The 230,686-nt window shown below is 44.1% G+C and carries 206 protein-coding genes and 3 pseudogenes (2 of these 209 cut by a window edge); 111 read left to right on the forward strand and 98 right to left on the reverse strand.

What is annotated here, in order from left to right:
* Nucleotides 1-467 carry the end of a glycerol-3-phosphate dehydrogenase gene (gene glpD, locus MED222_RS16660; RefSeq protein WP_009845920.1) on the forward strand. Its footprint begins 1,093 nt before the window's first position, so the window shows 467 of its 1,560 coding nt (coding positions 1,094-1,560); its start codon lies off the left edge, out of view; it ends in the stop codon at nucleotides 465-467.
* A 281-nt stretch (nucleotides 468-748) separates the two neighbouring features.
* Here the strand turns inward: glpD and MED222_RS16655 are convergent, their stop codons facing one another.
* Entirely contained in the window at nucleotides 749-985 is a 237-nt protein-coding gene (locus MED222_RS16655; RefSeq protein ID WP_009845921.1) for a YdcH family protein, read from the reverse strand.
* 667 nt (nucleotides 986-1,652) lie between these two features.
* Here MED222_RS16655 and MED222_RS16650 point away from each other — a divergent pair.
* A complete protein-coding gene (locus tag MED222_RS16650; RefSeq protein ID WP_032555092.1) occupies nucleotides 1,653-2,693 on the forward strand; it encodes a DUF1214 domain-containing protein in 1,041 nt (346 codons plus the stop codon).
* Nucleotides 2,694-2,799: 106 nt separating this feature from the next.
* Here MED222_RS16650 and MED222_RS16645 read toward each other — a convergent pair whose 3' ends face one another.
* The 7 genes from MED222_RS16645 to MED222_RS16615 form a co-directional block, all read right to left on the reverse strand.
* Nucleotides 2,800-3,714 carry a LysR family transcriptional regulator gene (locus MED222_RS16645; RefSeq protein ID WP_009845923.1) on the reverse strand — a complete coding sequence of 305 codons (915 nt, stop codon included), beginning with the start codon at nucleotides 3,712-3,714 and terminating at the stop codon, nucleotides 2,800-2,802.
* Between the two features lie 217 nt (nucleotides 3,715-3,931).
* Nucleotides 3,932-5,176 (reverse strand): NADH:flavin oxidoreductase/NADH oxidase family protein, encoded by a 1,245-nt coding sequence (locus MED222_RS16640; protein WP_009845924.1) that lies wholly within the window; start codon nucleotides 5,174-5,176, stop codon nucleotides 3,932-3,934.
* A gap of 176 nt (nucleotides 5,177-5,352) precedes the next feature.
* Nucleotides 5,353-6,801 (reverse strand): DUF1254 domain-containing protein, encoded by a 1,449-nt coding sequence (locus MED222_RS16635; RefSeq protein WP_032555093.1) that lies wholly within the window; start codon nucleotides 6,799-6,801, stop codon nucleotides 5,353-5,355.
* Nucleotides 6,802-6,813: 12 nt separating this feature from the next.
* On the reverse strand, nucleotides 6,814-7,491 hold the full coding sequence (locus MED222_RS16630) for a hypothetical protein (protein WP_009845926.1): 678 nt from the start codon (nucleotides 7,489-7,491) through the stop codon (nucleotides 6,814-6,816).
* 61 nt (nucleotides 7,492-7,552) lie between these two features.
* Nucleotides 7,553-9,091 (reverse strand): sulfatase-like hydrolase/transferase, encoded by a 1,539-nt coding sequence (locus MED222_RS16625; RefSeq protein ID WP_009845927.1) that lies wholly within the window; start codon nucleotides 9,089-9,091, stop codon nucleotides 7,553-7,555.
* Nucleotides 9,092-9,276: 185 nt separating this feature from the next.
* Complete coding sequence (locus tag MED222_RS16620) at nucleotides 9,277-10,173, reverse strand: LysR family transcriptional regulator (protein ID WP_009845928.1); 897 nt, start codon at nucleotides 10,171-10,173, stop codon at nucleotides 9,277-9,279.
* Nucleotides 10,174-10,190: 17 nt separating this feature from the next.
* Entirely contained in the window at nucleotides 10,191-11,342 is a 1,152-nt protein-coding gene (locus MED222_RS16615) for an anaerobic sulfatase maturase (RefSeq protein ID WP_032555094.1), read from the reverse strand.
* Nucleotides 11,343-11,584: 242 nt separating this feature from the next.
* Here MED222_RS16615 and MED222_RS16610 point away from each other — a divergent pair, with 242 nt between their 5' ends.
* The 3 genes from MED222_RS16610 to nfsA all read left to right on the forward strand — a co-directional run bounded on the left by MED222_RS16610 (nucleotide 11,585) and on the right by nfsA (nucleotide 15,182).
* On the forward strand, nucleotides 11,585-12,985 hold the full coding sequence (locus MED222_RS16610; RefSeq protein WP_032555095.1) for a DUF1254 domain-containing protein: 1,401 nt from the start codon (nucleotides 11,585-11,587) through the stop codon (nucleotides 12,983-12,985).
* Nucleotides 12,986-13,125: 140 nt separating this feature from the next.
* Entirely contained in the window at nucleotides 13,126-14,238 is a 1,113-nt protein-coding gene (locus MED222_RS16605; protein ID WP_009845931.1) for an OmpP1/FadL family transporter, read from the forward strand.
* A gap of 221 nt (nucleotides 14,239-14,459) precedes the next feature.
* The gene (gene nfsA, locus MED222_RS16600; protein ID WP_009845932.1) at nucleotides 14,460-15,182 is read left to right on the forward strand and encodes an oxygen-insensitive NADPH nitroreductase; all 723 of its coding nucleotides are present in this window, start codon (nucleotides 14,460-14,462) and stop codon (nucleotides 15,180-15,182) included.
* A 124-nt stretch (nucleotides 15,183-15,306) separates the two neighbouring features.
* Here the strand turns inward: nfsA and MED222_RS16595 are convergent, their stop codons facing one another.
* Together MED222_RS16595 and MED222_RS16590 are read right to left on the reverse strand one after the other, a co-directional pair.
* Nucleotides 15,307-16,839: a phospholipase D family protein gene (locus tag MED222_RS16595; protein ID WP_009845933.1), complete on the reverse strand. Its 1,533-nt coding sequence runs from the start codon at nucleotides 16,837-16,839 to the stop codon at nucleotides 15,307-15,309.
* A gap of 162 nt (nucleotides 16,840-17,001) precedes the next feature.
* A complete protein-coding gene (locus MED222_RS16590; protein ID WP_009845934.1) occupies nucleotides 17,002-17,565 on the reverse strand; it encodes a TetR/AcrR family transcriptional regulator in 564 nt (187 codons plus the stop codon).
* Between the two features lie 93 nt (nucleotides 17,566-17,658).
* On the opposite strand from MED222_RS16590, the gene MED222_RS16585 reads away from it, so the two are divergent.
* Nucleotides 17,659-18,192, forward strand: coding sequence for a dihydrofolate reductase family protein (locus MED222_RS16585; RefSeq protein WP_009845935.1), 534 nt, complete (start codon nucleotides 17,659-17,661; stop codon nucleotides 18,190-18,192).
* Between the two features lie 139 nt (nucleotides 18,193-18,331).
* Entirely contained in the window at nucleotides 18,332-18,829 is a 498-nt protein-coding gene (locus MED222_RS16580) for a hypothetical protein (RefSeq protein WP_009845936.1), read from the forward strand.
* Nucleotides 18,830-18,983: 154 nt separating this feature from the next.
* Here MED222_RS16580 and MED222_RS16575 read toward each other — a convergent pair whose 3' ends face one another.
* Entirely contained in the window at nucleotides 18,984-19,865 is an 882-nt protein-coding gene (locus MED222_RS16575) for a LysR family transcriptional regulator (RefSeq protein WP_009845937.1), read from the reverse strand.
* 281 nt (nucleotides 19,866-20,146) lie between these two features.
* Here MED222_RS16575 and MED222_RS16570 point away from each other — a divergent pair, with 281 nt between their 5' ends.
* Nucleotides 20,147-21,334, forward strand: coding sequence for an MFS transporter (locus MED222_RS16570; RefSeq protein WP_009845938.1), 1,188 nt, complete (start codon nucleotides 20,147-20,149; stop codon nucleotides 21,332-21,334).
* A gap of 63 nt (nucleotides 21,335-21,397) precedes the next feature.
* Here MED222_RS16570 and MED222_RS16565 read toward each other — a convergent pair whose 3' ends face one another.
* From MED222_RS16565 to MED222_RS16545, 5 genes are all read right to left on the reverse strand, one after another.
* The gene (locus tag MED222_RS16565) at nucleotides 21,398-21,961 is read right to left on the reverse strand and encodes a sugar O-acetyltransferase (protein WP_032555162.1); all 564 of its coding nucleotides are present in this window, start codon (nucleotides 21,959-21,961) and stop codon (nucleotides 21,398-21,400) included.
* 240 nt (nucleotides 21,962-22,201) lie between these two features.
* A complete protein-coding gene (locus MED222_RS16560; RefSeq protein ID WP_009845940.1) occupies nucleotides 22,202-23,200 on the reverse strand; it encodes a LacI family DNA-binding transcriptional regulator in 999 nt (332 codons plus the stop codon).
* Nucleotides 23,201-23,299: 99 nt separating this feature from the next.
* On the reverse strand, nucleotides 23,300-24,739 hold the full coding sequence (locus MED222_RS16555) for a 6-phospho-beta-glucosidase (protein WP_009845941.1): 1,440 nt from the start codon (nucleotides 24,737-24,739) through the stop codon (nucleotides 23,300-23,302).
* A 170-nt stretch (nucleotides 24,740-24,909) separates the two neighbouring features.
* A complete protein-coding gene (locus tag MED222_RS16550; protein WP_032555163.1) occupies nucleotides 24,910-25,434 on the reverse strand; it encodes a hypothetical protein in 525 nt (174 codons plus the stop codon).
* A gap of 51 nt (nucleotides 25,435-25,485) precedes the next feature.
* A complete protein-coding gene (locus MED222_RS16545; protein ID WP_009845943.1) occupies nucleotides 25,486-25,875 on the reverse strand; it encodes a VOC family protein in 390 nt (129 codons plus the stop codon).
* A 265-nt stretch (nucleotides 25,876-26,140) separates the two neighbouring features.
* Here MED222_RS16545 and MED222_RS16540 point away from each other — a divergent pair, with 265 nt between their 5' ends.
* The gene (locus tag MED222_RS16540) at nucleotides 26,141-26,971 is read left to right on the forward strand and encodes a DMT family transporter (protein WP_032555164.1); all 831 of its coding nucleotides are present in this window, start codon (nucleotides 26,141-26,143) and stop codon (nucleotides 26,969-26,971) included.
* Between the two features lie 88 nt (nucleotides 26,972-27,059).
* Here the strand turns inward: MED222_RS16540 and MED222_RS16535 are convergent, their stop codons facing one another.
* Nucleotides 27,060-27,974 carry a LysR family transcriptional regulator gene (locus tag MED222_RS16535; protein ID WP_032555096.1) on the reverse strand — a complete coding sequence of 305 codons (915 nt, stop codon included), beginning with the start codon at nucleotides 27,972-27,974 and terminating at the stop codon, nucleotides 27,060-27,062.
* A 186-nt stretch (nucleotides 27,975-28,160) separates the two neighbouring features.
* Between MED222_RS16535 and MED222_RS16530 the strand changes: the two genes are divergently transcribed.
* Nucleotides 28,161-30,233, forward strand: a complete 2,073-nt coding sequence (locus MED222_RS16530; RefSeq protein WP_009845946.1) for an alkyl/aryl-sulfatase — start codon at nucleotides 28,161-28,163, stop codon at nucleotides 30,231-30,233.
* A gap of 281 nt (nucleotides 30,234-30,514) precedes the next feature.
* Nucleotides 30,515-31,324, forward strand: coding sequence for an SDR family NAD(P)-dependent oxidoreductase (locus MED222_RS16525; RefSeq protein WP_009845947.1), 810 nt, complete (start codon nucleotides 30,515-30,517; stop codon nucleotides 31,322-31,324).
* Between the two features lie 62 nt (nucleotides 31,325-31,386).
* On the opposite strand, the gene MED222_RS16520 is transcribed toward MED222_RS16525, so the two are convergent.
* Nucleotides 31,387-31,977: a TetR/AcrR family transcriptional regulator gene (locus tag MED222_RS16520; protein WP_009845948.1), complete on the reverse strand. Its 591-nt coding sequence runs from the start codon at nucleotides 31,975-31,977 to the stop codon at nucleotides 31,387-31,389.
* 119 nt (nucleotides 31,978-32,096) lie between these two features.
* Here MED222_RS16520 and MED222_RS16515 point away from each other — a divergent pair, with 119 nt between their 5' ends.
* Together MED222_RS16515 and tsaA are read left to right on the forward strand one after the other, a co-directional pair.
* Entirely contained in the window at nucleotides 32,097-32,987 is an 891-nt protein-coding gene (locus MED222_RS16515) for a DMT family transporter (protein ID WP_032555097.1), read from the forward strand.
* Between the two features lie 45 nt (nucleotides 32,988-33,032).
* Entirely contained in the window at nucleotides 33,033-33,434 is a 402-nt protein-coding gene (gene tsaA, locus MED222_RS16510) for a tRNA (N6-threonylcarbamoyladenosine(37)-N6)-methyltransferase TrmO (protein ID WP_009845950.1), read from the forward strand.
* Between the two features lie 57 nt (nucleotides 33,435-33,491).
* Here the strand turns inward: tsaA and MED222_RS16505 are convergent, their stop codons facing one another.
* The 4 genes from MED222_RS16505 to MED222_RS16490 form a co-directional block, all read right to left on the reverse strand.
* Nucleotides 33,492-34,193, reverse strand: a complete 702-nt coding sequence (locus MED222_RS16505; RefSeq protein ID WP_009845951.1) for a lipoate--protein ligase family protein — start codon at nucleotides 34,191-34,193, stop codon at nucleotides 33,492-33,494.
* 134 nt (nucleotides 34,194-34,327) lie between these two features.
* The gene (locus MED222_RS16500) at nucleotides 34,328-34,924 is read right to left on the reverse strand and encodes a DJ-1/PfpI family protein (protein ID WP_009845952.1); all 597 of its coding nucleotides are present in this window, start codon (nucleotides 34,922-34,924) and stop codon (nucleotides 34,328-34,330) included.
* Nucleotides 34,925-35,057: 133 nt separating this feature from the next.
* Nucleotides 35,058-36,551 carry a DUF5677 domain-containing protein gene (locus MED222_RS16495; protein ID WP_009845953.1) on the reverse strand — a complete coding sequence of 498 codons (1,494 nt, stop codon included), beginning with the start codon at nucleotides 36,549-36,551 and terminating at the stop codon, nucleotides 35,058-35,060.
* 11 nt (nucleotides 36,552-36,562) lie between these two features.
* The gene (locus MED222_RS16490) at nucleotides 36,563-37,036 is read right to left on the reverse strand and encodes a hypothetical protein (protein ID WP_009845954.1); all 474 of its coding nucleotides are present in this window, start codon (nucleotides 37,034-37,036) and stop codon (nucleotides 36,563-36,565) included.
* 107 nt (nucleotides 37,037-37,143) lie between these two features.
* Here MED222_RS16490 and MED222_RS16485 point away from each other — a divergent pair, with 107 nt between their 5' ends.
* On the forward strand, nucleotides 37,144-38,169 hold the full coding sequence (locus tag MED222_RS16485; RefSeq protein ID WP_009845955.1) for an IS110-like element ISVisp6 family transposase: 1,026 nt from the start codon (nucleotides 37,144-37,146) through the stop codon (nucleotides 38,167-38,169).
* A gap of 378 nt (nucleotides 38,170-38,547) precedes the next feature.
* Here MED222_RS16485 and MED222_RS16480 read toward each other — a convergent pair whose 3' ends face one another.
* Complete coding sequence (locus tag MED222_RS16480) at nucleotides 38,548-39,177, reverse strand: hypothetical protein (RefSeq protein ID WP_009845956.1); 630 nt, start codon at nucleotides 39,175-39,177, stop codon at nucleotides 38,548-38,550.
* A 347-nt stretch (nucleotides 39,178-39,524) separates the two neighbouring features.
* On the opposite strand from MED222_RS16480, the gene MED222_RS22815 reads away from it, so the two are divergent.
* The 5 genes and pseudogenes from MED222_RS22815 to MED222_RS16465 all read left to right on the forward strand — a co-directional run bounded on the left by MED222_RS22815 (nucleotide 39,525) and on the right by MED222_RS16465 (nucleotide 43,577).
* Nucleotides 39,525-39,758 (forward strand): site-specific integrase, encoded by a 234-nt coding sequence (locus tag MED222_RS22815; RefSeq protein WP_009845957.1) that lies wholly within the window; start codon nucleotides 39,525-39,527, stop codon nucleotides 39,756-39,758.
* A gap of 3 nt (nucleotides 39,759-39,761) precedes the next feature.
* Nucleotides 39,762-39,914 (forward strand): annotated as a pseudogene (locus MED222_RS22820) (tyrosine-type recombinase/integrase); the annotation flags it as partial.
* A 108-nt stretch (nucleotides 39,915-40,022) separates the two neighbouring features.
* On the forward strand, nucleotides 40,023-40,922 hold the full coding sequence (locus MED222_RS16475) for a homocysteine S-methyltransferase family protein (protein WP_009845958.1): 900 nt from the start codon (nucleotides 40,023-40,025) through the stop codon (nucleotides 40,920-40,922).
* A 113-nt stretch (nucleotides 40,923-41,035) separates the two neighbouring features.
* Nucleotides 41,036-42,046, forward strand: coding sequence for a Gfo/Idh/MocA family protein (locus tag MED222_RS16470; protein WP_009845959.1), 1,011 nt, complete (start codon nucleotides 41,036-41,038; stop codon nucleotides 42,044-42,046).
* Nucleotides 42,047-42,056: 10 nt separating this feature from the next.
* Nucleotides 42,057-43,577 carry an SgrR family transcriptional regulator gene (locus MED222_RS16465; protein WP_009845960.1) on the forward strand — a complete coding sequence of 507 codons (1,521 nt, stop codon included), beginning with the start codon at nucleotides 42,057-42,059 and terminating at the stop codon, nucleotides 43,575-43,577.
* On the opposite strand, the gene MED222_RS16460 is transcribed toward MED222_RS16465, so the two are convergent.
* Together MED222_RS16460 and MED222_RS16455 are read right to left on the reverse strand one after the other, a co-directional pair.
* Complete coding sequence (locus MED222_RS16460; protein WP_009845961.1) at nucleotides 43,578-45,029, reverse strand: glutathione synthase; 1,452 nt, start codon at nucleotides 45,027-45,029, stop codon at nucleotides 43,578-43,580.
* A 136-nt stretch (nucleotides 45,030-45,165) separates the two neighbouring features.
* Nucleotides 45,166-46,101: a LysR substrate-binding domain-containing protein gene (locus tag MED222_RS16455; RefSeq protein ID WP_009845962.1), complete on the reverse strand. Its 936-nt coding sequence runs from the start codon at nucleotides 46,099-46,101 to the stop codon at nucleotides 45,166-45,168.
* Between the two features lie 120 nt (nucleotides 46,102-46,221).
* On the opposite strand from MED222_RS16455, the gene add reads away from it, so the two are divergent.
* Together add and MED222_RS16445 are read left to right on the forward strand one after the other, a co-directional pair.
* Nucleotides 46,222-47,220: an adenosine deaminase gene (add, locus tag MED222_RS16450; RefSeq protein WP_009845963.1), complete on the forward strand. Its 999-nt coding sequence runs from the start codon at nucleotides 46,222-46,224 to the stop codon at nucleotides 47,218-47,220.
* Nucleotides 47,221-47,387: 167 nt separating this feature from the next.
* Complete coding sequence (locus MED222_RS16445) at nucleotides 47,388-47,963, forward strand: sugar O-acetyltransferase (RefSeq protein WP_009845964.1); 576 nt, start codon at nucleotides 47,388-47,390, stop codon at nucleotides 47,961-47,963.
* Nucleotides 47,964-48,062: 99 nt separating this feature from the next.
* Here the strand turns inward: MED222_RS16445 and MED222_RS16440 are convergent, their stop codons facing one another.
* The 17 genes from MED222_RS16440 to MED222_RS16360 all read right to left on the reverse strand — a co-directional run bounded on the left by MED222_RS16440 (nucleotide 48,063) and on the right by MED222_RS16360 (nucleotide 66,704).
* The gene (locus MED222_RS16440; RefSeq protein WP_009845965.1) at nucleotides 48,063-48,902 is read right to left on the reverse strand and encodes a hypothetical protein; all 840 of its coding nucleotides are present in this window, start codon (nucleotides 48,900-48,902) and stop codon (nucleotides 48,063-48,065) included.
* A gap of 56 nt (nucleotides 48,903-48,958) precedes the next feature.
* Complete coding sequence (locus tag MED222_RS16435; protein WP_009845966.1) at nucleotides 48,959-49,582, reverse strand: HAD family hydrolase; 624 nt, start codon at nucleotides 49,580-49,582, stop codon at nucleotides 48,959-48,961.
* Between the two features lie 165 nt (nucleotides 49,583-49,747).
* Complete coding sequence (locus MED222_RS16430; protein ID WP_009845967.1) at nucleotides 49,748-51,070, reverse strand: IS4-like element ISVbsp1 family transposase; 1,323 nt, start codon at nucleotides 51,068-51,070, stop codon at nucleotides 49,748-49,750.
* A gap of 182 nt (nucleotides 51,071-51,252) precedes the next feature.
* Nucleotides 51,253-52,677, reverse strand: coding sequence for an aspartate kinase (locus MED222_RS16425; protein WP_009845968.1), 1,425 nt, complete (start codon nucleotides 52,675-52,677; stop codon nucleotides 51,253-51,255).
* Nucleotides 52,678-52,756: 79 nt separating this feature from the next.
* The gene (locus MED222_RS16420; RefSeq protein WP_009845969.1) at nucleotides 52,757-53,143 is read right to left on the reverse strand and encodes an ectoine synthase; all 387 of its coding nucleotides are present in this window, start codon (nucleotides 53,141-53,143) and stop codon (nucleotides 52,757-52,759) included.
* A gap of 13 nt (nucleotides 53,144-53,156) precedes the next feature.
* Nucleotides 53,157-54,422 carry a diaminobutyrate--2-oxoglutarate transaminase gene (gene ectB, locus MED222_RS16415; RefSeq protein WP_009845970.1) on the reverse strand — a complete coding sequence of 422 codons (1,266 nt, stop codon included), beginning with the start codon at nucleotides 54,420-54,422 and terminating at the stop codon, nucleotides 53,157-53,159.
* Between the two features lie 35 nt (nucleotides 54,423-54,457).
* Nucleotides 54,458-54,991, reverse strand: coding sequence for a diaminobutyrate acetyltransferase (gene ectA, locus MED222_RS16410; protein ID WP_009845971.1), 534 nt, complete (start codon nucleotides 54,989-54,991; stop codon nucleotides 54,458-54,460).
* Nucleotides 54,992-55,459: 468 nt separating this feature from the next.
* Entirely contained in the window at nucleotides 55,460-55,720 is a 261-nt protein-coding gene (locus MED222_RS16405; RefSeq protein WP_009845972.1) for a DUF5062 family protein, read from the reverse strand.
* 232 nt (nucleotides 55,721-55,952) lie between these two features.
* Nucleotides 55,953-56,609 carry a Qnr family pentapeptide repeat protein gene (locus MED222_RS16400; protein ID WP_009845973.1) on the reverse strand — a complete coding sequence of 219 codons (657 nt, stop codon included), beginning with the start codon at nucleotides 56,607-56,609 and terminating at the stop codon, nucleotides 55,953-55,955.
* Nucleotides 56,610-57,051: 442 nt separating this feature from the next.
* Nucleotides 57,052-57,534, reverse strand: a complete 483-nt coding sequence (locus tag MED222_RS16395; RefSeq protein ID WP_009845974.1) for a MarR family winged helix-turn-helix transcriptional regulator — start codon at nucleotides 57,532-57,534, stop codon at nucleotides 57,052-57,054.
* 363 nt (nucleotides 57,535-57,897) lie between these two features.
* Nucleotides 57,898-59,112 carry a choline ABC transporter ATP-binding protein gene (gene choV / locus MED222_RS16390; protein WP_009845975.1) on the reverse strand — a complete coding sequence of 405 codons (1,215 nt, stop codon included), beginning with the start codon at nucleotides 59,110-59,112 and terminating at the stop codon, nucleotides 57,898-57,900.
* Between the two features lie 2 nt (nucleotides 59,113-59,114).
* Nucleotides 59,115-59,957, reverse strand: a complete 843-nt coding sequence (choW, locus tag MED222_RS16385; protein ID WP_009845976.1) for a choline ABC transporter permease subunit — start codon at nucleotides 59,955-59,957, stop codon at nucleotides 59,115-59,117.
* Between the two features lie 107 nt (nucleotides 59,958-60,064).
* Nucleotides 60,065-61,042 carry a choline ABC transporter substrate-binding protein gene (locus tag MED222_RS16380; RefSeq protein WP_009845977.1) on the reverse strand — a complete coding sequence of 326 codons (978 nt, stop codon included), beginning with the start codon at nucleotides 61,040-61,042 and terminating at the stop codon, nucleotides 60,065-60,067.
* A gap of 152 nt (nucleotides 61,043-61,194) precedes the next feature.
* Nucleotides 61,195-62,922 (reverse strand): choline dehydrogenase, encoded by a 1,728-nt coding sequence (betA, locus tag MED222_RS16375; protein ID WP_009845978.1) that lies wholly within the window; start codon nucleotides 62,920-62,922, stop codon nucleotides 61,195-61,197.
* Nucleotides 62,923-62,994: 72 nt separating this feature from the next.
* Nucleotides 62,995-64,455 carry a betaine-aldehyde dehydrogenase gene (betB, locus tag MED222_RS16370; RefSeq protein WP_009845979.1) on the reverse strand — a complete coding sequence of 487 codons (1,461 nt, stop codon included), beginning with the start codon at nucleotides 64,453-64,455 and terminating at the stop codon, nucleotides 62,995-62,997.
* 116 nt (nucleotides 64,456-64,571) lie between these two features.
* Complete coding sequence (betI, locus tag MED222_RS16365) at nucleotides 64,572-65,174, reverse strand: transcriptional regulator BetI (RefSeq protein WP_009845980.1); 603 nt, start codon at nucleotides 65,172-65,174, stop codon at nucleotides 64,572-64,574.
* 426 nt (nucleotides 65,175-65,600) lie between these two features.
* Nucleotides 65,601-66,704 (reverse strand): hypothetical protein, encoded by a 1,104-nt coding sequence (locus tag MED222_RS16360; RefSeq protein ID WP_009845981.1) that lies wholly within the window; start codon nucleotides 66,702-66,704, stop codon nucleotides 65,601-65,603.
* 278 nt (nucleotides 66,705-66,982) lie between these two features.
* Between MED222_RS16360 and MED222_RS22590 the strand changes: the two genes are divergently transcribed.
* The 11 genes and pseudogenes from MED222_RS22590 to MED222_RS16320 all read left to right on the forward strand — a co-directional run bounded on the left by MED222_RS22590 (nucleotide 66,983) and on the right by MED222_RS16320 (nucleotide 77,707).
* Entirely contained in the window at nucleotides 66,983-67,513 is a 531-nt protein-coding gene (locus MED222_RS22590; RefSeq protein WP_009845982.1) for a c-type heme family protein, read from the forward strand.
* Between the two features lie 102 nt (nucleotides 67,514-67,615).
* Nucleotides 67,616-69,178 carry a putative bifunctional diguanylate cyclase/phosphodiesterase gene (locus tag MED222_RS21415; protein WP_232281797.1) on the forward strand — a complete coding sequence of 521 codons (1,563 nt, stop codon included), beginning with the start codon at nucleotides 67,616-67,618 and terminating at the stop codon, nucleotides 69,176-69,178.
* 359 nt (nucleotides 69,179-69,537) lie between these two features.
* Nucleotides 69,538-70,242: a response regulator transcription factor gene (locus MED222_RS16355; RefSeq protein WP_009845984.1), complete on the forward strand. Its 705-nt coding sequence runs from the start codon at nucleotides 69,538-69,540 to the stop codon at nucleotides 70,240-70,242.
* Between the two features lie 36 nt (nucleotides 70,243-70,278).
* Nucleotides 70,279-71,598: an ATP-binding protein gene (locus MED222_RS16350; RefSeq protein ID WP_009845985.1), complete on the forward strand. Its 1,320-nt coding sequence runs from the start codon at nucleotides 70,279-70,281 to the stop codon at nucleotides 71,596-71,598.
* 122 nt (nucleotides 71,599-71,720) lie between these two features.
* The gene (locus tag MED222_RS16345; protein WP_009845986.1) at nucleotides 71,721-72,017 is read left to right on the forward strand and encodes a Bor family protein; all 297 of its coding nucleotides are present in this window, start codon (nucleotides 71,721-71,723) and stop codon (nucleotides 72,015-72,017) included.
* 617 nt (nucleotides 72,018-72,634) lie between these two features.
* A complete protein-coding gene (locus tag MED222_RS16340; RefSeq protein ID WP_372071036.1) occupies nucleotides 72,635-73,204 on the forward strand; it encodes a porin family protein in 570 nt (189 codons plus the stop codon).
* 231 nt (nucleotides 73,205-73,435) lie between these two features.
* Nucleotides 73,436-75,058 carry a phosphoethanolamine transferase gene (locus MED222_RS16335; protein WP_009845988.1) on the forward strand — a complete coding sequence of 541 codons (1,623 nt, stop codon included), beginning with the start codon at nucleotides 73,436-73,438 and terminating at the stop codon, nucleotides 75,056-75,058.
* A gap of 325 nt (nucleotides 75,059-75,383) precedes the next feature.
* Nucleotides 75,384-76,319, forward strand: coding sequence for a CorA family divalent cation transporter (locus tag MED222_RS16330; RefSeq protein WP_009845989.1), 936 nt, complete (start codon nucleotides 75,384-75,386; stop codon nucleotides 76,317-76,319).
* Nucleotides 76,319-76,864, forward strand: a complete 546-nt coding sequence (locus tag MED222_RS16325; RefSeq protein WP_009845990.1) for a mechanosensitive ion channel family protein — start codon at nucleotides 76,319-76,321, stop codon at nucleotides 76,862-76,864. The genes MED222_RS16330 and MED222_RS16325 overlap by 1 nt, the downstream gene beginning before the upstream one ends.
* A pseudogene (locus MED222_RS22595) lies at nucleotides 76,858-76,941 on the forward strand (AraC family transcriptional regulator); the annotation flags it as partial. The gene MED222_RS16325 and the pseudogene MED222_RS22595, both read left to right, overlap by 7 nt.
* Before the next feature lie 133 nt (nucleotides 76,942-77,074).
* On the forward strand, nucleotides 77,075-77,707 hold the full coding sequence (locus tag MED222_RS16320; RefSeq protein ID WP_009845991.1) for an esterase/lipase family protein: 633 nt from the start codon (nucleotides 77,075-77,077) through the stop codon (nucleotides 77,705-77,707).
* 150 nt (nucleotides 77,708-77,857) lie between these two features.
* Here MED222_RS16320 and MED222_RS16315 read toward each other — a convergent pair whose 3' ends face one another.
* Nucleotides 77,858-78,832, reverse strand: coding sequence for an arginine deiminase-related protein (locus tag MED222_RS16315; RefSeq protein ID WP_009845992.1), 975 nt, complete (start codon nucleotides 78,830-78,832; stop codon nucleotides 77,858-77,860).
* A gap of 566 nt (nucleotides 78,833-79,398) precedes the next feature.
* Here MED222_RS16315 and MED222_RS16310 point away from each other — a divergent pair.
* Both MED222_RS16310 and MED222_RS16305 read left to right on the forward strand, forming a co-directional pair.
* Entirely contained in the window at nucleotides 79,399-81,249 is a 1,851-nt protein-coding gene (locus tag MED222_RS16310; RefSeq protein ID WP_009845993.1) for an ABC transporter ATP-binding protein, read from the forward strand.
* A 297-nt stretch (nucleotides 81,250-81,546) separates the two neighbouring features.
* Nucleotides 81,547-82,251: a DUF445 family protein gene (locus MED222_RS16305; RefSeq protein WP_009845994.1), complete on the forward strand. Its 705-nt coding sequence runs from the start codon at nucleotides 81,547-81,549 to the stop codon at nucleotides 82,249-82,251.
* A 110-nt stretch (nucleotides 82,252-82,361) separates the two neighbouring features.
* Here MED222_RS16305 and MED222_RS16300 read toward each other — a convergent pair whose 3' ends face one another.
* The gene (locus tag MED222_RS16300; RefSeq protein ID WP_009845995.1) at nucleotides 82,362-82,850 is read right to left on the reverse strand and encodes an Lrp/AsnC family transcriptional regulator; all 489 of its coding nucleotides are present in this window, start codon (nucleotides 82,848-82,850) and stop codon (nucleotides 82,362-82,364) included.
* A gap of 279 nt (nucleotides 82,851-83,129) precedes the next feature.
* Here MED222_RS16300 and MED222_RS22430 point away from each other — a divergent pair, with 279 nt between their 5' ends.
* Complete coding sequence (locus MED222_RS22430; RefSeq protein WP_009845996.1) at nucleotides 83,130-83,300, forward strand: hypothetical protein; 171 nt, start codon at nucleotides 83,130-83,132, stop codon at nucleotides 83,298-83,300.
* A 62-nt stretch (nucleotides 83,301-83,362) separates the two neighbouring features.
* Here MED222_RS22430 and MED222_RS16295 read toward each other — a convergent pair whose 3' ends face one another.
* Entirely contained in the window at nucleotides 83,363-83,533 is a 171-nt protein-coding gene (locus MED222_RS16295; RefSeq protein WP_372071041.1) for a hypothetical protein, read from the reverse strand.
* Between the two features lie 440 nt (nucleotides 83,534-83,973).
* A complete protein-coding gene (putP, locus tag MED222_RS16290) occupies nucleotides 83,974-85,464 on the reverse strand; it encodes a sodium/proline symporter PutP (RefSeq protein ID WP_029222791.1) in 1,491 nt (496 codons plus the stop codon).
* A gap of 34 nt (nucleotides 85,465-85,498) precedes the next feature.
* Between putP and MED222_RS22435 the strand changes: the two genes are divergently transcribed.
* Nucleotides 85,499-85,654 carry a hypothetical protein gene (locus MED222_RS22435; protein WP_009845999.1) on the forward strand — a complete coding sequence of 52 codons (156 nt, stop codon included), beginning with the start codon at nucleotides 85,499-85,501 and terminating at the stop codon, nucleotides 85,652-85,654.
* Here MED222_RS22435 and MED222_RS16285 read toward each other — a convergent pair.
* From MED222_RS16285 to MED222_RS16275, 3 genes are all read right to left on the reverse strand, one after another.
* Nucleotides 85,651-86,355 carry a 1-pyrroline-5-carboxylate dehydrogenase gene (locus MED222_RS16285; RefSeq protein ID WP_009846000.1) on the reverse strand — a complete coding sequence of 235 codons (705 nt, stop codon included), beginning with the start codon at nucleotides 86,353-86,355 and terminating at the stop codon, nucleotides 85,651-85,653. The two genes, MED222_RS22435 and MED222_RS16285, sit on opposite strands and share 4 nt — an antisense overlap.
* Before the next feature lie 11 nt (nucleotides 86,356-86,366).
* The gene (gene putA / locus MED222_RS16280) at nucleotides 86,367-89,522 is read right to left on the reverse strand and encodes a bifunctional proline dehydrogenase/L-glutamate gamma-semialdehyde dehydrogenase PutA (protein ID WP_009846001.1); all 3,156 of its coding nucleotides are present in this window, start codon (nucleotides 89,520-89,522) and stop codon (nucleotides 86,367-86,369) included.
* A gap of 181 nt (nucleotides 89,523-89,703) precedes the next feature.
* The gene (locus tag MED222_RS16275; protein WP_009846002.1) at nucleotides 89,704-90,528 is read right to left on the reverse strand and encodes an AraC family transcriptional regulator; all 825 of its coding nucleotides are present in this window, start codon (nucleotides 90,526-90,528) and stop codon (nucleotides 89,704-89,706) included.
* A 498-nt stretch (nucleotides 90,529-91,026) separates the two neighbouring features.
* Here MED222_RS16275 and MED222_RS16270 point away from each other — a divergent pair, with 498 nt between their 5' ends.
* The 3 genes from MED222_RS16270 to MED222_RS16260 all read left to right on the forward strand — a co-directional run bounded on the left by MED222_RS16270 (nucleotide 91,027) and on the right by MED222_RS16260 (nucleotide 95,283).
* Nucleotides 91,027-92,136 (forward strand): PEGA domain-containing protein, encoded by a 1,110-nt coding sequence (locus MED222_RS16270; protein ID WP_009846003.1) that lies wholly within the window; start codon nucleotides 91,027-91,029, stop codon nucleotides 92,134-92,136.
* A gap of 158 nt (nucleotides 92,137-92,294) precedes the next feature.
* On the forward strand, nucleotides 92,295-94,124 hold the full coding sequence (locus tag MED222_RS16265; protein ID WP_009846004.1) for a formylglycine-generating enzyme family protein: 1,830 nt from the start codon (nucleotides 92,295-92,297) through the stop codon (nucleotides 94,122-94,124).
* A gap of 376 nt (nucleotides 94,125-94,500) precedes the next feature.
* Nucleotides 94,501-95,283 carry a helix-turn-helix transcriptional regulator gene (locus tag MED222_RS16260; protein WP_032555102.1) on the forward strand — a complete coding sequence of 261 codons (783 nt, stop codon included), beginning with the start codon at nucleotides 94,501-94,503 and terminating at the stop codon, nucleotides 95,281-95,283.
* Nucleotides 95,284-95,370: 87 nt separating this feature from the next.
* Here MED222_RS16260 and pdxH read toward each other — a convergent pair whose 3' ends face one another.
* Nucleotides 95,371-96,006: a pyridoxamine 5'-phosphate oxidase gene (pdxH, locus tag MED222_RS16255; RefSeq protein WP_009846006.1), complete on the reverse strand. Its 636-nt coding sequence runs from the start codon at nucleotides 96,004-96,006 to the stop codon at nucleotides 95,371-95,373.
* A gap of 190 nt (nucleotides 96,007-96,196) precedes the next feature.
* Here pdxH and MED222_RS16250 point away from each other — a divergent pair, with 190 nt between their 5' ends.
* The 6 genes from MED222_RS16250 (at nucleotide 96,197) to MED222_RS16230 (ending at nucleotide 105,780) form a co-directional block, all read left to right on the forward strand.
* Nucleotides 96,197-98,095: a sensor histidine kinase gene (locus MED222_RS16250; protein ID WP_009846007.1), complete on the forward strand. Its 1,899-nt coding sequence runs from the start codon at nucleotides 96,197-96,199 to the stop codon at nucleotides 98,093-98,095.
* 100 nt (nucleotides 98,096-98,195) lie between these two features.
* A complete protein-coding gene (locus MED222_RS16245) occupies nucleotides 98,196-99,500 on the forward strand; it encodes a sigma-54-dependent transcriptional regulator (RefSeq protein WP_032555166.1) in 1,305 nt (434 codons plus the stop codon).
* Between the two features lie 112 nt (nucleotides 99,501-99,612).
* Nucleotides 99,613-101,004, forward strand: coding sequence for an HlyD family type I secretion periplasmic adaptor subunit (locus tag MED222_RS16240; RefSeq protein WP_009846009.1), 1,392 nt, complete (start codon nucleotides 99,613-99,615; stop codon nucleotides 101,002-101,004).
* Nucleotides 101,005-101,063: 59 nt separating this feature from the next.
* On the forward strand, nucleotides 101,064-101,732 hold the full coding sequence (locus MED222_RS21425; RefSeq protein ID WP_012600028.1) for a transglutaminase-like cysteine peptidase: 669 nt from the start codon (nucleotides 101,064-101,066) through the stop codon (nucleotides 101,730-101,732).
* 5 nt (nucleotides 101,733-101,737) lie between these two features.
* Nucleotides 101,738-103,648 carry a bifunctional diguanylate cyclase/phosphodiesterase gene (locus MED222_RS16235; protein WP_009846011.1) on the forward strand — a complete coding sequence of 637 codons (1,911 nt, stop codon included), beginning with the start codon at nucleotides 101,738-101,740 and terminating at the stop codon, nucleotides 103,646-103,648.
* 17 nt (nucleotides 103,649-103,665) lie between these two features.
* Nucleotides 103,666-105,780: a type I secretion system permease/ATPase gene (locus MED222_RS16230; protein ID WP_009846012.1), complete on the forward strand. Its 2,115-nt coding sequence runs from the start codon at nucleotides 103,666-103,668 to the stop codon at nucleotides 105,778-105,780.
* A gap of 147 nt (nucleotides 105,781-105,927) precedes the next feature.
* Here the strand turns inward: MED222_RS16230 and MED222_RS16225 are convergent, their stop codons facing one another.
* The 4 genes from MED222_RS16225 to MED222_RS16210 all read right to left on the reverse strand — a co-directional run bounded on the left by MED222_RS16225 (nucleotide 105,928) and on the right by MED222_RS16210 (nucleotide 112,550).
* Nucleotides 105,928-107,598 (reverse strand): FapA family protein, encoded by a 1,671-nt coding sequence (locus MED222_RS16225; protein WP_017102241.1) that lies wholly within the window; start codon nucleotides 107,596-107,598, stop codon nucleotides 105,928-105,930.
* Between the two features lie 530 nt (nucleotides 107,599-108,128).
* Nucleotides 108,129-110,261, reverse strand: coding sequence for a GNAT family N-acetyltransferase (locus MED222_RS16220; protein ID WP_009846014.1), 2,133 nt, complete (start codon nucleotides 110,259-110,261; stop codon nucleotides 108,129-108,131).
* A gap of 91 nt (nucleotides 110,262-110,352) precedes the next feature.
* A complete protein-coding gene (locus tag MED222_RS16215) occupies nucleotides 110,353-111,327 on the reverse strand; it encodes a ParB/RepB/Spo0J family partition protein (protein ID WP_009846015.1) in 975 nt (324 codons plus the stop codon).
* A 5-nt stretch (nucleotides 111,328-111,332) separates the two neighbouring features.
* Nucleotides 111,333-112,550 (reverse strand): ParA family protein, encoded by a 1,218-nt coding sequence (locus MED222_RS16210; protein WP_009846016.1) that lies wholly within the window; start codon nucleotides 112,548-112,550, stop codon nucleotides 111,333-111,335.
* A gap of 1,261 nt (nucleotides 112,551-113,811) precedes the next feature.
* On the opposite strand from MED222_RS16210, the gene MED222_RS16205 reads away from it, so the two are divergent.
* Complete coding sequence (locus tag MED222_RS16205) at nucleotides 113,812-115,791, forward strand: replication initiator protein RctB domain-containing protein (RefSeq protein ID WP_009846017.1); 1,980 nt, start codon at nucleotides 113,812-113,814, stop codon at nucleotides 115,789-115,791.
* A gap of 464 nt (nucleotides 115,792-116,255) precedes the next feature.
* On the forward strand, nucleotides 116,256-117,812 hold the full coding sequence (locus tag MED222_RS16200) for an alpha/beta hydrolase (protein WP_009846018.1): 1,557 nt from the start codon (nucleotides 116,256-116,258) through the stop codon (nucleotides 117,810-117,812).
* A 68-nt stretch (nucleotides 117,813-117,880) separates the two neighbouring features.
* Here MED222_RS16200 and MED222_RS16195 read toward each other — a convergent pair whose 3' ends face one another.
* Genes MED222_RS16195 through MED222_RS16185 form a run of 3 tightly spaced genes read right to left on the reverse strand, consistent with a single transcriptional unit; the run spans nucleotide 117,881 to nucleotide 120,186 of the window.
* A complete protein-coding gene (locus MED222_RS16195; RefSeq protein ID WP_009846019.1) occupies nucleotides 117,881-118,423 on the reverse strand; it encodes a hypothetical protein in 543 nt (180 codons plus the stop codon).
* The gene (locus MED222_RS16190) at nucleotides 118,420-119,352 is read right to left on the reverse strand and encodes an ATP-binding cassette domain-containing protein (protein ID WP_009846020.1); all 933 of its coding nucleotides are present in this window, start codon (nucleotides 119,350-119,352) and stop codon (nucleotides 118,420-118,422) included. Before MED222_RS16190 ends, MED222_RS16195 begins: the two co-directional genes overlap by 4 nt.
* 9 nt (nucleotides 119,353-119,361) lie before the next feature.
* Nucleotides 119,362-120,186: an ABC transporter ATP-binding protein gene (locus tag MED222_RS16185; RefSeq protein WP_009846021.1), complete on the reverse strand. Its 825-nt coding sequence runs from the start codon at nucleotides 120,184-120,186 to the stop codon at nucleotides 119,362-119,364.
* Between the two features lie 361 nt (nucleotides 120,187-120,547).
* Here MED222_RS16185 and MED222_RS16180 point away from each other — a divergent pair, with 361 nt between their 5' ends.
* Together MED222_RS16180 and MED222_RS16175 are read left to right on the forward strand one after the other, a co-directional pair.
* Nucleotides 120,548-120,742: a PA3496 family putative envelope integrity protein gene (locus tag MED222_RS16180; RefSeq protein ID WP_004732575.1), complete on the forward strand. Its 195-nt coding sequence runs from the start codon at nucleotides 120,548-120,550 to the stop codon at nucleotides 120,740-120,742.
* A gap of 190 nt (nucleotides 120,743-120,932) precedes the next feature.
* Entirely contained in the window at nucleotides 120,933-121,493 is a 561-nt protein-coding gene (locus MED222_RS16175; RefSeq protein ID WP_012601297.1) for an NADAR family protein, read from the forward strand.
* Nucleotides 121,494-121,702: 209 nt separating this feature from the next.
* Here MED222_RS16175 and MED222_RS16170 read toward each other — a convergent pair whose 3' ends face one another.
* A complete protein-coding gene (locus MED222_RS16170) occupies nucleotides 121,703-122,461 on the reverse strand; it encodes a substrate-binding periplasmic protein (RefSeq protein WP_009846023.1) in 759 nt (252 codons plus the stop codon).
* Between the two features lie 88 nt (nucleotides 122,462-122,549).
* On the opposite strand from MED222_RS16170, the gene MED222_RS16165 reads away from it, so the two are divergent.
* Nucleotides 122,550-124,976, forward strand: a complete 2,427-nt coding sequence (locus MED222_RS16165) for a response regulator (protein ID WP_009846024.1) — start codon at nucleotides 122,550-122,552, stop codon at nucleotides 124,974-124,976.
* Nucleotides 124,977-125,319: 343 nt separating this feature from the next.
* On the forward strand, nucleotides 125,320-125,979 hold the full coding sequence (locus MED222_RS16160; RefSeq protein WP_009846025.1) for an HAD family hydrolase: 660 nt from the start codon (nucleotides 125,320-125,322) through the stop codon (nucleotides 125,977-125,979).
* Nucleotides 125,980-126,073: 94 nt separating this feature from the next.
* Here the strand turns inward: MED222_RS16160 and MED222_RS22600 are convergent, their stop codons facing one another.
* On the reverse strand, nucleotides 126,074-126,256 hold the full coding sequence (locus MED222_RS22600) for a hypothetical protein (protein ID WP_083784015.1): 183 nt from the start codon (nucleotides 126,254-126,256) through the stop codon (nucleotides 126,074-126,076).
* Nucleotides 126,257-126,344: 88 nt separating this feature from the next.
* Between MED222_RS22600 and hppD the strand changes: the two genes are divergently transcribed.
* The 4 genes from hppD to maiA are packed head-to-tail and all read left to right on the forward strand — an operon-like array spanning nucleotide 126,345 to nucleotide 130,317.
* Nucleotides 126,345-127,418 (forward strand): 4-hydroxyphenylpyruvate dioxygenase, encoded by a 1,074-nt coding sequence (hppD, locus tag MED222_RS16155; RefSeq protein ID WP_009846026.1) that lies wholly within the window; start codon nucleotides 126,345-126,347, stop codon nucleotides 127,416-127,418.
* Nucleotides 127,411-128,541, forward strand: a complete 1,131-nt coding sequence (locus MED222_RS16150; RefSeq protein WP_009846027.1) for a homogentisate 1,2-dioxygenase — start codon at nucleotides 127,411-127,413, stop codon at nucleotides 128,539-128,541. Before hppD ends, MED222_RS16150 begins: the two co-directional genes overlap by 8 nt.
* Nucleotides 128,542-128,553: 12 nt before the next feature.
* A complete protein-coding gene (locus tag MED222_RS16145; protein WP_009846028.1) occupies nucleotides 128,554-129,591 on the forward strand; it encodes a fumarylacetoacetate hydrolase family protein in 1,038 nt (345 codons plus the stop codon).
* A 21-nt stretch (nucleotides 129,592-129,612) separates the two neighbouring features.
* Nucleotides 129,613-130,317 (forward strand): maleylacetoacetate isomerase, encoded by a 705-nt coding sequence (gene maiA / locus MED222_RS16140; RefSeq protein WP_009846029.1) that lies wholly within the window; start codon nucleotides 129,613-129,615, stop codon nucleotides 130,315-130,317.
* 235 nt (nucleotides 130,318-130,552) lie between these two features.
* On the opposite strand, the gene MED222_RS16135 is transcribed toward maiA, so the two are convergent.
* Nucleotides 130,553-131,482, reverse strand: coding sequence for a carbamate kinase (locus tag MED222_RS16135; RefSeq protein ID WP_032555104.1), 930 nt, complete (start codon nucleotides 131,480-131,482; stop codon nucleotides 130,553-130,555).
* Nucleotides 131,483-132,377: 895 nt separating this feature from the next.
* On the opposite strand from MED222_RS16135, the gene agaR (MED222_RS16130) reads away from it, so the two are divergent.
* The 10 genes from agaR (MED222_RS16130) (at nucleotide 132,378) to MED222_RS16085 (ending at nucleotide 141,526) form a co-directional block, all read left to right on the forward strand.
* Nucleotides 132,378-133,145 (forward strand): transcriptional repressor AgaR, encoded by a 768-nt coding sequence (gene agaR, locus MED222_RS16130; RefSeq protein ID WP_009846031.1) that lies wholly within the window; start codon nucleotides 132,378-132,380, stop codon nucleotides 133,143-133,145.
* Nucleotides 133,146-133,567: 422 nt separating this feature from the next.
* Entirely contained in the window at nucleotides 133,568-134,344 is a 777-nt protein-coding gene (gene agaR / locus MED222_RS16125) for a transcriptional repressor AgaR (protein ID WP_009846032.1), read from the forward strand.
* Nucleotides 134,345-134,352: 8 nt separating this feature from the next.
* Nucleotides 134,353-135,660 (forward strand): D-tagatose-bisphosphate aldolase, class II, non-catalytic subunit, encoded by a 1,308-nt coding sequence (locus MED222_RS16120; RefSeq protein WP_009846033.1) that lies wholly within the window; start codon nucleotides 134,353-134,355, stop codon nucleotides 135,658-135,660.
* Nucleotides 135,660-136,817: an SIS domain-containing protein gene (locus MED222_RS16115; RefSeq protein WP_009846034.1), complete on the forward strand. Its 1,158-nt coding sequence runs from the start codon at nucleotides 135,660-135,662 to the stop codon at nucleotides 136,815-136,817. The genes MED222_RS16120 and MED222_RS16115 overlap by 1 nt, the downstream gene beginning before the upstream one ends.
* A gap of 24 nt (nucleotides 136,818-136,841) precedes the next feature.
* A complete protein-coding gene (gene agaV, locus MED222_RS16110) occupies nucleotides 136,842-137,315 on the forward strand; it encodes a PTS N-acetylgalactosamine transporter subunit IIB (protein ID WP_009846035.1) in 474 nt (157 codons plus the stop codon).
* Nucleotides 137,316-137,332: 17 nt separating this feature from the next.
* Complete coding sequence (gene agaW / locus MED222_RS16105; RefSeq protein WP_009846036.1) at nucleotides 137,333-138,109, forward strand: PTS N-acetylgalactosamine transporter subunit IIC; 777 nt, start codon at nucleotides 137,333-137,335, stop codon at nucleotides 138,107-138,109.
* Nucleotides 138,099-138,983 carry a PTS N-acetylgalactosamine transporter subunit IID gene (gene agaE / locus MED222_RS16100; RefSeq protein ID WP_009846037.1) on the forward strand — a complete coding sequence of 295 codons (885 nt, stop codon included), beginning with the start codon at nucleotides 138,099-138,101 and terminating at the stop codon, nucleotides 138,981-138,983. Before agaW ends, agaE begins: the two co-directional genes overlap by 11 nt.
* A 59-nt stretch (nucleotides 138,984-139,042) precedes the next feature.
* A complete protein-coding gene (gene agaF, locus MED222_RS16095; protein ID WP_009846038.1) occupies nucleotides 139,043-139,483 on the forward strand; it encodes a PTS galactosamine/N-acetylgalactosamine transporter subunit IIA in 441 nt (146 codons plus the stop codon).
* Nucleotides 139,473-140,681 carry an N-acetylglucosamine-6-phosphate deacetylase gene (nagA, locus tag MED222_RS16090; RefSeq protein WP_009846039.1) on the forward strand — a complete coding sequence of 403 codons (1,209 nt, stop codon included), beginning with the start codon at nucleotides 139,473-139,475 and terminating at the stop codon, nucleotides 140,679-140,681. Before agaF ends, nagA begins: the two co-directional genes overlap by 11 nt.
* Complete coding sequence (locus MED222_RS16085) at nucleotides 140,672-141,526, forward strand: tagatose bisphosphate family class II aldolase (RefSeq protein WP_009846040.1); 855 nt, start codon at nucleotides 140,672-140,674, stop codon at nucleotides 141,524-141,526. Before nagA ends, MED222_RS16085 begins: the two co-directional genes overlap by 10 nt.
* Nucleotides 141,527-141,665: 139 nt before the next feature.
* Here the strand turns inward: MED222_RS16085 and MED222_RS16080 are convergent, their stop codons facing one another.
* Nucleotides 141,666-143,687: an acetoacetate--CoA ligase gene (locus MED222_RS16080; RefSeq protein ID WP_009846041.1), complete on the reverse strand. Its 2,022-nt coding sequence runs from the start codon at nucleotides 143,685-143,687 to the stop codon at nucleotides 141,666-141,668.
* Between the two features lie 199 nt (nucleotides 143,688-143,886).
* Here MED222_RS16080 and phhA point away from each other — a divergent pair, with 199 nt between their 5' ends.
* From phhA to MED222_RS16060, 4 genes are all read left to right on the forward strand, one after another.
* Nucleotides 143,887-144,681 (forward strand): phenylalanine 4-monooxygenase, encoded by a 795-nt coding sequence (gene phhA, locus MED222_RS16075; RefSeq protein WP_009846042.1) that lies wholly within the window; start codon nucleotides 143,887-143,889, stop codon nucleotides 144,679-144,681.
* Nucleotides 144,671-145,009, forward strand: coding sequence for a 4a-hydroxytetrahydrobiopterin dehydratase (locus MED222_RS16070; RefSeq protein WP_009846043.1), 339 nt, complete (start codon nucleotides 144,671-144,673; stop codon nucleotides 145,007-145,009). The genes phhA and MED222_RS16070 overlap by 11 nt, the downstream gene beginning before the upstream one ends.
* A 252-nt stretch (nucleotides 145,010-145,261) precedes the next feature.
* On the forward strand, nucleotides 145,262-145,471 hold the full coding sequence (locus MED222_RS16065) for a DUF3283 family protein (protein ID WP_009846044.1): 210 nt from the start codon (nucleotides 145,262-145,264) through the stop codon (nucleotides 145,469-145,471).
* A 96-nt stretch (nucleotides 145,472-145,567) separates the two neighbouring features.
* On the forward strand, nucleotides 145,568-146,284 hold the full coding sequence (locus MED222_RS16060; protein WP_009846045.1) for a YebC/PmpR family DNA-binding transcriptional regulator: 717 nt from the start codon (nucleotides 145,568-145,570) through the stop codon (nucleotides 146,282-146,284).
* Between the two features lie 179 nt (nucleotides 146,285-146,463).
* On the opposite strand, the gene MED222_RS21430 is transcribed toward MED222_RS16060, so the two are convergent.
* Nucleotides 146,464-146,715, reverse strand: coding sequence for a DUF2798 domain-containing protein (locus MED222_RS21430; RefSeq protein ID WP_009846046.1), 252 nt, complete (start codon nucleotides 146,713-146,715; stop codon nucleotides 146,464-146,466).
* An 84-nt stretch (nucleotides 146,716-146,799) separates the two neighbouring features.
* Here MED222_RS21430 and MED222_RS16055 point away from each other — a divergent pair, with 84 nt between their 5' ends.
* The 18 genes and pseudogenes from MED222_RS16055 to rlmJ all read left to right on the forward strand — a co-directional run bounded on the left by MED222_RS16055 (nucleotide 146,800) and on the right by rlmJ (nucleotide 172,277).
* On the forward strand, nucleotides 146,800-147,702 hold the full coding sequence (locus MED222_RS16055) for a LysR family transcriptional regulator (protein ID WP_009846047.1): 903 nt from the start codon (nucleotides 146,800-146,802) through the stop codon (nucleotides 147,700-147,702).
* A 12-nt stretch (nucleotides 147,703-147,714) separates the two neighbouring features.
* The gene (locus MED222_RS16050; protein ID WP_009846048.1) at nucleotides 147,715-148,590 is read left to right on the forward strand and encodes an NAD(P)-dependent oxidoreductase; all 876 of its coding nucleotides are present in this window, start codon (nucleotides 147,715-147,717) and stop codon (nucleotides 148,588-148,590) included.
* A gap of 441 nt (nucleotides 148,591-149,031) precedes the next feature.
* Nucleotides 149,032-150,642: a methyl-accepting chemotaxis protein gene (locus MED222_RS16045; protein ID WP_009846049.1), complete on the forward strand. Its 1,611-nt coding sequence runs from the start codon at nucleotides 149,032-149,034 to the stop codon at nucleotides 150,640-150,642.
* Nucleotides 150,643-150,986: 344 nt separating this feature from the next.
* The gene (locus tag MED222_RS16040) at nucleotides 150,987-152,324 is read left to right on the forward strand and encodes a hypothetical protein (protein WP_009846050.1); all 1,338 of its coding nucleotides are present in this window, start codon (nucleotides 150,987-150,989) and stop codon (nucleotides 152,322-152,324) included.
* A gap of 213 nt (nucleotides 152,325-152,537) precedes the next feature.
* On the forward strand, nucleotides 152,538-154,250 hold the full coding sequence (locus tag MED222_RS16035; protein WP_232281798.1) for a phospholipase: 1,713 nt from the start codon (nucleotides 152,538-152,540) through the stop codon (nucleotides 154,248-154,250).
* 293 nt (nucleotides 154,251-154,543) lie between these two features.
* On the forward strand, nucleotides 154,544-155,224 hold the full coding sequence (locus tag MED222_RS16030; protein WP_009846052.1) for a hypothetical protein: 681 nt from the start codon (nucleotides 154,544-154,546) through the stop codon (nucleotides 155,222-155,224).
* A gap of 86 nt (nucleotides 155,225-155,310) precedes the next feature.
* On the forward strand, nucleotides 155,311-156,009 hold the full coding sequence (locus tag MED222_RS16025) for an ABC transporter ATP-binding protein (protein WP_009846053.1): 699 nt from the start codon (nucleotides 155,311-155,313) through the stop codon (nucleotides 156,007-156,009).
* Nucleotides 155,997-157,295 carry an ABC transporter permease gene (locus MED222_RS16020; protein ID WP_009846054.1) on the forward strand — a complete coding sequence of 433 codons (1,299 nt, stop codon included), beginning with the start codon at nucleotides 155,997-155,999 and terminating at the stop codon, nucleotides 157,293-157,295. The genes MED222_RS16025 and MED222_RS16020 overlap by 13 nt, the downstream gene beginning before the upstream one ends.
* A complete protein-coding gene (locus MED222_RS16015) occupies nucleotides 157,288-158,064 on the forward strand; it encodes an outer membrane lipoprotein-sorting protein (protein WP_009846055.1) in 777 nt (258 codons plus the stop codon). Before MED222_RS16020 ends, MED222_RS16015 begins: the two co-directional genes overlap by 8 nt.
* A gap of 9 nt (nucleotides 158,065-158,073) precedes the next feature.
* Complete coding sequence (locus MED222_RS16010) at nucleotides 158,074-159,366, forward strand: hypothetical protein (protein ID WP_009846056.1); 1,293 nt, start codon at nucleotides 158,074-158,076, stop codon at nucleotides 159,364-159,366.
* The gene (locus MED222_RS16005) at nucleotides 159,366-160,400 is read left to right on the forward strand and encodes a sensor histidine kinase (RefSeq protein WP_009846057.1); all 1,035 of its coding nucleotides are present in this window, start codon (nucleotides 159,366-159,368) and stop codon (nucleotides 160,398-160,400) included. The genes MED222_RS16010 and MED222_RS16005 overlap by 1 nt, the downstream gene beginning before the upstream one ends.
* Before the next feature lie 72 nt (nucleotides 160,401-160,472).
* Nucleotides 160,473-161,315 (forward strand): LytR/AlgR family response regulator transcription factor, encoded by an 843-nt coding sequence (locus tag MED222_RS16000; RefSeq protein ID WP_009846058.1) that lies wholly within the window; start codon nucleotides 160,473-160,475, stop codon nucleotides 161,313-161,315.
* A 212-nt stretch (nucleotides 161,316-161,527) separates the two neighbouring features.
* A pseudogene (locus MED222_RS15995) lies at nucleotides 161,528-164,290 on the forward strand (M16 family metallopeptidase).
* A gap of 326 nt (nucleotides 164,291-164,616) precedes the next feature.
* Nucleotides 164,617-167,397, forward strand: a complete 2,781-nt coding sequence (locus MED222_RS15990) for a M16 family metallopeptidase (protein ID WP_009846060.1) — start codon at nucleotides 164,617-164,619, stop codon at nucleotides 167,395-167,397.
* A gap of 299 nt (nucleotides 167,398-167,696) precedes the next feature.
* Nucleotides 167,697-168,179, forward strand: coding sequence for a hypothetical protein (locus MED222_RS15985; RefSeq protein WP_009846061.1), 483 nt, complete (start codon nucleotides 167,697-167,699; stop codon nucleotides 168,177-168,179).
* 273 nt (nucleotides 168,180-168,452) lie between these two features.
* On the forward strand, nucleotides 168,453-170,252 hold the full coding sequence (gene secD / locus MED222_RS15980; protein ID WP_009846062.1) for a protein translocase subunit SecD: 1,800 nt from the start codon (nucleotides 168,453-168,455) through the stop codon (nucleotides 170,250-170,252).
* Nucleotides 170,253-170,254: 2 nt separating this feature from the next.
* Nucleotides 170,255-171,178, forward strand: coding sequence for a protein translocase subunit SecF (gene secF, locus MED222_RS15975; protein WP_009846063.1), 924 nt, complete (start codon nucleotides 170,255-170,257; stop codon nucleotides 171,176-171,178).
* Between the two features lie 232 nt (nucleotides 171,179-171,410).
* Entirely contained in the window at nucleotides 171,411-172,277 is an 867-nt protein-coding gene (gene rlmJ, locus MED222_RS15970; RefSeq protein ID WP_009846064.1) for a 23S rRNA (adenine(2030)-N(6))-methyltransferase RlmJ, read from the forward strand.
* Nucleotides 172,278-172,545: 268 nt separating this feature from the next.
* Here rlmJ and MED222_RS15965 read toward each other — a convergent pair whose 3' ends face one another.
* The 4 genes from MED222_RS15965 to MED222_RS15950 form a co-directional block, all read right to left on the reverse strand.
* Nucleotides 172,546-173,367 (reverse strand): HNH endonuclease, encoded by an 822-nt coding sequence (locus tag MED222_RS15965; RefSeq protein ID WP_009846065.1) that lies wholly within the window; start codon nucleotides 173,365-173,367, stop codon nucleotides 172,546-172,548.
* Between the two features lie 206 nt (nucleotides 173,368-173,573).
* Nucleotides 173,574-174,662, reverse strand: a complete 1,089-nt coding sequence (locus MED222_RS15960) for an alkene reductase (RefSeq protein WP_009846066.1) — start codon at nucleotides 174,660-174,662, stop codon at nucleotides 173,574-173,576.
* An 84-nt stretch (nucleotides 174,663-174,746) separates the two neighbouring features.
* Nucleotides 174,747-175,985, reverse strand: a complete 1,239-nt coding sequence (locus tag MED222_RS15955; protein ID WP_009846067.1) for an MFS transporter — start codon at nucleotides 175,983-175,985, stop codon at nucleotides 174,747-174,749.
* A gap of 90 nt (nucleotides 175,986-176,075) precedes the next feature.
* On the reverse strand, nucleotides 176,076-176,759 hold the full coding sequence (locus MED222_RS15950) for an SDR family oxidoreductase (RefSeq protein WP_009846068.1): 684 nt from the start codon (nucleotides 176,757-176,759) through the stop codon (nucleotides 176,076-176,078).
* Nucleotides 176,760-176,932: 173 nt separating this feature from the next.
* On the opposite strand from MED222_RS15950, the gene MED222_RS15945 reads away from it, so the two are divergent.
* On the forward strand, nucleotides 176,933-177,862 hold the full coding sequence (locus MED222_RS15945) for a LysR family transcriptional regulator (protein ID WP_009846069.1): 930 nt from the start codon (nucleotides 176,933-176,935) through the stop codon (nucleotides 177,860-177,862).
* A gap of 132 nt (nucleotides 177,863-177,994) precedes the next feature.
* On the opposite strand, the gene MED222_RS15940 is transcribed toward MED222_RS15945, so the two are convergent.
* Both MED222_RS15940 and MED222_RS15935 read right to left on the reverse strand, forming a co-directional pair.
* Nucleotides 177,995-180,022 carry an alkyl sulfatase dimerization domain-containing protein gene (locus MED222_RS15940; protein ID WP_232281799.1) on the reverse strand — a complete coding sequence of 676 codons (2,028 nt, stop codon included), beginning with the start codon at nucleotides 180,020-180,022 and terminating at the stop codon, nucleotides 177,995-177,997.
* Nucleotides 180,023-180,259: 237 nt separating this feature from the next.
* A complete protein-coding gene (locus MED222_RS15935) occupies nucleotides 180,260-181,099 on the reverse strand; it encodes a LysR family transcriptional regulator (RefSeq protein ID WP_009846071.1) in 840 nt (279 codons plus the stop codon).
* Nucleotides 181,100-181,320: 221 nt separating this feature from the next.
* On the opposite strand from MED222_RS15935, the gene MED222_RS15930 reads away from it, so the two are divergent.
* The 4 genes from MED222_RS15930 to MED222_RS15915 all read left to right on the forward strand — a co-directional run bounded on the left by MED222_RS15930 (nucleotide 181,321) and on the right by MED222_RS15915 (nucleotide 184,145).
* Nucleotides 181,321-181,713 carry a GFA family protein gene (locus tag MED222_RS15930; RefSeq protein ID WP_009846072.1) on the forward strand — a complete coding sequence of 131 codons (393 nt, stop codon included), beginning with the start codon at nucleotides 181,321-181,323 and terminating at the stop codon, nucleotides 181,711-181,713.
* 56 nt (nucleotides 181,714-181,769) lie between these two features.
* Nucleotides 181,770-182,237, forward strand: coding sequence for an OsmC family protein (locus tag MED222_RS15925; RefSeq protein ID WP_009846073.1), 468 nt, complete (start codon nucleotides 181,770-181,772; stop codon nucleotides 182,235-182,237).
* A gap of 122 nt (nucleotides 182,238-182,359) precedes the next feature.
* Nucleotides 182,360-183,592 (forward strand): MalY/PatB family protein, encoded by a 1,233-nt coding sequence (locus MED222_RS15920; RefSeq protein ID WP_009846074.1) that lies wholly within the window; start codon nucleotides 182,360-182,362, stop codon nucleotides 183,590-183,592.
* A gap of 208 nt (nucleotides 183,593-183,800) precedes the next feature.
* Nucleotides 183,801-184,145 (forward strand): ribosome recycling factor family protein, encoded by a 345-nt coding sequence (locus MED222_RS15915; protein ID WP_009846075.1) that lies wholly within the window; start codon nucleotides 183,801-183,803, stop codon nucleotides 184,143-184,145.
* 162 nt (nucleotides 184,146-184,307) lie between these two features.
* Here the strand turns inward: MED222_RS15915 and MED222_RS15910 are convergent, their stop codons facing one another.
* From MED222_RS15910 to MED222_RS15835, 16 genes are all read right to left on the reverse strand, one after another.
* Entirely contained in the window at nucleotides 184,308-184,547 is a 240-nt protein-coding gene (locus MED222_RS15910) for an RNA recognition motif domain-containing protein (RefSeq protein WP_009846076.1), read from the reverse strand.
* 113 nt (nucleotides 184,548-184,660) lie between these two features.
* Nucleotides 184,661-185,335 carry an SDR family NAD(P)-dependent oxidoreductase gene (locus MED222_RS15905; RefSeq protein WP_009846077.1) on the reverse strand — a complete coding sequence of 225 codons (675 nt, stop codon included), beginning with the start codon at nucleotides 185,333-185,335 and terminating at the stop codon, nucleotides 184,661-184,663.
* 206 nt (nucleotides 185,336-185,541) lie between these two features.
* The gene (locus tag MED222_RS15900) at nucleotides 185,542-185,805 is read right to left on the reverse strand and encodes a hypothetical protein (protein WP_009846078.1); all 264 of its coding nucleotides are present in this window, start codon (nucleotides 185,803-185,805) and stop codon (nucleotides 185,542-185,544) included.
* A 277-nt stretch (nucleotides 185,806-186,082) separates the two neighbouring features.
* Nucleotides 186,083-186,625 carry a DUF3833 domain-containing protein gene (locus MED222_RS15895; protein ID WP_009846079.1) on the reverse strand — a complete coding sequence of 181 codons (543 nt, stop codon included), beginning with the start codon at nucleotides 186,623-186,625 and terminating at the stop codon, nucleotides 186,083-186,085.
* A complete protein-coding gene (locus MED222_RS15890) occupies nucleotides 186,622-187,209 on the reverse strand; it encodes a chalcone isomerase family protein (RefSeq protein ID WP_009846080.1) in 588 nt (195 codons plus the stop codon). The genes MED222_RS15895 and MED222_RS15890 overlap by 4 nt, the downstream gene beginning before the upstream one ends.
* A 3-nt stretch (nucleotides 187,210-187,212) precedes the next feature.
* Entirely contained in the window at nucleotides 187,213-187,734 is a 522-nt protein-coding gene (locus tag MED222_RS15885) for a DUF2878 domain-containing protein (RefSeq protein WP_009846081.1), read from the reverse strand.
* Nucleotides 187,712-188,992, reverse strand: coding sequence for an SAM-dependent methyltransferase (locus tag MED222_RS15880; RefSeq protein WP_009846082.1), 1,281 nt, complete (start codon nucleotides 188,990-188,992; stop codon nucleotides 187,712-187,714). Before MED222_RS15880 ends, MED222_RS15885 begins: the two co-directional genes overlap by 23 nt.
* A gap of 116 nt (nucleotides 188,993-189,108) precedes the next feature.
* Nucleotides 189,109-189,915, reverse strand: coding sequence for a DUF1365 domain-containing protein (locus MED222_RS15875; protein ID WP_009846083.1), 807 nt, complete (start codon nucleotides 189,913-189,915; stop codon nucleotides 189,109-189,111).
* A complete protein-coding gene (locus MED222_RS15870) occupies nucleotides 189,912-191,183 on the reverse strand; it encodes an NAD(P)/FAD-dependent oxidoreductase (RefSeq protein ID WP_009846084.1) in 1,272 nt (423 codons plus the stop codon). Before MED222_RS15870 ends, MED222_RS15875 begins: the two co-directional genes overlap by 4 nt.
* 2 nt (nucleotides 191,184-191,185) lie before the next feature.
* Nucleotides 191,186-191,917: an SDR family NAD(P)-dependent oxidoreductase gene (locus MED222_RS15865; protein WP_009846085.1), complete on the reverse strand. Its 732-nt coding sequence runs from the start codon at nucleotides 191,915-191,917 to the stop codon at nucleotides 191,186-191,188.
* Nucleotides 191,917-192,348 carry a nuclear transport factor 2 family protein gene (locus MED222_RS15860; RefSeq protein ID WP_009846086.1) on the reverse strand — a complete coding sequence of 144 codons (432 nt, stop codon included), beginning with the start codon at nucleotides 192,346-192,348 and terminating at the stop codon, nucleotides 191,917-191,919. Before MED222_RS15860 ends, MED222_RS15865 begins: the two co-directional genes overlap by 1 nt.
* Nucleotides 192,349-192,362: 14 nt before the next feature.
* The gene (phrB, locus tag MED222_RS15855; protein WP_009846087.1) at nucleotides 192,363-193,808 is read right to left on the reverse strand and encodes a deoxyribodipyrimidine photo-lyase; all 1,446 of its coding nucleotides are present in this window, start codon (nucleotides 193,806-193,808) and stop codon (nucleotides 192,363-192,365) included.
* Nucleotides 193,805-194,752 carry a YbgA family protein gene (locus MED222_RS15850; RefSeq protein ID WP_009846088.1) on the reverse strand — a complete coding sequence of 316 codons (948 nt, stop codon included), beginning with the start codon at nucleotides 194,750-194,752 and terminating at the stop codon, nucleotides 193,805-193,807. The genes phrB and MED222_RS15850 overlap by 4 nt, the downstream gene beginning before the upstream one ends.
* Nucleotides 194,753-194,896: 144 nt before the next feature.
* Nucleotides 194,897-195,586 (reverse strand): ChrR family anti-sigma-E factor, encoded by a 690-nt coding sequence (locus MED222_RS15845; protein WP_009846089.1) that lies wholly within the window; start codon nucleotides 195,584-195,586, stop codon nucleotides 194,897-194,899.
* On the reverse strand, nucleotides 195,579-196,226 hold the full coding sequence (locus MED222_RS15840) for a sigma-70 family RNA polymerase sigma factor (RefSeq protein WP_009846090.1): 648 nt from the start codon (nucleotides 196,224-196,226) through the stop codon (nucleotides 195,579-195,581). Before MED222_RS15840 ends, MED222_RS15845 begins: the two co-directional genes overlap by 8 nt.
* A 110-nt stretch (nucleotides 196,227-196,336) precedes the next feature.
* Nucleotides 196,337-196,957 carry an LON peptidase substrate-binding domain-containing protein gene (locus MED222_RS15835; protein WP_009846091.1) on the reverse strand — a complete coding sequence of 207 codons (621 nt, stop codon included), beginning with the start codon at nucleotides 196,955-196,957 and terminating at the stop codon, nucleotides 196,337-196,339.
* Nucleotides 196,958-197,267: 310 nt separating this feature from the next.
* Here MED222_RS15835 and MED222_RS15830 point away from each other — a divergent pair, with 310 nt between their 5' ends.
* The 5 genes from MED222_RS15830 (at nucleotide 197,268) to gltS (ending at nucleotide 203,222) form a co-directional block, all read left to right on the forward strand.
* On the forward strand, nucleotides 197,268-197,654 hold the full coding sequence (locus tag MED222_RS15830) for a tautomerase family protein (RefSeq protein ID WP_009846092.1): 387 nt from the start codon (nucleotides 197,268-197,270) through the stop codon (nucleotides 197,652-197,654).
* Between the two features lie 259 nt (nucleotides 197,655-197,913).
* A complete protein-coding gene (locus tag MED222_RS15825; protein WP_009846093.1) occupies nucleotides 197,914-199,092 on the forward strand; it encodes an O-antigen ligase family protein in 1,179 nt (392 codons plus the stop codon).
* Nucleotides 199,093-199,170: 78 nt separating this feature from the next.
* Nucleotides 199,171-201,135 carry an acyltransferase family protein gene (locus MED222_RS15820; RefSeq protein ID WP_009846094.1) on the forward strand — a complete coding sequence of 655 codons (1,965 nt, stop codon included), beginning with the start codon at nucleotides 199,171-199,173 and terminating at the stop codon, nucleotides 201,133-201,135.
* Nucleotides 201,136-201,322: 187 nt separating this feature from the next.
* Complete coding sequence (locus tag MED222_RS15815) at nucleotides 201,323-201,679, forward strand: YibL family ribosome-associated protein (RefSeq protein WP_009846095.1); 357 nt, start codon at nucleotides 201,323-201,325, stop codon at nucleotides 201,677-201,679.
* A 316-nt stretch (nucleotides 201,680-201,995) separates the two neighbouring features.
* Nucleotides 201,996-203,222 (forward strand): sodium/glutamate symporter, encoded by a 1,227-nt coding sequence (gltS, locus tag MED222_RS15810; RefSeq protein WP_009846096.1) that lies wholly within the window; start codon nucleotides 201,996-201,998, stop codon nucleotides 203,220-203,222.
* Between the two features lie 123 nt (nucleotides 203,223-203,345).
* On the opposite strand, the gene norW is transcribed toward gltS, so the two are convergent.
* From norW to MED222_RS15790, 4 genes are all read right to left on the reverse strand, one after another.
* On the reverse strand, nucleotides 203,346-204,515 hold the full coding sequence (gene norW, locus MED222_RS15805) for an NADH:flavorubredoxin reductase NorW (protein ID WP_009846097.1): 1,170 nt from the start codon (nucleotides 204,513-204,515) through the stop codon (nucleotides 203,346-203,348).
* Nucleotide 204,516: 1 nt separating this feature from the next.
* Nucleotides 204,517-206,022 carry an anaerobic nitric oxide reductase flavorubredoxin gene (gene norV / locus MED222_RS15800; RefSeq protein WP_009846098.1) on the reverse strand — a complete coding sequence of 502 codons (1,506 nt, stop codon included), beginning with the start codon at nucleotides 206,020-206,022 and terminating at the stop codon, nucleotides 204,517-204,519.
* Nucleotides 206,023-206,577: 555 nt separating this feature from the next.
* Nucleotides 206,578-207,234 (reverse strand): NAD(P)H-dependent oxidoreductase, encoded by a 657-nt coding sequence (locus tag MED222_RS15795; RefSeq protein WP_009846099.1) that lies wholly within the window; start codon nucleotides 207,232-207,234, stop codon nucleotides 206,578-206,580.
* Nucleotides 207,235-207,557: 323 nt separating this feature from the next.
* Nucleotides 207,558-208,424: a hypothetical protein gene (locus tag MED222_RS15790; protein ID WP_009846100.1), complete on the reverse strand. Its 867-nt coding sequence runs from the start codon at nucleotides 208,422-208,424 to the stop codon at nucleotides 207,558-207,560.
* 565 nt (nucleotides 208,425-208,989) lie between these two features.
* Between MED222_RS15790 and MED222_RS15785 the strand changes: the two genes are divergently transcribed.
* From MED222_RS15785 to MED222_RS15775, 3 genes are all read left to right on the forward strand, one after another.
* Nucleotides 208,990-210,882, forward strand: coding sequence for a PTS mannitol transporter subunit IICBA (locus MED222_RS15785; protein ID WP_009846101.1), 1,893 nt, complete (start codon nucleotides 208,990-208,992; stop codon nucleotides 210,880-210,882).
* A gap of 191 nt (nucleotides 210,883-211,073) precedes the next feature.
* On the forward strand, nucleotides 211,074-212,222 hold the full coding sequence (locus tag MED222_RS15780) for a mannitol-1-phosphate 5-dehydrogenase (protein WP_009846102.1): 1,149 nt from the start codon (nucleotides 211,074-211,076) through the stop codon (nucleotides 212,220-212,222).
* A gap of 50 nt (nucleotides 212,223-212,272) precedes the next feature.
* Entirely contained in the window at nucleotides 212,273-212,809 is a 537-nt protein-coding gene (locus tag MED222_RS15775; RefSeq protein ID WP_083784018.1) for an MltR family transcriptional regulator, read from the forward strand.
* A 32-nt stretch (nucleotides 212,810-212,841) separates the two neighbouring features.
* Here MED222_RS15775 and MED222_RS15770 read toward each other — a convergent pair whose 3' ends face one another.
* The 4 genes from MED222_RS15770 to MED222_RS15755 all read right to left on the reverse strand — a co-directional run bounded on the left by MED222_RS15770 (nucleotide 212,842) and on the right by MED222_RS15755 (nucleotide 215,383).
* Nucleotides 212,842-213,258, reverse strand: a complete 417-nt coding sequence (locus MED222_RS15770) for a hypothetical protein (protein ID WP_009846104.1) — start codon at nucleotides 213,256-213,258, stop codon at nucleotides 212,842-212,844.
* Nucleotides 213,259-213,290: 32 nt separating this feature from the next.
* Nucleotides 213,291-213,566 (reverse strand): hypothetical protein, encoded by a 276-nt coding sequence (locus tag MED222_RS15765; protein WP_009846105.1) that lies wholly within the window; start codon nucleotides 213,564-213,566, stop codon nucleotides 213,291-213,293.
* Nucleotides 213,567-213,669: 103 nt separating this feature from the next.
* The gene (gene nagB, locus MED222_RS15760; RefSeq protein ID WP_009846106.1) at nucleotides 213,670-214,470 is read right to left on the reverse strand and encodes a glucosamine-6-phosphate deaminase; all 801 of its coding nucleotides are present in this window, start codon (nucleotides 214,468-214,470) and stop codon (nucleotides 213,670-213,672) included.
* Nucleotides 214,471-215,029: 559 nt separating this feature from the next.
* Nucleotides 215,030-215,383: a DUF413 domain-containing protein gene (locus MED222_RS15755; RefSeq protein WP_009846107.1), complete on the reverse strand. Its 354-nt coding sequence runs from the start codon at nucleotides 215,381-215,383 to the stop codon at nucleotides 215,030-215,032.
* Nucleotides 215,384-215,539: 156 nt separating this feature from the next.
* Between MED222_RS15755 and MED222_RS15750 the strand changes: the two genes are divergently transcribed.
* Nucleotides 215,540-216,430, forward strand: a complete 891-nt coding sequence (locus MED222_RS15750) for a LysR family transcriptional regulator (RefSeq protein ID WP_004732733.1) — start codon at nucleotides 215,540-215,542, stop codon at nucleotides 216,428-216,430.
* 212 nt (nucleotides 216,431-216,642) lie between these two features.
* Here MED222_RS15750 and MED222_RS15745 read toward each other — a convergent pair whose 3' ends face one another.
* Complete coding sequence (locus MED222_RS15745; RefSeq protein WP_004732734.1) at nucleotides 216,643-216,846, reverse strand: hypothetical protein; 204 nt, start codon at nucleotides 216,844-216,846, stop codon at nucleotides 216,643-216,645.
* Between the two features lie 236 nt (nucleotides 216,847-217,082).
* Between MED222_RS15745 and MED222_RS15740 the strand changes: the two genes are divergently transcribed.
* The 3 genes from MED222_RS15740 to MED222_RS21435 all read left to right on the forward strand — a co-directional run bounded on the left by MED222_RS15740 (nucleotide 217,083) and on the right by MED222_RS21435 (nucleotide 219,723).
* Nucleotides 217,083-218,531 (forward strand): AlkA N-terminal domain-containing protein, encoded by a 1,449-nt coding sequence (locus tag MED222_RS15740; protein WP_009846108.1) that lies wholly within the window; start codon nucleotides 217,083-217,085, stop codon nucleotides 218,529-218,531.
* A gap of 82 nt (nucleotides 218,532-218,613) precedes the next feature.
* On the forward strand, nucleotides 218,614-219,096 hold the full coding sequence (locus MED222_RS15735) for a methylated-DNA--[protein]-cysteine S-methyltransferase (RefSeq protein WP_009846109.1): 483 nt from the start codon (nucleotides 218,614-218,616) through the stop codon (nucleotides 219,094-219,096).
* Nucleotides 219,097-219,294: 198 nt separating this feature from the next.
* Nucleotides 219,295-219,723, forward strand: coding sequence for a hypothetical protein (locus MED222_RS21435; RefSeq protein ID WP_032555107.1), 429 nt, complete (start codon nucleotides 219,295-219,297; stop codon nucleotides 219,721-219,723).
* On the opposite strand, the gene nhaD is transcribed toward MED222_RS21435, so the two are convergent.
* On the reverse strand, nucleotides 219,680-221,119 hold the full coding sequence (gene nhaD / locus MED222_RS15730) for a sodium:proton antiporter NhaD (protein ID WP_009846111.1): 1,440 nt from the start codon (nucleotides 221,117-221,119) through the stop codon (nucleotides 219,680-219,682). The genes MED222_RS21435 and nhaD overlap by 44 nt on opposite strands.
* A 426-nt stretch (nucleotides 221,120-221,545) precedes the next feature.
* Between nhaD and MED222_RS15725 the strand changes: the two genes are divergently transcribed.
* From MED222_RS15725 to MED222_RS15710, 4 genes are all read left to right on the forward strand, one after another.
* The gene (locus tag MED222_RS15725; RefSeq protein ID WP_009846112.1) at nucleotides 221,546-222,283 is read left to right on the forward strand and encodes a nucleoside recognition domain-containing protein; all 738 of its coding nucleotides are present in this window, start codon (nucleotides 221,546-221,548) and stop codon (nucleotides 222,281-222,283) included.
* Complete coding sequence (locus tag MED222_RS15720) at nucleotides 222,283-222,750, forward strand: YjiG family protein (protein ID WP_004737023.1); 468 nt, start codon at nucleotides 222,283-222,285, stop codon at nucleotides 222,748-222,750. Before MED222_RS15725 ends, MED222_RS15720 begins: the two co-directional genes overlap by 1 nt.
* Nucleotides 222,751-223,395: 645 nt before the next feature.
* On the forward strand, nucleotides 223,396-223,782 hold the full coding sequence (locus MED222_RS15715) for an MAPEG family protein (RefSeq protein WP_009846114.1): 387 nt from the start codon (nucleotides 223,396-223,398) through the stop codon (nucleotides 223,780-223,782).
* An 8-nt stretch (nucleotides 223,783-223,790) separates the two neighbouring features.
* The gene (locus tag MED222_RS15710) at nucleotides 223,791-224,321 is read left to right on the forward strand and encodes a hypothetical protein (protein WP_009846115.1); all 531 of its coding nucleotides are present in this window, start codon (nucleotides 223,791-223,793) and stop codon (nucleotides 224,319-224,321) included.
* A 70-nt stretch (nucleotides 224,322-224,391) separates the two neighbouring features.
* Here the strand turns inward: MED222_RS15710 and MED222_RS15705 are convergent, their stop codons facing one another.
* Nucleotides 224,392-225,027, reverse strand: coding sequence for an START domain-containing protein (locus MED222_RS15705; protein WP_009846116.1), 636 nt, complete (start codon nucleotides 225,025-225,027; stop codon nucleotides 224,392-224,394).
* A 245-nt stretch (nucleotides 225,028-225,272) separates the two neighbouring features.
* On the reverse strand, nucleotides 225,273-225,749 hold the full coding sequence (locus MED222_RS15700) for a YHS domain-containing (seleno)protein (protein ID WP_009846117.1): 477 nt from the start codon (nucleotides 225,747-225,749) through the stop codon (nucleotides 225,273-225,275).
* A gap of 110 nt (nucleotides 225,750-225,859) precedes the next feature.
* Between MED222_RS15700 and MED222_RS15695 the strand changes: the two genes are divergently transcribed.
* Entirely contained in the window at nucleotides 225,860-226,699 is an 840-nt protein-coding gene (locus MED222_RS15695) for an AraC family transcriptional regulator (RefSeq protein ID WP_009846118.1), read from the forward strand.
* Nucleotides 226,700-226,857: 158 nt separating this feature from the next.
* On the opposite strand, the gene MED222_RS15690 is transcribed toward MED222_RS15695, so the two are convergent.
* A complete protein-coding gene (locus tag MED222_RS15690; protein ID WP_009846119.1) occupies nucleotides 226,858-227,898 on the reverse strand; it encodes an acyltransferase in 1,041 nt (346 codons plus the stop codon).
* 123 nt (nucleotides 227,899-228,021) lie between these two features.
* Complete coding sequence (locus MED222_RS15685) at nucleotides 228,022-228,978, reverse strand: AEC family transporter (RefSeq protein ID WP_009846120.1); 957 nt, start codon at nucleotides 228,976-228,978, stop codon at nucleotides 228,022-228,024.
* 161 nt (nucleotides 228,979-229,139) lie between these two features.
* On the opposite strand from MED222_RS15685, the gene MED222_RS15680 reads away from it, so the two are divergent.
* Together MED222_RS15680 and MED222_RS15675 are read left to right on the forward strand one after the other, a co-directional pair.
* Complete coding sequence (locus MED222_RS15680; protein ID WP_009846121.1) at nucleotides 229,140-229,733, forward strand: TetR/AcrR family transcriptional regulator; 594 nt, start codon at nucleotides 229,140-229,142, stop codon at nucleotides 229,731-229,733.
* Nucleotides 229,734-229,926: 193 nt separating this feature from the next.
* On the forward strand, nucleotides 229,927-230,686 hold the 5' portion of the coding sequence (locus MED222_RS15675; protein ID WP_009846122.1) for an alpha/beta hydrolase. 89 nt of this gene lie beyond the right edge of the window; only the first 760 of its 849 coding nucleotides appear in the window; it begins with the start codon at nucleotides 229,927-229,929; its stop codon lies beyond the right edge, outside the window.

The following is a 230,686-nucleotide window of genomic DNA, read 5'->3' on the forward strand; positions in this document are numbered from 1 at the left end:
GCAAGTTGACCACTTATCGTAAGCTAGGCGAAGCAGCACTTAAGAAGTTAGAACCACACCTAACCAACATGGGTGCGCCTTGGACAGCCAACAACACACTTCCAGGTGGTAACTTCAGTTGTAGCAGAGAGCAGCTTGCGAAGATGATCCACACTAAATACCCTTGGGCATCTGAAGCGCTATTACTTCGTTACGTGACTCAATTCGGTACTTACACGTGGAAGCTACTGGAAGGAGCAAATTGCGAAGCTGACCTTGGCAACCAATTCTCAGGCGAAGCTCATGGCGTTTATCAAGTTGAAATCGATTACTTGATCAATGAAGAGATGGCGATGACTGACGAAGACATCTTGTGGCGTAGAACCAAGCTTGGCCTGTACATGAGTGAATCCGAGCAGCAAGCAGTAACGGATTACCTGAAAGAGAAGCTACAAAGCAAAGTAGTGAGCTTTTCTCAAGTCGGCTAATTCCACCAGCCTAAACATGGTTCAAGAACATATTTAACAACGAAGCTTAGCGTCCCCCGCGCTAAGCTTTTTTATATCCACCCTATTTGCAAAACCTTAGTGCTAACTGAGTTTGTCTATATCTACGGTTTCTTATATCCAAATATTCTTATGCGTTCAGATAGAGACTGGAATGCAGAAACGAAAAAAAACTCCCGAAGGAGTTTTTATTGTCTAAACCTGCAGTAACCGTTTAGCGATCTAACGATTTAACTTAGCTATTCAGCAAAACAACCCGCTAGCTAGGCAATTAAACGAGCATGCAGTGAATCTTTAAGCTCAGAACGATCATGTTTTAGTTGGTGCATCGAGCCGTCATCAATGGGTGAATCTTTCAGCTCTAGTTTACGAATCTCTTTATCAAGGTTGTCGTATGTCTTCATATCTTCTGCAAAGCCATCGTCAGTTTTAGCAAGCTCAGCAATTTTGTCTTTCATTTCAGGAAATTCGTGAACAAGAGAGTGATTTTCACCTAGCATAGAAACCTCTTAAGTTGAGTAAAGTGATTGGTAGTACACATTCATTATTTACCTTAGCAAGGGACTCAAATCACAAATGAGATCCAGTACACAGCCTAGAATATAGACAGTTTAGATTCACAAATTTACAACATAAATCGGCAGGGATGCGTTGTTTTACATAGAAGAAAGCCTCACGTAATCGCAAGGCTTTGTAGAAGTGAGTTCTTTATAAGAACAGTGACAGAAATGATAATAACAGCAGCTAAAAAGTATTTTCAAAAAAGGATTAGCTGCTACAACCACCAGAATGAACTCGATTCATTTGATCATGTGAAGGTGTGTCAGAGCCTGTCGATTGACATCCTGCCACAAACAATAGCGTTACAGATAAGATAAGCCATTTCATAATTAATCCTCTTTTAGTCATGACTAAAGCATAGTGCTTGAAAGCGCGGATACCTCAGTCATTAACTAAAGCCTTACCTGCCGATAAAGCCTTAGTTAATGAACAAAGCATCGCTTCATTAATTAACGACCTGTCTTCGTGCAAAAAACTTTCACCAAACGAACAAAAAACAGTCACAACTCTCTCTAAGCTTCACAAAAACCAGCCTTCCGATTCCTTTTGGTTATTACATAAATAACATCAATTCATTTCTAGAATCACCACCAAACCGATACATTAGTGTCATCTCCTAATGACGACCTCAAGGTAAACGATATGAAAAAGACCATTTTAGCAACACTGATTACCATCACATCAATGCAAACAATGGCAGCAGTTGAAGTAACCGACGAAAACTTCGCTCGTGCAGAAAGCGACCTTTACTTCACTCAACAGTTAGAGCATCAACCGGTTAATGTTTTTGAGCATAATCGCGAAAACGTAACGGTAGAGAACCAAATGATTATCCGCTCTAACACCGACCTGCTCTATTCAACCGCGGTTGTCGATGTCTCAGAAGGCGCAACATTCAAACTGGCGGAAGGCGATGCGTACCAGATCATGCATATCTTCAATAACAATCATGATAACCACATGGCCATTTATGGTGGCGAAGAAATTTACATCGACTCAGAAATCGCAGGTTCAGACTACATCTACATACTGATGCGAACTGCAACAAGTGCTGGCGCAGATGAAGCGCATCGACTGCAAGATGCGGCGGTCATTAATGCGAAATCAGCTAAGCCTTTTGAACCTGCTTCAGATTGGGATGATGCTTCTCGAGATAACGTCCGAGCAAAATGGGAGAAGCTAGTTAATGACATCAAGACAGAAGAAGCCTTCACACCAAACATCACAGCCACATCAGATAACAAGCAGTTTATGATTGGTACTGCAGTAGGTTGGGCTGGTATGCCGGCAGAGCATGCTGTGTATACGTCACGAGCGGGTACAGGTAAAACGGAATGTGCAAACATCACGTTTGAAGCACCCTCATTACGTTATGACGAAGGCGGTTATTGGTCAATTACAGCCTATTCAAGCCAAGGTTGGTTAATGACGGACAACAACAGCGCTGATTCAACGACATCAACACCCAATAAAGACGGTTCTTACACGATCCACTTTGCGCCAAAAGGGCAAACCTGTGACGCTGCAAATAACGTAATTGAAGTAAACGATGATGGCTGGAACTTTGCGGTTCGTGCATACCGTCCTAGTGATGAAGCGGTAGCATCAGGTGAGATGCACAACTTCCCACAGGTCACTGCTCAATAGCGGGGAATAACGACTGAATTGCGAGTGATTAGTGTTAATTAACTGGCAATAACAGCTGCTAACAATAACAGCTACTAACAATAACCTAGCCTCTCATTTGAGAGGCTTATTGCTTTTCTTTTATGATGGTTTGGGAGGTAGTGATAATTTTTCGCTTAAGCCATTGATTCATCGGGTGCATTCTCTTGTTATGAGATTCCACCAGCACGATTTTTTTGAGCTCTTCCGGTGCATAATCAGGAAAAGAGAGATAATCGAACTCTTCATTAAGATAAAGAGCAAGCTGCTTGGAACACGGTAGAATCATGTCACTTTGTTTAATGACCTCTAATAGCGTGTGCAAATACGAGCTTCTTGCTTTCACTTTAAGCTGCTCTGACGACAAATGCTTGGCGATATAAGGCTGAATATCATTCCACCCCGGTATCACCAAACTCGCGTATTCCGCTTCATCTATCTCTTGCTGTGAAATCACTTTGCCAGCTAATGGATGGCCGGTTTTAACCAACCCGACAAAGTCATCCTCACCGATAATCTGATGGGTAAACTGCTTATTCGTTTCGATTGGAGAAAAGTTGATAGCAGCTTGTATCTCGCCATCCAACAACTTTTTCAGCGTTTGAGAGCCCCAATTAACAATATTGACTTGAGCATTGGGCGCTTCTTGAATGAGACCAAGGCATAAACGCGCACCAAGCCAGTTCGAGATAAAACCGTTAATCGCAATCGTGATGTTGCCTTGATACTCGGCAGGGTCAAAGCTTGGGGTTTCAAGAATCACGTCGTCTAAGCTTTCCATGATCATTGGCAGTCGTTCACCAAGCTCTAACGCACGTGGAGTTGGCTTCAAACCGGAATGGACACGAGTAAACAATTCGTCATCAAAGTATTCTCTCAATCGCCCTAGTGCTTTACTCACTGCGGGCTGACTCAGCGCTAATTTATTGCCAGCAATGCGAGTATTTTGGGTTTCTAGCAAAACCAGAAAAACGCGGATTAAATTGAGATCCAATTGTTTCATAGTTACCTGTCATTAAAGTTTGGTCAGGGAGATATTTAGCCGTCTGGCGATAAAAGCTAACTTAGCGAATATCTCTCTCATTATGGCTCATTTGACGATTGATTCGCTTAACGATCTTTAACTCTTTCTTACTATCTAGACAAACTAAACAATAAATCATCATAGAAAAAGCGGAACTTCAATTCCTTAAAGTTCTGCTTTAACAATCCATGACTGCTTACGCTCTGCGCTTTTTGAAGGCGTGCCAGCCAGCGCTGAAAATTGTTTTTAACACCACACCTAATGCGCTTAGTTTAGGGTCGGCATTCTTGCCAGAGGCGATGCGCCACATTTGATGTTCATACCAAACCAGCCCGACCATCGCCATCCTGTCTAAAGCGGGCTTTCCTGTGGTTGGCACCGTTAGCGGCATACCGTGGCTAGGGTTTTCAATTAACTTGTTAGGGAAATCTGGATCAACCGCCATTGTGCGCGCAATACCAATAAAATCGGTCGCCGAGGTGTTTAATGCTTCATTCATTGCTTGCGCGGTTCGAAAACCACCCGTGACCACCAGCGGTGTGCTGACGAGTTTTCTCGCCTTCACCATGTAATCCATAAAATACGCTTCACGCTTTACTGTGCTGGCCTTGATTGATTCAGCCTTATTCTTTGAACCCATCATTGATGGGCTTTCATAGGTGCCGCCGGAGATCTCAATCAAGTCGATACCGTTATCACTCAATGTTTGTACAACCTGCATCGACTCTTCTTCAGTGAAGCCACCTTTCATGAAGTCGGCGCTGTTGAGCTTAATCCCGACGGGGAAATCGTCACCGACCTCTTTTCGAATCGCACGATAAGCCTCAAGCACAAAACGAAGTCTGTTTTCGAGTGAACCACCCCATTTGTCTTGGCGTTGATTGTGTCTCGAAGACAAAAACTGACTCACGAGATAACCATGAGCACCGTGGATCTGCACACCGGTAAAACCCGCTTGTTTTGAAAGCTTTGCACTCAGCGCGAATTTATCAATGATTGCAATTATTTCCTTCTCAGTCAGAGCTCGTGGCGTATTAAAGCCTTTTTCTAATCCGCGCTCTAAAGAGATAGCTGAAGGGGCAACTGGGCTATCACATAAGAATTTAGGGATTTGCTTACCTGGGTGATTCAGTTGCATCCATATCTGCGAACCATTCTGTGTTCCGGCACTCGCCCACTCACGAAATACGGTTAAGTCACTGTGCTCATCTAACACAACGTTTTTAGGTTCACCAAGCGCACCTCTATCGACCATCACGTTGCCCGTCATGGATAGGCCAATTCCTCCTTGAGCCCAACGCTGGTAAAGCGTGACTAAACCTTGCTTAGGGTTATGATGTTTATCACCTAGCTGTTCACTCATTGCCGATTTGAACAGGCGATTTTTGATCACTTGGCCATTAGGAAGAGAAAAAGGGTCGTTGAGGCAGATCGGATTCATGCGCGTGGTTACTTTCTTTGGTTTATATATTCAGTCCAGTATGCCCTATTTTATTCTACAGTTCTGAGCATTTAACGCCTATTTCGAAGCAAGTTTCGCTCAATAAAAAATGCCAGCGGCATAGCAGCTGGCATTAATCGATTATAAACAAAACCTTAAACAGGCGATTTAAGTCATCATTTTATCGTGGATTTTTTGACCTTAGTAAATGGTGTCGATTTCCATTTATCTGTTCTTACCTCTTCACCGGGCGTGTACATACGTAACACTGAATACCATTGATGATCGGGGATAGGTAAGAAGTTAGGATCATCTTCATGCCCTTTTACATCGCTACTCATGTAAATGGTGTAGCTGCCATCAGCATTAGGCGTTAGCGTTCTGTCTCCACGGGAATGACGGTTTAAGTCATTTTTCTCCATCAATCGGGTTTCACCACTGTAGGCCGTGTATGACCAAAAACCACCCTCTTCTAGCGGCGGCGCATCGAAGGTCACCGTGTAATCATACTTACTACCATCGAGCGCACCACCTTCACTATCGAAGAAGTCACCGCTGTACATAGTGTGTTTTGCAGGCAGCCCCCATTGGCCCATTAAGGTGCCGTAGGCGTGCTGAAAACTTGGAACCTTGGTCATTTCATCGCGAGTGCCTAATACGTCACGTGAATCATCAAAGCCCGCATTAATGATTCGTTCCAGTCCGTCTTTTTGACCAGACTCGATCATACTAAGCTGCTCTGCCGTAAATGGATGATTGGCTTTGCCTAATTCAACATCTCCTAAGCCAATGTACTCGAACAGTTCAAGCAGCTTTTGGTCATGCGTCTTCATTGTTCCTTCAGACAGGATGAAATTGGTTCGTTCGACCCAATTAGAATCTTCAGGGTCTGGATACTCGCGCTCAATAGGAACTGGCCCTTTCTGACCTAAGTATTCCGACAACGTCCTAACATTCCATTGATCCATTAACTTTTGAGCAGTTGCAGAATCGTCACCGCCAAGGTCCATGATTCGACCCATCATTTTGACCAGCGGGTGCTCGACATAGATGACTTGATCGACACTCGCAGGCACTTCACCTTTCCACCCTTCAACTGCATACATGAAACTGCCGCCTTTTGTGCCTCGCTGTGGAGAGCCAAAAGCCGAGTCAGTAAAGTGCTGCATATTCATGGTATGGAACAACCAGTATCGATTGTCATCATGGTCTGGAATCGTAACGATGACAGGCTCTGCTGCTAGATCCATCCAACCCATCAAATGTAACGTGTCATTGTTAATCGTCGGGTGCGCAGTGTAAGTGTCGTCAGCAAGTATTCGAATATTTTGGAATCGATTCAAAGGGTAATCTTGCTCAACGACGGTTTTGTAAAAGTATTTGTAGGCTTCATCTATCGAGTACGCGTACTCATAGGCAAGTTGTGCCAATAGCTGATTATCCTTTTTGAGCGACGCTAAACTCGCCATCTCAATGGGTAGAGTTTCCGTCTTGATCTCCATTGCTGTTTTTGTTGCCACAGATGCGCTCGTCGCGTCCACGGATTGGCTCGCGAGTACCGGAGACGGAAGTGCAACCATGAAAGCACAAGTCAGTGCTGCCGCAAGTATGTTTTTTTTCATCATTTAATGTCCTAACTAAAAACGAGTACGGAAGGTGATCCAAGTGTTGTTGTCAGTATCACCACTAAAAATGATGATGTTGTCACTATCGACCTTGTAGCCCAGCTGCATTTCAGCAGAGAAATCTCGAGTGTTCTCACCATCTAACCCGTAGGTGTATTGGGGGGCGAGTAGAAGATAAAATTGGTCAGCAAAATCGTACTTTAGATAGTTGATACTGCTGATGATTTGCGTGTCCTCAAACTTATTCTCCTCCTCCCACATTTGTCCGTACGTTATGGCGCTATAGAGTTTAAATTTGTCGCTTAACTTGAATGCTTGCATCACACCAATAGAGGCGTAGTTCGATGTTAGATCGTCGTTGGAGAAGTCGTGTCCAGCATCAACAAATAAGCCGGTGCCCGTTTTCTTATTGGGTGTGAAGAATCGTGCTCGATAGTTTTCAAAGTTGTTTTTGCCTTCCAGCTTACCCAACACACCCCAATCGCCACGATTCACGCCAAACTGGAAGGTAGCGCCAAGCCCTTTATTGCCCGCAATAATTTCACCTCCCGTATAAACAGCCATTGGATCAGCCATGTCACTGGCAGGTTCTTCTTGAGCGGAAACGGAAAATACAAAGGGGATAAGCGCAAAGATAGAGAGTGTAAAAGTGGAAAAGGTGCCCGTGAGCAGACGTAACGGTTTCTTCATATTATTGTCCGATAGTAAGGTGCGCTTGTTACAGCACACCTTGTATTAGTCGTATTTGGCGTTAGTCAGCAACCACTGATTTGTCTGCCATACCAATACCACCGGCTTTCTGTCTTGGTGGAAACGCTTTGAGTGACTTCTGATATTCCGCCGCTGATTTTTGTAGCTTTGGTAATACCCAAGACTTCTCTTTCATCCATAAGAACCAACCACGAGTATCAGGGCTACGCTCGTAAGGATCAGCCTTGATGTTGATGAGCATCCCTAGTGGCCACTCTTCAGGAGGCGCAATCCACTCCGTTTTGGTTTTTAGGTGCACTTTCCAATCATCCACTCGGAACGCATTCAAATCTTGCTCGTTGTAGAAGAAGAACTCATGACGTTGACTCGGTTCGCCTTTGGTCAACATATCCAACTGGTTATAACCATCCAAGTGAACTTGGTAACGCTCGCCATTTAACTCTTTTCCATCTAGCAGCTCTTGCTTAATGTCGCCTTCACCCACTGCAGCCATAATGGTTGGCACCCAGTCTTCAGAAGTCATGAAGCCATCGGTGTATTCACCTTGAGGGATTTTATCTGGCCAGCTGACCAGCATTGGTACACGGAAACCGCCATCCCACGTCGTGCCTTTTTGACCACGGAAAGAGGCAGAACCACCATCAGGCCAATGATCTAGGTTTACGCCGTTGTCTGAGGTAAACAAGATTATCGTGTTATCAATTTCACCAAGATCTTCTAACTTATCGAGTAATACACCGATCTGGTCATCAAGTTCAATCAAGCCATCGTAATACGTGTTGATTTGGCTCGCGCCTTGGTATTCCGGGCGCACGTGCGTTTTTTGGTGCATACGAGTCGGGTTGTACCACATGAAGTAAGGTTGTTCGTCTTTCTCTGCTTCATGTCTATCGAGCCAATTAGTAGCAAACTCCAAAAATTCGCCATCAACGGTTTGCATGCGTTTAGAGCCTAAAGGACCTTTATCTTCAATCGTTTGCTTTCCAACCACACCAAACCTTGGGTCTTCTTGCATGTCCACACTCTCGGTAGCGACAGTGTGAAGAACATTACGAGGGCGACCTCTGAAGTTAGGATCTGTTGGGAATTCCGGCTGTTCAGGCATCTCCATAACATTAAGGTGGTAAAGGAAACCGAAGAATTCATCAAAGCCGTGCACCGTTGGCAGGTGACTATTGTTATCGCCTAAGTGACTTTTACCAACATGCACGGTCGCATAGCCTTTGTCTTTCAACATTTCGGCTAGGGTTGGATCTTCTTTTTGAAGGCCAAGTGAAGAGCCCGGCTGACCGACAGACGTTAAGCCTGTTCGGAAAGGATATTGACCCGTGATAAAGGCAGATCGCCCCGCAGTAGAGCTGCCTTGTGCGTAGTAATCGCTGACCATCATGCCGCGTTCGGCAATTCGATCAATGTTCGGCGTATCCACCGCGCCTAAACCGCGGTGGTAGGCTGACAGATCTGTTGGGCTCACATCATCGAGCATGATGGCAACCACATTGGGTTGGCTCGCTGCATGTACGTTGACGCTCGCCAGTACCGAGAGCGCCAGAGCGGATTTAACAAAAGACTTATACATTTATAACCCTCATTCACTATGAGTAAATCGCTGAAGTCACAACGAAAATTGTGCATGTCTCAGCGAACCGTTGTTGAGGTAAATGGTATAAGAAAGACGCCAAAAATGGCTTGATAGCCACTATTACGATTATTAATAGTGGCCGTTAGAAAGGGGAGTTATTTAAAAGGAATAGTAGCGTGACACTAGGATTGAATAATCGACGTAATTTCTTTTTGAAGCCAATCCGTGAACGGGTTATTGCGGTTTGCTTGATGGGTAAACAGTGCCAATTCTCGACGATAGGTGTCTTTCAACAGTTCCGGCGGTAAGTCGATACAACGATAACAGTGATCAAGCAAATAGCGGCATTTCGACGATGTTATATAGATGAAGTCGCTGTCCTTAACGACTTCTAGCATCAAATTCATATTGTTACTTCTGAGCCCGATGTGTTTATCTAAGTCATATTTTTTGATCAACATTTCCGCCTTGGACGGCTGAATGTAACCAGGGATCATATTGATACAGAGTGGGTATTTCAGAATGTCCTCAAGGGAATTACCTTGAATTGGGTGGTCAGCTCTTAACACCAACATGAACTTATCAAAGCCAACTGGGCGCTCAGTAAGGGTTTTATTGACCTCCATGGGAAGATAGCTCACTCCCCAACACATTCGGTTGGTCTCTAGGGACTGGACGCCGTTTTCTAACCAAGGTGAACATTGAAACGTCACTTGCGGCGCTTCTTTGGTCAGCTTCTTGATTAATGGCACACCCACAGGGATCAACAGCGGGGAAGGCAACATGATTTGAACCTCCCCTCTTAAATCTTCCAACCCCCACTCATCATTGGGTATGTAAAGGTTATCTAACTGCTCTAATAGCAGAGGCAAGGTTTCGATAAGCTTTAAGCATTTTGGGGTGGGTTCAAGCCTTGCTTTATCTCGAACAAACAACTCATCATCAAATTGTTCTCTGAGTTTACGAAGCATGACACTGATCGTCGGCTGACTTACGTTCAAGGCTTTTGCTGCACTCACCGTTTGACGAGTTTCATTAAGCACCAAAATGAGTCGCAGTAAGTTTAGGTCTTTGGTCATGCCCTACTCCAAGTGATTTAGAAAAGTGGAAAGTACGCTGGCGAATACCCTTTTTTCATCGCTTCTACCATTGGCAATAATTTGGGTAATGCGTGACGAAAAAACATCTCATACCCTTGGCACAAATGATTCATCGGACTGCCGTCTTCGGTTGTTGCGATCCTGTTTTTAGGACAACCACCTTGGCAGAGTTCAACAAAATCACAACGTCGACAAGTGCTGTTTAACTCATCATATTTGTTGGTGCCAAACGCGATTTGTTCTGGTGAGCTCGCCATAGTTGCAAGCTTATCACTGTTCATGGTGCCCAATTGATGATCTTGATACCCATAATGGTCACAACTATAAACATTGCCGTCATGCTCAACCATTAATTGCTGCCCACAAGTCGCGCTGTGATGACACATTTGGCTTTGGTAGCCCATCAACACCATTAAACAGTTTTCAAAAAACTGGATATACACTTTGCCGACATCATTGGCGCTCCATGCATCAAACAAGTCGCAAAGAAATTGCCCCCACTGCTCGCCCGTTAACGACCAATCATGCCCTGTTCGTCTGTCTAACTCATGATCGATACAAGGTTGAAACTGCATGTAACCACTGCCATTTTCAACCAAAAACTGATAGATCGTTTTACCGTGTTTGTAGGTTTTATTGTTCACGACCGTTAACGTATTAAAATCAACATTGTGCTTTTTAAGGTAAGACACCCCACGCATTGTGCGTTCAAAAGACGACTCGCCATTTTTATCGATCCGAGCGATGTCATTCAGAATATTGGGCCCATCGATACTGATGCCCATCATAAAATTGTGTTTAGCAAAGAAGCTCGCCCAGCGATCATTAATCATGGTTCCATTGGTCTGCATCGTATTCACGACGCGCTTTTTCGTTGCTTTGCTTGCCTGTGCTTTCATCGCCGTTTCATAGAAATCGAGCCCTCTTAACATAGGCTCGCCACCGTGCCAGATAAAATCCACTTGTTGATCTTTCATTGGCTGCGCGTCGATATGAGCACCGACAATTTGCTCCATCATGTCCAGAGACATTGACGATCTTTTATCGCCATCTTGTCTATTGAGATAATAGCAGTAGCTACAATCCAGATTGCACTGAGCCCCTTCTGCTTTAATGAATAAGCTAAAAGGATAAGTAGATGTGTTCATATCGATTCCCGTACTTTTTTGCCAACATATCAACCGAAAATCAATCAAACAATAGCGCCTCAGGCCCCCTACCTGCACATGTCGTCGAGTCGCTTCACCACTCCAAATTAATGTTAATTAAAACAAACACTTGAATGGCAAAAAGAGACTATTAACATCCTTAATATCGGCTATTACACTCCTTAATCTCACTTGCTCATATGATAAATGCCTAATCCTGTTCCTACGATCTAAGGTGTTCCATGAGAAAGCTCCTCTATAAGAAAAGTGTACTGACCAGTTTAGTGTGTTCTTTATCCAGTATTATCGCGATGCCATCCCTTGCCCAACAATCTATTAATCCTGAAGAAGAGCTCGCTTACAACCTAGGTGTTCAAGCATTTATCTATGGTACAGGCCCATTAACCGTGGCAGCGGTTAGGCAAACGACCACATCTGTTGATGCGCCAATGGACAACGCCATGGCACCATTGAATGAGATGGGTAAAACGCGCGTTCTATCCGGACCTCAGGATAGAATTGTACCTACCGTCAACAACGATACGCTCTACTCACAAGCTCACTACGATCTGGATTTATCAGGTCCAATGGTGATTGATATTCCTCGCACCGATAACCGTTATTACATTGTTCAGCTATTGGATGCTTACTCAGATTCGATTGAAGATCTGCATGTGAAGAATGTCGGCGACCAAGGTTCAAAAGTGCTGTTGGTTAACAAAGGATGGGCTGGCGAAGTGCCAGAGGGGATTGATCGTATCGTAGAGTCTCGCACTCCTATGGTTTGGTTAATTCAACGAACGGGCGTATTTGGCGAGCAAGATCTCAATGACGCATTGGTTACTCACGATAAATTCCTCAGCTACCCACTTGATCAACTCGGCGCAGAACACGACATCGTAGAGCTCAAAGCTTCGACAGGTCGCATCCCACCCATGGCGAGGCCTGAAGGGTTAGAGTGGTATTCGCTAATTGACCGTGAACTACGTAAAAACCCGATTCCAGAAGATGCTGCCATCGTTGATCAATTCCAACAAATTGGTATTGGAGGAACGACCCCCTTTAACCCGGAAGCACTAACTTCTGCACAGAAAAAAGGGTTAATGCGCGCGATTGAGTCTTCACAACAGATCATTCAATACGCTGGTCGAAGCATCGGTGATGTCAATAATGGCTGGTCGATGATGTACGAGGGTGGCCGCTACGGAAATGATTACCTGAGCCGAGCGAGCATCAATATGCGTGCGGCTGGTTTGAATGTGCCAGAGCGAGCACTCTACCCAAATCGATACACGGACTCGAATGGCGAGCAGCTGTCGGGAGACAATCAATATCGAATGACCATGCCTGCCGATGCACCCGCTGACGCCTTTTGGTCGTTGACCATGTACGACGCTAAAAACCTGTTCATGGTTGAGAACTTCATTCAACGCTACTCCATCTCGACCAATCGTAAAGATGAGCTGAAATACGCAGAAGACGGCACCTTGCCAATATGCATTCAATACGTAAAACCGTCCGATCCAACGTGTAACTGGCTGCCAGCCCCTCAAGATGACTTCTATCTTCACATGCGCCTGTATGAGCCAACTCAAGCCGTTCTCGACAATGAATACCCATTGCCACAAGTTGAAATACTCTAGCCCCATTTAGGTCAATTAAGTAGATCAAGTCGATTGCCACGGCGTTCTTAGTGTTCGCTCGTGGCAATTCGTTCTATCCCTAAATACATGACTCAAACTGCTAGCAACATAACTCATACAATGAAAATGAGGCTCTATTCTTGAAAACACCTTTCATCACACTGTCTCTGTTAGTAACAGGGATAGTCAGCTCTCTTGCTCACGCGGGAGGGTTAAATCTATCTCAGATTGCGACCACTAAAAGCGTCGGCACGGCAGGCACAGGGAACGTAACCGCGAACGATGCATCCGCCGTGCTCACCAACGCTGCAGGGTTATCGGCTATTGAAGAAAGTGCTTGGATTCTCGGCGTTCAATACCTCGATGTTGAAACCACTTTTGTCCGTGACGATAACTCGGCTTCGACCACAGGAAGCAGCGCGGATGTTCTCCCTCATTTGTCTTACGCATCAAGGCTCAATGACCAATGGGTCGTCGGCGCAGCATTGCATGCAGCTGGCGGCACTGGCGTTGAATACTCACACGGCGTTGGCGCGCACCCTGCTTTATTGATCAAAGAAAACAGCATTTCGGCACTCAACTTAACGTCGTCATTGTCATATCAGGTCAATGAACAGCTGTCTCTTGGTGGTTCTTTGATATTGCAGCACGCTGCGCTTGAAACTCAAGCCTTGAACGGTCTCGAACTCCAAGGGGATAGCCTTGATCTAGGGTTCGGTCTGAGTCTCAATCACCACATCAGTGACAACACACAATTGGGAGTCAGCTATCAGGGCCAATTTGATCACGACCTTTCCCTTGATAACGCCAACGCTTTTGGAATTAGCTCTGAACTGACCTGGGTTCGAAGCTTAAACTTAGGGTTGAAGCATTCATTAAATGAAGACTTAAACCTTCTACTCAGCTCCAACATGGAGACATGGCAAGATTATGATGACAAATACTCAACCACCTACTCTCTTGGGGTTGGTGTGGAATACGCATATGAGGATTGGTTGCTGTACAGCGGAGTGAGCGGTGACACGAGCCCTGTAAGCAGTCAAAACAGAGATGTGTTACTCCCGCTCGACAAACAGTGGCGTATCGGATTCGGCGCTGAGAAGAAGATATCCAATGACTTAAACCTAGGATTGAGCTACCAATACCAAGATTTAGGCCATGGTGAAATTAATGCTGACTCAGGACTATTTCAGCCTTCTGGCAGCTATTCGACCAACAGAGTTCACTTCGTCACTTTGTCTCTTCGCCATTAAAGCGAGATCTTAAGCGTTCCATTCTAGCTTCTAGCTTCTAGCTTCTAGCTTCTAGCTTCTAGCAGGAAACAGTACGAAAAAAGGATTGGCTGTGACAGCAATCCTTTTGATTTCATGAATATCATACCGCTAACCAGAAAGGCTCTAACGCCCTTTACGCTCATGGTAATTGTCGTTATTGTGATTCTCTACGCCATCATTACAAGGACTGTCTGAGAGTTATGAACAGCACGATTGAAACTATTCTGGGGCACCGCTCCATTCGTCAATATACAAATCAACCGATTGAAAAAGCACAACTTGATGTGATTATTCAGGCTGGCCTCGCGGCTTCATCATCGAGCTTACTGCAGGCTGTTTCTATCGTGAGAGTGACAGACACAGAGAAGCGCAAACTGTTAGCTGAATACGCAGGTAACCAAGCTTACGTTGAGAATGCGGCTGAGTTTTTAGTGTTCTGTATCGACTATCAACGCCACGCTCAAATCAACCCTGAAGTGAAAACCGACTTTACTGAACTGACCCTGATTGGCGCGGTAGATTCTGGCATCATGGCGCAAAACTGCATGCTGGCTGCCGAGTCTCTAGGTTTGGGTGGCGTATACATTGGTGGGCTGCGTAACAGCGCACAACAAGTCGATGAACTGTTAGAACTACCACAACACACCGCCGTATTGTTCGGAATGTGCTTAGGTCACCCGGCACAACAACCAGAGGTGAAGCCTCGCCTTCCTGCTCATGTGGTGATGCACGAAAACCAATATCAACCACTGAGCCTAGATGAAATTGCCAGCTACGACGATTCAATGCAAAGCTACTACGCGAACCGCTCAAGCAATCAGAAGCAAAGCAGTTGGTCACAACAGATCACACAGAAGCTGTCTGGTGAATCTCGCCCGCACATTCTGCCTTACTTGAACAGTAAACAGCTGACCAAGCGTTAAGCCGTTAAGCCGTTAAGCCGTTAAGCCGTTAAGAGCTTGCAACAAACCACAGCAAACAGCAGCACAAACAAAAAATGTCAGCGTAATATACGCTGACATTTTTATTTATCCGGAGGCGGCTAGCTTACAGATATTTCTCAATCGGTAGCAATTGCAAAAAGCCTGACTGCATTCGTTCCCACTTACCCGTTTCTGGTTCGCTGTCCCAGCTTTGATCGCCTGAATACCAATACACATCACCGTCTTCCAGTTCCAAGCGCCAGCTATTATCTTCACTCATCGCTTGCTCAATGGTGTCTGCTAACGTTTCAGCAATCTCTTTATTCTCGATGATCAAAACCGATTCCGTGTTCAAGTAGGTAGAGCGCAAGTTGAAGTTAAATGAGCCGATGCTCGCGATGCTGCGGTCGAATACGACTGATTTAGCGTGCAAGCCATAGGCCGTCTCAGGCGCACATTTAGACACGTCTTGAGTCGATGCTTCACACAGCTTAGATTCTGGTTTTAGCTCAAACAGATCGATGCCATGCTCCAACATGTCGTAACGTCTGCCTGCATAAGCAGAATGATTAGTCACCAGATCATTAGACGCCATAGAGTTAGTTAGCGCTTTTATCTCAACGCCCTTGTTGTTCAATACCTGCCATTCTTCAAGCTGACCATCATCGAATACAAGGTAAGCGGATTCCAATAAGATCTCTTGTTTCGACTCGCTCGCTAACTTCCCTAGAAGAATCGCAGTCGCTTTCGGTTCATCAGTATTATCGGAGTCATCAGGAACGGGTTGATCGTAAACAAAACGCGCATTCACCCATGTCATCTCACCAATCACCTCTTTCAGTAAGCCATCAGCAGCCTCACGGTCTAATGGTAATTCAGGATAATTTTGATAATGCGGCACGACAATATTATCTATCTTCGAGAGATCAGGTTGTTCGTCATCACCCAGCATATCGACAGGGTAAGACCAACGGCTGTTCCAGTATTCAACAAAACTGGTTTGGATGGTGTTAACTACCGAGCCCATGACTAATACATCGCGGTCTCGGAAATTGATTTCATCAGAAAGGTCGAAATATTCATCACCAATATTACGTCCACCCACCACAGACAAAGTGTCATCTACGGTAAACGACTTATTGTGCATACGGCGATTTAAACGAGAAAAGTCACCGACAAAGCTCAACCATTTACTGAAACCACGGCGTGTTGGCGTTGGATTGAAGATACGAATCTCGACATTAGGGTGCGCATCCAGTGCCGACAACAAACCTTCACGTTCGTTGAGGTTGATATCATCCAGCATTACGCGAACCTTCACACCACGCTCGGCCGCGGCTAACAAACGGCTGGCTAAGTAACTGCCCGATTCGTCAGAGTTCCAGATGTAGTATTGAATGTCGATGGTGTGCTCGGCACTTTCGACCAGCGCTAATCGCTGTGCCAAGGCATCCCAACCAGACTCTTGCAGACGAACCGCAGTGGTCCCTTGCTCTAAAGCTTCAGGCTGAAATTCATTGGTTAGAACCGATAAAGAACTAGGTGCAGGAGAGGTTGGCGGTTCTGTCGGGTGATCGATGCCTTCAGGAAGTGAAGAACACCCACCTAAAACGGCGATTAAGATTAACGTTAAACTGATGCGTTGGAGCACAGGCATGTATCTGACTTCCTTTTCACGATGACGTCTTTAGAAACTTTCCGTACAGCTTTTCAATGAACAAGCTATTCCGATCTATTCATTGATTATTACTGCTAAATCCTGAAATTTATAGGTAATTGTCGACTATAAATTAGAAGCCCGGTCAAGATCACCCACAAATCACTTAAGTTGGGTGAGTGCCAAACAGTATAAACTCAGCGGCTTTTCGACCATTTCAATGGTGAGTTCAGTTCGGTCTGGGTTGCAGTTCAACGCCAAAGCATAGCCGTGTAAATAATCCACCAGCAAATCCAACGCGTTTTGGGTTTGCTCTTCGGTTAACGCTAGCGGGCTCAACACCGCTTCAAAACGTTCACTAAAAACTTCCATCGGCCCGAGGGATTTCATGGTCAATAAGGTCTCTAACAAGCCTCTATATTCGTTGAGCATCGACAAGTAACTCACGCTGAGCCGATATAGGTTATCTCGCCAGTCTTGATTCAGCTCTGGCTGTGCCACTTCTTCAATCATGGAAACCGTGATTGCCTCAAGCAGATCGTTTTTGTTTTTGAAGTAATGGTATATGGCCATCGCATCGACCCCGAGTTCTGTCGCCAACCCTCGAATACTTGGTACTTTGCCACTCTCTCGCATCATGCTTTTAGCAATAGTGAGAATTCTCTCGGCGCTGAGTTGGCTTGATCCACTCTTTGGTCGACCTCGTTTCTGATCCTTGACAGTCATACCGTCACCTCTTAAACTTTATTTCTACACTGTAGAATATTTTAATTTATTACCGTGTAGATGCCAAGTTTCTCATCGATATCGGGGTTAAAAATGTCAAATATTGTATTCATCGCAACCAGCCTTGACGGTTACATTGCAGACAAACAAGGCGACTTAGATTGGCTGCAAGCGATTCCAAATCCAGACGGTGACGACATGGGTTACAACGCTCATACCGATCGTATCGATGCACTGGTCATGGGACGAAATACAATGGACATGGTGTTGAGCTTTGGCATTGATTGGCCTTACAGCAAGCCAGTCTATGTACTGAGCAACACTTTAAATGAAGTACCTCAAGAACTTGAAGGTAAAGTATTTTTGATGAAGGGTGAGCTTAAACAGATTGTCGCGGATTTGAATAACAAAGGCCTAAATAACTTGTACATTGATGGCGGCATCACCATTCAAAACTTCCTGAAAGAAGACCTGATTGACGAGCTGATCATCTCGACCATTCCTATCGTGCTTGGTGGTGGATCCCCGTTATTTGGTGACTTAGTGTCTCCGGTCGACTTTACGTTGAAAGGCGTCACGACGTACCTTGATGAAATCGTGCAAACTCATTACTTACGTAAGCGTTAAAGCTGTTGTTGCTCTAAGGCCATGAAAGGATCAACACCGAAAACATTGTTCACGCGACGTAAGCTTTACCGTCTCTACACAAGCCTCCCCTAAAGTAGTCCCCTTTATCGTCTCTCATTCTTGATGGTAGCTGGATATTATGAAGCTTTTGGTCGATCGCACTGGTGAACAGTTTTTAAAAATTCTGCAAGAATCGGGAGACACGCTGACGGCTCAATTCATTATCAATGAAGGTAATCGAAAGGGTAAGCCGTTCCAAGATAACTTGAGTGGATTGTTCCTCACAGGGTGGAAGCTGCGCACTACTTCAACCGCCATCGGATTAGAACGCTTTAAGCAAGGCAAACTTGAAGATCCCAAAGTGAGTTTCGCATTGCACCAACTCTACCCGCTCGGCCGAGATGTAAAATTACCCTCTGGCGATATCGCCACAATCGCGAGTTACGCCAATACCCATACCGATGGCTACTATATGTTTGTGCGCCTCAACGATGAATTAACCCGACTCAAGATTACGCCCGATTGGGAACTGCAACCTTCCGCTCAAAGATTGGCTCTGCCTTATTACCCAGCCCCAAGAACTAAAGAAGAGCTCGACAACATTGACGATTTTGATGCGTGGGCGGGCGGTTTTTAAACACTGAAAGTCAGTAAACGCTATTGAGATCACATCCACCTATCGAATCTCAATACAACAATATGTGCTCTCTAAACATTGATACGAATACCCGTTCTCAAACGATGCAAATAACGGTTTGGCTGTGTGCTGCTAAAGAGTGTTTCATTCTTTCCTACAAGCTCAAACGGGGCTGAATAAAGTCAATAAACGCCGAGATACGTTTAGAGACAGAGGACGACTTGTAATAAACCGCATTCACTCGCTCTCGGTCTGTGTTGGCAAGTTTGTCTTGTTCCAGAATAGGGATTAAGCGACCCGCAGCCATATCTTCCTGCACCATAAACCCCGACAGACAAGCGATCCCATTTCCAGCTAAGACTAGTTGACGCACGGTTTCACCATTACTGGCTGTCACAGTAGGCGCGACGTCACTTTGGTTTGGTAAAGGCCAATGGTTAAGCACTTTGTTCCCTGCAAAACCCACAATTTGATGTGAACTCAAATCTTCAGGTTTGGTGGGCAGCCCACGCTTAGCGAGATAATCAGGTGACGCCACAATATGGAGTAAACTTTTTCCTAACGGGCGCGCGTGCAGTGTTGAGTCGGACAACTTACCGATTCGAATCGCAACATCGGTTCTCTTTTCGAGAAGATCAACGAAGCCTTCGTTGGAAGTGAGTTCCAACTCAATGTCTGGGTAAGCCTCTTTGAATGACTGCACCAACGGCACTAGCTGATGGAATACGAATGGGCTGGCGGCATCGACTCTTAAACGACCTTTAGGCAACTCACCGCGCGACACGATTTCTTCTTCCGCGCTCTGGATCATTTGTAATCCCACCCTGACTGAATCGACAAACTGCCGCCCTTCCTCCGTCAATTCCACGCGTCTCGTTGTTCGGTTGAATATTGAGACGCCGAGTTGCGACTCAACCTTACTCACCGAACGAGATACCTTGGCGACTTGCACATCCAACGTCTCTGCTGCCGCAGAAAAACCACCAGCATCGACGACGGTGAGTACCATTTCTAAATCATCTGAACGGGTTAACATGAGGCTCCTTCGCTATCTTAATTTTGTTTAATGTCATCACGCTTGTGCTCATCACAGCTCAAATCATCTGAGTCTTTTCGATCTCATCAGCTTAATCCAATGATCGGCTAACTCTCCAATTATTGCAAATAGCACAAAGGTTATTTGTTAATGATGGCATTTTTCACAAATATATTTTGCTAGATAATCCTCGCCATCAAACGAAGCGCTCCTATTGCAGCCAAAAGCTGCCCCATTTTATCGCGCTCGGTATTTAACAAAGAACAGTAAGAGAGATGATTATGCCACTAGCATTACTTGCATTGACGCTCAGCGCCTTTGCCATCGGAACCACAGAATTTGTCATCGTAGGCTTGATTCCTACCATGGCGAGCGACTTGAATGTATCTCTGCCATCGGCAGGCCTATTAGTCAGTTTATACGCGCTTGGCGTTGCTATTGGCGCACCAGTATTAACGGCATTAACCGGCAAATGGAATCGTAAGGCGGTGTTGCTGACCGTGATGGCATTGTTTGTCATTGGTAACTTATTGGCGTGGCAAGCTCCGGGCTATAACACGCTGATCGCCGCACGAATTTTGACCGGCCTCGCCCATGGTGTGTTCTTCTCGATTGGATCGACCATCGCGACAGGTTTGGTTTCAAAAGATAAAGCAGCCAGTGCCATTGCGATCATGTTTACGGGTTTAACAGTTGCATTGGTAACCGGCGTACCACTGGGCACTTACATCGGCCAAACCTTTGGCTGGCAAGCGACCTTCTTGATCGTTGCTCTGCTTGGTCTTATTGCTCTTATCGGTAGCGCTATCTTGGTTCCAAGCAACCTTAAGCAACCACCTGCGGCGAAGGTTTCGGCACAACTAAAGGTTCTAACTCAACCACGATTACTGTTGGTTTACGCTATCACAGCACTAGGTTATGGCGGCACATTCACAGCCTTTACCTTCCTTGCTCCAATACTGGAAAACGTATCAGGGTTTGATTCGAGCTCAATCAGCCTCATCATGTTGGTTTACGGTGTGTCAGTGGCGGTGGGTAACATCTGGGGCGGAAAAATGGCCGACAAGATGGGCCCGATTAAAGCGTTGACCGTTATCTTCTCTGGTTTAGCCGCAGTACTGGTGGTATTCAACTTTACCGCAGTAAACCCTTACGCAGCTGTTGCTACCATTTTGGTTTGGGGTGCATTCGCATTCGGTAACGTTCCGGGGCTACAAGTGTATGTTGTGAAACTGGCTGAGAAATACACACCAGACGCAGTCGATGTCGCTTCTGGGTTGAACATTGCAGCCTTCAACGTCGGTATTGCATTGGGCTCATGGGGCGGTGGTTTGATTGTTGCGAAATCTGGATTAATGAACACCCCTTGGGTAGGTGCTGTGATTGTTTTGATCGCTCTTGTTCTGACTCGATTCAGTGGTGCGTTAGATAAGAAGCAAGCACAACAAGCTGTTCCATCTAGCATCTAGCATCTAGCAAGGATAGAAAAACAAAGCCCGAACCTAGGTTCGGGCTTTGTCATTTACATCTGATTATTGTCCGTTATCGATCGCTTTCAGCACTTTACACGGGTTACCGACTGCAACCATATTGGCTGGGATATCTTTGGTTACCACACTGCCCGCGCCAATCACGCTGTTTTCGCCAATGGTGACACCGGGGCAGACAATTACACCACCGCCAAGCCAAACATTGTCGCCAACATTAATCGGTGTGCCAAACTCAACACCCTCTTCAACTCGGCCTTTCACATCGAGTGGGTGGCCTGCGGTCAGGATTTGAACGTTCGGACCAAGCAGTACATTATCGCCAATAGTCACTTCAGCCACATCCAAAATCACGCAGTTAAAGTTAGCGTAGAAGTTCTTGCCCAGCTTGATATTCGAGCCGTAATCACAACGAAATGGAGGTTCTAAATGCGCATTTTCACAGCCTGGAATCAGCTCTTGCGTTGCTGCTTCCCATTCGGGTGTGTCAGGAATACTGTTATTGAGTTTTTGAAGTACCTTACGACACTCGATACGAGCGGCATAAAGTTCTTTATCCCAAGCCTGATAAGGTTCGCCTGCTAGCATTTTTTGTTTTTCTGTTTTCACGTTACTTACCTGTTCTCGCATTACTTAGCTATTTTCATATGACTTAGCTAGTTTCACATGACTTAGCTAGTTTCACATGACTTAACTGTTTTCACATTACTTAACTAATGGTGGTCAATTCATCGACCAAAAACGCAATATCGCACATCTAAATAACAGTGAATAAGGAGTGTTTTAGCTTGGTTTAAGAGATGCGCAGCTCGTCACTTTTTGTAGGTGAAATATGAAATTCTAACAGTGCTAATTTAGCTTCGCTATCGAATCACGTAACACCAAACTGCCGGTGGTATTGATGGTGGTCGCTTGCTCTGTTTCACCGACAATTTGCAGGATCGCCTTTTGCGTCATTTGCTCTAATGGCACACTGACAGACGTTAAGCTTGGCGTTAAAAACGCCCCCACTTTGCTGTTATCAAAACCGACGATAGAAACATCTTGAGGCAATGAATATTCCAGATCCGTTAACGCCTTAATCGCACCAATCGCCATGTCATCGTTTTCCGACAAGATAGCAGTGAATGTTGTTTTGCTTTTTGCCAGAGCCTGAGCCGCGTGATAACCGCTCTCCATCGTCCAATCACCTTGAACAACCTTGGACTCATCCAATGCAATACCCTGTTTAGTTAGCACATCTTGATAGGCTTGGTAACGCAACTCATCGGTCGAAGAACCGGCTTTACCACGAATCACTGCAATATCGGTATGGCCTTGCTCGATGATGTGCTCAACCATCAAACAAGCGCTCTGATAATGGTCGGTGGTAATGGCATGATTAGGCTTCGACGGCATTTCTCGGTTGAGTACCAGAATCGGTGTGTCAGTACTTTCGATGATCTTTGCAATCTCGCTTTCGGTTAAGCATTGCGGATAGATGATGATGCCCGCGCACTTCATATCCAGCAGGAAGTTGATCGCCTTTCTTTCGTCTTCAGCGCTGTGTTTGCCATCGGTGATCACCAATTGGTGGTTCGACTTTTCGCTATAAGAAGCCGCGTGATACATCAAGGAAGAAAAGTAAGGGCCATTGAACAACTCATTGGTGATTACAAAGCCGATGAAATTGGTCTTCTTGGTCGCCAATTGCTGAGCCAACAAGTTCGGTCGATAACCTGTTTCTTGAATCGCATCGAATACCTTTTTCACCACATCTGGGCGCACGATGTTCTTGCCATTTAAGACACGAGAAACGGTCGATTTAGATACGCCTGCGCGGTTCGCGACATCAAGCATGGTTACCATTCGCTTCTTTTCCTTTATAAAAAATTAGCCGACATAGGCCGACTAATTCATTGCAAAATGACAGCTCACAGTTCACATAACTGCGCTGGGAAATGCATTCTAAATAGTGGTACCGTTAGATGCAATCACGCCTTTATACCACTCGAACGACTTCTTGCGTTTGCGTTCTAGTGAGCCAGATTGATCGTTGTGCTTATCTACGTAAATGAATCCGTAGCGTTTTTTCATCTCGCCCGTGGTGAATGAAACTAAGTCGATACAGCCCCAAGGGGTGTAGCCCATCAAGTCAACGCCATCAATCGCTACGGCTTTTTTCATCTCTTTGATGTGGTCACCAAGGTAAGCAATGCGGTAGTCATCATTAATGCTGCCATCTTCTTCAATGGTATCAACAGCGCCAAAACCGTTCTCAACAATAAACAATGGCACTTCATAACGTTCATACAGAGACGCTAAACAGAAACGTAAACCTGTTGGATCAATTGGCCAGCCCCAATCGCTAGACTGGATAAATGGGTTATCGACCGAGTTCTCATGACCGCCGTCCATCGCTTCTTCGGTTGACTGATGCGAAGAAGAATCCAAGGTATTCGACATGTAGTAGCTAAAGCCTAAGTAATCCGCTTTACCTTCTTTCAAGATTTGCTCATCTTCTGGCTGCATTTCAATATTGAAGCCTTTGATTGCCCAGTCACGCTTAGCGTAATTTGGGTAATGACCACGAACCATCACATCTGAGAAGAAGTAACGATCACGCATCGCTTGCTGTGCCACCATGATATCTTCTGGCTTTGAAGAACGAGGATAGAAAGGCACCATCGCACACATTGCACCAATCTGAAGTTCTGGGTTGATCTCGTGACCTTTCTTAACCACCAAAGCACTTGCAACAAACTGATGGTGAACCGCTTGATACATGGCTTCTTGCGGCTTTTCACATTGCGGGAACTTAACACCAGAGCACAACCAACCGAAGATGTCTGCCGAAGTGTTCATCTGGTTATTTATCTCGTTAAACGTCATCCAGTACTTCACCTTGTGCTGGTAGCGTTCCATTACCGTAGTCGAGTACTTAACGAAGAAGTCGATCACTTTTCGGTTCATCCAGCCGCCATATTCGTTAGCTAGGTGGTAAGGCATTTCAAAGTGACTCAGTGTTACCACTGGCTGAATATCGTATTTCAACAGCTCATCAAACAAATCATCGTAAAACGCTAAACCCGCTTCACACGGCTCGGCTTCATCGCCATTTGGGAAAATACGCGTCCAAGCAATACTGGTTCGGAAGCACTTAAAGCCCATCTCAGAAAATAACTTAATGTCTTCTTTGTATCGATGGTAGAAATCAACAGCGACTTGGTTTGGGTAGTTTTCGCCGTCGATCACGCCGTCAGTGATTCGACGTTGTACACCATGAGCGCCCGCTGTTAAAACATCAACAACACTGACACCTTTACCATTCGCATCCCAGCCGCCTTCTAGTTGATGTGCTGCAACCGCACCACCCCATAAAAAATCGTTCGGAAATTCGTTGTTCATACCATTACTCGCTACAAGTTATTCGTGAAAAAGATCAGGATTAGAGAGCTCATTACAGCCCTGAAACCGATTTCAATAAAAGCAAAGATACAGATTGAAACCGGTTTCAGCAATGACTAAACGATCTTTTTCTGATCGAACTACAGACTAATCAAAAGTCAGCGTTACGATCAGTGCTCTTCAAAATATTGATCATGTGTGTGTTTGCTAGATTGGTCTTGAGTTCCGGGATAGAACTGAACCAAAGTCTGATCGGCTAGTGTGAGGTGAATCCAACCCTCTTTGACTTTCAGCCAATTGGTGCCGTTGGTCTCGTAGACGGCAGGAAAAATGCCCCAGCCTGATTCTGATACCTGCAACTCTTGAAAGCGATTAATCGGAGTGAGTTTATTGCTTCTGAAGTCAGCCTCGGAGTAAACCAACAGAGGCTCGATAGCATCGTTTGGCTTAAACTCATAACAGCTTACAGAGGCTGAAGTACGATCAAACCACTGGTAGGGTTGTGCGCCTGTTAAATCATAGACCGTACAGTCGTTAAATTGAATGGCCCACTCTTGGTGAGCTTTAAAACCGAGGTAACCTATGGGTTGTGATGGTTCAGGTTTCGAGTCCGTCTCCTGCTCATACACCGGTTCTGAGGTAGCACATCCCATAAGCCCAAGACTAAAAAGGAAAGTCACAGCAAGCTTCATCATTGTCATACCTCAGTTCCGTTAGTAGATGAGTAACTCAATTAAGTCTCTACATTAAACGGTAAGTTCCAAGCGATTACCATCAGGATCGAGCACACAGCTCTCATAATAGCCATCACCTGTTCTTCTTGGGCCATCTAAGCGCTCATAGCCGTCTTCGACCAAGCGTTGAGTCAGTTGGTCGACCGCTTGTTCCGAACCTAGTGATATCGCCATATGAATGAAGCCTGTGAACTGGTCATAGATATCGTCTTTCGATTCAGGGACAGAGAACATTTCCATGATCTCTAAGCGACTACCGCTTTCAAAAGACAAGAAATATGAATAGAAGCCTTTGCTTGGATTGTGATATTTCTGGTTGGACGTTGCACCAAAGTAATCCTCATAAAAACGTTTAAGCACTTCGAGTTGTTTGGTCCAAATTGCGATGTGTTCGATCTTCATTTTTATCACCTAATGTTTACATATGACACTAGATTACTCGTCAGACAAGGAAGGATAAACAGAACATAATTCATCAAAAGTGTTCCTATTTAATAGTCAGTTCCGTTATCAAAATGCCAACAATTAGCTGCACAGTATTGGTATCTATGTTTGTGTAATAGTTATCTTTCCTCCATAGTCAGGTTTTACACAATCAGAGATTCAAACTGTGAGCTTTTTAAAACTGATACTACTTGCGGCTATATGGGGAGGCTCGTTTCTTTTCATGAGAATGGCGGCCAATCCATTAGGGCCCGCAGTCTTGATTGAAGCGCGAGTTCTGTTTGCAGCACTTACTCTGCTTTTAGTTTCTTTCTATTTAAAAAAGAAGCTCTCTTTTCATGATCACGCTAAACACTTCTTCATTCTCGGGCTGTTTAACACCACACTTCCTTTTTTGCTTTTCGCTTATTCCGCGCAGACACTTAACGCCTCGACACTCGCCATCTTGAACTCTACCGCGCCAATATGGGCGGCAATCATTGGTGCGATATGGACCAAAACAGCACTCGAGGCGAAAGTTTTATTGGGACTTGGGATTGGGGTAACGGGAGTTGGCGTGTTAGTCGGTTGGGATGCGATGAACATTGGCCGCGAGGCTATGCTTCCTATCTTTGCAGCAGTGATGGCGGCCTTTAGCTACGGAATAGCGTCAAACTATACGAAACAAGCCCCTAAAGTTGAGGCATTCAACAATGCCCATGGCAGCATGTGGGCAGCGGTGTTGCTGGTTTTGCCATTTGTATTCTTTATTCCGATGAGAGAAACACCCGACGTTACGATCACTACATCGGTTATCTTATTAGGCGCGGTATGTACTGGGTTAGCGTATCTACTTTACTTCAATCTCGTCTCTGAACTCGGCGCACCTTCAGCCCTGTCCGTGACCTTCATCATTCCGGTATTTGGTATTCTCTGGGGTAACTTATTCTTAGATGAAGCAATTGGCATCAATACGATTGTTGGTTCAATTCTGGTTATCACCGGCACCATGTTGGTGACAGGAATGTCGCCAATGAAAATGCTCAAAGCCGCTCGTCAGAAACGCGCACAATAAGTTGATTGAATCCAAAAAACCTAATTAAAACCCTCAAGTAACAGAGACAAAAACGGCCTCCAAATGGAAGCCGTTTTTCATTGAATCGTTAACAGCTTTGAGAGCTCGTCATGTATTGTTGAATCTTGGTTCTTAACCATTGATGTGCCGGGTTTAAGTCTGTTCGTTTATGCCAAATCATATACTGTTTCATGGGCAATACCTCAAAAGGCTGCTCGAGTACTTGCAGTTGGAATCGCTCCGCAAACTGATTAGCAAAACCTCTAGATGTACTACCAACACAGTCGGAGCCAGAGACCAACACACACATCGTCATCAATGAATCACATTCGGAACTGACTTTTCGCTGCTGTATCGGATTTTTTGTAAAGTAATCCGCGGTGTAAAGGTGAGAGCGACGCATTCTGAAGGTGATGTGTTTCTCATGATAATACTGCGCTTCCGTTACCGATCCATCAATCCTTGGATGCCCTTTCTTGGCGATCAGCACGAGCTCATCTTCAATCACTTGCTGGTTCATATAGCCATTCACTTGTGGGTAGTGAATATCGATCGCTAAGTCGGCTTGCTGCATGCTCAAACTCTGCAGCAGATCTTCTTCATTGCTTGGCACCATATTGAATTCAATTGAGATGTTACCAAGCGTCTCGTCCTTTTCCACAAGGGGCTGAAGCTTGGTTAAACCGATCTCGTTGACCAAAATTCGAAACACATGATGCTGCTGATTATCGAACTGCTTTAGCGTGCTGACCGCGCTGGTTATCCCGTCCAATGCGGGCTCTACACGTAACGCCAACTGCATCGCTGCATTGGTCGGCGTTATACCTCTACCCTCTCGAATAAAAAGGTCTGTACCCAATTGTGCTTGAAGCCGTTTCAAAGCGCCGCTGACTCCAGGTTGAGTCATACCAAGCGATTCTGATGCAAGCGTGATCGACTTTAATCGGTACACTTCTAAGAACACGCTCAGTAGATTTAAATCCAACTTTTCCATGTCGCTCACCGTATTCTCTCTATCAATGTCGTCTTATCAATCATAGGTCAGGTTTTATCTTCGTTCCCTAACCATAGTACGACTCAATACATAGCTAATCGTGATGTGTTAACTAAAGCTTACTTTATTTTTTGCTATATGTCTTAGGCATATAATTTCCTCAACGAAACGAAATCCCGAATTGAAGAGGCACCTATGACTCCATCACGCACTTTCAAAAATGCATCACTGTTCCTAGCAATCTCTCTTGCGTTTCCTGCTATTGCAGCTAACCATGACCACGCACACTTTAGCGATATAGGCGATCAAGGTGGCAAAGACGCGACTGAGATGACGACGAAAGCAAACCAAGAATTCGCGAAAACGCTGAACTTCGAAGACACTCGCGCGTTCGACAATAACAACAAAGGGTTGATCGCGAGCTTCGATCAAGAAACTGGCGATATTATTCGCAACAGCTTCAACTTCATAGACCCTAGCGTGAACAATGCCGATCAAGCACCCGATTCAGTAAACCCTTCGCTTTGGCGTCAAGCCGTGCTGAACCAAGCTGCTGAAGGTTTGTACGAAGTTGTCCCGGGTAAGGTTTACCAAGTACGTGGTGCCGATTTAGCGTCTATTTCTTTCATCCGCAGTGACAATGGTTGGATTGCTTACGACGTTCTTCTCACAAAAGAATCCGCGGCTAAGTCATTAAAGTTCTTCAAGAACAACGTGCCTGATGGTGGCGACTTACCTGTCGTAGCGATGATTTACTCACACTCACATGCCGATCACTTTGGCGGTGCACGAGCAATCAAAGAAGCTTACCCAGACGTAAAAGTGTACGGTTCTAAAAACATCACTAAAGAAATCGTCGACGAAAACGTACTGGCAGGTAATGCGATGTCTCGACGTACCGCTTATCAATATGGCGCAACACTGAATCGTCATGAGCACGGTATTGTGGATGCGGCACTCGCGAAAGGCTTGTCGACTGGCACCATTACTTACGTATTGCCGGATTACGAACTTAACCATAACGAAGAAATTGAAACGCTGGTTATCGATGGTCTAGAGATGCAATTCATGGATGCATCAGGCACTGAAGCGGCATCAGAAATGGTGACCTACATTCCGAGCATGAAGGCACTTTGGACTGGTGAGCTAACGTATCAAGGCATGCACAACCTCTACACATTGCGTGGTGCAAAAGTACGTGATGGCTTGAAGTGGTCTAAGAAAATCAACGAGATGTTGGTCACTTGGGGTGAAGATACCGAGGTGCTATTTGCCTCTCACTCATCGCCAATTTGGGGCGAACAAGAAATCTCTGACTACCTAAAAATGCAGCGTGACGCTTACGGTTTCACTCATAACCAAACACTTCGCCTTGCGAACAATGGTGTTGTTCTGCAAGACATTGGCGACGAGATCTACAAAGTCCTGCCAGACAGCATTCAACAGTCTTGGCACACCAATGGTTACCACGGTACTTACTCTCACAATGCTCGTGCGGTGTACAACATGTACCTTGGTTACTTCGACATGAACCCAGCCAATCTGAACCCACTACAAATTCACCCAGAGTCAGTTAAGTTTGTTGAATACATGGGTGGCAGTGACGCGGTGATTGAGAAAGCGCAGCAAGATTTCCAAGAAGGTGAATATCGCTTCGTTGCAACGGCACTGAACAAGGTTGTCCAAGCGGAACCTGAGAACAAAAAAGCGCGTGGTTTACTGGCCGATACTTATGAACAGCTAGGCTACCAATCAGAAGGCGCAGGGTGGAGAAACATCTATCTAACAGGTGCTCAAGAACTGCGTATCGGCACACAACCGGGTGCACCAAAAACGGCTTCTCCGGATGTATTGGCGAACATGACCATCGAAAACTTGCTGGATTACTTAGCGGTAAAAGTGGACTCATTGAAGGCGCAAGACACGCCGTTTACCATGAATATCCAATTACCTGATGTGAAAGAGTTCTACTACGTAGAGATGTCGAATGGCAACCTGAACAACATTCAAGTGAGCGAACTGCAAGATGCCGATACCACACTGGTCATCAACAAATCAGATGTATCAGACATCGTACTGAAGAAAACGACACTCAACCAATTATTGGAAGATGGCCAAGCGGGCGTGAAAGGAGACAAAACATCGTTGAACAAACTGCTGTCTTCATTGACAGAAGCTGACACCTCTTTTGAGATTGTTCCTCGTCCAAACAAAGGCGAAGAAGTCGACGCTGAGTTGTACCAAGATTCACACGAGCACGCTCACTAAGCAGCTCTTAGGTAAAATAATTACAACGTCAAACTGGCCTAAATAGGCTGAAACAAGGCTAATACGACCAAGCCTCAACCATTAAACTGGTTGAGGCTTTTTTGATTTGAGCTTTACTCGATATCAAGAAAATAAAATGAAAAGCCACACCCTTGTTTCACGGTTTCTCAATCGTAATACACATCCGTACTTTCTATATCTCAGCATGTGAAGTAGTAGAAACTTTGTGCAATCAAACTTTGTTATAAAAGTTGTCCGGACTCTTTATTCAAGGAAGGAAGATGCGAAAAAAGATCATGATTACAGGTGCGACAGATGGTATCGGTTTAGAGACCGCGAAAATGTTAGCCCAACAAGGGCATCACATCCTTATCCATGGACGTAACCCAACAAAACTCAGCAAAGTAGAAGCCGGCCTTTCTCGATTATCCAAGGATGCGATTATCGAAAATTATGTTGCTGATCTCTCTTCTCTTTCTGAAGTTAAAGCCCTCGCCAACCAAATAAAGTCGAAGCATGAACAGCTCGATGTACTCATTAACAATGCTGGCGTATACAAGGTTTCGGAAGTCACCACCTCAGACAACCTTGATGTACGTTTTGTTGTGAACACCATTGCCCCTTATTTACTGACTCAAAAGCTGCTACCACTTTTTGATGCCAACGGTCGCATCGTCAATCTATCTTCAGCCGCTCAGTCATCGGTCGATCTCGAGGCACTTGTCAGCCCAAATCCTGACGCTTTAGATGGCCCCATCTACGCACAAAGTAAGTTGGCGTTAACGATGTGGTCAATCCATCTAGCGCACCAATTAAGAGATCAAGGGCCTCTAATCATTCCCGTTAATCCGGCCTCATTTCTTGGCAGTAAATTGGTTAAAGATGCGTATGGTTTGGAAGGTAATGACTTAGGGATTGGCGCTGATATCTTATGCCGAGCCGCACTATCGGAAGAGTTTTCTAACGCTTCAGGGAAGTATTTTGATAATGATTCGGGGCTATTTAAAGCCCCTCATGCTGATGCATTAAATACGGGGAAAAATCAGAAACTGATGACGACTCTCGACCAGTTACTTACAGAACTGCTCTAGCCAATGCCACGCTCACTAGTCAGATACAATGAGAGCTCCGTATTTAGGAGCACTCCACAACATCAATCTGTATTCAGCGCAGCCAACAAAAACTCCGTACTTACGCGAGCATGTTGCTCAATATCTTGTAGGTTTGGTTTTGGCATCCCCATCAACACGCCGCTTCTCAAGCTTAATAGCATTCCCGTCCAAAGAGTAACCTTAGTGGCGACATCTTCGGTATCAAACCTATCCTTGAAAAACTGAGCGAGTGCAATATCGGTTTCGTTTTCACCTACCGACATAAAGCTTTCCAAGATAGCGGGAGACTTACCGCTTTCTGCAATCAATAGCTTCAACGTAGCGATATGTTCGTCCGACAAATGAAACGCCAAAAAGGCCGTAGCGAACCCATACAATGCCTGATAATTATCAGAGATTTTTAACTGCTCGACAGAAAGCTCATCAAACTGAGCCCCCATTTGCTGCAATGTCGCTTTGAACAACACATCTTTTGATGAGAAATATCGATAGAGCGTTTGTTTAGTCATCTGGGCTTCGCTTGCGATCACATCCATGCTCGCGAGCGTAAAACCTTCAGCTAAAAAAACAGCTTTAGCAGCTTTTAAAATCGCGAGTCGTTTCTTCTCTTTGTTCTGCTCAATCTTACTCATTACTTCATCCACCCCAAAACAGAGATCATACTTTAAAGTATGATTTGTGTTGACTCAACCAATTCTTAAAATCATACTCGCTGGTATGATTTATTGGTAATAGATAATTGGATAGAGAAATGACGACAATGAACCTCCCTAAAACTGAAGCAAGAAGCACACGAACCCTCGGCTTTACCCTCGCGATCGCAGGTGCCGTGTTAATGAGTATTGATCCAATCTTCATTCGTTATGCCGGTGTCAGTGGATTCGATACTGCCTTTTTGTTCGGCTTATTCAGCGCGATCTCGATGCCGATTTTGCTTAAGTTCAACGACAAACGCGGAATACGTAAAGCTGTGATTCAGAGCGGTTGGCCATTGTTGGCTGCGGGTATTCTTATGCTCGGCAGTGCCTCAGGCTTGGTGTTCAGCATTAAGATGACCTCGATTGCCAATACCTTTGTGATCCTTAGTGCCGCCCCTGCTGTTGCCGCTGTTTTCAGCTGGTTGATCTTGAAAGAAGCCACTAGTCGATCGACTTTGGTTGCCATTGTTGCGGTGATGATTGGTATTACGATTGTGGTTTCAGGTTCATTTTCTTCAGGCAATTGGATGGGCGATGCGTTGGCGGTATTCGCAGTGATCTGTTTATCTATGATGTTTACCTTGCTGCGTAAATATCAAGACGTCAGCCGATTGGCGAGTGTGGGCCTAGGTGGTTTGTTGCTAGCGGTTGTGATGTTTTTCTTCGCAACGCCATCAAGCTACAGCGTTGAAACGTGGTTAATCATGGGCATGATGGGCTTGTTTACGGCACCTGTCGGCAGAGTGTTATCTATGGTCGCAACGCGCCACATTACCGCGCCAGAGGTATCAATGACTCTGATGTTGGAAACTGTATTAGCACCAGTTTGGGCGTTTATCTTCTTCACCGAAATTCCGCCAACGACCAGTATTATCGGCGGTGTGGTGATCTTGATTACGATCTTCATCTACACCTTAGTGACCATGAAAAACGATGACAAATAAATCGATTAATAAAGAGATAAATAAAGAACTAAATAGGAGCTGAAGATGTCTGCAGAACTGCAATTTATTGGCCGAATTGCCACGCCTTATCACTCGGCTTCGGATTGCCCGAATAATATCCAACCGGACAACGGCCCTCTCGGTGAAATCAAGTTAGACAACGCGTTTCAGCCGGGTTTACAAGGCTTAAACACCGGCGACCACATCTTGATCTTGTATTGGTTAGAAGGCGCGAATCGAGATGAACTGATACAAAGCTGGTATGAAGAAACACCGACCAAAGGCACCTTCGCACTACGTTCACCGCACAGGCCAAACCCAATCGGTGCCGCCGTGCTACCGATTGAAAAAATCGAGAATGGCACCGTAACCGTGAGAGGCTTGGACTGCTTGAACAACACACCACTGTTGGATATCAAGCCAGCGATCTATAAAGAGAAGGGATAAGCGAGAAGTTGGCCTTCCTAAACCCAAAGCGAGCTGTGCGTTAGCCAAAGGAAGGCATTACGCATACTTGATGAAAGCTTGGCTTAACTGCTGAAAGAGTGAATCTACGTTGGGAAGGCTCGTCAAATGCGCGGACAAGGGAGTATGAACTTGCGCATCCACCACGGTTGGATTTCCACAAACTTGATTATAAAAATTCACGGCCGCAACGATGTTCTCTAGGTCGACATCCAACAAGATACAAGCTTGCGAAAGTACGATTTGGCCGCCCCCTTGTTTAAGCAATACACGTTGTGCAGTACCCACTATTTTTTGTTTATTGATATTGAGGTTGTAGTCACCATCACAATAAGAGCCAGGAGTCGCGTGTACATCCACATCGACACCTAGTTCTTTAAAAAACAGGGTTAAGACATTGCACAGATGTAGATACGCTTTTTGGATGTTGTAAGCTTCATCACGAGGCCAATGGTAGATGTGCGACAGGTTAATGATCCCCGGCAATTGAGGAACGGGAGCGCCACCTGTTTTACGCGAGGTAAGTTGCCAGCCTTGTGCCGCAAGTTGCTTTCTAGACTCTAACGTCACTGGCCACTTTTTACCCGCAGGCAAAACAAGTGTCGGCGTTTTTGCTTGCCAAAGCATTAAGGCTTGCGCAATTTCACCGGCCTGTATTTGCTGCAATAACTCAGCTTCTTTTTCAAACGCACGATCAACATCAATGTGCGGGTAACGTACGAGTTTATTCGTTAACTTCAATGCACTTTCCCTCTACAGATTGTGGTGACCGACCATTTAACGCTCTGAAATGGTTGATGATAGATAGGGCTATATGGGATGGAAACAGCGCCAAAATTTAGCTATTGGCACTATAGTTGTTTGTTAGGCAAAATTTACAGATACGCACCGACTACTGACATACAGTGCTGAACCGTGCTTTCTTTTTCACCGACTGGCGCGACATAATGAATTGCCGATTCAGCATCCGCCCTACTCGACAACTTGCTAATTACCCAGGTAGCCAAGTACTTTGATGACAAACAACCACCTGCTGTCGCAAGATTACCTTTAGCATAAAAGGGTTGGTCTAAAACGGTAACTCCTGATTCGACAACCCAAGGTTTCGTTGTTAAATCGGTACAAGCTGGTATTTGATGCAGTAAACCAAGTACTGACATGAGCAACGTACCTGAACATTGTCCACCAATTAACTGAGTTTCAGGGTTTAGCTTTAGCCTTGAAAGTATATCTCTGTCTTTCGCAATATCGCACGTTAGTGCACCACTGCCAAATAATACGACGTTGGCTTGGTTAGCAAACTCGAGAGGCTGTTGAGATTTGATTGTCACTCCGTTCATTGAAGTGACGTATTGAGATGGACTCGTTATTTGCACATTCCAACCGGCGTCTTTCATGCGGTTCAAAATGCCCGCAGCTATAAATGAATCCAGTTCATTAAATCCGTTAAAAGTTAGTACAGCAATATCCATATTTATTCCTATTTGCCTAACGCCTGCATAACACGTTTGCTACCATGCAGATTAAGCTCAAATTTACCACTTAACACGGTAAACTCAAAGAAACCCAGAATGCCGAATGTAGCAAATCGTATTGATGCATTTGTTAGCACGTTTCATCGCGGACTAATAATAATCTGTGTTCAAACGTCGGATATATTTTATTTAATAAATCGAGCGTCATGTTAGTTAATTTGACTAAATCTTTCTCTGCGTGATCTTCATATTTAGGTCGAGGCAATGGTACACGATGTAGTCTGTGCAACGGATTCAAACATGTCGTAAAAACGGTATCTCGAACAGCACACCATTGCCCATGAGCATACGTTGAAGGCCATGAGTAATATGCATCGTATATATCTTTACATTTGCCTATAATCGACATTTTTCTCAGGTCGATTTTAGCCCAATTGCCTAGTTCAATATCTTGAAAATCCATATAGATATCTTCATTAGCTAAACTTTCAATTTGTGATTTTTTCAAATATTCAGGCTTATCCTCTAAAACTTCCTCTAGCTTAATAAATGTTAATTTTGCTTGGCTTGACCCATATGTACGATATACATCCCACATTTTCTTATCATTAGTAGCAACCAAGTATGAGAATGTAATATATAGTTCAGCTAATACTCTTAATGAAAATTTAGATGTTACCATTATCCCCGAAGACAATAATCCTTCCCTAGAGATAGTTAACGCATAAAAACAAAATCCAAATGAAGCATCCCTTTTAGCCTGTACATGTGTAAAAGTATCAGTTTCCACAAAGTGCTGACTAAGCTCACCCCAACAACTTTCTATACTTTCAAGTGTTTTTGTAATATTAAATGAAGCTTCATATTTAGCTGGTGACGAAATAAAACAATCTGTTTTATTTTTACATTCAGCCCAAAACGCTCTTGAATATATTTCTTTATCTGTTTTATAACTATCATTTTCTAATACCGTATTACTGATCGACATTTCAGTACTTCGGATAAATGGCCTAACTTTTCTTTGGTCTTGATAATATGGATATTCTTGAAACTCTTTATATTGTTCTTCATTTTGTAGCACTAACATACCTGAATTTACACTCGGTAATAAATACGCCCATCGACAATCAGTCGCTTCTTGTGACTGATGATCTAATAATAGAGCAGTAGTTTGTGCTAAAACTTTCCAATCTTCTTTTTTAACATCAACCTCTCCACAAAATTCAAGCCACTTTTCGCGCATTGGTAGACAATCTAACAATAAAAGTGGTCTCAAAGCTGATTTTGATTCAGGGTGTAAACTTAAAACATTAAAAAATTCATTTTTTAATGTTTTATCAATAATAGAAAGGCCATAAAGACCTATTCTTGGCATTTTCTTTTCACCTTCGTCAATACCTTTATGCTCCAACCCTAGCTTAGTTCCAATTTCTCTGAAAACCTCTAGGGCATTATCTCTACTAAGCCCATTAATCAATAAACCAGCCCACAACATACAAGGAAGACGGTCATTAACCCAAGACATAGAGTTTCGGTTTGGAATTTGATTAAATGGAGCAATTAAACTACTTCCTTTTTTTTGATGTGAGTCTAATTTTCCTTTATTTTTTTTCTTATTAGCCATTACAACTCCAATTATTTATAATGTAAAAGAGCAATATCAGACCTCAAAGCTGAACGAAAATTCGTACGTGCTTTCCAAATTTTATCTGCTTGTATTTTGGTATATTTTTCACCATCGCCAGGGTTATTTCCCAATTCTTTTCGTAGCGAATAATATGATTTAATTACATCCTTAGATAAAAACAATCCTGCTTCATTTTCTGCCCATAAATTTAACTCAGTTAACACATTAGCTTGCAGATCTTTTGAAATAATTAGTTCAGGAGCTTTTCTTTTCTGTATTTTTGAAACGATTAAAAAAGCTTTTGGATATAACTCAATTCGCTTTTCATACAACTTTTCAGTAAACTTATTTTTGATTTCCGTTTTAAGTTTTTTCTCAGCCATATTGTTTTGATACACATTCGTAACAAAACTAATCAAAGCAACAAAAAGTGATACGCCTCCTGCAATAATCGCAGTCATTAATTTTTCTGAAATTTCCATACTACCCTTTTTATAATTAACTTAAAAAACGTGCTAACGAATGACATGGATTCCCCCTACCGAAGATCTGCCACACTTATGTGGTACTTAAATGCATCGGAGGCACCATGTCTGATTATTCTTATTTCTGCGGTATCGACCTAGCTAAAAACCACTTTAGTCTTCATGCCGTAGACCAAAATGGTAAGGTCATACTTCATAAGTCAGTAACTCGCTCTAAACTACTGACTACAATAGCAAATATGCCACTCATGCGTATAGGCGTTGAAGCGTGTGGTGGTGCACATTATTGGGCAAGAACACTCAATACACTCGGTCACGACGCCCGCATTATGGCCGTTAAATACGTAATTCCTTATCGAACTAAGGGAAAAAACGACCTTAATGATGCTGTTGCCATATGCGAAGCTGTTCAGCGACCATCAACTCGCTTTGTACCCGTAAAATCCCCCGAGCAACAAGCCATCTTATCGGTACATAGAATGAGAGAGCATTGGGTTCGTGAACGTACCGCGCTTATGAATCGCATGCGTGCCCTACTCTCTGAATTCGGGTTGGTCATTCCTGTTGGCCGCTCTTCGTTAATGAAACAGGTTCCCTTAATGCTGGAAGACGCAGAAAATGAACTGCCACACCTCGCAAGAACGGTGATTGCCGATGCTTATCACCACCTTGGAGAATTGAATCAACGTATCGCCGATACTGAACAAGTCTTCGATTCTTTTGCTAAGGTCAGCACTAATGTTCAACGAGTGATGAAGGTTCGGGGCATTGGACCTCAAACCGCGACTGCGATACTCGCTTCGATAGGCAATGGCACTCAATTTGATAAAAGCCGTGATTTTTCTGCTTGGCTAGGACTCGTACCAAAGCAATATTCGACGGGAGGAAAGCCTCGCTTAGGTCGAATAACCAAACACGGCGACAAATACTTACGAACACTATTAGTTCACGGGGCAAGGACAGTCATTGCCAACCTTGGCGACAAGCAAGATAAGCTAAGTCAGTGGTGTCGAGGCGTTCTAGAACGAAGAGGAATGAACCGAGCGATAGTGGCACTTGCCGCGAAGAACGCACGAATTATATGGTCGCTTTTACACAATCAAACCGAATATGAAAACTATGCTGCTTAAGTAGAAACCTAAGCAGCATAAAGAGTTAAACCCACCGGGTCATTGCAGACGCTAATGATGGAGATAGGTTAAGACCACTTGCGGAGAGCCTGTTAATGCGGCGGACACACCAGATGTCATCTAACGAATAAGGCACCGCAGTCGCGCAAGTCATCAGGGCCACGACGTATGCGAATCGTCGATAAGTAGGCCGAATGTAGAGCGGCAGTCCAAAACCCATCAACATAAGTTTAGCGGATGTTTGACAACCGGGGGAATCCATGTAGCCCTGTTAAGGGGTGAGCAACGCAATACCTAAGCCGCCGCATACCACCTTAATCACTTAAACCAACGCATGGTAAAAATGCCATGCGTTGCGAATCCATCTTGAACAGTTTGTTATATTTTTTTGTTACCTAAGATTAGATTCATTGCTTTCTTTAGCGCAACTAGCCCATCCTTATCTCTTGGTAAAACATTGAGTAAAACATCTTCATCAAGGTATTCATCAAAATAATACTCTCGACCATGTTGAAGTGGTTGCCACTTATTTGTTACACAAAAATCTTCAATTTGCTGAAATATATTCTCAAATATTCTTCTAGAAGACTCACTGGCTTTTTCAACCATATCAAAGAAATCAACTTTCTCATGACCAAGGTCATAACCAAATTGATGCCCACGGACAACCATTAATTTTGTACTTGGCTCTCCCATACCCAAGTAATTAACATTCTCTCTTACTCTTCGAAGTGTTTTGTAATCCATATCATCTTTCCAATGAAGTTGATCCTCAAGCCACTTTTCAATTTTGTTATGTTTCATACTTTTCATATTTTCCAGGTGGAAAGTATGATCAGTATTAATGAGAGCAAATCCCACATGAAATACAGCATAGTAATATCCGATAACAGCATTCATATAATTATTACTTTCTTTTGCCGCTTCAGCTGAGCCCCACATCGCAGCCCCCCATGCTATATGAGAACCTATATTCATTTCTCTTAGGTGTTGTTCTTTATCGTCCATTAAAACTCCATAAATAAATTAAAAATATAACATTTTAATATCGTGCAAGCACGAATCCATCCGCTTAACATATCAAAAAGGTCGCTCATAACCAACTGAATGCTATGCATTTAATATAAAAGTGGGTCTAAACATTAAGTGTGAAAACGTGCAAGCACATATTGCCGACTATGTAACGCTCGGCCTCATTCTTAACCACCGACAAATCTGCATTGTAATCAATAATTTAAAATAAACCTCTCGTTAAATTCGTGCTCAATCAGAGTTAAAAACCACTCTTTTTTAAGTCATTAATTATTCTACAAGCAATAAACTGTCTGTATGTACAGATTTTGTGAGGGGAATATATGGCGAGTCAATTCATGCAGGCAATTTGCGAACATATGACGATGCGAGGCTATAGTCGCAAGACAATCAAAGCCTACTGTTACTGGATAAAATACTTCATTCATTTTCATAAGCTTAAACACCCTGAACAGATGCATGCCGCTGAAGTTGTCTCCTTTCTTTCTCATTTAGCTAATCAACAAAAAGTCGCCATCAATACTCAAAAGGTAGCTCTCAATGCTCTAGCCTATTGATACAATCAATTTATTAAGCAACTTCTAAAGTCAGGCTCCGATATCAGAACGGTTCAAGAGCTACTGGGGCACAGTGATGTCAAGACAACTCAAATATACACTCACGTTATTGGGCAACACTTTAGTGGCACGACTAGCCCACTAGACGGCCTATAGCGAAACTCCCTCATCGATAGTTGAACCTTGGCTTGATGGCTTCTGTCTAGCAAAGTTGTCTGATATGGTGACGGCAGAACTTCAGCAATTGTTTAGATAGTATTGAATATGAAAACACTAACCATACTTGATGGCGGCATGGGCCGAGAACTCAAAGAAATTGGCGCGCCATTTTCTCAACCACTTTGGAGTGCTCAAGCGCTGATTGAGGCACCCGATTTTGTTAGCCAAGCGCATCAAAACTTTGTCGATGCTGGTGCTGAAATCCTGATCACCAATAGCTACGCCTGTGTACCTTTTCATTTGGGTGAAGAGCTGTTCAAACAACAAGGTTTTGAACTCGCAGAGCTATCTGGCGAACTGGCTAAAGCCGTTGCTGACAATGCCCCTCACACAGTGAAAGTAGCAGGCGCGATTCCACCGCCATTTGGCAGCTACCGACCAGACTTGTTTAAGGTCGAAGAAGCAGCCCCTATCATTCAAACCCTTTACGATGCGCAAGACCCAAACATCGACCTTTGGATCGCGGAAACGATTTGTAGCCTGCAAGAATTCGAATCCATTCATGCAGTACTCAAGCAATCAAACAAACCGTGTTATTACGCCTTTAGTTTGGAAGACACCAAGGGCGATTCTGCCAGCATTCGTTCTGGCGAGAGCGTAACAGACGCCATCAAACTGGCCTGCCAATCCAACGCTACAGGCGTTATGTTTAATTGCTCAGTGCCTGAAGTGATGGATCAAGCCATCATCGATACTAAAAAAGTGATCGAAGAACTAGGCTGTGATCTGGAAATCGGTGTCTATGCGAACAACTTCGCGCCGATCAGCAGCGAACATGAGGCCAATGACATGCTTCAAGAGATGCGTGAGCTGGATGGCCAAGGTTACCTAGCTTACGCCAAACGCTGGCACGCATTGGGTGCGAATATCGTCGGTGGCTGTTGTGGCATCGGACCAAAACACATTCAAGCCCTAGCCGATTGGAAACGCTCCCTACAGAGCTAATCCTGAGCTTCAACTAGAATAAAATAAATAGAGAACAGGTTGAGAAATCTGTTCTCTATTTGTATGTGGCGTCTCTGAGTACACTGAGACAAAACAACGATTTGGAGTAACTGATGAGCGACACGCAACGCAAAATTAAATGGGGCATCGCAGGGCTAGGTAATATCGCGAATCGATTCGCAGCGGCAGTCACAGAGCACTGTTTGCATGGTGAGCTTTATGCGGTTGCCGCGAGAGACCATACACGCGCAGCCACGTTCGCCAACAAGTTTGGTTGCGACAAGGCTTATGGTTCTTATGAAGAGATGGCGAATGACCCAGCAGTAGAAGCGGTTTACATCGCCACCGTTCACCCATACCACCAGCCACTCGCAGAACTGTTTCTAAAGAACAATAAGCACGTATTGGTCGAGAAGCCGGCTTTTACCAACCTTGCTGACTGGCTTGAGATGAAAGCCCTCGCCAAGCAAAATGGCGTGATGCTGTTAGAAGCGATGAAAACCGTGGTGTTTCCCGCGTATCGTGAGCTCCAATCATTCTTGGTCGATAACCACATTCAAATAGATTCAATCGAAGCCAGCTTTGGCAACCATCACGACTATGAGCCCGATTTGTTTATCTTCAATCCGGATTTGTCAGGCGGATCAACGCTCGATGTTGGGGTCTATGGGCTTTGGTTCTTCTACGATCTATGCCGAACACTGGGTGTGAACCCTTCAAAACCTCAGGTAAAGATGTCGTGTCTTTATGAGGGGGCAAATGTTGATACCGATGCGTACTTTACCTTCTCTGGTGATATGAACGGTAAGATATCGGCATCAACAGTGCAAAACCTTCCCCGATCAGCGCACTTGAGTGGGCCTGATACTAAGATCACCATTCACGAAAAATGGTGGAATCCGGCCTTTATTGAGATTGAACATCAAGGGAAAAAATCGACCATCAACTACCCAGTGACAGGGAATGGATTCGAGTTTGAAATCGACCATTTTTCAGATTTGGTGCTTCAAGGCAAAACTGAATCGAATATCCTAAGATCAGAGATAACCTCTCGAGTTCTCGATACGATGGAAAACGCACTCATTGACTCTGGCTATCCACATTTAACTCAACCTCGTCGTTAGGAAAAGCAAATTGGGCAACCTTAAGCGCAAGCTTGAACTGTATGAAAAGATATTTCAGGCTTTTGGGCCTGGAGTATCACATTGTCAGGTTAACCAACTGGCCACACTGCTGCACGTGAGTGAACGTCACGTTCAAACCTTACTCAAAGCGATGACAGCGCAAGGCTGGATTGAGTGGCAAGCCAGTTCAGGCCGAAGTAAGAAAGCACAGCTGACGTGTCTGGTTGAGCCCATTGAGGCGTGTTACCAATACGCACAAACCCAAGCCGATGCGGGTAATATAGAACAGGTGTTTAGCACCTTAAGCTTCAATGGCCGCAATGCTGGCGCTGAGTTGCAAGCCTTTCTAAGCAATACCAATTCGTCGGCGCAGAATATCGCGTATATCCCGTTTCACCGAGAGCTCGAGGCTCTTCACCCTCAACGAGTACTTAGACGCACCGAACGCTTCCTAGTGATGCAAGTTTGCCAACGCCTAACCTCTGTTAAGCACGGTAAACTCAGCGGCGATCTGGCTTATCATTGGCAGCCTAATGAAGATGCGACACGGTGGCACTTTCAAATACGTAATGGCGTTCACTTTCATAAAGGTCGAACACTCGAACCTCAAGACATAGCGCGCAACCTTAATTCACTCTGCCAAAGCAAAATATGGCGTCGCTGTTATCAGCATATTGATGAGGTCTCTGCCTCGGCAGGTAATGTGGTTGTCGTGAAATTGAATCAACCTGATTGGCATTTACCGCGCTTACTTTCCAGAGTTGAAGCCTCCGTATTTGATCCCTCATCACCGACTGATAGGCTGATTGGATCTGGCGCGTTCTCATTAGACATCTTCTCAAGCAAGATGTTGAGATTAAGCCGTAATAGCGCGTATTCACACAGCACGCCGATTCTCAATCGAGTCGAGTTGTGGGTCTATCCAGAATGGGCACAGAGCAAAGCCTGCGCTCAAAATCAGGTGTGCGTGAAACTGCCCGAAAAGACCACCAACGTGCGTGGTGGCGACCATTATTCCAAACCGGAATTCGGCTCAACCTTCTTTAAGATTCAAAACCCAGCGTTGTCGAAAACAGAGCGTGAATTCACCGTTGAAGACACCTCTGAATGCCAAGCCCTTTTCGAGCTGTTGTCTGTGTCTGGCGACCACAAAACCAGCGTGGAATATGGAAACTACCTAACTAGCTACCTAACAACCAAAGACGTCGTGTTGTGCAGCATTATTGATGAGAACGACCCCTTCACTTCGTGGTTAAGCTTTTTCACTCGCTTCCCGTTTGAGGACTTGGCGCTGCCTGCTGAAATGCTAGAGAAAATCCAACAAGGCTTAGCCGAAATAAGAAACCAGCCAAACTTTGAATTAGCGATGAATGCACTGTTGGCATTCAAGCATTGGTTGAATGCAACTGGGAATGTGGTTGAGCTTAAGCAAGAGGCGTTCAACTTAGAGGTTTCTGAAAAGATACACGGCGCGCAAGTGAATGGTTTCGGTTGGTGCGAACTCGATCAGTTGTGGATTAACCATTTGTAACTAATCAATCAACACCAACGAATCTAGAATGCCTTTGCCGCTGTGGATTCCACCTTCGTTTTCGCTGGCGGGTTTGCTGCGGATTAAGTAACCCGCGTAACCTTCCAGTTCGGTCACTGGCTTACCTTGGTAGTAAGCGGTAAATAGGCCGACTTCGCTGACTAAATCTGTCACTAGCGTTTGTTGAGTGTCACGCACTGCAATGGTTGGTACGTCGCGTTGGTGTGGATACAAGCGCTGCATCAATGCCCACGCATCGTACTCTTCTGGTTTAAGCTGGCTCAGTTGTTCGCTGATGTCGTCACCAAATACACAATGGCCACCGCCCTCACCTTGGTTTTTCAGCACCCACTCTTGCTTGTTAGCTTGTGTGTTAAACCATTCAATCGAGTCACTGGTGATTGGCTTCATATCTGCTAAAACACTCTTCACCAATTCCGCATCTTCTAGCGTTAAACCCCAACGTGCGTATTCAGATGCTGGCATCATGGTCAGCAGCATTTGCATGGTTTTACTGGTCGCTAATTGTTGATTGATGGTCGCGTTCATTGCGACATGGTGTTGTTCCATAAACACGCGCGTTTGGCTTAGTGTATGACAACAAACCGATTCGTTGAGTTCTGGAGCCCAGTAGTCTGAATACTGATAGCCAGCTCTTAAATACACCACATCGACAGCGCCGACATCTTGCAGTAACAAACGTTGGTTATCACCCGATGAAAGCTGACAGCTCAATTGCTCAAAGGTACGACGAACCGTACGTACACCCTGCTTTTGCAGTTCAATTTCGAGTAGGTGTTGGTCGTAAACATTGTCTTCATTCTTTTGTACTACCATCAAGAATGTTGGCTTATCTGAATCATTAAAGTCAGCTCGCACTTTTCTTGCTGAAGTCGCTATACCATAAGCCAACTGCGTTAAGCCTTGGTTTTCAGCAGGAGTTGCAGATTTATCTTCAAGCCAGCTCTGATAAGTCTCAGGCCATTGATTTTGCATGTAATCATGGAACTCTGTGGCCTTTTGCCCAAACGGAGCCATACCTGCAGCAATGCCATTAAACTCGATCACTTTCGCACCATGTTGGCGATCATCCATGAAGTCAGTACGCATTAATAACAGCGGTTGGCGAGCAGGATAAAGTCGATGAGACACCTCGCCATGCGCTTGTTGATGCAGCTCCATCAAGCGGCCAAAAAACGGATCAGCTTTGGCCATATCACTCAGTGATGACTGCAAGAAATCATGATCTTCGGAAACATTGCTGATTAACTTGGTGATCAGCGGTGTTACCTTCAACAAGTGTTCAAAAACCTCGCGCTCCATAGTCATAGGAGCAATGCTGAAAGGACAATGCCTAGCAGTATTATCTGACTGGCGAAACGCAACACCGTGCATGATCGCCCACTCACACGCGTCTTCAATAATTTGTTGTGGTAACCGTGGAATTGTCATCTCTCATCTTCCAAATAAAAATAGCACCCAGAATAAGACGAAGCTTAATTCCAAAAGACGAAATAAAACTGGATTTTTTATCAAACAACTACGTTTGTTTTATCTTTCAAAAGCTTGAATAGATTATACATCTCAACTATCGAGTCTGCTCGATGATCAGATCGCGCAACCATTTATGGCTAGGTTCTGAATCGAAGTATTTGTGCCATAGAAGGAACAAGCCTCCCGGCACCAAATCAACCGGGACAGGCTTCATCACCAACTCTCCACTATCAATGTAATCGCGTACCGAGTTGTATGGGTAACACATAAGTAAATCACTCTGCTTACACAGCTTAATGGCACTGGTGATGTCTGAAACATTCGCGGCTTTGTTGATTTCAAGCTGCTTTGAGTTAAGCACTTCCATCAATAACCAGTCACCCGCTCCACCCGTCACCAACTGTATGTGTCGATACTTCAAGAAAGTGTCGAGGTTCCACTCTTCCAGCAAGGCTGGGTGGTCATTTCGCATCAAACACACCGAGTAATCCAAGCACAGTTCCACGTAATCCAACTCGTCAGGGATACACTGCACGTGGGTAGAAGCGCGTTCATCCAATTCGAAAATACCAATGCCAAAATCCACCTCACGTTTGAGTAAGCGCTTGAAGCTGTCGCTGCTCCACGTCGAACTGTTGATGGTAATGTGCGGCGCATCGGCAAGTGCTGTCGGCATAAAATGCGGATAGATCGCTGTGTAGGCGGTTTCAACAAGGTCTATAGTGAAGGTACGCTCACTGTCTTTAGGATCGAAAACTTCGGGAACGGTCAGCTTTTCGATTTGCAGTAGAATTTGGTGGATCTTAGGCGCTAACGCGAGTGCTTTGGGTGTGGGAAATAGCCCTTTAGATTCTCGCTCAAACAGCGGATCATCAAACAAAGCTCTGAGTTTGGTGAGCTGTTTACTTACCGCAGATTGACTCAAAAAGAGTCGCTCTGCGGTTTTGCTCACGCTTCGCTCTTCAATGAGAACGTGCAGGCAAAGCAGCAAATTCATATCGCATTTAAGTAAGCTTTTAACATCTACCATGATATTCCCTAAATTCAGGTTAATGATGATTAATTGTCACTTTAAATCATATCATTGTCTTGGTAAATTTAGCGCATGTGAGTTAAAACACTCAAAGAATAATAGAATTAAGGAATACTCATGGATTTTCTAGCACTACCAAAGATTGATTTACACTGCCACCTAGACGGAAGTGTTCGCCCAGACACGATTATTGACCTAGCAAAACAGTACAATATCGAACTACCTGAAGATCGCGACGCGGTTGTTCAATCTCTAACGGTGCCAGAAGATTGCAAAAACCTAGATGAGTACCTGGCTTGTTTCAGCCTGCCACTGCAAGTAATGCAGACTGAAGAAGCGATTGAACGTATCTCTTTTGAGCTTTACGAAGACGCTGCACTAGAAAACGTTAAATACCTAGAAGTTCGCTTCGCACCAATCCTGCACGTAAATAAAGGTCTGTCTCTTGATACGATCATTGCAAGTGCAGTAAAAGGCATGAAGCGCGCTGAAGAGAAATACGACATCAGAGGCAACTACATCATGTCTGTGCTTCGTATGTTCCCTAAAGATTCTATCAAAGACGTAATCGACGCAGGCCAACCCTACCTAGGTAAAGGTGTTGTGGCGTTTGATATCGCGGGCGGCGAAAAACCAGGCTTCTGTGCTGAATTCCCTGAATACACGCAATACGCTCTTGAAAAAGGCTACCGCATTACCGTGCATGCTGGCGAGCAATGGCATGGTCAAAACGTTTACGATGCAGTGACAATGCTTGACGCTGAACGCATCGGCCACGGTGTTCACATCCAAGGTAACGAAGACGCATACAACATCGTTAAAGAGAAGCAAGTTGCGCTTGAAACTTGCCCAACAAGTAACGTTCAAACTAAATGTATTCACCAATTCAGCGATCACCCAATTGCTGAATTCAAAAAAGATGGCATCGTTGTAACGATCAACACAGACAACCGCACTGTGTCGAACACAACCATGACCAACGAAGTGAAGCGTGTGTGTGAAACATTCGGCCTAACAAAAGAAGACTACGTAGAAATCTACAAATACTCAGTCGACAGCGCTTTTGCTTCAGACGAAGTGAAACAGCACCTAATGGGTTTCGTTGAGCAAATCTAATTTGGCAAAGCGCGCCTTTTGCTGAATAGCAGGGCTCACTTAGCATTAGTGCTTAAAGCACAAAACAGGAAGAGAAAGGCTGACGCTTTTCTCTTTTTTTATGTCTAAAAGTCGCTAATCTTGCAGTATTCGTCATGTAGACCGAGACTCTCGTAAAGTGGATAAGCATGAGTAATAAAAACAATAAAACTGAACTAGAAAAAATGCTATCTGGACAAGTGTATGATGGTGCAGATCAAGAAATTGATACCATGCGTGCCAATGCCAGAAAGTCGCTAATGGCTTTCAACCACCACCAAGACCCAAACCAGCAACACACATTGCAAGAGCAGCTATTTGGTAAGGTTGGTAGTAGCAGCTTAATCCAACCCCCTTTTCATTGTGAGTTTGGCAAAACCATCGAGATTGGCGACGACACCTTCATTAATATGAACGCCGTAATGCTAGATGGTGCGAACATCAAAATCGGCAACAATGTTTTAATTGGACCAAGTGCGCAATTCTATACGCCATCACACTCCCTTGATTATCGTAGCCGCCGTAAATGGGAAACCTTCTGTTTACCAATAACAATCGAAGATGATGTATGGGTTGGCGGTAACTCAGTGATCAATCAAGGCGTGACAATTGGGGCTCGTTCAGTGATTGCTGCGAACTCTGTGGTCAACAGTGATGTACCGCCAGACTGCTTATACGGCGGTACACCAGCGAAGTTGATTCGACATCTGAATACCGAACAATAAAGCTAAAGAGAAGAATAAAACGTATCAGTAGAATGAAGCCACTTAGAACAACAAATAGAAAAGAGGCGATGTTCATATGAAACATCACCTCTTTTTTGATTAGTTAGACGTGTCTCTTCTATCGAATGGATTTCGTTCCATGGCCTTTTCATACTCACTTTTCGGGCTACTCAAGTACGTGGTTTTGACGAACTTTTCCCAATCAGAAAACAGCGATTCTATTGGTTGCTCTGTAAGTTGTGATGGATCACCATTGCTTTTAATGAGATAAACAAACGCCTCCTCCCCCCATGAACGTTCAATAAACTCACCGACCGTATAGCCAAGCTCATAAACAGCCGAGCTACTGTTTGGCTTATGGTATAAATCCTGAACTAGCCCATCGAAACGGCGACTGATGGCAGTCCTGTTATTGACGTGAAACCAATAATCTTCAGATTTGTAGATAGCGATAGCTTCCCACAACCAACGCGGATTATTCGCAAAGTTCGGATTCACTTGCAGAGTCAGTAAATGTACGAACTCATGCAGTGCGGTTTTATGGATCTCACCACCAAAATAGAGCAGCCTAATTTCATTGCTTTTAGGGTCAATATACCCCGTAGAGAAAGCATATCGATACCCTGTGCTCCGCTCCTGCTCATCCAAATAGGCTTTTTGGTTTCGCCATACTCTCACCGTTATGACAGGTATTGAATCAAGGCCGAAGCTCTTCATCAAAGGAGCCTGTTTGAGCAATAGCTCGTTGTGAATACTTGGAATTATCGAAGGTGAGGTTCCATCGTAAAGGACATACTTAAACTGCCCTTTATCTGATTCATAGCAATTGTGACAGGGTTCTTCACCTTGCATCTGCAGCATTGCTGCCACAATAAGAACCAACCCAGATAAAGCGAGAACCAAAAAAGTGATCATTGATCTTACTGAGTATTTTTTCATCTTGTTAAACCCTTAGAAAGAAGAGTTAAATCGTTAACCCGAAATCATCAAATCCGTTAACGATTCAAATCAATACCCAGTGCAAGCAATTCTCTTTCACACTGAGACACATCACTAAACTGGATACCGGCCATACCTACAGCCTTTGCCCCTTCAACGTTATAGGGCATATCATCAATGAAGACGGTTTCTGAAGCTTCAAGACCATTATTAGACAGCAGCGCTTGGTAAATCTCAGGCTGCGGTTTAAGCATGCCCAATTCAGCGGATACCGCCGCGCCATCAAACAGCGGCCAAAATTGGTAGGTGGCTTTTAGGTACTCAACAATCTCAACCACGTTATCGGTTAACGCATACACGGCATAGCCTGCTCGTTTTACTTGCTTGATGAGGTCAATAGAACCGTACAGTAAGATCTGCGTTTGCTTTACGTAGTAGAACAGGCGATCGCACTCTAATGAAGATAAATCTAACTCTTGTTGGTAGCGAAGTTTGGCTTCATTTTCGGTTAAGAACCCTTTGTTCAAATCCAACCAAATCGTACTTTGGAAAATTGAACTCGCTTGGGTTTCCAGATCATCAAGTTCCCCGAAAGTCAGGCGAGTAATTTCTAGCGGTGACCAACGTACAATCACATTGCCGACGTCAAATACCACATTTTTTATTTGATGAGTACTCATACCTTGCTCCTGAATTATTCGCGTGAAATAACAACAACACCGACATTAAATGCCGCACCTTAAAGTTCATAACCTTGTTTTACAAAATAAGGACTGAAATCACAATATGTCATCGAGCAGGTACGAAAAAGGCCATCATAAAAATTAATGCCGTTCGGATAAGCATTATTGCTTGAACCTGAACGGATATTTGGCTGGGACAAAGAGGACTGAACGTGGAAACGTTCGGTCCTTTCTTTTATCTGGAAGAATGAAGTGACTCAAACTGTCTCTCATCCTTTTCAGTTTTACAGGTAGAGTTCCGTCTGGACTTAAAGCTAACCAACGTAATTGCGCATCAATAAGGTTAATTGCGGCGGTAAAACTGACCCTAGTCGCTCGAACCCCGGCTTCTGAAGCTATCTTAACCATCTCTAATCGCACTAAGTTATAGGCAAGTAATACGCCCCACAGCTCTTGCTTCACACCGGCAGAAAAACGACTTCGTAAAGTGACGTGACTTTGCAGTTGAGTCTGTTTAATTTCACCATAACCTTCTTCTATCTCCCAGCGTTGCCAATAAATACGCAGCAGGCTTTCTAGCGAGTATCTACTAGGGTCTGTAAGTGAAGTAATAAAACCTTTTATCTCACCTTTTGGCTCTTGATATAGGACTAATCTGGCTTCCCAACGTGCGGGTAAATTCGGATTCTGCCGTTGAGCTTGAGGAGAGATGGGCATTGAGATGAGCATGTCGTTCTCCGCATATTTCTCCAACACTTCATAGCGTAGCTTACGCTTTGCAGGCATTAACCAGTGAGCATTTTCCGCACTCTCTTGCCACGACAACAAGAGGTCTGCCGAGAAATAACAACGATCAAATAAGGTCAATGAATGTGCGGGGATATCATTGAATAGGCGCTTAGCTAAGGTCGTTTCACCGACATGACAGCCATCAAAAGCCGCCCCCATAATCATTCGAGTTTCTGTTGACATCAAAGCGACTAAACGAAGTTGAGGGTAAGGTTTCAATTTTTTAGAGATGAACCCAAATTCTTCAGCGTTCTCTGGGGAATCTTGGCACCTAAATGTTGTCCCATCGACAGCAAGAACATTAAGCTCTAAGTCTTTGTCTTGTTGAAGGATATCTCCATTCCAAGCCTTTACCGTTGTGTGAAACAGAGCCGCTAACGGACTCTCATCTAGACGTCGGCGTGAATCAGTTAGGACACTGGGTGCAACACGAGACCAGCTATCTTCAGGTTTAGGCTGAAGTGCAATGTCTAATGAACTGCACACCTCTTTGATAGACATGTTGCGTTGCAGCCCCATCCAAATAACTAACCAGACAGCTTGCTGAGCGGGAAGCCGACGTCGTCTTATGCTCGCTTTATTGGTTTCAAGAAGAGCTTGTTCTATCCACTCAATCTGAATGGCGTCGACAACAGATTCATAATTGTCGGCATCTTCAATGGTCTCGTGTGCCATTGCTAATTCTTGTTCAAGCATAAAAAAATCCCCATCAACGTTGTTGATGGGGATTATCTGCTAACTGCAAGATCGTTCAAGTCTTCTTAAACGATCGGCATTAATCATAAAAATGGCCTTTACACAGAATTTTTTGCAGTCTCAACCCTACAGATCAAACGTTCAGTTAGTCGATGGGATGGGATGGGCTCACCGCTCTTTATTTAAGCAGCATTCACTGATGATGTGACCTTTTGCTTTTGTTCAAAAAACTCTTCATGTAATGCACAAATGGCCTCTTGATACTTATCGTCGCTCACAACAAATTGTACATTCACGTTTCTCATCGACGAATGTAACGCAATGGGCGTAACACTATTGCTCATCAAAGCCAATATGCCATTCGCTAGCGTTTTATTGGTGTCAATTTGAGAGCCGATCGCCGAAATGATAGCGACCATACGTCCCGAAATAGATGCTTTCGGATATCGCTTCTCTGCCTTATAAAACACCTTATTTAAACTTTCTGAACTGCCGCCTAGATAATACGTAATAGAGTTAGCATTCATCTCTTTTCCGATAAGGTTAACTCTCGCATCCGCGATAATTTCCATTAGTTCATAACTGACGTTATCAGCCTTACCGACCATCCCCTGATCAAATACATGCAATGCATATACTTTCTGCTTTCCAGCAATAATCTCTATCTGATTGGTGTCTGGGCGGTAATCTGAAGAAATCAGTGTACCTTCATGCTCTGGTTCAAAAGTGTTCTTTATTTGTAGTTCGATTCCACTCTCGCGCAACCCTGCTGCGGCATTAGAATGAATAGCTTCCATACCAAGGTTTGCTAACTGATCGGCAACATCATAATTAGTCGCTCCAATTGGTTTAACAGAGCTAACCCCAACCACTTTTGGATCGGCCGAACTAAAGTGATACTCCTTATGAATAATAGCTAGTGATGCCTTAGTCATAGTCGCGATACGGCTAAACGTCATCTCACTGTAACCACGATCATAAGTATGCATCAAACCTTCTTTACAATAGGCATAACCCGTCACTATAGGTAGCTCTTCAGCCACATTTATGTCTGAAAAAGCATCTCTGATGGTATCGTCCAAACTCTGAGGAGTCTTGTTATCCCAACCAGAAAGGTCAACAAAGGTTGAATTAATACCAATATTTTTCAATTTAAGAGCCGTATTATACGCACTATGTGACTCGCCAATTGAAGAAAGAAACTCGCGGATCTGAGGCAAGTAATGCCTCAATGAAAACTGACCGTATTGACACGTTTCAAGGATATTTGTAATACAGTTCTTCGCTTCTGAAATACGCGACCGGATGAACTTATCAGCACGCGCACGATTCATAGGATCTGCAAAAATATGCTCGTTGATCAACAACATACGGCTTTCAATGTAAGATAACGCTTCTTCCCAAGAATCATCACGCATTGCGATCAATTGATAAACACCTGGCTTGCCTGTTTTTTTGCACTCCAAAAGTGCATCTGTCATCCCGCTATAAGCAGACACAACAAAAATTCGATTGTACGGGTTTTTCGGGCGGAGAATAATATTGTCGAGCACAGCATCAAATGCTGTCATGGATGTACCGCCGATTTTTTCTACGGTAAATGTCATAAAAGACCTTAGTTATAGAGAAGCAATAAAGACTAGATAAATGGAAATTGGGGTGAGATTTCACCCCAGAAAAAGTCGGTTAATCAACCAGAGGATAAACGCCGTTTTCATCGTGAACTTCAGCGCCAGTAATTGGCGGATTGAATACACACGCCATAACCATTTCTTTGTTTTTATACGCACGTAAATAGTGTTCATCGTGCTTATCAAGGATATAAAGCGTCCCAGGTTTGATGGGATAAGTCTCACCACCAACCACTTCAATTTCGCCTTCACCACTCATGCAATATACTGATTCTAAATGGTTTTGGTAATGAATATGTGTTTCCGTCGCTTCATAAATTGTCGTGATATGAAATGAAAAACCCATGTTGTCATCTTTCAACAACATGCGAGTACTTTCCCAATTATCCGAAACAATACGTCTTTCGCTATTGCGACATTCATCAAGTGTTCTAACAATCATTTTGCTGTCCCTATTACGATACTTTTTTGAAATACTTAGTTGCTACAATTTCTACTGAATCTTCGAAGATGGTTAAACCTTGCATCAGTTCCGATTCAGATATCGTCAGTGGGCAAAAGAACTTAACTATTTCATCGTTAGGGCCAGCTGTTTCAATGACCATACCGTTTTCAAAACACGTTTTGGCAATTTCGTCAGCCGTGTTTCCATCTTTACATTCAATGCCAATCATCATTCCACGTCCCTTGCGTTGAACGAATAGCTCTGGGAAACGCTTGATATTGCGTTGAATGACATCATCGACCATGCTTGAGCTACGTTGAATATGATTTTCAAAATCATCATTTGACCAATACATTTCTAACGCTTTCGTAGCGGTAACGAACGCATGGTTATTACCACGGAAGGTGCCGTTGTGTTCTCCCGGCTGCCATTTGTCTAATTCAGGCTTTAATAAAACGACGGCCATCGGTAAGCCATAACCACTTATCGACTTAGACAGCGTGACTATATCTGGCTTGATACCTGATGGTTCAAAGCTAAAGAACGTACCCGTTCGACCACAACCCGCTTGGATATCATCGACAATGACTAAGATATCGTGAGCTTTACAAATTTTACTCAAACGCTGTAGCCACTCATTTGAAGCGACATTCAATCCACCTTCACCTTGAACCGTTTCCAATAAGACGGCTGCTGGCTTATCCATACCGGCAGAATTATCAGCTAACATCGTTTCGAACAATTTTAATCCATCAATGCCAGCGTAACCCTCAAATGGCAAACGCGTAACGTTGTTAAGGTTTGAGCCCGCGCCTTGTCTATGATGTTGGTTACCCGTAGCAGCCAGTGCACCTGCAGTACAACCATGAAAACCATTGGTAAACGCTACAATGCTACTTCGGCCTTTCACTTTTTTAGCCAATTTAATCGCGGCTTCAACGGCATTAGTTCCTGTTGGGCCTGTAAATTGAACTTTATAATTGAGATCTCTTGGTTCTAGAATTAAGCGAGTAAGCGCTTCTAAAAATTCAGCTTTGGCTTCTGAATGCATATCTAAACCGTGCGTAATCCCATCCATTTCAATGTAATCAAGCAAGGCTTGCTTAAGTATTGGATTGTTGTGACCGTAATTGAGAGATCCTGCTCCAGCAAGAAAATCGATGTAACGATCACCTTGTTTCGTTTCAAGCCAGCAACCTTTTGATTTACTAAAAGTAACTGGAAAACTATTCGAGTATGAACGTACGTTAGATTCCTGCTTTTTAAAAATATCCATGATAATGCCGTTATTTAATTCCTATAAGTGTTTGATTATTTAAGGAGGATTCGATAGAGGTATTCGGTATCGTGCTGCCCGTTAAAGTGAAGATTTTCATCTAAGAAAGTAGTCACTTTCCCGGTGTTACCGTTTTTTTCGTCCAGCTTTTTGAACAATGCCCAAGACGCTTGGTTTGATTCAGTGATAGTCGTTTCTATCGCTTCAATGCTCTTTAGGCCCTCTCGTTTAAGTAAGGTGTTCAGCATCTTGTAGGCTAAAGCATTGCCTCTAAACTTAGGCGCCACCGCCACTTGCCAAATAAAGAGAACATTGGGCTCACTGGGTTTTTGGTAACTAGAAATAAAGCCAGCAAGGTCACCTTCATGCTCCACTAAAATACAAGTTTTACTAAAGTGAGTAGACTGCAAGAAATTGCAATATGAAGAGTTAGTATCTAATGGAGGGCACTCTGAAATTAATTGATAAATGTTGTTGCCATCCGAAACTTCTGGCTCACGAAAATTCCATTTTTCAATCATCTTTTCTACAACCTCTGGATACAATATCCAAGGCGCTGATGTAATCATACCGAGACATTTCCTTTGAACTCTAATTAAATTCCTTTTAATTATGAGCATTTCCCATACACAAAGATCAACACATTAGCGCTAAAAATCAAATTTTAGCGACGAAGATCACACTTGCGCAAGTATTATATGTATTAAATAATACTTTGAGTTCTAATGTATTTATTGGGTCGGTATAAATTTGAGAGTCTTGAAGGGAATAGACGAAAGGAAATCGTTAGTGCAATTCATAAAATACAGCGTTCAAGTGCCTGAGTAGGAAGGATAGGAATCAGCAAAAATATCGACGACTCCAATACTGAATAAGGTAAACAGTGACGCTCTAAAAAGAGATGGCTTAGGCTCTAATATTGAAACGCAGATACCTAAAACAAAAAAACCTAGCGTGAGATAGCTAGGTTTTTCAAGTAAACATAAATTGGCAATCAATCAAAAGAAACAAATTCGAATCACTGAGTTAATCGCGAATTACTTCAGGGGATCATTATCAGGCAGAGCCTTGTGTATCCATAATGCTAAACGCTTCTTAATATTCGCGCCATCAAGCTTACTTTCAGGTAAAGGCGTGATCTGATTAACTCCAACAAGAAACAAGTACACAGCCTTAACTTTTATAGGTTGAGATGAGTGTGGCAAATCAAAGCCTTGTAACTTTGCCATTTTAGAACCGACTTCCAGAGCTTTCTTTAGCAATTTATCTTCATTAATGATCTTCGCGGTTTTCGACATATCATCTCCATCATCTTAATCGAATGAACACTGAGTATATCAAACCGAAAGACTCACAAGATTACTTCGCTCTCAGTTTGACGAGTCGCTTTGATAAATTGCAGGTTACGGACTCCAAATACGGAAAAGCCCAAAGTTGTTAGCTTTGGGCTTTTCTTCTAACTGCTGTGGTTAATTACGACAGAGTGATACGACAACCGAGTTTTACAGCGTGATATGCAGAATTGGAAAATCAATCAGGCATCACAACAATACCCATGGTTTCAAGCAACTGATCTTGTTGCCAAGCGACAATCTTAATCCCTGTCGTATCCACTTTACGAGGGTCTAACCCTTCTAATTCCGCATGACACAAGTTAGCCCCCTGCATACTGAATTGCCCCCATACATCTTCGGAGAACACGCCTCGGCTGAGATCAGACTCTTTCAGTGACGCACCGCCAAGGTAAGTCCCTATCCAGCGGTTTTCAAACAACTCACACTTTTCCAAGCAGGCCTGCTCCAAGTTGGCGTATGACAAGTTACAGCCCGTAATATACGCAGAGCAAAAGTACATCCTATTGCTTACTTGATTGGCAAAGTTAGCACGAGTAAAATTCGCTCCTTTTAAATCGCATTCACGCAGCTCAATCCCATAGCAATTCGCATTACTAAAGTTCGCCATCGCCAACTGGCAATTCTGGAAACTTGCGTCTCGTAAATCGGCAATATCAAAGTGGCACCCCTCAATATCGCCTTGTTCAATAAACTTACAGTTAATAAACGTTGCATCACGTAAGTTCGAACGTCTGAAATCACAACGGATAAACGTACAGGCCGTAAATGTAAGCTCTGATAGATCTTGCTGAGCAAAACTGTGCTGATGATAAGTGCTGTTATTAGTGTCCATTTAACCCCCTAAAGAAATCAAGCTAAGACTACCATTGTGATCTTAAGAAAACATCAAATTAAAAACCAACAAAAACAGCAACTTAAAACACCATAATTTGGCCATTTTAAGGCACCAAACGAGCCGTTTAAGGTTGTTATTTTCGTTTTATGGCATGCGCTTATCTTGAAAAAAGTTTTGTCGCTTAGAAGCGGGGGAGATTAAACACAACGAGAAGATCATCATATGTCAGCACAAACTTGATACAATAGCCTATATAGATACCTTCGCTTGATACTTGGTCTTTCGAAAACCTTAGCTTATATCGATAGGCTACAACTAAAAGATGATTTTTATTAGTAAAGTCAGAAAAATTGGGAGGCCAAGATCAAAAAATGGCCGCTTGATGCGACCATTTTATAACTCTTTAAACTTTTTCTTAGCTAGACAATTTAAAACTACGTTAGCTCTTGACGACGTTTGCAATGCCTTCAAGCTGTAGAACTGGAGCTGCGTCGATGTCTTCGGCGTTCATCATTGCAGACACACGTTGCATCGAAGAAAGCAGTAAGCTTTGCTCCCATGCTTCTAAATTTTGGAATTTTTTAACGAAGTTATCTTGTAGCGGTGGTGGCGCATTGTTAAGTAGCTCTTGACCTTTTTCAGTCAGATTTGCGTGTACTTTGCGGCGATCTGACGAGCTGCGAACACGTTGTACGTAGCCGTTCAATTCCAAGCGATCGATGATCGTCGTTGTCGTCGCTTGACTCACATTAGTTTGATTAGACAATTCTTTGATCGTCACATTACCCATCTCTTGGATTGCGCGCATTAAAATCAATTGAGGGCCCGTCAAACCATACTCTTTACTCAGCTTTTTCGAGTGTAAATCGATAGCGCGAATAATTTGGCGAATAGCGACCAAGATTTCGTCATGTTTATCCAAGATGCAGACCTTTGTACTAATATACTGTGAGTGACTTTACAGGGTCGTGGCGATGAGATTTTCCAAACTGAACAGCTTAGGATCGCTCGAATTACACTGTAAATTGATAATTTACTTCATTGATTTTTCCGCATTGTACTGATGTTAATACTATTCTCAATCTTTTCTATACCACTAAACTTGCGTGGTACGGCACTTTTGCTTAATGAAGGGGGAATCAAAGCTTCAATGACGGCAAAAATAATGAGTCAGAGAATACAAACTAAAAGAATAATATATTTTAATAATCATAGAGGTAGAGAGATTTAGCCCTCTCTACCTAATAAAAAACCAGCCTAAATTGCTAAGCTTAAAAACGAAATTTTACGCAGCGGTATTCATCTGAAAGTTACCAGTAAGCGCATTATAAAATTCACTGTTATCCAAAATACCGACCAGTTTATTGTCTTCCACCAGCAAAATCGGATGATTACTTAGCTGTTTCAGTTTAATCGCATCGCGCATGCCAATCTCTGGGCTTGCCACTACCACACTCGACGCGCTGATTGCCGTTAAATCGTCAGATTCGTTCCACTCAACAAGCGCTAAAGTTGATTCACCTTTTACAGATAAAGTACCTTCACTCTGCTCAATCCATAAGTCTTTAGAGTCACAGATCTTCCAACTTTCATCTTCTTGTTTCAAAGAATCCAGTGGCTGCATCAACGAACGACCTTTCAATACGTTCAACGGGTTAGTGTGTGCGACAAAATCTTTCACATATTCCGTTTTTGGTGTGAGTACGATCTCTTCAGGCTTACCATGTTGAATCAACTTGCCTGACTCCATGATCGCAATGTTATTACCAATCTTCAGCGCTTCGTCTAAATCATGACTCACGAACAGAATCGTTTTGTTAAGCTTGTTTTGCAATAGAATTAGCTCATCTTGCAACTGCGCACGAATCAGCGGATCAAGCGCTGAAAACGGTTCATCCATAAGAAGAATGTCGGTATCCATCGCAAAAGCACGCGCTAGGCCAACACGTTGCTGCATACCGCCAGAAAGCTCATGCGGATACTTGGTTTCCCACTCAGCCAAACCCACCATTTCAAGTTGTTCACGCGCTTTAGCACGACGAACATCTTTGGCGACACCTTGCATCTCTAGACCAAACGCCACGTTATCTAACACGTTTAACCAAGGCATTAGGGCAAATTTTTGGAACACCATAGAAACGCGGTGAGTACGAAGATGACGCAAGGTCGCTTCGTCGCACTGTTCACCTAAATCAACCAGCTTGTCTCCATCTTTGATCGCCAATGAGCCACGGCTGATCTCATTCAAGCCGTTAACTGCGCGAAGCAAAGATGATTTACCAGAACCAGACAAACCCATCAGCACACAAATCTCGCCTTCTTCAACGGTCAGCGACACATTATCTACGCCAACGACTTGGCCAGTCTCATCAATGATCTCTTGGCGAGTTTTACCTTGATCGAGCAACTCAAGCGCTTGCTTCGGCTTATCACCAAACACAACATCGAGATTCTTAATGGTAATCGCGTCCATTGTCTTTTTTTCCTGAGAGTTAGACATGATTATGCTTCCTTCTGGTTTGGTGTTTTGCACAAGCGATCAAGAATGATAGCGACTAATACAATCGCCAGCCCGGCTTCAAAACCTTGTGAGATGTTCACTGTGTTCAATGCGCGAACAACAGGTTTACCAAGCCCGTCAGCACCGACAAGAGCAGCGATAACCACCATCGAAAGCGACAACATAATACATTGAGTGACACCTGCCATAATACTTGGTAAAGCAGCCGGTAATTCGACCTTCATCAGCAATTTCATGCGGCTCGCACCAAACGCTTTACCCGCTTCAATCAACTCTTCAGGTACTTTGGTGACGCCTAAGTAAGTCAAACGAATTGGTGCGGCAATGGCGAAGATGATGGTCGAGATTAAGCCAGGAACGATGCCCAAGCCGAATAAAACCAAAGTCGGAATCAGATACACAAACGTTGGAACCGTCTGCATTAAATCAAGAATGGGTCTAAGCACCGTATATAACCAAGGGCGATGCGCGGCCATAATGCCAACTGGAACGCCAATTAATACGGAAATCGTTGTCGCTGCAAACACGAGGACAAAGGTTTCCAGCATTTCTTGCCAGTAGCCAAGGTTTAAAATAGTCAGCAAAGCTGCAACCACGAAAATCACAAGCGAGGGTTTACGGTGTAAATACCATGCAATCGCTGCGGTCATCACGATTGGTAAAGCCGGTGGCATCCACTTAAATACATCGACTAAAAACATAATGACGGTTTCTAGAAAAATCGAAATAGCGTCAAAGAATCCTGCTGCATTGATTGTTAGCCAATCAACACCCGCTTCCATCCATTGACCAACAGGGATTTTGTTTTCCGTAATAAAATTCACAATATTGCCTTTTATTATGGGTGGGCTACTTCAAACCAATAGACAATTGGCAAGCCCACCTTTTTTATTTATAGAGCTTTGATAAATAGATCGATAGGTAGGTAAAACTAAGCTTTAACTTGTTTTAGGTATTCAGTAACCGCTTGAGCCGCTGATTCACCTTTATGCGTTTTTACGTTCTCTAACCAAGCTTCAACTTGTTGAGGGTTATTGTTCAACCATTGTTGAGCCGCTTTCTCAGGCTTCACTTTTTGGTTAAGAATCTCTTCCATCAACTGGTTTTCCATCTCTAGAGTGAACTCTAGGTTTTGCAGAAGTTGACCGACGTTTGCACATTCAGACACGTAGTTTGAACGAACATTGGTGTAAACATTCGCGCCACCGTAGTTAGGGCCGAAGAAGTCGTCACCACCTGATAGGTATTCCATCTCAACATTGCTGTTCATTGGGTGCGGTGCCCAACCAAGGTAAACGATCCACTGGCTACGACGAGCAGCGCGAGATACTTGCGATACCATGCCCGCTTCACTTGATTCCACTAGGCTGAAATCTTTCAAGCCAAACGCGTCAGCATCAATCATTGATTGGATTAAGCGGTTGCCATCGTTACCCGGCTCAATACCGTAGATGCGGTCTTTAAATTTGTCGGCATGTTTTGCTAGGTCGGCGAAGCTTTTCACGCCAGAGTCGTACACGTATTTTGGTACGGCTAGTGTGTATTTCGCACCTTCAAGGTTGGCACGCACTGTCTCTACCGTTCCCGCTTCGCGGTACTTAGCGATGTCGCCTTCCATAGTTGGCATCCAGTTACCTAGGAATACGTCAATATCGCCGTTCGCCATTGAAGAGTAAGTAACAGGTACTGAAAGTAGGTCAGTTTTTGTTTTGTAGCCTAGGCCTTTCAGTAGCTCTGAAGTGACCGCCGTTGTTGCGGTAATGTCTGTCCAACCAACATCAGCGAAGCGTACGTTTTCACATTGTTGTGGTTCAATAGAAGCGTTAGCACCAAATGCAAATGCAAATGAACTGATGGCTAGTGCTGTTAACGTTTTCGTGGTCATGTTCTGAATATTTAGAGTCGTCATAATGGTTCCTTTTTATCTTTCCTTTTTCTGCTCGATATCAACACCGATAGAGAGCAGTTCTTCTGACTTTTGACTTTTGACTAATTTTTGTTGTTACTTTTTGCTTTTTCTATTTTTGAACTATTTTCTATTTTTGAACTAATAACAGAGGCTTACGCTTCTCTTACTGGTTTATTTATTCTTTGCTTCTCTTGCCACTCAGGTGCAATCCACACTGGAACGTCCTGCGCTTTGAGCATTGGCTTACCCAAAATCAAATCGGAAGCACGCTCGGCAACCATAATGGTCGGGGCGTTCAAATTACCGTTTGGAATGATTGGGAAAACCGATGAGTCGACAACACGTAAGCTGTCGATACCGCGAACGCGACACTCTTCATCAAGCACCGCCATTGGGTCGTTATCTGAACCCATTTTGCAGCCACATGAAGGGTGATATGCACTTTCAACGTTCTGCTTAACCCATTCGTCAATCGCTTCATCAGAAGTAATATTTAGACCCGGCTGAATCTCTTTGCCTCGGTACACATCCATCGCAGGTTGAGACAAAATCTCACGCGTCAGACGAATACAATCGCGCCAATCTTGGCGATCTTGTTCAGTCGAGATGTAGTTGAAAATGATCTCTGGCTTGGCATGCGGATCAGCAGAAGTGATCGCAACCGTACCGCGACTCTCTGGCTTGTTAGGCCCAACGTGTACTTGGAAACCGTGACCATCAAAGGCCGCTTGCCCGTCGTAACGCATCGCTGCTGGCAGGAAGTGATATTGAATGTTTGGCCACTTCAATCCTTTGCGAGAACGAATGAACGCGCACGATTCAAAGTGGTTAGTGGCACCAAGGCCTTTGCGAGTCAGAATCCACTCTGCGCCAATCATGCCTTTGCTGACTAAACCAAGCTTGCTGTTGAGCGTGATGGGTTCGTTACAGTGATATTGGAAGTACACTTCCAAGTGGTCTTGTAGGTTTTCACCGACGCCACTGAGTTCGTGTTTAAGCTCAACACCCGCCTTCTCAAGTACCGCTTTCGGGCCGATACCAGAAAGTTGCAGCAGTTGAACCGAGCCAATAGAACCCGCAGAAGAGATCACTTCTTTGTTCGCCACGGCCACTTGGGTATTGCCTGACTTTTCAAACTCAACACCAACCGCTTTCAGGCCTGATTGACCTTCTGATGACTGGTCTTTTGCGACGAGTGCTTCAAGTAAGAAACGACGTGCCACGATGCCTTTTTTCAAGGTAAGATTTGAACGCTTCAATGCACGACGTAGATAAGCGTTAGAGGTTGAGGCTCTAACACCCTTGTCTACCGTCATATGCATGGTGCCAAAGCCTTCTTGCTGGTAGCCGTTGTAATCTTGTGTTTCTGGGTAACCGGCGTCTTTACCTGCATCAATGAATGCTTGGTAAAGCGGGTTGAGCTCCATATCGTTACCGTTACAAGTGCCGACAGGGCCATTGTCGCCACGATATTCGTCACCACCTTTATTCCATGATTCAGCACGGCGGAAGTAAGGCAAGCAAGCTTGGTAATTCCAACCGGCTGCGCCCTCTTCTTCCCATTGGTCAAAGTCACAAGCGTGGCCACGAACGTAAACCATGCCGTTGATCGATGAGCTGCCACCCAACACCTTGCCGCGTGGACAATGCAGTTCACGTCCATCAAGGCCCGGTTCTTGTTGGGTCTCAAATTGCCAAGCGTACTTTTCAGTATTCATCGGGTAAGAAAGCGCAGTCGGCATTTGGATAAAAATACTCTTATCCGTACCACCCGCTTCCAATAGTAAAACGCTATGTTCACCGCTTTCCGTTAGCCTATCCGCTAACACACAGCCGGCCGAACCCGCGCCGACGATAATATAATCGTAGCGTTGTTCCATGTTTTGATTTCCCTGAGATAAGTCAGTAGGGCTAGCTCTGTTAAGCTAACCCATAAAATTGAGTGTTACGCGTTAGGCATAAGGGCTGGCGTAGTCGCCAAGTTCAATAAGAATGCTCTTAGTCTGCGTATAGTGGAGTAGAGTCTCTGGCCCGTTTTCGCGGCCAACCCCTGAAAGTTTGTAGCCACCAACAGGCATTTCTGCAGGTGAGTCACCCCATGTATTAACCCAACAAATACCCGCCTGCATTTGATGAATAACACGGTGAGCGCGAGAAAGGTTTTGCGTGAACACACCAGCCGCAAGGCCGTATTTGGTATCGTTAGCACGACGAATCACATCGTCTTCATCGGTGAACTTCAACACTGACATAACAGGGCCGAAAATTTCTTGCTGAACGTGAGGCATGTCGTCATGGCAATCGGTGAATACCGTAGGAATAACAAAGTTGCCGTTTGCTAAGCCGTTGTCCGTCACTTGATAACCGCCAGTCAGCAGGGTTGCGCCCGACTGTTTAGCCAGCTCAATTGCTTCAAGGACTTTTGAAAGGTGTTCTTTAGAAATCAACGCGCCGATCTGAGTCTCCATATCCATTGGGTTACCAATGATTAGCTTCTCAGTGCGTGTTTTAAGTTGGTCGATAAATACGTCATAGATGTTTTCGTGTACATAAACACGAGTACCGTTAGTACATACTTCGCCTTGGGTGTAGAAATTAGCGACCATTGAAGCCGACACCGCATCGTCCAATTTCGCATCATCAAAGATGATCATTGGTGATTTACCGCCGAGCTCCATCGTTACAGACTTGAGTGTTTTAGCACTGTCTGACATTACCGCTTTGCCCGTACCGGTTTCGCCTGTGAACGACACTTTAGCGATGTCTGGGTGCGCCGTTAGCATTTGGCCGACACGGTAATCGCCCTGAACTACGTTAAACACACCATCAGGAAGGCCAGCTTCTGTGAAGATCTCAGCAAGTTTAAGTGCCGTTAGCGGCGTTTCTTCTGAAGGCTTGAAAATCATCGCGTTACCCGCAGCGAGTGCTGGAGCCGATTTCCACATTGCGATTTGGATAGGATAGTTCCACGCGCCAATGCCCGCACAGATACCTAGCGGTTCACGACGTGTGTAGAAAAATTGGGTGTCACTAAGAGGTTGTTGATCGCCTTGCAGCGTAGGTGCTAGCCCTGCGAAGTACTCAATAACGTCGGCGCCAGAAGCCACATCGACTTCGATCGCTTCTTGTAATGGCTTGCCCGTATCGACAACCTCAAGGTTCGCAAGGTCATTATTTCGAGCTCTAAGTATCTCTACCGCCTTTAAAAGAATGCGGCTGCGTTCTACGGCTGTCATTGCTGACCATACCGCAAACCCGCGCTTCGCCGATTCAATCGCATTTTCGACGTCAGCTGAAGAAGCTTGGCCAAGCGTTGCGATAGGTTCGCCGTTTGCAGGGTTAATGCTGACGAAAGTTTCGCCTGAGGTAGCGTCAACCGCTTTACCATCGATGTATAACGAGTTCATTTCCATTTGATCTTCTGACTTAATTATTGTTGTTAGACTCTATCGGTCTATGTATTTGTGAATGCATATCGTTGTTGAGAGCGAGCCTTTTGAGCTCACTCACTAGAATTTTTGATGACTCATTAATCACGCTGACACGAGTAAAACGTAAGCTGCTTGTCTAAGTAGTCATTGATGATTGCACGAGCTTTGTCGGCGTTAATGCCTTCAGGATTGAGCGTCCCTCTCAGCCAGATGCCATCAATTAATGATGCGATGCCGTGTGCGATCAATTCCGCTTGATCAGGTTGAAAAAACGATTTTAATTCAATAAGTAAGTGAGAAATCAAACGCTTTTCATTCACGCGCTGAAGGCGCTTGAGTTGAGCGTCATGCATCGAATAAGACCAGAATGCGAGCCATGTTTTCGACACTTTATTTTCCGCTTGATAGCCTTCGAAATTACCGTTGATGATAGCGTTGATCCTTTGCTGGTGAGCATCAGCAGGGAGCGCTTTTAATTCTGTTGTTACGGTATTCGAAAGTTGGCGCAGTATTTCTCGCATGGTCTCTTCGAGCAGCCCATGCTTTCCACCAAAATAGTGATTAATAATGCCAGTGGAGACTCCCGCTTCTTTGCTGATCAACGCAATACTCGCGGCATGCAAACCCACTCGATCAATCACCGTCATGGTGGCTTGAACAAGCTGTGGTTTACGTATGTCAGGCATCCCAACCTTGGGCATTTCTTATTCCTTCTATTTTATATTGAACGTTCAGTTAAGTATAAAATGACAGAAATTTAATTAGGGTTCAAATGATTATTTAAAACAAATTCGTAACAACACACCATTCAAAATCAAATAAATTATTTTAAAACAATGCTTTAAATATCATTTAGATCACTAAATAAAATCATTAAAGATTTGAGGTATGATGGTTACGGGTCAAAAGTTTTGCTTAGGAAGAGCAAAAAATAAATCAGTAGGAATACGTGTAGACACTTTTTGGGGGGAAGTTAAAAGGTAGTATCAATGAGTCTTAATACTGAAATTTAAGATTAGGAAATCTGCACTCAACAAAGTAACGAATCAAGACATGAACAAAAAAAAGGCCGATAATGACAGAGCCATCACCAACCTTTGCGGAGTCGTTATTGTTACTTTCTTTGACTACTCAATACGAGTAATAAAACCGTACTTATCAGAGTCTGCTTTGGTCATCCAGTGTTCACCGGAAGCCGGGGCAGAATCTAAAGTGAAGATATAGAAGTCTATCCCTTTTTCTCCCATCACCTTTTTAAAATAGGTCGCTTGCTGACGATGACTCTCATTGGTGTATGGGAATTCTTTGGCCGTTTTATTCCCTTCAGCCCAACTATGCACACCCACCTGTTTATTCAGTTCAATGACCTTGGTAGTATCAGCGCGTTGCAATATGCGTGGGTTGCCAGCAGCAAATAGATCCGTACCACCCGAAAAAACCGAACCCGTTGGAGTCACAACCGTCGTCATCTTGTTGTTATTGATCATACGCCCGGTGTACATGTTGATTTCGTCATCAGCACTACCGCCAATATGGTTGGTAAACTTCAACGTCATCTCACTGCCTCGGTATAACTTCACGATATCAAAAAGCTGAGAATAGGTTGATGCGCCTAGAGTGGAAGTAATCCGTTCAACAGCGCCAGTCTCGTTGAGCACATCGCGGTAAAAAGCGTTGAAGGCAAACGATGTGGTAATGGTGACTTTATTACCATTTTTGGATTTACTCAGAATCGTCGAACCTAGGCTCGTCACGTATTGCGACAACTCGTTTTGGTATTCAAGATTAACGGAGACTTTTTTATCCTTCGTCATTGCTTTTATTGACGTAGTATCACTAGAAGTAAAGCGTTGTGCTGCATCACAATCAAATAGATCCAAGCCCTTGCTCTCTGTATAAATACCACAACTATCAAACCCAGCTTCAGGAAAGTACAGATCAACACTTTGACCTAAGCCATCCAAAAGCCTAATCACTTTTTGCTTATCACTAATGTCTTCAGCAAACTGAATTTTTTCATACAAAATACCATCGTAAGAGAGCTTCATAGCCTCTTCTTGGAGCTCTTGCCTCTCTTGATACAACTCACCAAGTTTAGCTGAAGAAAATACGTAGTCAGCCTTCGGTTCCTTTTGCGAAATGGTGGTTGATTGTCCCGTGTTTGAACTTGAATTACAGCCAGCCAAGAGAGCCAAAGGTAACGCTAGCAACGTATTTCGATAGTACTTCATACCATTATTCCCCAAAATTTTGATTGGAGAAATTCTATTGGTTAACAATTAAATTATCTGTCGTAACTATGTAATGGAATGTATTTCATCTATATCCTCGCCCCCCTTCCTTGCTAAAAACACTCACTTCAGAGTGCAAACCAACTCATAAGACCAGTTACACGAGCTTACATTCAGCCACTCTAAAATTATATATAATGCTAACAAATCATCAACAAGCCACATGGAAAGCCACTTCAGTAGTGTCAGGCAATTAAAAATATCAATAAAGGTAGACAATGAAGCGTTCACTATCTTGGACCATTATTTATCCAATCATAGGAATAGCACTTGCTTGTATTTTACTATTCTCTTTAATATCGACCGTTATCCTTGAAGATTTCGTTCAAAAAGTGTCGGTTGAAAATGCAAAGAACTACGTGACTACATTTCATAGTATTCGTAACTATTACTCATCAAATGTCATACAGAAAGTTGTTGATAGTCAAGAACTCGTGGCAACAGCCCAGCACCAATCCTTAGAGAACACTATTCCGGTTCCTGCTACCTTCTTAATCGAAATGCTTGATAAATCTGATAAAGATCTCACCATCACGACCTCGTTTACCAGCCCTTATCCTTTTAAAAACCGTCAAGGTAGGCTTTTTGACGAATTTCAACAACGGGCGTGGGTAGCGATTAACAAGAAACCAGATGAGTTCTACGTCGAGTTTGTACAAGAGCAAGACAGAACCCGAGTACGCGTCGCTCGGGCAGACCGCCTCAATGACCAAACTTGTGTAAACTGCCACAATAGCCACCCCGACTAGCCTAAACACGATTGGGAACTCAACGATGTACGAGGGATTCTCGAGGTAAATACAGTTGTAGATGAATGGCTAACATATGGAAAGATGATCAATCAATCTTTGATGTCTATTAGCATAATCAGCTTTATGACGGTGATGTTTATTAACTTTGCCATCGCTCGTCGAGTATCGACTCCGTTAAAAAACATCACTCGCTCTCTTAGTTTATTGGCACAAGGCAAAGAAGAAAGTGCGTCTTTACCACCAGCAAAATATTACGAGATAACAGAACTACAAAGTGCTTTTTCTAGCCTTTATGATAAAGAACAGCAACGCAGAGCATTAACAAAAGAAATCGAAACACTGGCTTACTATGATTCGCTCACTAAGTTGCCGAACCGTCTTGGGTTTTTGCGTTCGCTTGATGAGTTGCTTAATAAACACAAAGAAAAAAATGAACGCATCACCGTGTTAATCATTGATATTAAGCGTTTTAGAGATATCAACAATACACTCGGCTATAAAGCTGGGGACACAATCTTGCTTCATCTAGCCAACCGCTTATCCGCATGCGCAACCATGGTTGATTTTAACCTAGCTCGATTGGATGAAAATAAGTTCTGTATCGCAGTGCCTGCGAAAGAACACAATGGCGATCAAGGTTCTGATGCTTTTTTTGCTATGTTGATTGATGTGGTTTCAAATGAAATTATCATTGATGAGAACAAGATAAAACTAGTGGCTAACCTTGGTGCAACCTGCAGTTCAAATGGCGCACAAAGCAGTTCTGAAATGCTCATTCAAGCGAACATCGCTCTATATGTATCCAAGGAAAAAGGCGATGACATTACGGTTAAGCATCAACCTGAACTGTCAAATGCTGCGTTGCGACGTATAACGTTAATCAAAGAGATAAACAATGCGATTGAAAACAGAGAATTTATTCCTTATTACCAACCTCAATTTTGCTTAAAGACCAATCGTATCATTGGTGCCGAAGCGCTCATGCGTTGGAAAAAGCCAAATGGAGACCTCGTAAGGCCTGACCTTTTTATAGAACTGGCAGAGCAATCCCATTTAATCATTCCAATGGGGGCTCATATTTTCGAACAAGCTACCACTGATTGCCAACAGTGGCAGAATCATAAAGCGCTTGCAGGTGTAAAGGTTGCCGTTAATATTTCGAGCATTCAGTTTTCGGAACAGAACATTTTAGATCTGACACAACTAACCTTAGAAAAAACTGGCCTTTCTCCGAGTTTACTGGAATTAGAAGTAACAGAAAGTGCCATGTTGGGTGATGTGTCGAAGGTCGTGGCTGTATTGAATGACTTAAAGAAGTTAAACATTGAAATAGCGTTAGATGATTTCGGTACTGGTTATTCATCTCTTAGCTATTTGAAGCTACTCCCTATAGATCGACTGAAAATAGATCGAGAGTTTGTAAAGGACTTACTTAGCAACACCGATGACCAAGCTATCTTGAGCATGATTTGTAAGCTAGCAACCGAACTCTCACTCAATGTACTTGCTGAAGGCATTGAAGAAAAAGAGCAACTTGAATTTTTAGGCCGAGCAGGGTGTCACGAAGTACAAGGCTTCTATTTCGCAAAACCAATGCCACTAGACGATTTTGTTCTGTTTGCCAAAAATCATAACTCGGAACTCATAAATACGCATGCTTAGGTTCAAACCGTAGGCCTTAATTTTTGAGTTAAAATCCAATTAAGTTCCAACCAGCCATGAAACCTCTTTAAAAAGATGCTTCATGGCTGGCTCTTCTGTTATTAAACTAAAAACTCGACATTAGAGCTCTCATTTCCGGCCTTCTTCGCTAACAGACTAAAACACCACCTCTAACCTACTGAAAAACCCAAGCAAAAATTACAAATCGGCATTGAACTAGCATGGAAAGTGTTTAATCATTCACATCAGGAATTTCTTCGTGACGCATTTGTGATGAATATGCAACAGTAGGAGCTGCCAAAATTAAACGCACTCACGTAATTTCAATAAATTAAACGCACAACAAGGCTGATAACGGAATGACAAAACCTAAAATGATCATCGTTGAAGACGATTTAAAACTTCAGCAAATGCTAAAGGATTACTTTGTAGCACAAGACTTTGAGGTCACCGCGTTAGACGATGGCAGTGATGCTGTGCAAACCATCCTTGACGATCAACCTGATATCGTGTTGTTGGATTTAATGCTTCCTGTAACCGATGGGCTGACAATTTGCCGACAGACTCGTACGCTCTTTAAGGGTAAAATTTTAATGCTCACCGCCAGCGATGATGATTTTGATCACGTTGCAGGTTTAGAGACAGGTGCTGATGACTATGTCACCAAGCCAATCAAACCAAGAGTTCTACTGGCAAGGGTCCGCTCGCTATTACGCCGTCAAGAAACCAATACACCTCTGGTTGATGATTCAAGTAGCCTTCAGTTTGGTCAACTTACGCTGAAAAACACCTATAAAAAGTGCGAGCTTTCAGATGTAGTTTTATCACTGACAGACAGTGAATTTGACCTACTTTGGCTGTTAGCATCCAACCCTGATACCCCGCTGTCACGTGATTACTTAACTCAAACGCTGCGTGGGATCGAGTACGACGGGATCGACCGGACGATTGACAACAAAGTAGTACGTTTGCGAAAAATACTTGGTGACGACAAAGCACCAGCAGAGAAAATTCAAACCATTCGCGGAAAAGGTTACTTATTTGTTTCGACCGCATGGCATTAACCGCGCTCAGTACGGGCGCAATGAAAGAGAGCGATTATGCGACGTATCTATTTGGAGTCCCTACTAGGGCTGTTAACTTGCTTTATTGTTGGTCTTCTCGCCTACGAAATTTGTGTCTATCAGCTCAATACCGACTATGAATATATATTGCAAGATTACGAAGCAACGGCCCACCAACAGCTCCTAGAAAACATAGCGAATAATCAGGGCCTCGAAGCCGCTCATCAAGCCATAAATCAGTTTGTTGACACCTCCCGCTATACCCTCGTCACATTCAAATCGAATGATGAAGTACCGACTCCAGTTTCTGAGTTCTTTACTGCTAACCCCAACGTATTTATTTTTCACGACGACTATCGGGAGTTATGGTTTCGCTTAGCTAACAGTAAAAACATCTATCATTACCTGCCCAACGACGACACGCTCGTTCGACAAAAAATAGAGCTCGAAGATGACCTCATTTGGGTATTCTTTATCGCGAGCTTCATCGTATATGGCCTGGGTCATCTGTTGATTATTTTCCGCAGAGTTAAGAAGCTTGAAAATGCCACATTACGCTTCTCTGAAGGCGACCTCTCTTCGCGAGCTGAAACATCAGGCGGCAGTGCAATTGGAACTCTGAATAAATCCTTTAATCTGATGGCCGACCGAATCCATAGCTTAATCGAGAGTAATCGTTCACTTACCAATGCGGTAGCTCATGAACTGCGAACTCCGATATTTAGAATTCAATGGCAGGCTGAAATGCTCAAAGACACGCCACTCAACGAGGGGCAGCAAGATACTATCGAGAGCATTGTTGAAGACACAGAAGAGATGGAAAAAATGGTCGATGAGTTACTATATTACGCAAAACTCGACAGTTGTGATCTAGAGAACTTGCAACAGCCATTAGAGATAAGAGACTTTCTCGATCATGCAATGAGCCGTTGGAACAAAGAGACTGAGTTTAACATTGATCTATCACTACCAGAACAACCTCATTTGATATTAGCAGATGATACGCTGCTCAATCGCGCGTTAGATAACCTAGTACGTAACGCGATGAAATTCGCACGTTCACAAATTTCGATAGAAGCAAGCGTGCACCACGATATGCTACAAATCGCCGTGCATGACGACGGTGACGGCGTAGCAAAAGAGCACCGTTCTCGCCTATTCGAACCTTTTTATGTTGGAGATAAAGCGCGTAACAAAGCCAAGAGTGGCCATGGTCTAGGGCTTTCTATCGTCAAGAAGATCTGTGTTCAACACGGTGCAACAGTACAAGTCGCACAAAGCAATACTTTAAAGGGCGCCGTATTCACTATAGCCTTTCCACTGTGTAACGATTCGACTGACAAACTCATACAGTAACGACCAATCATCTCTGGAATAATGTTCAACATCAGCTGGAGGGGACCACATATCCCCTTCAAACCATACAACACTCGTTCACCCTTACTGACGTGAGCTGAATTTTATCTCCGGAGAAACACATGAAAAAACTACTGATCATCGCGGCACTATCGCTAGTAGCAACAGGTTGCGCTCAACAAACTTTCGTAATGGCCCCTCAAGAGAGCGAAGCAACAACACCAACAACTGAAAAGTCACACCACTTTTTCATCAACGGTCTAGCGCAGAAAAAGCAAATTGATGCAGCTAAAGTATGTAACGGTATCGACAACGTTGCTAAAGTTGAAGTTCAAGAGACATTCGTGAATGGTTTACTAGCAGCCGTGACTTTTGGTATTTATACACCACGAGAAGCACGCGTTTACTGCAAAGCTTAACTCGTCGTTATTTGTCCACGAACCAACTGACGACACCAAAAGTTTGGTCTTGGAAGCTTCTACCTGACATTCAATACTTTCGCTGGTGCTCAAGGACTGAGCATAGAATACCGTCATATTGACTGTAAATACGGGGGCTGGTGCTAACATCTCCCCGTTTATTCCTCCTAAAATGCAAACATGCAATATCTCATCCCACTCAAAGCCTCATCCAAGTCCACAACCACCAAACCTGTGTTTGCTCGGTTTAACATCCAACTCTCCTTGTCATGATTAGAATCAGCGTACTGCTTTGCTTTCAACAAACACCGCAACAAATACTACAATAGAATAAATACAATGTTTGTTATGTTTTATTTTCCATTAGTTAGATAAACCCGACCTCACTTCAACCTTAAAAAACATCGTTTTATTTAGCAAATTTAACCTTTTGTCAATATGTGAATTTTATTTATAAAGAATATAACCAACAAATATGACCTTACCTCTTGATAAATCAAGGACTACAGATAGTCACTTTATCAATGAAAAAATAGGTTTCATTTGTGAGGGTTTTATAAATCATTCGTCAGCGATACCGTGACTTACATCACAGGATGAGTAAACAAGGTATTATCATGAAAAAATCAGTATTAGCACTCGGCTTAATCGGTTTAGTTTCACTTCCAACTTTTGCAGCAAGCACAAATGGTGGCGCGTATGTAGGTGGTGGACTTAGTGTCTATCAAGACTCCGATACAGATGGTCACGGTAATTTAGATTCAGATGGTATGGGTTATAACCTATACGGTGGTTACCAATTCAACCGTATTGTTGGCGTAGAGCTTGGCTACAACGATTATGCAGATTACAAAAATGGCGCAGAAAAACTCTCGCCAACCTCTATTTCTGCATCAGCGAATATCGGTTATACGTTTGACAACACTATTCGTCCATTCGTGTTGGCTGGTTTAAGCTCTGTTGACCTTCACGCGAATCAAGCGGCAAACTATGGGGACGACAGCGGTACTGGCTTCCACTTTGGCGTAGGTGTTGAATACACGCCGATTGAACACTTAACACTTCGCCTTATTTCACAAGCTGACGCGGTGAGTGTTGATGACTATTCCTATCAGGGTTCTCTCAAAAACGATGACCACACACTAGCGTTCAACAGTGTTAGCTTCGGTGGTTCATACAACTTCTAATGTGCTCCTCACGGCCACGTTGTAAGTAAATAACTCAAATTCACTTTGCTACTCTGCCCTATGATAAGGCAGCACAGTAAAGTGAATTTTTGTATCTATACACCCTATCGAGTCATTTCACTTTAGCCGGTTATCACTCACCATCACTTCTCGATCTTTATGCGTTGATATTAGAGCTTTCTTGATAGGGAGACTAAAATAAAGAGATAAGATACGCAGGAAAAAAGACCTATGAATCTACCAAGCTTAAACATGTCGATAAACAAACTGCCCTTTGTGTTGGCTGTGTATTATCTGCTTATCATCAACATCCCTCTCTCCCTAGAACTGTTTAGTATTGTTCAGGTATCAAAGTCTGAAAGTGTCGCGTTTCTTATATCCATCCCGTTCTTCTTCCTTGCTGCCTTCAATTTTATCTTCCAAGTCTTTAATTGGCCGATATTCTCCAAGCCGTTTTTCATCTTATTACTGATCACCTCAACCTTAGTCAGCTACAGCATGTTCAATTACGGCATATTCGTCGACTACGGGATGATAGAGAATGTGTTTGAGACCAATAGTGGTGAAGCAGCAAGCTATGTAAGTACCCACTCCATCTTATGGTTACTTGCCATGGGCGGTATTCCATCGTTCATCCTGTTGTTCACCAAACTTGAAAAAGAATCTTGGAAAGATTTCTTTGTCTGGAAATCGATTGGGCTGCTCTCTTCCTTGATCGTCATTGCCATTATTGCCGGGCTTTTCTACAAAGATTACGTATCGATTGGTCGTAATCATTCGCACATCAAAAAGATGATCATCCCGACCGAGTATGTGTCATCAACGGTTAAATATATCAATAACACTTACATAAAACAGCCCATCCCTTATCAAGAGTTAGGATTAGATGCGAAGCAAACAGCACAAGCCAAAGCGGCAACCAAACCAACATTATTAGTGTTTGTTCTTGGTGAAACCGCACGCGTGTACAACTACCAATATCATGGCTATGAGAGAGAAACCAACGCTCATACCAAGCCTTACAACCCGATATTTTTCTCTGATGTTCAGTCGTGCGGAACAGCCACCGCGGTTTCTGTGCCATGTATGTTCTCGAACATGAATCGCAGCAACTACGATCGCGACAAAGCCTACAACCAAGATAACGTGGTCGACATGATGAACCGCGCGGGCATTCACTCTATCTGGCGAGAGCATGATGGGGGAGACAAGGCGGTCGCACATCGAATCAAAGAGATGACGCTCGTCGCCAAAGACAGCGACCCGCTGTGTAATAAAGATGTGTGCTATGACACAGCCATGCTAGAGAACTTCGAACAAGATACTCAAGATCTTAAACAAGATAGCATCATTTTCTATCATATTTCGGGGTCTCACGGCCCAACGTACTTTGAGCGTTATCCAGAAGAACATAAGAAATTTACGCCTGACTGCGCTCGTGCAGACATTGAAAACTGCACCAAAGAGCAAGTGGTTAACACCTACGACAACACCATCTTGTACACGGATTTCTTTCTCTCACAGGCGATTCGGAAACTGGAGAAACTGACCGACAAGTACAATGTCGCACTGATGTATATCTCGGATCACGGAGAGTCTTTAGGGGAGAATGGCGTGTATCTTCACGGCATGCCCTACTCGCTGGCACCAAAAGAACAAACCCACGTACCGATGATCCTATGGATGTCTGATGGTTTTGCTGCGCAGAAAGGGATAAGCGAGACCTGCTTAAGAAAGGCGGGGAAAGAGCAGAGCTTTTCTCACGATAACCTGTTCGACTCCTTGCTTGGCCTGATGGACGTGCAAACTAAAGAATACCGAGCGAGCCAAGATATTTTTGCTGCGTGTCGGTAGTGTTTTTGCTTATGTAAACCATCGGAAAACTCGAGTTGCCTGAATAAGCTCTCCTCAACTTCCCCTAAAAAGAAAAGACCTCGGTCTTTTCTTTTTTTCGTCGCTAACATGGAGCCAGAGTGCTAATTTATAACGACGAAACAATGAGCTACATTTAATAGAAACAATAATGGAAGAGTCCGTCGTGCTCCAAAGACCAACCTGTCTTATTAGACTTTATCTCACTCACATCGCTCATTGAACTTACCAAGATTAGCTCAGTTCAATACCGCGCCTGAATGGCGCCTAATATCAATGTTAATGTCATATCATTAAGGACAAATGAATGGACGCTTTCATAATTTCAAGCTGGCAATTTTCTGAGGGTGTGGCACATGAACACACCACCAGCCCAGCCTCATTCGAGCAATCAACTTGGTATCACTGCCAAAGAGATGCTGACGGTTTGAGAGAATGGCTCCACAGTAATACGGTTCCAAATGCCATCATCGATTCATTACTCACCGATGACACCCGCCCTCGGTTCGAACAGTTTGGACACGACTGTTTTTTGATGATTCTGCGAGGCATTAATCTAAACGAAGGTGCTAACCCTGACGACATGCTTAGCCTACGCATCTTATGGTACAAAGGCACTTTAATATCGACACGTAAAGTTCCTTCAAAAGCGGTCAGTAATCTGGTGTCTGATCTCATTCAAAACCAAGGCCCCACATCATTGCCTGATGTGTTGTTGGGCATGATCCGTGGAATCAACCACAGTATTTCAACCTTCCTAGCACCCGTCGAACTATTAATTGACGAGTTAGAATCTAACTCCAATATCGACATAAGATCCATTAACGCTCTACATTCAAGGCTACTCAGACTAAGGCGTTATTTGAAGCCACAGAAATACGTTTTTGAAGATTTAATGAGTGACCTACCTGCACCATTGAGTAATCACAACAGTCATATAAAGAACAGCCTTGATACCATCCTGAGAATTAACGAGTCTGTTGAGTTTTACATCGAACAAATTAATGTATTTTTAGCGAGCCTAAGTCAGCAACAAGCTGAAAAAATGAATAGAAATACGTACCTATTTTCTATCATTGCAGGTATTTTCCTCCCTGCTGGGTTTTTCACCGGTTTACTGGGTGTCAATATCGCGGGGATACCCGGAACAGATAACCCAATAGCATTCCCACTATTTTGCGTTGGGCTGCTCGTAGTCATAGCGGCAGAGGTCATTATTTTGAAAAAATTGAGGTTTATTTAATGGTTGAGTTTTTGCAATCCAATATGTGGCTTAGACAAGTAGTTTTAGGTTTACTTCTTATCACTGTGTATTGGGTGATCAAACGCTTAGGTAAGAACTGGATAGAAACATTAGCGGAAAATAAGCGTGTCGAATTGAAGCGAAAGCAGTTCGTGATTAAGTGTTTCAATATTGTTCTGTTTCTACTCTTCATCGCTGTGTTTACGATTGTTCTTAACTTGGGTTTTGGTGATATTTCGCTGTTCTTATCATCCATATTTGCGGTGCTGGGTGTCGCTTTATTCGCGCAATGGTCCATTCTAAGTAACCTCACAGCCAGCGTACTAATATTTTTTGTCTTCCCTTATCGCATTGGCGACAGAGTAAGAGTCGCGGAGAAAGACGAAGACATCAGCGGTGTGATCATCGATATCACCATGTTCCACGTTATTCTTCGACACAGTTCGGGTAACATTATCACCTACCCCAACAACCTGATTTTACAAAAAGGCGTGATAAAGGTTTTGGTTGAACCTGAAGCAAAAAGTGAAGCTTCAATAAGGTAACAGGCCTAACACCGAATACCTATGCCAAACAAGTTGGGTTAACGATTGATGTGTATGGAGGAGTGAGATCAGAGTAACCCACTCTTTGTCTATAACGCACATTCTTTCTATAGCGAAGGCTCTGTCTTTTGTGTCCCATTAGCCGCAAGTTTTATTGAGTTTAGATTTGCGACTAAATATACTGGAGACACCATCAGACGGAGGACAAAAATGAATAATAAAAACAAACATATAGTTTTAATTCATGGTCTATATATGCCTGCGTTGATCATGCAATATCTGGATAGAAACTTCAAAAAACGCGGCTTTACAACGCACAAGTTTGCCTACAACTCGCTGCGTTTCCCTTCTGCAGCCAAACGTCTCAATCGTTTCGTGAATGCTCGTTTTAATGAGTATGATGAGGTCTATTTTTTCGGTCACTCACTGGGTGGCTTGCTGATTCGTCATTACTTTAAATTCTACCAACCACACTTCGCCGACACCTGCATTATTACAGCAGGCACTCCGCACAATGGGGCAACCATCGCCAAAACACTGTCTAATCATGGGCTTGGATTTATATTTGGTTCGAGCAAAATGATTTTAAGCGATGGCTTGGGTGACTACGATATTGATGTGCCGATTGGCGTAATTACTGGCACCTACGACGCTGGCGTAGGACGCATTGTATTGGGAAGAAATCCTGGGGATGGCACAGTAACACTCGAAGACGCCAACCTGAGAGGAGCCACTGATACTTACGCCCTCAAACTCAACCACACAGCGCTGGTCTACTCTAAGGAAGTCGTAACACTGTCGGCTCAGTTCATTGAACACAGAGCTTTTAAGGACGCTTCATAGCTTTTTTCAGTAGCTTTGCGCGTTGACTCCTGTATCGAGCTCTTGTTCTCTTATTTGTGATAGATAAAAACAAAAATACCACTCTGCGATAAGAGTGGTATTCGAAGATCCATTGCTGGAAATGAGCGCTTGCTATACTTTCTATACTTGCTACAGACGATTCACTCGGGTTGGTAAGAACACCTCGCCCAACATGCATCGCACCGAACCACCGCCGATGTCTTCGATCGTTTTCACGTTAAATGGTAGTAGCTTACCGTGTGTCGAAAGCTGAGCTAACTGAGCTGGAGAAAACGCATCATAAGCCGATTGAGACATCGCGATCACCTTGTCGCCATTCACAGTTTCAAGCTGAAGGATGTTGCCACAAAAACGATTCATCTGATCGATTGAGATAGAGATAACTTGCTTGTCTTTGGCAAGAGACTTCACAACAAAGCGGCGCTCAAACTCTGGGATCACTTCATCACAGATCACGCAGAAATTATCGCCAATCGCCATCATCACATTGGTATGGTAAATCGGTTGACCAGACGGTAATGCCGTTTGGAACGAGACCACGCGAGAATAGCCAATGCGCTTCGCGTAATCTTCCAATACTTCGCGGTCACAACGTTGTGAAAGCGCAGCATAAATGGTCTTGTTGATATGGTCGATCACCATCACGCCTGTGCTCTCTAGATAAGAACCTTGAGCAACGTACGACTCCATAGACTCACTGTGATTAACAATGCGACCAGACGCTTCCAACGCTTCAATAAGTGCATTCGGCTTAACTTCATTTTGACGGTTTTCACACGCCATAGGGAAAGTGAATAGGCTTCCATCACTACAAGTACTGAACCAGTTGTTTGGGAACACTGCGTCAGGGGTTTCAACACCCAGTTCCGGATAATCAAACTCTACAACTTGCACACCTTCTTTACGTAGCGAAACCACCATAGCCTTAAACTCGGCCATCGTTTCTAACTTTACCTCAGCTTCAGTCAGATCGACTCTGTGCTGAAACTCGTTATCACGGGCTGTTTCTTCGTTAAATTTAAATTCTTTTGGCGGCACCATAACAACGCAATTTGCGTTTTGAACATTAGTAATATGCAGTGATTTTTTGTGTAGGTTTAACATTTTAACCGTCCCTATCTTTTATTTACCTCAGAATTGTAAACAACTTGTTACGACAAAATTCACTGAAAATCACAATGATTTGAATATTTATCCCAAGTAATTACTGCGAATTTTAGATTAGTCGGTAATTTTTACTGCAAGATAACAGCACATCAGAAAGAACCAACTGTATGCATATTCGTTAAAGAATTTACTGGATAAATATTCTCATTTCATTTTTCAACTCCACACGAGTTTTGATTACAATTTAATCCATTTAACGTTAGGATTATCACCGTTGCATAACCATCAATTACGTTTGAAATAAGCTTAACTTTTCCTGTCTAATTCAATCTAAAATTAGCTTCATGAAAGACACTCTTTGGAGGTGTTCTGTGTCGCTTAAACCAAGTACTTACATAAGAACTAAACAAAAATCTATCGAATGGCTTAATACTTATAAGAACGCGTTGGCACTTATATAATTTCAAACTAAAACTGAAAAATTCAAATCAAGACTATAAAAACAAAGCTGCACATCACGATGCTCTAGCATCAAAGATGCAGTAGCTTATAAAGGGAAAACTATGTACAAGAAATTTGAAGGCTTTACTGAAGCCTTTCCAAAGGGAGAGCCGATACAACCTCCTACTGGAATACTGGCATTCTGCCGCCATTACACACGAGGTTTTGAAAAGCCGTTGATCTTGCTCGGATTGATGAGCATGACCATCGCGATCATCGAAGTTGCGCTGTTCGGTTACATGGGACAACTGGTTGACTGGCTATCAACCAGCAACCCGGACACTTTCTTAGCAGACAACGAGTCGACACTGATGGGGCTCGGCGTTCTGCTGTTGGTCGTGATGCCAATCTTGATCAGTGTTTATTCGCTATTGCTTCACCAAACTTTGCTGGGCAACTATCCAATGTCGATTCGTTGGTTAGCGCACCGCTACCTTTTGAAGCAAAGTTTGTCGTTCTATCAAGATGACTTTGCCGGGCGTGTTGCCACCAAAGTCATGCAAACATCGCTCGCGGTACGTGAAACCGTGACCAAAATGGTCGATGTGTTTGTTTACGTGACGGTTTACTTTACAGCGATGCTGTTCATGCTCGCTGAATCGGATTGGCGCTTAATGGCTCCAATGTTGATTTGGTTGTTCATTTACGTCGGTATCCAACTGCACTTCGTACCAAAGCTGAAAGACGTGTCTTCAGAACAGGCGGATGCTCGCTCACTGATGACAGGACGCATTGTTGATAGCTACACCAACATCGCTACGGTCAAACTTTTCTCTCATAGTAAAAGAGAAACCGAGTACGCAGAAGAAGGGATGGAAGGCTTCCTAGACACAGTCCATCGCCAAATGCGCTTGGTTACAGGCTTCAACATCTGCGTTGAATTTGCTAACTATCTATTGGTATTCAGCATTGCCGGTATCTCTATTTACCTATGGTTAGATAACGCAATCACGGTCGGTGCGATTGCGATTGCAGTCAGCTTGGCTCTGCGTATTAACGGTATGTCGAAATGGATCATGTGGGAAATCGGCGGTCTGTTTGAAAACCTAGGTACTGTAATTGATGGTATTAAAACACTGTCTAAGCCCATTGCTATCGAAGACAAGAAAGACGCAAAGCCTTTGGACGTTCCACAAGGCGGTATCAACTTCGACAACGTGAGCTTTAACTACGGTGAGAATAAGGGGGTGATTAACAACCTAAACCTAAACATCAAACCGGGTGAAAAAGTCGGCTTGGTTGGCCGTTCAGGTGCAGGTAAATCGACCCTAGTTAACTTACTGCTGCGTTTCCACGATGTAGAAAGTGGTCGCATCCTGATTGATGACCAAGAGATCTCGAGCGTTACTCAAGATTCTCTGCGTAGCAACATAGGTATGGTGACTCAAGATACCTCACTGCTGCACCGTTCGATCAAAGACAACATTCTTTACGGTCGACCAGAGGCATCAGACGAAGAGGTATACGCGGCGACTAAACAGGCACACGCTCATGAGTTTATCGAAACGCTAACTGACCCGTTTGGTAACGTTGGCTACGATGCTCAAGTAGGTGAACGTGGCGTTAAGCTTTCTGGTGGGCAGCGTCAACGTGTCGCTATCTCACGTGTTCTTCTGAAAAATGCTCCGCTGTTGGTTCTAGATGAAGCAACATCTGCTCTCGATTCTGAGGTAGAAGCAGCGATTCAAGAGAGCTTGATTGAACTAATGGAAGGCAAAACCGTTATCGCGATTGCACACCGTTTATCGACGATTGCAGCAATGGACCGTTTGATCGTACTCGACCAAGGTAATATCGTCGAAGAAGGCACGCACCAAGAGCTGATTACACAAAATGGCATCTATGCTCAATTGTGGAATCACCAGACTGGTGGCTTTATTGGTGATGATCTTGAACAGACAACGAGCGCTTAATTTATATTCCATTTTAAAAGTGCGGCGTAATTCACACCAAAATGTTAATTGGCGGTAAATTACACATGGCAGAATGTTATGTCGTAATCATATAATGACATTAACAGCAATGACGCTTCGCTTGCGCGTTCTGGAATAAGGCTAGACTTCGGGGGGAGGCTAGCCTTTTTTATGCCTGTTATTCTCTGCCCCTTTCTCATCTGTTTTCATTGGTTCTATAAACTTCATCGATCCTTTTGTTTTTTTCTTGGCGTTTTTTTCTTAAAATGCGCGCAGTATTCTTTTTAGAGATCAACCATGAACAAAAGTGTCTTAACTAACGTTATTGCGTTAGCACTGCTTGCTGGCGGCTATGCGACAGCAAACCAATACTTGCTTTATGCAGGTTTATTCGCATTTTCTGGTGCCATCACCAACTGGCTTGCGATTCACATGTTGTTCGAGAAAGTACCCGGCCTATATGGTTCTGGCGTTATTCCAGCGCGCTTTGAAGAGTTCAAGGCAGCCATCAAACAACTGATGATGGAACAGTTCTTTACCGAAAGTAACATCGACCGTTTTCTGAGTAGTGAGATGACAGGAAAGTCACTCAACCTAGAGCCTGTGATTAAGAAGATCGACTTTAACCCTGCATTCGAATCGCTGGTGCATGTTATCGAAAACTCACAGTTTGGTGGCATGCTAGCGATGGTTGGCGGCACTGAAGCACTACAGCCAATGAAAGCGCCATTCGTGGAGAAGATGCAAGAGTCTGTGATCGAAATCAGCAAGAGTGATTCGGTAAAAAATGCCATCAAGGATGAACTTGAATCACCTGCGATGATGGATGAAATCAAAGAGAACATTGAAGCGATCATCGATCAGCGCTTGAATGAACTGACACCAAAACTGGTTAAAGAGATGGTTCAGACCATGATCAAAAAACACCTTGGTTGGTTGGTCGTTTGGGGTGGGGTATTCGGCGGTGTGATTGGTTTAATCTCTGCCGCAATTACGCTGTAAGACGGAGAAGTTTATCCGATTGCTCTTTATCTGACGTTCAACAAAAAATGGAAGCTTATTGGCTTCCATTTTTTATATGTAAATAACCTTGGTAAGGCGAAAGCAGGTCACTATTTTATGGTGGCCAACAGCTCAGGGTTAACACCAAAGCCCTTCTTGTGTTCTTCAATCACCACTTCGCTGCGTGTCTGAATCACACCTGGCAGGGTACCCAATTTCGTTGCCATAAACGCTTGGTACGCCTTCATGTCTTTTACTCGAACCTTGATCATGGTGTCAAAATCCCCCGACAGCGAATAGCACTCTTCGACCTCAGGCATCGTTTCAACCGCTTGTGCAAATTTATCAAAAATTGAAAAACTGGTTTGATCGAGGCGAATATGGATAAACACTTGGACATCGAGCCCCAACTTTTCTGAACAAAGCTCAGCATGATAGCCTGTGATGTAGCCCACTTTTTCCAATCGCTTCAACCTATCAGAGCAAGGTGAAGTTGTTAGGTTGACCTGTTTCGCTAGTTCAACAACGGGCAAACGGCCTTTCATATGCAGAATTCTTAGTATCTCTTTATCGATACGATCGAGTTGATGCTGAGACATAATATTCCTTAAACATTCTAGATTGCGCTCAGTATATTCCATACTAAGAGCAATCGAAGAAAACCTTGCTCACACATTTAGAAAACTAAATAGACCATTCCTATTCACGTTAAATATAAAACCGAACGGAGCGATAACAACCCTTATAAATCAAACTCCAGTTATTAACAAATTATTATAGAAATGACCCGATTAACAAATAAGTTGAGCCAGAAACGAAAGAAAGGATATAGGCCAAAGTGAATAATAGAATTCTCAAAGAGAAAGGATGACTCTATTATGAAAACGCAAGAACTCGCATATAAACCTTACGGAATCGGTTCATGGACACACGTAACGGTATCAAAAGATGTTGCCCAAGCACTCGCAAGTGAATACTCAAACTATGGCTGGGAAGTTAAGATTGATGGTAATGTCGTCGAGGCAGAACCTTCACTAAAAGCGGCATAAAAAACGAAAAAACCTCCATCAGGGAGGTTTTTAAATCTAAGTTAGTAAGCACTTACTACAATCTAAGCCAGACCAACTTGGGGAACTGCAGTTCCTGTTTCACAACGACAGTTACACGTTCGACAGAAGTGTTGAGTTTCCATGTCGTAGTACAGGTTTCCACTAAATAGCTTTGACGTCCATTGCATCACACGGCCAGAGGTTGTCTCAGGCTCAGATTCACAACGTTTCATTATAGACTTATGTAGTGTTGTTTTTTTACATCCTTTGCAATAGAGATCAGGCATACCTTTGTCCTATAGGTCTTTAGTGGTTACTGATAATTGACACATGATGTCCAATTCAGTGTAATAATTCACCGAGCTAATAACAAAAGTGAGCGCCAAGTTCAAAAAATAGCCATTTTATCGGTTATTTTTTGACATCAAGCGCTATGAAAAGCCTTTATCTTCTATTTATTTCCCTTCTATCATTTGGTTTCGATTTACATTGTAAACCTCATAACAGCCGTGCTTCTTCTGTATCCTACTGGTTTTTTATAAGACAAAGGTAGTGCCCACATAAAAAAATAGAGCCACCGAAGTGACTCTATTACTTTTATTTTTCAATTACTTTTTACAATTGCTTTTTAGCTAATGTTCTTTGCTAATTCACATATGTTTTACAATGTAAATTAGTCTAGCTCAACTAGGTTCTTCTTGAACTCAGCGTGTTGCTTTTTCACTTCGTCTTCTGGCTCGCCAGTCATTAGGCTCACAATAACGATAGAAAGCGTCGATAGGATGATTCCCGGTACGATTTCGTAAACATCGAACCAACCGCCCGTGAACTGCTTCCAAAGTACAATCGTAACACCACCAACCACGATACCCGCTAGAGCGCCGTTACGGTTCATACGAGACCAGTATAGGCTTAATACGATTGCAGGACCGAATGCAGCACCAAAACCAGCCCATGCGTAAGATACAAGGCCAAGTACTGAGCTGTCTGGTGTCATCGCCAGAACAAGAGCAACAAGAGAAATTAGAATAACCGCGAAACGGCCGACACGAACAATCTCTTCTGACGTTGCGTCTTTCTTCAAAACTTGCTTATACAGGTCTTCTGCCATTGCAGATGAAGAAACAAGAAGTTGTGAATCCGCAGTACTCATGATTGCCGCTAGAATGGCAGCAAGTAGGATGCCGGCGATTACTGGGTGGAACATCGCGTTCACAAGAAGCATGAAGATCTTCTCGCCATCGTCTAGCTTAGGTGCGCCAGAGTTCGTCACATAGATTAGACCAACAAGACCCACAAGCATTGCACCAATCATAGACAGTGCAGTCCAGATAACGGCAATGCGGCGCGCTGTTGTTAGGTCTTTATTACTACGTGTTGCTTTGAAACGCGCAAGGATGTGTGGTTGACCGAAGTAACCCAAACCCCATGCCGCTAGTGAGATGATCGCAATAGCAGACAGTGGCTCACCCTTCGCATCATTCCATAGCGTTAGCAGCTCTGGGTTGATGTTGTGTAGGTCGCTAGAAAGCTGACCTAGGCCACCGTTCATTGCCGCGATTGGTACAATCAATAGCGCTGCAGACATGAGTAGACCTTGAACCAAGTCAGTCCAAGATACCGCTAGGAAACCACCAAACAGAGTGTACGAAACTACACAGACTGTACCGATAATTACCGCTGTTGTGTAATCAAGGCCGAATACCGTTTCAAACAATTTACCACCTGCTACCAAGCCTGAACTTGTGTAGAAAAGGAAGAATAAAAGGATAAAGAAAGCAGAAATTGTTTGGATCAGCTTAGAATTATCATTGAAACGACGAGATAGGAACTCAGGCAGCGTCAGTGATTCAGTCGTAATGCTGTAAGTACGTAGACGTTTTGCACTGATTAACCAGTTTGCCCAAGTACCAACAAGTAGACCACCAGCAAGCCAAAATGCTTCAAAGCCAGCAGCGTAAGCGTAACCAGGCAGGCCAAGTAGCAACCAACCACTCATGTCTGATGCACCAGCAGAAAGTGCAGCAGGCCATGGGCCTAACGAACGACCACCTAGGAAGTAGTCTGTTGAGTTAGATGTACGTTTGTAAGCAATAACACCGATCGCTAGCATCATAATTAGATACGCAATGAACGTCGTCGTTATTGCAAAACTGTTTTCTATCATTTGATAGTCCTCATTTTGTAGAAAGCCTTCCATGCCTAATTCAATGCAAGACACTCACCGTAAGGCAAGCGAGTGCATTGAGTTAGGTATTGAGGCTCCAAGGCACTATGAATTAAATCCAAAGATGGAGAAAACCCAACAATGGAAAAAACCAAAAGTACTTAGAGCCAATTTTACTGAAGGTTAGTGAGCTTCACTTCCAAGTTCGAGCAAGGTCGCGTTACCGCCCACGGCTGTTATATTTATAGTTCGCGTACGCTCGGTAATGAAGCGCAGCGATAGGTGTGGATCATTAGCAACATTCATTGTCACCAGATCCGTTTCAGCTACTAAACCGACGATTGCACCGTCACGCTTAGCAAGCTGTAAATTGATAGCTTGTGCCGTTTGCGAGTTACCTACGTAACCCACGCTACGTACATCGCAAGACAACAACTGTTGAGCAGCGTCATACGAGGCAACTTGCACCAAGTTAGTTGGCAAGTTCGCCGACTTAGCTGCGTCTGCAACTAACGTATTGAACTGCACATCATCACTGCACAATTGAACGCTGTTACCTGCCAATAGCGCGGCAGTAATCAAAGCCATTGCAGTTTGCAGCGCTGGCACTTTCACTTCGCAATCATCAACAATCACCAAAGCCACACCGCGACCTGCGGCATATAGCTCATTGGTTTCGCCCGTAGGACCTGCCATTAGGTGATGTTCAGAAAGCAGTGCAGACGCTTGCTCTAGATGATAAGTCGCCACCATCGCCAAAGGCGCAGATTGACTTTCGATCTCTGATTTAAGCGCAAGTACCTGAGCACTCTTGTAATCAAAATCGGTAAGATTCCATTGTTCCCACGCTAGCAAAGCATCAGAAAAACCTGTCACTTGATGAACCATGATAATGCTCCTTATGCCTTGTCTTGTGATTGAGAGAAATGAATATCAGTAAAGCGATATAGGTAGTGAGGACCACCCGCTTTAGGGCCAGTACCTGACAAGCCTTGACCACCAAATGGTTGAACACCAACAACGGCGCCCACTTGGTCACGGTTGATGTAGCAGTTACCCACACGAACGTGTTTTTCGATCCAACGGTAAGTTGTCTCGTTACGGCTGTGGATACCCATGGTTAAGCCAAAGCCCGTTTGGTTGATTTGGTCTACCACTTGCGCTAGCTCACTCGCTTTGAAGCGAACAATGTGTAGCACTGGGCCAAACTGTTCTTCTTTCAAGCAGTTGATGTCATCAATTTCAAAAGCACTTGGTGGAACAAAATCACCATGTTCACAATCACTACCTAGAGAAAGTTGAGCCACCTTCTTCTGGGTATTGGTCATGTTTTCTAAGTGCGCCATTAGCTTCTGTTTTGCGTTTTGGTCGATAACAGGGCCAACATCGGTTTTATGAAGGTGTGGAATGCCAACACTCAGCTCGTCCATTGCACCGTGAATCAATCCAACCACGCGGTCTGCAATGTCTTCTTGGATGTAAAGCACACGTAGTGCAGAACAACGCTGACCTGCTGAAGCGAATGCTGAACGAATCACATCACGAACTACCTGTTCAGGCAGTGCAGTACTGTCGACGATCATCGCATTCTGGCCGCCTGTTTCCGCAATAAACGGAACTGGCTTAGCATTACGAGTGGCTAATGACACATTGATACGCTGTGCCGTTGGTGTAGAACCAGTAAAGGCAACGCCCGCAATCGCATCATGACTGGTGAGCGCACTGCCGATCTCAGCACCGCGACCCAGTAGTAGCTGAATCGTGCCAGCAGGGAAGCCCGCTTCATTCATCAGTTCAACCGCACGAGCAGCAATCAAGCTTGTTTGCTCGGCAGGCTTAGCCACAACCGTATTACCCGCCACTAGTGCTGCAGTAATTTGGCCAAGGAAGATAGCTAGAGGGAAGTTCCAAGGGCTGATACAAACGAACACACCACGACCTTGTCGAGAAGCGATTCGTGTTTGGCCATCAAAACCTTTTAGTTCGAAACCTTGTAGATTGTCAGCTTGTTTTGCGTAGTAACGACAGAAATCGACTGCTTCACGTACTTCATCAACACTATCGTGAATTGTCTTACCCGCTTCTTGATGACAAATCGCCACCAGCTCAGCGAGGTTGTCTTCCATCAGGTCAGCCAACTTATCAAGTGCAGCCGCTTTGGTTTCAACCGAAGTTGCGTTCCAATCAGCGAATGCTGCGTCTGCGCCAGTGATCGCTGCGGAAACATGATCAAGGTTAGCAAAAGCCACCTGACCCACATGAATACGACGATCATAAGGTGCCGTCACTTGCTCAACGTTCTGATCAGCCTTGATCATGCTTTCGGCAAGAGATTCACCGTTGATCACAGGGCCCGCAGTCCATTGGTTGTTTAAGAAGCTTTTTACTTTCTCTTCAAATTGATGCGCTTCGCTTTCAATATCAATGTTCACACCGTAAGAGTTCTTACGCTCAGGGAATACCGCTGGAGGCAGAGGAATCTTAGTGTTGTGCAATGTATCGAATGCCAGAAGCATATCGACAGGATGTTGAGTCAGCTCTGCCACAGGGCAACGCGCATCAACTAGGCGGTGGACAAACGAGCTGTTTGCACCATTTTCTAGCAAGCGACGTACTAGGTATGGCAGTAGATCTTTATGGCTGCCAACCGGTGCGTATATACGTACCGACTGTTGGTAAGCTTCCATCGCATGGTTGTACAGAGAATCACCCATGCCGTGTAAGCGTTGGAATTCAAAGTCTTTATGGTCGGTCATGACGGCAATAGCAGAAACCGTATGAGCATTGTGGCTCGCAAACTGCGGGAAGATATTGCCTCGAACACTTGGGCTCAATAGGTAACGCGCACAAGCAAGGTAAGCTACGTCAGTAGCTTCTTTACGAGTGTAAACTGGGTAATCAGTAAAGCCAGCTTGTTGCGACCATTTGATTTCGCTGTCCCAGTACGCGCCTTTCACCAAGCGAAGCGGGATCAAATCACCCTGCTCTTTCGCTAGGCGGTTTAGCCATACTAGAACCGGTAGTGCACGCTTTGAGTAGGCTTGAATAACCAGACCAAATTTACCCCAACCTTTTACAAGATCAGTACGGTACAGTTTTTCGAATAATTTAAGAGAAAGCTCTAGGCGATCCGCTTCTTCCGCATCAATCGTAATCGCAACATCGAGCTCTACTGCACGGCGCAATAGCTGCTCTAGCGTGTCGCAAAGTTCAGTCAGTACGCGGTCTTCGTTCGCCACTTCATAACGTGGGTGAAGCGCAGAAAGCTTGATCGATACCGATGGCGCAGGGCTCGATTTTGAAGAGACCTTCGATTGTGGAGAAACATAGTTGTCTCGACCTACGGCTTCAATCGCCATTAGGTAATCTTTGAAGTATTTATTTGCGTCAGCAGTGGTCAGTGCCGCTTCACCTAGCATGTCGTATGAGTAGGTAAAGCCTTTATCACGCATAGACTTACCGTTCTTTTGCGCTTCAGCAATGCTGCGGCCAAGAACGAATTGGTGACCCATCACCTTCATTGCTTGGTGCATCGCTTTACGAATCACCGGCTCAGAAAGCTTGTTCACTAAGCGATTAACGGCTTGACCCGCACTCTGCTCTTTAGATGAAAGTCCAACCACCTTACCTGTTAGCATTAATCCCCAAGTGGATGCGTTAACAAATACTGAGTCTGAATTCTTTAGGTGAGACTTCCAATCCGCAACGCTTAATTTGTCACGAATCAGCGCATCAGCGGTTGCTGAATCAGGAATACGCATCAAGGCTTCCGCCAGACACATTAGCAAGATGCCCTCTTGAGTATCTAAGCTGTATTCAAGCAACAATGCATCGATCATCTGGATAGAAGTCTTATCCGCACGGATAGCTTCGATCAATGATGTCGTTTTGTCTGTGATCTGCTGCTTTTCTGACTCAGAAGGGGTAGCTAGCGGCAGAAGTTGCTCTAGCCATTGGGTTTCATCCACCATATATAATGGTGAGATAAGCGACCATAGATCAGCAAGCGACTGCTCGTTGAATTCTGGCTTTAACACATCAGTAGCTGTAAACATGCGTTTTCCTTAATCTCACACCCGGAATTAGCCCGGGATCTCTACAATGGCTGCAGTGTATTTAGAGTATATAAGGATTACTTGTCAAAAACTCCGAGTTTTTTGCTAAAAACTCGCTTTATTAACAAAACAAACACAAGGTCACATATGAAACTTTAATATAATATGCCGTTTTGTTTCACTATTTAACAGAAGTTTGCTTTTTGTATTGAGATGGTGACATGCCTTGAAGGCGAGAAAAGGTGTGAGTAAAGGAGGATTGACCGGAAAAACCAGCCAGTTCTGCAACCTGTCCAAGGCTTAAATTACCTTGTTCAATAAGGTGTCGAGAGCGGTCGATACGCTTTCCTAAAACATATTGGTGAGGGGTAATGCCCATTTGATCTTTGAATAGCATGTGGAATTGGCTTTCGCCCAAGAACACACTGCCTGCAAGCTGCGCGACTGAGATCTTATTAGCCAAGTGTTGTTCGATGTAGCGATCCAACGACTCAAGATCGAAACGCGAATCTTTAATCGAGGTTTCAAATGCCGAGATGTGTCTTTGCATCAACGCAATCACCGTGTCATTACAAGCTCGACTCAACAACAGATCATCAGGACTGGCCTGCATCTCTTGCACCAACATATGGATAAGCTTTTGAATTTGCGCGTCTAATTGGAAGTAGACGTTCGATGATTCTAACTGATTGATCTTCTCTAGCATCAGAGGGTCATCATCCGTTGGCACTGGCATATTGAGTACTAGGATGTCCGACTGGCCAACCACACCACCGAAAGCATGATCAGAGCTCGCCGTTACCACACAACCTTGACCTGGGCCGACAAGATTGCCTTTACCGCTCACTTCAAATTCAGCCTGACCTTTTAAACCAATCACCACCTGCGAATAATGATGATCGTGACAGTCCATATGCGAAGGCAAAGTAATGATCTCCGCAGGGCGAGGGCCAGTAAGGCTTAGCGGGGACAAGTCAAAGTTCGGAAAGGGTAACGGTTTAGGCATAACATCAAAATACTCAGGTCGACATAGTAAGAATAATACTCTGAAATCTGCAGAAGATGAATTTGTAAATGATCATGAGAGATGTTTTCTCTTCTTCAAAGAAAGATCATTATTGATAACCACGTGATCATGTCTCCGGAAGTATGATCAAGTGAGCCCAAACTACGGGCTTTGTAAAGTCAACCTTCCAATCTTTAGGCCACTCTTGCTTGTTCCAAGAGCAAATAAATCTGAGCACCAAAAGTCAAAGCAAGTCACAAATGGAAACCAAATGACTACACCATAACGACAATATTTTCTTATATAGCTCAATTATTTCGGTGTAAATATGTAAAAAGTGTATCCGAAGTACCGAAACTTAGCTTTTGAGTAGATTGGAGGGCAATAAAACGGTATAAAGACGGGTACTGTGTTAATTGCTAATAACTAGTGACTGACAACTAGGAAGTAGACACTTTATTAACGAGCCAATTTTAAATATACAAGTTGCAGGGACCTATGACTAACTTTCGAATTTCAGCGCTTTTACTTGCGCTATCCCCACTTTGGGTATCTGCATCGTTATCAGCTGAAGAACTGAATCAAGTCGATCCCGTTTCAGCTATCGATGCAAAGCTAACAGAGAAAAACTCAGATATTGAGCGTATTTCAGCGACCAAAGTATCGGCAACTGAGACCTTAAAACAACTACAAAACCAGAACAGTAAGTTGTTACGTGAAGGTGAAGAGTTAAAGGCAAAACGTAACCGAGCTAAATCTGTACTCGACAAACAATACAGTCGCTTACTTGACGATCCAGAAACGGATCTGGTTTCTTTTCAGAAAGGATACCAAGATGCTTGGGCTGCGGTTAAAGAGAATCAATCGTCTCAGCTAGATAATCAGCAAGCGATGAATGAGAACGAAATTTACCTTTCTCAAATTAAGCAAAAGCAAGCTCGTTTGAATAATGAGCTGGCTAACTTGAAAGAATCAAAAGTTGAAGCTCGCGTTAAACGTATTGCAACAGAACTTCGTGAAAGTGCCGTTCTTGAAACGAGCTACACCACCACATGTTCATCAACAATGACACTGGGTGAGTGTATTGCTCAAGGTAAACACCTGACGAAGCAGAAAGCAGTACAAAACTTCAAGAGCAAATTACTTGAACAGCTCACAGAAAGCACGCTAGCGAAGCAAAACTTACAAGGTGTTCAATTGAACATTCATGTTCAAGACAGCCAAGCAATCAAGAGCGGTTTCTCTGGAAACAACTCTTACTTTGTGCAGATGCAAGCTCAACTTCAAGCAAAACCAGAAGCGATTGCAGCATGTAACTTATTGAACGTTTCAACTCGCTACTGTTTAACGGACAGCGACGTTAAGGTTACAAAGAAGAGCGACAAGCAGTGGGCAAACGTGATGGTACGTTCTGATCAGTACAATGACTCAGTCACTATCAACGGCATTAAATACGGCAGCACACCCCTAGAGGTTTCGCTACCGAGCGGTCGTCACCAAGTAACCATTTCAAAAGAAGGTTACGAATCATACAACCGCACAGTGACTATCAACGGCAGCGATACTATTTGGGTGAAACTCCTTCCTAGTAAAGAAAATGAAATCTAAATATATAAAGCTAAGCCTGATATAAATAGCCGTGCCTATTTCACAAAGCTGAATGAATACTCGCCATCTTGTTTGTAGTTATAGAAAGTAGCTTCAAACGAAATGGCGTTTTCGTTAGAATATTCAATTAACCTAAATTACGACTGAAGTAGCCCAACATGCGCCAAGGTTTTCCTACTCTATTATTTGCACTTGCTCCATGCTTAATGACGCCTGCTGTTTTCGCTGAAGCGACATCTCCAGCAATCACGTCATCAGTCATCGACATTGAAAGCTCTCTTTTCGAAGAACATGCCAGTTTAACGGCTATCGAGAAGAAGATGGCGGACAAACAAAATCAAGTCGACAACCAAGCAGAGCAAATGGCACGTCAAGCCAAGTTATTAGCTCAATCAGAGCAAAAACTCGCAACGGCGAAAACTAGCCTAGAGCAAGATTACACTCGCATGATTGATGAGCCAGATTTCGATATCTCACCAGCTCAAAACCGCTTTCAAGATGCCTGGAAATCGGTAAAAGAGCACAAGCTTACGATTTCGGATTCAGAGCAAAAGCTTCAAAGCTTAGTGATGGAACTAGAGGCCATCAAAGCCGAAAAATCGGCTGTAGAAATGTCTATCGCCCATTTGAATCAAGACAAACTAAGAGCAAGAGCTGAGAGATTAAGAAGCGAGGTCACTCAAACACAAGAACATACTGTTAGCTTTACCAACCGCTGTAGCAGCGACATGACGTTAGCTCAATGTTCAGACCAAACGGTGGCTTTGACACTTCAAAAAGCAGTAAAACAATTTCAAAATAGCCTTGTATCCAACGCGACAGAATCAAAAATAGTAAAAGAACACCTAGCGTCTGCATCTTTGAATATTCACGTTCTACAACACAGCGTGAAATCATCTGGCTTCTCCGAAGATAACCGTTACCGAGCAGTGGTTGCTGCGAATTTAGAAACTCGTCCAGATAAGAACACTCCTTGCCGCTTACTTGGCATTCAATCCTCAAACTGTTTCGATCAGAGCGATCTGCAAGCCGATGATCAGCAGAAAGAAGTTGCTTGGGTTAACTTGGTGGTTCGTTCAAATCAATATAATGACAAGGTTTCTATCAATGGTGTGAACTATGGCAGCACACCGGTTGAAGTGATGCTACCTACAGGGCAACACATGGTTACGATTGAGAAAGAAGGTTACCTTTCTTTCCACCAAGAGCTGAAAATAGCCCGAGATCACAACCTAAGAGCAGTATTACAAGCGAAGCAGAACTCACTGAATGTGGGGACTAAGTTTGCTGACCCAATGGGCAATGGTGCTCAAAGTCCAGAAATGATTGTGGTTGGATCTGGGACTTACCTACTCGGTGAAAATAACGCTGAGCAAGTCACGATCAAACAGCCATTTGCATTAGCGGCAACCCCAACTCGTGTTCAAGATTTTAAAGCATTTGTGAAAAATACGGGTTACCAGACAGACGCAGAGCTGATGAACACTTGTGATACCTTCGTGAATGCAGAAATCACGACTGTGTCAGACAATGACTGGAAAGCTCCTGGTTTCAAGCAAGTCGATAACTCACCCGTTGTATGCGTCAGCCAAAGCGATGCGAAAGCGTACACACGTTGGTTATCTAAAAAAACAGGCTTTACTTACCGCCTACCAACACAACAAGAGTGGGAAGCGGCGGCAAGAGCGGGTCAAGATACCAGCTTCTGGTGGGGCAACAAATTCCGTTCAGGTAGAGCTAATACTGGTTGGTCTGGTACACAGTGGTCAAACGTCAGTACTTCTCCTGTAAAATCATTCTTGCCAACGCCAACGGGTTTCTACGACATGGTAGGTAACGTTTGGGAATGGACTGCAACCCAAAAAGGCATCGCTAAGGGGGGCGCGTGGAGCTTCTCTCCTGAAGAGGCAAAAGTGTTTGCTGAACTGTACGTTTCGCCTTCTACTGCCGCTAACTACTTAGGATTCCGAGTATTACGAGAGCTATAAGCTCTTGGTATTCCTCAAAGCCCTCAAATATTTACCTTAGATTCTCCTAGTATCAGGTTGAGTCAGTGTTTATAGGAGAATTCCCTCCTTATATTCGATCTCGCCTAGGAGTAAATTCGTCGATAGAGTAGTAAGTCACTCTGGGTATCTATCTGATACCTCAGCTTAATTTACATGACCCTCGTAAATTAAACTGGAAATCTTCTACGTGTCGACAAGGTATATCTTGTCTTTGGCCAGCCCTTCTTCAGGCTGGTTTTTTTTTGCTTTTTTCTCATCCTTTTTGCTTAGCTATTGATCAATAAAGGCACACTTAAACAACATACCGTTCAACCATTAATCACACTCCATTTTTGATGCATAACTCGACTTCTAATTGTCATTGCAGCTCTATAAGAAACTGATATCATTGCAATGCTTCCTCTTACGAGATAAAACCTTGCCGAATCCCCTCAACTCCATACATCGTTCTTTATTTGAACAACTTCCAGGTTGCTGGGGGTGCAAAGATACTGACTCTGTCTTCGTGTATGCCAACCTTGCTTACAACCAATTAATTGGCTTAAAACCCAACGAAACTTGTACGGGCTTAACCGATTTCGATATGCCTAGTCAAACAACCGAATGCGCGCAGGATTTCAGGGCTCAAGACAAACATGTAATGGATACACGCAGTACTCTTAAAATCCTCGATATTCACCCTTATCCAGACGGACGCTGGCACGCCCATATTTTTACTAAAACCCCTTGGCTTGATGGGAATGGCGAAGTTCAAGGCACCATTTTTTATGGTCAAGAACTCACCGACACCGCCATCTTAGAAGTAGGCCATTGGGTGTGTCAGGCAACTTGCGAAAAAGACAATCAAGTGTCCATTGCAGGATCAAAGCCACGCATATCAAAGCTCAAAAAGCGACTGACTTCGCGAGAATCAGAAGTGCTGTTCTTGCTGCTATTCGGCAAGAAACCACAGTACATCGCGTCTACGTTGAACATTTCAATCAAAACAGTCGAAGGGCATGTCGCCAGGTTGAAACAGAAATTTGATGCGCGCAGTAAAAGCCGGTTGATTGAGTATGCGTTGGACTCGGGGCTAGGCTCTATGATCCCAGAAACCCTGCTTAAAAAGCAGATCTCCGTTGTTCTGCACAGTGACTAGATATTGGTTTGATGAGATGCAGACAAAAAAATACCGTTGATAAGTCTAATCAACGGTATTTTTGGATCAGTTAAGCAGTTAAGCAAATTAAGGCGCTAGGCGGTCGATATCCCAACGGCTATCTTGGCGTGAGAACAAGAAGCGATCATGCAAGCGGTGCTCTCCACCTTGCCAAAACTCAATGCTATCCACACGCACACGGAAGCCACCCCAGAAAGAAGGCACAGGAATCTCTCCTTTCGCGAACTTCTGTTTAAGCTCTAGATATTTACCTTCTAAAATCCCACGAGCAGAGATACGGCTACTTTGCTTACTTGCAATTGCGGCCAATTGGCTCTCTTTTGGTCGTGACGAGAAGTACTTCATATTTTCCATTGCTGTCAGTTTTTCAGCCGTGCCCGTAATATGAACTTGTCGCTCAAGAGGGTGCCAAGGGAAATGCAAACTGATTTTGCTATTGTGCTCTAGCTGATGCGCTTTACGGCTACCTAAGTTGGTGTAAAAAACGAAGCCGTCTTTATCAACATTCTTTAGCAGAACAATTCGCTGGAATGGCTGACCATTTTCATCAACCGTAGCAACTGTCATGGCAGTAGGGTCCGTCAACTTAGCTTCAATAGCTTGCTCTAGCCATAGATTGAATTGCTCAATCGGGTCTGCGGCTAAGTCTTTACGTCTCAATCCACCCTTAGCGTATTCGCGACGAATATCGGTCAGTTCCATTTGGTTGCTCCTTTCAATTTTTTTTGATTTTGCGCTGTAATCCTTTGAAACACAAGTCTAAGCCATGGTTTTGTCTCACAGAAGGTGCTCTGTGTTAACAAGATCTCGGTACTCTATCCATCATATTGATAATCTTTATACAAACCGATGACATGCTGAGATCCTAGTGACTAAGATACTGCTTAACATAATGACTCCCTTCGTTTTATTCTCATTGTTATTGGGGGCTATTGGGCTGAGCGCAACTCATTTTTTGGCAGTACAATTTCAAGAAAAAGTGGTCACTCAAAAGCTCAACGAAGCAGCCAATAAAGCGAACCTACAAATCGACTCTGAACTGGATAAATTCAAACAGATCCCTGATTTGCTCAGCCATGACCCACGTCTGCTCTCTTATTTTGACTCATCACCACAAACAGACAAGATTTCCGCGGCGCAGCTCAATCAATTGCTATTTGAATGGTCTAATCAAAGCCAAGCTGACACCATCTATATTCATGACCCAAGCGGTACTGTGGTCGCTTCCAGTAATTACCAGAAGCTCGGTACTTTCGTGGGTGAGAACTTCTCGTTTCGTCCTTATTTTGCGTCCGCGATTGAAGGTAACAGCACACACTATGTCGCACTGGGTGCTCGCTCCAACGTACGCGGTTACTTTTTGTCTTCGCCCCTGTATATAGAGAATGACATTGTTGGGGTTATCACCGTTAAAGTGAGTCTAGAGAACCTTGAAAACATCCTAACCAGCGATGATTTTGAGATTGTGGTACTCGACTCTAACCAAGTGGTTTTTCTCTCCAGCCAAACTCAGTGGCTTTATCACTCGTTGTTGCCATTAAGCCAGAAGCAACAAACCGATATCGCCCTGCAGCGCCAATACGGTCAAAGCGAAATTTCGATCATAGAAGCTTTTCGCTCTTCCAACTATCAACAACAAGTTAACGACGCCAATCAGCCCAACAACATTCAACCAAATCGAGTACAAAGAGAACTCACGGCAAACCGATTGTTTAAACTTGGGCCGTTCAATCTTTACCCCGCAACCTTCAGTAACAATCAGTGCCAAGTTGTCGCATTAAAAAAGGCCGAAGCAGAACTTATTAAAGTGCTGCAGATCGATGTCATCTTCGTGGTGATTTACAGCTTGGTGATGCTCATCGCGTGGTCGTGGCGACAGACTTACGTCGCGAAAGTGGCGCTAACCCGGCTCAACCAAAACCTAGAACAAACCGTTAATAAACGTACTCACTATTTGAAGAAATCCAATCAACAACTTCAGCAAACCATTTTTCAATACCAAGCATCGCAGTTAAAGCTGAAGCAGACAGAACAAGAGCTGACCCAAACAGCAAAATTAGCGGTACTCGGAGAGCTGTCAGCCAGCATTAACCACGAAATCAACCAACCGCTTGCAGCGCTTCGAACCTACAGTGAGAACAGCTTAAAGCTGCTAGAAATGGAACGGACAGATTTGGTCAAAAGCAATCTCGATAAGATGATTGCTTTGAATACCTCAATTACCGACATCATCGCGCGTCTTAAAGTCTTCACTCGTAAGGTCACCAAGCAAGAACATCACGTCGCAAACCTGCATCAATCGATCAACAACGCGACCAGTATTCTTAGTGCGCTAATGATCAAACAAGGCATCACGCTAAGGTTAAGCACAGTGCCAAATCACATTAATATTGCCATTCATCCAACCGAACTTGAGCAAGTACTGGTGAATCTAATTCACAACGCGACCCAAGCGCTTCAACAACAAGTTCTTGAACAGAAAATCTTGCAGGAGCAACAAAACCTGGAAAACGTTGACCAACCGGCCAGCCCACAGATAGGCATCGAATGGCAACTGCATCATAACTCTTGTCAGCTGATCATTTGGGACAACGGAATTGGCATGCCGGACGATAAGCTAGAACAGCTGTTCAACCCATTTTTTACCACTAAACCGGAAGGCTTAGGGCTAGGGCTTTCAATATCGAAACGGATTATTGAAGCTTATCACGGCACGATCAGCGCCAACCGATTAGAGCCTTCAGGCATGGTATTCTCGCTAAACATCCCGTTATATAACGATAAGGGCTAACGTGCCGTTGTTATCGTTGATTAGAAAATGAATTTTACATACTGCTAATTTCACACATAGCTAACCTCACATACTGTTAAGGATTCGACTTTTGCACCCTCTGCCTAAACTCTATTTTGTCGATGATGAACCCGCCATTCGAGACTCCGTAGAACAAGCCATGCTCATTGAAGGCATCGATATTACCTGCTTCCCCAATGCCATTGAGGCACTAAAGAGAATAGATGTGACGCAAGCTGGGATTGTCATTACCGATATTCACATGCCAGTGATGGATGGTATTCAATTGACACAAAAGCTGCTGAATCAAAACCCTCATTTTCAGGTCATCGTACAGACAGGCCATGGGGATGTGCAAACAGCCGTATCCGCAATGAAAGCTGGCGCTTATGATTTTTTGGAAAAACCGTTTGTGGTCGATGCCCTGCTGACCGCAGTAAAAAAAGCATCGGATAAGCTGGCACTGGTTGAAGAGAATAATCTATTACGTAAAGAGTTGGCGGTACAGAATCAGGTGGGTCCAAAGTTGATTGGTCAATCGCCATCAATGCAGACATTACGCCGAGAACTGATCTCTCTAGATACCAAAACTAACCCACTTCTACTGTTCGTCGGCGATTTAGGAACGGGTAAAAGGGTCACGGCGCAGTACACGCACGATCTTCACAGCCATCAAGCCGCAGAGCTTTGCCCTGTTGCTGCGTTTAATTTGCCACGCAGTGACGAAGCGACATTCCATCAGTTTGTTTTGCAACTGTTCTTGAAACATCAGGGTGGGACACTTTATATCCATGAAACAGAAGCATTAACTCAAGACCAATGGCAGTGGCTAGCGAACCTAAAACCCACTCTACTTCGTGAAAACTCATGCAAGACCAGTGCAACTTGTATCATTTTAGCAACCACAATACTTCCTACTACAATGGTAAGTGAGTTCCGTCGATTTGATTTGCTACCGCTAGCGCAACGAACAGAAGATATTGGTTCTTTGTTTAAACATTTTGCTCGTGGTGCGGCAAGTCGATATCAGTTACCCCCTCCGGTGATTACAGAAAAAGAGGTTCAACGATTGATCGCCACTCACTGGAGTGAAAATATTCGACAGCTTCGCCAACATGCAGAGCTCAGAGTGTTGACTAAACCCAAGCTGGCATCGCTTGAATCAGAGCCTAATCATAATCAAGAGCAAAGCGACAAAGACCACATCGTTCTAAAGACTGAAGAGCAACAACTGTCATTAAGCCAACGAACCGATAGCTTTGAGCAAATCCTCTTGATAGAGGCACTACATCGTCATCAAGGGCGCTTAAAAGAGGTACAGCAAGAGCTGCAAGTATCGCGAAAAACGCTTTATGACAAGCTGAGAAAGCACCAACTTGATAAAACAGATTTCAAAAAACAATAAGAGTTAAAAAATATATAAATTCAAAGATTTAAAGGAGCAAAGCCTTAACATTTATCAAAAGTAAGAATACACTCACAAAGCTTGCACTTTTATTTAGCGAACAAGGACTGTTATGAGTCAGAAAAATTTCAGCAAATTGAATGAGACCGAACTTGAGTATGTCGATGACAAAACAGCGGCACTGCTCCTCAATACGCCCACCAGTGCGCGTATTATGTTGTGGGTTATCGTTCTGTTTTTTGTCGCTGCTATTGGTTGGTCTGCTTGGGCTGAAATCGACAAAGTGACTGTTGGCCAAGGCAAGGTGATCCCTTCCTCTCAGATTCAGGTGGTGCAAAACCTTGAAGGTGGTTTGGTTAAAGAAATTTTAGTCAAAGAAGGGCAACGAGTTCAAAAAGGGCAACAATTACTATTAATAGATGACACTCGATTCCGCTCTGACTTTCGTGAACGTGAGCAACAAGTTGCGAACTTAACGGCTAATGTACTCATGCTGTCCGCCTCACTGACCAGTGTGGTTATCAATGAAGAATTCTCAGTAAAAGAGTGGAAAAAAAGTGTCTTACTCGATTATGGTAAACTCGCCTTCCCACCACTATTCTACGACCTTCACCCCAAATTGGTTAATCGCCAAAAAGCAGAATATCGTCAAGATCTGAATAACCTGAAGAACCAACTTTCCGTTTTTGATCAACAGGTTGGACAGAAGCAACAAGACCTAGTTGAAATAAAAGCGCGTGTTCAGAATTTAAGACAGAGTTACAACTTTGCCCGCCAAGAGCTGGATATTACCAAGCCTCTTGCTGATGAAGGGGTGGTGCCAAAAATTGAACTGCTCAAGCTGCAAAGACAAGTTAACGACACTCGCCGAGAAATGACCTCTAGCGAACTCAAAATCCCTCTTCTACGTTCAGCAATCAAAGAAGCGATGCTCAGTCGTATCGATGCTGCATTGAACTTCCGATCAGAACAACAAGAGAAGCTAAACCAAGCACAAGATAAGCTCTCTGCAATGACGGAATCAGCGGTTGGCCTTGAAGACAGAGTTAATCGAACTGTAGTAGTTTCTCCAGTAACAGGAACCGTCAAAACGCTTGGTATTAATACCGTAGGCGGTGTTATCCAGCCGGGTATGGACATTGTTGAGATTGTACCAACTGAAGATTCCCTATTAGTTGAGGCGAAAATTGCTCCACAAGATATCGCATTCCTCCGTCCAGAATTGAGCGCTGTGGTTAAATTCAGTGCCTATGACTTTACTAAATATGGTGGTTTAGTGGGTGTGTTAGAACACATCAGTGCTGACACCACTCAAGATGAAGAAGGCAATAGTTTTTACATCGTGCGTGTTCGTACCGAGAAGTACAGCTTTGGGGCTAATGAAGAGCTGCCTATCATTCCTGGTATGACCGCTTCTGTCGATATCATCACCGGCAAAAGAACCGTGCTTGAATATATGTTGAAGCCAATTTTGAGTGCTCAAAACAATGCACTAAAAGAGTAAGGACGGTTAATGCTTGATAACGTCTTCCTACGAGCAGTGAAAAAACAAGAGCAGCAGCAATGAAGTCTCGGTTTTCGTTATTGCTACTGTTCCTTACCTCTTTTACTTCCGGGGCACTGAACAAGAGTGACCAAAGGTGGATCGACGCAGTCTCTGTAACCTACGGAGAAAGAGCAGGGAAGCGAGTGTCGACATGGCGCTCAAATATGACGTCGTACGCAGGGTTAAGTGAAAAAGAGAAACTCGATTCGGTAAATCGGTTCTTCAACCAAATGTACTTTGTCGATGACAGTATACTTTGGGGAAAGAATGACTACTGGGCGACACCGCTGGAATTTTTGGGCAGTAACGCGGGTGACTGTGAAGATTTCACTATCGCAAAATACTTCTCTTTACTTGAACTCGGCGTCCCAGATAAGAAATTACGATTAGTGTATGTAAAAGCACTTGAGTTAAACCAATTCCATATGGTGTTGGCTTACTACTCTACACCCAGTGCAGAACCACTAATTTTAGACAACTTAAACCCTGAAATAAAACGCGGCTCCAAGCGCAGAGATCTACGACCGATATACAGCTTCAATGGTAAAAACCTATGGTTAATCAAGTCGGCGGCAGGCAGCGGCAAGTTATCAGGAAAATCTTCAAGATTGAGCTTATGGAACGACTTACGTTCGCGTGAGCGCTCTCTAAAATTAAACAAACCCATTATCAATTACGATGAGTAGGTACAATGACTTTATATAAACAGCTTGTGGTCGGAATGGTTGCGGTTTTCATATTACTGATGACCTCAGTTTTTATGATCGAATTCAATACCACCCGTGACTACTTAGAAGAGCAGCAACGCTCTGAAGTAAATAATACCATTAATACTGTTGGACTGGCGCTCGCCCCTTACCTCGAAGAAAAGGATCAAGTGGCTGTAGAGTCTGTTATCAACGCACTGTTTGATGGTAGTTCTTACTCTGTCGTACGATTGATTTTTTTAGACACAGGAGATGATATTCTTCGTTCATACCCTGTGAAACCAAGTGGTGTCCCACAATGGTTTACCAACCTGAATTTGTTTAAACCGATTCATGATCGCCGCGTGATTACCAGTGGTTGGATGCAACTTGCTGAAGTTGAGATAGTGAGCCACCCAGGCCCAGCCTATACTCAGCTTTGGGAGGCATTTACACGGCTAGTGACCTTCTTTGGAGCGATTTTCTTACTGGGTTTGATCTCGATTTCATGGATACTCCAACGAGCACTACGTCCGCTGTCATTAATCATAAAAAAAATGGATCAAATCGCCAAAAATCAGTTCGGTGAGCCTCTGGTTCGCCCTAAAACAAAAGACCTCATCTTAGTCGTCGACGGTATTAACCACATGTCGACTCAAGTTGAACTTGCATTTAAGAGCCAAGCACAAGAAGCGCAACGACTTCGTGAACGCGCGTATATCGATCCTGTATCTCAGTTAGGTAACCGTGCTTACTACATGTCTCAACTAACTCAGTGGTTAGAAGAGTCTAGTTTAGGTGGTCTGGCGGTGCTAAAAGCCGAATTTATTAGTGAAGAATATGATGACAAAGGCTATCAAGAAGGCGATGCCTTAGTTCACCAATTAGCTGAACAGCTACAGGCTTCTATTTCATCTCCAGATATTACTATCGCTCGTATTTCTAGTGATGAGTTTGGCTTCATTATGCCGAACATTGATGAAAATGAACTGAAACTCGTCGCGAGCAGCATCGTAAACTGCATTCAAAATCTAGGTTCAGATCCAACAGGTATGGCAAATCCACACATAGCTCTCGGTGTGACATACAGCAAGAAACGTAAAACCAGTACTGAAATCATGTCTTTGGTCGATAACGCACTGTCTAGCGCGAAAGCTAACCGTGAGCTCGCTTACGGTTACGTAACTGCTGACGACCATGGCGCTGTAATGGGTAAACAGCAATGGCGCATGTTGGTCGAAGAAGCAATCATCAATGACCTAGTAACTTTCCGCTTCCAAGCTGCAAATAATAGTTTTGGCAAAACCTATCACCAAGAAGTGTTCTCTGCGATTGAGAAAGAGGGGGTTCGTTACGGTGCCAACCAATACTTATACGCATTAGAACAGCTTGAAATGAGCCACATCCTCGATCAATACGTTATCGAGAAGATGATTGATAAACTGAATGCAAAAGAGCTTACGAGCCCCGTTGCTATCAATATCTCGCCAAGCAGTATTTCTCAGCCAAGCTTCATCCGTTGGATCGGAAAGTCTCTTGAGAAAAATGCGTCAATCGCTCATCTGTTGCATTTTGAAATTCCAGAAAACTGTTTCGTCAATGTTCCTCACTACACAGCACTATTGTGTAACACCATTCGCAACGCTGATGCGGTGTTTGGTGTCGATAACTATGGACGCAACTTCCAATCACTCGATTACATCAACGAGTACCGCCCTAGCTATGTGAAGCTGGATTACCTATTTACTCATAACCTTGATGACGAAAAACAGAAATTTACGTTAACGTCTATCTCAAGAACGGCTCATAACCTTGGTGTGACGACTATTGCGTCACGAATTGAAACTCAGACTCAGTTAGATATTTTGTCTGATAACTACGTAGAAGTGTTCCAAGGCTTCATTGTTGATAAATAGTTGTAAGGTTATATCGCATGCAAGATCCACTATTAAACTCACTGATCTACGTTAGTCGGTATTACGGGTTAGCCAACTCGCCCGAAGCGTTGATCAATGGGCTACCACTCTCTGATGGAAAGCTAACCCCTTTCCTATTCCCTCGCTCTGCCGAGCGTGCGGGGTTAGTGGCCAAAGAAAACCGTTCCGATCTAGAAAACATCCCTCACTTAATTCTGCCAGCCGTATTGTTACTCAAGCAAGGTGAGGCTTGCGTTCTTAATAGTATCGATATTGAGAAGCAAGAAGCCGAAATCATCACAACGGAAAGTGGGATGATGCCAATCGTCATCCCTATCGAAGAATTGAAAGAGCAATTCATCGGCCGTTACTTCTTAGTAAAGAAACAATTCCGTTATGATGAACGCTCACCAGAAATTTTAAAAACGCGCGAAGGTCACTGGTTTTGGAGCACGATTTGGCAATCTAAAAAAATCTATCGTGATGTGCTGATCGCATCAATTCTAATCAACCTTTTCGCTATTGCAGCTCCAATGTTTACTCGTTTGGTGTACGACAAAGTGGTACCAAACCTTGCGTTTGAGACGCTATGGGTACTCGCGAGTGGTATTTTTGTCGTCTTCCTCTTTGACTTACTTTTAAAGTTAATGCGAAGCTACTTTATTGACGTTGCGGGTAAGAAATCCGATATCCTGATTTCATCTAAGTTGTTCAGTAAGGTGCTCGGGATTCGTATGGAAGCGAAGCCTGCTTCTGTCGGTGCTTTTGCTAAAAACCTGCAAGAATTCGAGTCAATCCGTGAGTTCTTTACTTCGGCAACAATAGGCTCATTAATCGATTTGCCATTCGCTCTTATGTTCTTGGCGTTAATTTGGTTAATGGCTGGCAACCTTGTGTTTGTTCCTGTCGTTGGCGTGGTGATACTGATCATCTATGCGTTGTTAATACAAGGCCCGCTGCGTCGTACCATTGAAGAAGGCTCTCGCCTTGCTTCTCAGAAGTACGCAAACTTAATTGAGAGTTTAGCGGGGCTAGAAACCGTTAAGCTATTCAGCGCTCAAAGCCAGTTCCAATTCCGCTGGGAAGAAGCTGTTGCGCACATGGCGAACTGGAATATCAAGAGTCGTCGTATTACCGATAGCATCCAAAATACTGCTGGCTTTGTTCAACAAAGTACCAATGTGGGAATGATTATTTTTGGTGTGTACCTAATGGCAGAAGGCACTCTTACAATGGGTGGCTTGATTGCCGCTACTATGTTGAGTGGTAGAGCAATTGGTCCTCTTGTCCAGTTATCATTGCTTTCTACGCGTTATAACCAAGCGAAGTCATCAATGACCTTGATTGAACAAGTCATGTCGATGCCCAGTGAACAAGAGGAAGGTAAGCGATACATCCACCGTCCGATTATTCAAGGGCATATCGCGCTTGATAAAGTAACATTCCATTACCCTGATTCGCCAATCGCGTCTATAAGAGACCTGACTCTTAATATTAGTCCAGGTGAAAAGGTCGCGATTATTGGGCGAATTGGTTCAGGTAAAAGCACACTTGAACGCCTGATTATGGGCCTGTATAAGCCCACAGAAGGTCATGTTCGCATTGATGACACCGATATGGAACAACTTCACCATGTCGACGTACGACGCAATATAGGCTGTGTGCCGCAGGACAGTAACCTATTCTATGGCACGGTAAGAGACAACATTACCTTGGGACGCCCGTTGGTTGACGATCGTGATGTCATGGATGCTGCCAACCGTGCAGGTGTAACCGCTTTTACTCAGCAAGATCCGGCAGGCTTAGAACGCCAAGTAGGTGAAGGTGGTGGTTTACTCTCAGGAGGTCAACGTCAGTCGATAGCCATAGCTAGAGCCTTCCTAGGGCGCCCTCCTGTATTATTGATGGACGAACCTACCAGCGCTATGGATAACCGTTCAGAGATGCACATTAAGCATCAGCTGAGCCAGCTGTTACCTAGTGAGACTTTGATTCTTATCACCCACAAAACGTCGATGTTGGATATCGTAGATAGAGTGATTGTGATGGAGAAAGGCAGCATTATTGCCGACGGACCAAAATCACAAGTTCTGTCAGACTTAAAGCAAGGAAAGGTAAAAGCGGCAAGTTAAAGCGCTCATGTGACTTAAAGAATCAAACTAAATCAATATCAGCAAAAACAAAGGGGGAGCATCAGCTCCCCCTTTCTTATTTGTTCTAATGAGTGAAAACGGCTCGAACCGCTCTATTCTGTCTTGGGCAATTTCAGAGTCGCTCAATTACAATGAGATATCTTCTTTCTCCATTTTGAAAGAACATTGAATTTCATATTGATTGAACGAGAAAACACTGCCGCCGTGCGTTCTCTTAGTCGTCACCATCTCATCACCAAACAAAACAGATACACGGGTGTACACTTTCTCGTGCGCCTCTACTGTGCACTCGGCAAGGTTTGTCTCAAATTCAGCTTCGAGTGTATCCAACTGCGATTTAGTCTTCTCTATCGCTTGATTGTTTTTTTCCCGTTGCTGCTCAATCTCCAACGCTTGCTCTTCGCTTCTTTCCGCTTTTGGTCGCTTCTTAAATTCGAGTTCTTGACGGATGACGTCCATGGTTTGTTCTTGAGCGTGCTTATAAATCTCCTTCAGTTGAGCTATCTTTTTTTGATATCCCTCGAAGCGAGCAAAACCATGAACCTTAGTTGCTGTATCCCCTTCAACGCCTAAGAAAACACATTCCACTTTACCGCCGACTTTAGCTTCACCGCCACTAAGTGTGCCATGCTTCTTAAAGGTATCCATCACAATGAGGTTGTTGCCACAACGAATGTCGTTACTCATGCTATGTAGATTGAGTAGAATGTCATTGCCGGTTTGCAGTTCAGTATTCTGTGCGTAGCTTGCTGTGATAGAGCCTTTGCTAAGTACCTTACAGCTTTTTGGCTCATCCTCTTTGGTCGTATGACCAATAATTCCTTTCGCGACTTTTATATCCCCCTGAGCCTGAACTTCTGCAGATTCAATAAAGCCACCAACAGTAATGCTTCCGGTCGCCTTCACTATCATTCCAGGTTCTATATTCCCAGAGACAAACACATTACCTTTGAATTTAACGTGCCCAGTAGATACGTCGACATTGCTAACACATAAGGCGTCATCCACTTCGATACTTCGCTCTTTAATAATGGGCAGACCAGAGGATGAAGAAAGTAATAAATTAGGGTCGTCAGGGGAAATGTGGGTTCCTTTTCCTGGCTTAATCAAACTGTCTTGGCCCGGAAGGGGTGGGATAATTCGACCTTGGACGGTAAAGCCCGCAATACCTTTGGTGGCAGGAGTACGTTTCATTAGCGGGTCATTCTGGCCAACGGTAATGGTTTCGCCGAGATCTCGCATATCGATCTTACCGGCGTCTTTACTACGAGGCTTTAATACTTGATGAGTAATATCTTCAACCAATGCTGAAAACTTAGCATCTTTACCCTTCACAGCTGGAGAACCTTTGGCAACGGGCTGAGTAAATTTTTCACCCGGCTTTAGCTTGCTACTCATCATTAAGACTTTTCTAAGTGCTAGCTTATTAATTCCTTTCGTTATGTGAGCCTGAGCCAAGCAATGAATGATATCGCTGCCACGTAATGCCTGCCCATTATATGCCCCAGTTACAACAAGACTTGCGAGCATCTCATCATCAGACAGTTCAACCGTAACACTGGAATTACGAACTTCAGCAATCAATATTCCTTGATAAGCTTCTCCCTTACCTTCTTTAGCAAGAGTGACAAAACGCAGTATCTCTTCTTCGAAAATAAAATAGTTTGATGCGTTCAAAGCTTCTAAGGTTGTTGGTAATGTCTTATTGTCAAAGCTTGCGTTGACCACAAACCCAGACGGCAGACATGCCATCACTTGCTTCCTATCTTCCGACAATGTAACGATGCTATCCCACATTCGAATTGTGTACCCTTAATAACTCTGTTGTTATGCAGTCTATATAATTCGCTCAGTGCTTAGAATCACTACAGTAGAATAATCAGCGTCACATCACTTACTTTCGATGTTGCAAAGGGACTCATAAATAAGACTGACCGATTCTAATCTCTTCTTCACCTTTACAAGAAAAATTCTTTCACGATTTTTCAAACTATGAATATTGGGTACGAGCATAAGATCGCAATACAGCGACGGATCTTCATCACCAAACGATTCGGGATGAATGGATGTGATAATATGAAATTATACCTTCCAAACAACGGCGATGATTAGATCGGTAGAATTGAGATAGGAAATGAGCGTCATGATGGACATGTTCAACAAAGTGAGAAATTGCATAAAGATTGGATAATTGAAATTACATAGGTCATTACATACTGCTGTTCAGTTTACAGTGTAAATCCGGCCTTCTAATTTACACTGTAAATCTAATTAACAGCTCTACATATGCTCTGTCGTTCCAAATTTAGTGACAATCGTTGATCTACCTATTTACAGTGTAAATTTGATAGTAGAGTACCGACATCTTTTCTAAACTGTAGCTCAGCTTGTTTTCGTCCGACTAGATTAAACTGTTCGACACAAGTCCCCCACTCTTTCTGCTGCACGACTTTCGCGATAAGTAAGTCTGAAACAACGAAACCTGTATCGATTATAGCGTCAGGTTCAGCTATGTGAGCTTGATGACCATTACTCTGGAGAATCAAATTCAGGGCACTGAAACCAATGCTGTCGTAACTATTACCACCATCGACATAATTCCTGAGGAGTTGGATTTCAGACTCTGCTATAGATTCCGCTTGCCTTGGCAATAATGCGCGCACCATATCAACCTCGAGAGAAGCCAAAGAACCAGAAGTGAGAAAACAGAAACTACGTTCAAAGTGACTTATCAGATTGTAGATCCAATTCTGTGCGTTTTCATTAAGTGGCTTAACCATCAATACCGAGTGACAGCCGCTTGCTTGATCGCGCTGGTGGCCAATGTGCATAGGTACAAAATCGTTATCGCGCCAGAATGAAATTAATTCACTGGTCGCGCCAAAGCTCGTTGCTAAGTAATCCGCCTGATTAGTTTGCTTTGACAACTGCCCCAACATCCAACGACCAATCCCCGAACCTTGATGACGTGTTGAAACGGCAATACGCATAACTCGAAGGCAACGACTGCTCGCCGCTTGCGTACAACCCAGTTGGTTTGCGAGTAATACTGGAGCTAGGTGACCTTGAGGTCTTCGTTTTCCAAGTTGAATCTGAGCAATCAGATCGCTATCCAACCCACCTTCTTCAGTTACCAACATACAACCTAAACATTCGTTTTTCTGCCAAGCAGCGTACAAACGGATTGCTGGATTGTTGAGAAACTGCATTAGATCGTTTGGTGACGTTTGATAATGAGCGTCAACAAGAAGAGAAAAACATTGCTGTAGCGGCTCCGGATTCGCCAAGCATTCTGCCTTTGATAACTCGACCAAGCTCAGTTGGTTGATTGCCAGATCAGAAAAGCTATCTAACTCATGAATCACCGAGTCACTTAGCGACGCGTCGTTACCAAGCAGGAAGCAATCAAACAACCAGCGCTCTAGTGGATCATTGCGATTCCAACGAATGGGCTGATCGAGCTTAAAACCTTTCCACCCTGGGCGATGATCTGAAAGCCAAGACTCGAACTTAAGTCCAAACCCTCTCCCACTCCCCTCGTATCCGTGAACGGTGGTTGAAAAAACCATACGATGATAAATGCCAACCATAGATTTGAGCATCGGGATTGGAATTGCAGCCGCTTCATCGACTAATAGCAAATCACAATCAGGCTTAGACTTAAGTAATTCATCTGGTGCTACGAATCTTAAACTTCCGCTTTGATAGCAAATGTAAGTAGCGTTGACCACTTCACAGTCTTCTAGGCGTTGACTCGCGTGGGAAAATACAGGCTCGATTGCTTTCACTGAAGGCGCTGTCACGATGATATTTAATCCATGACGCTCAACTAAAAGCTGAGCAGCGGCAATACCCAATGTAGAGCTTTTACCACGCCCTCTATCTGCCGTGAGAACTAAAGGACGTTTACGATGCCCAGACACCACTTTTTTAACCAACTCAACGGCCAGATTTTGCTGTTCAAATTTGTCCAAACTGTTTTCAAAGTCTTGCTTCAGAGGAAGTGCTTTAGTCGCTTGAACAACATCGTCTGTTTCGTTATGTTGTGAAACCGAAATGAGCTTATTGAAATTCTCCTTTAACCAACGTTGGCCAAAGCTCTCGTTATCTTCAGAGTCATCAACTTTTGGCGGCAACACCAACAACAGCCCACCACCGATTAACGAACCTAGTGCAGCGCTAAAACCATTCGCATCAAACTGCTCTCTAAAATCACAAACAAGAACTTGGGACTCACGACCAAGCAATTGTTGGCCTTTTTTGACTGGAGCATGAATCACTCCTTCAAACGGAGTTCCACCAATCTGGAAGTTGCTCGGAGTGTACGAATTTTCAAGGAAGGTTAAAACAGCAGAGTTTTGCCAATCAAAGTCGCCATCAAAGACCACACCGTAACGGTGACCATTGTGTTGGGCAATATTAGAAAGTGTATGCAGAAAAGTATTGGTTGGGTTTGTCATAGTTAGCGTCCAGATTCATCTAAACACAGTTTATCACAGCCAAATAAAAAGCCGCATAAAGCGGCTTTAGAGGAGTAATGAAAGTCGTGACTTAGTCTAACTTAGATTGTACGAATGCTAGGATTTCTTCCATTGTTGTATCATCAACTTTCTTAAGATTTAACGCCAAGTTTGAACCCTTACGGCTATATGACGCTCGACCTTTAATAAGTTCAACTTTTGGAGAAGCTTTCTTCGCGGGTGCTGGTGCTAGTTCGAGCACCCAACCTTCTAAAGTCTCTGTCACGTCTTTTGTTAAACGAGTTACGCCTTGAGCTTCGCTGCGCTGCCACACAAAACCTTCAGAAGCACCACACTTGGTCAGTAATGTTTGTTGCTGCTCACTAGTAAGACCGCTAAATTGTTTGTGTAACTTAACAATAGTCGGACGGCCAAGATCGCTCACATTTGGGTAAGCTTGTAATAATTCAAGTGGTAAAGCGGCCGCTTTCAACGCGCCACTCACCAAAGCTTCACTGCACTGGAACATTTTAGCGAGTGCTTTCTGGTCTTCAGCTTCGCCTTTATCAAGCTTCGCTTGCATCTCCTTCCCCTTCTCATAGAGAGAAAGTGGTTTATGAGCGTTAGCTACATCTGATAAAAACTTAGCATGTTCGCCGTTAATGTTTTCAGCGACATAGATCAAGAACTCTTTGTCAGCCAAAATACATGACATACGACGACGGCTACCATCAAGAACTTCAATCTTGCCGTCTTTGTTCTTACGGCCAACCGCTGGATATTGCTGGCCGCGCTCTTTAAGCGTAGTTAGTACGTCAGAAAGCGCGTGCTCATTCAAGAAAGACTGCTCACGAGCATTCTCTTCAAAAACAACCGTTCGTGTTGCTACATCAGCGGCTGGAATTCGAACCAATTCAAATGAAACTAAATCTTCACCCGCAACAGAAAGCTCAATCACTTGAGCTTGCTCTTTTACCGCAGTTTGAGCTTCTTGTGGCGTAGCTACGCGACGTTTGTTTGCTTTACCAAATAGCTTTGCATTTAAGTCAGATGTTTTAATTGCCATTCTTGTTATCCCTGATTAAGTGAAGGCCAGTTGCTATGTAATACACGCTCTAATTCTAGAGCACTTTTTTGTACTGCGTCTTGAGCCACAGCCAGAGTTTTCTTACCGCCCTCAAAGTCGCTTACCGTCAGATCGAAAACCGTGCTGTAAGTGTCAGCACAAGTTTCAAAGGCGCGGCTTCTTGGAATCGTGGCCATCATTACTTGGTCATTCAACAGGTAGTTCATCTCAGTCAGAACTGATACCTGCTTTTTATTGTCGTCTTCAAACATCGTTGGCATTAGACGAACGAACTCAAGCCCTTTCCAATCGTCCGGGAACATTTCATAAACCGTTGGCAAGTGCTGGAAGAAGTTAACCGTTGAAGCCCAGTCCAAACGCTTGGCTGCACATGGTATTAAAAGTGCGTTCGACGCGTACATTGCATTCCACACTAACGGGTCCACGTGTGGTCCAGTATCAATCATGATCACATCAAAATCATCGGCGATTTTGTCGATAAGCTTTTCTTTCAAAAGACGAACAATATCAAGTGACTGATCTCTAGACAGACTTTGCCATGCTTCAGCGTTAAACATCGCATCTTCTGGGAAGGCTGAAATAGTCTTCAAATTAGGATACTGAGTTGGCAACAGCACGTTCTTACGCAAGAATTCTAGGTCAACATCCTGCTCTTCTGGCACATTATCCAACATGATATCAACTGCAGAATAAATGCTGTCATGCTCTGCACCACTAATTTGTGGGTTTAAGAACAGACGCAAAGAGCCTTGTGGATCCAAGTCAATCAAACAGATACGGTAGCGCTTGTCCAAATTTAGAGATAAGCACGCAGCTAAGTGAACTGCCGTCATTGATTTACCCGTACCGCCCTTTTGGTTTTGTACGTTGATAATCCATGGTTTGTTGTCAGCATGCTGCTTACGTTGATGGAACTTCGGCACTTCTGCCGCGTCCATCAACATGTGAGCTTCTGTCAATGAAATCGAGTAGTGATTGGCATTGTTCTTTGTAAACTGATGGCCATCAGCTTCAAGTTTAGTGATCGCTTCATCGAGTTTACGACGCGTTAAACCAGAACGAGTCTCCATCATAGCTTTAGACATTGGAGGGAAATGTTCATCACTTCGCTCTTCCAAAATAATCTCAATTCGGTCAGCCTGAACTTGTTGAGTTTGTTCGGCTAGCTGATAGAGCTTATCAATCGTTTGTTCTCTTTTCATTGCCAGTTTCCGTAATGATTAACTAAGTACAAATTGTACAGCGATTAACAACAAACACAACAAAAACATGAACATGCATTTATGAGTAAACTCACATAAAATAGACAGTGTTTTTACAATTTGATGAAACATCACCTCAGAGTAATACTGAAAGTCATCATTTTCATCATGCACAACCATGTTATTTCTAGTGCACATTTAAAATGTTACAGCATCACTTATTTACAATGTAAATGAAATTATCGCTAAAAAACTGCGGAACGATTGAAACACAACTATAGATTACGGTTGGTGTGATTTGCATTCGAATTTATAGATTTTCAATTCAATAAAAATTAAAAAACGCTCAATGGACAAAAAATTCAAAACAGAAGAGAAGAGGAGGTGCAAAAAAAACAACAGAGGATTCTAACCTGAGCGGAAGAATGATCATGGAACATATCCAGTGTAAGATAATTAATAACACCCAATTATGAAGCATGATCAAGGCGTAAACTTAGCAATATTGATCCGAACAACTGCACATTACAAATGATCAAATTACGGAAAAATGATCAAGTAAATATCGTTCCGGAAGCATGTAATTTAAGAGCTAAGTTACGGACAAATGCTTTTGCAATGGGGATTCAACGCCTATAAGGGCTCAATGATTGAAAATTCAATCTACACTGACCGAGAATACGCAAACATGACAATTTCATGATCATGCTTCCAAGTTAACTCCCACCTGCGCTAAATACATCAAAGCTATCCATTTTCAACAGATACAGATTAAACTTTATCCTAAATAGGGCGGGAAGGATAAAAAGTACCATCACTTGATCATTGTTCCTATAGATTGGCCATCATAAATATCCACATTGATGTGTATGAAGTGACTTAGAAGATGATGTTGACTTCCGAACTGTGGATAAGCTGTATAAGTATAATGATCATGCTTTCAAGCCAATAATGATCATGCTTACAATGACTTAATGATCATACTTCTGACGCTCTGTGATCATGCTTTCTTTGATTTAATGATCATAGTTTCGGGGTTTTTATGATCATGCTTTCCAAGGGGTTTTATTTTAAACTTTTAAATTCAGCAACTTAAAAGCAAAGAAACAGCCAGATCATTAGATCACTTAATCATTTAAGATCATATTAATCAAAAAGATCAGTTATTTAAAAGCTAATAAATTCTCTTTATTTATGATCATTCTTTCTTTATCATTCAGGAACTATAGTGAAATTACGGTTAGTGTGATACGGATCAAAAATGAAACCAGAAGAGAAATTGTTAATTAAGGCACGAAGCCACAAAGATGGTCATTTATTTGAGGTATCTGAAACAGCCGTTGAATGGATAGAACAATATCAACACTTCAAAGGTGTCACCAAAAGCATTGTTGAGCTTCTTAACCTAATTTCACTTCGTGGGTTTAGCAGCAAAGACGGTTACGTTTCCACTACCGAGATTATTGAATCAACCGATGGCCAAGTTACTCGTGCAGCCTTACAGCAAAGGTTAAGAGCTGCGGTTAGTATCGGTCTTTTCAAACAAATTCCGGTTCGCTTTGAAGAAGGTCTTGCTGGCAAAACTATGCTGCATCGCTTTGTGAACCCAAACCAATTGATATCGGTACTGGGTGCTACTAGCTTAGTGACAGAAAGCGTGAAGCAAAATGAGAAGCAAAAGCGATCTAAAGCTCTAGCTCAAACCAAAGTCAACAAGCGCTTATTGAATGAACACGGACTCAATACCCCACCAACGATGAAAGACGAAGCCGATCAATTTATTGTGTCGCCAACTAATTGGGCAGGTATTATTGATCAAGCCTTAGCGCCCCCTAGAACGCGCAAGAGCTACCAAAAATCAATGGTTTCGATCTCTGGCACTCGAGCGGTGATCGAGACACGATCTTCAAAAAACATTATGACGGTTGATGATCTGATGACGCTATTCGCGTTATTCACGCTTACTGTTCAATATCATGATCATCACCAAGATGATTACCATCTAGACGCTAAACACACACCGAACAAAACACCACTTTACATCACGGATATTTTGTCCTTGCGTGGCAAGAAAGACAGCGGGCCGGCACGTGATTCGATCCGTGACAGTATTGATCGTATCGAATTTACCGACTTCCAATTGCATGAGCTCACAGGCCGTTGGCTTAGTGAGAACATGCCAGAAGGCTTTAAGAGTGATCGTTTCCGATTCCTAGCTAGAACCATTACCGCATCGGAAGAAGCGCCTACAGAAGGCTCTGACGGCGAAATTCGCATTAAACCGAACCTGTACATCCTGGTTTGGGAACCGTCGTTCTACGAAGAGCTGCTCACTCGTGATTATTTCTTCCTATTTCCGCCAGAAATCCTGAAGCAACATACCTTGGTCTTCCAAATGTATTCGTACTTTAGAAGCCGTATGGCACGCCGCCATACAGATTGCATGTTGCTCAGCGAGCTGAATCAGAAATTGGCGCGTAACATCGATTGGCGTCGTTTTTCTATGGATCTGATCCGCGAGCTCAGAAAGTTAGGTGAAGTAGGGGATCAAGAAGATACCTTCCTGGTTAACCTTTGGGGGTATCACTTAACGATCACCGCGTTGATCGAAAAAGGCAAAACGACTGATTATCAGGTTGATATCAAATGTAATGTGGAAGAAGTCTTACGTTACTCAAGAGCACGCACCACCAATGCAGGCAAGCGTAATATGGCACCAACGTTACCGAACCCACTGCGTAATGAAATGGTGTCTAAGCAGAAATTGGAAGAGTTGTCTGAGATTATTGATGGTGAGTTTGAGCCAATTCAGCGCAAAGCACCGTCGCCAAGAGGCAAATTGGGACGTCGAGTTAAGCAGCGTAAACACTCTGTTGAGATCAACGCTGACGAAATCATGATTACTCTCTCTAAATATACCTCTGCAGAGGCTCTAGAACGCAGCATAACGGCTTTATCTGCTATGACAGGGCATTCACATGCTTCAATCAAAGAAGAGTGTTCTGAGCTCATTGAGAAGCTTGATTGGTTGAGAGTAGGGGAGGACGTTATCCCATACGAAACACTGAGTCGTTTGATTGAGCTTTACAACGACCGTGACAGCACTAGCAATCGACACTTGTCTATTGAGCGCTTGATCTCTGGTTTAGCTGTGCGTCGTAAAGTGTGTAAACAAGTTCACGAAGGTCATTTAGACGAAAACGTGTTCCTAGCGCTCGACGAAATGGCGATTGGCCACTAACCACCAATCACTGTCACTGCTCAGTTGTAAGAAGCCCATATTTACGGTCGACGAATGGATAGTTTTAACACATTAGGTGCTGATTAAAACCGCACCTAACGCTGACAAAGTGATGACAAAGTAACGCATCTAGTTGATTATTATTTATCCCGAATAGACAACCTTTGTCCTTTCTTATGATTAATAGATTGGCTCATATTTTGTTACATCATACTGAATAGATTTTTGCGAGTTCCTTAGGGACTCGCTTTTTTTTGCCCAAAATTCAGAGTATTACATACTCATTCCGCAAAGATGATCAAGGCCGTATAACTTGATCATCTTTACGTATTTATTGCCAATATTCCTTCTATAGCTTCTTCAAATATAAAAAGACGCAATTATCAAGACCATTCTTTTCATGTTTAATTTTGAAAATCAATAATACCCTTCCCTAATTATATTTTGGTAGGGACGTTTTGTAGATGAATAGAAAATTAGCAGTATTAGTGATTGCAACAGCGATCGCTGGATGTGGAGGAGGGGATGAAGGCAGTACTCCATCAGTAACCGGTACTAGCCTAGTAAACTTATCAACGCTATCAAATGTGTCGGTTCAACTGCAGACGGTGCAATGTAATCAACTACAATTGGTTGGCAAGAACTATGTAAAGCCTAGGACGGTTGATAGTTGTTGGCTTCTAGAGGTGCCAGAAGACTACACGCAGCCAGAGGGGAAAAAAATTAAAGTTGCGGTTGCTAAAACTCTTTCGCAGGGACCCAAAAAAGGCGCCTTCTTACACCTTAATGGTGGTCCGGGCGGCATGTCTATTGATTGGGCCCAAGAAATTGAAAATGATCTTTCTGTTTTATCGGCTAATCATGACATCTATTTTGTTGATCAACGTGGTACCGGGTATTCTACTCCCTCTTTGAGCTGCGAATTTGAAGACTCTGGTACTGCTCAGCAGATTAAAGGTTGCAAGGATAAATATGTCAACGATGGCGTGGACTTGAATCAACATACTAATATAAACAATGCATTAGACTTACTGTTGCTAGAGAAGAAACTCTCTGAAGTTAAAGAAATAGACGGTGGGTGGAAGCTTTATGGTGTGTCATATGGAACACGTCTAGCTATGACAATGGCTCGTGAAGAGCAAAAGCAGATTAAAGCTGGGTATCAGGCATCCAATACAATTCAAATGATGGTATTAGACGGTGTCTTTCCCATCGAAATGAATGGCATTAAGGATATGCCTTGGTCAAACTATGAAGCGCTAGATAGAGTTCTAGAGGTGTGCGCGCGCAGTACCGGCTACTGCGATGAAACGAAATTTAAATCAGATTTAAATATTAAACTTGCTCAGATTGATGAGAAGTACCATGATTTTTTTGTCAGCTACTTGACCACAAGAAGCATCCGTCGCGATGACAGTATACCTACCGCTGGTAAATTTAACCCAGTTGAATTGGTTAAATTAACCAAAGAAGAAACAGAAACTGTGTTAGACGCATTAATTGCTTTTGAGGCCAATGCTTATAACCCTTCTAATCCAAGTCATTTTGCTGCAATGGGGTTAGCAAATATTTGTTCTGAGGAACCAGTTAAACAGCCCTACTACACAAGTCATCATGAGAGTCGAGCAAAGTGGGGAGCGGATGTACAAAATGTAGTAGATAATAGTACTAATTTGGGATTGACGCTTGAAGCATGTCAAGCCATGGATGTTGAGCCTGTAAGCAGCAGCTCTTATGCTTCTATGGAGAAGGTTGATTATCCTGTGCTCATTCTCAACGGCGCGAATGACGGTATTACACCACCTGCGCTGGCTGAAGTTTCTGCTAAGAAATTCTCGAATATGCTCAGCTTGACCTACGATCAAGGTTCTCATGGTATATTGACTGATGCCCAAGATAGTGTTCCTTGCCTGAAAAATTTGATTCTTAGTTCGATCAATGAGCCTGAGAATATGCGTAGCTTAGATACTACATGCTTAAATGTTTCTGACTTTAAGTATGTGGCGGACATTGATATCTGATGTAAGGCTCAAGCTTGTGCCCTCATATTTTAAACTGGTGTGAGGGCACATTGGGTAACTGGCCGATCTTAATGTGGAGCAATCGAAGCTCTTTGATCATCGTTCTGGTATTGACTTGCCATAAAGCGTACATGCGATTCGATCAATTTTTCTGATTCTTCTTTCCAGCGCGGTTCTTGTTGTTGGTTGGTAAACTCCAAAGCCAATACACACAAGTGCTGTAGCCGCTGTGTACACCACTCTTGTAAGTCAGGTTCTGATTTTGGATTACAAGACACAGCTTGAAGCTTGCTATAGGCAAACATCAGGTATTGGAAAGCTTTTTCCTGATGGTGCGAGCCACTAAGTTCGTTTGAGATAGATGGTGGGCTTGGTGGTGGAAGCTTTGTCGATGCCGTCAGAATTTCATCTTTATATCGATAAAACGTAAAGATTCTCAAGCATCCGTCTAACCAGCATGCGATGCCTTTGCTCTGTTCATCCGTGATCAAAGGCCCCCAGAGTGCATCTGGAGGCGTTAAGATCAAAGGCTCTAACTTCTCCACTTGATCATGCTTTCGGTCTTTGTACCAATTTCCGATCCGCTCTAACCAAGTGTCTAGTTCATTCATGCAACGTTATCCCACTGTTTAACATAGTGATTATCTGAAACTTGCTTGATCTCATGCTGTATTTCACTGCTTTGTTCACGAATACGACCAGCGTCTATTGAATAGTTTGGCTCATTTTTCACGAGTTCGCCAAATGGTAGATCAGGATCGGGCACAGCAGAGATCAATAACTTAGTGTATGGGTGTTGTGGGTTGGTTAAGATCGACTGGGTTGATCCCCACTCAACGATCTGTCCCTTGTACATCACAGCTGTCTCTTCTGCGATGTAGTGTGCTGTTGCGAGATCATGCGTAATGTACAAAAAACCTATCCCTAACTCTTTCTTCATCCTCTGCATTAGGTTCAAAACACCGAGTCGTATTGAAACATCCAACATCGAGGTGGGTTCATCGGCAAGGATAACCTCAGCACCGACTGCGAGTGCTCTGGCTAAGTTTATGCGCTGTCTTTGGCCTCCACTGAGCTCATGAGGGTATTTGGTGAGAGTTTCGATGGGTAACTCCACCAGCGTTAATAACTCGTTGAGACGCTCTGCGAGAGCTTGTTTCGTAGCAACTTGCTTGTGGATCTTAAGGGGCCGTGTTAAGTGGTGTTCAATGGTGTGGGTTGGATTGAGTGAGCCAAATGGGTCTTGAAATATCATTTGCACGCGGCTTCGGTAATCCAAGATATCTTTACGACTTTTTAAGGTAGAAATATCTCTGCCATTGAACAGTATTTCTCCCTCTGTTGGCGGATACACTTTGGTCATCAGTCGAGCGCAGGTGCTTTTCCCGCAGCCTGATTCGCCAACTAGTGCCAATGTTTTACCTGCATGTAAATCAAAACTCACCCCATGCAGTGCTCTAAAGATCTCTTCTTTGCCAAATCCACCACCAACAGTGAATTCTCTAACGAGGTTTTTTACTTGAAAAATAGGTTGTGACATGGAGCTCTCCTAGCACGCAGTTGCGTGAGCGTGTTCGTGAATATTGGGGAAGGAACTCCATAGCTTTTGGGTGTAGGAGTGCTGAGGGTTATTGCGAATCTCATGGGCTTGGTTGACTTCAACTATCTGTCCATGACGCATGATGGCAATTCGATCGCACAGTTGGCTCATTAGTGCGAGGTCGTGGGTGATAAACAATATTGAGAAACCAAACTCTTCTCTGAGTTGGTGTATTTGCTGCAGAATTTCGCGCTGTACAACCACATCCAGTGCCGTGGTCGGTTCATCCATGATAATCAACTTAGGGTTGAGCGCGAGAGCTATAGCAATCACCAAACGTTGACGCATCCCACCGCTAAACTGGTGCGGGTACTCGGTTAGACGGTGGCGAGGGATATTGACTAGGTCGAGTAACTTTTCGGCGCGATCTTTTGCTTGCTCGTTGTTCATGCCCTTGTGGTGGCGCAATACATCGGCAAACTGTTCTTCAATGGTCAGTACAGGGTTAAGCGAGTTCATCGCGCTCTGGAACACCATTGCGATCTCACTCCAACGTAAGGTGTTCAAGTGGCTGTCCGATAAGCTCAGCAGATCTTGCCCGCCAAACAGTATTTGCCCGCCAGAGATGAAAGCCGGTGGCTTATGCAGGCGGTTAATGGCAAATGCGATGGTACTTTTGCCACACCCGGATTCTCCCGCTAAACCAAAAATCTCGCCTTGGCCTATATTAAAGCTTACGGATTTTACGGCATTAAAATCGCCGTCATCGGTAATGTAATCGACACATAGATTCTTCACTTCGAGAAGAGGTGTCTCTGAATTTTCCCTAGACATGATAAACACTCAGTTATAATATTGATAACTATTATCATTAACATGTGTTGAATTTAGTGGAAGAGAAGAGCACAAAAAGAATGAAGTGACTCGAATTATTTTTTGATTATTTCATGAAGTTTCAGCGGGAAATAGGAAATGAGAACGAGGAAAATGAGAGGTGGATCAAACCACATTTCTTATGGGGAATCTTTTAAATGTAATGGCAGAAAATGGCTTTGGCAAAGTTTAAATGAGGCATTTATTAATTAGCTTTGTGAAGCGTCGGAATCATCACATTTCAGTACAGAATTGCTTAACAAGCGAAATAGCATTTGCTACAGATTACCTGTCCATTACATGGTGCTTTTCGGAGGAAAACATGTCCATTAATTCTATCAACCATGATGAAATGACAAATATTGCAAATAAGTGGGATGCTGAAGAAGAAGTATCTTTCAAACCAGAAAAGAAAATGAAATCTGCTGAAGCTCGTCGTCGTATTGAAGCTCTAAGAGAAATTAGAGAAAGCGGTTTTAGCCTGGAAGAAGCGAGGGAGCTAGGTCTAATTCATTAACAATCCCCATTGCATTTAGAAGGGTGGCGCACCGCCACCCTTTGATTTATATGCCTTTTTTAAAGAAGTTTGTGCTTTTTATAAGTAAACCATGCTCCTTGCCTCTCACCATTTAAATCCATTGTCCTTCCTCTACATTATTTGTTCTCGACTAAAAACATGCCCTTGGCATACTCTTTAACTAAGTTGTTTGACAGTTATATGCAACGCCACTAATTTTAAAGTTAAAGCAAAAATATGCGATGTTGTTGGTAAGGAGAAGGCTATGTCTAATTCGGTGGCTAAAGCCAAAGAAGTGCTGTTCTATGAACCTGAAGATCCAAACGGGTACCTGTCAAATTTTGCCGCTTGTCCTATCAAAATCGACGATCAAGTTTGGGCAACCAGCGAGCATTATTATCAAGCGATGAAGTTTGCCTCTCAAGCGCTGCGTAACACCATTCTCGAAGCCTCGACTCCTGCTGAAGCATTCTCTTTAAGCCGTGATTATGAAGACCAAGTTCGGGAAGATTGGTATGACATTCGTGTTGAAGTGATGCAGTTCATTGTCACAGAGAAGTTCAGGCAGAACCCACAGTTTGCGTTGTTTCTTACTAATACCGGAGATTCGGTGATAAAAGAACATTCGCACAAAGACCACTTCTGGGGGGATGGTGGCGATGGAACCGGCGAGAACCATTTAGGCAAGATTCTGATGGCAGTACGACAAGAGCTTCGTACTCAGCAACTGCATTTGATTGCTGCACACTAATCCATTTACCTCCGTGGTTCCAAATTAAGTAGGTCGATTACAGGTAAACTCTTTTAGCCCTTAAAGATGAATTAAAAAAGGCCGCCCTACTTAGCTTCTGTGCTAATCAGGGCAGCCTTTTAGGCTTAAGAGCGAGTTAGTCATCGAAGAGAGCTAAATTACGATACCTAAGCTATACCTTTATGCGAAGGTTACAACTGATGCTGTTGCTATAAGTAACTCTGTACGATGTCGTTGAGCTGACCATCGTCTTTCATTTGGTCGAGGCGCTGGTCGATGAAGCTTTGCAGTTTAGGATCCATCTCTGGGTCAAATGCTAAATGGATGGGGTAGTTATTAATCACTGAGCCAAACTCTTGCATCTGGTAGTCATCAATACTGAGTTTCTGCTCATTTAGGTTGTATTTGATTCGAGATTCCATTTCAACAAAAACGGTATCACCCGGAGTTCGGTTTAATACACGAAAAGCCGCGCTGTAATCTTTAACTCGAATCTCGTTAAGCTTACCTTGTTGGATATAAGGCTCTAGATTTGGATATTCAAACCCCACCAGCAATACAACCGCTTTTCCGTTTAAATCATCGATAGTGTTGAACTCAAATGGCTTCTTGCCGCTGCTAAGTAACACATGTTTTACATTGTAAATCGGATCTTTAGACAGGTTTACAGATTGGATATTTCCCCAACTTGGGCTGCCATAGGTGACCCAGTTTGGATTCTCTCTAGCGTCGAGCTTATCGATCATTCGGTTGAAAGGGTAGGTGTGGTAATCGATCTCGTATTGGCTGTCGTCAAATACGGCTTCAACAATATCCGAAACCATTCCTCTGTGAGATGACCCGTCAGTTTCGATCTGAAAAGGTTGCGCTTGGCTTGCAATAATGTAGTAGTGAACAGGTTCGCTTGCAAAAGCATAACTGTTTGAAAACAAACTGACTATGGATGCAACTATTAGATGTTTTTTCATAACCTTCCCTAGTTATTTGATGAATGACTACTATTATACTAGTTGAGTAATTGTAGTTTGCTAGGATAACAATAATGGTAATTTTTGTATGGTGAATAAAGGAAAACGCTATATTGGACTCTCCCGACAGTTGATCGGGGTAATCATCGCAATCAGTACCTTATTCACAGTCATAGTGACAGGTCTAGGTTTGTATGTGGAGTACCAAAATCGAGTTTCTTTTATCAGTTCTCAGATCGAACAAGTTAAGGATGGTTATCTTTCTGGCTTAACCGCCAGTTTGTGGGTTGAAGACCGAGAGCAACTGTTTGTGCAAGCTGAAGGTATCTCCCGCTTACCCTCGGTCAGTTATCTGTTAATAGAAAGCCCCGATGAAAAAATTTTAGAATTAGGTCAACAGACGTCCGGTCAGTCTTATTCTCAATCTTGGGATATGGTGCATCAGATGGGAGGCTCAGAGTTCCAACTGGCGACGCTCACGGTGCAGTCTGATCTAAGTATGATTCTCAACGACTTTGAAGACCGGGTGTTATTATTGCTCGCCTTCGAAGCAGTTAAAATCTTCTTATTGTCTCTGGTATGTTTAACCATCGTCTACCGCCTTGTAGTTAAGCGCTTAATGACCATGTCTTCTCAGATCAACCATCAACAGGTTGAAGACAACAAACCGCGATTTCTAACACCCACTAACTCTACATACAGTGATGAGATCTCTACACTAGAGAGTAGCTACAATCAGTCGATTGAACGTATTCGTCAACAATACCAAGAATTGGAAAAAGCCAAAGATACTGCAGAGGTAGCGAACCGCAACAAGAGTGAATTTCTTGCCAACATGAGCCACGAAATCCGCACTCCAATGAACGGGATTATCGGGCTTTCATCACTGCTTTCTGAAATGGATATGCCGAAAGAGCAAAAAGAGTATGTCGACATGCTCAACACCTCTTCGCTTACTCTACTCGATTTAATCAATGACATTCTCGACTACTCGAAGATTGAAGCGGGTCGTTTAGAGCTTCAGCAAGAACCGATGAAAATGATGGGTATTGCTGCCGACGTAGAGTCGACCTTCAGAGTTAAAGCCGAGCAAAAAGGGCTCAAATTCCAACTGGCGATTGATCCTAAGATCCCAACCATGGTGATTGGCGATGGTACTCAGTTAAGACAAGTACTGAATAACCTAGTTGGCAATGCCATCAAATTTACCGAACATGGTCATGTCATGCTCTCACTTCGTTTAGAAGAAGTCATAGAGCCGGAACAAAAGCTCAGAGTGAAATTTGAGGTGACCGATAGTGGTATTGGTATCGCAGAAGACAAGCAACAATCGGTATTCGATAAGTTTCAACAAGCCGACGGTAGCACCACCCGCATCTACGGAGGCACGGGGCTTGGTCTTACGATATGCGATAAGATCGTGACCTTAATGGGCAGTAAGCTTGAGCTAACCAGTGTCGTAGGTAAGGGAAGTACATTCTACTTTACCGCTGACTTTGACCCGAGCTTAGACGTTGACGAGAGCAACATCGATTTTAATAAAGTCTCGGTACTTTTGGTTGATGACAGCCAGTTGAACATGCGTATTACCTCAACACAACTTCAATCATTCGGCGTTAAGTCTGAGTGCTGTGAAACCGCCACTCAAGCGTTAGAGCTTGTTTCAGAGTCTGTGGCGAAGTCGTTGCCTTATGATCTGGTGCTGATTGATAAAGTGATGCCGTCTATTGATGGATTCCAATTAGCAAGAAGTTTGATTGAGCGTTTTGACAAAGCTTGTCCGAAGCTAGTGATGATTTCTGCCGATCCTCGAAAACAGGATGAAGCACGCGCCAAACAAGTGGGTTTTGTTGCATACATTGCTCGCCCTTATCAAGATAATCAGCTTAAATGGACGCTGAGTGAAGTCCTGGCGAGATCGGCTGATACCTCAATCTTTACCTATCCAAATCGAGGTGAGGTAGCGTTTAAAGATAATCAACCCGTGCCATTAACCAAACCATCGGGTTCTGTTGAAGCTACGACATCTGCTTCTGTTAGAACGACACAAATAGACAAACAAGCTCCAATCAAAGAAGAGCCAAAACCAGTGGCTGCTCCGTTTAGTGGTAAGGTTTTGGTCGTTGAAGATTCTAGAGTGAATCAACAAGTCGCCAAAATGATGCTTAAGAAGCTCGGGTTTGAGGTGGATATTGCAGACAACGGTGAAATTGGTGTCGAGAAATTCCAGGCCAACGAATACGAGATGATTTTTATGGATTGCCAGATGCCAGTTCTTGATGGTTTCGAAGCGACCAAGCAGATCCGAGCGCTCGAAGAAGGAACCTCTAAACACATTCCGATCGTTGCGCTGACGGCCAACGTCGTGCAACGAGATAAGCATTTGTGCTTCGATGTGGGTATGGATGAATTTTTACCAAAACCCGTCAATCAAGGGAAACTGAGAGAGATCGTTGCCAGTTTCTTGTCGAAAGGAACTGAGTCGAGCAAGGAAAATGAGCAGAAAATCGTTTAAGTTCAATTAGCTGATGTCTCGCTAAAGCATATCCAACTCTATAAGAAACTCCGACAGAATCAGTCGGAGTTTCTTTTTTTTGCTAATGAGCACTTGGTTAGCTAATACATCTAGTTAGCTAAATACACATAGTTAGTTAAATACATATAGTTAAATACGTCGCGTATCAATACTGATTGAATCCATAAGCTGTTGTATTTAAAAACAAGCATGTGTTGATTGTCATAGCCGTGAAATACAACTGCCACTAAAATATGCTCTTAATGTCACAATCCAGTTATAGCATGCAGCCAACTAGAACTCCTTTTTAACCTTAACGAAACTCAACCTGTGAGAGCCTAAGATGTTCAAACCTTTGTATGTATTTGATATGGATGAAACGCTGATCAATGCCGATGCAGCGATGCTTTGGAATGAGTTCTTGGTTGAAAAGGGCATTGCCACTGCGCCCAACTTTATTGATGAAGATAAGCGTTTAATGGGCCTGTATTCGGAAGGCAAATTGAACATGGAAGATTACCTAACATTTTCCATGCAGCCACTCGCGAACATGCCAACAGAGCAAGTTACTACTTTGGTGGAAGAGTGTGTCGAGAAGCATATTTTACCTAAGCAATTCAAGCAGTCGAAACCTTTGATTGAGCAGCTTGAGAATGATGATATCGACATGTTGATCATCTCTGCCAGCGTGACTTTCTTAGTGGAAGCGGTCGGTTGTAAGATTGGTATTGAGAACGCACTCGGTATCGATTTGGTAGAAAACCAAGGCCGCTTCACGTCTCAAATATCAGGTGTGCCAAGCTACCGTGAAGGTAAAGTCACCCGTTTAAAAGAGTGGTTAGACAATCAAGAAACTAACTACTCAGACATTCACTTTTATACCGATTCAATCAACGACTTACCTTTGTGTGAACACGCTGATTTTGCTTACTTGGTAAACCCATGTCCGCGTTTGAAAGCGTTAGCCGATCAACCGAATTGGTCGATTCTCAACTGGGATTAACACGAATCTTATAGTCGAATTAGGTTCGCTCTAGAACTCATCAAGCCGCTGACTACAGCGGCTTTTTTGCATCTTCAGTCTAATGTTCGATTTATTACCTTAGCTGACAAAAGGATGCATGTAACAATTCAGTAACATCTCTTGCTCTGCTGTAAATCAAACCACCATATTTCAATCCCTTGATAGCACTCACTTTCTTGTCTTGACAGTTTGTGTGTAACAAATATTTTACAAACTGACAGGATTTCATCGAAATTGCCCATTTTCCTCCACCCATTCCATTATCTCGGCTTGTGGGCCAAATTTAATTAAGGACAAAAAATACACAACACAACACAAAACCGATAGGTACAAGGAGAAAGTTCATGGTGGATACATACAACCCGCTTGGCACGGATGGATTCGAGTTTGTTGAATACACGGCCGTTGACCACAAGGGAATTGAGCAACTTAAAGCGCTGCTTGTGTCACTTGGTTTTGCTGAGATCGCCAAGCACCGCTCAAAAGAGGCTTGGCTGTATCGACAAGGTGACATCAACTTTATCGTCAATGAACAGCCTCACAGCCAAGCGGAAGCGTTCGCTAAAGTGCATGGGCCATCGGTCTGTGGCATGGCTTTTCGTGTCAACGAAGCAACCGCTGCAATGGAGCAAGCGTTTAAGGGCGGCGGTGAAGAGTACAAAACGGAAATAGGGCCGATGGAACTGAGCATTCCTGCCATTTACGGCATCGGTGAAAGCCTGCTCTATTTTGTGGATCGTTATGGTAAGCAGAGTATCTATGATGTTGACTTCCGATTTTATGATGATGCAGAACAGCGCATGGCAGAAGCTAATGTTGGCTTGTATGAAATCGACCACCTCACGCACAACGTTAAGCAAGGCAATATGGATGTGTGGTCTGGGTTCTATGAGCGTCTTGGTAACTTCCGTGAGATTCGTTACTTCGACATTGAAGGCAAGCTGACAGGCCTTGTGAGCCGCGCCATGACCTCACCGTGTGGCAAAATCCGTATCCCTATCAATGAGTCTTCGGACGACAAATCACAAATCGAAGAGTTTATTCGCGAATACAACGGCGAAGGTATCCAACACATCGCACTCGCCACCGATGACATCTACAAAACGGTGAAGACTCTGCGTGATCGCGGCATGGACTTTATGCCAACCCCAGATACCTACTATGAGAAAGTTGACGATCGTGTGAAAGGCCACGGGGAAGACACTGATCTGTTGCGTGACTTACGCGTTCTGATTGATGGCGCGCCGACCAAAGACGGCATCTTGCTGCAAATTTTCACACAGACGGTAATTGGGCCTGTGTTCTTTGAAATCATTCAGCGTAAAGGCAATGAAGGCTTTGGCGAAGGTAACTTCAAGGCGCTGTTTGAATCGATTGAAGAGGACCAGATTCGTCGAGGAGTATTAGACGATGCATAAATGGATCTCGTTTCCTCACCGGGAAGGGGTGTGCTCTAAACAAGCGCACGCCGACTTCCCTGAAGAGGCAATTTATGAGCGAGAGGCGGGCCGAAGTGGATTCTTCGGCCCTGCCGCTCATTTTCATCACCAACATGCCCCAACAGGTTGGTCGGAGTGGGAGGGTGATTTGCGCCCTCGCGCTTTTGATTTTACGCTGGTGGAGAAAGCTAGCCAGATAACCCCTTGGGCGGTGCCTCATCTTTTGCATAACGCAGACTGCAAAATCCGCGTATGGCGCATGGATGAGAAGATGGATTTCTTGGTGCGTAACTCCGATGGCGATGAGCTGCTGTTCATTCATCAAGGCAGCGCCGATCTCTATTGTGACTATGGTCATCTAGTGGTGAGTGAAGGGGATTACGTGATGATCCCGCGCTCGACCAACTGGCGTTTAGAGCCAAGCGAGCCGATGTTTATCTTGATGATTGAGAACACAGACGCGGCTTACTCCTTGCCAGAGAAAGGCATGGTCGGTAATCACGCGGTGTTTGATCCTGCGGTGCTCGACATTCCTTCAATCAATGATCAATTTCGCGCTCAGTATTCTGAAAACCAGACTCAGGTTCAGGTGAAGCGCCACGACAAAGTCAGCGTGATCACCTATCCGTTCAATCCATTGGATGCAATTGGCTGGCATGGCGACTTAGCGGTGGTGAAAGTGAATTGGCGCGATATCAGACCGCTGATGTCACATCGCTACCACTTGCCACCATCTGCGCATACGACGTTTGTTGGCGCAGGCTTTGTAGTGTGCACCTTTGTACCACGCCCGATTGAGAGCGATCCAGGTGCATTGAAAGTGCCGTTCTACCACAACAATGACGACTACGACGAAGTACTCTTCTATCACGCTGGTGACTTTTTTAGCCGTGACAATATTGAAGCGGGCATGGTGACTTTCCATCCAGCAGGCTTCACGCATGGACCTCACCCTAAAGCCTTTAAGGCAGGTCAGGCGCATAAGAAGAAGTTTACCGACGAAGTGGCGGTGATGATTGATACTCGCCATGCACTGCAGTTCTCTGACGAACTCGATAGCGTTGAGAACAAAGAATATGTCTACAGTTGGCAAGAGAAGTAAGGGGCAACAAGGATGAAATTAGCAAGCAAGAAAAATGGCACTCGCGATGGTCTATTGATGGTCGTGAGCAAAGATCTCAAACAATGTGTGGCTGCCACTGAAATCTTCCATGCGATGCACCTTGCACCCACCATGCAGGTAGCATTGGATAACTGGGACAGCGTTGTTTCTCAGTTAGAAGAGTTATACACCTCGTTAAACAACGGGCATGTGACAGGCAGTGAAGTGTTTGCACCTCAGTATTGTGAATCGCCTCTGCCACGTGCTTATCAATGGGCTGATGGCAGCGCGTATGTAAACCACGTTGAATTGGTGCGTAAAGCACGTGGTGCTGAAATGCCAGAAAGCTTCTGGGTCGATCCATTAATGTATCAAGGCGGTTCAGATGCCTTTATCGGCCCTCGTGACAACATCGAGTTTGCCAGCGACGAGTGGGGCATCGATTTCGAAGGTGAGGTTGCGATTGTCACCGGTGACGTGCCAATGGGTGCCAGTGCTAAACAGGCGCACGAGTCGATTCGATTACTGATGTTGGTGAACGATGTGTCGCTGCGCGGTTTGATTCCGGCTGAGCTCGCGAAAGGCTTTGGTTTCTTCCAGTCTAAGCCTTCTTCGGCGTTCTCCCCGGTTGCGGTAACACCTGATGAGCTTGGCGAGCAATGGAAAGGCAGCAAGGTACATCTATCGTTGATATCGACCTACAACGACCAACCTTTTGGTTGTCCGAATGCGGGCGTCGATATGACTTTCAACTTTGCTGAACTAGTAGTCCATGCTGCGAAAACTCGCCCACTATCGGCCGGTGCAATCATTGGCTCGGGCACGGTTTCCAATAAACAAGGTACTGACCACGGCACCTCAATTGCTGAGGGCGGTGTAGGCTATTCATGCATTGCTGAAGTACGCATGATAGAGACGATTCGAGATGGCAAACCGTCGACTCAATTCATGTCGTTTGGTGACTCGATCAAGCTTGAGATGTTCGATGTAGCGGGTGACTCCATTTTTGGCGCGATTGACCAGAAAGTCAGTCAATATCGAGCGCTATAGTCCACGTAATAGGATTTCTGTATGAGCGAGAGCATCGTGAACAAGAACATTATACTTTACGGTTATTGGCGCTCTTCGGCTGCCTATCGAGTACGTATTGGGTTGAACCTAAAACAACTCAACTATGAGTCTAAATCGGTGCACTTGGTGCGTAATGGCGGCGAGCAGCATGACCCACAATATCGTGATCTCAACGCCAGTGAATTAGTGCCCGTGCTGGTGGATGGTGAAGTTCAACTCAATCAGTCACTGGCTATTCTTCAATATCTCGATGAACACTATTTGTGTGAAAGCAGCCCAGACTCCTTGTTGATTCCTGAGCAAATACCACTGCGCTATCAAGCGTTGGCGATGGCTCAGGATATTGCGATAGAAATTCATCCTCTTAATAACTTGCGTGTGTTGCAGTACTTGGAGCGAGAGTTGTCGTGTGAGCCAGAGGCAAAAATGGACTGGCTACACTATTGGATGAGCCAAGGTTTTTCGGCGTTAGAAGAGAAACTGACTAAGCACAGGAAAACACATGGTGACTCGGTGTATAGCCTCTCGGATTCTCCCTGTATTGTCGATATCTGCTTGGTGCCGCAGGTGTATAACGCGCTGCGCTTTGGCGTTGATATGTCGCCGTATCCGTTAATTAACTCGATTGTCGAAGCGTGTAACCAGTTACCCGCTTTTATCGAGGCGATGCCAGAGAACCAAGCGGATGCGAATGCACCGATGTGAACGTATTGAATTCTTTTCAATGAACTGGAAACGTTATTTGGATTAAATTACGTTATAATTACGATTTGGTATATTTAAAGATATTATGTATTCATTCTTTTCAGGTTTAATTTCCAATTTTATGAATATTTATCTCATCTAGTATTAAACGGTCCGAATAAAATAAGCCTCATTATTATTAAATAAGAGGCCTGTTTAATGGGTTTATATTAGTGATGGTTATCTCTCGATAACTTTAGTAATAAACAATACCTTCGCCTTTTGTAATCAGAGTACCAGCTTCATTGGTGATTATTTTATCTAAATCAAATAATGAACCAATCGCCGCATTACCCAATCCAGCTTCAACGAATTTACAAACGGCATCAATTTTTGGCCCCATAGAACCAGCAGGGAATGAAAATTCTGCTAAACCAGTAGGCGTTGCTTGCTTCATTTCTGCTTGGTCTTCTTTACCGTAGTTACGGAAAATCGAACCATCGGTTAAGATAATAAATAAGTCGGCATGGATTTTTTCAGCCAGTAATTCAGCCGTAAGATCTTTGTCAATGACGCACTCTACGCCAGTACTCTTACCTTGCTCAATACTCACGGGAACACCGCCGCCGCCACAAGCGATAACAAGGTTTTCTGTATCTAGAAGTGTTTCAATTTGCTGAATTTCAACAATGCTTTTTGGCATAGGAGAAGGCACAACGCGTCGGTAGTACTCGCCATCAGCTTTAAACTGCATTGTGCTTTGAGCCATTAATTCTTTAGCTCGTTGCTCTGTATATACAGGGCCAACAAATTTAGTCGGGTTAGCAAACGCAGGGTCTTTTTTGCATACTTCAGTTTGCGTGACTAGCGTTGCTACGTCTAATTCAGGGTCAATGTTTCTGAGCTCTTGTTGTAACATGTAGCCCACCATGCCACAGGTTTGAGAGCCGAGTACATCCATTGGGTATGGTGTCGTCTCTGGCGAATATTCGCTATAAGCCGCGTTTTGTTCCATCAACAAACCTACTTGTGGGCCATTACCATGAACGATAACAATCTCATGCTCGCGTGCTATCGCAGCAATACTCGCCGCTGATTTGATTATATTTTCACGTTGGTTCTCAGCCGTTAATGCTTGGCCTCTTGCTAAAAGAGCGTTACCGCCTAAAGCTAATACTATGCGCATGATAATGTCTCCGATCATTTAATAATTATTTTATTTATTTTACGTAGGGATTAACCGCTTGTTTCTAATTAAATTCAATCTTATTAATAGGAGTGACTAGTTTTTTAATTACTCTTAAGTAATTAACATGCCGAGATAGTATGGGAAAATAACTGTTCTAAATGTGATAGCTATCAAATTATCATTTCACTAGAAATGGAGCTGTGGAAACGGGAGTTATTGTAATTCGATTAAATATTCCATAAGCTTGGATACAATCCAGTAGTGGACTCTTTTTTTGTATAAATGATTCGTCTTTAGTGAATATTATCTCTGGCTATAAAATGATTAATTTTCAAATTTTGTTTTAAATATGACGTTCAGATCGCATTAAGAGCTTTAGAAAAGATACGGAGCCAAATTGAAGCGGGGAGGACATTAGCTTAAATAGTGGTTTTGATTCGGTTTTGATTCGGTTTTTATTGGCGAAAATAGTTTTTCAAAGGCTGATTTAAGACGCAGCTCGGTCCTTTTAGGTCTAGGTATAAGTCGTATGATTCATTGAAAAAATACGATGTCTCTATTGTCATTTATTGTGCCTGAAGCGTACTTGCGCCCTACTTCTAGATTAGCCGAATGTAATTACACGTATCGGCAAATCAAGAGCGGCTTAAAGTGTTCAGTGTTTCTCCCGTTGCTTGCTTCACGAAGTTATGGGTTTTCAATCGGCAGCGGCCGTCGACGATTTAAGTCACACGGCAACGAGACGTGAAGAACTATCATGAAATGCCTGAAAGAAGGGTGTCACTAGCTAACTTGCCGGGTGACACCGCATTACATCATGGAGTAAGGTGCTTGTTATGGTGCTCTGTTGAAATTAGTTAGAGCAAATGATTACTTGTCGGAACGTTCCCCTATGACCACCTCGGCTCAAAGACGTGAAGAGATCCTTCACTACATTCAAACTCACCAAAAAGGTGAAGTTAACCATTTTTCGGAACTGTACAATGTTTCAGAGGTTACGATTCGCAATGACCTTAACTATCTAGAAAAGAAAGGCTGTTTAAAAAGGTGTTATGGCGGTGCTGTGCTCAATAATCAGTTTGCCTTTGAGCGACCACTCAATGATAAAAAGCAGCTCAACAACAATACTAAAGCGAAGCTAGGAGAGTATGCAGCATCACTGATTGTAGACGGTGACAAAGTCATTCTTGATTCAGGCTCGACTACAGAGCAAATTGCTTATCATCTGGAAGGGAAGCAAGATTTGGTTGTTATGACTAACGGTATTAACATCGCTTACCATCTTGCTAATCAAAGTAATGTATCAGTTATGGTCACGGGGGGAACTATGCGTGACAATTCTTACTCGGTACATGGGACAGGCGGCGAGGACTTTTTGACGGTTTTTCGATTCAACAAATTGTTCTTAGGGGTTGATGGTTTTGACAAGACATCTGGCATTACAACTCCTCATCAAGGTGAAGCAAACATCAATCGAAAAATGCTTGAAGCAGCACAAACTGTGATTGCAGTGACAGACTCATCGAAGTTTGATCGCCATAGCTTTTGTCTGATTGCTAGTCCTGAGCAGATCAACATGCTAATCACAGATAGCGGAATTCCTCAGACTTACGTCGACCAGCTCACTGATCTTGGTGTTGATGTGCGAATAGTGGATTAACTCAGCTTTCCAACTTCCTACCTTTTAGCCAAATCAGTGCTACAAGAACGAATAGAACCAGCCTGAACGAGGCTGGTTTTGCATTTCGCTAACCACAAAAATATCAGCAGATAATCCAGTTTGTGATCTCACGCAGGCTGGGCTTCGAAACTCCACCAATCGAGTCAGTTTCTCACTCTCTTTCACTTGTTAAATTGCGAAAGTCAGCCTTTATGGCTCTTTCAATGCGTAATCCTCAATCATAAGTGAAAGTAAATACTTTCACTTATCCTAAAGTGAAAGGTTTTTTAGCCTGAAATCGAAAGCTAATTGGCTGTGATCTAGGTTTCACTTTTTTATTATTTGTCCTGCTTTAATACCAACCAAAAGAAAGTCGAAACATTTCATGCTTAAAGTGAAATGAAACGTAAGAGGTTTCGTATATGAGCAGTGCAGAACGAAGACAGCAAATTATGGCGCACATACGTAGCCATGGCTCAGGCAAAGTGGATGAGTTTTCAGACCAGTACAATGTTTCCGCAGTCACGATTCGACATGACCTCAATTTGCTCGAAAAAGAAGGCTGCGTATTTCGTTGTTATGGTGGCGCAACGCTTAACCCTAACTTTGCATTTGACCAACCTTTGTACCGCAAAGATCAGCTTAATCGCAGTGCCAAGCAATCCATTGCTCAAGTAGCAGCGAATCTTATTCACGATGGTGAGGCGGTTATCTTAGATTCAGGTACCACAATAGGTCTTATGCCTCAGTATTTGATGAACAAGCAACAATTGGTTGTCATGACCAATGCACTCAATACTGCTTATCAACTTAGTAAATTCGAAAACATCGACCTTCATGTTGTCGGTGGAAGCCTTCGCCGAGCGTCTTGTTCATTGATTGGAAATCATGGAGAGCAACAAATCCGCTCTTACCTTTTTGACAAGCTGTTCCTGGGCGTGGACGGATTCGATCTACAGGCTGGAGTGACCACGCCGGACTCTCAAGAAGCACAAGTTAACCGATCTATGTGCGAAGTCGCTCGCCAAATTATTGCTGTTACGGATTCAAGCAAATTTGGGCGAAAGAGCTTTTGTATGATCCGCGCAGCAAACCAAATCGATGTATTGGTAACCGATAGCAATATTCCCCACGCAACGCACCGAGCGCTCATTGAAATGGGTGTTGAAGTGATTATTGCCGATCAAACTGTTAACTAGGAATAAATATGAAAGCGTTACTTTCTTTAATTGAACAGCATAAGCAAGGCCAATCAACTGGTATTTACTCTGTTTGCTCGGCGCACCCGCTAGTTCTTGAAGCCGCCATTAAACAAGCGGCACAAGATAAACAATTGGTGCTCATAGAAGCGACGTCTAATCAGGTGAATCAATTTGGTGGCTACACCGGAATGACACCGCAAGATTTTTCTAGCCATGTGTTCTCTTTAGCTGAACGTCTCAATTTTCCTGCAGATAAAGTTGTGTTGGGTGGTGACCACCTTGGCCCAAACTGTTGGCAAAACTTATCTTCAAGTCAGGCAATGGAATATTCAGCTCAGATGATACATGACTATGTTTGTGCAGGATTTAAGAAAATTCACCTCGACTGTTCAATGCCTTGTGTTGATGACCAACTGCCTCTTAGTGAAGAACTAATGGCAGATCGTGCCGCAAAGCTGTGTGTGGTTGCGGAGCAGGCATGGAAAAGTATTGGCGGTGAAGCGCCTGTTTATGTAGTTGGAACGGAAGTACCTACTCCAGGCGGTGCACTTGACTCGCTGCAGGAAGAGTGTATCGAAGTGACTAAGCCAGAGAAGGCGTTGGCAACATTGGATGCTCATCATCGGGCATTCAGCGATGCTGGACTTGGTTATGTCTGGCCGCGAGTTATTGCTTTAGTTGTTCAGCCGGGCGTTGAGTTTGACCACCATATGGTGCACCACTATCGAAGTCATGAGGCTCAATCACTGAGTAAGATGATCGATAGTCAGCCACACCTTGTGTTTGAAGCTCACTCTACCGACTACCAGAACCCACCAGCCTACCACCAACTAGTGGGTGACCATTTCGCCATTCTTAAAGTGGGTCCTGCTCTGACATTTGCTTTGCGTGAAGCTCTCTATGGCCTTGAACGCGCCGAAAAAGAATGGCTGGGAACTCATCACTCTTCGCATTTACGTGACACCATTGAACAGGTAATGCATGAACAACCAAGTTATTGGCGCTCACACTACTCAAGCAAAGGCCACCAGCAATTCCTTGATTGCAGCTACAGCCTGAGCGATCGCATTCGTTACTACTGGACTCATCCAGAAGTGAAAGCATCGCAGAAGGCTTTATTTGACAACCTGGCTGCCAGTCCGTTGCCAGTAACGATCCTTAGCCAATATTTGCCAAATCAGGCTAAGGCCATTTCTCAAAATCAAATTGAAAACCATCCCGCTGACATCGTAATTCACAAGGTTATGGAAGTGACTGAGGTCTATTCCGCAGCCTGTTATTCAAATGCAGTGGTTTGTAAGGAGACGATTTAATGAACCTATTTTTAGGCTACGAACAGCCATGGCTAGAGCAACATAATGGTATTCATACAGCGAAAGAAATCAGCCATCAGCCACGCTTATGGCGTGCATTGGCCGATATTTTGGAGCAACAACATGATGCGGTAAGTGCATTTTTGAATCCACTGTTACAACACTCTGACTTACGCATCATTTTGACAGGTGCAGGTACGTCAGCTTTTGTTGGTGATGCAGCCGCGCCGTTTATTCAACAAGGAGTTGGTTTCCAAGTGACGTCAATTCCAACGACCGATTTAGTGTCAAATCCTGAGCAGTACCTTGACCCATCTCGTCCGACCCTGCTTGTCTCTTATGCACGCTCTGGCAATAGTCCTGAAAGCGTCGCCGCAGTGGCACTGGTCGAACAATTGGTTAGTGACTGCCACCACCTGTTTTTAACCTGTAATGGAGAAGGGAGGCTCTCTCATTATGCCCAAACTGCTGATAATGCTTACTGCATGCTGATGCCTGAAGGCTCCAACGATAAAAGTTTCGCAATGACCTCTAGTTTCAGTTGCATGTTGATGGCGACATTGACGCTACTTGGTGGGCAGTCGCCAAGCCAATGGAATGAACAAATAGCCGCGACAGCAACCTTGTGTGAAGACAAGCTAAAACAGTGGCAACCAGCTATTAAAGCACTGGCATGCATGCCTTATGAACGCCTGGTTGTGTTAGGCAGCGGTGGCTTTTCCGGCTTAGCGCGAGAAGCTTCATTGAAATCGTTGGAGCTCAGCGCGGGTAAAGTGATGACGACTTTCGATTCATCGTTAGGTTTTCGTCATGGTCCCAAATTTACCATTAACGACAAAGCATTAGTTATTCAGCTACTTTCTAGCAAGTCGTACACGCGTCAATACGATATGGACCTGTTCAATGAAATCCGTCGAGACAAACAGGCTCTCGGCCATGTTGCTATCTCAGAAGTCGCGCTCAATGAAGAAGGGGTTTTTGAACTTGGGGTATTAGGCTTTGGCGATCAGTGGCTGTGCTTCCCCTTCATTTTGTTCTGCCAAATGTTGGCATGTGAAAAATCACTCCAACTTGGTTTGGGACCAGATAACCCATGCCCAACTGGTGAAGTTAACCGTGTGGTGCAAGGCGTCACAATATACCCATTCAATCAGTAAAGAGTTCTATAAGGAAATTAGACCATGCCAAATATCGTTTTAAGTCGTATTGATGAACGCCTTGTTCACGGGCAAGTAGGTGTGCAGTGGGTGGGTTTTGCAGATGCCAATATTATAGTTGTCGTTAACGATGAAGTAGCAGAAGACACTATTCAACAAAACCTAATGGAAATGGTCATCGCTGATGGTATCGCAATCCGTTTCTGGACAGTAAAAAAGGCTATCGAAACCATCCATAAAGCGGCTGTTCGTCAGCGCATTCTATTGGTTTGTCGTACTCCAAAAGATTTCCGTCAATTGGTCGAAGGCGGCTTACCAATTAGCAGTATCAACGTAGGTAACATGCACTACGCCGAAGGTAAAAAACAAATTGCTAAAACAGTTTCAGTTGATGCTGAAGATGTGGCGGAATTTGCACGACTAAAAGCACTTGGGGTGACATGCACAATTCAAGGTGTACCAACTGAAAGTGCAACTGACATTTTTACTCTTATCTAATAATAAGGACACCAATCATGGAAATAGGACTCTTACAGGCGGTGATGCTCGGCATCCTAGCCTTCTTTGCGGGCCTTGATATGTTCAACGGTCTGACTCACTTCCACCGTCCAGTAGTACTTGGTCCGCTTGTTGGTCTAATTTTAGGCGACTTGCAAACCGGTATTTTAGTCGGTGGTACGCTAGAACTGATCTGGATGGGTCTAGCTCCGCTTGCTGGCGCTCAGCCACCAAACGTTATCATCGGTACTATCGTTGGTACGGCTTTCGCAATTACCACTAAAGTTGAGCCTAATGTCGCGGTTGGTGTCGCTGTTCCTTTTGCGGTTGCAGTTCAAATGGGTATCACCCTACTGTTCTCTGCAATGTCAGCTGTTATGTCTAAGTGTGATGAGTTTGCACAAAACGCAGATACCGACGGTATTGAACGCGTGAACTATATGGCGCTTTCCGTACTAGGTTCATTCTACTTTTTATGTGCTTTCTTACCTACCTACCTTGGTGCAGAGCACGCTGGAAAAATCGTTGAAGTCCTACCAAAAGACCTTATCGACGGCCTAGGTGTTGCCGGCGGCATCATGCCAGCTATTGGTTTCGCAGTACTGATGAAGATCATGATGAAGAATGCTTACATCCCTTACTTCATCTTAGGTTTCGTTGCGGCAGCTTGGGTACAACTCCCAATTCTTGCGATTGCGGCCGCCGCGACAGCGATGGCAATCATCGACTTTATTCGTAAAACAGAACCAACTCCTGTAACTGCACCCGCTGAGGACTTTGAAGATGGAATCTAATGTAAGCAACGAACTAGACCTTCGTAAACAAAACGCTGATGTGCAGCCAGCTCCTGGTGTTAGCGCAGATGAATATGAAAACAAAGAAATTGGCGCTGAGCTAACCAAAGCGGACATCAACAGCATGGCATGGCGCTCATTGTTGCTCCAAGCCTCTTTTAACTACGAGCGTATGCAGGCTTCTGGCTGGTTATATGGTCTGCTACCAGCGCTGAAGAAGATACACACAAATAAAGCTGACCTTTCTAAAGCGATGCAAGGTCACATGGGGTTCTTTAATACACACCCATTTTTGGTGACATTTGTAATGGGTATCATTCTGGCAATGGAGCGCTCAAAGCAGAACATCAACAGTATCCAAAGCACCAAGATTGCAGTCGGTGCGCCAATGGGTGGTATCGGTGATGCGATGTTCTGGTTAACACTATTACCTATCTGTGGTGGCATCGGTGCTGACCTTGCACTCCAGGGCTCAATTATGGGGGCAGTGTTCTTTTTCGTTTTGTTTAACGTGGTGCACTTCGGTCTTCGTTTTGGTCTGGCACATTACGCCTACCGCATGGGAGTAGCGGCCATTCCAGTGATTAAAGCTAATACCAAGAAGGTGGGACACGCCGCATCTATGGTCGGAATGACGGTCATCGGCGCATTGGTTGCAACTTATGTCCGCCTGTCAACAACAGCTGAAATTACCGCGGGCGACGCAGTAGTAAAACTACAAGATGATGTTATCGACAAACTGATGCCAGCGTTCTTACCACTTGTTTATACCCTGACAATGTACGCCTTGGTTAAGCGAGGTTGGAGTCCGCTCAAACTGATTGGCCTGACTGTCGCTCTGGGTGTAGTAGGTCGCTTTATGGGCTTCTTATAAAACTTACCTCCACATGATTAACAGGGGCTGAGTAATCGGCCCTAATAAGGGAAATAGAAATGATTGCAGTAATTTTATCTGGTCACGGTGGGTTCGCGTCTGGTCTAGCAAAAGCAGTATTCCAAGTCATTGGCGAACAGCCTCAGTTTAGGTTTATCGACTTCCCGGAAGAGGCAACTACATCACAGCTTGAAAAGGCAATGCGAGAGGCGATAAAAGAAATTGATTCTGGAGAAGGCATTGTTTTTCTGACTGATTTGCTGGGAGGCACACCATTTCGTACCGCATCTCTTCTGAGTCAGAAAAGAGACGACATTGAAGTGGTCACAGGGACAAACATGCAGATGGCTGCGGAAATGTTACTTGAACGCGATGAGCTTAGTCTGATCGAGTTTCGCAAGCAAGCTGTCGAATGTGGGTATAGAGGAATTACTTCATTGGCTGCGGAAATGGAACAAAGAGCACCAATTACAGATACGGTAGAAGAAGATGGGATCTGAACGACACACGAATGTGCGCAATAGCTATCGAGTTCAGCGGATATTACACGGTGAGACTTGGCTTACCAATGCCTTAATCACTATTAATGGCGAGGGGATTATTGACGCTATCGAGCCATTTGAACCTCAGAAGCATATAGATTTTATTGATTTAGGTGATGTTAGTTTACTTCCCGGCATGATTGATAGTCACGTACATGGCTCAAAGGGCTGCGATGTTATGGATGCTAGCCATGACAGTTTGAACACAATGTCACGTTACTTTGCCAGCCTTGGCGTCACAGCGTTCGTTGCTACGACAGTAACTGCGCCAGTGGCAAAAATTCGGGCTGCACTTCAACAAGTGGCTAAAAGCAAGCGACGGGGTGTTGTCGGTGCTGAAATCCTCGGTGCGTATTTAGAAGGGCCTTACTTCACGGAGAAAAACCGCGGAGCACATCCAACCACATGGTTTAGAGATCTATCTGTCGAAGAGCTCGATAAGTGGATGTCTTACAGTGATAACCAATTAATTACAGTCGCGCTTGCTCCCGAAAAGCCAGGGGCGTTGGAAGCTATCCGGTATTTACGAAAACACAATGTAAAAGTGATGCTTGGTCACACCGATGCCAGTTATGAGCAGGTTCAGCAGGCTCTAGAGGCTGGTGCGAATGGCATTGTCCATTGCTACAACGGTATGCGTGGATTGCATCACCGTGACCCCGGAGTGGTTGGAGCTGGCCTTACCCACCCCAACAGCTATGTAGAGATGATCGCTGATGGGCACCATGTGCATTCGGCAGCTATAGATATAGCACATCGCTGCTGTGGTAGACGTATGACGCTCATTACAGACTCGATGAGTGCTACTGGGATGCCTGATGGAGATTACACTCTTGGAGAGTACACGGTGCGCATGAAATATGGAGTAGTAACCACCGATAGCGGCAGCTTAGCTGGTAGCACTTTGACCTTACCGCTAGCGGTACAAAACATTCAGAAGTGGCTAAACCTGCCACTTGAACAAGCATGGTTGATGGCCTCTTTAACACCGGCTAAATCGCTAGGCTTACAACATTTATTAGGCAGTTTAGAAGTGGGTAAACGCGCTTCTATGGTGGCAGTTAAATCAGATTTCTCAATTACTAAAACTTGGGTGAACGGACATCTTGTATTCGAAACTGAATCCGTACCAAGTCAGGAGGCTTTATGTATCTAATCTCTTCTCGTGAAATGTTAAAACGTGCTCAACAAGGTGGTTATGCAGTTCCTGCATTCAACATTCACAACTTAGAAACTGTGCAGGTTATTGTTGAGACAGCATCAGAAATGGGCTCTCCAGTTATTCTTGCTGGCACACCAGGCACCTACGACTATGCAGGCACCGATTATCTAATCAGTATCTGCAAAGAAGCTGCGCATAAACACTCAATTCCGCTCGTTTTACACCTTGATCACCATGAAGATCTGCAGGATATCCGCACTAAGGTGGGCCATGGTATTCGCTCTGTTATGATCGATGGCTCTCATCATGCCTTCGACCAAAATATAGACATCGTGCGTTCTGTGGTTCAATACTGCAACCGCTTTGATGCAAGCGTTGAAGCTGAATTAGGGCGTTTGGGTGGCCAAGAAGATGATTTAATCGTTGATACTGCCGATGCGTTAATGACTGACCCTGCATCAGCTGCTGAGTTTGTTCGTCGTACCGGTATTGATTCGTTAGCTGTGGCAATTGGCACTGCTCATGGTCTGTACAAAGCAGAACCGAAACTCGACTTTTCTCGTCTGGACAAGATCCGATCTGTGGTTGATATTCCGCTCGTTCTGCATGGTGCGTCAGGTGTACCAGATGAAATGGTTCGTCGTTGCATTGACCTCGGAGTTTCTAAAGTCAACGTGGCGACTGAGCTGAAAATTGCATTCTCTGACGCGGTAAAACAGCACTTTGCTGATCATCCCGATGCCAACGACCCACGTAAATACATTACTCCAGGCAAAGCAGCGATGAAGCAAGTCGTGATGGACAAAATTCATATGTGTGGCAGTGAAGGACGCATCTAGTCGATTTTAGAAACCTTCTGCTATATCTCCTGAAGGCTGAAGATTAACACCCCTCCCCCCTATCGTCGGTGTTACTTAAGGGAACCTCTAGTCAAGGCTCCCTTTTTATTTCTAGGTCACGCTCTTTTATGTCTCAACACTAGAGCGAAACAACACGCTTTATCTCTTTCAAAACCTCGGCGTTAGCGATAGCCCCGAGGTTTTCTACACTCTTACCATTGATGACCTGTTTCACTGCCAGCTCCACCAGTTTGCCAGAGCGTGTTTTTGGCACGTCGCTGATCGCAAATATCTGGCTTGGCACGTGTCTTGGTGAACAGGATGATTTGAGTTTGCTTTTGATGGCTGTCAGTAACTCATCATCTAGATCCACACCTTGCTGCAGTTGGACAAACAGCCATATCTGCTCGTTGCGGTCGATGTCTTTTCCGACTGCTATCGAATCCACAATGCCTTCAATAGTGTTCACTTGCTGGTAGATCTCGGCAGTACCAATTCGCACACCACCAGGGTTGAGTGTGGTGTCGCCTCGCCCGTAGAACAGATAGCCACCATGAACGCTCTGTGCGACTTCATCGCCGTGATGCCACACATTATCGAACCTATCCCAATAGGTGCTGTGATAGCGCTCTCCGGTGTCATTCCAGAAGCCAACAGGGAAGTTGGGTAGGGAGTTGGTACACACCAGTTCGCCACGTTCATGATTAACCTTGTGACCAGACGAATTGAACACCTTGATGTCGACGCCGAGCCCTGCCTGTTGGCACTCACCACGATACACCGGCGAGATAGGGTTGCCTAAAACAAAGCAGCCACAAATATCCGTGCCGCCAGAAATAGACGCCAAATGTAGGTCTTGCTTGATGTGTTTGTAGACGTAATCGAATTGCTCAGGGTAGAGCACTGAACCCGTCGAGCACAGTGTTCTTAAGTGGGGAAGAGAGTGGCTGTCGATCGGTGAGAGTTCCACTTTCTCAATCGCCTCTAGGTACTTGGCTGAGGTGCCAAATGTCGATACATCAGCTCGCTGCGCTAAATCCCACAGAACGCTAGGTTGCGGATAAACCGGGCTACCATCAAAGATCACCAAACAAGCACCGCTGGCGAGCGCAGAGACGTGCCAGTTCCACATCATCCAACCACAAGTGGTGTAGTAGAACACGCGATCTCTCGGTTTAATATCGCAATGAAGCTGATGCTCTTTTAGGTGGTTGATGGTAGTGCCACCAACAGAGTGAACAATACACTTGGGCTTTCCGGTGGTACCGGAAGAGTAGAGCACAAACAGCGGATCATTGAAGCCGACACGAGTAAATCGAAGAGGTTGTGGCTGATAGTGATGAATGATGCTGTGCCAGCTTTGAGGTGACACATCATGTTTAACGTTGTTCTTCTCTAAATCACGAGTCGGTTTCAAATAACCGATCTCACACACCTGTTTTAGCGCGTTTAAGTGCTCGATGATTTCACGGTTCTTGTCTGCCATATCAAATGTTTTACCATTGAAGGTGTAGCCATCACAGGTTAACAGTACCTTAGGTTTCACTTGGCCAAATCGCTCAATCACACTCTCGACGCCAAAATCAGGCGAGGTCGATGTCCAAATCGCCCCTAAGCTGGTGGTTGCCAACATCGCTATAACGGTTTGTGGCAGGTAGGGCGTATATGCAGCAACTATATCACCTTGCCCCACGCCGCTATCGACAAGCCATTGTTTAACGCTAGATACTTCCTCACGCAAGGTTTTCCATGTGTAACTCTGCTGTTCGCCACGCTCATTCTCAAACCAAATCGCAATCTCGTTTGGCAACGTTTTTGCTGAATGCAGCAAGTTTTCGGCGTAGTTAACTTGAGCATTCGGAAACCACACCGCATCGCGATTCGATTTCGGCTGCTGCCAGCGACTTTCACCTAGAGTTTTGATGTGCTCGCTTTCTGCCTTGTTAATACAGTCTTGCGAACCCACCATTCCACAAAACTGCCACACGTTCTGCCAAAACGACTCCGGTTGCTCCACAGACCATTGATGAATCTCCGTGTAGTTTTTCAATTTCCGCTCGAATATGTCTTGTTGATCGAGGTTATCCATAAATCGGGTTACGTTGGCGTGTGCGATACGCTGGTCACTGGGTTGCCAAATTGGCTTATTGCTCTCGTGCATTCCTTTACCTTTAACAAAATGTTAACGATTTCAGTCTGGTATTTAGGTTTTACAAAGTCAAAAGATCAGCAAAATAAGGGGTAGCTGGAATTGTGTAAATAAAATGTTACACGATCGCCCGTTTCGAAAAATCGTGCAAATTGGCGGATATAAGGAGTGGAGATAGGCTTAAAGTGAGACATTCGAAAGGAGGTGTGTAATGACTCAATATCATTCTAAGCCCGTGAGCCAAGAGGGATGGGTTGAGTGGAGCCTCGAAGAAGACGCCATTTGGCACGACTTAGTGAAAAGGCAACTGGACGCCATTAATGACCGCGCATGCGATGCTTATTTGCACGGTTTGACCCTGCTGGATCTGCCATTAGACAGAGTCCCTCAGCTTCCAGAGATAAACAAGGTGCTAATGGAAACAACAGGTTGGCAGGTTCAGCCTGTGCCCGCATTGATCGATTTCGACCGATTCTTTGATTTGCTCGCTAATAAAAAATTCCCAGTTGCGACATTTCTGAGAACGCGAGATGAGTTCGATTACTTACAAGAACCTGATTTCTTTCATGAAATTTTCGGCCACTGTGCCATGCTCACCAATGCCGATTTCGCGGCTTTCACTGAGCATTATGGAAAACTAGGCCAAGCCGCCACATCTAAACAGCGCGCCTATCTTGCCCGTTTGTATTGGTTTACGGTTGAGTTCGGTTTAGTAAAAGAGGGACAAAAACTGAAAATTTATGGCGGTGGTATTCTCTCGTCTCCGGCGGAAACCATGTATGCATTGGGTGGTGATTTGGCGGTTCGTGAGCGGTTCGATCTGCAAACGGTGTTAAGAACGCCTTATCGTATCGACATCATGCAGCCGAAATATTACGTGATCGACGAACTGTCTGAGCTCTTCCAAATCAGTCAGGAAAACCTATTACAGCAAGCTGATCTCGCCATCGACGCGGGGCTACTACCACCACTTTTTGAACCCAAGGAACCAACACATGTTGAATGAACAACAATGCGAAGCCTGCAGTATTGACGCGATTGCCCTAAGTAAAGACGAGCAACAGTCTTTATTGTTGGAGTTGTCTGACTGGCAAATCATCGAGAGAGACAGCATCCCACAGCTTGAGAAGGTGTTTAAGTTTAAGAACTACAAACAAGCGTGGGCATTCAGCAACAAAGTGTCAGAATTGGCGGAAGAAGAGTTTCACCACCCTTCGATCTTACTGGAGTGGGGCAAAGTCACCGTCACTTGGTGGAGCCACTCAATCAAAGGTCTGCACAAAAATGACTTCATCTGCGCCTCACGTTGCGATGTGTTCGCCGTGAATGAATAGACTTTTGGGGTTCGAGGAGGCGTCTTTCTTGGTTCTGTGATGCGATTATCTAATTATTCGGCTCATTAGGTGAGTCGAATAAGCGATACTTTCTCATCAAGGGTATAACTTCTCTCAAACTAGCTTGACCTGCATCAGCGACTTGCTTGGTTTCTTGTCTCATAAACCCTTTCTGTTACTCATAGTATTGGTTTTATGAGGCTGCTCTATGATATATTTCTCGGCCAAGCGTATTACAGACGAAGGCTAATAATGTCTATCAACCTTTCACTCCTTTCACCCAGTGAGAAAAATAAAATCGAACTGGATAAGCAAGCATCGTTTCTTGTATGGAAATTGAAGCAAGCGAAATGTGGCCCTGAAGCCATTGTTGAAGAAGCAATGAAGCTAGGTGATCCAGAAGAAAAGGCTTGGTTTGAGCAGTCTGTAGAAAAATACAAACGGGTAATGGGTGTCGCATAAACGCAGATAAACCTTACCCAGCAAAGCTGTTGAATTGAAATGACGCAGTAATTTGCTAGAATTTGCACCGTTAATTGAATCAGAGAGAAGATCCCGATGGGAAGAAGTTTTGAAGTGCGCAAGGCCTCAATGGCGAAAACTGCAGGCGCAAAAATTAAAGTTTATTCTAAATACGGTAAAGAGATTTACGTACTGGCTAAGAACGGTAGCTCTGACCCAGACATGAACCTACCTCTTAAGCACCTGATTGCTAAAGCGAAGAAAGACCAAGTACCCGCTCACGTTATCGACAAAGCGATCGATAAAGCGAACGGCGGCGGCGGTGAAGACTTCCAACCAGCTCGTTACGAAGGTTTTGGCCCAGGTGGCACAAGCGTAATCGTTGACTGTCTAACTGACAACGGTAACCGTACTTTCCAAGACGTTCGCCAATGTTTCGTTAAAACTGGCGCGAAAATCGGTGTTGAAGGTACTGTTTCTCACATGTTCGCTCACCAAGCTGTATTCCAGTTTGCAGGCGAAGATGACGAGATCATCCTAGAAACGCTAATGATGGAAGACGTAGACGTGACTGACGTTGAGCTAGAAGACGGTGTTATCACTGTATTCGCTCCAACGACTGAGTTCTTCAAAACGAAGACAGCACTAAACGCTGCGTTCCCAGACCTAACGCTAGACGTTGAGGAAATCACTTTCGTTCCTCAAACAACTACGCCAGTAGCTGAAGAAGATTCTGAAAAATTCCAGAAGTTCTTAGACATGCTTGACGACTGTGATGACGTTCAGCAGGTTTACCACAACGCTGAGCTGTAATATCAATCTATAATTGATAGCTTTGCTCTTGTGAGTAGAATGTAGAATACAAAAAACCGAGCCTAGTGCTCGGTTTTTTTATGGGCGTAATTCAGACGTTTATCCGTGAGCATGACTCTTTGATCGCAGCCCCTTGATGGCAGCTTCTAGATCATAGCTCCTAGAGCATAAGCCCTTGATCATCGTTCCGTGACCTCTGGTATGTAAAGCGCTCTCGGGCGACAAATCCATGCTGAGAGTTTTCTGATCAAAGGAAGCACGGTGAGGTTGAGCGTGATAGCACACGGCCAAGCAATGAAAAAGCTTTGCAGCCAGATTGGCGGCCACTCGGGGCTGAATCCCATTTTGTAGCCAGAAATTAACCCAGACATGATAGTCGCCATGGTCAGGGAGGATAAAATCGCGGTTACCCAAAATTGTTTGTTGTTCATACTGTGTTCTCCCGTGATTTTCTGTTGTTGATGAGATAAGGTTACATCTATCCATTAATGAGAAAAATAGGCACATATAGAAGTATGAATTCCATATTTGGAAACATTGATGATCTGTTCTTATTCTGTGCAGTGGTTGAAGAGGGCTCTTTGCTATCGGCTTCTAAACGGCTGCAACTCCCAGTGTCGACTATGTCGCGTAGGCTAACCGCATTGGAAGATCGCCTGAATATCCGACTTTTAGAAAAGAAAGGTCGTGAGCTGGTGGCCACCAAAGACGGCGAGGCGGCCTTTTCTGCACTGAGCAGCGGCATGGAGTCGATTCATCAGGGCTTTAATAGCTTGCTAGAAGAGCGTGACGCTATTCAAGGCAAGATAAAGCTCGCCGTACCTCACAACTTCTATAGTGGCTTTTTAAGGTCGATGGTAGAGCAATTCCTCACTCAATATCCGAACGTTCAGCTCGATCTTACCTTGAGCCAGCAACAGTTTATCCCGCAGACCGACCGTGACTTACTGATCACGTTTAAGATCTCAGAGATGGAAGGCATGATTGCTCGTCCACTTTTCAAAGCCAAACACGGATTTTTCGCGAGCCAAGAATACTTAGATTCGCGTGAGACGATTGAAAATCCGGACGACCTAGAGCTTCAAGACTGGATCAACGTTGATGATGTGTTTGATATGCCGCTCTACAAATCCGACCGCTTAGAGCAGATGATCACGATTAAACCCAAGTTTATTGTCAACGATATTCATGCGGTAGCGGCCGCGGCGCAAAAAGGCTTGGGGCTTGCTTCATTGCCTTTTCGTCATGTATCCCCCGAGATGAATTTGATTCAAGTGCTCCCTGAGTATCATCGGGGTGATCGCCAAGCGTATTTAGTGTACAAAGAAAGAAAATATCAGCCAAAGGCTTTGACCCTGCTTATTGATGCGTTGATTGAGAGTGTTCGATCTTTTCATAGCGATGACTTGGTCAAATAAAAGGAGAAAGAAATGAAAGTAAGTTTTATCGGGCTAGGCGTTATGGGCTTCCCAATGGCAGGCCACCTAGTCAAAGCCGGTTTTGAAGTAACGGTGTTTAACCGCACTCACAACAAAGCATTAGACTGGGCTGATAAACACCAAGGTAAAACGGCAGAATCTGTGGCTGAGTGTGTCGCAGAAGCTGACGTGGTATTGGTTTGTGTAGGTAATGATGACGACGTACGCAGCATGACAACCAGCGAAACAGGCGCATTGGCAGCAATGAAGCCAAACGCGATTCTTGTCGACCACACTACAACGTCTGCTGTGCTGTCTGAAGAGCTTGAAGTGGCAGCGAAGCAAGCTGGTGTTCGCTTTATGGACGCGCCAGTGTCTGGTGGCCAAGCGGGCGCAGAAAACGGCGTGCTAACCATCATGTGTGGCGGCGAACAAGCGCTTTTCAACGACCTTCAACCTGTGTTCGAAGCTTACGGTAAGTCGTCAGTTCTGATGGGTAAAGTCGGCCAAGGCCAACGCGCAAAGATGGTCAATCAGATCTGCATTGCGGGTGTATTGAACGGTTTATCTGAAGGCTTGGTACTTGCTGAAAAATCAGGTTTGGATATCCCAACTCTGGTTGATTGCCTTAAAAACGGCGCAGCAGGTTCATGGCAGATGGAAAACCGCGCGACCACAATGGCGCAAGACAAGTTCGATTTCGGCTTCGCCATTGATTGGATGATCAAAGACTTAGGTTTCTGCTTAGATGAAGCTGAGCGCCAAGGCATCCAACTTCCACTGACCGAAAAAACCAACAACGCTTACAAGGCATTGTCTGCGGAAGGACAAGGCCGCATGGATACCTCGGTATTGATGAAAGCCGTAGTTGAAGAGACTAAGAAGTAGAAGAGACGAAAAAGTAGAAGAAACTAAGAAATAGAAGAATTTGAATAGTAGACGAGATTAAGTAGAGAGACTAAAAGTCGTCGAAGCTTCGTTCTGTTTTGACAAAATAGCCGCTAACTAGCGGCTATTTTTTATTTTTAATCAAAAAGAAAAATAACATATTTTTCAACAATGTAAGTGGTTGTAAGCTTGTTTTGGTTGAAAGTCCATCAGCACCGTTCGTGTGCTGCGAGATCTGTATCAATTTCACTTCGCTCTATGCTGTGAATTGTTTAATTGTTTGAATTATATTGCCATTTCATTACAAAATAGTTGAGAAATAATCACTGCCTGAACTGGCCTGTTTAGGTGGTTGGCTTATAAGTCAATGATAAAATAATAAAAAAACGTGATATAATTATCATTATTAGTAAATTCCCATGCATTATTTTTCAGGATTATATGAAATCAATATCAACAAAGCTTCTTCTAGTTCCACTGCTCTTTTCTATCTTTTTAGTTGTAAGCAACTTAAAAAGCGAAGCTACCTCAAATGAGGTTATGGACAGTTTTCACTCTGTGTACGAGGACCGAGTCATTCCGTTATCTGATTTGAAAAGCATTTCGGATTTGTATGCGGTAAGCGTGATTGATGCGGCGAATAAATACCATGTGGGAATGATAGAGCAGGCGGCTTTTTATTCTGGTGTTTCTGTTGCGATGAAAGAGGCTCATGAGCTATTCCTTCATTATCTGGCAACGCAGCTAACAAGAGAAGAAGAGGGGTTGGCAAAAGAGCTTCAACTTAAAATAGATAAGGTAGAGCGAGAAGTACCATTAATTCTTGATAAACATAGAAATATGATGATTGATGATTCTGAGATGATCACTCAGCTTTATCTCCTTGTCGATGATATGGGAGGTGTTCTTGGTGAATTGATCTCATTGCAATTGGACGTCGCTAAGGAAGAATTAGCCCATTCTGATTCAGTTTTAGAGTCCAACTCTTCTTTCTCATGGTGGTTGGTTCTTTTCTCTTCTATCGTTGCTTCTGGTTCATCTTATTTCCTAGTGAAAAGAGAATTGAGAAATTTACCATTGATCGTAAATTGGATTAAAGCCCTTGAGAATGGACGTTTATCGGACGTTAAATTGAAAGAGGGTGGAAATGAGCTCGACACTATTTCAGATTCTTTGTCTCAACTGTCTGCAAAATTGAATGATATCCTGTCACAGGCAGGTGTAAGCATGAATTCAATTAACCAAAAGCAAGAAGAGTCTTTAGCTCTGATAGAGCGATCCCAGAGTAACTCTTTGAATGAACTATCATCGGTAGAGCAAATCGCGACGGCCGCGACTGAGTTATCTTCAACAGCGAGAGACGTTGCTGACAACGCACAAAGAGCTGAGCAGTCAGCAATGGAAGCGAATGACATTATTCAGCTAAGCCATGGAACATTGAAAAACTCAACTGACACGACAGAAGAAATTTCTGAATCAATATCAGAAACTCAAACGGTCGTGAATTTACTTAGAGAGCACTCAGAGCGTATCAGCAGTGTTGTTGAGGTAATTAAGAACATCTCTGAGCAAACTAACTTGTTAGCGCTTAATGCCGCGATTGAAGCGGCTAGAGCCGGTGAACAAGGAAGAGGGTTTGCTGTTGTTGCTGATGAAGTAAGAGCTTTGGCTGGGAAAACTCAGCAGTCGACTATCGATATTCAAGAAATCATTGCGCAGTTACAAGACCAATCTAAGCAAGCGGATGAATCTATGGTGAAAAACGTTGAACTGATGCGCTTAACAAAGTCTACGACCGATGAGCTTGCTCAATCTTTTCATTCGATATCAGAAAAGGTTTTAAGTATTTCAGAAGTGAATGCCATTGTTGCTACGGCATCAGAAGAGCAAAGTGCCGTTACGACAGATATATCGACACAGCTTGAAAATATGAACGTACTGGTTCAACAAAATATTGAAGGCATTGATCAATCAGCTCAAGCAAACCAAAGCGTTGTTGAAGTGACGAAAGAACTCAACTCAGAACTAAGCTATTTTAAGCTAGATAAATAACCAGTCGATGCTAGTGTGCTTTTTCTTTAGAAATTAAGCACCCTTGGTTTAGATGTAGTAATTTAGACCACGACAAGATAGCCGCCATTGAGCGGCTATTTTTTTGTCTGGTATATGTGTATCTGAATGTACTACTTGGCTTAAATTGGCCGAATAAATCGTTTTGACTTAACTCAGTAACTCTCTTCATAGATTAATTTTTCGTGCGCAATCGTGTGCATTGCGCTTGATTACATTTGCTTACATTTAGATAATCCCCTTGCTGTTAATGTCTCGACTAGAGCAAGGCTCGGACTTGCTCCAAAACAGTAAAATATTTTTGAGTACTTTTGGGAGTAAGGCATATGAATATAAGAAGGCGAGATTTCCTTAAATCAGGCTTGATAGGTGGTTCAGGTTTACTTATAAGCACCTCTGTTCCGGCTCTTCCGAGATTCTCATTCGCTGAGAAAACAGGTGTAATGACAGTATCTTTCTCTGGCACTGCTTGCACTCGTGATGAAGGGGAAGTATCCCGTGAGGAAAGTGATAAAAATATCTACCTTCCTTCAACAGGTTATATTCCCGTTAGAATCATCAATGAGCTGAAAGGTGTTGGAATGACGGTCAGGGGGGCAGGTGAGAATGACTGGGCTCATACCAGAGATACCAGTGAACCACTGATGGTCAACGGTCCACTTAACGCGCCAGATGAACTGCTGTCTGATATTTCTAGCTATATTAGCGGAAACCAGTATACCAAGTATAAGGAGTCCCTTGCGGGTTGGACTATGCCCGCGTTAGCACTGCACGGAGCAAACTTGGCTGCGGCAAGTGAAGGTGATGTGTTTAACCTAATAGGGCATAGTCGGGGAGCCTGTGAAGCTATCATGGCTGCATGGTTCTTATATGCATATGGTGACGAAAAAACACGTAATACGCCTGTTAATATCTTCGCAATAGATCCGGTTCCTGGGCCTGGCACATGGTGGAGTCTTCTTACTCAACTACCTCCAAATGTCGTTAACTACGTAGGCGTTTATTCTTGGGATCAATCATACAATCTAAACGTACAAGATCATGCCTTCCAAGCTCTAGTTCCTCGGCCAAATGGAAGGATGAGAAACGAAAATAACGATATCACTATCCACAGTCAGTCATGGTGGGACTGGATAAAAAGGTATCCAGGCTGGGCAAGCATGGCAAACGATGTACAACAAGCTGATCCTCTTGCTCCAGATAGTAACAGACCTCAACCTGTTGGTTATGAGCTCTATGCCTGCCGTGGCAGACACGGCACAGTAGCCGGGAATACTACCAGTGATGGTTATTATTCTGCTGATAAGGTAAGCGCAACGGTTGCTCCTATCCCTGAGCTAATCTACAAAATGGCTAGAGGTTACCTGACCCAATGGGGAACCGATTTTGCTGTTCCTTGCGCTGTTGAAAAAAGTGTTACAGAGCTAAGAAAAGAAATTCATACCTTCCATCGTGAGTTCGACATTATGGGGGGAGGAGAAACTCGTAATAGTAACTCCCTTCCCGGAAGGCCGTATGTTCGAAGAATCTCATCAATTTGGGGGCGTAACCCAAACGATACTTATTATATGGACGATGTAGTTGGCGATCCCCCATATAAACTCGCTTATCCGGTAACTACAGAGCGAAGCAACAAAGGGTGGGTTGACTGGAAGTTTTTATGATCCCCAAATTAATCGATAGCAGAGTTAAATCGAAATCCGCTTGTAAATTGACAAGCTGTTTATAAACAGCAGGTTAAGGTGAAGATGAGTAAAATAGAGTTAATCAAAGAAGAACTATTAAAAAACGACCTTTTCTACCATGACAGTGATATGAACTATGTCAGGTTACTTGATACTCCCAGTATATGGGGGATGTCGTTTGGTCCAGAGATAATGCCTCGTGCTATTGAACGTCAGGGAGAATTTGAGCGGGCAATTGTTGAGGTAGTACAGAAGACTCGTTATCGGTGTGATATCTCGTCGTTAAACAGCCCAGATCCTGATTGGGCGAGAGCGATTCTGGGAGCAATAGATACCGCACTTACGAAGCCTATGGGCCGAAACGAATCACCACAGTTCCGGTTCATATTTGGTCAGACGCCACTTTACCCTATCAATGAGCCAGATAATCTTATCGACTTTAAAGCTGCTCTGGTTCGCTTAATCAGAGCACGCTCAGCATATTGGGAGATCATGCCTGAATTCGTTGTGGGTAGGTTCTACCAAAGAGCGACTGGTTCTTGGATGTCAGCACAGAAGAAATTTCTTCCGGAGTCATTAATTTCTGATTCTGATACAAAAATGACTTGGAATCACACCAAAATTATAGCCTGTGATGGTGTTGAGTCTTTGGTTGGTGGCCATAACCTGAATATGGATCTTTTCCGAAGCTATCCTCCTGTCCATGATGTTTCTGTTGTCGTTCACGGTGCGGCCAGTTTAGGTTCTCAACTGTTCCTTAACGAACTATGGACGGCGGATACATTTCTGCTTACTAAGGAATCATTAGATACTGATGACCTCACTTGGTACAACAGGGATAGCGAACCCAACTATCCACATGATCCTCTTATGATTAGTTATGTTCAGGATTACATACAGGAAAAACAGAATAGTATTCTAGAGGTCCATGAAACCGGTATTCAACCTGGAGTCGATCCTCAACCTCCAGCTTTACCTCCGTTGCCTTCAATTAATCAAATCGAAAAGTTTGATTTGCGCTCAGTCTCAGACTTAGATGCTAACGTTTTTGAAGAGCGTCAGGTGTACCATTCATACGATAAGCTAGAGGACTACAAAAAGTCCGACCGTATACTCACGGTCGGTAAGTATTGGACAGGGCCTAACCGAGATACCGATTTTAAGATAGGCTCGGAAATCATGAAAAAGAGCCTAATTTTAAATGCGAAAAATGTTATCCGTATGTCGCAGCAGGATGTGATCAGTGCTTGGAAAAAGAACTGGAAAGATCACGTTGTATGTCATTGGATTATCGAAGCATTGCTGAAAAATGAAGGGCTAACTGTTCAGATCGTTGTATCGCCCCTAGATGCAGGCGCAGGGGCTGAAGGCGATCAATACTCATTTGGATCGGGAGCGGTACGGACATTTGGTTTGATGGAGTATTACATGACTCACGATGCAGATACCGATCAACGCCTTGATGACAGTGATGGTAAGCGTCAGGACGCTTTATCTCGTCTCTTTATCGCGCCGTTCTTTTTTACCGATAAAGTACCGGAAGATAAGACGACTGAAGGCGATACGTACAAATGGCCAAATCTTCCAGAGCAGGGAAAAACAGCAACACTCAAGGCTCAGCCATTGTCAGAGAGACCACCGGAGCAAGGAGTGATTGGGCATCCATTTTGGACGACAGTGAGTGCGAGTGGGTTCTTTTATGGGGCTGTTGATTCAGCTCCCGGTAATCATTCAAAAGTAATGATTGTCGATGATGAGGTTTGTATCGTCGGTTCGGATAACCTTTATCCTGGTAATTTGGCCGAGGTCAATTACCTTATTGAAGGTGAACCTGTTAACGATTTGCTTGAGTCTTACTGGAAACCTTTGTGGAAATACTCAGGACCGCATGCTTACTCAGGTTAGTTTGTTGTAACTTAAGGAGGCGCATAACACGCCTCTCTTTTGCCTGCTTCAGCGTCTACATAGATACGATCGCCTTACGATATTTGGTTAAGAAAGAGACCGTTAGCCCTTGTTTATTCAGTTGGGCATGTTTACAGGTGGACACAAGTTCTTGCTTCTTGTTTATCGTTCCCACCATTCACACCCTCGCTCAACCATTCACTCCTGGTAATTACCATTCGTCGCATTGATAAAACTGCACGACAAATTCTAGTTAACCTTTCAACGTCAACATTTGAAAGGGATTAGAAATCATGACTACTTCACACTCATTTAATTCAGGTTCTACCACTTCTGTGCTTAAGCGTTCATTACTGGTTGCACTTGTTTCATTCGCACCCACTTTGGCGCAGGCTAACCCAAGTTCAGACGTTCTTGATATCTACAATCAAGCCGCTCAAGGCAATGAAGATCTGGTTGAGGTGGCTTACGAACGTCTGAACGACACGCTGCAACAAGACGGTGCGACACCACTGACCTTGGTTTACCTCGGAAGCACAGAAACCCTGATGGGGCGTGATGCGTTCTTACCTTGGAACAAGATGAAGTATGTGGAAAAGGGTTTGTCGACCATTGATAAATCACTGGTGCTGCTTAAAGACGAAGACCAACCGATTCATGAACAACCTCGTGTTCAAGGGCTGCCAGATTCTTACCTAACTCGCGCCATGGCTGCTGTGACTTACACTTCTCTGCCAGACATGTTTAACCATTTCGATCGTGGTTATGACTTGTTCCTCTCGTTACTCGCGGAAGATGATTTCCAACAACAACATTTCGCTGCGACCTCGTGGATTTACCGTTACGCCATTACCGCATCGATTCGTGCTGAAGACTTCGAGCAAGCACAGGTGTGGCTTGAAAAAATGGAAAGTACCGATGCCGGAAACATCGAGACCATGACAGCGAAGGCCCTAATAGCGAAAGCCAAGTAACAGCTGCGAATGCTAAATAGCGGTTTACTTAAGCTTATTAACAACAGCGAACGCTTAAGAATGATGGGTAATCAGAGGACAAGGGAATGATTGAATTTAAAAATATCGGCAAAGCGTATGTCACGGGCGGTCAACGTGTTGATGCATTAAACGGGGTCGATGGACATATCCAACGCGGTGAAATGGTGGCGTTATGTGGCCCGTCGGGTTCAGGGAAAAGCACACTTTTGAATATTTTGGGTTTGTTGGACATGGACTACCGAGGGCAGATCAATATTGACGGCAAACCTTATCCGACAGAGCAAATCGCCGCTGCACGTTTTCGTCGTCAGTCGTTGGGGTTTGTGTTTCAGCGTTTCAATCTGGTTCCTGTGATGACGGCGCTTGAGAACGTCGCTTATCCATTGATGCTGAACCAATGCTCTAAGCAAGAACAGCAGAGCAGAGCGCAAGACATGTTAGAGCGTGTTGGGCTAGGGGATTACGTTCATCACCGCCCAGACAATCTTTCTGGTGGTCAGCAGCAACGTGTCGCAATAGCCAGAGCACTGATCCACAACCCAAGCTTAGTGATTGCCGATGAGCCGACCGCCAGCCTAGACAGCCACACCGCCAACCTAGTGATCGATATTATGAAAGAGCTCGGCCACGAAATGGGCACCACCTTTATTGTCGCAACGCACGACCCAAGAATGGCGCAGCGCTGCGATCGAGTAATTGAACTTATCGACGGACAACTGGCTCCACAAGCTGTAACTACGGAGGCGATCTCATGGGCAAGTTAACACAAAGAATGAGCACGTTTTTACTTCCAACTTCGGTGCGTTTGGCGTGGCTTAATTTATTAAGAAATGGTCGTCGTAGTTTGCTATCGGTATTGATTATTGCCATTGCCGTATTTGCGCTGACCAGTGCTGGTGGTTATGGGCTTTACACTTATGAATCTTTGAGAGAATCGACCGCGCGCGATACTGGTCATCTCACCTTGAGCACGCCGGGATACTTTGAACAAGATGAGGACATGCCGCTGAGCAATGGTCTCGATAATGTTCAAGCGCTAACCAAGAGCATCATTGGTGACAGCGACGTGCGTGGTGTGCAGCCTAGAGTCTATTTTAGCGGCTTGGTGTCTAACGGCAGTAAGTCGACCATCTTTATGGGAACTGGCGTCAATGAGCGTGAGTTCGACATGAAAGGTCCTTTCTTAGATGTGCGCAGCGGACAAACCCTATCGGATGTGAAGTCACCAAGATACGACAGCCAAGAGCCACAAGTCATGCTGGGAACAGACCTTGCTCGTAACCTCAAAGTTGCGGTTGGCGATTGGGTAACATTACTCGCCACCACCAGTGACGGCGCTTTGAATGCTTTTGATTTTAAGGTGCAGGGCATCTACTCGACTGGGGTTCCTGAGCTGGACAAGCGTCAGCTGTATGTACACATCACCACCGCACAAGAGCTTTTAGCCTCAGACAAAGTCAGCACCTTGTCGGTGTTCCTATTTGAAACCAGCAAGACCTCGACCGTTCAACAACGCATTCAAGCGACTTTAGATCGAAATAGCGCGAGCCAAAACGATCAAGGCACAGAGATCGAGATCACCCCGTGGCAAGATCGCGCGTTTTTCTACACCAAGGTCAAAAATCTTTACGACCGGATCTTCGGCATCATGGGTGCTGTTATGGCATTGGTGGTGTTTGTGTCGTTGTTTAACACCATGACCATGTCGGTGACCGAGCGCACTCGTGAAATTGGCACCTTGTCGGCTCTTGGTAGTTACCCATCTGAAATCGTGGCTGGTTTCTTAAAAGAGGCGGGATTACTGGCGGTGATTGGCAGTGCGATCGGTGCGTTAGTGAGTGGTTTAGTGTCGCTGTTATTGCTGGTAGTTGATATACAGATGCCGCCACCTCCAGGCAGAACCGAAGGTTACCCACTCAACATTTACTTCTCACTGGAATTAGTTGGTTACGCCACTTTAGGTGTGCTGACGATATGTTTGCTGGCTGCTTATTTCTCTGCTCGCAAAGGCGTGAATAAGCCAATCACGGAGGCGCTGGTTTATGTATAAGTTTACTCGTTTACTCACTGTTTTAGGTTCTGCATTGGTTCTAGTATCGACACCAAGCTGGGCTGTCGATTCACAACAAGTCACTGAGATGATTGCCAAGGCAGACAGCTATCGTTTGAACAGCGCACAAGCGTCTAAGGTAGTGTCTTTGGTGGCGTTATATCAAGACGAGCAACTGGACAAAACCCGTGAATACAACGTCTATACAAGACCAAATCGAGAGTCGTTGGTCGTGTTCAAGTCGGCGGTCGAGGCTGGGCAGAAGATGCTGATGATTGAAGATAACTATTGGTTGTTGATGCCGAAATCTCGTCGCCCAATTCGTATCACACCGATGCAAAAATTGTTGGGCGAAGCCTCGGTTGGGGACATCTCGACGCTGACTTGGAGTGAAGATTACCAAGGCGAGTGGGTTGCCGAGCAACAGGTTGAGATGCCGACTGGCGAGACACTCGATACCCATCACCTAAAGCTCGCGGCGAAAACCAAGGGTGCGAGTTATCAGTCGATTGATCTGTGGTTAACGACAGACCGAGCGTTTCCAGTTAAAGCGGATCTGTATCTGCGTTCTGGAAAACTGGCGAAACAAGCTTGGTTTACTGAAGGCGTGCGTGATGGATTACCCACAGTGGTGTCGATGACCTTGCTCGATAAGATTCAGCCGAGTAAGAAAACCGTGATTGAGTATCGCGAAGTGATTGAACAAAGCTTGGCAGATAAATATTACAACCCTGCCTACCTATCGCGTAACAGCGTGTCTGGGCTGTAGGTGGACGTCATGAAAGCTTCCAATCGCCGATTCCACATCAAGTCTTCAATCGCTACTTTGCTTGCCTTGTTTTGTGTGAGTAACACGATTCAAGCGGACGATCTGAGCTTGGCGTGGGACTGGCAACTCAGTGCAGAAGCCATCGAATCGAGAGAGTCGCCATTCAGCCCTTTACCATCTGATAATCGTCAGTCATTCAATGGCTTGTTGGATCTAGAGGTTGGATATAACAATTGGCTTGGTCTGTTCGCAGTGAAAGCCAACGATATTCTAAGCAATAACCCTCAACAACATGACGCGAGCTTTGAGTCGGAATTCATTGTGCGTGAGTTGTTCTGGCAAGGTGGGGTTGAACTGTCGAATTCGGCGTTCGGTGACCATTACCTAGATGTCACACTCGGTAAGGTTCGCCTTGATTGGGGCGTGGGTTATGGCTATCGACCGTTAGACATCATCAAGCCTTATCGACAAAACCCGGTGGGCATTGTCGCAGAAGAAGGCGCGGGAGTGGCTTCGGCGTCACTGTTCGATATGACGGGCGAGTGGACACTGCTTTATAGCGATTCGTCATGGACTTCCCAAGACATAAATGAATTCGAAAAGAAGAACCAGCAACAAGGCTTTGGGGTACGTCGTTACAACCTGGTGGGCGATCACGAGTATCAATGGGTCGCCTATTATGACGATGTGCGTCACGGCTTGCTTGGGGCGAATTTAGTCTCGGTATTGAATCTCGCGTGGGAATTTCATGGCTCGGCGGTCTATCAACGACAAAGCCTTGGTTACAGCCAGCCTGATTCAATGCTTAAACCTGTTTACCTCGAAGAGCAGGGCGAGGCCTATCAAGCGTTAGCCGGATTAACATGGGCAAATGACACTGGCCACAATGTGGTGTTGGAATACTGGTTTGATAGCCGAGCGTGGAGCAACTCTGAGTGGCAAAGTGCAATAGAAAGTGCAGAGTCTTTGTCGGTTAATCCGATGACATCTTCATTGGCAGGTTCTTATGCGCAAGGCTATCAGCACGCCAATTTGGTTCAACACAACATAATGTTTCACTGGTCTCTGGATTCGACACATGGCTGGCTTGAAGATATCACGCCAACATTCGATGTCATGTTGTCTCCACAAGATGGCGGTTTTATTGCGACTCAGTGGCTCAATTATCAGGCTCTAGATAATGGTAATTCATCGTTGGATTTGGAACTTGCTGCACGCTTTCTAGGCGGCAAAAGTGATTCTGCTTACGCCAGCTTACCCGATAGTCATATGATTCTCTTAAATATCAAAGGACGATTTTAATGGACACTTCTTCAAACAGTCGATTTTCATGGATTAAGAGTTTCGCGTTCACCACGTTATTTTGTGTTCTTATTGCGATTACAACCCATACGATTTGGGGCGGCGGATTAACGGTTAACCTGGCAATCAGTTTTGGCTTTGGTTACAGCGCCGTGGGTTCTTCTTTCATCTTTGTGAAATTGTTTAAGAGAACATCACGAACGCTTGAAGTGGGAATCTCAATGGTGTTCGCGATGACCTTTGGTACCTTGAACGCGCACTATTGGTTGAACGGGTATTTCGGGGCCAATATCTCGGATCTTAAATCTGTGGTGTTGCTCGGTGTGATCTTCTGTTCGGTTTGCTATTACTATTTCTATACCCGAGAGCAGCAGTTACGTGCCGATAACGAATTGGAAGTGGCCAAGCGTCGTCAGGCCGATCAAGAAAAGGTGGTGGTGCTCAGTCAGCTTAAACAACTACAGAGCCAAATTGAACCGCACTTCTTGTTCAACACACTTGCGACCATCAATGTGTTGATTGAGAGTGACAGCGCGAAAGCCAAGTTGATGCTCGAAAAACTGACTGACTTATTGCGTGTGACTTTGAAAAACAGCCGCAACGAGCAATCGACCATCGCACAAGAGGTCGACTTGTTAGACGCTTATCTTAATATCCAAAAGATACGCTTGGGGGAGCGCTTAACGTTCTCGATTGAAACACACGAGATTAGTGATTTTCAGGTGATTCCACCGTTCTTGATTCAACCCTTGGTCGAGAATGCACTCACGCACGGCATTGAGCCCAAAGCGGCGGGTGGCCAAGTGAATATCCGTATTACTCAACAAGCCGAGCAGTTGAAGATTGAAGTGTCAGACAGTGGTGCAGGGTTGAAAATACCTTCTGCGAATACGGGGCATGGTGTTGGGTTAAGCAATATTCGTCAAAGAATCGAAACCCTTTATGGTGATCAGGCGAGCCTAACGATTACTGAACAAGCTGAGGGTGGGGTAGTCTCTACGATCTTGTTACCACTGACTGACGCAGCCGCTTAGAATTACAGACCAGAAAGCACAGAACAGTGACGAAAAATAGACGATTTACAGTGTGAATTTAAAGGACTAACCATGAACAACCCAGCAATACAGCCGAGCGTAACGGCGATTATCGCAGACGATGAAGCACTGTTAAGGCACCACCTAGACAAGAGCCTTGCTGAGGTTTGGCCGGAGCTGGAGATCGTCAGCAAGGCACAAAACGGTTTGGAGGCGATGCAGAGTATTCAGCAGCTTAAGCCCGACGTGGCGTTTCTCGATATTCGTATGCCTGAGCTGGATGGAATCTCGCTGGCGAAACAATTGAACAAGCTAGATTCGCCGCCATTGATTGTGTTCATTACGGCTTATGACGAATACGCAGTTAAAGCCTTTGAACATAATGCGATGGATTACCTGCTTAAGCCAATCAATGAAGAGCGCTTACTGGCGACATGCCAGAAGGTGCAAGCGCGTCTGTCGAGCAATCAAACACAATCAGGTATTACGCCAGAACAGCCCGATATCACGGCGTTAATGGCTCAGCTTCAACAGTTATCAAAATCGACTTCACAACAACCTCCCTATCGATCGCAGCAAAAGCACCTCACATGGCTCAAAGCCAGTGTCGGGGAAGACATTCACCTAATCGCCGTCGATGATGTGGCTTATTTCAAAGCAGAAGACAAGTACGTCTCGATATTCAAAAAAGGCCAAGGCAGTTCTCTAGAGGAGTTTATTCTTCGTGTGTCACTAAAAGAGTTGATAGCGCAGCTCAATCCTGATGAATTTTGGCAGATCCACCGCTCAGTGGTGGTGAAAGTCTCGGCCATTGATAAGGTGAAGAAAGGGCTCTCAGGCCAGATGTCGGCTTATGTCTCCGGCGAGAAGTTACCGATCAGCCGCGCCTCGCAAGCTCTTTTTAAAGGGATGTGAGAAACCTGTTTAAGGGAATTTAATAAATCAGTTTTAAGGGGTGTGAAATCACCCGATCTATAACCTATGACTATCAGATTGTGTAATTTATAAAGTTGACAGTTTCATGCATGTTCAGATTGTCTCTCAAAATTTAAATGACTGAATTTATATAAAATTATTATGCTATTGCGATCGGATATATTGGAGGAAAGCCCTCCAAAGAGATCGTTATGAAAGCATACTATTTAGTCGTCGTATTGAGCTCCACATTGCTAGGTTGCAGCTCTACTCCTCAACAACAAACGTTATTGAAATCCGATCCATACTGGGTCAAAGGAGAGTTAGATAACGGATTAACCTACCATGTCTACCCTGACCAAGAACAACCTGTCTCGGTACGCTTACTCGTGCATGCCGGATCTTTGCAAGAGAGCGAACAACAGAAAGGGTACGCCCACTTTGTTGAGCATATGGCGTTTAATGGCAGCAAGAACTTTTCAGGAAATGAGGTGGTCGAGCTATTTGAGCAATCTGGTGCCAGTTTTGGTGCAGACTTAAATGCTTACACCTCTTACCAAGAAACCCTCTATAAATTAGATCTGCCCGACAATAAGAACCTAGACAAAGCCCTGGCTTGGTTTAGAGACATTGGCGATGGTTTACTGCTGTCCGAAGCTGAAATCGAAAAAGAGAAAGGTGTGATACTTGGGGAGTTTCGATACACGCGAGTTGAAGATAAACCTCTCTCGTTTAAGTTCTACGATCATCTGGTTGAAGGGACGACTTACCAAAGTAACGATCCTATTGGCAATAAAGAATCCGTTTCTAAAGCGAATGTTCAAGAATTAAAGAACTACTACCAAACCTGGTATCAACCTCAGTTAACCGAAGTGATTGTCTCTGGTGATATCACACTGGCAGAAGTTATCCCTTTGATTGAAGATACTTTCTCTGATTGGCAAAGAGGCATAACACCGGTTCCCGTGAAGAACACGTCAGTGGATTACAATACTCAAGATTTTGTGGCGTATGGATCTGGTGTCGAGCCACCGAGCATCGGGATAGTCATTGACCGTGGGGAAAGAGTGACACAGAGCCATGAGCAACAACATCAGCTTTGGTTAGATGATATTGCTCAACAACTTATCCAACAAAGGTTGAATTCTGACTTTGTTGACGCTGCGTTACCTGTGCAGTGGGCTGCTTCAACACCCTATTTATTAGAATACCAAAGGTATTCGATTACTACCGTCGGTTTTCCTGTTAATAGCCGAGAGCAAAGTCAGCAGCAGTTTGTTTCTACTCTCGCCTCTTTGCGTGACTATGGCGTAAGTGAGTATGAGTTGGCGAGTGTGCTTCAGCAATACCAAGCGAACCTCGATGACATTCAATTAAACTGGGATCAAATGGATGCTGTGGCTCATGCTGATGGTAAATCGACAGCATTGGTGATTAACCAGCCTGTTCAATCACAGCTTGATTATAAGTCGAGTTTGAAAACGTTTCTTGCGAATACGGATCTCGAGGCTGTGAATGATAACTTAGATGATTTGCTTTCTAGCCCTTACATTTTGGGGTTAGGTTTATCTTCTAAGGAAGACATGCTAGCAATGGATAATGAGCTAAAAGATGTCAGAAAAGCCTATGAAAAGAAAGGTAACAAGCCACTGCTCGTTACCGCAAGTTCTGCGTTTAGCGTGCCAGAATCTCAAGGCGACATTGTGAAACAAATTCAGGTGAGTGAGGATCCTAACTTACAACAATGGACATTGAGCAATGGTATCGAGGTTTGGTATTTACGAAACCCTGAGGTGGGTAATAATGTTGGTGTTTATTATGCGAGTGAAGGTGGAAAAGCAGCCCTAGATTCTTCTTTATTTCCTGCGTCAGAGGTGGCGATTTCAGCATCGATCCGTAGTGGTGTTGGTAAATTCAGTGGATCGGAATTAAATACCCATTTGAAACGCAAAGACATCCAAATTTATCCCTTCATCAACTTTACTCATCATGGGCTGGAAATCAGCACTAAGAAAAAGACGCTCGCAGAAGGCTTGGCTGCATTGTATACCATTGTGACCGAACCTAAAATCGACAGCGATCAGCTTGAGGCTGTAAAATCTGAATTTGCACAAGATCGCACGGCTTATCTAGAAACCCCAGTGGGTCAGTTTATTCAGATGGTTAACCATAATAGTTATCAAGATAGCAGTCGTCATATCATGTTGGAAAGTGAAGATATTGAAGCCGTGACATCTCAAGATATACTTGACGTTCAGCACCAACTCTTTCAGAAGTTAAGAGACAATACGCTTGTCATCGTTGCTGATATTAAGCCATCTGAAATTAAGCCTCTCGTACGCCAATATGTTGCTTCATTGCCATTGGAAGCCGTTGTGTCTCCTGATTATCAAGTTGCCTATAGCACTGATTCGAAAGAACGAATCGATATATCCATCAATAATGAAGACAGCAGCCAGTACTTATTGCGTATTATTTCTCAGCAAGCTCGAGAGAAAACAGCAAAGGATGTGTTTATGGACGATATGCTTCAGCGTGTATTGTCGAGCCGTCTAACGGCTTATGTTCGCGAAGAATTAGGCTTGGATTATGCGCCTTTTGTGTATTCGGTATCTCAAGACAGTGAGCCAAGTTATGACTGGTTGGTCGGCTCTTTAGCTGCGCCTGAGAACTCAGATAAGATAGAACAGGCGATTGATAAAGTTATTGCTGAAGCCGTTAAAGGCATTTCTGAAGATGAGACTCGAACCGCTGCTAAACAGCTAGTGGCTGACCTCACGCCACTTCAATATAAGCCTACTCAACAAGCTTGGTTTATTTCACGTTACTTAATTCATGACTAAGGTGTTGAGGCACTGTTTGACTTACAGGGAACGACAGATTCAATTTCTAGTAAAGATATGACGGAGTATGCTAAAGAAATTTTTGGAGATAACAGCTACCAGTTGAAGAACTTGTTAAGGCCAAAAAGTTAAGCCCATTGAGAGAGTGACCTTGTAGAAAAGTCGCTTTCAACCTTAAATCTAAGATATCGAACCTAAGCCAAATGCACCGTCATTTGGCTTTTTTATTTGGGTTAGGGTTAGTCTTTAAACTCGTTACTTTTTAATTCATCACTTTCAAGCTTGTCACTTTTAAACTAGTTACTGACTTTTAAATGCTCGTAATTTGCGCCTTATATAACTGAGTGCAATTTATAAAATAAAGATCTAGATCACAAAGATACTCATCCGGTTCAATATTAAATAATAATCGTTAACTCAATCTGTATATTGTCGATGAATGACATTAAGAGGTTGTTATGAAAACATATTATTTAGCGGCGGCTGTATGCCTCACCTTGGTTGGCTGTAGTTCAACATCAAGTATCACCGAAACCTTAATCCAGCCGGATCCGGCATGGACATCAGGCCAGCTAGAAAATGGCCTTACCTACCATGTTTATCCAGATCATGAAGAATCCGTATCTGTTCGTTTAGTTGTGCACGCGGGTTCGTTCCAAGAGACTGACCAACAAGAAGGTTATGCGCACTTTTTGGAGCACATGGCATTCAATGGCAGTAAAAATTTCTCTCAAAATGACGTGATTCGTCTATTCGAAGATGCAGGCGCTAGCTTTGGCGCTGATATCAATGCCTACACTTCTTACCAAGAAACTGTGTATCAATTAGATTTACCTGACAATGTCCAATTACAGTCTGCCCTGACGTGGATGCGAGACATTGGTGATGCTCTGGACCTATCAAGTTCAGAAGTCGAAAAAGAGAAAGGTGTGATTCTTGGTGAGTTCCGTTATGCACGCTTAGACGACAAGCCATTCGCAGAACAGTTTTTAGACCACTTCATTGAGGGTGGTCAGTATGAAGGCCAAGATGCACTTGGTACTAAAGAGTCTGTACTCAGCGCGACTTCCCAAGGGCTAAATAACTTTTATCAGACTTGGTATCAACCTCAGAACGTTGAGGTGATTGTCTCCGGTGACATTGACACAAAAACCGTCATTCCATTAATTGAACAGAAGTTTTCAGATTGGCAGCGAGGACAAACTCCCAAGCCAGTAAAACAAAGAATTACCACCTTTAATGAAGGTGATTATATTGAGTATGCAGAATCGGAAGCGCCAAGTATCTCTTTGATGATCAACCGAGGGGCAAGTGCGGTAGACACTCGCGCGCAACAGCATCAACTTTGGCTTGATGAGACAGCACAGCAACTGATCAGGCAGCGACTTAATACCAAGTTCAATGATGCGGCTTTGCCAACTCAATGGATAAGTTCCAAACATTATTCTATGGAATATCAGCGCTATTCATTGGTGGATGTTGGCTTTCCTGTCGGCGCTCGTGAGGTGACTCAAAAGGAGCTAATCGCCACATTGGCATCTCTGCGTGATTATGGCGTCTCTGAAAATGAGATAATTAGCGAACAGCATTATTATCAAGACTTGCTCGATAATGTTGAGATCGATTGGGACAATATGGACAGCGTGCAGCACGCTAACCAGAAAGCGACGGCTTTAGTGAACGAACAAATCGTGCAATCACAACGAGACTATGAAGCGAGCCTTGAAGAGTTTGTCGCAAACCTCGATCTTGATGCGATTAATGCCAATATTAAGGCTTTGCTTTCTAGCGACTATTTTGTAGTGGTTGGTATGAATGAAAGTGAAGATAAAGTCGCCGTTACCCAAGCCATCGAGAGCTTGAAAGCAACTTATAGCGAAAAGGGTGCCAAACCGTTGTTTTCGGTGACCAGCAGTGCTTTTGCTGTTCCTAGTTCGCAAGGCGATATTGAGTTAGTGGAACAGATGTATGTAGACCCATATGTTCAAAAGTGGACGCTTAGCAATGGTATCGATATGTGGTATCTGCGTGACTATCTCGCAGGCGATGACATAGGTATTTACTACACAAGCTTAGGTGGTAAGGCCGCACTCGATCCTAAGTTATATCCAGCGTCAGAGTTAGCTCTTGCTGCTATCGGTAGAAGTGGTGTTGGCAGTTTTTCAGGAACGGAGCTTGATGCGCATTTGGATCGTGAAGATATTCAGGTTTATCCGTTTATCGATTTTACTCACCATGGCGTCGAATTTAAGCTCACCAGTAATGGCTTAGCGGAAACTTTTGCTGCGCTCAACGCGATCGTTACATCAGTCAAGGTATCGCCAGAGCAACTGGAGGCGGTTAAGCAAGAGTTCATTCAAAATCGAGATTCTTACTTAGCAAGCCCTACTGGTCAGTTCGCATATGCAATGAACCAAAATACCTATCAAGCGGACAGTGATCATGTGCTGCTCGATAGTAAAAGTGTGGAAACGGTTTCTGTTGAAGAGATAAAGAGCGTCCATCAGCAGTTGTTTGGTCAATTCCGAAATAATCAGCTGGTTATTGTGGGCGACATTGATCCAAGTGAACTGAAACCTCTGGTTCGCCAGTACTTGGCTTCTATTCCATTGGAAAAAGCCGTTGTGCCTGACTTTAACGTCGCGTACAAGCACCCATCTAAAGCGCGTATTGATTTGTCGGTCAACACGGCTAATAGCACTGAGTACATGCTAAGAGTCATTGCGGAGCCTTCCGAGCAAACTGGAATAGTAAGAGGGAAAACGGCGAAAGATATCTTTATGGAAGACATGCTGCAACGCCTGCTTGTTACTCGTTTAGACGCGTACATACGTGAAGATTTAAGTCTAGATTACTCACCTTATGCTTACTGTGTATCGCAAGATGGTGATACAAGCCATGACTGGTTTATTGGTGCGCTGATCGACCCTAAAAATGCCGATAAGATAGAGGTCGCGATTGATAAAGTGATTGGAGACCTTCTGAAGGGCGTATCAAATGATGAGATTAGAGCGGCAGGCAAGCAACTAGAAGCGGACTTTACGCCTTTAGATACTAGTGTTGTTGATCAAGCATGGTTCGTGTCTCGTTATCTTTTGCACGACTATGGTGTAGAAGCCTTGTTTAACGTGAAAGCGACGGTTAACTCAATTTCTCGTGAAGATATGAATCAACTTGTCCAACGCATCTTTGGTGAAAATAGCCGTAAGGTTAAGAACATCATGCGTCCTAAAGCCTAAAGCCTAAAGCCTAAAGCCTAAAGCCTAAAGCAGACTGAAACACTTAACCCAAAGCCAAGCGCACATCGCTTGGCTTTCTTGTTTTTACACCATTCATAATATCTATGCACCAAGCTTTGTTGAGCTCTTTTTGAGGTATATAAATCTAAATGCCGTGAGTGCCTAATCGGTTGCATCGTATCATTTTCTAAAAAAATGTTTTAAATCAAGACAGCGTTTCATTTGTATTGTAGATTGACGATCTACGAGAATGTTGTTTGGATATTAGATTGCTTAAATTAGGTACCCGATTAGTCTTAATGTTGTTTTTACTGAGCTTTGGCTTAGTGAACTCTAACGGCTATTCGTTCCCTTCTAAGCCATTTCAAATTCATTCGGCTCAAGAGCAATCTTCACAGAATGAACAATCTTCCTCGATAAAACAGTGTAAACAAGCCGCTACGGATAATCCGTCGAGCTACTTAGAGTGCGATAAGGTTCCGTTTGGTACCGTGCCTTATGGTGACAGTTCCAACTATCATGACACCGAGTCGAGCCTCCAAGCTGCAAACTTCAGACGTATGCTCAGTAACGAGCAAGAAAGCGTGGCCGATCTTGAGCCTGCTTATCATCTACTGATCGACTTTTCACCCCCTTCATTACTGGCTTCTCTGCTCTTCAACACGCCGTTGTTGGATTCCAAGCAGCACTGGACCAGCATTGTGAGTTCTCCGTCCTCCCGGCTTTCTGGGTGGAAAGAGGGCAACATTCAATACTCGCATTTCCGAGAACTTCTTAGCTAATCGTTTGACCTTAAATTGGTCGTATCGATGATCGCCTCGCGCTCGTTGAACTCGCCAATTAACCCAATATAGCGACACACAATTATTAGCCTCACTGTTACTCAATCAGCTTGTTTTGGTTGTGACTAGTTGTCGTTTGTGTTCGCAAAACATTAGTTATACCAATCGCAGTAAATAACTGGCCATCCTAGCTGGTTAAAACGCTCGATCACTGCTTTTTCCCGGCGCTATTTTTGAGCACGTGTTTACGGTGATTGGTAAAAAGAAGAGATCTTGACTGTGAAAAAACGCATTCCAAGAAAACAAATTAACCACTACTCAAAGTGGAAATACGTGGTGCTTATTGCCACCATCATCATCATGATTCTAAGCGCTCTACCTTCTTGGTTTGGCGAAGATGCCTCGGTTCAAATCAGTAACCGCTCTGAGCAGACGATCGACGCCACTCAAGTGACGCAATATCTTGCTAGCGAAGGCATTCAAGCCAAATCAGCCTTTCAAAAAGACAAACGTTTAGTGGTCATCTTAGAAGATGCTGAGCAACAAGCGAAAGCCAAAGAAGTACTCAATGAGCGCTTCCTCGACAACGCGACGGTTGCGCTAGCGATGGAGCCAGCAGCACCTAAATGGCTGACTGACATGGGCTTTGCACCGATTCAGCTAGGCCTAGATTTACGCGGTGGAGTGCAGTTCTTATTAGAAGTGGACATGGAACCGGTTTACCACGCACAAGCTCAAGCGATGGTCGACGAGGTGACCAGTCAGGTGCGTTATGCACGCGGTAAAGTGGTCAACGACCAGGTTCAGTTTGATTTCCGTACCGACGCCGATTTCGAAAAAGCACAAAAGCTGATTCGTGAAGAGTTCCCACATTGGCTACGTGATCGTTCAGATAAGTCACTGACGTTAACTCAGTCTGAAGAAGAGCAAAGAACGCTACGCAACCTAACAGTTCAACAAAACCTGCAAATCATGCGCAGCCGTATTGAAGAATTAGGCATCACAGAAGCATCGATTCAACGCCAAGGTGAAAGCCGTATTCGTATTGAATTGCCAGGTGTTCAAGACCCTGCAGCAGCAAAAGACGTGATTGGTGCAACCGCATCTTTGGCGTTCTACTCTGTTTACGACAATGCAACTCGTAATACTCAAACGCTAAAAGATACAGATGGCAATCGTGTCGTTGTCGCTCGCAAAGCAGTACTGAGCGGTGAACACATTATTGATGCTCGTAGTGGCATTGGTGAGATGGGCAGCGCAGAAGTAAACATTACCCTAGATTCTTCTGGTGGTAAGAAAATGTCCGAGTTCTCACGTCATAACATCGGTAAGCCAATGGCAACCGTGTACAGCGAATACAGTCGTGATAGAGCGGGCAACAGCAAGCAAGACAGTGAAGTGATCAGTGTGGCAAACATCCAGTCTCAACTGGGTAGTCGTTTCAGAATTACTGGTGCTGGCAGCTTGGCTGAAGCGCAAGAGCTTGCGTTACTGCTGCGTGCGGGTTCATTGACTGCGCCAGTGACCATCATTGAAGAACGTACCATTGGCCCATCTTTGGGTGCTGAAAACGTAACTAACGGCTTTGCTGCTTTGGCACTTGGCCTTGGCCTTACGCTAACGTTTATGGCGCTATGGTACCGCCGTCTTGGTTGGGTCGCGAACTGCGCATTGGTGGTTAACATGACCACATTGTTTGGTTTGATTGCGCTGCTACCGGGTGCGGTATTAACTCTGCCGGGTATTGCGGGTTTAGTACTGACCGTCGGTATGGCGGTAGATACCAATGTGCTTATCTTCGAACGTATTCGAGACAAGATGAAAGAAGGCCGCAGCTTTGCTAGCTCCATCGATCGTGGTTTTGACAGTGCGTTCTCTTCTATTTTCGATGCTAACGTCACCACCATGATCGTTGCTGTGGCTCTATATACCATTGGTAATGGACCGATTCAGGGCTTCGCTCTGACACTGGGCTTAGGCCTTCTAACCAGTATGTTCACGGGCATTTTTGCTTCACGAGCGATCATCAATTTGGTTTGGGGGCGTGACCAACGCCACGATGTAAGAATTTAAGCATGAGTATTTCAAATATGACTATTTCAAACAGCAGCATGACTCGCCTTCGTAAGGTGATGTCTGTGATTTCTATTGTGCTGTTCATGAGCTCTGTGATGCTGGTGGCAGTGAAAGGTTTTAACTGGGGCTTGGACTTTACTGGCGGTGTGGTTGCCGAGGTTCAGCTCTCTGATCAAGTAACCAAAGATGCGTTAAAAACCAAACTTGATACGGCTTTCCAACAAGACGTACAAGTGGTTGGTATGGCAGAACAGGATCGCTGGACAATTCGTTACAGTCAACTGACAGACGCTCCACAGCCAAACTTAGTGGATGCTTTGTCTTCTGTAAGTGACCAAGTAAAAGTGCTTAACAGCAGCGTGGTTGGCCCTCAAGTGGGTCAAGACATGGTTGACCAAGGTGGCTTGGCGGTATTGGTGTGTTTCCTAATGATCATGCTGTACCTGAGTGTACGATTTGAATGGCGTTTAGCACTCGGTGCCCTTGCCGCGATCATCTATGACGTGACGCTTATCTTGGGTCTGTTCGCTTTTACTCAGTTTGAGTTCAACCTGACTGTGTTAGCGGCTGTGTTGGCGATTTTGGGTTATTCATTGAATGACTCGATCATCATTGCCGACCGTGTTCGTGAAATGCTGCGTGGCAATCCAAGCGGTGATACTGACAACCTGCTTAACGAATCAGTTAAAGCGACCTTCTCACGCACCATGGTGACTTCAGGAACAACTCTAATAACCGTCTCTGCGCTTTGGCTACTGGGTGGCGCGGCACTGCAAGGTTTCGCTATTGCACTCGTTGTGGGTATTGTCAGCGGTACGTGGTCCTCCATTTCAGTAGGCATCACCCTACCTAAATTACTTGGCCTACAGCCTTGTCACTATCAGGTGAAACCAGTAGTAGAAGTTGAGGGTGAGTATCCTTAGTTTCCTGATTGCTTAAGTTTTCTAATTGGATAGCGCTCAGCCTTAGTCCTCATTGACCAACGAGTGAGTTCAGCAAAGCCTTTCGTTTGTAGCAAGACGAAGGGCTTTATTTTTTATAAGAGTCAAATGGTTAGAGAAAAGTGAGCCTATTTAAAAAAACAATGGATTGAGCAGGCAAGCCCTCATTATATGAAGTATGTTTATATGACGTCAGTAGAAATGAGGCAAGGGAATGGAATATCGACATCAATGTCATGTAGGCGACCACGGTGATGCACTCAAGCATCCAGTATTGAGTGCACTGGTTAAATCATTAATGCAGCAGCATTCACGCCTGAATGTTATCGACACCCACTCAGGTACAGGCTGTTATGATTTAACTACCGCACCAAGCAATCACGCGGGTGAGTTTGCAGAAGGGGTCGGGTACTTGTGGCGAAATAAAGCTTATCTTCCTCCGGCCTTTGCTTCATTTATGTCGGTGCTGGAATACTACAATCCGAATCAACTTATCTCTCTCTATCCGGGCTCAGCAGCCATCACTTACCAACAAGGCCGTAGCCAAGATAGTTTCTATTTTTCAGACATTCAGCAAGATGAAGCTGATTTACTGCAAACTAATATTGAGACGTTACAACGTGACCTTGATGTCTCAAGCAAGCTGACTATTTCCGCGGGTGATGGGCTTAAAGCGTTGCCTGATGACGTAGCAAAACACGATAATCATCACCTGATTGTTATCGATCCTCCCTATGAAACCGATTCTGAATATCTCGCGGTGATCGATGCCTTGGTTAAGGCGTATCAACAATCTGATAAGGTATCTGCACTAATTTGGTACCCGCTTTACACGGATGACAAGAGCTCACTGATTCTGAATCACTGTGTTACTGCAGTGAAAGATGGTTTGCTGCCAAGTCCGATTAAGTCGGAGCTTCGCCTTCGAGACCCTAAGGGTGATGATCGCCTAATCGGCAGTGGTTTGTTGTTATTCAACCCACCACAAGGCATTTCAGGAATAGTCGCAGATACGCTTGATTATTTACACAGCCAACTCTCGACCAATGGTGAAGGCTACTGGCAAATGAGAAGCCTATAGATCTGATTTTTATGGGTTTTATGATGATTTTCGAGATGTAGATCGCTAAATCATTTCAATCTGTATGGTTTAAATTGACCAAACTCTAACTTTTATCGATTGATTTATCGCGATGAATCATATAAAAATAGTACATCAATGCGCACAGGTGCATACTGGCTCATAAGTTAAATAATTACCCAAATTAATATCAGATTGTGGTTTACCCCCTAAACTGCATAAGGCTCGCACTAGTCACGCGAGCCTTTCTTTTGCCTGTCGAAAATGTTTACAACAGATTCTCTTCAATTTTTAGTGCTTTCTCGATGAGTTTCGCATTGAAATCTGCAGCTTCCACAGAGTAATGTGCTTTACGATGGCAAGTCGGACAGAGTGCAATTACATTTTCAGGGCAATCAGCTCCACCATCAGCTAACCGTGTCAGGTGATGCACTTCTAGGTAAGGACCTGACTTGGTCTCAAAAGGCGAGGGCACACCACAACCTTCACAAAGCCCATTTGCTCGTTTCTTTGCGTAAAGCTTGATTGCTTCACTGCGGTACTTCACATGCGTGAGTTGTTCTTTGGGGTCAGCTTTTAGTGGCGTTGAAGCTAACGCAATGTCTCGTAATTGCTTCAGAGACTTACTTTTAGTCGGCTTAGTAAGGTATGAAACTTTCGGAGATTGAATGATGTTTCCGATACTTTGAGGGACGATATCTAAATGGAAAACTATTGCATCACGGAGTTGATCGTTCTTGTCTGGGCGCTGTTCGATGTGATGACAGATGTAGTTGCAAACACCGACGAATCTTACGAAGCCAGTTGAGACTGATTCGAATAAGAGAATCTCTTTGAGGTTGTTTTGGTGTTCAAAGATGGCCAAGTTTCCTTTAACCATTTGCATATCACCTTCTTGCCCTTCTCCTGTATATCGGAAAGTGCCGTCTGCACTAAAACCATCAGAGTAGCCAAATTCTTCACCAGCATCGCTAGTGAAGATAAACACATATGGGTGAGCAGCCGGCGTCGCGATACCGCCATATTGCTGACCTTTGTAATGACCGTGTATATCTGTACGTCGATTGTAAACCTGTCCTACATTGAACAATGGAGAGTCCTCATTTATCCGTTTAAATCGGAATTATTATTGATATTTCTATAATTAATTTTTGTGTAAAGTTCAAATATAACAGTGGTTTAAGTTGAAATGTGCAATTGGATTTTCGAGTGTAAAAAGGTATCGGCTCGGTCACGTTTCTAGACAATTAAGCCTGCAGTACTCTGCAGGCTTGGTGTTTGTTTAATGCTTTATCACTACAACGCAGGGTAATCGATATAGCCTTTTTCGTTGCCGCCGAACAGAGTGGCGCCATCAAGATCGGATAGTTCATTGCCGTTTTGTAGGCGTGATACGAGGTCTGGATTCGCAACGAATGGGCGACCAAATGCGACGAGGTCGGCGTAGCCTTTGCTTAACACTTCTTCGGCGCGTTCTGGTGTGTAGCTGCCAGCAACGATGATGGTGTTAGAGAATAGCTCTCTTAGCTCTAAACGGAAGCTTTCAGGTATCACAGGTGCGTCATCCCAATCTGCTTCTGATAGATGCAGGTAAGCGATGTCGCGTGCTTGTAGCGCCTTTGAAGCTTCTAAAATAGTTGGCACGATGTCTGGGCAGTTCATGTCTTTGAAGGTGATGAACGGAGCTAAACGAACACCCACCTTATCGGCACCAATCGCATCAATCACTGCATCCACCACTTCGATTAGAAAACGAAGTCGGTTCTCGCGGCTGCCTCCATAGTTGTCGGTGCGCTTATTTGAATTGGTTCTTAGGAATTGATCGATGAGGTAGCCATTACCACCGTGGATTTCCACTCCGTTGAACCCTGCCTCGACTGCTTTTTTCGCTGAGTTAGCAAAATCTTGAACAACACGATCGATATCGGCTTGGGTCATCTCTCTTGGTTGGATGCAATCCACCATGTTGCCGTTACCATTCTCATCAGAGATCCAAACCTGCGTTTCTATAGGTGCCAGTGCTGAAGGTGCAATCGGCAACTCGCCTTTTTGAAAGGTAGGGTGTGATACTCGGCCTACGTGCCATAGTTGGCAGAATATCGCGGCACCTTGCTCTTTTGCTGCTGTTGTTACTGATTTCCAACCTTCGATTTGCGCATCGGTATAGACGCCGGGTGTGAATGAGTAACCTTGAGAGTCATCTGAAATTTGTGTGGCTTCAGTGATGATTAGCCCTGCACTTGCTCGTTGTTGGTAATAAGTCGCCATCATGTCGTTTGGCACGTTTCCAGGCTGGCTGGTGCGAGCGCGTGTCATGGGTGCCATAACCACACGGTTTTGCAGCTCTAGGCCTTTCAGTTCTGATGTTTCGAATAACTTGTTCATGATCTCTACCTTTATGAATTTTTAGTGCTGTGCCAATTCCAGTTTGATAATGAATTGGCACTTTGAAGTTACGGAGTTCTTAAATTATTTAGCTTCTGTGGGTGCAAATATTGAGTTGCTTTGTGGTTTCTCTTTTCGGTTAGCTTTAGCGATTAAGAACAAGCCGACGATAGGAACCACAACGGCTGCGAACGGAATCATGCCTGCGCCTAGTTGGCTGTCGAGTACCATGCCACCAAGGAATCCACCAAAGGCATTGGCTAAGTTAAACGCTGAGATATTCGCAGTTGCTGCTAGCTCTTGCCCTTCGCCACCGTGGTTCATTACTCGAAGTTGCATGGCAGGGACGTTCGCAAATGATGCAATACCAAAGACAAATGCAGCTGCAACGAAGAGGATTTTGTTGTCTACCACAAGGCCAACTACCACCAATGAAATGATCATCGCGATAGCCCAAAACATTGAAGCTTTGCCTAGGTTTTTATCTGAAGAGCGTCCGCCCAAGGTGTTACCGATGATTAAGCCAACACCCACTATCACTAAGATCCAAGTCACTGATTCTTGACTGTAACCTGTGATGTGCATGGCGATTGGCGCAAGGTAGCCGTAAAGCGTCATGAAGCCAGACCAAGCAAAAGCGGTGATTGCTAAGCTGATCAGTAACATTGGATTTTTGAACGCTAGAAGCTGAGTTTTGATGTCCTTCGCTTCACTGTGACCTGTCGACTTAATCGAAGTCAGAATGGCAAGCATCGCGATAGTGCCAAGTGCTGCCACGGTAAAGAAAGTGGTGTGCCAACCGAATTGCAAGCTGACCCATGTACCAGCTGGAACGCCAAGAACGTTAGCGAGTGTTAAGCCTGCGAACATCTGGCCAACGGCACGACCTGCCATTTTTTCAGACACTAAGTTGGTTGCAACAACCGCACCGATACCATAAAAAGGGCCTTGCACTAAGCCTGCGATAACACGGCTGGCAAGTAGAAGTGGGTAGCTAGGAGCAAGGGCTGATAAGACATTACCGATGATGAACAGTGCCATTAAGCCAATCAGCACCATCTTCTTGTTAAAACGTGCTAGGTAGATGGTTAAGATCGGGCCGCCGATAACGATAGCCAACGCGTAAGCACTGATAAGGTAGCCAGCTTGACCTTCTGTGATTGAAAGTGATGTGGCGATCTGTGGAAGAATGCCTGCGATAACAAACTCAGCCGTGCCGATTGCAAATGCAGCGAGTGTCAGTATCCAAACTTGGAATGGAATCTTTTCTTTATGGGTAGTTTCTTTATGGATAGTTTCTTGGTGGACAGTTTCTTGTTTCATGATGATCTACCTATGTAAATTCTTGTTTGTTAGGACGTGAGATACACGCCCTAACGATTGTTCTTTATGTCTTTGCTTCTTTGCGGAGTGTTAGCCGAGTAGAGCGCCGCCATCGATATCGATGATTGACCCAGTGACGTATGGGTTATTAATTGCGAACAGGTAACCCATGGCTATCTCTGAAGGCTCGCCAACCTTGCCTGCGGGTAGGTTGTTTTTGGCGTTGTCGTACATGCTTGTACGAGCGGAATCGTCCATGTTTTTGTAGGCTTCCGTCATGGTTAAACCCGGGCTAACGGCATTGACTCGAATGGGGGATAGCTCTTTCGCCAGTATTTTGGTTACGCTTTCTAGTGCGGCGTTGATGGCGGTTTTTACGTAAGTGCCTGCCACAACCTTGCGTGACAACATGCCAGTTGTGAACGTGATAGAGCCGTTTGGTGTCATGTAACGAGCGGCATGTTTGGCTACGTTTAAGCTGCCCCAAAACTTAGTGTCAAAAGCTGTCTTAGCGTCTGCGGTTGCTACGTCTGTTACTTTTCCTGCGGGAGCGGATGAGCCAGCCGTTACGATTAAGTGGTCAAACACGCCAATCGATTCGAAGTATTCACAAATCGACTTTTCATCCGTGATATCAACGCCGGTGTGTCGGCTGGCAATATGTACCGTGTTGTTCTCGTTTCTTAGTTGCATCGCTAGTGCTTTGCCGATACCTGATGTGCCACCAATGATGACGAAAGTGTGTTTCTCTTGTTTAGTCGATTCGTTAGTCATGCTCTGAATTCCTGCGTTGTTCTGTTGATGTTTGCCATTATATTTATTCGACTAAATTTGATAATTGGTTAAAATATAAATTCATTATTCGGTTAAACTGAATAGTGTGGCTGAGTATTCAAATCGAGCATTAAGATCGAGAAGTAAGACGAAGAGGTGGAAGCGAGAATCGTATGGATAAGTTTTCAGATATGGCGATGTTCGTGAGCATTGTTAAGCATCACGGGTTAGCTGCGGCTGGGCGAGAGTTAGGGCTTTCTCCTGCGACCATGACAGCAAGGCTGCAGGCGCTTGAAGAACGATATGGTGTGAAGTTGTTGAATCGAAGCACGCGTCATGTGTCTTTGACCGACTCTGGGGAGTTGTATCACAAGGCATGTTTGGAGATTTTAGACAACGTCAGTGAGGCCGAAAACCTGATTCAAAATGGCGTAAAAGAAGTCAAAGGCTCGCTAAAGATTGCCGCGCCAAAAGACATCGGAAAGCAGTACATTCTTCCTATTCTTTCGGAGTTTTGCCAGCAGTATCCGGACGTTATTCCTTACCTGTATTTGAACGATAACCTCTCGAACATTGCTGAATCTGGCATGGATATCGTGATTCGTTATGGTGAACTGGTCGACAGCAGTTTGATATCCAGACGCTTATCACCAAGCCGACGTGTGTTGTGCGCTTCTCCTGAATATCTTGCTAAACATGGAACACCGTTAACACCACAAGATTTGGTCGAACACGACTGTTTAGCCATGCTGCGTAGCAATGAAGAGCTCAAGACATGGCACTTCCAAGACAATGATATGAAGAAGTCGGTGACGGTTGTGCCGAAGCGATTTTCAGACGATGGCGAAGTGATTCGCTACTGGGCATTAAAAGGTGAGGGCATTGCGCTTAAATCGGTGTTGGATGTGCAAGATGACATCAATAACCAACGCCTTGTGACTCTGCTTAATGGCTACATGAAAAACTTCAATACCGCGATGTCGGTGTCGAGCGCCGACTTGAATGTGGTGTACATCAGCAAGAAATATCAGCCGAAGCGTATCCGACTGTTTTTGGATTTTCTGTTTGAGCGGTTTGGCGATTACGTCAGCTCGAGTCGTTAATTTCCGAGTTAAACAAGTAAAAGAAATACAACGATGGCAACCGCTAACGCCCTTGGGATAAAAGTATCTTTGTCTATCATGGGCACCTCTTATCGTGCCTCAAATGAATGAGGCACGGGTTATTTATTGGGGTTAACGAAGGTGTAGATAGAACGGAGAGAAGGTATCAATCACATCAACCAAACGTTGAAGTTGCTTGATATCGCCCTTGGTTGCTTTCGCTGTTGATTCTTCAACATTGATGTCTTTGACTAAGAACAAGTGAACAAGGTCTTGTTTTGACATATCGACGGTGAGATCGGCGCTCTCAGAGCTAAAACCATTGTCGACAGCCATTGTGCGGTTAGACACGTTGACAAGGTATGGGCTTCCATCCACAACAAGGTTGATGACGTGCGTCTCGTTGGTGTTCAATTGCTCGGCTATTAGGCGAGTTGGAATCAGTGACATCACATCATCGGTTGGTGCCTCAACGAACTTGCTGGCATCGCCAAAAAAGTTCATTGTATCGAGTACGCCATCTAGTTCTCCGCGAAGCTCTGCTGCACCTGTGAGTGCCCAGTGACGCCAACCCGGGGTCGATTGTTCCCAACCCCAACGCTCTAGCGCAACGGCTTTTTGTCCACGAGCATACATATCGTTGTGATCGACTCGGATAACATGCGTTAGGATCTGCATCGCTTCACCGTACTGTTGTTTCTCGATCATGCGATCCGCAGCCTTTCTAATGGCGTCTGAGCCACCCATCATATCAACGTAAAGTTGCGCCATGTCTTTGTGTGCAGGCTTCGCAAGCTCACTGGCATCACCATTGAACCAACCAACATTACCCGCATAGATATTGGCAACATTTTGATATTCTGAGCCACGCAACGGGCGAAGGTAATCGTGATCTTTGAGTTCTTCAGGCAGACGGATACTGTCCGAAAGCTCATGCATGGTATAGCCTTTGTTGATATGGCGAACCGTTTGATCTTGCATGTAGCGCAGTGAATCCGCGTAGGCTTTCATTACATCTTCAACACGCTCTTGGCTTACTGCAGAACGGCCGTGGTGTAGGGAAAGCGTTTTTGGCTGATAGCGGCGCATGCGGTCTATAGAGTCTGCCCATTCAAGGCCGTCACGGTACTCGGTACCACGAATGGTGTAGAGGTTTGGAATGGTTTCACCTTGAATGGTATCGCCACCGACCATGTCTCCCGTTTCATGTACATAGAGTGCAACACCATCTGGCGCTTCTCCTGGGGTGTGGAAAAACTCCAATGTAAGGCCATCTACCTTCATGATCATCAGATCGTCGACTAAGATATTTGGCGCGAAGAAGGATTTGTTTTGTGATTGCATCACGATGTCTGCTGGGTAGCCAACACCTTGGTTTACCCCTTTATCGTAGTCATTGTTATGAGGGATAAAGGCACCAAATGCATACGCGGTTCGAATCGACTGTTGATTAAGATAAATGCCAGACTCTTCATTCATTTTCTTCTGGAAATCAACATGAGCGATGACATTAATTTTGCCAGATTCGAAGTCTTCACGCGTTGCTAGCCCCTCGGTTCCTGCCCATTGATCTGGGTGGTGGTGAGTATAGAAAATCGTATGAACCTCACGCTCGTCTCCAGTTGCGTCACGGTAAGCCGACAGCATGGCTTCACCGGTTTCAGCCGTTGAACCAGCGTCGATAATGATCAGTCCTTTGTCACCCTGAAGGAAGGTGATCGAAGCTCCCTCAAAGCCAAATGCGTTGTACATGCGGTCTGATAGCTTAAAGATCACAGGGTTGGTCATTGCTTCTTCCATCGCTGCTAACTCTGGATGAATTTTGCCTTCTTGCTGCGCCTTTTCCATGTTTTCTTTGTTGTATTCCGGCGTGAATAGAGGTTCACCTCGCCAGATTATTTCTGGGAATGACCCCGCTAGTTTTGTCGAGGCATTTTCAGATAAAGGGAAGTAACTTTGCTGCTCAGCAGACATGGTTGGAGAGAGAAACTCAATGCCATTAGCAAACGGGTCATAGTTATTAGAAAGCACAACATCGTACTCGCTCATATCGAATGAGTGGTCATGGTCGCCGTGAGTTAAACGCTCTGATGCGTGATGAGAGTGAGCCATCACATTGCAAGACGCTAAGATTGAGAGAGCAATAATGGTTTTTTTCATAGTGTTACCCTGGTTCTGTATTTCGTATGAATCAGACTCAGAATCCATCCTGTTTCGTCGTTCTTCAAAAGTTGAAGGATACGAGGGTGTGTAATAGGCCTCGTTGATGACGATATCTTAGGCAGTTTTTAAGCGGCGAACCATTGGGTAGTAACTATAAAACACATAGATTTTATCTATGTAATTTGGTTTATTTTGTCTTTATTTGCGACTTCTCATTACTTGCATAGTTTTTGTTTATTTCTTGGAAGGTGGCGTTAGATGCTTTTTGATGTGTTCTCGAACTTGAGCATGTCGCTGATCTTGAATACTGCGTTTGTGATAAATCATTTTCATTTCGTAGTTACGCAACGCAAATGGCGGTTCGAGGACTTTTAGCCCTAACTCTTCTGCTAAATTAAACATGGACTCACTGACAATACACACCGCGTCAGAGTTACGAGCGTTCAGCAGTAGATTCGATTGACCGGAAACTTCTCGAACCACGTTACGCTCAAATGCTTCTTCAGTTCGGGTTTCTAGCGCGCTTACATTTTTGTCTTTTAGGCGCAGCATGATGTGCTCGGCGTTTTTGAACTGCTCAAGGGAGATGGTATCGCCAATCGTTGGGTGGTCTTTACGACACGCAAGTGCGAGCTTTTGGGAGCCGATCGATTCGACAATAAAGGAGTGATCAGTAACAGAGATGTCGTCGACAACAATATCCACCTCTCCGGTTCTTAGTTTGTCCAAAATGCTGTATTCGATGGCGGGAGTTTCAACAAAGTAGACGCCTTCATAGCCAGGGAGTGCCTGCATGATCACTTCTGGGCAGCAGATTTTTAGCTTTCTCTCTTCTTCAAATACTGAGTCGAGCCGACCTAATATTTCTCGGCATTGCTCAGCAAGATAATGCGCATCTTCTGTCGGCTGAATTGAACGACTGGTGCGATAAAACATGATCTTTCCGCTCTGCTCTTCAAAGTTTTTTATCGCGGCGGTCATTGATGGCTGAGTCATATTCATATGTTCTGCTGCCTTAGAAATACTCTTGAAGTCATAGGCTGCGAGAAAGTGTTTAATCAGATTGAGATTCATATAGGTGTGCCCTGTAGAAAGAGATTAAATAGTTTGAATACGACTCAGTGATCGTTGTGTCGATGATGGTAGAGTCAGTGGTGCCGAGATTTAGCTTAAATTATGTGTTGAGAACATGCGCTATATATTTGTTGGAAAACACATTTTTTTACCAAAATAACAAATCACGATATGATGGGTGAAAAGTAACCAGCAACCAGTAACTAGAACAAGGAGTGCTCATGAAACAGGTCGGAGATACGGTTATCAAACCTTTTCACAAGGCAGCCTGCCATTGTGGTGCGGTTGAATTAGAGCTCAGCTTACCTAACGGGATAGAAAAACCACGCCGTTGTGATTGTTCTATCTGCCGTCGTAGAGGGGCGATTGTAGGCTCTGTGGCGCTGGATGGTATCAAGATCCTCAAAGGTGCTGAGCATCTCAAGCTTTATCAATTCAATACCCACACCGCGAAGCATTACTTCTGCTCAAACTGCGGTATCTATACTCATCACCAACGCCGCTCAAGCCTCAATGAATATGGATTTAACATCGGTTGTTTGGAAGGAGTAAACCCTTTTGATATTGGCGATGTGGTGACTAATGATGGTGTCAATCACCCTGCTGATCGCTAAATAACTCGTCGTTTGAGAACCAATTATTTGATAACTAATGGATAGAGGAAGGGATTATGTCTGAATATAGTGCGGTGATTCGTTGGGCTCGTGGTGACGATGAAGCCTTTAGTGACAACCAATACAGTCGCGGTCATACGTGGGAGTTCGATGGTGGTATCACTGTGCCAGCTTCATCTTCTCCTCATGTTGTGCCACTGCCGTTTTCGGTGGAAGCGAATGTCGACCCAGAAGAAGCGTTTATCGCGGCACTTTCTAGCTGCCATATGCTGACGTTTTTGGGCATTGCTGCAAAGCAGAAGTACGTGATCGACTCTTATGTGGATGATGCGATTGGTGTGCTGGAAGAAGATGAATCTGGCCGCTCGTCTATCACTAAGGTGACTCTGCGACCTGATATTGTGTTCTTAGGCACTAAGAAGCCAACTGCCAAACAGCTCGACAAACTGCATCATTTAGCGCACAAAAACTGCTTTATCGCGAACTCGGTCAAGACTGAAATTGTGGTCGAGATGCGAGATTAATTTAAATTAGTCACAAGATTTCTCTGGAAGCTTCGTCTTTTGAGCCTTGTCATCGTCTTAAGGGTATTCAGGCAATCCAGTTGATTGCAAAAGAACCAAACACACTATTTGAGGAACCCTCCATGACAGCGTTTAACAGTGCATCGAATTACGGTGAACATGCGTTTATCAAAAGCAAACCAGAGATGCTAGAGAGCATTTACAACACCACCGATGTATTCCCATATTGGGTTGCCGATATGGACTTTAAGGTAGCGGAACCGATCACTCAAGAGCTTAATCGCTTGGTTGAGCGTGGTGTGTATTCGTATGAATTTCATGAACAGGCGGTGTTTGAGGCGCTATCTCTATGGTATTCAAAGCGTCATGGTTTAAATCTGTCTTCAGACAAATTCGTTCAGGTTCCGGGAGTGTTACCAGGCATCGCGTTGTTACTGCGCCAGTTTACTAATGAGGGTGATGGTGTACTTATTCATACGCCGGCTTACCATCAGTTCGCTAATTTGGTGAATAAAGCAGGTCGTCAGGTCGTGAATAGCCCGTTGATTAATGACGGACAGAGTTATCAGATTGATTTTTCTGGTATGGAGCAACAGATCATCGAACAGCAAGTGAAGACGATGATTTTCTGCAATCCGCATAATCCGACTGGGCGAGTGTGGACACCTCAAGAAATTGAACAAGTCATCGAGATCGCCAAGCGCCACGATGTGCTGATCATCAGCGATGAAATCCACTCAGACATTATCTTTGAAGGTCACGCTTTCACGAGCTTGACCAGCTTTGATTACGACAAGGTCATCACCTTGATTGGCTCTCCGGCGAAAACCTTCGGCATGCACAGCATCTCAAACGGCTATGTGTACACCAACAACAATGAGCTATTTGAAGCGTTCAAAACCAATGTCGCGGCGATGTATCTTGACCATGGTAATGCCTTGACGACGTTTGCGACGATTGCTGCCTTCGAAAAGGGTGAAGAGTGGTTGGATGGTATGTTGGCGTATCTGCAAGACACAGTTAAGTGGATTTCCGAATTTGCAGAGCAGCGAATTCCTCAGTTAAAAGTCTTCCAACCGCAAGGCACTTACCAAGTGTGGTTTGATTTTTCTGAGTTAGGTTTCTCGGAAGAAGATTTAAAGAACGTGGTGTTTGAACAAGCTAAAATGGGATTAACACCGGGTGGCTGGTTTGGCGCTGAGAGTTATCATTTTATGCGAATGAACATCGCCACCTCGCGTGACAATATTGAGCAATCATTTACTGCGTTGGCTGATGCGATTGAGGGTTTTGAGCGAGGAAGCCAGGAGAGTTCAAACTGCTGCGATAAAGGCGATTCAAAAAGTTGCTGCTGATTATCCATGTTGAATTGAAAATGCTTAGCCGCTGATACTGAACATTAGGCTCTATAGAACGAAAAACCGCGAGGCTGCTTAGCGCATGACTGGCGGTTTTTTTGTGTCTGTGTAATCCTAAGCATGATTTTATTGAGATGAAATTGAAGTGTTGAGTGGTAGTTCGAGAGCACTTGAATGATTGGTAGAGATTGGTTGGCAGAGAGTTATGTTTAGCGTCCCACTGAATAGTTTTGTACATCGTGTGAGTGATAAAAGCCAAGTGATGGCGAATGCGACTGAGTGTGGATGCCAGTTGAAGCGAGTTCGACGTTCACGCAACTGGCTGTTGGTGGCTCAAGATCATCAACTCATTGAATTTAAAACCATGTTAACTCATGAAAAAGACGATTGGATAGCAACTGCAATAGACAAAGTGCTGCCTAAGCCTGTGGTGTGTTTGGCATCGTTGTTAGCCGCTATGCCCTCGATGACGGTCGCGCAGTTAGTGATGGAATCAGGATGTTCATTGGTAGAAGCAAGGCGTGCTATTGATGAGCATGAAGGGTTGTAAGCGCAAACGATAAGTGAATCGGTCGTGTTGTGAAAAGAGAATCGCGAGCAGCAAAAAGCCCGTAACGATATTACGTTTTTCAGCGCAATATCGTTACGGGCTTTATCATCTGTGCTTGTGCTGCTTAAGCTAAGCCATGTGGCTTATAAAGCGTTTACTCGATTAAGAGTTAGCGACTTTTACACGAATCGTGTTGCTGCCAAGCTTTGACATGTTCAGCTTGTTTAGTGCCGCTTTCGCTTCTTCGTGCTCTGGCATTTCAACAAATGCAAAGCCTTTAGATTCGCCAGTGTTTTGGTCTAAAACTAGGCTGCACTCTTTTACTGAGCCGAACTCAGAAAATAGAACACGGATGTCTTGCTCAGCAGTAGAGCGCGATAGGTTACGAACTAGAAGTTTCATAATAAACCTTGAATATGAATTTACGCCGAGCATTGTCGCACACTTTCATGCTCACCCTCACAAATAATTAGCTCGAATAGCTCTGTTTACCTGTTCGACGCTCTCATTAGCCGTTAACCGCGGTTTATCGTGATATCTGATACAAATCCATGCTCAGTGCTGGTTAACGCCTGTTGCAGCATTTGAGCGGCTTCTTGAGCTGTCATAAAGCTTGAAGTATCCATCGCTTTGCCACTGGTTCCCCAAAACTCTGTCGCCATTCCGCCGGGATAAACCGCAACGATTTTCATCGGGTGACCTTTGAGCTCCAACCTTACCGATTCGATAAAGCCTTTTACTGCCCATTTTGCTGCGCAGTAGGTGGACTCTTCTGCTTTAGCGCCTTGAGCTGCGGTCGACATCACGACCGCAATGGTGACGGGTTGATCTTTGTAACGCTGAACCAGCTCACGAATCAGAAATATCGACGATTCGATATTGTTTTTTAGCATGTCGCTGATCGCCGCTGGATCTTGCTGTTCTATCTTACCGAAGTATCCACTGCCAGCGCTGTGAACCACCAGTTTTGGTGTTTCTGGCAATGCATCAAGCAGTTCGCTCACGGAGTTCGGGTCACATAGATCACAGGTTTGGCTAACGGTATCTGCTGGCAGGCTTTTCGCTAATTCAGCTAAACGCTGTGAGCTGCGACCAGTGATCATTAAGCGCTGATGGCTGTTTGATGTGTTCGTATATTGCTTAGCTAAAGCTGCGCCTAAACCGCTGCTTGATCCGGTGATTAAAATCATGGGGACTCGGAATTGTTGAATGGAATCGAGATAGTAAGGCTTTGAAAGCGTGTTTTCTGAGATCTAAGACCAAGATGCTGAGGCTCATGACTAAGATTGCTCGATAGAGTTGAGGTTTGAGAAAGTAATGTAAGCCAGGAAGGAAAAAAGAAGGAGTACTAAAAAGTAAAAACGCCGGCATAGGGCCAGCGCTTTTGAAAATCAGATTACTCGTCGTCGAACTGTTTAGTCGTGAACGCGTCTTCGATTCGGTTAAGCTCTTCTTGTTCTTTTGCTCGCTTCTCTTCTTGAAGAGTTGCTCTTGTTTCGTTGAAACGTTTTTTCTCTGACTTAGTCAGGAATTTTACAGCTTTTTTGTTGGTCAGTGCGTAAGCAACTACGTCTTCGCCTTTTTCTCTGCGGTCGTTTACACGTTGTGAGAAACGTTCATTGTCGCGAGCTTTACGCTCCGCTGAGGTCAACTTGCTCATGCTTTAAAGCCTTTTCAATTATTCATGGTAGGGAATCTACGCTTAGCGAAACCAATGGGGAAGTGCTCATAATTGGTGGAACTGTGTACCACGTTCGCTCAACTGAGTTTAGCCCATTTGTATGCTGGTGGCGCATCTTAGCACAAAGGCTTGAGCATACAGGTATGCTATTCGAGGGATTAAACAGAACAACCCACAATTTTCTGTTGTGGGCTGAGATTGTCTTTTGGGGTAAACGTTATCGCTGATGGAGCTGAGAATCAGAAACGACAGTTAATTAAATTTTCTCGATATACAAAATCACTTCACCGACTTTAAAGCCGAACTTAGACATCTCGGTTTTGTTGAACAGGCGTTTATCGTCCATCAAGAACATCCAATCATCAAGCACCACTTCATAAGTGCTGCCGTCTACTTCGATTTCTAAATCGTATTTCCAGTAAAGCGCTGAACCTTGGGTCTCTCCATATGCCGTGCCAACGACATCGTTGGCGGTGCCTGTGTAGGTGTTGTCACCGGTTTTGATGAGGTTCCAAACGCGAGTTGAACGCTCGCCATCAGCAAAGGAGAACCACTCTTTGATTTCTCCGTTGTCTCCATCCCAAGTAGCGATGAGCTTGGCATCAAAGCGGCGCAGTAAGTTACCAGAGCGGTCAAGCACGATGCCGTAGGCCATCAATTCACCGTCAAAGAAGGTTTCCAGCTTGAGTTCTGGGGTCGTGTCTGCGTGGTTCTCTAAACTTGCAGAGCCACAACCTGTTAGCCAAGCGAGCGACAATATTGTCAGGGCGAGTTTGATTATTTTTGTTTTTGGACTCATTTATTTAAACCTAAAAGTTGTTTGCGTAGACCGGGCTCAGAGGTGTTTTCAGATAACCAAATCGCTAAGAAAGCGTCACCAAACTGCTTGTCTTGGATGGTGCCGATGGGTTGCTCATCGAAATAGAAGCGACTTACGTTGTCTTCAGCAACTCGGATAGTCAGCGTGCTGCCTTCCTCAACGTTAGGCCACATTGCGTACAAAGGCTTCAACCAACGTTGGATATTGTTGTTGGAGTAACCAAGTTTGCTCCATTGGTCTTTGGTTGCGTCTACAAGGTCTTCGCTGTCAATTGCTCGGTAGTACTCAAGTTTCAAAGCACGCTCAGAGTTAGAAGGAGTGGTGTAAAACTCTGCAGAATACAAAGTCCAAAACAAGTAACTCATCTCACCTTGGCCACGCTTGTTTAAATCATCGACAGCAGAAGCGTTGGCATTCCCGGTAAAAAGGAGTGCTGCGCAAATGAGGGTTAGGGTGGCTAAGCTAAATAATCGATTTCTTGATTGCACGCTTGCTTGAGTGCGAACGTGACTAACATCGCTCTCAGATTTGAACGCTTGCGTAGGGTTGCGTGGAAAAGCCATAAGTCACCTCGTTGTTGCCATTTTGGGTTGTATTAAGTTGGAGTAAGCGGCCACCAGTAAGGGCAACAAAATCCCCCAACTTATTGCAAGGACAGCTAACACCGATGCGTCTGGCCAAGTAGTCAGAAGGGCGCCTGCTTTGATGCCTCCCCAATAACTACTAGTACCTGCTACGAACCCTATGACAAACAAGATCACTTTCGAGCATTTTAAAAGCCAATTTAGGCTGTGGTTAAAACTGATTAAAAACATGATCCACAGGCAAACGAGCCACACTGGGAACCAAGATTGATTAGCAATTTCAGAGTCGACGGCAAACACGCCGAAGTGAAGTAAGAGGCTATCAAGCAACAGCCCCAATGGTAATAAAATGAGTATTTTCAGATCGCTACTGCGAGTAGGGGAGAGAAGGAAGTGAACGGCCACAATCAGTGGCGCCACGAACGGGGCTTGCGCGGTAAAGAACGCGCTGCAAACCCAGGTCGCTTGAAACAGAACGAGATTAATAATCCAAAACCGTTTCATCTTTTACTCCAAAGTAACGAGGTTTTCTAGCAACTAAGTGATGAGTACTGATCACGCGCTCTTTGAATGCACCTTCACAGTAGCAGAAGTAGAAGATCCACAAGCGCTTAAACTCTTCTGAATAGCCGAGAGACTCTAACTCTTCCCAACTGTTTTCAAAGGCAACATTCCAATCACTAAGCGTTCGAGCGTAGTGCAGGCCAATGTCATCGATTTCTTGTACAACAAGGTCTGTACTGGTCGCAAGGTGTTGGGTCATCACTGAAACCGAAGGTAGGCAACCGCCCGGGAAAATGTACTTCTGAATAAAGTCGACGCCTTTGCGGTATTTGTCATAACGACTGTCGGCAATGGTGATTGCTTGAATTAGCATTTTGCCTGATGGTTTCAACAGTGAAGAACATTTCTCAAAGAAGGTCTGTAGATATTCATGGCCGACCGCCTCAATCATCTCGATAGAGACCAACTTGTCATACTCACCAGTGAGGTTGCGATAATCTTCTTTAAGCAGGGTGATTTTGTCGGTTAAGCCAAGCGCTTTTACTCTCTGTTCTGCAAGCGCGTGTTGGGCATCTGAGATTGTGGTTGTGGTGACATGGCATCCGTAGTGTTGCGCCATGAATATCGCTAAGCCACCCCAGCCTGTGCCTATCTCGACCACGTTATCTTTCTCTGACAACTCTAATCGCTCACAGATGGTTTTCATTTTGTTTTGCTGAGCTTTGGATAGGGTTTCTGCTTCTTCGCTGTAGATAGCGGAAGAGTATTGCATCGAGCTGTCTAAGAAGCGTTCATACAACTCATTGCCAATATCGTAGTGAGCAAGAATATTTCGCTTAGAGCCCTGTTCTGTGTTGGCATTCTTACGACGCAGCAATAGGTTTTTGATGCGAGAAATCCATTGCGTTTTGTCGTCAAGCTCGTCGAGTTGGGATTGATTTCGAGCCATAATTTGAATTACTTTGGTGAGGTCTGGGCTTGTCCATTTGCCATCGATGTAGGCCTCAGATGCGCCAATACTGCCGTCAATCACGACATCTCTAAAAAAGGTTGCATCGTGAATCACGATTCGACCTTTCAAGTCGGCTTCTCGATCGCCGAACACCGAATGCTGGTCGCGCTCAATAATCTCAAGCGTCGCGAATTGCAGGCTTTCTAGAACCTTAAAGATTAAAGCTCGATATTTACAGTTGCTTGAAACAGCAACGGCTTTAGCTTGTTGTTCAATGTTGTTGTTTTGTTTGGCAAGCTGTTCCATGTAAACCTCGCTGATAACTCATTCTAATATTTGTGCCAACTAAGCTGGGTTATGCCCTTGGTTGGAGCGAACCCAAGCTAAGGTCGAGTTCTATTATTTAGTTGCTGTGAAGACACTTAAGATGTTGAATCTGGATGCCCCACAAACGGTACTTTTTTCAGGAATAATTTGAGAGCCTGATAATAAATTCCTATCACGACTTTAATCGTCATTGCCGGAATCTTGAATACCGTTCGTCTAATGTTTGTCTTGGTTACTGACTGTTTCGTCAAAGCCAGTGTCGCATCGAAAAGCTTGTCGTCTCGGCGGCTTTCGATATGAACTAACGTGCGTTTCGCTGGTGGCTTAATCTTCCAAAAATAAGTCATGTTCAAATCCATGAACGGCGAAACGTGAAACTCTTTCTTAACCTTTAACTCTTGGTGCATGTCGATCAGGTAGTAATGTCGTTGGCGCCAAGGCGTGTTACTCACTTCTGCCAACATGTACTTACAATCTCCAGTTTCGTCGTAACAGAAGAAACAGTTGATTGGGCTGAAATAGATACCTAAACAGCGGCACTGAGCCAGCATCGTCACACGGTTAGAATCAGACCAAACCCCACCAAGTTTTTGCACTTTGGAAGCTATACGTTGTTTAAGTGATTTTGGTTCATCCGTGGTGGCATTTTCTTTTTTTTCAGCGAGATAATCTGATTCGACGAAGCGAATCGGGTTGTACCATCGAGTTCCGAACAGCGCACTACGCGCTGTGGTTTGGGGCAGCTCATCAAGATCTAACCCCATCATATAAAGCTGATAGCTGAACTCATGGGTGATGTCGCCAAAGCGGCGATGTCTGACGTTACCCCAATAGATACCGCTGAGCTCTTCACTCTTTTCGGATGCGATCTCCATTTCGGATGTCAGGGTTTGACTGTTCATAGCGCTGAACTCGTACTCAAATCTAAACCGAAGTGTTTGGTCACATCGAGTGCGCTGTGGACGCCATCTTCATGGAAGCCGTTGTACCAGTATGCGCCGGCGAAGTGCGTCTGGTTTTTGCCACAAATCTGCTCACGCTTGTGCTGAGCTTCGACCGTGTTCGAATTAAGTACCGGGTGATGATAAACAAAGCTGCGAATAATTTTTTTTGGGTCGATGGCTTCGCTTTGATTCAAGGTGACACAGAAGGTGTCTTGGCTTTCGATGCCTTGCAGAATGTTCATGTTGTAAGTCACACAGGCAGGTCGTTTACTGTCACCATCCAACATGTAGTTCCAGCTTGCCCAAGCCAGCTTTCTATCTGGCAGTAAGCGGGTATCAGTGTGCAGAACCACTTCATTACGACTGTATGGGATCTCGCCTAGAACCTGTTGCTCTTGCTCTGTCGCATCGCCGAGTAAACGTAACGCTTGGTCTGAGTGACAAGCAAATATCACTTCGTCGAAGTCTTGTGTAGCGCCATCTTCAAATTCAATCGTGACGCCCGCTTCATTGCGAGTGACTTGTTTGATCGATGTGTTCAAAGCGACGGATTTGTTCAAGCGTGAAAGGATGATTTCAACGTAAGAGCGCGACCCTTTAGGAATTACATACCATTGTGGACGGTTCGCGATGTCGAGTAGCCCGTGGTTGTAGAAGAATTGAATGAAGAATTTAAGCTCAAATTCTTCCATTTCCTCTAAGCTTGTCGACCAAATTGCTGCGCCCATCGGTAGGATGTAATGCTGGCTGAAAAAGTCGGAAAACTGATTCTCGCGCAGGAAGTTGCCGAGGGTAACATCTGGCGTGAATTGGTTGCTTTCGAACTGGGCTTTACATAGCTTATTGAACTTGAGGATGTCAGATACTAAAGACCAGAACTGAGGTTTGAAAATATTACTCCTCTGAGCGAATAACGAATTAATGCTGTGGCCGTTGTATTCGAATTTAGTCGTGGTGTTGTGTACGCTGAAGCTCATTTCGGTCGGTTGCCTTTCGACACCGAGTTGCTCAAGCAGTTGGTTGAAGTTTGGGTAGGTTCTGTCGTTGAAAACGATGAAGCCAGTGTCAATTGAAAACGCCTTGCCTCGGTGTTCAATATCAACCGTAGCAGTGTGCCCGCCGACGTAGTCATTTTTCTCGAATACCGTAACGTCGTGGTGCTTATCTAATACATGTGCGCAAGTCAGTCCAGAGATACCTGAACCTATAATGGCGATTTTTTTCATTGTTATACCATCCTTGAAGCGAGTTTTTGCCAAACTGGAGTCGGTAGCATTCTTAGTAATTTCATTATTAATATGAATCGTCTTGGGAAGTCGATCTCGCTCTTTCCTTGAGCAATACCATTTACGATTCGTTGAGTGGCTGCCTCGCTACTAATAATCATAGGCATAGCGAAGGAGTTTCGCTCGGTTAATGGTGTTTCAACAAAGCCTGGGTGCACAATTGAGACATGAATATTGTGCTCGGCCAGATCAACCGACAGTGTTCTGCCTAAGTAGGTGAGGGCTGCCTTTGAAGCGCCATAAGCCTCGGCTCTTGGCAAAGGTAAAAAGCTGGCGCTGGAACTTACTAAAACCAAACGGCCGCCCGGCTTAATGTTTTTTAGCCAGGCTTTAAGGGCGTAGCCAATTGAAATTAGATTGATGTTGATGACGCGCTCGAAAAGCTCAGCATCAAAATTCACGGGGTCGTTGATGTATTCACAATCACCCGCATTTAAAATCAGCAGATCGAGCGGCTTGTCTTGGTCGAGCTCTGGGAAGTTGTGGTAATCGGTTAAGTCGAAACAGAGCGGCGTAATGGATGAATGCGCGATGTCTGTCTCGTGAGAATCAACTAAGGCTTGCAGCTTGTCTGGGTTACGGCCGCAAGCAATCACCTGATGCCCTTGTTGAGCATAATCGATAGCGAGTGATTGGCCGATGCCTGAGGTCGCGCCTGTGATCATAATACGCATTATTGGCTCGCTCTCTTTTTGATGGATTTGATGGCGCAGCCCAGAACTGGAATGTGTTCGTACAACATAGAGCCGACATCAAGATAGTCTCTGTGATAAACCACTTGACCGTCGAGCATCTTGAGGTGGCTGTGTCCTTGCACTTCGATCGGCTTTTGACCGTTCAGCTGCTTATGAGAAAATTGCATCGTCCAATACACCGAAGCTTCGTCGTTCACTTCGAAAGTGTGTTCGATATGAAAGTAACAGCTCGTTACCTGGGTATAGAGGTTCTCGAAGTAGTGCGTAAGCGCCGAAATACCGCTGACATGATGCAGCGGGTCTTGGAATTCAATATCAGGGTGATAAACCGTCTTAAGCACGTCGAAATTGTCGGTTCCGAGTTCTCGATACATGTTGAGAAAGTTATCAAGCCATAGAGAGTTATCCATAATATTCACTCTAATTATTTGAAGAAGGCTAAGGCTCTCAATCGTGCTTCTTTGTGCTCAACGATGGGTTGCCAGTATTCGCTGTCTATTCCGTTTTTAGCGATAAAGTCATGTGGGAAATGAACATGTTTATCTGGGATGTTTTGCAGCTCTGGTATGTATTTACGAATAAAAATTCCTTTTGGATCAAACTTTTCACTCTGAGTGATTGGATTGAAAATTCGGAAGTAGGGTTGAGCATCACAGCCAGTACTTGAAGCCCACTGCCAGCCACCATTATTCGCGCTGAAATCACCATCGATAAGGTGCGACATAAAGAAACGCTCACCCCAACGCCAATCGATCAGCAGGTGCTTGGTTAGGAAGCTTGCCACCACCATTCTTAGCCTGTTGTGCATCCAGCCTGTCTCAACTAATTGACGCATTGCTGCATCAACCAATGGATATCCGGTTCTTCCTTCGCACCACGCCTTGAAGCTAGGGTTGTCGTGATACCAATCTAAGCCGTTGTATTTCTGCTGAAAGTTCGCACCTTTAACCAGTATAGGATGATGGAACATCAAATGCTTATAAAAATCTCGCCAAATCAATTCATTAAGCCAAGAAAAGGCTGGCAACTGAGTATCAAATAACAAGTCCGGCTGTTGTTGAATCAATTGAATCGCTAACCATCGTGGGCTCACAGCGCCAATGGTTAAGTAAGGGGAAAGGCCAGACGTGCCTTTTACCGATGGAATATCCCTAAGGCGAGAATAGTCATTAACTTTATTGGCTAAGAAATTGGGGATCACGCTCTCAAGGACGTCTTGGCTTAGTGGCCAACGCTCTGAATCGGTACGCGGAAATTCGAAATCGTACTCGCCAGAAAAACCACTTAACGATTGTTTCAGTTGTGATGGATTCTGAAGCGAATCCGTTTCAGATGAACCTGCTTGCGCTGATCCTGTTGAATGCACTGGAGTTGGGCTGCAAATAATGCCTTTCGCTTGCACTTCTTTTAACCATGCGTTTTTGAAAGGTGTGAAAACCTTGAACATCTCACCTTGTTTATTCAGTACGCTACCTAATGGCAGAATCGTATCGCAGTCGGTTATTTTCAGTTTGATGCCGCTTGCGATTAAGTGTTTGTCTCTTAACTGCTCATCCACTTCCGGCTCTGAATTGGCATACACATACGTCGCATCGACCTGTTTGCACAAGTTGATGAGTTGAATAGCTTGATCGTTAAAGTCTGTGGCTTTGAGGTGCAGCAGAGTGATACCGAATTCAGCGAGTTGTGACTCGAACTGTTTCAGGTGGCGATAAATGAAGTCCGCTTTTATCGGTGCCAGGTGATGTTGTTGCCATTGCTGCGGGGTTGAAATAAAAACGGCGATAGAGACGCCGTTTTCAACTGCAGAGACGAGCGCTGGGTTATCGTGAATCCTCAGGTCTCGTCTTATCCATAGAATGTCGCTCAATATCCGTATCTCAGCTTAAGTTCTTGTGGGTGCGGGTTTAGATAAACTTGTGATTCTAGGTACTCGTTTGGGTATTCCATTAGATAGTGGTTGATCAGCGTTAGTGGAACTAACAGAGGAACTAGCCCTTCTCTGAATGAAGAAATCTGATTGGTGAGCTCTTGTTTGTGAGCGCTGCTCAGTTGTTTCTTAAAGTAACCTTGCAAGTGATGCAGAGTATTAGCATGACTGCCGCGATTTGCATGATGCATTAGCGCCGTCATCAGTCCTTCGATGTACTTTTCTGCCAACTCATCGATCTCTAAATCGTTACTCGCTAAAAGTTTGCCTAGGCTCTTGTAGCCTTCAATGTGGTGGCACATCACTAGGTATTTGTGAGCGCTGTGGAATTGAATCAGTTTGTGTTTGGTGACACCTTCATCAACAAGATCGAGCCACTTTTGGTAAGTGAAAACACGTGTCATAAAGTTTTCACGCAGAATTGGATCGTTGAGGCGACCATTCTCTTCTACTGGAAGTAGAGGGTTGCCTTGCATTACTTGCTGAGTAAACAAGCCAACGCCTGTCGACTCAGAACCACGCCCGTGGTGGTGATAAACCTTTACTCGCTCCATGCCACAGGTTGGACTTTTCTGACACACAATAAACCCTGCGATGTGTTGGTTATTCTTTGAATAGTTTTGCCCAAACTCAATCAGTTCATCGGTGACATCGCCAGAACCATCAGGTCGAGAAACATGAATAATGTCGTCTAACATTCTTGTTTGACGAATCGTAGGACGAGGCGTTGGAAGTCCAACCCCCATCTCTGGGCAAACTGGCTCAAGCTCTACGTAGTCTGCAAGATCGTCTGTGCAAAAACGAGAACGCTTATGGCCAGTATCGAACCGAACTTTATGACCGGCGACACATGCACTAATGCCTATTTTTATTTTTTTATCCATTGGTCAATTCCTTACGCTCATTGCTCGTTGTTATTCTTATGTTGTGTGTTTTGTTGCTTATTAAACATTACTTTAGTTCGGTTTTTACTTTTCTTACTAGCCAACCCTATGAGTCTTGTGACGTATCCGGTAAATCTTTTAAAATTAATAAATGTATTTACCCAGTGGGTTGAACAATTGGCTCACCCCTTTAGTGAAATACAAGGCATCACTTGAAACGGTTAAACACACACAGCCTTCTTTGGTCGCAGGCTGATGAGTGTGTTCTCCGTCTAACCAGATGAAGTCACCTTTGTTGTAAACGCCCATTTCGTCTTCGAAGCTGCCTTCTAAAAGAAGCGTGATCTCGAAGCCTTTGTGAGTGTGACAAGGCACCTGTCCATCCTTATCTATATGCAGCAAGCTGGTGTGGTGTGATTCGTCATCAAAATCGAGACGTGCGCGAGAAATCTTGCCCAAGTTCAACCAGTCTTTTCTTGCGACTGAATTGAGTGCGCGAGGAATCGTGAAGGTTGTGTTAGACACAGTCTCTTGTTGCGCTTCAACAACAACTTCGACAGCCTGAGACAAATCAGCTGTGATCTGGTCAATAGCATCAAAATCGAACTCCCCATCGTCAGATAGGAACGCATCCATTTCGCTGTCAGACCGTTTTAGCCCTGCTGTATCGCTTTCAAAGACTGAGTCAGCGGCTTGCGCCGTCAACATGCTTACTTGTTTTTGACAGTGTTCACAAAGCTCTACATGGCTAGAAACAATCAGAGAAACCGAATCCGCTAGATTGCCATCGACAAAATCTTTCAAGATTGCCGCATTTGGGTGATGTTTAATCATGGTCTTGTTCCCCCATGTGAACTTTTAGTTTGGCGAGTGCGAGTCTTAGACGTGATTTAACAGTTCCAAGCGGGACATCGAGTTGTTGGGCGAGCTGCTCTTGCGATAACTCTTGGAAGTAGACACCTTTCACAATGGTTTTTTGAGCGAGAGGCAACTTTTCGATTTGAGTCATTACATGACGGCTCATTAGATGATCGCCAAACTGAAGCTGATCACTTTGTGATTCGGCTACCATGGCGTCAATTGGCCAAATGTCGTCAGCGATGGTTTGCTCTGCTTTCGCTTTTACCTTTCTTAACATATCAAAGGCGGCGTTCCGCATAACGGTATAAACCCAAGTGGTTGCTGCGCCTTTCTCTTCGTTGTAGAGATGCGCTTTCTTCCAAACGTTGGTCATCGTGTCTTGGACTAGCTCGTTGGCAGCGGCTTCACCGCCCAACTTACTGATGCCAAAACGCTTGATTTTGGGAGCAAAGAATTTAAACAAGCAAGTAAATGCCTGCTTATCTCTGTCTGAACCAACCAAAATCAGCCAGCTTGAGAGCTCTGTAGGTACCTTACTTTCGGTAGGTAGTTTGTTGTCGGGGATAATGACATGCTCCTTGCCGTTCCCTGTTCTTCTGCTTTCCACTTGCATAGTAATCAACCATCATGCGAATTTGATAGACACTACGTGGAGAGTGATAGTAGGGATCACTTTATTTTAAATTAATTTCTACTATACAAAATTATAGTGAATAAAAGTGCTTATTGCCCTGTAATGATTTGATTCAAAAAGGGAACTAAAGACGGAAAACTAGCGGGTTCTGTGAATTTGGTTTTCTTTTCCAATGGGATAGGCATCATTTCGAGGAGTCGAGCACAGATCCATTGAGGACTTTCAAAGTCAGGAGTGGGGTAAAGTGCTCTGATTGAATCGTGTTCTAGAAACAACTCGACAAGAAATGCAGTCACCACGTTCGGCACCTTATAGCTGTGTTGCGGCCAGTGAGGCAACGGGCGGAAATCACTTTTTATTAAATCATCTGTGTCGCGGAAGGACGAGTGAAGCTGGACCAACTGTTCGCCTTCAACATCGATTTCCAAGATTTGATCATCGGACATATTGAAATCGACAATAGACACTTTTGTCCCCCAAGAACTCAGACGTTCGGAGTTGGTGTCGTCCTGAGTCGCAATGATGAAGCCGTCTCCTTGCGCAGCATGAGCGACCATTTTCAAATACTTGGGCTCGTAAATACGCAGTCTTTGTCTGCCCCTTGGCAAAATGAATAACGGGAGAGGAAACACCGCAAGCTCTTGAGAAGTCTCTACGGGTGTTTCTGATTCGGTTTCTATCCGTGTGATCTTCTCAGCTGAATTCGGCACATAGCACTCCTTAGTTCATACATGATTGAGTCTGTACGGATTTGATTCGTACGTAATTCAGAGATGTATACGCGTGCTCGTTGAAGTTCGATCAATGTGGGGTGATGTATTGAACAGGAAGTTAGAGAGAGGGAGACATGGTTTTTTGTCGCGTTTATTCGCAATTTAATCGGTTTAACCTTTTTTAACTTACGGCATTAGGTAATATGGGTTAAGAATTAGTCAATGGGTAGATAACAAGTGACACGCTTATCTTACGTTGTTTATCTCTTAGTTCTTCTTTACCTGACATCACATCAAAGGAATGGTCATGATCGTTATTTATGGTATCAAAGAGTGCTTAAATCCGATTAAGTTACAGCTTTCTAATGTCTTACAACAATGTTTGAACAGTGAGATGGGGTTACCTGATGACAAACGAGCGCATCGGTTTGTACCATTAGAAAGAGATGATTTCTTTTATCCCGAAGGGCGAACAGAAGCTTATACCGTCATAGAAATTAATATGATGGAAGGGCGAGCGGTGAATACCAAAAAGCGCCTGATTAAGAAGATATTTTCTGAAATAGAAAAGCAGCTGTCTATCTCTCCCATTGATATCGAGATCACCATCAAGGAGCAGCCATCGCATTGCTGGGGCTTTCGAGGAATGACTGGCGATGAAGCCCAAGATCTTAAGTATAAAGTAAAGGTCTAGGGTTTAAGCTCCTAACTCCTAACTCCTAATACGTAAGACAGAAGGATTAAGCTAACCTATCTAGTCGTGGTTTTGGAGTTTGATGCCAAAGCCGTTAGATGGGCTGAGTTTGGACATATGAATTATAGGTAAATGATTCATGGACAAAGCCCTAAAGGGACTAGTTTCTTTGTTTTCCGCTGTATGTCACTACAGTTCGTTTGCGACAGTGGCAAGTTTGTTTTAGAGTGCAACTCTTCTCAGCATTTTTAGATTAGTTATGGTTAGAATCAACACGAATTTAATTCAAAAGATACTCATTACACTGCCTTTGTTTTGGATTGTTACCGTTCAGGTGTGGCTAGGTCAGGGGAGTAAGCCACTTGTGGGTATCACTTTATTGATAGCGGCCTGTTGTGCTCTTTTGTACCGAAAAAACAAGGAGAAACATGACTGGTTTGAAGATGGCTGGGTGTGGATACTGCTCTTGCTCTCTATTTTTTCCACTATATCTTACGAGTTGCATGGCTTCAGTAGTCAAGAACTAAGGGCAACTTTGATTGCTCTGGTATTTTTCCTTTTTTATCGAAATGGCTTTGTGAAGTTATCAGATATACAGAACTTATGCTTCACTTCTGTTGTCAGTACAACTGTCCTCGTTGCTTATTATATCTTTTTTCTCTCCGGGGATCGGGGGACCTTGCCGTCTAATGCTCTTGTTATAGCTTCAATTCAAGGTTTCTCTGTCATTTTATTGCTCGCACTTGGCTGTGTTTCGTATGAAGGAAAAAAAACCAAAGCAATAGCTATCTTGGCATTTATAGGCTTTTTATCAATGTTTTTGGTGGGGTCAAGAGGACCTCTACTAGCCGTTATTTTTATTGGTTTAGTTGTCCTATTCAAAATGATGATGCAGCATCGTCAGTACAAGGCGCTGCTTGGTATTAGTGCCATGGTCGTTTTTTCTGTGTTTTTGATGTCGAAATATGACGTGGTAAGTGAACGTATTGACTATAGCTTGCATGAGTACCATGAGATATCACAAGGCAACATGGATACTTCCATAGGCTTAAGATTACAAATGTATCAAGCAGGGTTCGACTTCTTTGTGGATAGCCCCTTGCTCGGCATTGGAGGCGATAAAGAAGCGCAATTAGATAAACTCTCATTTACTCCAACAAATTCGGGAAAGAGGTTTATCGTTAATGCACACCTGCATAACAATTATATTGATAAAGCAGCGTCATCTGGCTTGGTAGGCATTGCCCTTCTCATGCTTAGTTTGATGTACCCTTTGTTTAATTCTAGATACAAGCTATCGCCTATTGTATTGTTACCGGTTGTTTATTTTTCTTTCATGTGTCTATTCGATTCACCTTTCAGGAATGGTGATTTAGCTGTGATGTACTTTGTGTTTATTGGAGTACTACTAAAACTACAAGTGAGAACAGAAGCGTAATGAAACCGGTATATTACGCCAATTTCATTGTGGGTAGTTTTAGGCCGTTTATTGATTTAAGGTTATAACGAATAAATAATGAATAAAAATTTCAGGTATGACATCAATGCATTACGTGCATTAGCTGTCTCAATCGTCGTCATTTTCCATTTTTTCCCGGGTTTTATCACTGGCGGCTTTTTAGGTGTGGATGTGTTTTTTGTCATTTCAGGCTTCCTGATGACAAAGATTATCATGTCGAGTTTGGAAACTAATACCTTCTCATTAAAGGGCTTTTACTTAGCGAGGGCAAAACGCATTATTCCTGCTTTAGCGGTCATGTGCCTTGTTGTGTTACTCGTTGGCATTATTTACCTAGACCCTTGGGCGTTAAGAAAACTAGGTAAGCATATTCTCACCAGTGTCGGGTTTGTTTCTAACCATACCTATTTAAAAGAGTCGGGATACTTTGATGTGGCCGCGCAAAGCAAGTGGTTGCTTCACACTTGGTCTTTATCCGTAGAATGGCAATTCTATGTATTATATCCTCTCGTTTTAATGGCGACCTACAAGTTATTCGGAGCTAAAGGTGCAGCCGTTGCTATTGGAACGACTCTAATAGGAAGTCTAGCTTATAACTATGCGTATTTGGGGAGTTCGGCTTCTTATTACACATTACCGTCTCGTGCATGGGAACTGCTCGCAGGTTCGGTAGTTGCTTTGAAAAGAGAGCGCATTGAATTCAAAAAATCCAATGTTCAGTTATTGCTGTTAGTTGCTATTGCCTCACTGTTTATATCTCCTTTCATGATCGACAGCAGCACACTTTGGCCGAGTCATGTGACGCTTATTCCGGTCATTGCTACCGCGATAATTCTGCTTTTGAATTTGGACCTCAATTTTACCTTTCATAAATCACGGCTGATACAAGGGGTTGGGTTATGTTCCTACTCAATTTATCTCTGGCATTGGCCTATTAGTGTTTTCATTAAGAACCTCACGAGCAACACTATTACTCACAATATAGTTGGAGTAATGGTATCGGTATTGATGGGGATCCTTTCATTTAAGTTCATTGAAAGTTACCGACCTAAGGAGACACGCAAAGGCGGTAAGTTCTTTTTGAACTATTACCCTCTCATTCTTGCTTCCTTTATTGCCTTGATAGGGCAGGTTATTTATGAAAGTGAAGGATTACTTTGGCGCCTGGATAAAACACAGCTAGTCATTGCACAAAGTGTCTATGACCGGAATCCACGAAGCGGAGAGTGCCACGTCGAATTTGGACCGTCTCCTGAATGTCACTATGGCTCAGGACCCGTATCCGCGATTGTTTTAGGCGATAGTCATGGCGCATCGATAGTGAGAAGTGTTGAGGCGTCAGCACCTAACGATACATCGGTCATCGACTGGACGAGAAGCGCATGTCCGACGATTTCAGGTATCAAAAGAGTGCTCTCAAGTGGTGAGTTATCAGAAGAGTGTGGGGATTTTGTCTCAGCATCGTTAATTAAAGCTAAAACCAACTACACTAACGTTCCTGTTGTTGTTATTAACAGAATGGGCGGCTATCTATATGGTTCGAATGAAGATGGATGGCAAAGTGAGAACGAAAAGATCAGTTTAATCGCAGGGGATAAAAGGTTTCAGACCAGATCTGAAGAGTACCTGAACTCAATCTTATCCAGTTTTGAAAAGACCATGTGCGAGCTTAGTCAATCTAACCCTGTTTATTTGGTCAAGCCAATCCCTGAGCTGAAGAAAGATGTACCTAAAACTATGTATAAGTATTCGATTCTAAATCAATCTGATATTTCGGTTTCCATTCCTCTTGAAGAGTACCGACAAAGAACCGCATTGATTACGAAATCTTATGAAAAAATCAGCCAAAACTGTCGAGTTACTCTTATAGACCCTGAACCGATATTTTGTGATGATCAGCTGTGCCGAGGGGATATCAACAATCACCCAACATACGTTGATGACGATCACCTGAATGAATTTGGTGCTGGCCAACTTATTCCTCAATTTCGCGAAAAAATATGGGGTCAATCAGCTCCGTAGGAAATGCTCATTCGCCCTTATTGTTTACACGAAAGAATAGGGGCGTTTCTGTGTTTGGAGCTATTGTGTTGGTCTTAAATGATTCGTTTAGGTAGCGATGTTTAAGATAAATTTCGGTTCAAGTGAACCCTTGTGCTATACTCCGCGCCCCAATCCGAATTGGCTTGTTAAATCTTAGGAAATTATTATGAGCGTTAAAAACGAACTTCAACAAATTAACAACCGTCTAGACAAGTGTCGCAACAAGTTAGCGGCTGCTAAAACTCGTAATGATCGTCCTGTTGTTCGTCAATTTGAAGATGAAATTAAGAAGCTAACCAAGAAAATCGCTCAGCTGAAACATAAAGAAAGCTACGATGTAAACCAAGAGCGTAAGTCTCTGGTTGATATGCCATTTAAGCGTGAGATTACTAAGGCTGAACAAGCGGATATGGGTAAACTTAAAAAGTCTGTTAAAGGATTAGTAATTGTTCACCCAATGACCAAGATCGGTAAAGAGCTTCGCATTGAGGTTATGACTGGTTACGCACCGAAAAAATTCTAATTGCCAGTGATGGTGATGAAAAAGGAGCTAGCAATAGCTCCTTTTTGCTTTTTTAGGTATTAAAAAAGCAGAGTCAGCGGTAAGAATACTCACGCCGTTTTCAACTTTTTAGAGGTGATTGTTGTCACAAATCCTTTTATCTCCTATAAAAGTTAACGTGCCACTAACATGGCACCAAGTGAACGCAGTAATGTGTTCGCTTTTCGAATCTACAATTTCTCTCCAGTTTGTATAAATATAGGTAGAGCAGCACAGATAATTACAGATAAAACTAGACTCGTTAAGGAAGATGAGAACGTAAAAAAATAGAGGTTATATGAATCAATTAATTTCAATTGGACCACTAGAATCCTTCCTAATCGCGATTAGTGTTTTGTTTCTAGGTCATTTCGTCAATGCAAAGCTTCCTGTTCTCAAAAAGTACAATATCCCAGAGCCCATTGTCGGCGGCTTGATTGTCGCTTTTGCTATTACAGCCCTGCACTTTAACGGCCTTGATCTTGAGTTTTCTTTGCCCTTGCAGAACACATTTATGTTGATGTTCTTTGCAACGGTAGGTCTTGCGGCTAACTACACGCAGCTGATGAAAGGTGGTGCTAAGGTATTCCTATTCTTAGGGGTGGCTTCGGTTTACATCATTATCCAAAACGGTGTAGGCGTAACCTTAGCAACGGCACTAGGCCTTGAGCCCTTGATGGGTTTGATTGCTGGTTCTATCACGCTTTCGGGTGGGCACGGTACAGGCGCGGCTTGGTCTCAAACTTTTTCAGACACGTTTGGCATTGCCAATACTCTAGAAATAGCGATGGCTTCAGCGACCTTTGGTTTGATCATCGGTGGTATTATCGGTAGCCCAGTTGCTCAAAAGTTGATCGATAAAAACCAGCTTGAATCTGAGTACGGCACTGGCACGCAAACCCACGAACGTTTTCCTGAACTTGTTACTTACAACGAGTATGAAGAAGACAAAGTGACGGCGAAGAAGGTGATTGAAGTATTGTTCATTCTTCTTATCTGTATTACGGGTGCGAAATATTTAGAGCAGTGGGTAGCGACTTTTGAAATTTCTTGGTTGATGATTCCTGACTTCGTTTACGCGTTGTTTATCGGTGTGTTCATCACTAACGTTTTTGAAGTGACTAAGCTGCATAAAACCGACAGTGAAACGGTCGATATTCTTGGTACGGTGTCATTGTCGCTATTCTTAGCGATGGCGCTAATGAGCCTTAAGCTTTGGAACATCTTTGACCTTGCGATTCCGTTCTTGGTTATTCTTGCGGTTCAGGCTGTGGTGTTAGGTATCTTCTCTTACTTTGTAACGTTCAAAGTAATGGGTTCTAACTACGACGCAGCGGTTATGGCGGGTGGTCACTGTGGTTTCGGCCTAGGTGCAACACCAACAGCGGTAATGAACATGGGTTCTTTGGTGAACCGATTCGGTCCGTCGCCACAAGCCTTCATGGTTGTGCCAATTGTTGGTGCCTTTTTTATCGATATCGTTAACCTGATTATCCTACAAGGTTACATCTCGTTTATCGGATAGTGCGAACGCACCAATAACGAAGTATGCAGATACAAGAAAGCCAGTCGATTGACTGGCTTTTTTTGTTTTAGCGAATGCCGCTTATTTTATTCAACGTATATTATTGAGCGTATGTCATTGAGCCTATGCGGGTGAGCTTGCCTGTAGCTCTTTGAGCAGAGGGAACGCCGCTTTGGTGTGTTCTCCCGTGACAATGAATCCAACCAACTGGTTATCTTCATTAAAGCCCTTAGCGACAATGCCTTTAGGATCGAATCGAGTTTCCCAGCTCTGAGCGGTTTGAATATCGCGCCCTGCGAGTTGAATCGGGTAACTCGGTGTTTTCACCTTAGTGATGATGTGAGGCAAGCTGAGCTTTCCTTCGCCCACTTTGATTTCTCCTTTACTCATAACCAACTGCTTAGCCAACACGTTTGCAGACAAAATAGCGGGCTGAAGATAAGCCATCACACGCCCCTCTATTTCGGCGCAGTCACCAATCGCATACACATTCTCGACATTGGTTCTCATGATAGTATCGACCACAATCCCTTTGTTTACTTCTATTCCCGCTTGTGTGGCTAACTGCGTGTTTGGTCTTAGCCCTGCTGCGGCAATCACGATATTGGTTCGTATTAATCGAGAAGACGTGGTTTGCAACCTCACCCCGTCAGGGAGATACGTTGCGCGACACACAGCAGAATCGGTTTCGACGGCAACCCCTGCTTTTGTTAGTTCTCTTTCCAATTCAAGCGAAACGAAAGGTGGCACTAGGTTATTCAATAGATAACTTGCGGGTTCGATAACCGTGACATCTTTACCCGCAGTTTGAAGGTCGAATGCGAGCTCGACCCCAATCAAGCCTCCACCTATCACTGTGATCCGTTGAGCGTCATCGATCTGAGCTTTGTGTTTATCAAACTCTTCCAAACTATTTAACGTAATGGTTGCGCTGCGTTTAAGCCCTTCCGCTGGTGGTATAAAAGGCGTCGCGCCCGTCGCTAATACCAACTTTGAATAGTGGATAGATTGGCCATCAACATGAACACACTGCTGCTCAGTATCTATCTCGCTCACAAGTGCTTTGGTTTTGATGACCACGTTGTACTGCTCTGCCAATTGTTGAGCGTTATGTACTGCCAGTGTTTCCGGCGTTTGTTCCTGACTGAACGCGTGCGAAAGATTCGGCTTACTGTACTCAACCCCGGCATCGGCGGTGATCATAGTAATCGCGATATCTTGGTCAAGCTTACGTACCATCTTGATGGTTTGTAGGGCAGCGAAACCGCCACCCACAATAACAATGTTCGACATGCTACTTCTCCACAAACACTTCTTTGCCTAAATGGCATTCAGGGCAAAGGAAATCATCAGGAACTTGCGCCCAAGGAGTTCCAGGTTCGACGCCTTGGTAGGGTTCGCCCAATTGTGGGTCGTACACCCATTCACACACTGTGCAACGCCAGCAAGTGCAGTCTGCACTGTGTACTGGCTTATCTTGCGCTTCTTCTGGCTTCAGCTCTGTTGTGTCTTTGAGCTCGGCAGTGGTGTTTACCGGTGCTGGTGTGGCTTCAAGCGGTGTTACATTACGTGATACTTGTTTCGGTGTGCTCACTTCATCTGCTTCTACACGCCAAACCTCGGCCAGTGTCATGCCGTAATCGATACATTGGCGAAGAGCGTCTGTGTCTGGTTTCCAATAGATGTGTTGTGGTGCACTGACTTCGAAGTTAGCTTCATGTAAACGAGCGTCGATGCGTTTTACCGCGCCACCTGTCCAACCTGAAGAGCCAAATGCTGCGGCTCTTTTACCAGCAAAGCGAAGTCCGTGGATCTCTTCTAGTAGCGCTGCGATTTGCGGCATCATCACATTGTTCATGGTCGATGAACCGACTAGAACCCCTTTTGAACGGAAGATATTGGCAAGGATGTCATTCTTATCGTGCTTAGAGATATTAAAGACTTTGATTGCTGTTTCTGGGCTGCCTTTACGGATACCTTTTGCGATTGCGTCAGCCATCATGCGAGTGTTGTTCGACATGGTGTCATAGACAATGGTGATACGATCTTCTTTGTAGGCTTTAGACCACTCGTAGTATTGCTCAACAATTTGCGTCGCGTTGTCGCGCCAAATACAGCCATGAGAGGTTGCGATAACATCGATAGGCACACCTAAGCTCAATACTTCTTCTATCTTCGCTTTCACCAAAGGTGCGAAAGGTGTGAGGATGTTCGAGAAGTAACGCAGACATTGGTCATGAAGCTCGACTTGGTCTAGCTGATCGTTGAATAGGTTCTCATCACAGTAGTGCTGACCGAACGCATCGTTACTGAACAGGATCTCGTCACCTGTGAGGTATGTTGCCATTGAGTCTGGCCAGTGCAGCATTTTCATCTCAACAAAGATGAGTTGCTTACCGTTACCGACATCGAGCGTGTCGCCTGTTTTAACGGTTCGGAAGTTCCAGTCAGGCTGATGGTGATGGCCAACAATAGAGTTAACGCCAGCTTCTGTGCAGTAGACGGGTGTGTTTGGAATTTTGGCTAATAGTGCCGAAAGGGCACCTGAGTGGTCTTCTTCAGCATGCTGACAAATGATGTAGTCGATCTCATTGATGTCGATTTCCATCTCAAGGTTTGCAAGGAATTGTTCAGTAAAGCGATGATCAACGGTATCAACAAGCACCGTTTTCTCTTCACGAATCAGGTACGAGTTATAGCTGGTACCTTTGTTCATGTGGTATTCCTTACCATGGAAGTGTTCTGTTTCCCAATCGTGGACGCCAACCCAGTGAACATTTGATTTAACGTGAATAGTCATAATGATAATACCCTATTTAAATATCTAAGGTCATCATTGCACTAGTTGTGCCATGTTTTTAACTGACTGTTTTCAATATGTTTGTTTGGCGTTTATGTTGTCTAATGAGTCATTTTGACTCGCTGAGTTTTATGGTTAAAATGAATCTTAGGTGTCTTTATGACTTTGTGGGTTTATAGCGGTTTGACAAGAAAGTTAATGATGTTTGCTCAGAAAGAGCAGGGTGAGGGACATGTTTCAACAAAGGGGATTATAGCGTAACTCCTGCGCTTCGCGAATTAGAACACGTGGATTGATCAAGTATTGGTGGTCTAAAAAGCGGCTGGAATGGCTAAAGCTGAGATAGAAAGGATGGATGCGAAATACAGAAATGAAAAAGGCCAGACGAGTGTCTGGCCAAAACAAGGCAGTGTAATTTAACAGTCTGAAGTGCTATTGAAACTATATTTTGTAAAACGAAAAAGCGTTTTAAAAATTAAAGCGTTGTAGCAGTTAAGCGTTGTAACTGTTTAACGTGTTATAGCTGTTGATTCATTCGTCATCTTAATTCACGCGTTAAAGCGTCGTCACGATTTCATCAAGAGCTAGACGTGCTTTTGGTTTACCGTGGTTATAGTCTTCGCCGTCTTTGTGGTAGCCGATTGCTAGCGCTACATCAACAACGTGACCGTCTAGTTCGTCAGCAAACTCTTCACCGATCATAGCGGCATCTACGCCTTCCATCGGTGTTGAAGCAATACCAAGACGAGCCAGTGTGTGCATTGTGTTACCTAGCGCGATGTACACTTGAGACTTAGTCCAGTTTCCGTTGAAACCAGTCTCATCTGTGTTCATTTCTGCGAATGCGTACGCCCCTAAGAACTGCTCGTACATTTCAGCGGGTAGGTGACCAGAGCTTACTTCTGTGTCAGCACGCTTTGCGAATTTCTCTTTAGTGTACTTAGGATCGTGAGCAAACAGGATCGTATGTGACGCTTCTTTCGCATGCGGTTGGTTAAACTGGAACATGTTCTCGAAAGTATTGTGGAAGCGTTGTTTTGCTGCGTCACTCTCAATGATGATGAATTTCCAAGGCTGAGAGTTGATAGAAGAAGCTGACAAACGAAGTGCTTCTTTGATTACTTCCATGTCTTCCGCAGAGATGCGCTTTTCTGCATCGTATTTTTTAGCTGTGTAGCGAGTGTTTAGATCTGAAATGATTGGATGAGTCATGTTGAATCCTAATATCTATCAATATAAATGTTGTAGGGTTTTATGTTCGGTAACGTCAACAATAAACGGATAACGCATTTAGGCTATATCTCTATAGAAGTCGTTTCTAGAACAGTCAGCCTCTAAAAGGCTGAACGCTTAAATGGCTATCGAACATGCCCCAATAAATCGAGTATCTGCGGTAGCTCAAGTCGATGGGTGTAAGATAATAGAAGATTGGCTTGGGAAAAATAGCGAACACATCAAATCACTATGGTTAATAATATCCATAATGATTTGATTAGTGTGATCTGGATGTGTGTTGGTTTTCGAAAATCAGCCAGTTAGTACGCTTTGATTCCATATTGGCGTAATAAAGAGGGAAGTACACTGTCGAGGTTTGGGATATCTTCAGGGTTAAGTTCAATCAAGCTAAAACCGTGCTCTTGGTAAACTTTCTTGGTCGCATTTCGTTTGTCTTCTTCTATAGGGCCTGAATCTGTTCCCCAGAATTGAATGTATACCTTGCCGCTTGGCAGGTAGAAATCGCTCATTACTTCTTTTGATATCGGGAGCGGACGTTCATAGGCATGAACCACTCCCGCCATATAAAGCCAGTTATCGATGATCAGCTCTCCCTTTGAACGTACATAATGTCCGTCTAAGGTTCGGTGTTTCGCCTCAAATTTCTGACGAAAGCTAGAAAACGAGACATCGGTAGAGTGGCTTTCAGCATCATGCCCTAGAAATTCGACAACAGACTGCTTCAAACGTTTATTGCGAACCAACGAATCGTGCCATACCACAAATAGGTTTTGAGTCGCTTTATCTTCCCTTTGCTCACCGCCTGCTTTTAAGCCTGTTGAGGTGACATGCCAACCATCTTCTTCACGTGTTATCCAACCAAGCTCGCTGAGCAACAGGTTAATTTTTTTTGCGCTAAGTTGAAAGGCACTGCCTAGTTGAGTTGCCGTTAGCGTTTTTCCAGAGAAAGAATCTAGGTCGATGAGTAGTTTTTCTGGCCAGACAATAAAGACACCAAACTTCTTGTGTTCGACATACTCCCCACCAAAGCTTTCGCCTCGTTCTGTGAGTACCCAACGCTCCTGTGAACGCACGATATAGCCAGCTGTTTTCAAATCACTGAATAGAGCCTTCGCTTCTATCCCTTTTTGTTTGGCTAGTGCTGATGTGGAAATCTTGTCTGGCATAGTCTGTTTCTCAATTAGCAGTAGAACTGCTGATTAATGTTGAGGGGCTGTTGTATAGAATAGGGAAATACAATAACACAACTGTTGATACTAACTGCAGCTCACTGGTCTATGTTTTTAGTAGAAAGTCATGTCTGATTTTGATTTTGTGGGAAATGTGGTTATTTTTGTAATTAAATTACATAATTAGCAATTTTGCTCATCTGGGTGCATGTTTTCTATACGTGACACGATGTTCTTTTATACGGTTTATATAGATCTTAGATGCTATATTTTATTAAGTGTGATTTTGATCACTATTTATTTTTAAGTATTACAAAATAAAGTGTGATCCAGGTCTTATGTTAATGATATTTATTCTCATCAATTTGGCTTTGTAATTTAAGTTCATGGTGTTTTTGTGATCTAAGGTGCTCTTGTTAACCCTAAAGTGTTTTTCGTGTGTGATGGTTGTCACGAAAGTTGGGCTAAGGTGCATTTTGGAAATGTTGTGATACATTTTAATCGACTTTTGAGTACACACTTTCGGTCATTTGACCAACCAATACATTACGGGGTTCTACCTATGTTATCACCAGAAGCAAAGATTAAGGTTCAAAACTTTGGTCGTTTCTTATCCAATATGGTAATGCCAAACATCGGCGCATTTATTGCGTGGGGTTTCATTACTGCACTATTCATCCCAACCGGTTGGTGGCCTAACGAAACGTTAGCATCAATGGTTGGCCCTATGATTACATACCTATTGCCACTATTGATTGGTTACACCGGTGGTAAAATGGTTGGTGGTGACCGCGGTGCGGTAGTAGGTGCCATCACGACAATGGGTGTTATCGTTGGTACTGATATCCCAATGTTCATGGGTGCAATGATTGTGGGTCCACTAGGTGGTATCGCAATTAAGAAATTCGATGAAGCTGTTCACGGTAAAGTGAAGAGTGGTTTCGAAATGCTAGTGAACAACTTCTCCGCGGGTATCATCGGCATGATCTGTGCGATCATCGCGTTCATCGTGATTGGTCCTGCGGTTAAGATTCTATCTGGCGGACTTGCTGCTGGCGTAAACGCAATGGTAGAAGCAGGTGCATTACCTCTAGCATCTATTTTTGTTGAACCTGCGAAAATTCTATTCCTAAATAACGCAATCAACCACGGTATCTTCTCTCCACTAGGTATCCAGCAATCTGAAGAGATTGGTCGTTCAATCTTCTTCTTAATCGAAGCAAACCCAGGTCCGGGTCTTGGTCTTCTGCTTGCTTACATGGTGTTTGGTAAAGGTAGCGCGAAGCAGTCTGCTGCTGGTGCATCTATCATCCATTTCCTAGGTGGTATCCACGAAATTTACTTCCCTTACGTTCTAATGAACCCACGTCTAATTCTTGCTGTAATTGCAGGTGGTATGGCGGGTGTATTCACTAACGTAGTGTTCGATTCTGGCCTTATCTCTCCAGCATCTCCAGGTTCTATCTTCGCTATCTTGTTGATGACACCTAAAGGCTCTTACATCGGTGTTGTACTTTCTGTAATCGCTGCAACGGCTGTGTCTTTCATCGTAGCTTCAATCCTACTTAAGACTTCAGCTCAAGGTGATGACGAAGACTCACTAGAAAAAGCGTCTGCACAGATGAAAGACATGAAAGCGTCTTCTAAAGGTGCAGCATCAGGAGCTGATATAAACCTAGCGGATGTTAAAGCTGTTTATGTAGCGTGTGATGCGGGTATGGGTTCAAGTGCAATGGGTGCAGGTCTACTACGTAAGAAAGTAGCAACAGCTGGCCTAGACATTGAAGTGACCAACTACGCAATCAACAACCTACCGGCTGATTCGCAAATCGTTATTACGCATAAAGACCTAACAGACCGTGCTCGTAGCACTGTGCCAGGTGCGATGCATATGTCTCTAAGCAACTTCCTAGACGGCGGCGTATACGACCAACTAGTTGCTGAGCTTGTCGATGCTCAAAGTGGTGAAGCGAAAGTAGAAGCTCCGGCGCCTGCTGCAGCTCCAGCACAAGAAGGCAACAAGCTTGCACTGACAGACGACAGCATCTTCCTTGGCCTAAAAGCGACTCAGAAAGAAGACGCAATCAAGTTTGCTGGCGAACAATTAGTAAAACTTGGCAACGTATCACCGGAATACGTAGATGGCATGTTTGCTCGTGAAGAGCTTGTGTCTACTTACCTAGGTGAGTCTATCGCTGTGCCACACGGCACAATTGAAGCGAAACAATATGTACAAAAAACCGGCATTGTTTTCTGTCAGTACCCTGAAGGTATTCAGTGGGGCGAAGATGAAGATGATATCGCGAAGATGGTTATCGGTATTGCCGCACAAGGCGATGAGCACAACATGGTGCTGATGGCTATTACCAATTCACTCGATGATGAAGAAGCTGTGGAATGCTTACAGAACACAACAAACCCTGCTGATGTTCTACGTATTCTCAACGGAAACTAAAAAGCTCTAGTCAAGCTCCTGAGTGAAGGAGGCCAGTATCCCCCTACTGGCCTCATTTCCGGTCTCAATCTTTATCTGTAGATAAGGGTTCGGTCTGAATAGGTCACTGCTTAATGCCTAGGACGTAATTGAAAGCGGCATGTGTTTGAGTGGTTAGCTATTTAGATTCAAATATTTATAAGGTCAAAATTATGAAAGCGTTACATTTTGGTGCAGGTAATATCGGTCGTGGTTTCATTGGTAAGCTTCTTTCTGATGCTGGTATGAAGGTTACGTTTGCTGACGTAAATGAAACGGTTGTAAATGCGTTAATTGAACGCCAAGAATACCCAGTTAAGATTGTTGGCGAAGAGTGTGTTGTAGAAGTGGTTAAGAACGTGACAGCAGTAAACTCAGCGACAAGCGCTGTAGTCGATTGCATCGCTGAGTCTGATCTTGTGACGACAGCCGTTGGCCCTACTGTTCTTAAAATCATCTCTAAATCTATCGCTCAAGGCATTGAAAAGCGTGCAGCAGCAAACAACACGGCACCAATGAACATTATCGCGGCAGAGAACATGGTTCGCGGTACTAGCCAATTAAAAGCAGCAGTGTTAGAGCACCTTTCTGATGAAATGAAAGCCTTCACTGAAGAGCACATTGGCTTTGTTGATTCAGCGGTCGACCGTATTGTTCCACCGGCAGAAGCGGGCGAAACAGACCCTCTAGCCGTAACCGTTGAAACGTTCAGCGAGTGGATCGTAGACCAAACACAATTCAAAGGTGAGATTCCAAATATCCCAGGTATGGAATGCACTGACAACCTAATGGCTTTCGTTGAGCGTAAACTGTTTACGCTAAACACAGGTCACTTAGTAACGGCATACCTTGGTGTGCTTGCCGGTCATGAGACTATTAAAGATTCTATCGAAGATGACGTAATCCGCGCTGAAGTAACAGCGACGATGGAAGAGAGTGGTGCGGTTCTGATTAAGCGTTACGGCTTTGATCCAGAAGCTCACGCTGCCTACATCCAAAAGATTCTAGGTCGTTTTGCTAACCCGTTCCTACGTGATGAAGTGGATCGCGTTGGTCGTCAACCTATTCGTAAGCTGAGCCCACAAGATCGCCTAGTTAAGCCTCTAAACGGTACATTAGAGTACGGCCTACCGAATGCTCACCTAGTAAAAGCAATCGCTGCTGCGTTCCATTACAAGAACGAAGACGACCCTCAAGCGGTTGAACTTCAAGCAATGTTCGCAGAAAAAGGCTTTGCTGAGACATTAGCGCATTATTCTGAGCTGAATAGTGACTCAGAAGTTGTTAAACTAGCGGAAGAAGCTTATCTAGCATTGAAATGATAAACCATCAAAGTGCCACACCAGTGGCACTTTATTCTTTTAGAGCAACCATGCCCATACATACAACACACGAATCAGAGTTACTTGAAGAACTAGCCGAATCAGCTGATGCTGCGGAGTGCCTGCTGTGCGCCTACGATGTCTTAGAAGACATGCTGGACGCTTTGTTGAAAAGTATCTTCTATAAAGATGACTACGCAGTAAAATTTGTTGTTGACCCTCTCCTCACCACCGATGGCCCTTTAGGGGAAATTCTGGTTCGAACAAAATTATTGTTAGGGTTAGGCGTGATCAGTAAAGAGGTGTATGACGATATTGAAGTTTTCGTTACTCTAAAAGAGTGGGTAAATATTCAAGAAGGTCAGGTGAATTTCTGGGACCAAGATGTCGTTTTTGAACTTAATCGTATCAATGCTATTCAAAAAATGATGCCAATCGACTACGCCCCAGAGTTGGTCGAAGGCATGTCTGATGATATGAAGCGGATGTTTTTAGAGCGCCATTTTCAAAAAGTGCGCTCTACGATAGTGCTAGCGGTTAATGATATACATCAGCAGTTAGCGAAAGAGAATGTGCTGACCTCTTAAGCTATCTCTAGGTAGTGAAAGTAAGCTCGGTGCTATTTATGATCTACTTTTGTCAACCACAGATCACACTGATCGATGAGCTCTTGCAAAAATTGTGTTGGGTTCGCAAGTTTCTCATTTCCTTTTACACTTGTTGTCGTTACCTGCCAAAAACTCAGTGAGACTAGGTTTCTTTTGTATAGGAACTCATTTAACTCTGCTGATGAAAGCGCAAGGGTCTCCCCAAACACATCATATAACTGTTGTATAACTGGCTTTAGCTCTGTGATAGTGCCTTTCAGAAACTGCTCTGAAGTCAGGTTTTCAATGGCTTGGGTATCACTAGAACTGTTTTGTTTACAAAGTGCTCTAATCGACTGGTAGAGTGAGTTTTCCAACCTTTGTACTGAAAGCAGAGCTTTTCCAAGTAGAGATAGTTGTTCATTGCTTAGGTTAGTTGTGTCTGTCATTTAAGTCAGTTCCTAATAAATTGAAGTCTGTTTTACCTGAATTTTGAGCTAGCTTGTTCGGGCGTATAGGTGTCTGCATTGAAAATAATATAGTCACCACTTATCAATTTTTCACATTGAATTTGTCCTTTAAAGCCAATGCTGCACAGTTTTTTTAGCAAGTGTGGCTTGGCGTTATCGTAGACAATATTTAAAAAAGGAAGGTGGTTAGAGTGAACTACGTTATGTAGATTAAACTCTTCTAATGCCTCTGAGAGGTGATCACTGTCAGTCAGTTCGATGACCTCGACAATTTCATTCAACAACATGTCTATTTCCATATTTTTTAGTTGATAGCGATTGTGACATAAAAAAAAAACCACTTCCGATAGAAGAAGTGGTTTTAATTCTACAATCAAGATCTACATCAAATTATAGGTCTTGAATGTTCTCAGCTTCTAGCTCTTGGAAGTAGCGAAGAGTCTTAACTTTTAGCTCTTGTTGAGCTGGCTCATCAGCAACGATGATAGCTTTACGGTGCATCTGTAGAGCGGTAACAGTCCACATGTGGTTTACAGAACCTTCGATAGCCATTTGAAGCGCTTGCGCTTTGTTGTGGCCTAGAGAAAGGATCATTACTTCTTCAGAATCTAGAAGAGTAGCAACACCGATAGTTAGTGCGTATTTAGGAACTTGGTTGATGTCGCCATCGAAGAAACGAGAGTTCGCGATACGAGTGTCTTCAGTCAACGTTTTGATACGAGTGCGTGAAGATAGAGAAGAACCTGGCTCATTGAATGCGATGTGACCGTCGATGCCTACGCCGCCCATGAACAGGTTGATTTTGCCGTATGAACGGATTTTCTCTTCGTATGCTGCACAGTGAGCATCGATGTCTTCAGCTTTGCCGTCTAGCAGGTTGATGTTTTCTGCTTGGATATCAACGTGGTTGAAAAAGTTCTCGTGCATGAATGTGCGGTAAGACTCTGGGTGGTTAGGGTCGATACCAACGTACTCATCCATGTTGAATGTTACAACGTGCTTGAAGCTTACTTCGCCAGCTTTGTAAAGTTCAATTAGCTCAGCGTAAGTAGTTAGAGGTGTGCTACCAGTAGGAAGACCTAGTACAAATGGACGCTCAGCAGTTGGAGCGAATTTGTTGATAGAATCTGCGATGTGACGAGCAGCCCATTTACCTACTTTAGCTTTGTTGCTTAATGGAATAAGTCTCATTGATTTTGCCCCTAGAAATAAAATTTTATAGTGTTCTGAAACATTAATTCGCATTATAAAATAAGTTATTAAATTCCGCTATTGTTTTAGGTCAAGTTTTTGCTTTTTTCGTCGTATCTGTGACTAGAACTCTCAAATTTGCACAATTATTGTATGGATATTTGGTAGCGTTAAACAAGATTAATACGTTTGTCATATATCGTCAGGTGGGTTTGATTCAGGGTCTGAAAGATCAACAAGCTTTGTTTAGTGGATGAGTGGTTGGATGGTCAGGAGTGCAATGGAAGTATGATCAAAGAGTGATGCTTATGTGGCACTGCCGTGCAAGAAAGAGGAGAAAAAGTGAGGAAGTATCACCGACAGGCGTGAATGAGCATGGGTATATTTAAGAATAGTGATTATTCAAAGCTATCACTATGAATTTTCTATAAATATTGGTAAAACTGGACAGGTTGGCTAAACTTACTAATTACGAAGAAGATGCGTGTTTGTTTTAAGTTGCCGCTAATATGCTATGAAAAAAGCCCAAAGTGATTAGGTATCACTTTGAGCAGTTTTACTAATCTTCTAACACTAACTCTCTTTCGTATTCTTCCCTAGGCACTTCACCGCGTTTGCAGCCGTTTAGGGTATGAAAGCGACGGCGTCCACGAGCCAGTTGAATGTACTTCAACCAAACACGGTCTAACTTGGACTTAGCCTTATGAGGGTGAGCCAATACTTTGATGAAATGTCTTTCTTCAGCATTGGTCGGTGTTAGTTCACCAGTCTCAAGTGCAAGCATAGTGTCGCCAAACAAGGTTAGGATTTCTTCTTCTGAAAGAGTAAAATCACCTGACTTAGCGAACCCTCGTGGGAATTTAATGGTGTCATAAAAACGTTTTTTTCCGTGTCGGAATTCGGTCTCAGACATATCAGCCTCAGTAATGTGGTTAGATAGAAATTAGTGTTTATTGCTCACGCGAAAATATTGTTAAAAGGCTAAAATAGGAAACAAAACGTTTTTGCCTTTACGATAAACAATCCTAGATCGGCTAGTTAGCAGATTTATTACAGAGATGTATTTTTGATGGATGTGAAAGTATTTAGAACCTTTCTTGAGGTTGCAAGGGTGCGCCACTTTGGGCGCGCAGCTGAAAACTTGTATTTAACACAAGCAGCGGTGAGTGCGCGGATCAAACAGCTTGAAGGCTATTTTGATACTCAGCTCTTCATTCGTGACCGCAATAACATCAAGCTTACCTCTTCCGGTGAGCGCTTGATTGGTTATGCTGAAGTGATGGTATCCACCTTACAACAAGCCAAGTTTGAGCTGTCGTTAGAGAGTGGAAAAGCCTTGCAGTTAACACTAGGTGGCACTCCGAATATTTGGGATGCGTATCTGCAAAACTGTTTAAGCGTAGTGACCGATTCGTTTGGTGGTTATGGCTTTATGGCTGAGGTGATGGGGCGCGAGCAACTGAACCGTAATTTGCTAGAGCGAACCTTAGATATGGCTTTCGCCTTCGATCAGATTAAAGCGGAAGAGCTAAACTGTAAAAAAGTCGCTGATTTGGTTTTGGTGTTGGTATCAACGCAGCAAGATGATCTGGAATCTGTGTTCCAACATAAGTATGTGTATGTCGATTGGGGAACGCGCTTCGGTTCTGAACACGCAGAACGTCACCCTAAAGTTCCAGCTCCGTATTTACGTACCTCTACGGCTCGTATTGCCCTCGATTTCATTTTAGAGAAAGGTGGCAGTGCGTATTTACCTGTTTCTATGGTTGAACCTTTTATCGACTCAGGTCAGCTGCATAAGGTGAAAGGGGTTGAAGATTGGTATCGCCCAATTTATCTCAGCTACCGCAAAAGCAGCACCTCGGTTGATGCGATCATGCAAGTCGAGAAGTTGGTTAACGAGATTGATCCATCGACCGCTTATACGTTGCAACAAGCCGCTGAACAAGCACCAGAGTAGCGGCATTCGCGGTAAGCAACGGCTTTGTTGATTAGATTCAATAAAAAATGGCTCCTAACTAGTTATATAGTTGGGAGCCATTTTCGTTTTAAACCAGAGATGATCTTCATTGCCAAGTCAGAGATAACCCTAACTCGGATAAATCAGTTTAAGCCTGGTATGCGTAACCTTTTAAAAGCCCTATCACTTCAAAGCACTATTCTTCGAAAATTCTAGAGATTCATTAGATTCTCAATAGACTCTTCAAGAGAGTGTGACAGGTATGAATGGATTTGATTGCCATCCGTTGCGTCAATCTCAATTTTAGAAATCCCCTTACTCGCTTCGTCTTCAAGAAAGCTGAGAGACTGCTCGACTGATTGACTGGTGAGAACCTGTTGGTTTGATAAAACAATACGACACGTGTGAAGAACCATAGCCTTTTCCTTTTTATATTCGACAGGTCTCTGCATCTTAGTGTGCTAAGTACCTATCGTTGACGTTGTGAGAAGAGTTTCTTCTCAAGGTTAAATTTAGTCGAATTGCGTAAAAAGAAAACCCTTTTTTGTGATTTATCTAACCTTCAGTTCCGAAAGTGGCTAGCGACAATGACAGTTCACGGTAAACTTTTAGGTATCGGAGTAAAAGTTATGGCAAATGGGAAGAGCACAGCATGTCGAGAAATATTCATCACAACAGTACGTTAACGAGTGAGCAGTGCCATTTGGCTCGATATGCGCGAGACGCTCGCTTTGATGGGATGTTTTTTACGGCGGTAAAAACCACCGGAATTTTTTGTCGTCCGATTTGCCCAGCAAGCCCGCCCAAAGAAGAAAATGTCGAGTATTTTTCTCATCAAGCTCAAGCCTTGAAGGCTGGGTATCGCCCATGCTTACGTTGCCGGCCAGACAGCGCACCTTTTTCTCCGGCTTGGAAAGGTGTTGAAACGACTTTCTTGCGTGCTTTACAGTTGATTGATCATGGTGCGCTGAACTCAGGATCAATCGTCGACCTTGCCACTCGATTAGGTATTTCCGATCGCTATTTACGAACCTTATTCGACAATTACATCGGCGTGTCGCCGAAGCAATATAGCCTTTATAGCCAATTGATGTTTGCCAAGCAGTTGCTGCACACCAGTAGCATGAGCATTACCGATGTTGGCTTTGCGAGTGGTTTTAATAGCACGCGTCGTTTCAATGATGCCTTTCTAAAAGAGCTGCAGCTTTCGCCAAGTCAAATACGAAGAGCTAAGCCAAGTAACAATCTAAGTAATCATATCCAACTCAGTTTCCATGGCCCGTTGGACTGGGATCATTTGCTGGGCTTTTATCGACGACGAATGATCGAAGGCTTAGAAGAGGTGGGCGACGGTTATTACCAACGCACAGTGAACGTGAACGGCTCGAAGGGCTGGTTCAAGGCCACTTTAGCCAAAGAGCGCAGTTTGGATATTGAGTTTGAGTTGGATGATATGAGCCAATTAAGAAGTTTGATCGCCAATATTCGACGTATGTTCGACCTTGATGTTGATATCAGCAAAGTTGAAGATTTCTTTAGCACCATTGATCCCAACTTGGTGGCTAAGAGTGGTATTCGTATCCCTGGTGTGTGGAGTGCTTGGGAAGCCGGAGTAAGAGCGATTCTCGGGCAGCAAGTCTCGGTAACAGCGGCCATTGGTCAGCTCAACTTGTTGGTGCGAAAGCTCTCAGGTTCATATCAGGTGTTTGATTCACAAGAGCAAGCTAATTCACAAGAGTGCTCTGACTTACCACAAATAGCTGATGCATCAGAGAAAGCGTATTTCCCTACACCTAAACAAATAGCTGATGCTGATGTGAGCTTTCTAAGGATGCCGGGAAGTCGTAAGGAAACCTTAAAGCGTTTTGCCCAATACATGGTCGATAACGAAGCTGAGCATCCTTCTAAGTGGATTGATCTCAAAGGTATTGGTCCTTGGACGATTCAATATGCGCTGCTGCGCGGGCTCAGTGAACCTAACCACTTGCTAGTAGGCGATTTGGTGGTGAAGAAATTCATCGAGCATCGCCCTACCATTAATACAGAGAGTGTTTCGCCTTGGGGAAGTTACGCCACGTTCCATTGTTGGAATCAGTCCTAAATGATGTTTCAAGTGGAATAGAGATACCTCTCTGATATAGAAGCAATGAATAAACATCGGAATTACCAAGCTAGGAGAGATTATGACTAACCGTTTTACTTACTACGAGAGCCCTCTGGGCACCGTGACGTTACAGGCGAACGATGAAGGGCTGCTCGGCCTTTGGTTTGAAACTCACACTACCAAACCTGAACAGTTAGGTGTTCAAGATGATAGCTTTCCGATCTTCGCGTTGGCTATCAAACAGCTCAATCGTTATTTTGCTGGTGAAACAATCCAGTTTTCTGTGCCGATCGCAGCCAAGGGTACTCCATTTCAGCTGTCGGTTTGGCAGGCGCTTACTACCATTCCTTATGGAGAAACATGGAGCTATGCTCAATTGGCCGATGCAATTGGTAACCCTAAAGCGGTGCGTGCAGTGGGTTTGGCAAATGGCAAAAACCCTGTGTCTGTGATTGTGCCGTGTCATCGTGTGATAGGTAAAAATGGAAAGCTGACGGGTTATGCGGGTGGCGTAGAACGTAAACAACGCTTGTTAGTGATTGAGGAAAGAAAACAAACTTAGAAAGCTACTGAGCTAGCAACTTGAAACGCTGTTCTGTCGGTTAAGGTTGAAGGTTTGTACGACTGAGGAGGAATATTAAGAGGCTTCAAGCGTGACTCTGCAATAAAAACGTGACTTTGCAATAAATTCGCCACTTTCTGGAAAATAATGATTTGGTTGCATATTATTTAGCCATGTTTTTTAGGCAAGGATGCCCAAATGAATAACCATCATTTTCTGATAATAGCTTTCACTAGTGTGTTATTGCTGACCGGTTGTTTAACTGATACTAATCGCCCCTTTGAAGTACCGCAGCTTGTTTTGTTCAAAGGGATGTATGAGAACGCGGACGATAACAGCTATCTACTTTTTGAGTCAGGACAAATGACCTATCAAACAATCGGTAACACGGTCACTAGAACTTATCGTATTGAAAATGATTTGATTAACATTGAGTTGAATTCAGGAAATAGCCGAGTGGATTCTGGGCTGATGATGCGTATTCAACAAGAAGGAGCGGTGTTAACCTGCAACCAGTGTCCAGCAGTGCAGTTAAGCAACGTCTGGACACGTGTTGATACGCCTTTAGTTGATATGCCTCAGACTAGAACATATCACCGTTCAGCCATAGGTGAGCGGCGATACTGACCCCATAACCAATCATGATTACTGGCATCCATTTCAAATGGCCAAAGAAGGTGTACTTACCATGTGCTGCCCCCATTAATGCCACACCAGCGGCACTACCAATAGACAATAAGCTGCCGCCAACGCCCGCGGTTAGGGTGATCAGTAGCCAGTTGCCCATCGACATTTGGGGTTCCATGGATAACACGGCAAACATCACCGGAATGTTATCGACAATAGCCGATAAGATTCCCACCATGACGTTGGCCCAAATTGGATCCCACTGGCTATACATCACGCCCGAAGCTAATTCCAAGTAACCAAGTAGACTCAAGCCACCGACACACATTACCACGCCGTAGAAGAACAAAAGCGTGTCCCATTCGGCATGCGACACTCTTCGAAATACATCGAATGGCACAACAGAACCGAGTCGTTTCAGGGCCCCTTCATCGTTATTGGCGATCGCCACCGCCTTTTTCTTGGCGAGTGAGTTGGGCAAAGTCTTGCGTAAGTAATAGCCAAAGAACTGCAGATAGGCGAGCCCCATCATCATGCCCATTACTGGAGGGAAGTGGAGTACGGCATGGAAAGCAACAGCGGTCGCTATTGTCATAATAAACAAGAATACGATGCGCCTCGCACCACGTTTTAATTCAACGTGTTGATGGACTGTGTCGGGCTGAGTGGTGGGTACAAAGTAAGACATGATCAACGCAGGGACGAGGTAATTCATCACCGAAGGAATAAACAAAGGAATGAACTCACTAAAACTCACATAACCAGCCTGCCACACCATGAGCGTTGTGATGTCTCCGAATGGACTGAATGCACCGCCAGCATTGGCGGCTATCACGATATTCACGCAAGCTAGGTTGACGAATTTAGGATTAGAACCTGCCACTTTAAGAACCACAGCGCACATCAGTAGAGCTGTCGTGAGGTTGTCGGCGATAGGTGAGATAAAGAAGGCCAGAATACCGGTTATCCAGAACAAAGAGCGAAAGTTAAAGCCTTTGCCTACCATCCACGCTTGCAGCGCATCAAACAGTCTCCTCTCTTCCATGGCGCTAATGTATGTCATGGCGACGAGTAGAAAGAGTAATAGCTCGGCATATTCCAGCAGGTTGTGTTCGAGCGCTTGTTTAGCGACTTCAACAAGGTTGTGTTCTTGGTAAGTGAAACCAATGATTATCCAGATCAGGCCTGCAGCAAGCAAAACGGGTTTGGACTTTCGGAGCTTTAGGTATTCTTCCATCATCACCACGATGTAGGCGACAACGAAAATGGCCAGCGACAAGTAGCCAGCGAACGAGCTAGTTAGCTTGAGCGGTTCTCCTAACTGAGAAGTGGCAGCGCCTGCTACCGTGGAAAAAAATAACAAAGAGAAAACAGCAGAAAGCTGGATACCTAACATGGATTACGCTCCGAAGTTAATAAGTTATTAACACGGGTAAAAGCGTAGACCTAAATAACCATGTGCAGTGTGATAGATATCTTAATAATTCAATAGATTATATAGAAAACAGTAGATTGGGTGAAAACGTGAGATCACGACGAAAGATTTCTTTGAGCTTTCTATTCGAAGCCTGATTATTGTGGCGATTATGTGCGTTTTTGGTTGCGGTGTTGAAGCTAGGTTTGTTTAGTTTTGTATGAGAAACATTCTAATTTTTTTAGCGTATACATCTACTTTAAAATTTGAATCACAGTTTTATATGTTGCTTTGGTTCTTTTATTTAAACCGATGCACTATTTGATTTTGGTCATTAACCTTTTGCTCATTAGTTTGCACTATCTATACGTGTTCTGTTCCACATAAACGAGATGTATAGAGGTCCTTATGACTAATCCAACCAAAACCGATCGTAAAGTCACGATCGGAAGCTATATCGCACTCGCGTTCGCGATTGTGTTCTTTTCAGGCTTAATGCAGTCCAATGAATGGTATGGAGTGCTCGATTTTACGACGCTCAACGGTTCATTTGGTAAGGTCGCTTACGATGTGAGTGAGTCGGCTGATGGTATCCAAGCGGCAACGACGTCACTGCGTGGTAAAGGCGGTAGTGGTGCGCGCGACGGTTTCATTTTTGCATTGACACTTATTCCGACCGTGATGTTTGCACTGGGTATGATCAACGTACTTGAGCACTACGGTGCACTGGACGCGGCTCGTAAACTACTAACTCCACTACTTCGTCCTTTAATGGGCATTCCGGGCAACTCAGGCTTGGCACTGATTGCTTCTCTGCAAAGTACCGATGCGGGTGCTGCGATGACACGTCAGCTCAAAGATGAAGGGCATTTGACTAAGCGTGAAACCGATGTGTTCACCATGTTCCAGTTTACTGCGGGTGCGGCGATCGTTAACTTTTTCTCTTCAGGTGCGGTGTTGTTCACTCTAACGGCGATGGATGGTTCTTTGGCAGTGACATCGTCAATAGGTCTTGCTGTTGCGGTGATGTTTATCTTCAAGTTTGTTGGTGCGAACTTATTCCGCCTTTACCTCAATATTACTGAAGGTAAAGAAGACAAAACAAAATCAGACAAAGAACAAAAACTGGAAGAGGAAGTAGCATAATGAGCGAAGTTAAAGCAAAGAAACCAATGGTTACTGATATTTTCGTTGAAGGTGCTAAGAAAGGCTGGGTTATTGCTACAACCTCTACAGTACCTAATGTTCTGATGGCGTTTGTGATTATTAAGGCGTTGCAGATTACGGGTGCACTGGATCTGATGGGTAGTGTGTTTGCACCTATCATGGCGGTATTTGGTTTACCGGGCGAAGCGGCAGCAGTATTGATTGGCGCGTGGATGTCGATGGGTGGTGCAGTCGGTGTGGTTATCACGCTGTTTGACCAAGGCATTCTGAACGGCAACCATATTGCTATCTTGGCGCCAGCTATCTACTTGATGGGTTCTCAGGTGCAATATATGGGACGCATCATGGGACCAATTGGTACTGAAGGTCGTTATATCCCTGTGATGATCGCGATTTCAGTATTGAATGCGTTTGGTGCAATGTTTTTGATGAACATTATTTTGTAACGTGGCTTTGAACGGTTAGCTACTATTTGAACGATTATCTACTAATAGCTTTTCGACGTTGAAAAAAGAAACCCCGTTTGGTTTTCACCAAACGGGGTTTCTTTTTTTTCGTAGCCATCCTGCTACTGACGTTGTTACTTATTTTTTAATAAGGTCACGTATGCTCCTTGCATCGTTCCTTGATTTGGCTAAATCCTTTAACCTATCCAATCCATCGCCTTCCTAGCGGTGTCCATGCTAACTCATCATCCTGACAAGTGACTCTATCCTAGAGTAAAACTTCCTTGCTGATCACTAATCCTAAGCCATCAAATCTTCATCCTGAAGATACCTAATCCGTTAGGCTTTTCCTGTTCCTGCCACTCCCTGTCGACATGAGTATTAAACACTTTGGAGGCTTTATTCGCAATTAGCCTTAGGAAATAAATATCCTCGTTAACTAAAATAAATATGCGTGGATTCATATAAAACAAGGGGTTGGGTTTGTAATTTTACTTTTTTCTGCGAAGCTTGACTGTGATCTCTTACGTTCGGTGTGAGAGATCTCTTACAAATGTTCGGGCGCGAATATCATTCGTTGTCGAACTCATCCGTCGATAGGTGAGCGAAATACGCTCAACAAACTCAAAGTAATAGGAAAATATAATGGTTACAGCACTTTACGCAGCCTTGCTGACGGTCGTAATGATTTGGTTGGCGATAGAAGTCATTAAGCAAAGACGAATCAATCTGGTTGCTCATGCAGATGGCGGTGTTGAGTCGCTACAGATAGCACGTTCCGCACAAAGTAATGCAATGGATTACATCCCAATTACGGTTATTTTGATGGGCTTTTTGGAGATGAATGGTGCCAGTGTGTGGCTTATTCATGCCATTGGTGTTGCATTTATTCTGGGGCGTGTGATTCATGCAAAAGGTATTCTGGCAAAAAACTTAAAGGGTAGAAAAGTGGGCATGGTGTTGACGCTTATCTGCATGATCTCTTTGATTGTCCTAAACTTAGCTTACCTACCTTTTGATAAAATGTTCTAGGGAGCATTATGGCATTGCGCCTTCCTCCTGCTTGGGCGATTGTCCTTGCAGGTCTCATACTGAACGTCATGGCTATTGTCATGTCGAGCTTGGTGCTCGACAAAATTGAAGCGGAAAAATCGGAATACAACGATCGTAAATACGGCAATGTGTACTCAATACAACTGGCCTGGAATACGATCGAAACCTTAGAGCGCAAGCGTGAAGCCATTCTGATCCACCTAGATAAACCCTCAACAGAAACCGCTCAACCTGCCACCATCCTCGATGAAGCGCTGCGCGGCCAACTCCGGAGTTGGGTGAGTGAGGAGGTGCCAGCCATCTCGTTGGCTAATTTACCCAAGCTTATGATGCTGATAAACAGTGCTCAAGAAGCCCAACGAGCACGAATTGATGACTACTATTTGGATAATCTGACCTTGGTTGAATTAATCCAAAGGCTCGATGAAAAAATGGCTTTCTACAAGAATATTGCCCTGTTTCTTCAGGTGTTTGGTTTAGCACTTATCTTAGCTCGCGACCTCGCTAGAAGGCCTTAGTATCTATTTATCTACCACTTATCTACTCACTTACTTAGCTACCTAGTTATCTACCCATCGACTGGTATCGCTAGCGAGACTCACTTGGCAGGTTAGGGTGCTGCTGGCCTTGGTACTTCTGTAATTGTTCTTTTAGCCCTTTAAACGTGCTCAGTGCACTATCAATCGATAATTTGTTCATTAACCAATTTGGCAGGATGCCACCTGCGTTCGCGTAAGCGGTATAGGTGATATAGGTATTACCATTGGTGAGCGGTTGCAGAGTCCATAAGGCATCTACATCATAAATTCGAATGTATCCCGACTCTTTCGCCAAATAATCAGACGCATCCTTGATCGACAAGACAAACTGCCCATCCTCGACGCTGTATTTTGAGTAGGTCACCATATCGCGGTCTCTGGCAGGCCAAGGCGCTTTGAACTGGGTATAGACGATATTTTCATCCTCAGATATCTGCATCAAAACACGACTTTCCGATACGTTATCTATCCAGTTTGGCACGTTCGCGCTGTCTTCCAATAACAGCAAAAAACCAGAATAAGTGGTGGGCGTTTGCATTTGTGCTCGTATTTCTACCAAGCCTTCAGTGTGAGGTCTCTTATCAATTATGATGCCATCTTCACTTTTCACGAACTGCCATGGAGCAGCGTAAGTCAGTGTTGATAAAGCATAGAGTCCGATTGCTAAAATCCTAGGTAATATCATTATTCTTCCATGAAAAGAAAAGCTTATCTTTAGGAGTATAGAATAAAAATGGTTTTGATTCGTGCTGAAATCGCACTGATTTCTCTCTGATTTGAGCGTTACATCGCTGTTTATCTTGGTGTTATCAATAATTGGCTGCTTATTTGTATTTGAGCCGTGAAAATAAAAACGGAAGCGTTCGGTCGCTTCCGTTTTGTTAGTGGGCAATGGATAAACGTTGAAGGCTAGAACCTAGCACCTAGAACTTAAAGCTTGTAGGCTTCCACGGTTTTTATAGTGGTCCAATTGCTGTTGGCGTCTTGGATGAATTCTTGCGTATTCTCCAGCCAACGCTTTTGAACTGACTTATCTAAGTTTAAGTACAGCTTCCCACCTTCTACTTTCCAAGCTAGTGGGTCCGTTTCAAATTTCTTACCCATTGCCACACCAAAGGCACAATAGCCACCATATTGAGGTGCATAAGCCGATGGGTTAGATCGGAATTCATCTCGGTTTTCACTGCTCACAAAGTTATAAATCGCATTCTTATAAGTCGCTGTGAATTCAGATGTGCCTTTAACTGGCCCCTCATTGGCAAAGTAAGCAACAGGGTCATAACCTTTAATGGCGAGATCATTGTTGTCGACACTCATATCAAGGTCTGCTGCCATTAACGAAAAGCTGGTTCCTAGTAACGCGGCCAATAGAGTGATTTTTTGACTGGTCGATTTCATGTGTGACATATCAAGTTCCTTGTCAGTGTTGGTTATTTTGTTTGAAGTAATTTAGCCCACTTGTCCGGTCTATAGAGGGACGAAAGAACTAAAAACTAAGCGAATCGTTCGGAGGGTGCATGGATCTGCTGTCACAATTAATGGAACACTTCTCGATACGCACTGGCGTTTTCTATTCTGGAAACCTGTGTGGGGTGTCGTCATTTAACGCGCAACAAGGCAAAGAAGGGCACCTTCATGTATTAAGCTCGGGGGAGTTGACCTTGTCTGGTGCTCATACGGAATGCCGGCAGCTTTCTCAGCCCTGTATTATTTACCTGCCGAATAGCACACCACATGCAATTGAAGGTGTGGGAGAGGGTGCAGAGCTTGTGTGTGCGAACGTGGAGTATCGTTCAGGGCAGATGAATCCTTTATTATCGGTTCTGCCCGACATGATAGTGATTCCGTTTGAAGATGCACCGAACTTAATGCCTGTGATTGAGGTGCTGTTTCGAGAGTCGGGGCAAGCATCTTCAGGACAACAATCGTCAGGGAAGCAATACCTAATGGACAAGTTGAGTGATGCGTTGATGGCGTTGATTTTTCGTCATCTCATTGAACAACAAAAAATCGATAGCGGCGTTTTCTCTGCTCTTGCACACCCAAGGCTTGCTGCTGTGGTGACGGCTATTCACCGGTTGCCTGCTCGTCACTTTTCGGTTGCAGAAATGGCGTCATTGGCTGTGATGTCTCGTACTCAGTTTATTGAGGCGTTCAAGCGTGAGGTGGGTGAAACGCCGGGAGATTACGTGCAAAAGTGGCGTGTTTCCGTTGCTCAATCTCTGTTACTGCAAAATAAGCCCATCAACTGGGTTGCCGATGAAGTCGGTTACAACAGTTATTCAGGTTTCTCACGCGCATTTCAGCATGTATCGGGTGTGTCGCCACGTCAGTGGTTAAAAGAGAGTAACGCATAAGAGGGAAAGGGATGTTGAAGTTTAAAGTTGCCAGTGAAAGCGAGTTAGTGCTTTCACTGGCAAGGCGAACCTCGTTGCAGAAAAGAATGTTGCATCAAGGCAAATTACAGACTGAGGATTGTCACTAGGCCTGTAATACGTCGTTGGCTAGATGAGCACTAACGAAGTAACCAGTGGCGCAGTGGCGTTTTTTCTATACCAGCGATCAATATAAAGCTCAGGGTAAAGGTGCCGAAGAACACGGTAATGTCTTTAGCGAGTTCAGTGATGCCCAATACTCCGCAGACATTGAATAGCAAAATAATGATCAACAGATGGCAAACGTAGATACCCAGCATACGATTCGAGATAGCGTGAAGCCATGCGTAATCGCCGATGTTTGGATTAGCTAAAAGCCACATGAACACACCAATCCCCCACAAAGCTGTACCAAACAAGAAATCGTGAATATTAAAGGCGATATCAAATTGGGTTAGCCATGCCGCTTCGGCAAAGTGGATGACCATGCCTAACGCCAATAACCCTAATGCTTTGGCTGAGGACACTTTCCATTGATGCTGACGAATGAGGAAACCTAAGGTCACCATTAACGTGCTGAAGAACGGACCGTTACGCGTGAAGAAAGGGGCACTAAGGTCGGTTAAGCTTGTGTAGCTGCCCGCCAATACACCATAGACGTAAAGCAGAATGGCCACCGGTAGTAGAAGCTTATCGAGTTTCATCTCTACCATTAAGGCGATGATCAAAACCGCGCACACAAGGGCGGGAATGAACCATAAATGTACCAACCCACCCTCTAAGAAAGAGTTGAGTGGGGTATTCATTAAGAAACCCCAATAGCCTTCACGTTCGCCTAGATAGCCAAACTCTTCTACTTTCGCGAGATTGAATGGCATCACTAAGCAAATGATGCTCCATGCCAACCAAACTTTGAGTAGTGGTTTGGAGTAGTTGATGAAGGCTGTCCAAGGTGATGCTGTGAGCTTAGGTTGAATCAGATAGCCTGAAATAAGGAAGAACAGAGGCACGGCAAAACGAGCGGTTTGGTTGAGCACATAACCGATCCAAGGCACCTCATCTATTTGCCAATAAGTGAGTGCCATTTGGCCGTGCAAACCAATGATCGCCAAGATAGCAATCACTCTGCCTAACTCGATACTGGCGATGTGTTGTGAAGGCGTATGTTGAACGGAAGACATATCAGATCTCTCAGTAAAATTTTTACGAAATCTAGCAGCCTTTATGCCCAACCAGTTAGTCCTAAATCAAGGCTTATGACCTTTGTTTCAAGGCTTGTGTCGGTTTTTTGAAGCTTGTCGCAGCTATATTAAATCCATTGCAGTGAGTGCAAATATACCTAGTGTACAAGTGATAAGAGAAACAACAGTAGTAAGAGCGATGATGTTAGCCGCGAGTGTTGAGTTTCCTCCCATCGCACGCGCCATAACATAGCTTGCCGCTGCCGTTGGTGCTGCGCTCATCAAGAAGATAAGTCCGAGATCGAGCCCTTCAAACCCTAAGTACCAACCAGCCAGTGTAGTCAGTAAAGGTGAGGCGATTAACTTGTAACTAGAGGCGAACCACGTAGACAACTTTTCTTGTTTAAGCGAACTAATATCTAGAGAACCACCAGTACAAAGTAGAGCCAAAGGCAAAGTCATGTTGGCAAAGTATTGCCCAGCATCAGTCACCATTTTTGGAATCGGAATTGAAAGTGCATAGAAGACGACTGCTAAGAAAATAGCGATGATTAACGGGTTTTTGGTGATGGACTTGGCGATCACTTTAATGGCTTTAGCGCCGGTGTCTTTGCCTTTGGGTGTCAGTGCTATCACGGCTTGAATGTTATACAGTACGGTCAGAGATGCGACATAGATAGCAGCCAATGCCACGCCTTGGTTGCCATAAATATTAGCCACGTAGGCGAGGCCGATGATCGCGGTATTAGCGCGGAATCCACCTTGGATGATCACACCTTGATCTTTAGAGCTTTTGAATACCAACTTGGTTGAGAAAATCGTGAACAAGAAAAAGACAAAGTTAGCGATGACGCCAAACGCAACTAACGCGCTACTGGCTGAAAAGTTGTGATTCGATTGAACAATACTCAGAAATAGCATCGCGGGTAGGGTGACTTGAAACACCACTTTGGACGCGACATCAATGAAATTATCATTGATCAAACCGATTCGCTTGAGCATCACACCAAGAAACAGCATTAAACAGATAGGGCCTGTTACTGACGCCGAAAACGCAAACTGTTCCCAAAGTGTGTTCATTGTTTTTCCTTTGTTAGTCGATTTCAATTTCCTTTGAATACTGTCGCATTTTTCCACAGTTCTTTGATAAGACAAAATGAATACCAAGGGTTAAGTAAAAAACCTTGAAAAAAAGAACGAACGTGCTAAAAATGAAACATGAGATTTATTATTGGTGAATAATGAGCAAGGGAAAGATAACCAAAGAGTATATTTTGAGCCATGCATTCGCGCTTGCGAGTGAGAATGGGCTTGAGAGTTTGACGATTGGCGAGTTAGCCAAGCAGTGTGGCATGTCTAAGAGTGGATTGTTTGCGCACTTCAACTCTAAAGAAAACCTGCAACTCTCTGTACTCGAGTACTCCAACGCCATATTCACTGAGAGAGTCATTATTCCCGCAAGAGAGCTGGGGGATGGTGATATCGAAGCGAAATTGAAACAGTTGCTCGACAATTGGTTGGGTTGGAATCATTCATTCCAAGGCAGCTGCATGTTTATTGATGCTTGGAAAGATGCAGGCAGCGAAACCTCTGTGATTCAGAAGGCACTGCAAAAAACCATTTCAGTGTGGATTGATTACTTGACGATTCAGGTAGCAAAAGCGGTTGAAAGCAAACAATTCAGAACTGATTTAGACCCGAAACAGGCAACCTTCGAGTTGTACGGTCTCTATTTAAGTGCGAACTTGTTCTACTCATTACGAGGGCAACAAGCGAGCCACACTCATTTTTGGAGTGGTGTCGAGCGCTTGGTAGCCAGTTGGAAAGCGGTTTAATACATACAGAAGGTTAACTCGCAAATCATGTGAGTCTTGCTGAAGTAAGGTTTACAACAAAATTTTAGAGAAGTGGCGGCAAGCCGTCATAAACAGCGCTATCGCCATTTTTTATACTAACAAATAGCACGGTCGTTCGATTTTTAGGGCCGAGCTCGATCCGCCAATAATGATGGCGATACAAGGAACGGTCATGAGTGACAAAATCTATTTCAATACATCGAACAAGTTCAGCTTCAAGCGTAGCTTGATTGGCGCTACAACCAATCTGCACTACATCCTAGCACCGAGCCACGCAAAGAAAACGGCACGTAAGCTGCTGCTCACTCCAATGCGTACTGAGCAGAAAAATGCCGATCCGCAAGGGCTTATCAAGAGTGAAATCAAAGGTCGTGATGGCGTCTTAAAAACGTATTCTTTGGGCACGGGTCCAGTTTGGGTTCTGACTCATGGTTGGTCTGGCACCGCGAGTCAGTTCTTCCCTCTGATGGAACATATTGCAGCCAAAGGTTTTACGGCTCTGGCTTATGATCACCCGGCGCACGGTGGCAGTGATGGCGTACATGGTCATATCCCAGCGTTTGTGAACGGTCTTGAAGCCATTCTCGATTCAGTGGGAGAGGTAGCAGGTTTGGTCGGTCACAGCATGGGTACCGCGTCTGCATTGGAATGTAAGCACGTTAAATTGGAAAACAAGCCGTTATTGCTGATTGCACCTGTACTGGATTATCTAGAAAACCTATTTGGCAGTGTTGCTCGTTCTGGTTACTCAATGAAACTGTTTGAGGCGGTAGTCGGAGAAGTAGAAGAGCAATTTAACTACCCGATTCAATCTGTTGATCCTTATGGAAAGCTAGCGCTTCGTGAGTCTCAAACTATCATTGTTCATGATGAACAAGATAAGTTTACTAAGTTTGATGTGTCGAAGCGTGCAGCCTATGAAATGGATCTTG

This window comes from Vibrio sp. MED222, from assembly GCF_000153005.1.
GTDB classification, from domain to species: Bacteria; Pseudomonadota; Gammaproteobacteria; order Enterobacterales; family Vibrionaceae; genus Vibrio; species Vibrio tasmaniensis_A.

Bases quoted from the DNA above. Each gene is read 5' to 3' on its own strand.
- MED222_RS16655 (WP_009845921.1), bottom strand. From the start codon at position 985: ATGCTAGGTGAAAATCACTCTCTTGTTCACGAATTTCCTGAAATGAAA.
- MED222_RS16645 (WP_009845923.1), bottom strand. From the start codon at position 3,714: ATGAAACAATTGGATCTCAATTTAATCCGCGTTTTTCTGGTTTTGCTA.
- MED222_RS16640 (WP_009845924.1), bottom strand. From the start codon at position 5,176: ATGAATCCGATCTGCCTCAACGACCCTTTTTCTCTTCCTAATGGCCAA.
- MED222_RS16635 (WP_032555093.1), bottom strand. From the start codon at position 6,801: ATGATGAAAAAAAACATACTTGCGGCAGCACTGACTTGTGCTTTCATG.
- MED222_RS16630 (WP_009845926.1), bottom strand. From the start codon at position 7,491: ATGAAGAAACCGTTACGTCTGCTCACGGGCACCTTTTCCACTTTTACA.
- MED222_RS16625 (WP_009845927.1), bottom strand. From the start codon at position 9,091: ATGTATAAGTCTTTTGTTAAATCCGCTCTGGCGCTCTCGGTACTGGCG.
- MED222_RS16620 (WP_009845928.1), bottom strand. From the start codon at position 10,173: ATGACCAAAGACCTAAACTTACTGCGACTCATTTTGGTGCTTAATGAA.
- MED222_RS16615 (WP_032555094.1), bottom strand. From the start codon at position 11,342: ATGAACACATCTACTTATCCTTTTAGCTTATTCATTAAAGCAGAAGGG.
- MED222_RS16610 (WP_032555095.1), top strand. From the start codon at position 11,585: ATGAGAAAGCTCCTCTATAAGAAAAGTGTACTGACCAGTTTAGTGTGT.
- nfsA (WP_009845932.1), top strand. From the start codon at position 14,460: ATGAACAGCACGATTGAAACTATTCTGGGGCACCGCTCCATTCGTCAA.
- MED222_RS16595 (WP_009845933.1), bottom strand. From the start codon at position 16,839: ATGCCTGTGCTCCAACGCATCAGTTTAACGTTAATCTTAATCGCCGTT.
- MED222_RS16590 (WP_009845934.1), bottom strand. From the start codon at position 17,565: ATGACTGTCAAGGATCAGAAACGAGGTCGACCAAAGAGTGGATCAAGC.
- MED222_RS16585 (WP_009845935.1), top strand. From the start codon at position 17,659: ATGTCAAATATTGTATTCATCGCAACCAGCCTTGACGGTTACATTGCA.
- MED222_RS16580 (WP_009845936.1), top strand. From the start codon at position 18,332: ATGAAGCTTTTGGTCGATCGCACTGGTGAACAGTTTTTAAAAATTCTG.
- MED222_RS16575 (WP_009845937.1), bottom strand. From the start codon at position 19,865: ATGTTAACCCGTTCAGATGATTTAGAAATGGTACTCACCGTCGTCGAT.
- MED222_RS16570 (WP_009845938.1), top strand. From the start codon at position 20,147: ATGCCACTAGCATTACTTGCATTGACGCTCAGCGCCTTTGCCATCGGA.
- MED222_RS16560 (WP_009845940.1), bottom strand. From the start codon at position 23,200: ATGGTAACCATGCTTGATGTCGCGAACCGCGCAGGCGTATCTAAATCG.
- MED222_RS16555 (WP_009845941.1), bottom strand. From the start codon at position 24,739: ATGAACAACGAATTTCCGAACGATTTTTTATGGGGTGGTGCGGTTGCA.
- MED222_RS16550 (WP_032555163.1), bottom strand. From the start codon at position 25,434: ATGATGAAGCTTGCTGTGACTTTCCTTTTTAGTCTTGGGCTTATGGGA.
- MED222_RS16545 (WP_009845943.1), bottom strand. From the start codon at position 25,875: ATGAAGATCGAACACATCGCAATTTGGACCAAACAACTCGAAGTGCTT.
- MED222_RS16540 (WP_032555164.1), top strand. From the start codon at position 26,141: ATGAGAATGGCGGCCAATCCATTAGGGCCCGCAGTCTTGATTGAAGCG.
- MED222_RS16530 (WP_009845946.1), top strand. From the start codon at position 28,161: ATGACTCCATCACGCACTTTCAAAAATGCATCACTGTTCCTAGCAATC.
- MED222_RS16525 (WP_009845947.1), top strand. From the start codon at position 30,515: ATGCGAAAAAAGATCATGATTACAGGTGCGACAGATGGTATCGGTTTA.
- MED222_RS16520 (WP_009845948.1), bottom strand. From the start codon at position 31,977: ATGAGTAAGATTGAGCAGAACAAAGAGAAGAAACGACTCGCGATTTTA.
- MED222_RS16515 (WP_032555097.1), top strand. From the start codon at position 32,097: ATGACGACAATGAACCTCCCTAAAACTGAAGCAAGAAGCACACGAACC.
- tsaA (WP_009845950.1), top strand. From the start codon at position 33,033: ATGTCTGCAGAACTGCAATTTATTGGCCGAATTGCCACGCCTTATCAC.
- MED222_RS16500 (WP_009845952.1), bottom strand. From the start codon at position 34,924: ATGGATATTGCTGTACTAACTTTTAACGGATTTAATGAACTGGATTCA.
- MED222_RS16495 (WP_009845953.1), bottom strand. From the start codon at position 36,551: ATGGCTAATAAGAAAAAAAATAAAGGAAAATTAGACTCACATCAAAAA.
- MED222_RS16490 (WP_009845954.1), bottom strand. From the start codon at position 37,036: ATGGAAATTTCAGAAAAATTAATGACTGCGATTATTGCAGGAGGCGTA.
- MED222_RS16485 (WP_009845955.1), top strand. From the start codon at position 37,144: ATGTCTGATTATTCTTATTTCTGCGGTATCGACCTAGCTAAAAACCAC.
- MED222_RS16480 (WP_009845956.1), bottom strand. From the start codon at position 39,177: ATGGACGATAAAGAACAACACCTAAGAGAAATGAATATAGGTTCTCAT.
- MED222_RS22815 (WP_009845957.1), top strand. From the start codon at position 39,525: ATGGCGAGTCAATTCATGCAGGCAATTTGCGAACATATGACGATGCGA.
- MED222_RS16475 (WP_009845958.1), top strand. From the start codon at position 40,023: ATGAAAACACTAACCATACTTGATGGCGGCATGGGCCGAGAACTCAAA.
- MED222_RS16470 (WP_009845959.1), top strand. From the start codon at position 41,036: ATGAGCGACACGCAACGCAAAATTAAATGGGGCATCGCAGGGCTAGGT.
- MED222_RS16460 (WP_009845961.1), bottom strand. From the start codon at position 45,029: ATGACAATTCCACGGTTACCACAACAAATTATTGAAGACGCGTGTGAG.
- MED222_RS16455 (WP_009845962.1), bottom strand. From the start codon at position 46,101: ATGGTAGATGTTAAAAGCTTACTTAAATGCGATATGAATTTGCTGCTT.
- add (WP_009845963.1), top strand. From the start codon at position 46,222: ATGGATTTTCTAGCACTACCAAAGATTGATTTACACTGCCACCTAGAC.
- MED222_RS16445 (WP_009845964.1), top strand. From the start codon at position 47,388: ATGAGTAATAAAAACAATAAAACTGAACTAGAAAAAATGCTATCTGGA.
- MED222_RS16440 (WP_009845965.1), bottom strand. From the start codon at position 48,902: ATGAAAAAATACTCAGTAAGATCAATGATCACTTTTTTGGTTCTCGCT.
- MED222_RS16435 (WP_009845966.1), bottom strand. From the start codon at position 49,582: ATGAGTACTCATCAAATAAAAAATGTGGTATTTGACGTCGGCAATGTG.
- MED222_RS16430 (WP_009845967.1), bottom strand. From the start codon at position 51,070: ATGCTTGAACAAGAATTAGCAATGGCACACGAGACCATTGAAGATGCC.
- MED222_RS16425 (WP_009845968.1), bottom strand. From the start codon at position 52,677: ATGACATTTACCGTAGAAAAAATCGGCGGTACATCCATGACAGCATTT.
- MED222_RS16420 (WP_009845969.1), bottom strand. From the start codon at position 53,143: ATGATTGTTAGAACACTTGATGAATGTCGCAATAGCGAAAGACGTATT.
- ectB (WP_009845970.1), bottom strand. From the start codon at position 54,422: ATGGATATTTTTAAAAAGCAGGAATCTAACGTACGTTCATACTCGAAT.
- ectA (WP_009845971.1), bottom strand. From the start codon at position 54,991: ATGATTACATCAGCGCCTTGGATATTGTATCCAGAGGTTGTAGAAAAG.
- MED222_RS16405 (WP_009845972.1), bottom strand. From the start codon at position 55,720: ATGTCGAAAACCGCGAAGATCATTAATGAAGATAAATTGCTAAAGAAA.
- MED222_RS16400 (WP_009845973.1), bottom strand. From the start codon at position 56,609: ATGGACACTAATAACAGCACTTATCATCAGCACAGTTTTGCTCAGCAA.
- choV (WP_009845975.1), bottom strand. From the start codon at position 59,112: ATGTCTAACTCTCAGGAAAAAAAGACAATGGACGCGATTACCATTAAG.
- MED222_RS16380 (WP_009845977.1), bottom strand. From the start codon at position 61,042: ATGACGACTCTAAATATTCAGAACATGACCACGAAAACGTTAACAGCA.
- betA (WP_009845978.1), bottom strand. From the start codon at position 62,922: ATGGAACAACGCTACGATTATATTATCGTCGGCGCGGGTTCGGCCGGC.
- betB (WP_009845979.1), bottom strand. From the start codon at position 64,455: ATGGAAATGAACTCGTTATACATCGATGGTAAAGCGGTTGACGCTACC.
- betI (WP_009845980.1), bottom strand. From the start codon at position 65,174: ATGCCCAAGGTTGGGATGCCTGACATACGTAAACCACAGCTTGTTCAA.
- MED222_RS16360 (WP_009845981.1), bottom strand. From the start codon at position 66,704: ATGAAGTACTATCGAAATACGTTGCTAGCGTTACCTTTGGCTCTCTTG.
- MED222_RS22590 (WP_009845982.1), top strand. From the start codon at position 66,983: ATGAAGCGTTCACTATCTTGGACCATTATTTATCCAATCATAGGAATA.
- MED222_RS21415 (WP_232281797.1), top strand. From the start codon at position 67,616: ATGTCTATTAGCATAATCAGCTTTATGACGGTGATGTTTATTAACTTT.
- MED222_RS16355 (WP_009845984.1), top strand. From the start codon at position 69,538: ATGACAAAACCTAAAATGATCATCGTTGAAGACGATTTAAAACTTCAG.
- MED222_RS16350 (WP_009845985.1), top strand. From the start codon at position 70,279: ATGCGACGTATCTATTTGGAGTCCCTACTAGGGCTGTTAACTTGCTTT.
- MED222_RS16345 (WP_009845986.1), top strand. From the start codon at position 71,721: ATGAAAAAACTACTGATCATCGCGGCACTATCGCTAGTAGCAACAGGT.
- MED222_RS16340 (WP_372071036.1), top strand. From the start codon at position 72,635: ATGAAAAAATCAGTATTAGCACTCGGCTTAATCGGTTTAGTTTCACTT.
- MED222_RS16335 (WP_009845988.1), top strand. From the start codon at position 73,436: ATGAATCTACCAAGCTTAAACATGTCGATAAACAAACTGCCCTTTGTG.
- MED222_RS16330 (WP_009845989.1), top strand. From the start codon at position 75,384: ATGGACGCTTTCATAATTTCAAGCTGGCAATTTTCTGAGGGTGTGGCA.
- MED222_RS16325 (WP_009845990.1), top strand. From the start codon at position 76,319: ATGGTTGAGTTTTTGCAATCCAATATGTGGCTTAGACAAGTAGTTTTA.
- MED222_RS16320 (WP_009845991.1), top strand. From the start codon at position 77,075: ATGAATAATAAAAACAAACATATAGTTTTAATTCATGGTCTATATATG.
- MED222_RS16315 (WP_009845992.1), bottom strand. From the start codon at position 78,832: ATGTTAAACCTACACAAAAAATCACTGCATATTACTAATGTTCAAAAC.
- MED222_RS16310 (WP_009845993.1), top strand. From the start codon at position 79,399: ATGTACAAGAAATTTGAAGGCTTTACTGAAGCCTTTCCAAAGGGAGAG.
- MED222_RS16305 (WP_009845994.1), top strand. From the start codon at position 81,547: ATGAACAAAAGTGTCTTAACTAACGTTATTGCGTTAGCACTGCTTGCT.
- MED222_RS16300 (WP_009845995.1), bottom strand. From the start codon at position 82,850: ATGTCTCAGCATCAACTCGATCGTATCGATAAAGAGATACTAAGAATT.
- MED222_RS22430 (WP_009845996.1), top strand. From the start codon at position 83,130: ATGAAAACGCAAGAACTCGCATATAAACCTTACGGAATCGGTTCATGG.
- MED222_RS16295 (WP_372071041.1), bottom strand. From the start codon at position 83,533: ATGAAACGTTGTGAATCTGAGCCTGAGACAACCTCTGGCCGTGTGATG.
- MED222_RS22435 (WP_009845999.1), top strand. From the start codon at position 85,499: ATGCCTAATTCAATGCAAGACACTCACCGTAAGGCAAGCGAGTGCATT.
- MED222_RS16285 (WP_009846000.1), bottom strand. From the start codon at position 86,355: ATGGTTCATCAAGTGACAGGTTTTTCTGATGCTTTGCTAGCGTGGGAA.
- putA (WP_009846001.1), bottom strand. From the start codon at position 89,522: ATGTTTACAGCTACTGATGTGTTAAAGCCAGAATTCAACGAGCAGTCG.
- MED222_RS16275 (WP_009846002.1), bottom strand. From the start codon at position 90,528: ATGCCTAAACCGTTACCCTTTCCGAACTTTGACTTGTCCCCGCTAAGC.
- MED222_RS16270 (WP_009846003.1), top strand. From the start codon at position 91,027: ATGACTAACTTTCGAATTTCAGCGCTTTTACTTGCGCTATCCCCACTT.
- MED222_RS16265 (WP_009846004.1), top strand. From the start codon at position 92,295: ATGCGCCAAGGTTTTCCTACTCTATTATTTGCACTTGCTCCATGCTTA.
- pdxH (WP_009846006.1), bottom strand. From the start codon at position 96,006: ATGGAACTGACCGATATTCGTCGCGAATACGCTAAGGGTGGATTGAGA.
- MED222_RS16250 (WP_009846007.1), top strand. From the start codon at position 96,197: ATGACTCCCTTCGTTTTATTCTCATTGTTATTGGGGGCTATTGGGCTG.
- MED222_RS16240 (WP_009846009.1), top strand. From the start codon at position 99,613: ATGAGTCAGAAAAATTTCAGCAAATTGAATGAGACCGAACTTGAGTAT.
- MED222_RS21425 (WP_012600028.1), top strand. From the start codon at position 101,064: ATGAAGTCTCGGTTTTCGTTATTGCTACTGTTCCTTACCTCTTTTACT.
- MED222_RS16235 (WP_009846011.1), top strand. From the start codon at position 101,738: ATGACTTTATATAAACAGCTTGTGGTCGGAATGGTTGCGGTTTTCATA.
- MED222_RS16230 (WP_009846012.1), top strand. From the start codon at position 103,666: ATGCAAGATCCACTATTAAACTCACTGATCTACGTTAGTCGGTATTAC.
- MED222_RS16225 (WP_017102241.1), bottom strand. From the start codon at position 107,598: ATGTGGGATAGCATCGTTACATTGTCGGAAGATAGGAAGCAAGTGATG.
- MED222_RS16220 (WP_009846014.1), bottom strand. From the start codon at position 110,261: ATGACAAACCCAACCAATACTTTTCTGCATACACTTTCTAATATTGCC.
- MED222_RS16215 (WP_009846015.1), bottom strand. From the start codon at position 111,327: ATGGCAATTAAAACATCTGACTTAAATGCAAAGCTATTTGGTAAAGCA.
- MED222_RS16210 (WP_009846016.1), bottom strand. From the start codon at position 112,550: ATGAAAAGAGAACAAACGATTGATAAGCTCTATCAGCTAGCCGAACAA.
- MED222_RS16205 (WP_009846017.1), top strand. From the start codon at position 113,812: ATGAAACCAGAAGAGAAATTGTTAATTAAGGCACGAAGCCACAAAGAT.
- MED222_RS16200 (WP_009846018.1), top strand. From the start codon at position 116,256: ATGAATAGAAAATTAGCAGTATTAGTGATTGCAACAGCGATCGCTGGA.
- MED222_RS16195 (WP_009846019.1), bottom strand. From the start codon at position 118,423: ATGAATGAACTAGACACTTGGTTAGAGCGGATCGGAAATTGGTACAAA.
- MED222_RS16190 (WP_009846020.1), bottom strand. From the start codon at position 119,352: ATGTCACAACCTATTTTTCAAGTAAAAAACCTCGTTAGAGAATTCACT.
- MED222_RS16185 (WP_009846021.1), bottom strand. From the start codon at position 120,186: ATGTCTAGGGAAAATTCAGAGACACCTCTTCTCGAAGTGAAGAATCTA.
- MED222_RS16180 (WP_004732575.1), top strand. From the start codon at position 120,548: ATGTCCATTAATTCTATCAACCATGATGAAATGACAAATATTGCAAAT.
- MED222_RS16170 (WP_009846023.1), bottom strand. From the start codon at position 122,461: ATGAAAAAACATCTAATAGTTGCATCCATAGTCAGTTTGTTTTCAAAC.
- MED222_RS16165 (WP_009846024.1), top strand. From the start codon at position 122,550: ATGGTGAATAAAGGAAAACGCTATATTGGACTCTCCCGACAGTTGATC.
- MED222_RS16160 (WP_009846025.1), top strand. From the start codon at position 125,320: ATGTTCAAACCTTTGTATGTATTTGATATGGATGAAACGCTGATCAAT.
- MED222_RS22600 (WP_083784015.1), bottom strand. From the start codon at position 126,256: ATGGGTGGAGGAAAATGGGCAATTTCGATGAAATCCTGTCAGTTTGTA.
- hppD (WP_009846026.1), top strand. From the start codon at position 126,345: ATGGTGGATACATACAACCCGCTTGGCACGGATGGATTCGAGTTTGTT.
- MED222_RS16150 (WP_009846027.1), top strand. From the start codon at position 127,411: ATGCATAAATGGATCTCGTTTCCTCACCGGGAAGGGGTGTGCTCTAAA.
- MED222_RS16145 (WP_009846028.1), top strand. From the start codon at position 128,554: ATGAAATTAGCAAGCAAGAAAAATGGCACTCGCGATGGTCTATTGATG.
- maiA (WP_009846029.1), top strand. From the start codon at position 129,613: ATGAGCGAGAGCATCGTGAACAAGAACATTATACTTTACGGTTATTGG.
- MED222_RS16135 (WP_032555104.1), bottom strand. From the start codon at position 131,482: ATGCGCATAGTATTAGCTTTAGGCGGTAACGCTCTTTTAGCAAGAGGC.
- agaR (WP_009846031.1), top strand. From the start codon at position 132,378: ATGACCACCTCGGCTCAAAGACGTGAAGAGATCCTTCACTACATTCAA.
- agaR (WP_009846032.1), top strand. From the start codon at position 133,568: ATGAGCAGTGCAGAACGAAGACAGCAAATTATGGCGCACATACGTAGC.
- MED222_RS16120 (WP_009846033.1), top strand. From the start codon at position 134,353: ATGAAAGCGTTACTTTCTTTAATTGAACAGCATAAGCAAGGCCAATCA.
- MED222_RS16115 (WP_009846034.1), top strand. From the start codon at position 135,660: ATGAACCTATTTTTAGGCTACGAACAGCCATGGCTAGAGCAACATAAT.
- agaV (WP_009846035.1), top strand. From the start codon at position 136,842: ATGCCAAATATCGTTTTAAGTCGTATTGATGAACGCCTTGTTCACGGG.
- agaW (WP_009846036.1), top strand. From the start codon at position 137,333: ATGGAAATAGGACTCTTACAGGCGGTGATGCTCGGCATCCTAGCCTTC.
- agaE (WP_009846037.1), top strand. From the start codon at position 138,099: ATGGAATCTAATGTAAGCAACGAACTAGACCTTCGTAAACAAAACGCT.
- agaF (WP_009846038.1), top strand. From the start codon at position 139,043: ATGATTGCAGTAATTTTATCTGGTCACGGTGGGTTCGCGTCTGGTCTA.
- nagA (WP_009846039.1), top strand. From the start codon at position 139,473: ATGGGATCTGAACGACACACGAATGTGCGCAATAGCTATCGAGTTCAG.
- MED222_RS16085 (WP_009846040.1), top strand. From the start codon at position 140,672: ATGTATCTAATCTCTTCTCGTGAAATGTTAAAACGTGCTCAACAAGGT.
- MED222_RS16080 (WP_009846041.1), bottom strand. From the start codon at position 143,687: ATGCACGAGAGCAATAAGCCAATTTGGCAACCCAGTGACCAGCGTATC.
- phhA (WP_009846042.1), top strand. From the start codon at position 143,887: ATGACTCAATATCATTCTAAGCCCGTGAGCCAAGAGGGATGGGTTGAG.
- MED222_RS16070 (WP_009846043.1), top strand. From the start codon at position 144,671: ATGTTGAATGAACAACAATGCGAAGCCTGCAGTATTGACGCGATTGCC.
- MED222_RS16065 (WP_009846044.1), top strand. From the start codon at position 145,262: ATGTCTATCAACCTTTCACTCCTTTCACCCAGTGAGAAAAATAAAATC.
- MED222_RS16060 (WP_009846045.1), top strand. From the start codon at position 145,568: ATGGGAAGAAGTTTTGAAGTGCGCAAGGCCTCAATGGCGAAAACTGCA.
- MED222_RS21430 (WP_009846046.1), bottom strand. From the start codon at position 146,715: ATGAACAACAAACAATTTTGGGTAACCGCGATTTTATCCTCCCTGACC.
- MED222_RS16055 (WP_009846047.1), top strand. From the start codon at position 146,800: ATGAATTCCATATTTGGAAACATTGATGATCTGTTCTTATTCTGTGCA.
- MED222_RS16050 (WP_009846048.1), top strand. From the start codon at position 147,715: ATGAAAGTAAGTTTTATCGGGCTAGGCGTTATGGGCTTCCCAATGGCA.
- MED222_RS16045 (WP_009846049.1), top strand. From the start codon at position 149,032: ATGAAATCAATATCAACAAAGCTTCTTCTAGTTCCACTGCTCTTTTCT.
- MED222_RS16040 (WP_009846050.1), top strand. From the start codon at position 150,987: ATGAATATAAGAAGGCGAGATTTCCTTAAATCAGGCTTGATAGGTGGT.
- MED222_RS16035 (WP_232281798.1), top strand. From the start codon at position 152,538: ATGCCTCGTGCTATTGAACGTCAGGGAGAATTTGAGCGGGCAATTGTT.
- MED222_RS16030 (WP_009846052.1), top strand. From the start codon at position 154,544: ATGACTACTTCACACTCATTTAATTCAGGTTCTACCACTTCTGTGCTT.
- MED222_RS16025 (WP_009846053.1), top strand. From the start codon at position 155,311: ATGATTGAATTTAAAAATATCGGCAAAGCGTATGTCACGGGCGGTCAA.
- MED222_RS16020 (WP_009846054.1), top strand. From the start codon at position 155,997: ATGGGCAAGTTAACACAAAGAATGAGCACGTTTTTACTTCCAACTTCG.
- MED222_RS16015 (WP_009846055.1), top strand. From the start codon at position 157,288: ATGTATAAGTTTACTCGTTTACTCACTGTTTTAGGTTCTGCATTGGTT.
- MED222_RS16010 (WP_009846056.1), top strand. From the start codon at position 158,074: ATGAAAGCTTCCAATCGCCGATTCCACATCAAGTCTTCAATCGCTACT.
- MED222_RS16005 (WP_009846057.1), top strand. From the start codon at position 159,366: ATGGACACTTCTTCAAACAGTCGATTTTCATGGATTAAGAGTTTCGCG.
- MED222_RS16000 (WP_009846058.1), top strand. From the start codon at position 160,473: ATGAACAACCCAGCAATACAGCCGAGCGTAACGGCGATTATCGCAGAC.
- MED222_RS15990 (WP_009846060.1), top strand. From the start codon at position 164,617: ATGAAAACATATTATTTAGCGGCGGCTGTATGCCTCACCTTGGTTGGC.
- MED222_RS15985 (WP_009846061.1), top strand. From the start codon at position 167,697: ATGTTGTTTTTACTGAGCTTTGGCTTAGTGAACTCTAACGGCTATTCG.
- secF (WP_009846063.1), top strand. From the start codon at position 170,255: ATGAGTATTTCAAATATGACTATTTCAAACAGCAGCATGACTCGCCTT.
- rlmJ (WP_009846064.1), top strand. From the start codon at position 171,411: ATGGAATATCGACATCAATGTCATGTAGGCGACCACGGTGATGCACTC.
- MED222_RS15960 (WP_009846066.1), bottom strand. From the start codon at position 174,662: ATGAACAAGTTATTCGAAACATCAGAACTGAAAGGCCTAGAGCTGCAA.
- MED222_RS15955 (WP_009846067.1), bottom strand. From the start codon at position 175,985: ATGAAACAAGAAACTGTCCACCAAGAAACTATCCATAAAGAAACTACC.
- MED222_RS15950 (WP_009846068.1), bottom strand. From the start codon at position 176,759: ATGACTAACGAATCGACTAAACAAGAGAAACACACTTTCGTCATCATT.
- MED222_RS15945 (WP_009846069.1), top strand. From the start codon at position 176,933: ATGGATAAGTTTTCAGATATGGCGATGTTCGTGAGCATTGTTAAGCAT.
- MED222_RS15940 (WP_232281799.1), bottom strand. From the start codon at position 180,022: ATGAAAAAAACCATTATTGCTCTCTCAATCTTAGCGTCTTGCAATGTG.
- MED222_RS15935 (WP_009846071.1), bottom strand. From the start codon at position 181,099: ATGAATCTCAATCTGATTAAACACTTTCTCGCAGCCTATGACTTCAAG.
- MED222_RS15930 (WP_009846072.1), top strand. From the start codon at position 181,321: ATGAAACAGGTCGGAGATACGGTTATCAAACCTTTTCACAAGGCAGCC.
- MED222_RS15925 (WP_009846073.1), top strand. From the start codon at position 181,770: ATGTCTGAATATAGTGCGGTGATTCGTTGGGCTCGTGGTGACGATGAA.
- MED222_RS15920 (WP_009846074.1), top strand. From the start codon at position 182,360: ATGACAGCGTTTAACAGTGCATCGAATTACGGTGAACATGCGTTTATC.
- MED222_RS15915 (WP_009846075.1), top strand. From the start codon at position 183,801: ATGTTTAGCGTCCCACTGAATAGTTTTGTACATCGTGTGAGTGATAAA.
- MED222_RS15910 (WP_009846076.1), bottom strand. From the start codon at position 184,547: ATGAAACTTCTAGTTCGTAACCTATCGCGCTCTACTGCTGAGCAAGAC.
- MED222_RS15905 (WP_009846077.1), bottom strand. From the start codon at position 185,335: ATGATTTTAATCACCGGATCAAGCAGCGGTTTAGGCGCAGCTTTAGCT.
- MED222_RS15900 (WP_009846078.1), bottom strand. From the start codon at position 185,805: ATGAGCAAGTTGACCTCAGCGGAGCGTAAAGCTCGCGACAATGAACGT.
- MED222_RS15895 (WP_009846079.1), bottom strand. From the start codon at position 186,625: ATGAGTCCAAAAACAAAAATAATCAAACTCGCCCTGACAATATTGTCG.
- MED222_RS15890 (WP_009846080.1), bottom strand. From the start codon at position 187,209: ATGGCTTTTCCACGCAACCCTACGCAAGCGTTCAAATCTGAGAGCGAT.
- MED222_RS15885 (WP_009846081.1), bottom strand. From the start codon at position 187,734: ATGAAACGGTTTTGGATTATTAATCTCGTTCTGTTTCAAGCGACCTGG.
- MED222_RS15880 (WP_009846082.1), bottom strand. From the start codon at position 188,992: ATGGAACAGCTTGCCAAACAAAACAACAACATTGAACAACAAGCTAAA.
- MED222_RS15875 (WP_009846083.1), bottom strand. From the start codon at position 189,915: ATGAACAGTCAAACCCTGACATCCGAAATGGAGATCGCATCCGAAAAG.
- MED222_RS15870 (WP_009846084.1), bottom strand. From the start codon at position 191,183: ATGAAAAAAATCGCCATTATAGGTTCAGGTATCTCTGGACTGACTTGC.
- MED222_RS15865 (WP_009846085.1), bottom strand. From the start codon at position 191,917: ATGCGTATTATGATCACAGGCGCGACCTCAGGCATCGGCCAATCACTC.
- MED222_RS15860 (WP_009846086.1), bottom strand. From the start codon at position 192,348: ATGGATAACTCTCTATGGCTTGATAACTTTCTCAACATGTATCGAGAA.
- MED222_RS15850 (WP_009846088.1), bottom strand. From the start codon at position 194,752: ATGGATAAAAAAATAAAAATAGGCATTAGTGCATGTGTCGCCGGTCAT.
- MED222_RS15845 (WP_009846089.1), bottom strand. From the start codon at position 195,586: ATGATTAAACATCACCCAAATGCGGCAATCTTGAAAGATTTTGTCGAT.
- MED222_RS15840 (WP_009846090.1), bottom strand. From the start codon at position 196,226: ATGCAAGTGGAAAGCAGAAGAACAGGGAACGGCAAGGAGCATGTCATT.
- MED222_RS15830 (WP_009846092.1), top strand. From the start codon at position 197,268: ATGATCGTTATTTATGGTATCAAAGAGTGCTTAAATCCGATTAAGTTA.
- MED222_RS15825 (WP_009846093.1), top strand. From the start codon at position 197,914: ATGGTTAGAATCAACACGAATTTAATTCAAAAGATACTCATTACACTG.
- MED222_RS15820 (WP_009846094.1), top strand. From the start codon at position 199,171: ATGAATAAAAATTTCAGGTATGACATCAATGCATTACGTGCATTAGCT.
- MED222_RS15815 (WP_009846095.1), top strand. From the start codon at position 201,323: ATGAGCGTTAAAAACGAACTTCAACAAATTAACAACCGTCTAGACAAG.
- gltS (WP_009846096.1), top strand. From the start codon at position 201,996: ATGAATCAATTAATTTCAATTGGACCACTAGAATCCTTCCTAATCGCG.
- norW (WP_009846097.1), bottom strand. From the start codon at position 204,515: ATGTCGAACATTGTTATTGTGGGTGGCGGTTTCGCTGCCCTACAAACC.
- norV (WP_009846098.1), bottom strand. From the start codon at position 206,022: ATGACTATTCACGTTAAATCAAATGTTCACTGGGTTGGCGTCCACGAT.
- MED222_RS15795 (WP_009846099.1), bottom strand. From the start codon at position 207,234: ATGACTCATCCAATCATTTCAGATCTAAACACTCGCTACACAGCTAAA.
- MED222_RS15790 (WP_009846100.1), bottom strand. From the start codon at position 208,424: ATGCCAGACAAGATTTCCACATCAGCACTAGCCAAACAAAAAGGGATA.
- MED222_RS15785 (WP_009846101.1), top strand. From the start codon at position 208,990: ATGTTATCACCAGAAGCAAAGATTAAGGTTCAAAACTTTGGTCGTTTC.
- MED222_RS15780 (WP_009846102.1), top strand. From the start codon at position 211,074: ATGAAAGCGTTACATTTTGGTGCAGGTAATATCGGTCGTGGTTTCATT.
- MED222_RS15775 (WP_083784018.1), top strand. From the start codon at position 212,273: ATGCCCATACATACAACACACGAATCAGAGTTACTTGAAGAACTAGCC.
- MED222_RS15770 (WP_009846104.1), bottom strand. From the start codon at position 213,258: ATGACAGACACAACTAACCTAAGCAATGAACAACTATCTCTACTTGGA.
- MED222_RS15765 (WP_009846105.1), bottom strand. From the start codon at position 213,566: ATGTTGTTGAATGAAATTGTCGAGGTCATCGAACTGACTGACAGTGAT.
- nagB (WP_009846106.1), bottom strand. From the start codon at position 214,470: ATGAGACTTATTCCATTAAGCAACAAAGCTAAAGTAGGTAAATGGGCT.
- MED222_RS15755 (WP_009846107.1), bottom strand. From the start codon at position 215,383: ATGTCTGAGACCGAATTCCGACACGGAAAAAAACGTTTTTATGACACC.
- MED222_RS15750 (WP_004732733.1), top strand. From the start codon at position 215,540: ATGGATGTGAAAGTATTTAGAACCTTTCTTGAGGTTGCAAGGGTGCGC.
- MED222_RS15745 (WP_004732734.1), bottom strand. From the start codon at position 216,846: ATGGTTCTTCACACGTGTCGTATTGTTTTATCAAACCAACAGGTTCTC.
- MED222_RS15740 (WP_009846108.1), top strand. From the start codon at position 217,083: ATGTCGAGAAATATTCATCACAACAGTACGTTAACGAGTGAGCAGTGC.
- MED222_RS15735 (WP_009846109.1), top strand. From the start codon at position 218,614: ATGACTAACCGTTTTACTTACTACGAGAGCCCTCTGGGCACCGTGACG.
- MED222_RS21435 (WP_032555107.1), top strand. From the start codon at position 219,295: ATGAATAACCATCATTTTCTGATAATAGCTTTCACTAGTGTGTTATTG.
- nhaD (WP_009846111.1), bottom strand. From the start codon at position 221,119: ATGTTAGGTATCCAGCTTTCTGCTGTTTTCTCTTTGTTATTTTTTTCC.
- MED222_RS15725 (WP_009846112.1), top strand. From the start codon at position 221,546: ATGACTAATCCAACCAAAACCGATCGTAAAGTCACGATCGGAAGCTAT.
- MED222_RS15720 (WP_004737023.1), top strand. From the start codon at position 222,283: ATGAGCGAAGTTAAAGCAAAGAAACCAATGGTTACTGATATTTTCGTT.
- MED222_RS15715 (WP_009846114.1), top strand. From the start codon at position 223,396: ATGGTTACAGCACTTTACGCAGCCTTGCTGACGGTCGTAATGATTTGG.
- MED222_RS15710 (WP_009846115.1), top strand. From the start codon at position 223,791: ATGGCATTGCGCCTTCCTCCTGCTTGGGCGATTGTCCTTGCAGGTCTC.
- MED222_RS15705 (WP_009846116.1), bottom strand. From the start codon at position 225,027: ATGATATTACCTAGGATTTTAGCAATCGGACTCTATGCTTTATCAACA.
- MED222_RS15700 (WP_009846117.1), bottom strand. From the start codon at position 225,749: ATGTCACACATGAAATCGACCAGTCAAAAAATCACTCTATTGGCCGCG.
- MED222_RS15695 (WP_009846118.1), top strand. From the start codon at position 225,860: ATGGATCTGCTGTCACAATTAATGGAACACTTCTCGATACGCACTGGC.
- MED222_RS15690 (WP_009846119.1), bottom strand. From the start codon at position 227,898: ATGTCTTCCGTTCAACATACGCCTTCACAACACATCGCCAGTATCGAG.
- MED222_RS15685 (WP_009846120.1), bottom strand. From the start codon at position 228,978: ATGAACACACTTTGGGAACAGTTTGCGTTTTCGGCGTCAGTAACAGGC.
- MED222_RS15680 (WP_009846121.1), top strand. From the start codon at position 229,140: ATGAGCAAGGGAAAGATAACCAAAGAGTATATTTTGAGCCATGCATTC.